This window comes from Arthrobacter sp. P1_B9 (assembly GCF_056406495.1).
The window spans coordinates 1-227,213 of sequence record NZ_JBFUAA010000008.1 but is presented as its reverse complement, the minus strand read 5'-3'; the positions used below and the strand labels follow the sequence as shown (position 1 = coordinate 227,213).

The 227,213-nt window shown below is 67.6% G+C and carries 203 protein-coding genes, 1 tRNA gene, 1 rRNA gene and 3 riboswitches; of the genes, 92 read left to right on the top strand and 113 right to left on the bottom strand.

All coding sequences use genetic code 11. The annotated features are described in order from the left end of the window. The 5 genes from rrf to AC1D1A_RS13400 all read left to right on the top strand — a co-directional run. Positions 1-86: ribosomal RNA gene (gene rrf, locus AC1D1A_RS13420) — 5S ribosomal RNA — on the top strand; the annotation flags it as partial. A gap of 404 nt (positions 87-490) precedes the next feature. Further along, complete coding sequence (locus AC1D1A_RS13415; RefSeq protein ID WP_476947911.1) at positions 491-973, top strand: hypothetical protein; 483 nt, start codon at positions 491-493, stop codon at positions 971-973. A gap of 425 nt (positions 974-1,398) precedes the next feature. Then, on the top strand, positions 1,399-1,686 hold the full coding sequence (locus AC1D1A_RS13410; protein ID WP_011776355.1) for an HU family DNA-binding protein: 288 nt from the start codon (positions 1,399-1,401) through the stop codon (positions 1,684-1,686). 232 nt (positions 1,687-1,918) lie between these two features. Further along, entirely contained in the window at positions 1,919-4,093 is a 2,175-nt protein-coding gene (locus AC1D1A_RS13405) for a bifunctional copper resistance protein CopD/cytochrome c oxidase assembly protein (protein ID WP_476860381.1), read from the top strand. Continuing rightward, positions 4,090-6,048, top strand: coding sequence for an NHL domain-containing thioredoxin family protein (locus AC1D1A_RS13400; RefSeq protein WP_476947910.1), 1,959 nt, complete (start codon positions 4,090-4,092; stop codon positions 6,046-6,048). Before AC1D1A_RS13405 ends, AC1D1A_RS13400 begins: the two co-directional genes overlap by 4 nt. A 106-nt stretch (positions 6,049-6,154) precedes the next feature. Here the strand turns inward: AC1D1A_RS13400 and AC1D1A_RS13395 are convergent, their stop codons facing one another. The 4 genes from AC1D1A_RS13395 to AC1D1A_RS13380 form a co-directional block, all read right to left on the bottom strand. Beyond that, positions 6,155-7,147, bottom strand: a complete 993-nt coding sequence (locus AC1D1A_RS13395) for a hypothetical protein (protein WP_476857287.1) — start codon at positions 7,145-7,147, stop codon at positions 6,155-6,157. A 134-nt stretch (positions 7,148-7,281) separates the two neighbouring features. Continuing rightward, positions 7,282-9,030: a helicase HerA-like domain-containing protein gene (locus AC1D1A_RS13390; protein WP_476871780.1), complete on the bottom strand. Its 1,749-nt coding sequence runs from the start codon at positions 9,028-9,030 to the stop codon at positions 7,282-7,284. Between the two features lie 49 nt (positions 9,031-9,079). Beyond that, the gene (locus tag AC1D1A_RS13385) at positions 9,080-9,784 is read right to left on the bottom strand and encodes a type 1 glutamine amidotransferase domain-containing protein (RefSeq protein WP_476860377.1); all 705 of its coding nucleotides are present in this window, start codon (positions 9,782-9,784) and stop codon (positions 9,080-9,082) included. Between the two features lie 70 nt (positions 9,785-9,854). Then, positions 9,855-10,724 (bottom strand): aldo/keto reductase, encoded by an 870-nt coding sequence (locus AC1D1A_RS13380; protein ID WP_476947909.1) that lies wholly within the window; start codon positions 10,722-10,724, stop codon positions 9,855-9,857. 179 nt (positions 10,725-10,903) lie between these two features. On the opposite strand from AC1D1A_RS13380, the gene AC1D1A_RS13375 reads away from it, so the two are divergent. Next, entirely contained in the window at positions 10,904-11,704 is an 801-nt protein-coding gene (locus AC1D1A_RS13375; protein ID WP_476860375.1) for a glycoside hydrolase family 25 domain-containing protein, read from the top strand. A gap of 133 nt (positions 11,705-11,837) precedes the next feature. After that, entirely contained in the window at positions 11,838-12,827 is a 990-nt protein-coding gene (locus AC1D1A_RS13370) for an LLM class flavin-dependent oxidoreductase (RefSeq protein ID WP_028278201.1), read from the top strand. A gap of 19 nt (positions 12,828-12,846) precedes the next feature. On the opposite strand, the gene galK is transcribed toward AC1D1A_RS13370, so the two are convergent. The 8 genes from galK to AC1D1A_RS13330 all read right to left on the bottom strand — a co-directional run bounded on the left by galK (position 12,847) and on the right by AC1D1A_RS13330 (position 23,740). Then, on the bottom strand, positions 12,847-14,085 hold the full coding sequence (galK, locus tag AC1D1A_RS13365; protein WP_476947908.1) for a galactokinase: 1,239 nt from the start codon (positions 14,083-14,085) through the stop codon (positions 12,847-12,849). Further along, a complete protein-coding gene (gene galT, locus AC1D1A_RS13360) occupies positions 14,082-15,263 on the bottom strand; it encodes a galactose-1-phosphate uridylyltransferase (RefSeq protein ID WP_476850788.1) in 1,182 nt (393 codons plus the stop codon). Before galT ends, galK begins: the two co-directional genes overlap by 4 nt. 1 nt (position 15,264) lies before the next feature. Beyond that, positions 15,265-17,502, bottom strand: a complete 2,238-nt coding sequence (locus AC1D1A_RS13355) for an alpha-galactosidase (protein WP_476860384.1) — start codon at positions 17,500-17,502, stop codon at positions 15,265-15,267. A 104-nt stretch (positions 17,503-17,606) separates the two neighbouring features. Next, positions 17,607-18,425 carry a DeoR/GlpR family DNA-binding transcription regulator gene (locus AC1D1A_RS13350; protein ID WP_079550600.1) on the bottom strand — a complete coding sequence of 273 codons (819 nt, stop codon included), beginning with the start codon at positions 18,423-18,425 and terminating at the stop codon, positions 17,607-17,609. 9 nt (positions 18,426-18,434) lie between these two features. Then, the gene (locus AC1D1A_RS13345) at positions 18,435-20,555 is read right to left on the bottom strand and encodes a beta-galactosidase (protein ID WP_476947907.1); all 2,121 of its coding nucleotides are present in this window, start codon (positions 20,553-20,555) and stop codon (positions 18,435-18,437) included. Positions 20,556-20,557: 2 nt separating this feature from the next. Then, positions 20,558-21,526, bottom strand: a complete 969-nt coding sequence (locus tag AC1D1A_RS13340; protein WP_243180492.1) for a carbohydrate ABC transporter permease — start codon at positions 21,524-21,526, stop codon at positions 20,558-20,560. Further along, positions 21,523-22,368 (bottom strand): carbohydrate ABC transporter permease, encoded by an 846-nt coding sequence (locus AC1D1A_RS13335; protein WP_476947906.1) that lies wholly within the window; start codon positions 22,366-22,368, stop codon positions 21,523-21,525. The genes AC1D1A_RS13340 and AC1D1A_RS13335 overlap by 4 nt, the downstream gene beginning before the upstream one ends. Before the next feature lie 55 nt (positions 22,369-22,423). Next, positions 22,424-23,740: an ABC transporter substrate-binding protein gene (locus AC1D1A_RS13330; protein WP_476947905.1), complete on the bottom strand. Its 1,317-nt coding sequence runs from the start codon at positions 23,738-23,740 to the stop codon at positions 22,424-22,426. Positions 23,741-23,979: 239 nt separating this feature from the next. Between AC1D1A_RS13330 and AC1D1A_RS13325 the strand changes: the two genes are divergently transcribed. Then, on the top strand, positions 23,980-25,311 hold the full coding sequence (locus AC1D1A_RS13325; protein ID WP_476947904.1) for a hypothetical protein: 1,332 nt from the start codon (positions 23,980-23,982) through the stop codon (positions 25,309-25,311). A gap of 189 nt (positions 25,312-25,500) precedes the next feature. Further along, positions 25,501-28,128 carry a trehalase-like domain-containing protein gene (locus AC1D1A_RS13320; RefSeq protein WP_476873813.1) on the top strand — a complete coding sequence of 876 codons (2,628 nt, stop codon included), beginning with the start codon at positions 25,501-25,503 and terminating at the stop codon, positions 28,126-28,128. 30 nt (positions 28,129-28,158) lie between these two features. On the opposite strand, the gene AC1D1A_RS13315 is transcribed toward AC1D1A_RS13320, so the two are convergent. The 5 genes from AC1D1A_RS13315 to AC1D1A_RS13295 form a co-directional block, all read right to left on the bottom strand. Further along, positions 28,159-29,295, bottom strand: a complete 1,137-nt coding sequence (locus AC1D1A_RS13315; protein WP_476947903.1) for a GmrSD restriction endonuclease domain-containing protein — start codon at positions 29,293-29,295, stop codon at positions 28,159-28,161. Positions 29,296-29,446: 151 nt separating this feature from the next. Next, positions 29,447-30,577 (bottom strand): FAD-dependent oxidoreductase, encoded by a 1,131-nt coding sequence (locus AC1D1A_RS13310; protein WP_476947902.1) that lies wholly within the window; start codon positions 30,575-30,577, stop codon positions 29,447-29,449. Positions 30,578-30,644: 67 nt separating this feature from the next. Next, positions 30,645-31,571, bottom strand: a complete 927-nt coding sequence (locus AC1D1A_RS13305; protein WP_018774009.1) for an AEC family transporter — start codon at positions 31,569-31,571, stop codon at positions 30,645-30,647. Positions 31,572-31,698: 127 nt separating this feature from the next. Next, complete coding sequence (panD, locus tag AC1D1A_RS13300; RefSeq protein WP_028275366.1) at positions 31,699-32,127, bottom strand: aspartate 1-decarboxylase; 429 nt, start codon at positions 32,125-32,127, stop codon at positions 31,699-31,701. 92 nt (positions 32,128-32,219) lie between these two features. Next, positions 32,220-33,170: a LysR family transcriptional regulator gene (locus AC1D1A_RS13295; RefSeq protein WP_476857298.1), complete on the bottom strand. Its 951-nt coding sequence runs from the start codon at positions 33,168-33,170 to the stop codon at positions 32,220-32,222. A 142-nt stretch (positions 33,171-33,312) separates the two neighbouring features. On the opposite strand from AC1D1A_RS13295, the gene AC1D1A_RS13290 reads away from it, so the two are divergent. Further along, on the top strand, positions 33,313-34,776 hold the full coding sequence (locus AC1D1A_RS13290) for an amino acid permease (protein ID WP_476860367.1): 1,464 nt from the start codon (positions 33,313-33,315) through the stop codon (positions 34,774-34,776). Positions 34,777-35,025: 249 nt separating this feature from the next. Further along, positions 35,026-38,580: a proline dehydrogenase family protein gene (locus AC1D1A_RS13285; RefSeq protein WP_476947901.1), complete on the top strand. Its 3,555-nt coding sequence runs from the start codon at positions 35,026-35,028 to the stop codon at positions 38,578-38,580. 133 nt (positions 38,581-38,713) lie between these two features. On the opposite strand, the gene AC1D1A_RS13280 is transcribed toward AC1D1A_RS13285, so the two are convergent. Together AC1D1A_RS13280 and AC1D1A_RS13275 are read right to left on the bottom strand one after the other, a co-directional pair. Further along, positions 38,714-39,109 carry a hypothetical protein gene (locus AC1D1A_RS13280; protein ID WP_476857301.1) on the bottom strand — a complete coding sequence of 132 codons (396 nt, stop codon included), beginning with the start codon at positions 39,107-39,109 and terminating at the stop codon, positions 38,714-38,716. Between the two features lie 240 nt (positions 39,110-39,349). After that, a complete protein-coding gene (locus tag AC1D1A_RS13275; protein ID WP_079550633.1) occupies positions 39,350-40,204 on the bottom strand; it encodes a LysR substrate-binding domain-containing protein in 855 nt (284 codons plus the stop codon). Positions 40,205-40,344: 140 nt separating this feature from the next. Between AC1D1A_RS13275 and AC1D1A_RS13270 the strand changes: the two genes are divergently transcribed. Then, complete coding sequence (locus AC1D1A_RS13270) at positions 40,345-41,742, top strand: MFS transporter (protein WP_476947900.1); 1,398 nt, start codon at positions 40,345-40,347, stop codon at positions 41,740-41,742. Between the two features lie 16 nt (positions 41,743-41,758). Here the strand turns inward: AC1D1A_RS13270 and AC1D1A_RS13265 are convergent, their stop codons facing one another. From AC1D1A_RS13265 to AC1D1A_RS13255, 3 genes are all read right to left on the bottom strand, one after another. Continuing rightward, entirely contained in the window at positions 41,759-42,919 is a 1,161-nt protein-coding gene (locus tag AC1D1A_RS13265; protein WP_476850773.1) for a N(5)-(carboxyethyl)ornithine synthase, read from the bottom strand. Then, positions 42,916-43,065: a hypothetical protein gene (locus AC1D1A_RS13260; protein WP_018774018.1), complete on the bottom strand. Its 150-nt coding sequence runs from the start codon at positions 43,063-43,065 to the stop codon at positions 42,916-42,918. The genes AC1D1A_RS13265 and AC1D1A_RS13260 overlap by 4 nt, the downstream gene beginning before the upstream one ends. Before the next feature lie 90 nt (positions 43,066-43,155). Then, positions 43,156-43,229, bottom strand: a tRNA-Gly gene (locus AC1D1A_RS13255). A 600-nt stretch (positions 43,230-43,829) separates the two neighbouring features. Between AC1D1A_RS13255 and AC1D1A_RS13250 the strand changes: the two genes are divergently transcribed. Genes AC1D1A_RS13250 through AC1D1A_RS13235 form a run of 4 tightly spaced genes read left to right on the top strand, consistent with a single transcriptional unit; the run spans position 43,830 to position 48,328 of the window. Beyond that, on the top strand, positions 43,830-45,446 hold the full coding sequence (locus AC1D1A_RS13250; protein WP_223915145.1) for a sugar transferase: 1,617 nt from the start codon (positions 43,830-43,832) through the stop codon (positions 45,444-45,446). A 45-nt stretch (positions 45,447-45,491) separates the two neighbouring features. Beyond that, positions 45,492-46,457, top strand: a complete 966-nt coding sequence (locus AC1D1A_RS13245) for an NAD-dependent epimerase/dehydratase family protein (protein ID WP_223915147.1) — start codon at positions 45,492-45,494, stop codon at positions 46,455-46,457. 6 nt (positions 46,458-46,463) lie between these two features. Next, entirely contained in the window at positions 46,464-47,723 is a 1,260-nt protein-coding gene (locus tag AC1D1A_RS13240; protein ID WP_476947899.1) for a glycosyltransferase family 4 protein, read from the top strand. Continuing rightward, the gene (locus AC1D1A_RS13235) at positions 47,723-48,328 is read left to right on the top strand and encodes an LbetaH domain-containing protein (RefSeq protein ID WP_476947898.1); all 606 of its coding nucleotides are present in this window, start codon (positions 47,723-47,725) and stop codon (positions 48,326-48,328) included. The genes AC1D1A_RS13240 and AC1D1A_RS13235 overlap by 1 nt, the downstream gene beginning before the upstream one ends. A gap of 14 nt (positions 48,329-48,342) precedes the next feature. Here AC1D1A_RS13235 and AC1D1A_RS13230 read toward each other — a convergent pair whose 3' ends face one another. Continuing rightward, the gene (locus tag AC1D1A_RS13230) at positions 48,343-49,071 is read right to left on the bottom strand and encodes an SGNH/GDSL hydrolase family protein (RefSeq protein WP_476947897.1); all 729 of its coding nucleotides are present in this window, start codon (positions 49,069-49,071) and stop codon (positions 48,343-48,345) included. A gap of 95 nt (positions 49,072-49,166) precedes the next feature. On the opposite strand from AC1D1A_RS13230, the gene AC1D1A_RS13225 reads away from it, so the two are divergent. The 5 genes from AC1D1A_RS13225 to AC1D1A_RS13205 are packed head-to-tail and all read left to right on the top strand — an operon-like array spanning position 49,167 to position 54,618. Further along, on the top strand, positions 49,167-50,015 hold the full coding sequence (locus AC1D1A_RS13225) for a glycosyltransferase family 2 protein (protein WP_223915154.1): 849 nt from the start codon (positions 49,167-49,169) through the stop codon (positions 50,013-50,015). Then, entirely contained in the window at positions 50,008-51,162 is a 1,155-nt protein-coding gene (locus AC1D1A_RS13220) for a glycosyltransferase (RefSeq protein WP_476947896.1), read from the top strand. The genes AC1D1A_RS13225 and AC1D1A_RS13220 overlap by 8 nt, the downstream gene beginning before the upstream one ends. Beyond that, positions 51,146-52,588 carry a hypothetical protein gene (locus AC1D1A_RS13215; RefSeq protein ID WP_476947895.1) on the top strand — a complete coding sequence of 481 codons (1,443 nt, stop codon included), beginning with the start codon at positions 51,146-51,148 and terminating at the stop codon, positions 52,586-52,588. Before AC1D1A_RS13220 ends, AC1D1A_RS13215 begins: the two co-directional genes overlap by 17 nt. After that, positions 52,585-53,343: a CDP-alcohol phosphatidyltransferase family protein gene (locus AC1D1A_RS13210; protein WP_476857310.1), complete on the top strand. Its 759-nt coding sequence runs from the start codon at positions 52,585-52,587 to the stop codon at positions 53,341-53,343. The genes AC1D1A_RS13215 and AC1D1A_RS13210 overlap by 4 nt, the downstream gene beginning before the upstream one ends. Beyond that, positions 53,344-54,618, top strand: a complete 1,275-nt coding sequence (locus tag AC1D1A_RS13205) for an MATE family efflux transporter (RefSeq protein ID WP_476947894.1) — start codon at positions 53,344-53,346, stop codon at positions 54,616-54,618. Between the two features lie 46 nt (positions 54,619-54,664). On the opposite strand, the gene AC1D1A_RS13200 is transcribed toward AC1D1A_RS13205, so the two are convergent. Continuing rightward, positions 54,665-56,143, bottom strand: coding sequence for a glycerophosphodiester phosphodiesterase (locus tag AC1D1A_RS13200; RefSeq protein ID WP_476947893.1), 1,479 nt, complete (start codon positions 56,141-56,143; stop codon positions 54,665-54,667). 1 nt (position 56,144) lies between these two features. Further along, positions 56,145-56,597, bottom strand: a complete 453-nt coding sequence (locus AC1D1A_RS13195; protein ID WP_476857313.1) for an FAD synthase family protein — start codon at positions 56,595-56,597, stop codon at positions 56,145-56,147. 440 nt (positions 56,598-57,037) lie between these two features. On the opposite strand from AC1D1A_RS13195, the gene AC1D1A_RS13190 reads away from it, so the two are divergent. The 5 genes from AC1D1A_RS13190 to dcd all read left to right on the top strand — a co-directional run bounded on the left by AC1D1A_RS13190 (position 57,038) and on the right by dcd (position 63,636). Further along, positions 57,038-59,962, top strand: coding sequence for a CBM96 family carbohydrate-binding protein (locus tag AC1D1A_RS13190; RefSeq protein WP_476947892.1), 2,925 nt, complete (start codon positions 57,038-57,040; stop codon positions 59,960-59,962). A 30-nt stretch (positions 59,963-59,992) separates the two neighbouring features. Further along, a complete protein-coding gene (locus AC1D1A_RS13185) occupies positions 59,993-60,721 on the top strand; it encodes a hypothetical protein (RefSeq protein ID WP_476857315.1) in 729 nt (242 codons plus the stop codon). A 101-nt stretch (positions 60,722-60,822) separates the two neighbouring features. Further along, positions 60,823-62,301, top strand: a complete 1,479-nt coding sequence (locus tag AC1D1A_RS13180; RefSeq protein WP_476947891.1) for a tyrosine-protein kinase domain-containing protein — start codon at positions 60,823-60,825, stop codon at positions 62,299-62,301. Between the two features lie 234 nt (positions 62,302-62,535). Then, positions 62,536-62,982 carry an SRPBCC family protein gene (locus AC1D1A_RS13175; RefSeq protein ID WP_476887086.1) on the top strand — a complete coding sequence of 149 codons (447 nt, stop codon included), beginning with the start codon at positions 62,536-62,538 and terminating at the stop codon, positions 62,980-62,982. Positions 62,983-63,060: 78 nt separating this feature from the next. Continuing rightward, positions 63,061-63,636 (top strand): dCTP deaminase, encoded by a 576-nt coding sequence (gene dcd, locus AC1D1A_RS13170; protein ID WP_026538211.1) that lies wholly within the window; start codon positions 63,061-63,063, stop codon positions 63,634-63,636. Positions 63,637-63,724: 88 nt separating this feature from the next. On the opposite strand, the gene AC1D1A_RS13165 is transcribed toward dcd, so the two are convergent. The 3 genes from AC1D1A_RS13165 to AC1D1A_RS13155 are packed head-to-tail and all read right to left on the bottom strand — an operon-like array spanning position 63,725 to position 66,848. Then, positions 63,725-64,921, bottom strand: a complete 1,197-nt coding sequence (locus AC1D1A_RS13165; protein WP_476947890.1) for a cation:proton antiporter — start codon at positions 64,919-64,921, stop codon at positions 63,725-63,727. Positions 64,922-64,926: 5 nt separating this feature from the next. Continuing rightward, the gene (locus AC1D1A_RS13160) at positions 64,927-65,409 is read right to left on the bottom strand and encodes a cation:proton antiporter regulatory subunit (protein WP_028275382.1); all 483 of its coding nucleotides are present in this window, start codon (positions 65,407-65,409) and stop codon (positions 64,927-64,929) included. A 38-nt stretch (positions 65,410-65,447) separates the two neighbouring features. Next, entirely contained in the window at positions 65,448-66,848 is a 1,401-nt protein-coding gene (locus tag AC1D1A_RS13155; RefSeq protein ID WP_476857319.1) for an MFS transporter, read from the bottom strand. Between the two features lie 225 nt (positions 66,849-67,073). Here AC1D1A_RS13155 and AC1D1A_RS13150 point away from each other — a divergent pair, with 225 nt between their 5' ends. From AC1D1A_RS13150 to mnhG, 6 genes are read left to right on the top strand one after another with little or no spacing between them, the layout of a single operon-like run. Then, positions 67,074-70,118: a Na+/H+ antiporter subunit A gene (locus tag AC1D1A_RS13150; RefSeq protein WP_476857320.1), complete on the top strand. Its 3,045-nt coding sequence runs from the start codon at positions 67,074-67,076 to the stop codon at positions 70,116-70,118. Next, positions 70,115-70,636 carry a Na(+)/H(+) antiporter subunit C gene (locus AC1D1A_RS13145; RefSeq protein WP_230009245.1) on the top strand — a complete coding sequence of 174 codons (522 nt, stop codon included), beginning with the start codon at positions 70,115-70,117 and terminating at the stop codon, positions 70,634-70,636. Before AC1D1A_RS13150 ends, AC1D1A_RS13145 begins: the two co-directional genes overlap by 4 nt. Further along, complete coding sequence (locus tag AC1D1A_RS13140) at positions 70,633-72,261, top strand: Na+/H+ antiporter subunit D (protein WP_476850770.1); 1,629 nt, start codon at positions 70,633-70,635, stop codon at positions 72,259-72,261. The genes AC1D1A_RS13145 and AC1D1A_RS13140 overlap by 4 nt, the downstream gene beginning before the upstream one ends. Next, a complete protein-coding gene (locus tag AC1D1A_RS13135; RefSeq protein WP_028275387.1) occupies positions 72,258-72,803 on the top strand; it encodes a Na+/H+ antiporter subunit E in 546 nt (181 codons plus the stop codon). The genes AC1D1A_RS13140 and AC1D1A_RS13135 overlap by 4 nt, the downstream gene beginning before the upstream one ends. Beyond that, entirely contained in the window at positions 72,800-73,078 is a 279-nt protein-coding gene (locus tag AC1D1A_RS13130; protein WP_018774043.1) for an MrpF/PhaF family protein, read from the top strand. Before AC1D1A_RS13135 ends, AC1D1A_RS13130 begins: the two co-directional genes overlap by 4 nt. Before the next feature lie 31 nt (positions 73,079-73,109). After that, entirely contained in the window at positions 73,110-73,457 is a 348-nt protein-coding gene (mnhG, locus tag AC1D1A_RS13125) for a monovalent cation/H(+) antiporter subunit G (RefSeq protein ID WP_043434548.1), read from the top strand. 109 nt (positions 73,458-73,566) lie between these two features. On the opposite strand, the gene AC1D1A_RS13120 is transcribed toward mnhG, so the two are convergent. Together AC1D1A_RS13120 and AC1D1A_RS13115 are read right to left on the bottom strand one after the other, a co-directional pair. After that, positions 73,567-73,830, bottom strand: a complete 264-nt coding sequence (locus AC1D1A_RS13120; RefSeq protein WP_223915203.1) for a DUF4235 domain-containing protein — start codon at positions 73,828-73,830, stop codon at positions 73,567-73,569. 39 nt (positions 73,831-73,869) lie between these two features. Continuing rightward, complete coding sequence (locus tag AC1D1A_RS13115) at positions 73,870-74,415, bottom strand: heme-degrading domain-containing protein (RefSeq protein ID WP_476947889.1); 546 nt, start codon at positions 74,413-74,415, stop codon at positions 73,870-73,872. A gap of 187 nt (positions 74,416-74,602) precedes the next feature. Then, a riboswitch (TPP riboswitch) is annotated at positions 74,603-74,746 on the top strand. Positions 74,747-74,812: 66 nt separating this feature from the next. Between AC1D1A_RS13115 and AC1D1A_RS13110 the strand changes: the two genes are divergently transcribed. The 9 genes from AC1D1A_RS13110 (at position 74,813) to AC1D1A_RS13070 (ending at position 85,716) form a co-directional block, all read left to right on the top strand. Further along, on the top strand, positions 74,813-75,460 hold the full coding sequence (locus AC1D1A_RS13110) for an ECF transporter S component (protein WP_028275391.1): 648 nt from the start codon (positions 74,813-74,815) through the stop codon (positions 75,458-75,460). A gap of 28 nt (positions 75,461-75,488) precedes the next feature. Then, the gene (locus AC1D1A_RS13105) at positions 75,489-77,147 is read left to right on the top strand and encodes an ABC transporter ATP-binding protein (protein WP_476947888.1); all 1,659 of its coding nucleotides are present in this window, start codon (positions 75,489-75,491) and stop codon (positions 77,145-77,147) included. Beyond that, positions 77,144-77,947, top strand: coding sequence for an energy-coupling factor transporter transmembrane component T family protein (locus AC1D1A_RS13100; protein ID WP_476857324.1), 804 nt, complete (start codon positions 77,144-77,146; stop codon positions 77,945-77,947). The genes AC1D1A_RS13105 and AC1D1A_RS13100 overlap by 4 nt, the downstream gene beginning before the upstream one ends. A gap of 203 nt (positions 77,948-78,150) precedes the next feature. Further along, on the top strand, positions 78,151-79,674 hold the full coding sequence (locus AC1D1A_RS13095) for a UDP-N-acetylglucosamine 1-carboxyvinyltransferase (RefSeq protein WP_028275394.1): 1,524 nt from the start codon (positions 78,151-78,153) through the stop codon (positions 79,672-79,674). Positions 79,675-79,725: 51 nt separating this feature from the next. Continuing rightward, the gene (locus tag AC1D1A_RS13090; RefSeq protein ID WP_476947887.1) at positions 79,726-80,910 is read left to right on the top strand and encodes a glutamate--cysteine ligase 2; all 1,185 of its coding nucleotides are present in this window, start codon (positions 79,726-79,728) and stop codon (positions 80,908-80,910) included. Positions 80,911-81,499: 589 nt separating this feature from the next. Continuing rightward, a complete protein-coding gene (locus AC1D1A_RS13085) occupies positions 81,500-82,405 on the top strand; it encodes a PIG-L deacetylase family protein (RefSeq protein WP_223915228.1) in 906 nt (301 codons plus the stop codon). Continuing rightward, entirely contained in the window at positions 82,405-83,346 is a 942-nt protein-coding gene (locus AC1D1A_RS13080) for an ATP-grasp domain-containing protein (protein ID WP_476947914.1), read from the top strand. Before AC1D1A_RS13085 ends, AC1D1A_RS13080 begins: the two co-directional genes overlap by 1 nt. After that, positions 83,333-84,628, top strand: coding sequence for a glycosyltransferase family 2 protein (locus AC1D1A_RS13075; protein ID WP_230008213.1), 1,296 nt, complete (start codon positions 83,333-83,335; stop codon positions 84,626-84,628). The genes AC1D1A_RS13080 and AC1D1A_RS13075 overlap by 14 nt, the downstream gene beginning before the upstream one ends. After that, entirely contained in the window at positions 84,625-85,716 is a 1,092-nt protein-coding gene (locus AC1D1A_RS13070; RefSeq protein ID WP_476947886.1) for a hypothetical protein, read from the top strand. The genes AC1D1A_RS13075 and AC1D1A_RS13070 overlap by 4 nt, the downstream gene beginning before the upstream one ends. A gap of 48 nt (positions 85,717-85,764) precedes the next feature. Here AC1D1A_RS13070 and AC1D1A_RS13065 read toward each other — a convergent pair whose 3' ends face one another. The 3 genes from AC1D1A_RS13065 to AC1D1A_RS13055 are packed head-to-tail and all read right to left on the bottom strand — an operon-like array spanning position 85,765 to position 87,698. Beyond that, positions 85,765-86,973, bottom strand: coding sequence for an O-succinylhomoserine sulfhydrylase (locus tag AC1D1A_RS13065; RefSeq protein WP_476947885.1), 1,209 nt, complete (start codon positions 86,971-86,973; stop codon positions 85,765-85,767). Further along, a complete protein-coding gene (locus tag AC1D1A_RS13060; RefSeq protein WP_476850764.1) occupies positions 86,974-87,393 on the bottom strand; it encodes a rhodanese-like domain-containing protein in 420 nt (139 codons plus the stop codon). Then, complete coding sequence (locus AC1D1A_RS13055) at positions 87,390-87,698, bottom strand: DUF1737 domain-containing protein (protein ID WP_476871783.1); 309 nt, start codon at positions 87,696-87,698, stop codon at positions 87,390-87,392. The genes AC1D1A_RS13060 and AC1D1A_RS13055 overlap by 4 nt, the downstream gene beginning before the upstream one ends. A gap of 27 nt (positions 87,699-87,725) precedes the next feature. Continuing rightward, a riboswitch (SAM riboswitch) is annotated at positions 87,726-87,839 on the bottom strand. A 318-nt stretch (positions 87,840-88,157) separates the two neighbouring features. Between AC1D1A_RS13055 and AC1D1A_RS13050 the strand changes: the two genes are divergently transcribed. Beyond that, complete coding sequence (locus AC1D1A_RS13050) at positions 88,158-89,111, top strand: ATP-grasp domain-containing protein (protein WP_476947884.1); 954 nt, start codon at positions 88,158-88,160, stop codon at positions 89,109-89,111. A 72-nt stretch (positions 89,112-89,183) separates the two neighbouring features. On the opposite strand, the gene AC1D1A_RS13045 is transcribed toward AC1D1A_RS13050, so the two are convergent. Further along, positions 89,184-90,152, bottom strand: a complete 969-nt coding sequence (locus AC1D1A_RS13045; protein ID WP_476850762.1) for an aminodeoxychorismate lyase — start codon at positions 90,150-90,152, stop codon at positions 89,184-89,186. Between the two features lie 93 nt (positions 90,153-90,245). Here AC1D1A_RS13045 and cls point away from each other — a divergent pair, with 93 nt between their 5' ends. Continuing rightward, on the top strand, positions 90,246-91,721 hold the full coding sequence (gene cls, locus AC1D1A_RS13040; protein WP_374706716.1) for a cardiolipin synthase: 1,476 nt from the start codon (positions 90,246-90,248) through the stop codon (positions 91,719-91,721). Positions 91,722-91,744: 23 nt separating this feature from the next. On the opposite strand, the gene pabB is transcribed toward cls, so the two are convergent. The 4 genes from pabB to AC1D1A_RS13020 all read right to left on the bottom strand — a co-directional run bounded on the left by pabB (position 91,745) and on the right by AC1D1A_RS13020 (position 95,524). Beyond that, positions 91,745-93,811 (bottom strand): aminodeoxychorismate synthase component I, encoded by a 2,067-nt coding sequence (pabB, locus tag AC1D1A_RS13035; RefSeq protein WP_476947883.1) that lies wholly within the window; start codon positions 93,809-93,811, stop codon positions 91,745-91,747. Beyond that, positions 93,808-94,380 (bottom strand): low molecular weight protein-tyrosine-phosphatase, encoded by a 573-nt coding sequence (locus AC1D1A_RS13030; protein WP_476850760.1) that lies wholly within the window; start codon positions 94,378-94,380, stop codon positions 93,808-93,810. Before AC1D1A_RS13030 ends, pabB begins: the two co-directional genes overlap by 4 nt. A gap of 75 nt (positions 94,381-94,455) precedes the next feature. Continuing rightward, on the bottom strand, positions 94,456-94,995 hold the full coding sequence (locus tag AC1D1A_RS13025; RefSeq protein ID WP_476947882.1) for an NUDIX hydrolase: 540 nt from the start codon (positions 94,993-94,995) through the stop codon (positions 94,456-94,458). A 49-nt stretch (positions 94,996-95,044) separates the two neighbouring features. After that, on the bottom strand, positions 95,045-95,524 hold the full coding sequence (locus AC1D1A_RS13020) for a MarR family winged helix-turn-helix transcriptional regulator (RefSeq protein ID WP_476947881.1): 480 nt from the start codon (positions 95,522-95,524) through the stop codon (positions 95,045-95,047). A gap of 124 nt (positions 95,525-95,648) precedes the next feature. Between AC1D1A_RS13020 and AC1D1A_RS13015 the strand changes: the two genes are divergently transcribed. The 6 genes from AC1D1A_RS13015 (at position 95,649) to AC1D1A_RS12990 (ending at position 102,328) form a co-directional block, all read left to right on the top strand. After that, positions 95,649-96,584 (top strand): SDR family NAD(P)-dependent oxidoreductase, encoded by a 936-nt coding sequence (locus tag AC1D1A_RS13015; protein WP_476857333.1) that lies wholly within the window; start codon positions 95,649-95,651, stop codon positions 96,582-96,584. 1 nt (position 96,585) lies between these two features. After that, on the top strand, positions 96,586-97,479 hold the full coding sequence (locus tag AC1D1A_RS13010) for an amidohydrolase family protein (protein ID WP_476857334.1): 894 nt from the start codon (positions 96,586-96,588) through the stop codon (positions 97,477-97,479). Positions 97,480-97,486: 7 nt separating this feature from the next. Further along, positions 97,487-98,731, top strand: coding sequence for an acyl-CoA dehydrogenase family protein (locus AC1D1A_RS13005; RefSeq protein ID WP_476947880.1), 1,245 nt, complete (start codon positions 97,487-97,489; stop codon positions 98,729-98,731). Positions 98,732-98,800: 69 nt separating this feature from the next. Further along, entirely contained in the window at positions 98,801-99,256 is a 456-nt protein-coding gene (locus AC1D1A_RS13000; RefSeq protein WP_090952699.1) for a MaoC family dehydratase, read from the top strand. A 45-nt stretch (positions 99,257-99,301) separates the two neighbouring features. Next, entirely contained in the window at positions 99,302-100,681 is a 1,380-nt protein-coding gene (locus tag AC1D1A_RS12995) for an MFS transporter (RefSeq protein ID WP_476857337.1), read from the top strand. Positions 100,682-100,723: 42 nt separating this feature from the next. Continuing rightward, complete coding sequence (locus AC1D1A_RS12990) at positions 100,724-102,328, top strand: acyl-CoA synthetase (RefSeq protein WP_476947879.1); 1,605 nt, start codon at positions 100,724-100,726, stop codon at positions 102,326-102,328. 60 nt (positions 102,329-102,388) lie between these two features. Here the strand turns inward: AC1D1A_RS12990 and AC1D1A_RS12985 are convergent, their stop codons facing one another. From AC1D1A_RS12985 to AC1D1A_RS12970, 4 genes are all read right to left on the bottom strand, one after another. Further along, a complete protein-coding gene (locus AC1D1A_RS12985; protein ID WP_230008202.1) occupies positions 102,389-103,012 on the bottom strand; it encodes a LysE family transporter in 624 nt (207 codons plus the stop codon). Positions 103,013-103,061: 49 nt separating this feature from the next. Further along, positions 103,062-103,613, bottom strand: coding sequence for a dihydrofolate reductase family protein (locus tag AC1D1A_RS12980; protein WP_476857339.1), 552 nt, complete (start codon positions 103,611-103,613; stop codon positions 103,062-103,064). Between the two features lie 173 nt (positions 103,614-103,786). Beyond that, complete coding sequence (locus AC1D1A_RS12975; protein ID WP_476857340.1) at positions 103,787-104,239, bottom strand: hypothetical protein; 453 nt, start codon at positions 104,237-104,239, stop codon at positions 103,787-103,789. Between the two features lie 128 nt (positions 104,240-104,367). Beyond that, a complete protein-coding gene (locus tag AC1D1A_RS12970) occupies positions 104,368-105,183 on the bottom strand; it encodes a methyltransferase domain-containing protein (RefSeq protein ID WP_243180592.1) in 816 nt (271 codons plus the stop codon). A gap of 141 nt (positions 105,184-105,324) precedes the next feature. Between AC1D1A_RS12970 and AC1D1A_RS12965 the strand changes: the two genes are divergently transcribed. Then, positions 105,325-106,707 carry an APC family permease gene (locus AC1D1A_RS12965; protein WP_476947878.1) on the top strand — a complete coding sequence of 461 codons (1,383 nt, stop codon included), beginning with the start codon at positions 105,325-105,327 and terminating at the stop codon, positions 106,705-106,707. 16 nt (positions 106,708-106,723) lie between these two features. On the opposite strand, the gene AC1D1A_RS12960 is transcribed toward AC1D1A_RS12965, so the two are convergent. Further along, positions 106,724-107,302, bottom strand: coding sequence for a MarR family winged helix-turn-helix transcriptional regulator (locus AC1D1A_RS12960; RefSeq protein ID WP_476947877.1), 579 nt, complete (start codon positions 107,300-107,302; stop codon positions 106,724-106,726). Between the two features lie 229 nt (positions 107,303-107,531). Between AC1D1A_RS12960 and AC1D1A_RS12955 the strand changes: the two genes are divergently transcribed. After that, positions 107,532-109,766 carry an MMPL family transporter gene (locus AC1D1A_RS12955; RefSeq protein ID WP_476947876.1) on the top strand — a complete coding sequence of 745 codons (2,235 nt, stop codon included), beginning with the start codon at positions 107,532-107,534 and terminating at the stop codon, positions 109,764-109,766. A gap of 25 nt (positions 109,767-109,791) precedes the next feature. On the opposite strand, the gene AC1D1A_RS12950 is transcribed toward AC1D1A_RS12955, so the two are convergent. Further along, positions 109,792-110,754 carry an NAD-dependent epimerase/dehydratase family protein gene (locus AC1D1A_RS12950; protein WP_230008316.1) on the bottom strand — a complete coding sequence of 321 codons (963 nt, stop codon included), beginning with the start codon at positions 110,752-110,754 and terminating at the stop codon, positions 109,792-109,794. Between the two features lie 124 nt (positions 110,755-110,878). On the opposite strand from AC1D1A_RS12950, the gene AC1D1A_RS12945 reads away from it, so the two are divergent. From AC1D1A_RS12945 to AC1D1A_RS12910, 8 genes are all read left to right on the top strand, one after another. Beyond that, positions 110,879-111,685 carry a TetR/AcrR family transcriptional regulator gene (locus tag AC1D1A_RS12945; RefSeq protein ID WP_476947875.1) on the top strand — a complete coding sequence of 269 codons (807 nt, stop codon included), beginning with the start codon at positions 110,879-110,881 and terminating at the stop codon, positions 111,683-111,685. A gap of 91 nt (positions 111,686-111,776) precedes the next feature. Beyond that, a complete protein-coding gene (locus AC1D1A_RS12940) occupies positions 111,777-112,232 on the top strand; it encodes a hypothetical protein (RefSeq protein WP_476873634.1) in 456 nt (151 codons plus the stop codon). A 375-nt stretch (positions 112,233-112,607) separates the two neighbouring features. Further along, positions 112,608-114,470 carry a molecular chaperone DnaK gene (gene dnaK / locus AC1D1A_RS12935; protein WP_079550752.1) on the top strand — a complete coding sequence of 621 codons (1,863 nt, stop codon included), beginning with the start codon at positions 112,608-112,610 and terminating at the stop codon, positions 114,468-114,470. A gap of 2 nt (positions 114,471-114,472) precedes the next feature. After that, on the top strand, positions 114,473-115,144 hold the full coding sequence (locus tag AC1D1A_RS12930) for a nucleotide exchange factor GrpE (protein WP_476947874.1): 672 nt from the start codon (positions 114,473-114,475) through the stop codon (positions 115,142-115,144). Between the two features lie 246 nt (positions 115,145-115,390). Further along, positions 115,391-116,374: a DnaJ C-terminal domain-containing protein gene (locus AC1D1A_RS12925; RefSeq protein ID WP_476850743.1), complete on the top strand. Its 984-nt coding sequence runs from the start codon at positions 115,391-115,393 to the stop codon at positions 116,372-116,374. Between the two features lie 15 nt (positions 116,375-116,389). Further along, positions 116,390-116,812 (top strand): heat shock protein transcriptional repressor HspR, encoded by a 423-nt coding sequence (locus AC1D1A_RS12920; protein ID WP_028275425.1) that lies wholly within the window; start codon positions 116,390-116,392, stop codon positions 116,810-116,812. Positions 116,813-117,238: 426 nt separating this feature from the next. Next, complete coding sequence (locus AC1D1A_RS12915) at positions 117,239-117,637, top strand: hypothetical protein (protein ID WP_476850742.1); 399 nt, start codon at positions 117,239-117,241, stop codon at positions 117,635-117,637. 106 nt (positions 117,638-117,743) lie between these two features. Next, entirely contained in the window at positions 117,744-119,906 is a 2,163-nt protein-coding gene (locus tag AC1D1A_RS12910; protein ID WP_476947873.1) for an elongation factor G-like protein EF-G2, read from the top strand. Between the two features lie 21 nt (positions 119,907-119,927). Here AC1D1A_RS12910 and AC1D1A_RS12905 read toward each other — a convergent pair whose 3' ends face one another. Then, entirely contained in the window at positions 119,928-121,337 is a 1,410-nt protein-coding gene (locus AC1D1A_RS12905) for an aldehyde dehydrogenase family protein (protein ID WP_476947872.1), read from the bottom strand. Between the two features lie 334 nt (positions 121,338-121,671). On the opposite strand from AC1D1A_RS12905, the gene AC1D1A_RS12900 reads away from it, so the two are divergent. After that, on the top strand, positions 121,672-123,141 hold the full coding sequence (locus AC1D1A_RS12900) for an APC family permease (RefSeq protein ID WP_476947871.1): 1,470 nt from the start codon (positions 121,672-121,674) through the stop codon (positions 123,139-123,141). 147 nt (positions 123,142-123,288) lie between these two features. Here the strand turns inward: AC1D1A_RS12900 and AC1D1A_RS12895 are convergent, their stop codons facing one another. From AC1D1A_RS12895 to AC1D1A_RS12885, 3 genes are all read right to left on the bottom strand, one after another. After that, positions 123,289-123,549, bottom strand: a complete 261-nt coding sequence (locus tag AC1D1A_RS12895) for a hypothetical protein (protein WP_476887107.1) — start codon at positions 123,547-123,549, stop codon at positions 123,289-123,291. Between the two features lie 547 nt (positions 123,550-124,096). Then, positions 124,097-125,068 (bottom strand): AraC-like ligand-binding domain-containing protein, encoded by a 972-nt coding sequence (locus AC1D1A_RS12890; RefSeq protein ID WP_476947870.1) that lies wholly within the window; start codon positions 125,066-125,068, stop codon positions 124,097-124,099. Positions 125,069-125,191: 123 nt separating this feature from the next. Further along, a complete protein-coding gene (locus AC1D1A_RS12885) occupies positions 125,192-125,782 on the bottom strand; it encodes a TetR/AcrR family transcriptional regulator (RefSeq protein ID WP_223917200.1) in 591 nt (196 codons plus the stop codon). Between the two features lie 118 nt (positions 125,783-125,900). Between AC1D1A_RS12885 and AC1D1A_RS12880 the strand changes: the two genes are divergently transcribed. Both AC1D1A_RS12880 and AC1D1A_RS12875 read left to right on the top strand, forming a co-directional pair. Continuing rightward, entirely contained in the window at positions 125,901-127,853 is a 1,953-nt protein-coding gene (locus tag AC1D1A_RS12880; RefSeq protein WP_476850736.1) for a primary-amine oxidase, read from the top strand. Positions 127,854-127,862: 9 nt separating this feature from the next. Next, positions 127,863-128,330, top strand: coding sequence for a hypothetical protein (locus tag AC1D1A_RS12875; RefSeq protein WP_476871797.1), 468 nt, complete (start codon positions 127,863-127,865; stop codon positions 128,328-128,330). 36 nt (positions 128,331-128,366) lie between these two features. Here AC1D1A_RS12875 and AC1D1A_RS12870 read toward each other — a convergent pair whose 3' ends face one another. Then, entirely contained in the window at positions 128,367-131,771 is a 3,405-nt protein-coding gene (locus tag AC1D1A_RS12870) for a DEAD/DEAH box helicase (protein WP_476947869.1), read from the bottom strand. A 196-nt stretch (positions 131,772-131,967) separates the two neighbouring features. On the opposite strand from AC1D1A_RS12870, the gene AC1D1A_RS12865 reads away from it, so the two are divergent. Further along, on the top strand, positions 131,968-132,912 hold the full coding sequence (locus AC1D1A_RS12865) for a DMP19 family protein (protein WP_476857017.1): 945 nt from the start codon (positions 131,968-131,970) through the stop codon (positions 132,910-132,912). 165 nt (positions 132,913-133,077) lie between these two features. On the opposite strand, the gene AC1D1A_RS12860 is transcribed toward AC1D1A_RS12865, so the two are convergent. Next, entirely contained in the window at positions 133,078-133,605 is a 528-nt protein-coding gene (locus tag AC1D1A_RS12860) for a COG4315 family predicted lipoprotein (RefSeq protein WP_476947868.1), read from the bottom strand. A gap of 186 nt (positions 133,606-133,791) precedes the next feature. Here AC1D1A_RS12860 and AC1D1A_RS12855 point away from each other — a divergent pair, with 186 nt between their 5' ends. Together AC1D1A_RS12855 and AC1D1A_RS12850 are read left to right on the top strand one after the other, a co-directional pair. After that, complete coding sequence (locus tag AC1D1A_RS12855; RefSeq protein ID WP_476947867.1) at positions 133,792-134,301, top strand: sigma-70 family RNA polymerase sigma factor; 510 nt, start codon at positions 133,792-133,794, stop codon at positions 134,299-134,301. Beyond that, on the top strand, positions 134,298-134,981 hold the full coding sequence (locus AC1D1A_RS12850; protein ID WP_476947866.1) for an anti-sigma factor family protein: 684 nt from the start codon (positions 134,298-134,300) through the stop codon (positions 134,979-134,981). The genes AC1D1A_RS12855 and AC1D1A_RS12850 overlap by 4 nt, the downstream gene beginning before the upstream one ends. Positions 134,982-135,055: 74 nt before the next feature. On the opposite strand, the gene AC1D1A_RS12845 is transcribed toward AC1D1A_RS12850, so the two are convergent. Then, positions 135,056-135,862, bottom strand: coding sequence for a DUF1206 domain-containing protein (locus AC1D1A_RS12845; protein ID WP_476850730.1), 807 nt, complete (start codon positions 135,860-135,862; stop codon positions 135,056-135,058). Positions 135,863-135,964: 102 nt separating this feature from the next. Next, complete coding sequence (gene trmB / locus AC1D1A_RS12840; protein WP_476857012.1) at positions 135,965-136,921, bottom strand: tRNA (guanosine(46)-N7)-methyltransferase TrmB; 957 nt, start codon at positions 136,919-136,921, stop codon at positions 135,965-135,967. 154 nt (positions 136,922-137,075) lie between these two features. Between trmB and AC1D1A_RS12835 the strand changes: the two genes are divergently transcribed. Next, positions 137,076-138,311 (top strand): MFS transporter, encoded by a 1,236-nt coding sequence (locus tag AC1D1A_RS12835; protein ID WP_476871858.1) that lies wholly within the window; start codon positions 137,076-137,078, stop codon positions 138,309-138,311. 87 nt (positions 138,312-138,398) lie between these two features. Here the strand turns inward: AC1D1A_RS12835 and AC1D1A_RS12830 are convergent, their stop codons facing one another. Then, entirely contained in the window at positions 138,399-139,688 is a 1,290-nt protein-coding gene (locus AC1D1A_RS12830) for an MFS transporter (protein ID WP_476887110.1), read from the bottom strand. A gap of 23 nt (positions 139,689-139,711) precedes the next feature. After that, positions 139,712-140,980, bottom strand: a complete 1,269-nt coding sequence (locus AC1D1A_RS12825; RefSeq protein ID WP_476947865.1) for a M20 metallopeptidase family protein — start codon at positions 140,978-140,980, stop codon at positions 139,712-139,714. Positions 140,981-141,190: 210 nt separating this feature from the next. Between AC1D1A_RS12825 and AC1D1A_RS12820 the strand changes: the two genes are divergently transcribed. Together AC1D1A_RS12820 and AC1D1A_RS12815 are read left to right on the top strand one after the other, a co-directional pair. After that, the gene (locus tag AC1D1A_RS12820; protein WP_476947913.1) at positions 141,191-142,222 is read left to right on the top strand and encodes an Lrp/AsnC family transcriptional regulator; all 1,032 of its coding nucleotides are present in this window, start codon (positions 141,191-141,193) and stop codon (positions 142,220-142,222) included. Between the two features lie 91 nt (positions 142,223-142,313). After that, positions 142,314-143,762, top strand: a complete 1,449-nt coding sequence (locus AC1D1A_RS12815) for an MFS transporter (protein ID WP_476947864.1) — start codon at positions 142,314-142,316, stop codon at positions 143,760-143,762. 146 nt (positions 143,763-143,908) lie between these two features. Here AC1D1A_RS12815 and cycA read toward each other — a convergent pair whose 3' ends face one another. From cycA to AC1D1A_RS12755, 12 genes are all read right to left on the bottom strand, one after another. Beyond that, a complete protein-coding gene (gene cycA, locus AC1D1A_RS12810; RefSeq protein WP_476857008.1) occupies positions 143,909-145,423 on the bottom strand; it encodes a D-serine/D-alanine/glycine transporter in 1,515 nt (504 codons plus the stop codon). Between the two features lie 387 nt (positions 145,424-145,810). Continuing rightward, positions 145,811-146,287: a hypothetical protein gene (locus AC1D1A_RS12805; RefSeq protein ID WP_476947863.1), complete on the bottom strand. Its 477-nt coding sequence runs from the start codon at positions 146,285-146,287 to the stop codon at positions 145,811-145,813. Continuing rightward, a complete protein-coding gene (locus AC1D1A_RS12800; RefSeq protein ID WP_476849808.1) occupies positions 146,284-146,877 on the bottom strand; it encodes an Asp23/Gls24 family envelope stress response protein in 594 nt (197 codons plus the stop codon). The genes AC1D1A_RS12805 and AC1D1A_RS12800 overlap by 4 nt, the downstream gene beginning before the upstream one ends. Then, positions 146,874-147,461: an RNA polymerase sigma factor gene (locus AC1D1A_RS12795; RefSeq protein WP_476887112.1), complete on the bottom strand. Its 588-nt coding sequence runs from the start codon at positions 147,459-147,461 to the stop codon at positions 146,874-146,876. The genes AC1D1A_RS12800 and AC1D1A_RS12795 overlap by 4 nt, the downstream gene beginning before the upstream one ends. 42 nt (positions 147,462-147,503) lie before the next feature. After that, complete coding sequence (locus AC1D1A_RS12790) at positions 147,504-147,734, bottom strand: CsbD family protein (RefSeq protein ID WP_476849806.1); 231 nt, start codon at positions 147,732-147,734, stop codon at positions 147,504-147,506. A gap of 61 nt (positions 147,735-147,795) precedes the next feature. Further along, positions 147,796-148,401, bottom strand: coding sequence for a hypothetical protein (locus AC1D1A_RS12785; RefSeq protein ID WP_476947862.1), 606 nt, complete (start codon positions 148,399-148,401; stop codon positions 147,796-147,798). Further along, entirely contained in the window at positions 148,398-148,979 is a 582-nt protein-coding gene (locus tag AC1D1A_RS12780) for a hypothetical protein (protein ID WP_476947861.1), read from the bottom strand. Before AC1D1A_RS12780 ends, AC1D1A_RS12785 begins: the two co-directional genes overlap by 4 nt. Then, positions 148,976-149,374, bottom strand: a complete 399-nt coding sequence (locus AC1D1A_RS12775; RefSeq protein ID WP_476947860.1) for a hypothetical protein — start codon at positions 149,372-149,374, stop codon at positions 148,976-148,978. The genes AC1D1A_RS12780 and AC1D1A_RS12775 overlap by 4 nt, the downstream gene beginning before the upstream one ends. Beyond that, a complete protein-coding gene (locus AC1D1A_RS12770; RefSeq protein WP_476947859.1) occupies positions 149,374-149,565 on the bottom strand; it encodes a hypothetical protein in 192 nt (63 codons plus the stop codon). The genes AC1D1A_RS12775 and AC1D1A_RS12770 overlap by 1 nt, the downstream gene beginning before the upstream one ends. Then, positions 149,562-150,086 carry an Asp23/Gls24 family envelope stress response protein gene (locus tag AC1D1A_RS12765; RefSeq protein ID WP_476947858.1) on the bottom strand — a complete coding sequence of 175 codons (525 nt, stop codon included), beginning with the start codon at positions 150,084-150,086 and terminating at the stop codon, positions 149,562-149,564. The genes AC1D1A_RS12770 and AC1D1A_RS12765 overlap by 4 nt, the downstream gene beginning before the upstream one ends. Before the next feature lie 190 nt (positions 150,087-150,276). After that, positions 150,277-150,969: an SAM-dependent methyltransferase gene (locus AC1D1A_RS12760; RefSeq protein ID WP_476857002.1), complete on the bottom strand. Its 693-nt coding sequence runs from the start codon at positions 150,967-150,969 to the stop codon at positions 150,277-150,279. Continuing rightward, positions 150,966-151,991: a class I SAM-dependent methyltransferase gene (locus AC1D1A_RS12755; RefSeq protein ID WP_476947857.1), complete on the bottom strand. Its 1,026-nt coding sequence runs from the start codon at positions 151,989-151,991 to the stop codon at positions 150,966-150,968. The genes AC1D1A_RS12760 and AC1D1A_RS12755 overlap by 4 nt, the downstream gene beginning before the upstream one ends. A 215-nt stretch (positions 151,992-152,206) precedes the next feature. Here AC1D1A_RS12755 and AC1D1A_RS12750 point away from each other — a divergent pair, with 215 nt between their 5' ends. Together AC1D1A_RS12750 and AC1D1A_RS12745 are read left to right on the top strand one after the other, a co-directional pair. After that, positions 152,207-152,524 carry a hypothetical protein gene (locus AC1D1A_RS12750; protein ID WP_476857000.1) on the top strand — a complete coding sequence of 106 codons (318 nt, stop codon included), beginning with the start codon at positions 152,207-152,209 and terminating at the stop codon, positions 152,522-152,524. Positions 152,525-152,868: 344 nt separating this feature from the next. Then, the gene (locus tag AC1D1A_RS12745) at positions 152,869-154,773 is read left to right on the top strand and encodes a DEAD/DEAH box helicase (protein WP_476849799.1); all 1,905 of its coding nucleotides are present in this window, start codon (positions 152,869-152,871) and stop codon (positions 154,771-154,773) included. Between the two features lie 122 nt (positions 154,774-154,895). Here AC1D1A_RS12745 and AC1D1A_RS12740 read toward each other — a convergent pair whose 3' ends face one another. The 6 genes from AC1D1A_RS12740 to AC1D1A_RS12715 all read right to left on the bottom strand — a co-directional run bounded on the left by AC1D1A_RS12740 (position 154,896) and on the right by AC1D1A_RS12715 (position 159,165). Then, the gene (locus AC1D1A_RS12740) at positions 154,896-155,546 is read right to left on the bottom strand and encodes an MBL fold metallo-hydrolase (RefSeq protein ID WP_476873658.1); all 651 of its coding nucleotides are present in this window, start codon (positions 155,544-155,546) and stop codon (positions 154,896-154,898) included. A gap of 21 nt (positions 155,547-155,567) precedes the next feature. After that, entirely contained in the window at positions 155,568-156,578 is a 1,011-nt protein-coding gene (locus tag AC1D1A_RS12735; protein WP_476860211.1) for an aldo/keto reductase, read from the bottom strand. A gap of 176 nt (positions 156,579-156,754) precedes the next feature. After that, the gene (locus AC1D1A_RS12730; RefSeq protein WP_476849797.1) at positions 156,755-157,141 is read right to left on the bottom strand and encodes a DMT family transporter; all 387 of its coding nucleotides are present in this window, start codon (positions 157,139-157,141) and stop codon (positions 156,755-156,757) included. A gap of 20 nt (positions 157,142-157,161) precedes the next feature. Continuing rightward, positions 157,162-157,485, bottom strand: coding sequence for a DMT family transporter (locus AC1D1A_RS12725; RefSeq protein WP_476860210.1), 324 nt, complete (start codon positions 157,483-157,485; stop codon positions 157,162-157,164). 9 nt (positions 157,486-157,494) lie between these two features. Beyond that, positions 157,495-157,561, bottom strand: a riboswitch (guanidine-III (ykkC-III) riboswitch). 22 nt (positions 157,562-157,583) lie between these two features. After that, entirely contained in the window at positions 157,584-158,345 is a 762-nt protein-coding gene (locus AC1D1A_RS12720) for a cache domain-containing protein (RefSeq protein ID WP_476860209.1), read from the bottom strand. Positions 158,346-158,424: 79 nt separating this feature from the next. Next, positions 158,425-159,165 (bottom strand): FadR/GntR family transcriptional regulator, encoded by a 741-nt coding sequence (locus AC1D1A_RS12715; RefSeq protein WP_230009582.1) that lies wholly within the window; start codon positions 159,163-159,165, stop codon positions 158,425-158,427. A 237-nt stretch (positions 159,166-159,402) separates the two neighbouring features. Between AC1D1A_RS12715 and AC1D1A_RS12710 the strand changes: the two genes are divergently transcribed. From AC1D1A_RS12710 to AC1D1A_RS12695, 4 genes are all read left to right on the top strand, one after another. After that, positions 159,403-160,479 carry an ABC transporter ATP-binding protein gene (locus tag AC1D1A_RS12710; RefSeq protein WP_476947856.1) on the top strand — a complete coding sequence of 359 codons (1,077 nt, stop codon included), beginning with the start codon at positions 159,403-159,405 and terminating at the stop codon, positions 160,477-160,479. An 88-nt stretch (positions 160,480-160,567) separates the two neighbouring features. Further along, positions 160,568-161,755: an ABC transporter substrate-binding protein gene (locus AC1D1A_RS12705; protein ID WP_230009677.1), complete on the top strand. Its 1,188-nt coding sequence runs from the start codon at positions 160,568-160,570 to the stop codon at positions 161,753-161,755. Positions 161,756-161,823: 68 nt separating this feature from the next. Beyond that, entirely contained in the window at positions 161,824-162,753 is a 930-nt protein-coding gene (locus AC1D1A_RS12700; protein ID WP_223917155.1) for an ABC transporter permease, read from the top strand. 13 nt (positions 162,754-162,766) lie between these two features. Further along, positions 162,767-163,579 carry an ABC transporter permease gene (locus AC1D1A_RS12695; protein ID WP_476849794.1) on the top strand — a complete coding sequence of 271 codons (813 nt, stop codon included), beginning with the start codon at positions 162,767-162,769 and terminating at the stop codon, positions 163,577-163,579. A 10-nt stretch (positions 163,580-163,589) separates the two neighbouring features. Here the strand turns inward: AC1D1A_RS12695 and AC1D1A_RS12690 are convergent, their stop codons facing one another. Next, the gene (locus AC1D1A_RS12690; RefSeq protein WP_476947855.1) at positions 163,590-164,243 is read right to left on the bottom strand and encodes a HutD/Ves family protein; all 654 of its coding nucleotides are present in this window, start codon (positions 164,241-164,243) and stop codon (positions 163,590-163,592) included. 146 nt (positions 164,244-164,389) lie between these two features. Between AC1D1A_RS12690 and AC1D1A_RS12685 the strand changes: the two genes are divergently transcribed. After that, positions 164,390-164,992: a phosphoribosylanthranilate isomerase gene (locus tag AC1D1A_RS12685; protein ID WP_223917151.1), complete on the top strand. Its 603-nt coding sequence runs from the start codon at positions 164,390-164,392 to the stop codon at positions 164,990-164,992. Between the two features lie 30 nt (positions 164,993-165,022). Here AC1D1A_RS12685 and AC1D1A_RS12680 read toward each other — a convergent pair whose 3' ends face one another. The 8 genes from AC1D1A_RS12680 to AC1D1A_RS12645 form a co-directional block, all read right to left on the bottom strand. Next, entirely contained in the window at positions 165,023-165,727 is a 705-nt protein-coding gene (locus AC1D1A_RS12680) for a hypothetical protein (RefSeq protein ID WP_476873667.1), read from the bottom strand. Between the two features lie 98 nt (positions 165,728-165,825). Then, positions 165,826-166,005 carry a hypothetical protein gene (locus AC1D1A_RS12675; protein ID WP_026538140.1) on the bottom strand — a complete coding sequence of 60 codons (180 nt, stop codon included), beginning with the start codon at positions 166,003-166,005 and terminating at the stop codon, positions 165,826-165,828. Continuing rightward, positions 166,002-166,379, bottom strand: a complete 378-nt coding sequence (locus tag AC1D1A_RS12670) for a hypothetical protein (protein WP_476887127.1) — start codon at positions 166,377-166,379, stop codon at positions 166,002-166,004. The genes AC1D1A_RS12675 and AC1D1A_RS12670 overlap by 4 nt, the downstream gene beginning before the upstream one ends. Continuing rightward, positions 166,369-168,252 carry a hypothetical protein gene (locus AC1D1A_RS12665; protein ID WP_476856992.1) on the bottom strand — a complete coding sequence of 628 codons (1,884 nt, stop codon included), beginning with the start codon at positions 168,250-168,252 and terminating at the stop codon, positions 166,369-166,371. The genes AC1D1A_RS12670 and AC1D1A_RS12665 overlap by 11 nt, the downstream gene beginning before the upstream one ends. A gap of 8 nt (positions 168,253-168,260) precedes the next feature. Next, complete coding sequence (locus AC1D1A_RS12660; protein ID WP_476856991.1) at positions 168,261-170,354, bottom strand: glycosyltransferase; 2,094 nt, start codon at positions 170,352-170,354, stop codon at positions 168,261-168,263. 11 nt (positions 170,355-170,365) lie between these two features. After that, the gene (locus AC1D1A_RS12655) at positions 170,366-171,466 is read right to left on the bottom strand and encodes a hypothetical protein (protein WP_476860207.1); all 1,101 of its coding nucleotides are present in this window, start codon (positions 171,464-171,466) and stop codon (positions 170,366-170,368) included. A gap of 93 nt (positions 171,467-171,559) precedes the next feature. Beyond that, positions 171,560-172,558 carry a glycosyltransferase family 2 protein gene (locus AC1D1A_RS12650; RefSeq protein ID WP_476860206.1) on the bottom strand — a complete coding sequence of 333 codons (999 nt, stop codon included), beginning with the start codon at positions 172,556-172,558 and terminating at the stop codon, positions 171,560-171,562. A 1-nt stretch (position 172,559) separates the two neighbouring features. Next, positions 172,560-173,411 carry a glycosyltransferase family 2 protein gene (locus AC1D1A_RS12645; protein WP_243180637.1) on the bottom strand — a complete coding sequence of 284 codons (852 nt, stop codon included), beginning with the start codon at positions 173,409-173,411 and terminating at the stop codon, positions 172,560-172,562. Positions 173,412-173,712: 301 nt separating this feature from the next. On the opposite strand from AC1D1A_RS12645, the gene AC1D1A_RS12640 reads away from it, so the two are divergent. Continuing rightward, on the top strand, positions 173,713-174,723 hold the full coding sequence (locus AC1D1A_RS12640; RefSeq protein WP_476887131.1) for a glycoside hydrolase family 16 protein: 1,011 nt from the start codon (positions 173,713-173,715) through the stop codon (positions 174,721-174,723). A gap of 77 nt (positions 174,724-174,800) precedes the next feature. Here AC1D1A_RS12640 and AC1D1A_RS12635 read toward each other — a convergent pair whose 3' ends face one another. Continuing rightward, a complete protein-coding gene (locus AC1D1A_RS12635) occupies positions 174,801-175,850 on the bottom strand; it encodes a metallophosphoesterase (protein ID WP_476947854.1) in 1,050 nt (349 codons plus the stop codon). A 396-nt stretch (positions 175,851-176,246) separates the two neighbouring features. Here AC1D1A_RS12635 and AC1D1A_RS12630 point away from each other — a divergent pair, with 396 nt between their 5' ends. From AC1D1A_RS12630 to AC1D1A_RS12620, 3 genes are all read left to right on the top strand, one after another. Then, complete coding sequence (locus tag AC1D1A_RS12630; protein WP_028275465.1) at positions 176,247-176,798, top strand: YceI family protein; 552 nt, start codon at positions 176,247-176,249, stop codon at positions 176,796-176,798. 142 nt (positions 176,799-176,940) lie between these two features. Next, a complete protein-coding gene (locus AC1D1A_RS12625; protein ID WP_028275466.1) occupies positions 176,941-177,354 on the top strand; it encodes a YccF domain-containing protein in 414 nt (137 codons plus the stop codon). Between the two features lie 70 nt (positions 177,355-177,424). Beyond that, on the top strand, positions 177,425-177,898 hold the full coding sequence (locus AC1D1A_RS12620) for an SRPBCC family protein (protein WP_476947853.1): 474 nt from the start codon (positions 177,425-177,427) through the stop codon (positions 177,896-177,898). Positions 177,899-177,932: 34 nt separating this feature from the next. On the opposite strand, the gene AC1D1A_RS12615 is transcribed toward AC1D1A_RS12620, so the two are convergent. From AC1D1A_RS12615 to AC1D1A_RS12580, 8 genes are all read right to left on the bottom strand, one after another. Further along, entirely contained in the window at positions 177,933-178,802 is an 870-nt protein-coding gene (locus AC1D1A_RS12615; protein ID WP_476947852.1) for a DUF4031 domain-containing protein, read from the bottom strand. 84 nt (positions 178,803-178,886) lie between these two features. Further along, positions 178,887-180,224 carry an FAD-binding oxidoreductase gene (locus AC1D1A_RS12610; RefSeq protein ID WP_476947851.1) on the bottom strand — a complete coding sequence of 446 codons (1,338 nt, stop codon included), beginning with the start codon at positions 180,222-180,224 and terminating at the stop codon, positions 178,887-178,889. Positions 180,225-180,396: 172 nt separating this feature from the next. Continuing rightward, positions 180,397-180,888, bottom strand: a complete 492-nt coding sequence (locus AC1D1A_RS12605; RefSeq protein ID WP_476860200.1) for a carboxymuconolactone decarboxylase family protein — start codon at positions 180,886-180,888, stop codon at positions 180,397-180,399. 716 nt (positions 180,889-181,604) lie between these two features. Then, positions 181,605-182,621, bottom strand: a complete 1,017-nt coding sequence (locus AC1D1A_RS12600; RefSeq protein ID WP_476947850.1) for a glycerate kinase — start codon at positions 182,619-182,621, stop codon at positions 181,605-181,607. 4 nt (positions 182,622-182,625) lie between these two features. Further along, on the bottom strand, positions 182,626-183,558 hold the full coding sequence (kce, locus tag AC1D1A_RS12595) for a 3,5-dioxohexanoate:acetyl-CoA acetone transferase (RefSeq protein ID WP_028275471.1): 933 nt from the start codon (positions 183,556-183,558) through the stop codon (positions 182,626-182,628). 90 nt (positions 183,559-183,648) lie between these two features. Continuing rightward, the gene (locus tag AC1D1A_RS12590) at positions 183,649-184,413 is read right to left on the bottom strand and encodes an SDR family oxidoreductase (RefSeq protein WP_476947849.1); all 765 of its coding nucleotides are present in this window, start codon (positions 184,411-184,413) and stop codon (positions 183,649-183,651) included. A gap of 85 nt (positions 184,414-184,498) precedes the next feature. Continuing rightward, entirely contained in the window at positions 184,499-185,818 is a 1,320-nt protein-coding gene (locus AC1D1A_RS12585; protein ID WP_476849780.1) for an MFS transporter, read from the bottom strand. A gap of 167 nt (positions 185,819-185,985) precedes the next feature. Then, positions 185,986-187,044: a LacI family DNA-binding transcriptional regulator gene (locus AC1D1A_RS12580; protein WP_230008957.1), complete on the bottom strand. Its 1,059-nt coding sequence runs from the start codon at positions 187,042-187,044 to the stop codon at positions 185,986-185,988. A gap of 497 nt (positions 187,045-187,541) precedes the next feature. Between AC1D1A_RS12580 and clpB the strand changes: the two genes are divergently transcribed. Continuing rightward, complete coding sequence (gene clpB, locus AC1D1A_RS12575) at positions 187,542-190,199, top strand: ATP-dependent chaperone ClpB (RefSeq protein WP_476947848.1); 2,658 nt, start codon at positions 187,542-187,544, stop codon at positions 190,197-190,199. Between the two features lie 16 nt (positions 190,200-190,215). On the opposite strand, the gene AC1D1A_RS12570 is transcribed toward clpB, so the two are convergent. After that, a complete protein-coding gene (locus tag AC1D1A_RS12570) occupies positions 190,216-190,986 on the bottom strand; it encodes a septum formation family protein (protein WP_476947847.1) in 771 nt (256 codons plus the stop codon). Between the two features lie 293 nt (positions 190,987-191,279). Here AC1D1A_RS12570 and AC1D1A_RS12565 point away from each other — a divergent pair, with 293 nt between their 5' ends. Together AC1D1A_RS12565 and AC1D1A_RS12560 are read left to right on the top strand one after the other, a co-directional pair. Then, positions 191,280-191,513, top strand: coding sequence for a DUF3073 domain-containing protein (locus AC1D1A_RS12565; RefSeq protein ID WP_018774150.1), 234 nt, complete (start codon positions 191,280-191,282; stop codon positions 191,511-191,513). A gap of 263 nt (positions 191,514-191,776) precedes the next feature. Then, positions 191,777-192,559, top strand: a complete 783-nt coding sequence (locus AC1D1A_RS12560; protein WP_476947846.1) for a VOC family protein — start codon at positions 191,777-191,779, stop codon at positions 192,557-192,559. Between the two features lie 142 nt (positions 192,560-192,701). Here AC1D1A_RS12560 and purM read toward each other — a convergent pair whose 3' ends face one another. From purM to AC1D1A_RS12545, 3 genes are all read right to left on the bottom strand, one after another. Further along, positions 192,702-193,871 (bottom strand): phosphoribosylformylglycinamidine cyclo-ligase, encoded by a 1,170-nt coding sequence (gene purM / locus AC1D1A_RS12555; RefSeq protein WP_223913416.1) that lies wholly within the window; start codon positions 193,869-193,871, stop codon positions 192,702-192,704. Continuing rightward, positions 193,868-195,544, bottom strand: coding sequence for an amidophosphoribosyltransferase (gene purF / locus AC1D1A_RS12550; protein ID WP_476856975.1), 1,677 nt, complete (start codon positions 195,542-195,544; stop codon positions 193,868-193,870). The genes purM and purF overlap by 4 nt, the downstream gene beginning before the upstream one ends. A 64-nt stretch (positions 195,545-195,608) precedes the next feature. Beyond that, complete coding sequence (locus AC1D1A_RS12545; protein WP_476856974.1) at positions 195,609-195,992, bottom strand: hypothetical protein; 384 nt, start codon at positions 195,990-195,992, stop codon at positions 195,609-195,611. An 89-nt stretch (positions 195,993-196,081) separates the two neighbouring features. On the opposite strand from AC1D1A_RS12545, the gene AC1D1A_RS12540 reads away from it, so the two are divergent. Next, positions 196,082-196,930 (top strand): class I SAM-dependent methyltransferase, encoded by an 849-nt coding sequence (locus AC1D1A_RS12540; protein ID WP_476947845.1) that lies wholly within the window; start codon positions 196,082-196,084, stop codon positions 196,928-196,930. A 129-nt stretch (positions 196,931-197,059) separates the two neighbouring features. Here AC1D1A_RS12540 and AC1D1A_RS12535 read toward each other — a convergent pair whose 3' ends face one another. The 3 genes from AC1D1A_RS12535 to AC1D1A_RS12525 form a co-directional block, all read right to left on the bottom strand. Beyond that, a complete protein-coding gene (locus AC1D1A_RS12535; RefSeq protein WP_476947844.1) occupies positions 197,060-198,010 on the bottom strand; it encodes a hypothetical protein in 951 nt (316 codons plus the stop codon). A gap of 199 nt (positions 198,011-198,209) precedes the next feature. Next, on the bottom strand, positions 198,210-198,689 hold the full coding sequence (gene bcp / locus AC1D1A_RS12530) for a thioredoxin-dependent thiol peroxidase (protein WP_223913421.1): 480 nt from the start codon (positions 198,687-198,689) through the stop codon (positions 198,210-198,212). 313 nt (positions 198,690-199,002) lie between these two features. Further along, positions 199,003-199,203, bottom strand: a complete 201-nt coding sequence (locus tag AC1D1A_RS12525) for a hypothetical protein (RefSeq protein WP_476947843.1) — start codon at positions 199,201-199,203, stop codon at positions 199,003-199,005. On the opposite strand from AC1D1A_RS12525, the gene AC1D1A_RS12520 reads away from it, so the two are divergent. Then, a complete protein-coding gene (locus AC1D1A_RS12520; RefSeq protein WP_476947842.1) occupies positions 199,178-199,876 on the top strand; it encodes a serine hydrolase in 699 nt (232 codons plus the stop codon). The two genes, AC1D1A_RS12525 and AC1D1A_RS12520, sit on opposite strands and share 26 nt — an antisense overlap. 51 nt (positions 199,877-199,927) lie before the next feature. Here the strand turns inward: AC1D1A_RS12520 and AC1D1A_RS12515 are convergent, their stop codons facing one another. The 12 genes from AC1D1A_RS12515 to AC1D1A_RS12460 form a co-directional block, all read right to left on the bottom strand. Further along, entirely contained in the window at positions 199,928-200,425 is a 498-nt protein-coding gene (locus AC1D1A_RS12515; protein ID WP_476873683.1) for a peroxiredoxin, read from the bottom strand. Positions 200,426-200,469: 44 nt separating this feature from the next. Beyond that, on the bottom strand, positions 200,470-201,135 hold the full coding sequence (locus AC1D1A_RS12510; RefSeq protein WP_476947841.1) for a winged helix-turn-helix domain-containing protein: 666 nt from the start codon (positions 201,133-201,135) through the stop codon (positions 200,470-200,472). Continuing rightward, a complete protein-coding gene (gene allB / locus AC1D1A_RS12505) occupies positions 201,132-202,475 on the bottom strand; it encodes an allantoinase AllB (protein WP_476947840.1) in 1,344 nt (447 codons plus the stop codon). Before allB ends, AC1D1A_RS12510 begins: the two co-directional genes overlap by 4 nt. Continuing rightward, the gene (locus AC1D1A_RS12500; RefSeq protein ID WP_476931607.1) at positions 202,468-203,682 is read right to left on the bottom strand and encodes a glycerate kinase; all 1,215 of its coding nucleotides are present in this window, start codon (positions 203,680-203,682) and stop codon (positions 202,468-202,470) included. Before AC1D1A_RS12500 ends, allB begins: the two co-directional genes overlap by 8 nt. A 1-nt stretch (position 203,683) precedes the next feature. Next, positions 203,684-205,474: a glyoxylate carboligase gene (gene gcl, locus AC1D1A_RS12495; RefSeq protein WP_476947839.1), complete on the bottom strand. Its 1,791-nt coding sequence runs from the start codon at positions 205,472-205,474 to the stop codon at positions 203,684-203,686. A 160-nt stretch (positions 205,475-205,634) separates the two neighbouring features. Further along, positions 205,635-206,546 carry a 2-hydroxy-3-oxopropionate reductase gene (locus tag AC1D1A_RS12490; protein WP_290370298.1) on the bottom strand — a complete coding sequence of 304 codons (912 nt, stop codon included), beginning with the start codon at positions 206,544-206,546 and terminating at the stop codon, positions 205,635-205,637. Positions 206,547-206,640: 94 nt separating this feature from the next. Beyond that, on the bottom strand, positions 206,641-207,441 hold the full coding sequence (locus AC1D1A_RS12485; protein ID WP_476860188.1) for a hydroxypyruvate isomerase family protein: 801 nt from the start codon (positions 207,439-207,441) through the stop codon (positions 206,641-206,643). Positions 207,442-207,720: 279 nt separating this feature from the next. After that, positions 207,721-207,882 (bottom strand): glycine zipper domain-containing protein, encoded by a 162-nt coding sequence (locus tag AC1D1A_RS12480; protein ID WP_162159054.1) that lies wholly within the window; start codon positions 207,880-207,882, stop codon positions 207,721-207,723. A gap of 180 nt (positions 207,883-208,062) precedes the next feature. Next, positions 208,063-208,875: a bifunctional allantoicase/(S)-ureidoglycine aminohydrolase gene (locus tag AC1D1A_RS12475; protein ID WP_028275486.1), complete on the bottom strand. Its 813-nt coding sequence runs from the start codon at positions 208,873-208,875 to the stop codon at positions 208,063-208,065. Next, complete coding sequence (locus AC1D1A_RS12470; RefSeq protein WP_476947912.1) at positions 208,872-210,158, bottom strand: DUF6986 family protein; 1,287 nt, start codon at positions 210,156-210,158, stop codon at positions 208,872-208,874. Before AC1D1A_RS12470 ends, AC1D1A_RS12475 begins: the two co-directional genes overlap by 4 nt. 66 nt (positions 210,159-210,224) lie before the next feature. Beyond that, a complete protein-coding gene (gene aceB, locus AC1D1A_RS12465) occupies positions 210,225-211,823 on the bottom strand; it encodes a malate synthase A (RefSeq protein ID WP_476887148.1) in 1,599 nt (532 codons plus the stop codon). Between the two features lie 35 nt (positions 211,824-211,858). Beyond that, complete coding sequence (locus AC1D1A_RS12460) at positions 211,859-213,271, bottom strand: NAD-dependent malic enzyme (RefSeq protein ID WP_476856964.1); 1,413 nt, start codon at positions 213,269-213,271, stop codon at positions 211,859-211,861. 206 nt (positions 213,272-213,477) lie between these two features. On the opposite strand from AC1D1A_RS12460, the gene AC1D1A_RS12455 reads away from it, so the two are divergent. After that, positions 213,478-214,233, top strand: coding sequence for an IclR family transcriptional regulator (locus AC1D1A_RS12455; protein ID WP_476860186.1), 756 nt, complete (start codon positions 213,478-213,480; stop codon positions 214,231-214,233). 98 nt (positions 214,234-214,331) lie between these two features. On the opposite strand, the gene AC1D1A_RS12450 is transcribed toward AC1D1A_RS12455, so the two are convergent. Then, complete coding sequence (locus tag AC1D1A_RS12450) at positions 214,332-215,840, bottom strand: nucleobase:cation symporter-2 family protein (protein ID WP_476887149.1); 1,509 nt, start codon at positions 215,838-215,840, stop codon at positions 214,332-214,334. A gap of 108 nt (positions 215,841-215,948) precedes the next feature. Next, a complete protein-coding gene (gene pucL / locus AC1D1A_RS12445; RefSeq protein WP_476860184.1) occupies positions 215,949-216,857 on the bottom strand; it encodes a factor-independent urate hydroxylase in 909 nt (302 codons plus the stop codon). A gap of 381 nt (positions 216,858-217,238) precedes the next feature. Between pucL and AC1D1A_RS12440 the strand changes: the two genes are divergently transcribed. The 7 genes from AC1D1A_RS12440 to AC1D1A_RS12410 all read left to right on the top strand — a co-directional run bounded on the left by AC1D1A_RS12440 (position 217,239) and on the right by AC1D1A_RS12410 (position 224,979). Beyond that, positions 217,239-217,421, top strand: a complete 183-nt coding sequence (locus AC1D1A_RS12440; protein ID WP_476860183.1) for a hypothetical protein — start codon at positions 217,239-217,241, stop codon at positions 217,419-217,421. A gap of 268 nt (positions 217,422-217,689) precedes the next feature. After that, positions 217,690-218,184 carry a nucleoside deaminase gene (locus AC1D1A_RS12435; RefSeq protein WP_230008935.1) on the top strand — a complete coding sequence of 165 codons (495 nt, stop codon included), beginning with the start codon at positions 217,690-217,692 and terminating at the stop codon, positions 218,182-218,184. Between the two features lie 17 nt (positions 218,185-218,201). Further along, positions 218,202-219,485 carry an XdhC family protein gene (locus AC1D1A_RS12430; RefSeq protein ID WP_476947838.1) on the top strand — a complete coding sequence of 428 codons (1,284 nt, stop codon included), beginning with the start codon at positions 218,202-218,204 and terminating at the stop codon, positions 219,483-219,485. Further along, positions 219,476-220,462, top strand: a complete 987-nt coding sequence (locus AC1D1A_RS12425) for an FAD binding domain-containing protein (protein WP_476947837.1) — start codon at positions 219,476-219,478, stop codon at positions 220,460-220,462. The genes AC1D1A_RS12430 and AC1D1A_RS12425 overlap by 10 nt, the downstream gene beginning before the upstream one ends. Before the next feature lie 2 nt (positions 220,463-220,464). Next, positions 220,465-223,287 carry a molybdopterin-dependent oxidoreductase gene (locus AC1D1A_RS12420; RefSeq protein WP_476947836.1) on the top strand — a complete coding sequence of 941 codons (2,823 nt, stop codon included), beginning with the start codon at positions 220,465-220,467 and terminating at the stop codon, positions 223,285-223,287. A gap of 26 nt (positions 223,288-223,313) precedes the next feature. After that, positions 223,314-224,297: an aldo/keto reductase gene (locus AC1D1A_RS12415; RefSeq protein WP_230007749.1), complete on the top strand. Its 984-nt coding sequence runs from the start codon at positions 223,314-223,316 to the stop codon at positions 224,295-224,297. 37 nt (positions 224,298-224,334) lie between these two features. Continuing rightward, positions 224,335-224,979 (top strand): uracil-DNA glycosylase, encoded by a 645-nt coding sequence (locus tag AC1D1A_RS12410; RefSeq protein WP_476947835.1) that lies wholly within the window; start codon positions 224,335-224,337, stop codon positions 224,977-224,979. Positions 224,980-225,048: 69 nt separating this feature from the next. On the opposite strand, the gene nboR is transcribed toward AC1D1A_RS12410, so the two are convergent. Together nboR and AC1D1A_RS12400 are read right to left on the bottom strand one after the other, a co-directional pair. Further along, positions 225,049-225,672 carry a nicotine blue oxidoreductase gene (gene nboR / locus AC1D1A_RS12405; RefSeq protein WP_476947834.1) on the bottom strand — a complete coding sequence of 208 codons (624 nt, stop codon included), beginning with the start codon at positions 225,670-225,672 and terminating at the stop codon, positions 225,049-225,051. Positions 225,673-225,693: 21 nt separating this feature from the next. Further along, the coding region (locus tag AC1D1A_RS12400) for a transketolase-like TK C-terminal-containing protein (protein WP_476947833.1) at positions 225,694-227,213 on the bottom strand (1,520 nt) is incomplete at its 5' end.

The following is a 227,213-nucleotide window of genomic DNA, read 5'->3' as shown; positions in this document are numbered from 1 at the left end:
GTCCCATCCCGAACCCGGAAGCTAAGACCCACAGCGCCGATGGTACTGCACCCGGGAGGGTGTGGGAGAGTAGGTCACCGCCGGAACACCATTAACGGTCGAGGACCCCCACCACCAGGTGGGGGTCCTCCCGCATTTAACCCCCCCTCTCAGGCAGGGCCGGGACCCCGGCCCCGGAGCCCGGGCCCACGGCCAGATGCCCCCAAACCGGTCCGGTACACGCCCTGCCATAACAGCGGCCCCGGGGCCCGCCACGAGCGCCCCACATCCCCGGGCAGCCGGCAGGGCATCCAAGGCCGGTGCCGGCGTCGCCCCGCCAAGGCCTCCCCTCACTGCCCGCCAGGATGCTTCTAAAGTCGTCAAGCCGGGTTCTGATAGCGCAGCCAGCGCAGCGAAAGGACAAACCAGCTCCTTGGAACTGGCCCCGCTACGTATTAAGTTCCTGGCGTTGTGCAAGTATGAGTCCACTGACCTTTGGGGGTGACCGGTGATGATCACAGGCAAGTTCAAGTACTCCGCTACTACCACAATGCTGGGGCTGATCTGCGTCCTAACAGCCTGTGGCATGGAGGTGCAGCAGTCCTCCAATGCCCAGTCCTCGCAGTCCCCGCAGCATACGGAATTCGGCTCTATCGAGGAAGCCCGCCGAGCCGTTGCCGATGTCATTGGCTGCGAGGAAGCGCCCAAAACGGCCCCAATCATCAATCCGGAGCTGGCCGGTTACACGGCCGAATACGCCGTCTGTTCAAAACGTGTCCAGGTCGAGTGGTTCAGGACCGAAGAGGCCCGAAATGCTGAGCAGCAGCTGTATGCGGACAGCACCCAGCCTTTAGCCATCGTGGAGGGTAAAAACTGGATGGTCGTGGACATGTCCGAGGCACTTCAGGAGTCTCCGAGCGGTATGGACTTGAAGGGCCTGGCGCAAGAGCTCGGCGGCGAGTTCAAATCCGTGAATGGTGCCAAGCCGTCTTAGAACGCCAAGAGTTAGGCCTCATCAGTACGTGGGAGATTCCCCTCGGAGGCAATACCATGGGTGAGCCACGCCCAAGCCAGGCCACAGCACCAGACTGCCAGCCACTCACAGAGCAGCCGGATATAGACTTACAGACCATGGGACGGGTCAGCAGCGGGCAGCGCCCGGGGTGGCTACCTGGCGGCACAAAGTACGCCGGCGGGGACCGCGGCGGAACTCGGTGAAATGGCGCCGACGAGGGGGCTTCCGCTCTCGGCGCAATTTGACGGCGATCGGCGCCCGATTCCAGTGATTTTCCCCAAAAAAGGCCGAAAACACGCGGAATTTGCCACCTCTGAGGCGCCAAGCTGGTAAGTTTTCGAACAGTGGTTTGTACGCATGCCGTGTGCAGGCTCCAAAAATCGTGACCGTCCAGGAGGACATAAATGGCTAAGAACCGTAGTGAACTTGTTGCAGAGGTAGCAGGCAAGGCCGGCACCAGCCAGGCAGCAGTCAACTCCGTGCTCGACGCACTGTTCGAGGTCTTCGAGACCTCCGTCGCCGCGGGCGAGAAGATCACCATCCCGGGCTGGCTCGCCGTAGAGCGCACCGACCGTGCAGCTCGCACCGGCCGCAACCCGCAGACCGGCGAGACCATCCAGATTGCCGCTGGCCACAGCGTCAAGCTGACCGCCGGCTCCAAGCTGAAGGCTGCAGTCGCCAAGAAGAAGTAGTCTTCTTCGCAGGCTTGAAAGGAGCGGCAACCCTCGGGTTGCCGCTCCTTTTGCGTCCCCGGCCAGTCCCCGGCCAGTCCCTAACCCGGTCCCTAACCGGTCTTAGCCCGGCCGGGCGGCCTTCCCGACGAATCCGCAGTCCTTTGAAGGCCGGGCCGGCCTGGCGGATCCCCAGAGGCCCAGCCGCCGGGGCCGATTCGCTGAGCTAGGCGGCGTAGCGGACAATGGAGGTGTGCCTTCCGCAGTAAATCCCACGCCCACAACCGCAGCGCCCGTTCCCCCCGGGGACGCACGCGGCCCTGGCTCCGGTCCCGCCGGGATTGCCCGGCCTTGGCTGATCGCAGGCCTTGGCGCGTTGTTTATTGGCCTGGTAGCGGCACTTATCTTCTCCGGCGCAGCAGCCGCCCGCGAGGTCTCAGATCCCGGGGCACTGGTGCGCTGGGGGCTTCCGGTGAGCAAAGCGATCCACAACGTCGCTGTCGCCACCGTGATCGGCGGCCTCATCTTCGCCGTCGGCATCCTGCCGCGAAACAGGAACGGCTCCCGGTCCAAGGAGCAGGACGCCCCGGAACATCCGGCCTTCACCCGGGCGCTGGCCGTGGCAGCGGCCGCCGGCGCCGTCTGGACGCTGTCCGCGATCACCGTGCTGGTCCTGGGCTACGCGGACATTGCGGGGCAGGGCATCTCCGGGGATCCGGAATTCACCCGCTCCCTCGTTTACTTCATGACGGACATCGAAACCGGACGCGCGTGGCTGGCTGTCGTAATCATCGCCGCCGTCGTTACCACCGCCCTGTTCGGAGTGCGCTCCCGCGGCGGCCTGGCACTGACACTGGTCCTTTCGCTGATCGGTCTGGTTCCCGCTGCCCTGATCGGACACTCCTCCAGCTCCAGCGACCACGAGGGCGCCATCAATTCGCTCGGCCTGCACCTGGTCGGCGTATCGGCCTGGGTGGGCGGCATCATCATGCTCGCGGTCCTCTCCGGGGTCCTGGAGGGCACGGGCGCCGGCGGCCGCACCTCGGGGGCAGCTTCGGGGACTGCAGACATCACCGAGCCAACCCTGCGCCGGTTCTCATCCCTGGCCGGCTTTGCCTTCGCGCTGGTCTTCGCCTCAGGCGTGATCAACGCCAGCATCCGCCTCACCACATGGGCAGACCTCTTCGGCTCCGCCTACGGGCAACTGATCCTGGCCAAGACGGCAGCGGTCCTGGTGTTGGGCGGCATCGGGCTCATGCACCGCCGCTGGGTCATCCCGCAGCTGGGCAACCGCGCCATGGGCAGGTCCGCGCGGCGGGTGCTGTGGCAGTTGGTGATCGTGGAGCTGATCATCATGGGAGCGACGTCCGGGATCGCCGTCGCGCTGGGGCGTTCCGCCCCGCCGCAGCCCACCACTTTCGCCCCCGACGCTTCGCCTGCCTTCATCCTCTCGGGCTACGAGCTGCCGCCGGAACTGACCCCGGACCGATGGCTCACGGAGTGGCGGCTCGACTGGCTCTGGATCGCCGTCGTCGTATTTGGCCTGGTGTCCTACCTCCTCGGCGTACGAAGGGTGCTGAAGCGGGGCGACTCGTGGCCCTGGTTCCGGACGGTCAACTGGGTGATCGGACTCATGGTCCTCACCTACGTGACCTCGGGGCCGCCGTCGGTCTATGGCAGGGTGCTGTTTTCGGCGCACATGGTGGACCACATGGCCCTGACCATGGTGGCCCCCATCTTCCTGGTCCTCGGCGCCCCCGTGACGCTGGCACTGCGGGCGCTGACCCCCCGGCGCGACAGCTCCCGCGGGCCGCGCGAGTGGCTCATGATCTTCATCCACTCCAAGTTCTCGCAACTGGTGACCCACCCGCTGTTCGCGGCCGCCAACTTCGCCGGCTCGATCGTGCTTTTCTACTACTCGGATGCGTTCGGCTATGCGATGCGGGACCACGTGGGCCACGAACTCATGAACCTGCACTTCGCCCTCACCGGCTACATCTTCGTGCTCACCATGATCGGCACCGATCCGTTGCCGCGCCGCGCACCGTACCCCATGCGGCTGCTGCTCCTGTTGGCCACCATGGGCTTCCACGCGTTCTTCGGCGTCGCCATCATGGGCGGCACCGGACTGCTGGCCGCCGACTACTTCGGCAACCTGGGGCGGACCTGGGGCCCCGCGGCCCTGCTGGACCAACAGATGGGCGGTGCCGTGGCGTGGGGGATCGGCGAAGTGCCAACCCTGCTGGTAGCGATCGGAGTCGCCGTGATGTGGTCCCGCTCCGACGCGCGCGAGTCCAAACGCACCGACCGGGCGGCGGACAGGAATAACGACGCCGATCTCACCGCTTACAACGATATGTTTGCCAAGCTGGCCGAGCGCGACGCCAGGCTTGCCGAACGCAATTCAAAGCTGGAAGGACGCTCATGACCGAAACCGTACGCACCCCCCTCCGGGTCCGGGCCTCCGAACTGGTGGGCCGCAACTGGCTTAACACCGGTGGCAAGTCCCTGGACCTTGAATCCCTGCGCGGCAAGATCGTGCTGCTGGACTTCTGGACGTTCTGCTGCATCAACTGCCTGCACGTCCTGGACGAACTCCGCCCGCTCGAGCAGCAGTACTCGGATGTCCTCGTGACGGTCGGGGTGCATTCGCCCAAGTTCGAGCACGAGGCCGATCCCGTGGCGCTGGCGGCCGCCGTCGAACGCTACGAGATCCGCCACCCTGTCCTCGACGACCCCGAGCTGGACACCTGGAAGGCCTATACGGCCCGGGCCTGGCCGACCCTGGTAGTCATCGATCCCGAGGGCTACATCGTGGCGCACCTCTCCGGCGAGGGCCACGCGGACGGCCTCGCCGTGCTGATCCCCGAGCTGATCGCCGAACACGAAGCCAGGGGCACCCTGCACCGGGGCGACGGCCCCTATGTGGCGCCGGAACCGACGTCGGGCACGCTGCGCTTCCCGGGCAAGGCCCTGTTCCTGCCCGCCGGCCGCGGCGTCGGAGGCGCCGGCGACGGCTCGTGGCTGGTGACCGACACCGGCCACCACCGGCTCGTGGAACTCTCTACCGACTTTCAGACCGTGCTGGCCACGTACGGCTCCGGCGAAAAGGGCCACGCCGACGGCAACGCCGCCACCGCCCGGTTCAACGAACCGCAGGGCCTGGTGCTGCTGCCTGAGGATGTCGCCGCGGACGCCGGTTACGACGTCGTCATTGCCGACTCAGTGAATCACCGGCTCCGCGGGCTGTCCCTCACGGACGGCACCGTCCGGACGCTGGCCGGCAACGGCGTACAGCGGCTGCTGGAAACCGGTCCGGCCCGCGTGGACGAGGAAGGCGCCGCCTACGGTACCCGGCTCGAGGCGGACCCGCTCGCGGTGTCCCTGAGCTCGCCGTGGGACGTCGTCTGGTCCACCAAGCTCAACGCCGTGGTGGTCGCGATGGCGGGAGTGCACCAGATCTTCAGCTTCGACCCGACCTCCGGGGCCGTAAAGATCATCGCCGGCAACGGCCTCGAAGGGCTCCTGGACGGCCCGGCCGCTGAAGCCTGGTTCGCCCAGTCCTCCGGCCTCGCCGAAGACGCGGACGGCAACATCTGGGTGGCTGACTCCGAGACCTCCGCCCTGCGCAAACTCGTGATTGATGACGCGGGCAGCATCACCGTCGAGTCGGCGGTGGGCAAGGGCCTGTTCGACTTCGGCTTCCGCGACGGACCCGCCGGGGAGGCGCGGCTGCAGCACCCGCTCGGCGTCACGGTGCTCCCTGACGGTTCGGTGGCCATCGCGGACACGTACAACGGCGCAGTCCGCCGCTACGACCCCGCAACGGGCACGGTCTCCACGCTGGCCCGCGGACTGTCCGAGCCCTCGGACGTGATTGTGGACCACACCCAGGTCGCCGGATCCGAACCGTTGCTGGTGGTGGTCGAGGCCAACAAGCACCAGCTCGTGTACGTGCCCATCCCGAAGGAAGCCCAGCAGGTGGACGAGGGTGCGGCGCAGACCCACCGGCCCAAGAGCCCCGTGGCGCCTGGGCCGCTCGAACTGGCGGTCCGCTTCACGGCGCCCACCGGCCAGAAGCTGGACGACCGCTGGGGCGATCCCACCCAGTTGAAGATCTCGTCCACACCCCCCGAACTGCTGGTCTCCGGCGGCGGGACGTCCGTGGGGCTCCTGCGCACCCTGGAGCTTTCCTCCGACGTCCCCGAGGGCGTCCTGCACATCACCGCCCGCGCGGCCGCGTGTGACGGGCCCGAAGACGCCGACGGCGAGATCCCGGACCATGCGGCCTGCCACCTCTACCAGCAGGACTGGGGAATCCCCGTGCTACTGCAGGCCGACGGAGACACCGAGCTGGTCCTGGACCTGCGCGGAATGGACTGAGCCGCTGCGCCAAGGCTGAGCCGAAGGCTGCCGTCCGTGACCCTGAATCACGGACAGCAGCCTTTTGGCTTTCTTCGGGCCTCCGGCCGCGGAGCCCCGGCGGGTACTAATAGTCCAGCTGCGGCGTGAGCTTGACGGTGTCGCCGTCGATGTCCAGACGGGTCGTGAAGCTGAAATCGTGGACGGAGTCGATGTCGGACACGGCGCCCGAGAACAGATCCTGTTGGCGGGCCTTGATCCGGGCCTTGCCGTCGAGGGGCGCCACCACCCAGCGGCCGCCGAACGGCTCGATGCTGACGCTCGGGTAGTCCGTGATGCTCCAGTCGATGGTCCCGTCCATCACGCGGTTGTTGGTGGCGTGGTAGAACGGGCAGTTGGGCTGCAGCTTCTGCTGCTTGTCGGCCTCGTCCGCGCAGGAGTCCAGGAACTCCTTGACCTTGCCGCTCACGGCCTCCTTCAGGGCGCCCGTGGCCTCGGTCAGCAGGTTCAGCGGGGCCGGAGGCGCGTCCGCGGCCGACACGGTGGCGCGGGTGGCCGGGGCGGAGAAATACTGGCCGTTCAGGGTCGCCTCGTACTCGCCCGGGTAGAAGACTGCGAAGGAGTTGCGGCCGTTGGGCATGTTCACCGGCACGCCGTTGAGGGTGGCCTCGCTGGAGTTGACCACGGTGACGTCCAGGACGGGCAGCTCAGAGGGGACGAAAGACCATTTGTGGAAGAACAGCCACTCGGTGCCGGAGCGCTCCAACAGGAACTCGGTCCGCAACTTGTTGCCGTCGACTGTGTACTCCATGGGCACCATGACCTGATTGGCACCGCGCTCTTCCGCGGCGCCAAGCTTGACGTCGGAGACGCGTGCCGCCGCGGTTTGTAGGGCCGTGCCGTCGAGCATCGCCGGGTTGCTTTGTGGCACGGAGGCGCGCAACAGGCCCAGCGCCTTTTCGCCATCGCCCTTTTGCAGGGCACTCAAATATTCGCGGACTGGCTGCTGGGGCCCGGCAATGGAGTCGTTCACCAGGTTGATCGACACGATGGCCCCGGCGACGGCAAGCATCAGTCCCAGCAGCCACACTGCTGCGATTTTGACCAACGCCTGACTCATCTGCACCATTCTTACGTTACCTGTACCCCACAGGAATCCCGGTGTCACAGTCCGCATCTGTGACGCGGAGCATGGCTGAAGGCCGCCCGGCCCACGGGCAGGGAACGTTCGGTTGGATGCCGCCGCGGTGATCCCTAGCGGCGGCGGCGTTTGGAGGAAGTGCCGAAGACGCCGCGGAGCAGTTCCCTGCCAAGCTGGGTCCCCAGCGAGCGGGCCATGCTCTGAAGGCCACCGCCCAGGGCCCCTGCGAGTTCGCCGCCAATGCCCCCGCCACCGCCGGCCGGCGGCTGCGCCGGCCGGGGGGCACGCCGCTCGGCCACGTTGTCATCGTCGGGCATCCTGGGCGCCGGCGCGGGGCGGCTGCTGGGGCGGCCAAGGATTTCCTCCTCGATCCGCCGGGCTTCGGCGTCGATGGCGCGGGGGTCCAAACCGCCGCCCTGGGCGGATTCCTGGCTGCCGCCGTCCCGGGCGCCGCCGTGGTGTGCGGTCCCGGCCGCCGGCCCGGTGGGGGCAGCGCCTGTGCGGTCACCGCCTTCGGCGGCGATCTTCTCGTACGCCGAGATGTTGTCGACGGCGGTGCCGTACTTGGGCAGCAGGGCGGAGGCGGCGACGGTGCTGGAGATCAGCTCGTCGGTGCTGGGACCCATCACGGACTCCGGGGCGCGGAGCCGGGTCAGCGCCACCGGGGTCGGCGCGCCCTTCTCATTCAGGACTGTGATGACGGCCTCGCCGATGCCGGCGGTAGTGAGGGTCTCCTCGAGGTCGTAGTCGCTGGTCGGGAAGGTGGAGACGGTGGCCCTGAGGGCCTTGGCGTCCTCCGGGGTATAGGCGCGGAGGGCGTGCTGCACGCGGTTTGCCAGCTGGCCGAGGACGTCGGCGGGGACGTCCTTGGGGGTCTGCGTGACGAAGAAAATGCCGACACCTTTGGACCTGATGAGCCGGACGGTGGTGGTGATCGCATCAAGGAAGGCTTTCGAGGCGCCGTTGAACAGCAAGTGGGCCTCATCGAGGAAGAAGACGAGCTTGGGCTTGTCGAGGTCCCCGGCCTCGGGCAGGTCCTCGAAGAGGTCGGCCAGCAGCCACATGAGGAACGTCGAGAAGAGCATGGGCTTGGTCTGCAGCGTCGGAAGCTCCAGGCAGCTCACCACACCGCGACCGTCCGGCGCGGTACGCAGCAGTTCGGCGGTGTCGAACTCGGGTTCGCCGAAGAACTTCTCCATACCCTGCGCCTCGAGCGTGATCAGTTCGCGCAGGATCACGCCGGCGGTTGCCTTGGAGAGGCCGCCGAGTTCCTCAAGTTCGTCCTTGCCCTCGGCCGAGGTCAGGAATTGGATCACGGCCCGCAGGTCCTTGAGGTCGATCAGCTCCAGGTCTTTCTTGTCCGCGAAATGGAAGACGAGCTGCAGGCTGGATTCCTGGGTCTCGTTCAGGTCCATGATGCGGGAGAGCAGGATGGGGCCGAAGGAGGTGATGGTGGCGCGGACCGGTATGCCCTTGCCGTCGCCGCCGAGGGCAAGGAACTCCACCGGAAAAGTCTTGCCCGACCAGGCCTGGCCGATGCTCTCCGTGCGGGCCAGGAGTTTTTCGGTGCCCGTGGCGGCGGTGGCCAGGCCCGAGAGGTCGCCCTTGATGTCGGCCAGGAACACGGGCACGCCGGCGGTGGAAAGCTGTTCGGCCATCATGTGCAGCGTGACGGTCTTGCCCGTGCCTGTCGCCCCGGCCACGAGGCCGTGCCGGTTCATCATCGCGAGCGGCAGCCGGACGGAGGCTTCCTTGTGGAGTTCGCCGTCGACGATCGCCGCGCCGAGCTCGATCGTCGGGCCGTCCAAAGTGTAGCCCTGGACGATCGTGGCGACTTTGTCTGCAGTGGATTTGATGGCCATGCGGTTAGCTTAGCCGGGTCCGGGGTTCCCGGACCCGGCTAGGAGTGGCTTATTCGGCGAGGGCCTTGAGGACCTCCTTGGCCACGTCCTCGCTGGACTGCGGGTTCTGCCCGGTGATGAGGTTTCCGTCCCGCACAACGTGAGACGTCCAGGCCGCGCCGTTCTCCACTACCGCGCCCTTCTCCTTCAGGACATCCTCCACGAACCACGGTGTATTGGGTCCCGTGCCGCCACCCAGCTCCTCCTCATTGGTGAAGACGGTGAGGCGGCGTCCGGCGAAGGTGAACGCGCCGTCGTCGTCCGTGGCGCTCAACAGCCCGGCCGGGCCGTGGCAGAAGGGGGCAATGATCTTGCCGGCCGTGTTGACGGCCGTCAGCAGGCGGCCAAGGTCGGCATCCTGGTACAGGTCGGCCATGGGCCCGTGGCCGCCCGGCATCACGACGGCGTCGTAGGCGGAGGCGTCGACGTCGGCCAGCACCAGCGGGTTGGACAGTTCGGCGTCGAGGGAATCGATGTAGCGGCGGAAGCTATCCGCACGGTCCTGCCCACCGGCGGACTCGGCCGCGAGGCTCACCTCATCCACCGTCGGCTTCTTGCCGCCCGGAGTGGCGATGTGCACGGTGTGGCCCGCGTCGAGAAGGGTCCGGTGGGAGACGACGAGCTCCTCGGCCCAGTACCCGGTGGGGTGTTCGCTGCCGTCGCGCATCGTCAGGGAATCTGCTGCCGAGACAACCATCAGAATATTTTTAGCCATGGTGCTGCTCCTGTTCTGCCGGCAGGGCCGGCGGACGGTGGATAAGGTGAAATATGGGAAGCGGCGCGGTTCAGCGGGTCGCTTCGAGTTCCGCATAGGTGGCGTCGTCGAGGACGACGCCGGCGGCGGCCAGGTTCTCTTCAAGATGCTTGACGGAGCCGGTGCCGGGGATCGGCATCATGACGGGGGACCGGCGCAGAAGCCAGGCCAGCGCCACCTGGGAAGTCGTGGCGCCCAGCCGCTTCGCCGCCTCGTCGAGCGGTCCGCCCGGCCGGGCCAGCTCGCCAGCGGAGATCGGCGCCCACGGAATGAAGCCGATGCCGTTCTCCTCGGCGTACTCGAGGACGTCCTCGGAGCTGCGGTCGGTGAGGTTGTAGCGGTTCTGCACCGTGGAGACGGTGAAGTACTTCCCGGCTTCCTCCAGGTCCTCGACGCTGACCTGGGAGAGGCCGAGTGCCTTGACCTTGCCTTCCTTTTGCAGATCGCGAAGCACGGTGAATTGCTCGTCGCGGCCCACCTTGGGGTCGATCCGGTGCAGCTGCAGGAGGTCGAGGGAGTCGACCTTGAGTTTGCGCAGGCTCAGTTCCGTCTGCTGGCGCAGGTATTCGGGCCGGCCGACCGGAACCCAGACGTTGGGGCCGGTGCGGGTGAACCCCACCTTGGTGGCGATCTTGAGGCCGTCCCGGTAGGGATGCAGCGCCTCGGCGAGGATTTCCTCGCTGATGTTGGGGCCGTAAGAGTCTGCGGTGTCAATGAAGTCGACGCCGAGCTCCACGGCGCGGCGCACGACGTCGACCGCGGCGGCGCGGTCTGCCGGCTCGCCCCAGACGCCGTCGCCGACGATCCGCATGGCGCCAAAGCCCAGCCGGTGGACGGTTCCCAGATCCTTGAGGGCGATCGTGGCGGATTTTTTCGGATGCTGTGAATTGTCGTGGCTCATAGGAAAGTGAACATCCTCAGTCTGCTGACTATTCCAAGGCTCCCTAAGGGGGCGTCCCCGCCCGGCGATGCGGGGGGCGCCTGCAGGCGTGCGTTCCGGGCATTCCGGCGGCAAAACCTGCGCCGTGACGGAATTACGCCACCGATTAGCGTTTCTGCGATTTTGCCTTAGACTGTGGCATGCCCAACTCGTTCCCGCGCATCGTGCTGGCCTTTGCCGTGACCCTCGGCCTTGTCCTGCTGGGCGGAAGCCCCGCTTCGGCCGCTGCGGCCAGTACCTCGGGACCCGGAATCGATGTGTCCTGGCCGCAATGCGGGAAGACCCTCCCAAAGCAGCCGGCCTTCGCGATCGTCGGCGTCAATCATGGCCTGGCCAACAACACGAACCCGTGCCTGGCAAGCCAGCTGGCCTGGGCCAAGACCGCAAAGTCCCCGGCAGCGACGGCGCAGCCGAGGGTGGCGCTGTACGTCAACACGGCCAACCCCGCCCGGCAGGGGTCCTGGTGGCCCACGTTGAACACCTACAACGGGGTGAAGGTCACAAACCCCTACGGCAACTGCGCCTTGGGGTCGCTCAAAGCCTGCTCCTATATGTATGGGTGGGCCAAGGCGTCCGACGACGCCAAGCGCCGCGGGGTCAGCAACCCGCAGTCCTACCTCTGGTGGCTGGATGTGGAAACGGAAAACACCTGGCAGACAGACAAAGCCGCCAACGTCGCCGTCCTGGAAGGCATGGCCGCCTACTTCAAGAAGATCGGCGCCCGCGTGGGCCTCTACTCCACCGCCTACCAGTGGGGGGAGATCGCCGGAACCGTGAAGTTCGCCAGCCCGCTGGCAGGTCTGCCGAGCTGGCTCGCTGGAGCGGGATCGGCGGCCGGGGCCAAGGCGAACTGCGCCCGCCCCGGACTCACCCCGAACAGCCGCGTCTCGATGACGCAGTACATCTCCGGGGGCCTTGACTACAACTACTCGTGCCCCTGAGCCGCCTGCAGAAATATCCCGGGGGCCGCCGTCGTTGACCCCAGTGTGCCCGCGCCGGAAACCCGGTGCCACCCAGGACCGCAGTCCCAACTCCGGCCCGCACACTGCTCCGCTACGAAAGGCCGGCTTTTCCGTGACTGTTCCGCTTTCCATTCTTGATCTCGCAACCATCGGCCCGGGCCAGACGGCGGCCGAAAGCTTCGCCGGCAGCGTGGCCATGGCGCAGCTCGCCGAGGACCGGGGTTACCGGCGGATCTGGTACGCCGAGCACCACAACATGTCCGCGATCGCCTCGTCCGCCACGAGTGTGCTGATCGCCCACGTCGCGGCCCACACCTCCAGCATCCGGCTCGGCGCCGGCGGCGTGATGCTGCCCAACCACTCGCCGCTGACCATCGCCGAACAGTTCGGCACGCTTGAGACCCTGCACCCGGGCAGGATCGACCTCGGCCTGGGCCGGGCGCCGGGCAGCGACCAGAACACCATGCGCGCCCTGCGCCGCGATCCGATGTCGGCAGACAGCTTCCCGCAGGACGTCCTGGAGCTCCAGGGCTACCTGAGCGGCCCCACCCGCATCCAGGGCGTGGAGGCCACCCCGGGCAAGGGCACCAACGTGCCGCTGTACATCCTGGGGTCCTCCCTGTTCGGCGCCAGGCTGGCCGCCCAGCTGGGCCTGCCCTATGCGTTCGCCTCGCACTTCGCGCCCAACGCGCTGCAGGATGCGGTGGCGGTCTACCGCCGCGAATTCCGGCCCTCCGCGCAGCTCGAGGCCCCGCACGTGATCGCCGGAGTCAATGTCATTGCCGCCGATTCCGCCGCTGAGGCGCAGGCGATGTTCCAGGCCACCAAGCGGGCCAGGGTTTCCTTGTTCTTCGGCAATGGCCGTGTGTTCAGCGACGACGAGGCGGATATGATCCTGGACTCGCCCCAGGGCCAGCAGATGGCGCAGATGATGAAGTACTCCGCGGTGGGCACCCCCGAGGCCGTCCTGGCGTACCTCGAGGAGTTCACGGCGCACGCCGACGCCGACGAACTGATCGTGGCGCACCAGAGCACCGGGACCGAACCCCGGCTCCGTTCTGTGGAACTTCTGGCCGACGCCGCCCGCCTCGTGCGGGCATAACGACCTGGGGCCTTCCGGGCTACAGTTCCCGGCGGGCGCCCTCGGACGCGGTGACGGGGAAGATGTGCGGGGCCGCGTATCCGGCTCGGGCGAAGTCGCGGGCAACGCCCGCGGCCACCGTTGCGGCGCCGTCGTTGCGGACCAGAGCAATGGCTGCGCCACCGAAACCGCCGCCGGTCATGCGCGCGCCGATGGCGTCCAATCCCTGCGCGCTGGCCACGGCGAGGTCGAGCTCAGGGGTGGAGATCTCGAAGTCGTCGCGCATGGACTCGTGCGATTCGTTGAGGAACGGCCCGATCGCGGCGGGGCCGGAGGTCCGCAGTGCCGTCACGGTGTCGAGCACCCGCTGGTTTTCCGTGATGATGTGCCGGACCCGGCGGTAGGTCTGTCCGTCGAGCTGTGCCGCGGCGCGGGGAAGATCGTCCGGGCCCAGCGCCCGCAGGCTGCCGACGCCCAGGCGGCGGGCGCCGTCCTCGCAGGAACGGCGGCGGCTGGCGTAGCCGCCGTCGGCATGGGAATGGCTGGTGCGGGTGTCGATCACGAGCAGCCCCACCCCGGCACCGGCGAAGCCGAGGGCAACCGGCTCGGTCGAGACGTTCTGGCAATCGAGCAGGATGCCATGATCGGGCTCGCCAAGGAGCGAGGCCGACTGGTCCATGATGCCGGTGGGCGCGCCGACCACCCGGTTCTCGGCCAGCTGGCCGATCCGTGCCAGTTCAGGCCTGCCCAGCCCCAAGTCCCAGAGATCGTTCAGGGCCAGGGCCACCGCGCATTCGATTGCGGCGGAGGAGGACAGCCCGGCGCCGGCCGGGACATCCGAGGTCAGCGCCAGGTCCAGGCCGGACATCCGGGACGGGACGCCGGAACCGGCTGCTGAACCGGACGCGACGCCGGAACCGGCTGCTGAACCGGACGCGACGTCGGAACCGGCGCCGGCTGCTGCCGCCCGGGACATCGCCCAGGCCACGCCGAGGGGGTACGCGGCCCAGCCGGTGAGGCTATCCGGGTCCAGGCGGTCGAGGCTTACCTCTATGACGCCGGGGAAAGAGCTGCTGGTGACCCGGAGCAGACGGTCTGCGCGGACGCGGGCCGCCACCGTGGTGCGCTTGTCGATCGCGATCGGAAACGCGAAGCCCTCGTTGTAATCCGTGTGCTCACCGATCAGGTTGACCCGCCCGGGCGCCGACCACAAGCCGTCCGGCGCGCCCCCAAACTCGCTGGAAAAGTACCCACTTTCCCGTTCAAGGACCTCGTTCATGGCTGGGCTGCTTCCTGTTCTGTTGCTGGGAGTTCTGTGCGGAATGGCTCGAGCCCTGGTGTACGCGGTGGCGGCGATGCTGCCTCCATGGCGTCCCGGAGCCGGGCGGCGGCCGTTTCCGGCGGGATGTCCGCGATGAATGCCCCCATCGCGGCTTCCGACCCTGCCAGGTACTTGAGCTTGTCCTCCTCCCGGCGGGGCGAGGTCAGTTGCAGCATGAGCCGGATGTCGTCCCGGTGGGCGTGGACGGGAGCCTGGTGCCACGCCGAAATGTACGGCGTGGGGCTGTCGTAGAGGGCATCGACGCCACGCAGGAGCTGGCGGTACAGCAGGGAGAACTCATCGCGTTCCTCGTCGGTCGTGGCGGCGAGGTCCGGGACGTGCCGGTGCGGGAGGATATGCACTTCCAGCGGCCAGCGCGCGGCAAACGGGACAAACGCCGTCCAGTGCTCGCCCTGGAGCAGCACCCGCTCGGATTTCTGCTCGAAGCTGAGGATGTCCTCGAACAGCGCGCCGCCGTAACTTTCGATCGTGCGGACCAGCTGGGCCGTGCGCGGCGTGATGTACGGGTAGGCGTAGATCTGTCCGTGCGGGTGGTGCAGCGTCACGCCGATCGCTTCGCCGCGGTTCTCGAACGGAAAGACCTGTTCGACGCCGGGCAGCGCGGACAGCGCGGCCGTCCGGTCCGCCCAGGCTTCCACGACCGTGCGCATCCGGGACAGGGGCAGGCCCGCCAGGGAGCCGGTGTGTTCCGGGGAGAAGCACACCACTTCGCACCGGCCCACGGACTGCCGGCTGCGCCCCAGCCCCACCCGGGCGAGGTCATCCAGGCCTTCCGGCGCGGCGGCCCCCGCCAGGTCCGGCCCGAAGGAGGGGGACTTGTTTTCGAAGACGGCGACGTCGTAGAGGCTCGGAATCTCCGAGGGATTCTCCGGCGACGCCGGGGCCAGCGGGTCCAGGTGCGAGGGCGGCAGGACCACCCGGTTCTGCCGGGCGGCCGCGATCGAGATCCACTCCCCGGTCAGGGCGTCCTGGCGCATGGTGGCCGTGGGCGGCCGGACCGCCGGCGCGCGGAGATCCTCGCCCCGGTGCGGGGGCAGGGCGGTATCGGCATCATCGAAGTAGATGATGTCCCGGCCGTCGGAGAGCTTGTGGGAGCGTTTCGTAATCTGGCCCATGCTAGGGGTTCCTCACGGGGTGTGCGCTGGTTGCGGCTGGATAGGCGGCTGGATAGGCGGCCGGAGCGGCGGCGGTGGCGCGGCGGACTGCCAGGAGCAGCCCGTGTTCCGGGTTCAGGACCGGCATTGGGAGCCCGGATTCGGCCAGGAAGCGTCCCGAGGCCTCGACGCCGCCCGCAAGCCACGCCGGTGGCGCCGCCTGCAGGAACGCCCGCCGGTCCCCGGCCGCCGGGTAGACCGCTTCCACCCGGTACGCGGTGTCCGGGAGCAGCCCGGGCAGGCAGACCTTCCCCGGGACTTCGGCGAACGACGTCGCCACCGAGACCAGGGCGTAGAGGGCCTCGCCGCCGTCGTGGGACACGACCCCGTGCAGCCGGAGGGCCGGATCGGGCTCGTCGGCCCGCACCATGCGCCCGCTGTGCAGGAGCGGCCGGTACTGCTTGAACAGTGCGATGGCTCGGGCAAGCTCGGTCCGTTCGGCATCGTCGAGGCGCCGGACATCCCATTCGAGGCCGAAGTGGCCGAACATCGCGGTGATCGCCCGGAACGAGAGATCGTGCGTTCGCGCCGTGGTGTGGCTCGTGGTGGGGCCAATGTGCGATCCGACGAGCTCCGGCGGCACCACCACGCCGGTCCAGCGCTGGATGGTCTGACGTTCCAGGGCATCGTTGCAGTCCGAGGCCCAGATCCGGTCGGTGCGCTCCAGGATGCCGAGATCCACGCGGGCCCCGCCGGAGGAGCAGCTTTCAATCTCGACGCCGGGGTGGGCCTTGCGGAGCTCGTCCAGGAGCCGGTAGACGGCCTGAGTCTGGGCGTGCACGGACGGCCGGCCGGCGTGGCCCATCTCGGCCAGGTCCCGGTTCTGGTCCCATTTGAGGTAACTGATCCGGTATTCGCTCAACAGGGCATCGAGCCTGTCGAAGATGTATTGCCAGGCCGCCGGATTGACCAGGTCAAGGACCTGCTGGTGCCGCCATTGCATGGGCAGCCGGCCAGTCAGCCGGCCGGCCGGGCCGGCGATCCAGTCCGGGTGGGCGCGGGCCAGGTCCGAGTCTTCGTTGACCATTTCGGGTTCGACCCAGAGCCCGAATTCCATGCCGTGGCCGGTAACGGCGTCGATCAGCGGCGTCAGGCCCTCGGGCCACAGGTCCTCGTCGACGTACCAGTCGCCGAGGCCGGCGTGATCGTCGCGGCGGCCGCGGAACCAGCCGTCGTCAAGGACGAAGCGTTCCACGCCGAGCCCGGCGGCCGCTTCGGCGAGTTCGAGCAGCGGCTCGAGGCGGTGGTCGAAGTAGACCGCTTCCCAGACGTTGAGCACCACGGGACGGGCTTTGCCGGACCGCACGCCGGGGTGGTGCGGGCGCCCGCGGAACCAGCTGTAGAAGGCATCGCTGATGCCGTCCAGGCCCGCGGCGGAGTAGGCAGCGTACAGCCACGGGGTCTCGTAGCTGGCGTTCGCTTCCACGCTGATCTCGCCGGCGCCGAGCAGTTCCGAGGCGCCCAGGACGGTCCGGCCGTCCGCGGCGGCGTCAACGAAGCTCTCGTGGTTGCCGCTCCAGCCCAGATGCACGGCCCAGACCTGCCCGTGGCGGTTCCCGAATCCGGGGGTGCCGGCCGCGAGCAGGAGCGAGGCGTCGTGGCCGGTCCGGCCGTGCCGGCCCGAGCGGACCCATGTGCCTTGGCGCAGCGGCAGGCGCTGGGGGTGGGACTCCCGGCACCAGCGGCCGGTCAGGTCCAGGATTTCTGTGGCGGCGCGGCCCACGGGCAGCACGGCGGCGAGTTCGTCGAGGCTGTACGGGCCGGCGCCGTCGTTGTCGAGCCGGTGCCGGAGCTGGAGCAGGCCGCCGTCGTTGATCCTGATCTCCGTGCGGACGCTGACACCGGCCTCGGGGTCGGCCTGGGTGATGACAGCCGAGCAGTCCGCCCCGCGGGACCGCTCGCCGCTGGACAGCTCAGCACTGGAACGTTCAACACTGACAACACGCAGACGGGCCGAGAACGCCTGGCCGTTCCGGTGGCCGCGGAGGCCGGGGCGCCCGCGCCAGCCGGAGGACGCCTGCGGGATCAGTCCCAGCGTCACCGGGACGTCGAGGGCCGAGTGCGGCACGGCCTGGCCCAACAGCGAAAGATCCGGCAGGGCCGGGCCGAGGTCGGCGCCGAAGTGCAGCATGGCGGCCTCGCCCGTGCTGAAGTCGATCAGCAGGGATGTTCCGGAGCGGCGCAGGTACAACGGCTCCACCGGAGGGACGCCCACGGGGGAGAGGGTCTCGGCGGCAAGGGTGAGGTCCGGGTTGTTCACGGCAGCTCCAGGCGTAGTGGTTTGGGTGGGCGGGGGCCGAGCGGTCAGCCTGTGGCTGCTGCGGGGCTGGCTGCGCTGATGCTCCGGGCGTCGCCGGTATGGGCCAGGCGGAGCCGGCCGACGCGCTCGCCGAGGATGCGCCGGGCCTCGCTGCCCAGAAGGTCATCGCTGATGAGTTCGTCAGCGTCCTCCAGGCCGGCGATCGTGCTGATGCCGAGGGTGCCCCACTTGGTGTGGTCCGCCAGCACCACCACCCGCCGGGCCGCGGTGACGAAGGCCCGGTCGGTTTCGGCCTCGAGCACGTTGGGGGTGGTGAACCCGGCGTCGGCGTCGACACCGTGGACGCCGAGGAACAATACGTCCAGGTGCAGCTGTTTGAGCGAGGATGTGGCCAGCGGGCCGACAAGGGCGTCCGAGGGTGTGCGCTCGCCGCCGGTCAGGATCACGGTGGACGGGGAGGCGCTCTGGTGGAAGACGTCCGCGATCCGCACCGAGTTGGTGACCACCGTGATCCGCGGGCCGGCGGACAGCAGCTGGGCCAGCGCCCACGTGGTGGTGCCGGCGCTGAGCCCCACCGCCATGCCCTCGCGCACCTGCGCGGCCGCCTCCTGCGCAATCGCCATCTTCTCGTCCTTGAGCTGGGTCACCTTCAGCTCGAAGCCTGGCTCGTGGGTGCCGGCGCCGCCGGGCAACTTGGCCCCGCCGTGGATCTTCTCCACGGCGCCCGCCGCGTCGAGGGCCTCGATGTCCCGCCGCACGGTCATCAGCGAGACGCCGAGCATCTTGGCGAGGTCCGCGACACGGACGATCCGCTCACGCTGGACCTCCGCGAGGATGGCGGAATGGCGGGCTGCGGCTAGCATGTGGAGTCCTTACAGGGTTGAGTGGCTTGACTGGTTTGAGTGGCTGGCGGAGGTGCCGACCAATCGGGCGGCAGCCGAACGGACGACGGCGGCACCGCCGGCCGCGAGGCCGAGCCCGCCGTCGAGTTCGGCGCCGGTGAGCAGGTCCACGCCTTCCAGCGGCAGCCGGACGTCGTGGGCGCCGTGGTTGATGCAGAACGTCCAGTCGGTCCCGTCCTTGCTGCGCCGGACCACTTCGACGTCGGCCGGCAGGTCCGGGACGAGCGGCTGCACCTTGGCATCGGCGCAGACGACGGCGAGCAGTTCGCCCAGGCCCTCCGGCGCGAGTGACGTGGCGACATAGTAGGAGCGGCCGCTTCCGGCACGGTTACGGGTCACGGCGGGAGAACCGGCGGCCGGTCCCTCTTCCACGGCCGCGAGGACCTCGGCGGTGGTGGCATGCCCCAATTCGTTCCAGCAGCTACCCGCCCCGAAGCTGCTGAGCCGGATGCTTTCGCCGCCGCGCAGCGGGAAAAACTCTTCCATCTTCACGCCCAGCAGTCCGCTGAACGCGCCGGGGTAGCTGCCAAGCCTGATGTGGTCATTTTCGTCCACGATACCGGAGAAATAGGTCACCACGAGGTGGCCGCCGGAGCGCACGTACGCGTCCAGATTCGCGGCCCCGGCATCGCTCACGAGGTACTGCATCGGCGCGACGACGAGCCGGTAGCCGGATAGGTCATCGGTGCCCTGGCGGAAGTCGGTGGGGATGCCGGCGCGGTAGAAGGCATCGTGCCAGCGCCGGGTTTCGGCGATGTTGGAGGCGTCCACGCTCGGGTGCGAGTCCAGTTCCGAGGCCCAGCGGGCGTCAGTGTCGTGGAGGATCGCGACGTCCACCCGGCCGGACGCGCCCGTAACCACCGAGCCGCTGACTTCGGCCAGGCTGCGCAGCGCCTGGCCGAGCTGGACCACTTCGCGCCAAACCTTCGTGTCCGTGCCGGCGTGCGGCAGCAGCCCGGAATGGAACTTTTCGGCGCCGGCCCGCGAGGCCCGCCACTGGAAGAAGAGCGCACCGTCGGCGCCGCGGGCAACATGCTGCAGGGAGTTGCGCAGCATCTCGCCCGGCGCTTTGGCGATGTTGCGCGGCTGCCAGTTCACGGCAGAGGTCGAATGCTCCATGAGCAGCCACGGCTTGCCCTTGGCCCAGCCGCGGGTGAGGTCTGCGGTTGCCGCCAGTTCCTGGAAGTTCCGCGGATCCTCGGCAATCAGGTAGTGGTCGTTGGAGACCACATCCATCTCCTCGGACCAGCGCCAGTAGTCCACGGGCTGGTGCAGGCCCATGTTGAACCCCATGAAGTTGGTGGTCACGGGATGTCCCGAGTGCGTGCGGATGATCGCGGCCTCGGCCTTGTAGCATTCGAGCAGCTCATCGGAGGAGTAGCGGGCGAAGTCCAGTTGCTGGGTCGGGTTCACCCATGTACCGGAGGTGCGCGGCGGCAGGATCTGCTCCCAGGCCGAGTAGCGCTGGGACCAGAAGGCGGTGCCCCACGCGGCATTGAGGGCCTCCAGGCTGCCGTACCGGCGTTCGAGCCAGCGCCGGAAACCCGCGGCGGCACCGTCCGAGAAATCAGGCTGGTTGTGGCAGCCGTACTCGTTGTGGACATGCCACATCACGATGGCGGGGTGGTCCTTGTACCGGGTGGCGATCTGCTCGGTCAGGGCCGCGGCGGCCCGGCGGTATTCGGCACTCGACGCCGCGAAGGCCTGCCGGGAACCGTAGCTGTGCCGCACGCCGTCGGCTGTCACGGGCAGGGAGTCGGGGTACTTGTGGCTGAACCAGGGCGGCGGCGACGCCGTGGCGTTCGCCAGGTCCACCCGGATGCCGTTGGCGTGCAGCAGGTCCAGGACCCGGTCCAGCCAGCCGAACTCGTAGACGCCCTCGGACGGCTCAAGCAGGGACCAGCTGAAGATGCCCACGCTGACCAGGTTGACGCCGGCCTCGCGCATCAGCCGGACGTCCTCGTCCCAGGTCTCCTCGGGCCACTGCTCCGGGTTGTAGTCTCCGCCGAATGCCAGCATCGGGGAGCCTTCGGAGCCGAGGCGGGCGGTGATGTAGTCCATGGCGTTGTTGTGGTTGGAGCTGTTGTCCACGTTTATCCTTTGCTGGAGCCGAGGGTCAGGCCCGCCACGAAGTGGCGCTGCAGGAGCAGGTAGATGATCAGGGCCGGAACGGCCGTGATCATGGCGCCGGCGGCGATCAGGTTGTAGTTGGAGAGGAACTGGCCCTGGAGGTTGTTGATCGCGGTGGTGACCGGGAGCCGGTCTCCGCTTTGGATGAAGAGCAGGGGCCAGAAGAAGTCGTTGTAAATGAAGATCACCTCGAGCGTGCCCATGGCGGCCAGGGCCGGGCGGCACAGCGGCAGGATGATGTCCCAGTACTGGCGCCAGACGCCGGCACCGTCAACCAGGGCCGCCTCGGTCAGCTCGGGGGACAGGGCCTTCATGTAGTTCGAGAGGACGAACGTCACGAAGCCGATCTGGAAGGCGGTGTCCACGGCGATCACGCTGATGTAGGTGTTGAGCAGGTTCCCGGAATCGCTGACGGCGTAGGGAAGCTCGAAGTGCTTGAACATTTCAAAGAGCGGCGCCGCGAGCACCTGCGGCGGCAGCAGGTTTCCGGCGGTGAACATGATCAGCAGGGTGATGTTGAACTTCCAGCTCACCCGGCTCACGGCGAACGCCATCATGGAGGCGAAGAAGAGGATCAGGAACACCGAGGGGACCGTGATGAGCACGGAGTTCCAGAACAGCTGGGAAAAGCCGCCCTGTGTCCAGGCCTGGGCGAAGTTGTCGAAGTTGAAGGCGCCGCCGGTGCTGAAGTAGCCGTATTTGTCGGTGTCGGCTTTGGGCCGCAGGGCAGTGAAAATGGCCCAGGCCAGGGGTACGAGCCAGATCGCCGCCATGACGATGAGGAAGACGTGGGTGCCGTAGTGCTTCTTGCCCTGCTTGTTGTTGGCCGGCCTGCCGGGGCGGGGGCCGGTCCTGCCTGGGCCGGAGCTGCGCTGCCGGGCGTCTGCCGGGCTGCCGGCCGCGGCGGCATCGGTTGGATGGGCGATGCTCATGCCTCTTTGTCCTTTCCGAATGCGCGGGAGAGGTAAAACGTGATGGGGATCAGCGAGATGACGAGCAGGATGACGGCCAACGCCGAGCCGATGCCGATCACCTGCCCTTCGCCCACCAGGTTCTGGATGACCAGGGCGCTGATCAGTTCCAGCCCGTTGGTGCCGCGGTTGATCACGTAGACGATGTCGAACGCCCGGAGGGATTCGATGACGGTGATGACGATGATGATGACGTTCACCGGGCGCATGGCCGGGAAGACCACCTGGAAGAAGGTCTGGACCGCGTTGGCACCGTCGATCTGGGCCGCCTCGCGCAGGGTCGGATCCACGCCCTTGAGCCCGGCCAGGTACAGGATCATGACGTAGCCGGCGTGCCGCCAGGTGGCGGCGAAGAGGGCTGCCCAGATGTTGACGCTGGAATCCCCGAACCAGTCGACGGCCTGGGGCGTGCCGGCGGTGCCAAGCAGGAAGTTCAGGAGGCCGCTGTCCCGGTTGTAGAACAGCTGCCAGATGATCCCGATCAGGGCCAGGGAGAGCATCACCGGGGCGAAGAAGATGCTCTGGTAGATCCGCGTGCCGCGGATGTTCTGGTCCAGGAGCACGGCCAGGAGCAGCCCCAGCGGGGTGGCGACGAGTGCCAGGAACGCCAGCCACAGCACGTTGTGCTGCATGGCCGGCCAAAACGGCGGGTAATCCTGGGCGATGAACTGGTAGTTCTCGACGCCGGCGGGCTTGATGTCGGTCAGCTCCAGCCCGTTCCAGCGGGTGAAGGACAGTCCGACCGACATGAGGGTGGGGATCCAGACCAGTACGAGCTGGATCAGCGTGGGGATGCCCACCATCAAGCCGAGCACCACTTTGTCGCGGCCCCCGCCCCCCGGCCCCCCCCCCACGGCGCTACTGGGCGGCGTACAGGGACTTGGCCTGGGCTTCCAGGTTCTTCACATCGACGTTGCCGTCCTTGATGAACGACTGGAGCGCCGGGATCATCACGTTGTTGGCCATGGCGGGCAGGGCATCGCGGTCGAAGAACTGGCTGATGTTCTTGGCGCCGCTGATGGCCTCGGCCAGCTTCTTGTTCAGCGGAGTGAACTTGGAGGTATCGGCGCCCTTGGCGGTGGCGATGTTGGACGAGTCGACCGAGGCGTACACATCCTGTCCTTCCGGGGTGCCGACGTAGGCCAGGAAGTCCCGGGCGGCCTGGTTCTGGCCGCCCTTCTTGGAGAGCAGCAGGCCGTCGATGGGTGCCTCGATGGCGTCCCGGCCTTCCACCGCGACCTCGGGGAACGGGAAGAAGTCGATGTCGTCGGCGATTGCCTTGTCCGTGAACTGCTGGGTGAGGAAGGAGCCGAGCAGGTACATGCCGGATTTCTTGTCCGCGAGGGACTTCGCCGAGTCCTGCCAGGTCATGCCCAGGGCGTTCGGGTTCTGGAACGGGAGCAGGGCCTTCCAGGTGTCGAAGACGTCGCTGACCTTCTTCTGGTCCCAGCTTTCCCGGTGCGCGGTGAGGTCCATGTGGAACTGGTAGCCGTTCAGGCGCATGTTCAGGTAGTCGAACGTGCCCATGGCGGGCCAGCCGTCCTTGTCCGCGAATTCAATCGGGATCAGGCCGTCGGCCTTCATCTTGGTGGCGAGGGTCTTCAGCTCATCGAACGTCGTGGGGACGGTGTACCCCTTTTCCGTCCAGAGGCTCTTGCGGTAGAAGAAGCCCCAGGGGTAGTTGTAGTTCGGGATCAGATACATCTTGCCGTCGGCTCCGGTCGAGGCCTTTTTCAGGGCATCGGAGTAGTTTCCGCCGACCTTTTCCCAGACGTCATCGATCGGGGCGAGCAGCCCCTTGCCGGCGTAGTACTGCATGCGGTACCCGGCGAACCAGGTGAAAGAATCGTCGGGGCTGCCCTGGAGGTAGGTGTTGATCTTGTTCTGGAAGTCGTTGTGCGCCACCACGTTGGTGGTGACCGCGATGCCGGACTTCTTCTGGAAAGCGTCGGTCACCGCCTTGTAGGCAGCCTTGGGGACCTCGTCGGAGGACCCGGAACCGAACGTGGCCGTCTTGGCGCCGCCGCTGGCAGGTGCGCTGCCGCCCGTGCAGGCCGAGAGCAGGGGAATGCCGGCCATCGCGACCGCTCCGGCGCCGAAGGTCTTCAGCAGCGTCCTCCGGTCCCACCCGCCTCGGCTGGAGGCCCGGAGCAGTGCGTCTTCATGCATGGTCATAATTTCTCCTTTGAAATAACGCGGGTGGAGTGAAGCAGCTCACATCATTAGCTATCATAATCGCACAATAAGGAACGTCAAGTAGCAAAAAAGAACATTTTGATGCGCATGGCCGGACTCGTCCGTTGACTTAGGGCGGGACCGCTCTTAGCGTTAAGCCCCTCAGGGTGCCGATGTGGTCCGCCGGTTGGCGGTGGCGCCCGGAACCGCGGATACATGGCGAAAACCCAGGTGCACCCATGAAGATCAAGTCCACAGCCGCCGCCACGCTGCTCGTCCTGCTGTTCCTGGGAGGATTGCTCGGCGGCCCGTCCGCGTCCGCGCCGGCGTCGTCCGAGGGCGCCACGTATTACGTGAGCGCCGACGGCAGTGACGCCAACGACGGGACGTCGCCGCAATCAGCCTGGGCGACGCTCGACAAGGTCAATGCCACTGCGCTTCGGCCCGGGGACTCGGTCAGCTTTCGCCGCGGAGACATCTTCTCCGGCGGCCTTGTTGTCGGCCAGAGCGGCACCAGCCGGCTCAAGGTCACGCTGAATGCCTATGGAAGCGGCGATCCGCCCGCTGTTACGGGCGGACTGGCAGGAACGTGCGTCAAGCTCGACGGTGACTACATCGCCGTTGACGGCCTGCGGGCGGAGTCGTGCGGCTATGCGGGCTTCAGTATCTACGGCGACCACGGCACCGTGCGGAACTCCGCCGCCAGGAACAATGCCGCGGGCATCAAAGTGAGCGAGGGCTCCGACTTCGGCACCTATACCAACAACACTCTTGCCGACAACAACATCATGAACGTCAATACGCCGGGGGAGCTGTGCGGCACCGCCACGGCCCTGAAGTGCGATGACGACTCGGGCGCCTTTGGCTTCCTGATCAACGGCAGCGACAACGAGTTCGCCGGCAATACCGTCACCGGCTCCACCGCATTGTCCTACGACTTTGGCCACGACGGCAGCGCGTTCGAAATTTTCAACGGCAACCGGAACAGGATCCACCACAACGTGGCCGTGGATAACAACGTCTTCTCCGAACTGGGGCGCGGCAAGGGCGGAACTGCCGACGGCAACACGTACAGCTACAACCTGGTCCGGTCCACCTGCGGCCCCAACTGCTCCCAGGCCATGGGGCTGATCGCGCGCGGCAGGACGTCCTCCTTCGGCCCGACCAACGGCACCACGTTCGAATACAACACCGTGTGGCTGGACGGCGCGGACTCCCAGGCTCTGGTCTGCCACGCGTCGTGCCCGGCCTCCACCGTCGTCAGGGGAAACATCCTGGTGGCCGCCCGCAACGCGCTGTGGATGGACGGCGCCGGCTGGACCGAGCGGGAAAACGTCCTCAACGGGCCCACGAACATCAGTCCCAATGCCACCTCCACTACCGAGCCGGCCGACTTTGTCAGCGCACCCGCCGATCTCCACCTCTCCGGCGCGAGCCCGGCCATTGACCGGGCCGGGGTCAGCCCCTTCCCCCTGGATCTGGACGGGCGGCCGGCCAACCAGAAGGGCGACTGCCAGGGCGGCGGCGCGGCCGATGCGGGGACCTACGAATACAGGCCAGCCGGCTGCTGAAACGCAACGGCCCGGCGGCGCAGCAAGGAACCAGCACTGGTGCCAGGGTGTCCGGGCGGCCCGGCGGATGTTACACAGTCGCAACTGCCGGGACACCCGTGCGAAATCGTCCCGGGGTCATACTTGAAGTGCGTCCTCCCGGGGACGATTCGCATGCAGGCATTGGGGACTACTCGAAGGACCGCGCCGATGCCCACACCGCTCAACCAGGCCCTGGCCGACTCTGCGCTTCTCACCAAATCCCTCCCGCTGGGCCTGCTCCGCGCTTTCGTGCAGACCAACGCGGCCGACGACGGGCTCACGCCGCAACTGCTGGCTGAGCTCAAGATCCTGGCCCGCACTCCTGGGCTGCTCGTGGCCTGCAACTACGGCGGCACGCTGTGCGCGGCAGAAGGCATTTCCACCGAGACCCTGCCGCTGGGCAGCGCGGCGATCGCGTTGAGGGCCCTGGCAGCCCTCCCGAACACGCACGCGGCTGTCATCTCCGGGCGGTCGCTGCGGGATCTGGCCGCCGTCTCACGGCTCCCCGCGGAGGTGCACCTGGTCGGCTCGCACGGCGCGGAGTTCGACATGGGCTACGCCCACGGGCTGTCCCTCGCCACCGAATCAGTGCTGCAGCAGGCCAGCCAGGCACTCGCCGAAACCGTGGGCGCCTACCGGGGCATCAGCATTGAGCGCAAGCCGGTCGCCGTATCGGTGCACACCCGCCCGGCCGGCCCGGACATCGTCGCACTGGCCACCTCGAAGGCGGAGGAGATCGCCCGGGCGCACGGGCTGCATTTCGTCGTGGACGGCTCGGTGCTGGATCTCTCCGTGGTGGAACCGTCCAAGGCCTCCGCGCTGGAGCACCTGCGCTCCATGCTCGGCGTGAGTGCCGCCCTCTACGCAGGCGACGCCTCCAGCGATGAGCTGGCCATGGCGACGCTGCGCGGGCCGGACATGGCGCTGCGCGTGGGGGAGGGGCCCACCGTGGCAGCCCACACGCTCCGGGACCCGGAGTCGTTCGCCCGCGTCCTGGCGATCCTGTTCGAACTGCGGCGGGCGTGGCTGTTCGGCGAGGATGCCGTGGGGCTGGAGCGGCACTCCATGATCGGCAACGGCTCGTCCACCGCCCTGATCACCCCGGACGCGAAGATCTGCTGGATGAGCCACCCGCTGCCGGACAGCGGGTCGCTGTTTGCCCATCTGCTCGGCGGCGATGCGGCGGGGCACTTCTCCGTGGAACCGGCGAAGGCCTCGCAGGTCCTGGGCCAGCGCTACGTGGACAGCACCATGATCGTCGAAACCCGCTGGGCCGACGTCACCGTGACGGACTACCTGGAGCCGGCCCCGGACGGCATCACCAGCCTGGTCCGGGTGCTGTCCGGCACCGGCACGGCCCGGGTCGTCTTCGCCCCGCGGCCGGACTACGCGAATGCCCCGTTCAGCATGGAGGCGCGAGGAACTGAACTGCACGTCGTGGGAACCGCGGATCCGATCATTCTCCGGGCTCCCGGCGTGGCCTTTGCCATCACCTCCGACGGCCGGCACGCCACGGCCACGGGCGACGTCGATCTGCGGGACGGACCGGTGGTCCTCAACCTGCGCTGCGGCGACACGGAACCTCAGCCCGCGATGCCGGATGATGAGACCGGGCGCCGCGCCGCCGTCGCCCATCACTCCCGGCGCTGGGTCAACGAACTGCAACTGCCCGGCGTGAAGCCGTCGCTGGTCCGTCGGTCCGCGCTGGTGCTCCGGGCGCTGGTCCATGAACCCACCGGCGCTGTGCTGGCCGCGCCCACCACGTCACTGCCGGAGGGAATCGGCGGCACCCGCAACTGGGACTACCGGTACTGCTGGCTGCGGGACGGGTCCATGACCGTCAACGCGCTCGTGGACCTGGGCTCCACGGCCGAGGCCGAGGGATTCCTGGCGTGGCTGGGCCGGATCCTGGCCCACGCCCCGGGTCCGGAGTGGCTCCATCCGCTCTACTCCGTGACCGGGGCGCCGCTGTCCACCGAGGCCATCATCGAGAGCCTGCCCGGCTACGCGGGATCCCGCCCGGTGCGGATCGGGAACGCCGCCGACCACCAGGTGCAGCTGGACGTGTTCGGCCCGATCGCCGAGCTGATCCACGCCCTCAGCGCCCGCCAGGGCATGCTCTCCGACGAGCACTGGGACCTGCTGGTCCAGATGGCCGCCGCCGTGCTGGCCCGCTGGCACGAGGCCGACCATGGCATCTGGGAGGCCAGGCGGGCGCCGCGGCACCATGTCTACACGAAGGTGATGTGCTGGGTGGCGCTCGACCGGGCGCTGCGCACGGCCGTCCGGCATGGCCGGGAACCGCTGCCGGCCTGGGAGCCCACGGCGGCGAAGATCCGGGAGGAAGTCCTGCGCGAGGGCTGGGACGAGTCGGCGTCCTCCTACACCGTGGCGTACGACAGCCCGGACCTGGACGCAGCCGTGCTGCACATCGGTCTCTCCGGCCTGCTGGACGTCAACGACCCCCGGTTCCTGGCCACCGTCACGGCGGTGGAGCGGGAACTGCGGGTGGGGCCCACCGTTTTCCGCTACAGGTACGACGACGGACTGCCGGGCCTGGAGGGCGGCTTCCACATCTGCACCACCTGGCTGATCGAGGCCTACATCGCCGTGGGCCGGATCGAGGAGGCCTGGGACCTCTTTGACCAGCTGGTGAACCTGTTCGGTCCCACGGGGCTGCTGCCCGAGGAATACGACCCCGGCACGGAAACCCACCTGGGCAACCATCCCCAGGCGTATTCGCACCTGGGCTTCATCCGCTGCGCCCGGCTCCTGCACGAGCACCAGAAGAACTGACCACCCGGCCCGGGGACGGGCCGGCCGCCGCTATTCGCAGCCGACGCCGTCCCCGTCCCGGTCCAGCCTGCGGCTGTACCCCGGCTGGCCGACGCGGATGGGCGCCGCGCCGGCCGCACGGACCGCGGCACAGTTCGCGTACGCCACGCCGGCCGCCGGTGCCGGTGCTGGCGCGGGTGCTGGCGCAGGCGCGGCTTGGGCCGGAGCGGCGGCCGGCTGGGTGGCGGGGGCCAGGGCGTTCGGGCAGTTCGACAGGACCCGGGCCATGGCGTCGTGCTCGGCCTGGGTCACCCAGAGCCCATAGCTGGATTTCACCGAAATCTGGCGGGCGACGTAGTTGCAGCGGTAGGACTTGTTCGGCGGCAGCCAGGTGGCGGCGTCGCCGTCGCTCTTGCTCTGGTTGGCCGGGCCGTCCACCGCCAGCAGGTTCAGGGGATCGTTGGCGAAGGCCAGCCGCCGTGCCGGGCTGAGCTGTTGCGCGCCCTTCTGCCAGGCGTCGCTGAGGGCCACGACGTGGTCGATCTGGACGGCGGTGCTGGTGGCATTGCCGCGCAGGAAGTGGATGGCGACGGCCGTGTAGGGGTCGGCCAGGACGCCGGAGAGCACCACGCAGTCCCGCGTCCCGGGCCGGAGCGCGACAGAAGTAAGGTCGCGGCGGAGCACGTCGTTGCGGGTATCGCAGCCGTTGTGATCAACGTCGGACCAGGCCGGCCCGAACTGGTCGCGGGAATAGCCCGTCTTGGGGGCGCGGCCCTTGACGGGCAGCGTGGCCAGTACCGCGAGGGCCTTGCCCGCCAATGCCGGCTGCCGGGGCGCGGCGGCCGCAACATCGGCGCCGGCAACTTCGATGCCTGAAGCTTCGGCACTGGGAACTTCGGCACCGGGAACTTCGACACCGGGGGTGGCGTCCGGATCCAGCGGAGCGCTGTCCGTGCCGGCTGACGCAGTGGCGGGGGTAGCCGTGACGACGGGGAGGACGCCGTTGCCGGCGGCCGGGGGAACAGTACCCGGGCCGGAGCACGCTGACGTCGCCACCAGCAACAGGCCCGCCACCCCACGCGCGATCCAGTCGACCGCACCGATCCTCGGGCTGCGGGCGCTCATGCCTTGGGCGCCGCTGGACTGGTTGTCGCTGGACTGGATGCTGCCTGATCGCGTGCTGAGCAATTTTCCCCCACCTCATGCTGGCGCGCCGGGTATCCGGGCGCATAAGACCGGCCCCAGCCTACCGGTCCACACAGCAACGCGGGGTCACATCACGCCCATGCCGGGCCCCACCATGGGCGCTATGTGACCCCGCGTTGGCTCTCCGACGGAGTCAGCGGACCCCGGGGCGGGAGGCCGAGAAGAGAGCCGGCGCTCCGCCGTCGCCGGTCGCGAGGTCGGCCAGGATCCTGCCCACGACCGGCGTGAACTTGAAGCCGTGCCCGGAGAAGCCGGCGCCGATGACAACCGGCCCGATCCGGTCCAGGACAAAGTTCTCATCAACGGCGGTCGTGTAGGTGCAGCTGATGTCGGTGAGGGAGTCGGCGTCGACCCCGGGCAGCCAGTCCCGGGCGTAGCGCTGCAGGGCCGCCAGCTGCTCGGGCTCCGGCGCGAAGCTCCGCCGGTCCGGGTCCACCACCGGGCCCACCCCGTGCCATCCGGCCTTGATCCCCTCGCCCGGTGTTTGCATGCCGTAGACCGGCGAACGCCAGTACGCGTACGCGTCCCCGTGGCCGGGCATGTGGTTGAACCCCGGCCACTGGGCGCCCTCATCGGTGATGGCGAAGTGTGCGGGTTGTTCCTGCGTGACCGTCAGCCGGGGCAGGGGCGCGACCCCGGCGAGCAGTTTCGTGGTCCAGCCGCCGGCGGTGACCACTGCCTGCCTTGCGGTGAGCACCTCGGTGCGGCCGCCGGCCTCGAGCGTGAGCCGGACGCCGTCGTCGAGGACATTCAACTCGAGGACCTTCACATGATGGCGGATCCCGGCGCCGAGCCCGGCGGCGAGCCGCTGCAGCGCCGGCAGTGCGGCGTCCGGGTTCAACTGGCCGCCATCCGCCATGTGCAGCACTCGCGTATCGAAACGGATGCCCCGCCAGCGCTCGGAAGCTTCCCCGGCGGAGAGGAACTCCGCCCGGAGCCCCGCGGCAAGCAGCGCGTTCCGGATCTCGGGCAACCGCGGATCGGGGCCGTGGTTTACGACGCCGGTGCGCGCCAGCAGCCGCTCGCCGGCGTCCGCTTCGAGCTCGCGCCACAGCCTGGCCGCCTCTGCCAGCATGGCGACGTAGTCCGGATCCGCGTAGCCGGGGTTGAAGTTCCGGGTTGTGCCGTGGGAGGCGCCGTTGCGGTGGCCGGGACCGAACTGCTCCAGCAGGGTCACCTCCCGGCCGCGCCGGGCCAGCGCCCACGCGGCGGCCGAGCCCATCGCGCCGCCGCCGATGACCACAGTGTCCAGGGTTGTTTTCAAGGGTCCTCCTCCGGGTTTGGTGCCGGTCCGCCGATCCCGTTCAGCCGGGCCCGGCTGCCCGGCGAGGTCAGGCCAGCAGCAGGGCCACGCCGATCATGGCGGGCACAGCTACCACCGTAGTGATCAGCACGGTGTCCCGGGCTACCGTTACGCCGGTGCGGTAACGGCTGGCCGCGACAAACACGTTTTGGGCGGTGGGCAGGGCGGCCGTGACGACGGCGGCAAAGAGCGCCTGTTCCTGCATGCCGAGGACAAAATGGGCAAACAGGTAGGCCACCAGCGGGTGGACAACGAGCTTGAAGAAGCTCGCCAGCAGGGCGTCCAGCCGGCGTCCGGCGGCCGCCTGCAGCGGCTTGGAACCGTTCAGGCTCATGCCGAAGGCGATCAGCATGGCCGGGATCGCGGCCCCGCCAATCAGGTGGATGGGCTCCAGGATCAGCGGCGGTACCGTCCAGCCGGTTGCGGCCACGAGGAGCCCGAGTCCGGTGCCCACGATCATCGGGTTGCGCAGGATCATGAGCACGAAACTCAGGGGCGTGGTGCGGTGCGAGCTGGTGGTGGCGTCCAACGCCATGAGGAACAACGGGGTGAAGAAAGCCAGCTGGAAGATGAGCAGGGGTGCCACATAACTGGCATCACCGAGCACGAAGACGGCTATGGGAATGCCGAGGTTGGCCGAGTTGGCCAGCGACGAGCTCATGGAGGAGATGAGGGCTTCCGGCAGGGACCGCTTGAGCGCGAAGCGCACAATGCCAAAGAACAGGACCGCCGTGGTCACCGCCCCGACTGCCGTCACGAGAAGCGGCGCAGCAAAGACGTCGTGGAGTTTCGCCTTGCTGAGGGTCTCGAACAGCAGGGCGGGGCTGGCCACAAAAAACGTCAGGGCGCTCAGGACGGGGCGGGCGTTCTCGCCCAGGATATTGCGCCGGCCCACGAACATGCCGACCAGGATGATGGCCCAGACGACAAAGAATCCCGCCAATACCCCTAGCACGCGGTTCTCCGCAGCGGGGCGGGTGGGCGGCGGGTGATGGTCACCCGTCCAGAGTAATCAGCTTTATTCCGCGGGCTGTCCTATTACGTCCGACGGCGCGCTGCTTACGCCCGACGGCGCGCTGCCGCTAGTTGAGCGCGGCGTTGTTCAGCGAGTGCGGCGGACGCATGAGCCCGGGTGTCATGCCCTCGGCGGGGTCGTTGCCGATCTGGACAATCTTGTTGTCCTGGTCAACGTGGACCACCTTGGGGTTGTACGCCTTGGCCTCTTCCGTGGTCATCTGGGCGTAGGTGATGAGGATGACGATGTCGTTCTCATGCATCAGGTGGGCGGCGGCGCCGTTGATGCCGATCACGCCGGAACCGCGCTCGCCGGCAATCGTGTACGTCTCGAGCCGGGCGCCGTTGGTGACATCGACGATCGCCACGAGCTCCCCGGGCAGGATGTCGGCCGCCTCCAGCAGATCCAGGTCCACGGTGACGGATCCGACATAGTGCAGGTCCGCGTGCGTGACCGTCGCGCGGTGGATCTTGGATTTGAATATTGTGCGATTCATAACGACATCAGTCTAACGCGGGGCCACCGCCCGCGCTGTGGCCCACTGCACATGCCGCGGGCGGTTACGCGCACGGTTCCACATGCCGGACGTCACGCGGGCCGGTCCACGGGAGCCGGACCGAGGACGCCCGCGGCCGCCGCCGGCACGATGGATGCCGCCGTCACCGCCAGGATTTCCCGGGCCGCCAGCAGTGCGGGCCGCCTGGCGCTCGAGCGCCGCACCGAGGTGAACACCGTACGGTGCGGATCCCCGGGCAGGTCCAGGAGTTGCGCGCTGGTGCCGCGGCCGGTCCACACGAGGTCGGGCATCAGGGCCACCGCATTTCCGGATTCGATCAGCCGGATCTGGGCCTGCAGGTCGGCGGTTTCAAAGCGGACGTCGGGCTCAAACCCGGCGCTCCGGCAGGCCTGCTCGGCCCAGTGCCGGGAGGCCGCTCCGCGGGGTTCCATCACCCAGGCCAGCCCTGCGGTATCGGCCAGCGTCCTGATGGGGCCGCGGTCCGGCGAGGGGGGCGGAACGGCGAGTCGGATGGCGTCGCGGGTCAGGGCCACGCGGTCCAGTTCGGCGTAGTGCGGGGCGGCGTGGCCCGGGTACTGCTCGGCGATCACGAGGTCGAAGTCGCGGGCCCACGTCTCGTGCAGGGCCGTCTCCGGTTCCCGCTGGGTCATTTCGACCCGGACTTCCGGGTAGCTGGCGGTCATTCTGGTCAGGGTGTCCGGCATGAGCGCCAGCGCGGCAGACTGGAACACCGCAATCCGCACGGTGCCGGTGACCGTGGTCAGCGACGCGGCCAGGTCCGCCTCCGCCTGCTCGAGGGTCTCCAGGAGCTGGGAGGTGTGGGCCACCAGGACTTCGGCCTGCGGGGTCAGCTGCACCCGGCGCCCGGTCTTGCGGAGGAGCTCCACCCCGGCCTCCTTCTCAAGGAGGGCCAGTTGTTGCGAGACTGACGACGGGCTGTACTGAAGCGCTTCGGCCACTTCGGCCAAAGTGCCCCGGATCTTCAGTTCGCGCAACAGTCGCAAACGCCGGACGTCGAGCATCTCTATTCCTTTGTGAATCCTGACGGTTATTCATTAAGAGAATTCACTTTATCTAATGCAACCGGGCTTGCATACTGTTCTCACTCGATAAGCCCCATCACAGGGTGGAGTGATGGGCACCGCACCTAAGCAGGAGGCCCTCATGGCTACACGGGATTTGTCACAGTCGATCATGCGGCGCAAGCCCATCGACGACATCGAGGAAGAAAACAAACACAGCGGTCTGCACAGGAGCCTGGGGCTCTGGCAGTTGACGGCCATCGGCGTCGGCGGCATTATCGGCGTCGGCATCTTCTCCTTGGCGGGCCTTGTGGCCCACGGCAGCGAGTCCGAGCCCGGAGTCGGACCGGCCGTGCTCATCTCCTTCCTGATCGCCGGTCTGGCATCCGCCGCCGCGGCGCTGTCCTACGCGGAGTTCGCAGGAATGATCCCGCGGGCGGGCTCGGCCTACACCTACGGCTACGTTGCCCTCGGCGAGATCATCGGCTGGTTCATCGGGTGGGACCTGCTGCTGGAGTACATCGCCATCGTCGCCGTGGTGGCCATCGGTATTTCGGGCTATTTCGACGCGTTCCTCTCCGGTATCGGCATCCATATGCCCGCCTGGATGACCGCGACGCCGGATGAAGGCACCGGCGGCATCATTAACCTTCCCGCGATCCTCGTCTGCCTGCTCGTGACCTGGATCCTCTCCCGCGGCACCAAGACCTTCGGCCGCTTCGAACTGATCGCCGTCGGCATCAAGGTGCTGCTGATCCTGTTCATCATCGGCTTGGGCATTTTCTACGTGAACACCAACAACTACAACCCGTTCTTCCCCAGCGGTTTCGGTCCAGTGGTGGCCGGCTCCGCTACGGTGTTCTTCGCGGTGTTCGGCTACGACGCCATGAGTACCGCGGCGGAGGAGGCCACCGACGGCAAGAAGCACATGCCCAAGGCGATCATCCTCTCGCTGGTCATCGCCATGCTGCTCTATGCCGCCGCCACCCTGGTGCTCACCGGCATGCAGAACTTCACGGAGATCGACCCCAAGGCCGGCTTCGCCTCCGCCTTCAACAGCGTTGGCCTTCCGGTGATCGCGACGATCATCTCCGTGTTCGCCGTTCTGTCCATCCTCACCGTGATGCTGACCTTCCTCCTCGGCGTCACCCGCGTCTGGTTCTCGATGAGCCGCGACGGCCTGCTGCCCGGTTGGTTCTCGAAGACGGACCGGAACGGCACGCCCCAGCGCGTGACCTGGATCGCCGGCGTCGGGGCCGCAATCCTGGCCGGCATCCTCCCGATCAAGGCCGTGGCAGACCTGACCAACATCGGCATCCTGGCCGCGTTCGTCGTCGTCTGTGTGTCGGTGATCGTGTTCCGCTACAAGAAGCCCGACGCCCCGCGGACGTTCCGGCTGCCGCTGATGCCCGTGGTTCCGGCGTTCGGCGTGTTTGCCTCGCTCTTCCTGATGTTCCAGCTGCACTGGGAGACCTGGCTGCGGTTCGTCGTCTGGCTCATCGTCGGCCTGATCATCTACTTCACGTACGGCCGCAGGCACTCGCTGATGAACCCGGACAGCCCGCGGCACGAGGAGATCGTGGAGATGCACCGCCCACTGACCTAGCCACCCCACCCCCCGTTGCGCTATCACTTCTGGCTCCCATTCCCGGCTCTTCCCGGGTTTTAAGGCCCGGAAGTGATAGCGCAACGGGTTTTTAAGCGGCAGGGGTGGTTCCCGAACGTTCGGGCGGGAACCGGAAGCATCGGTTTTTCTAACCGGTATTGCTCAGAAAACTTCGCTTTATCTTATGAAAATCCGGTCGCATACTGTTTCGTAAGAGGTCCACATTTTGAGAAAGAACGTGTTTCAGCCATGACCAACATCTCCACGGAGCCCGGCGCCACCACCGGAAACGCCGCAGGCAACGACGCCACGCACGCCGCCGTTTCGGAAGGCTCCACGGTCCTTGAGGCCGCAGCCCTCGCCGAGGACACCATCGCGCTGGTGCGCCGCTGGCTCACCGAGGCCGCAAAGGTGCCCGTCGACGCCTCGGCCGAGCAGCTCGCCGGGGTCCTGAAGGACCCCAACGGCCTGGACTTCACGGTCGGGTTCGTCGACGGCGTCGTCCGTCCCGAAGACCTGCAGGTCGCCGCCCGCAACCTTGCCGCACTGGCCCCCAAGGTCCCGGCCTTCCTGCCCTGGTACATGCGCAGCGCGGTCCGCCTCGGCGGCACCATGGCCCCGGTCCTGCCCCAGGTGGTCATCCCGGTTGCCCGCCGGGTGCTGCGTGAAATGGTCGGCCACCTCATTGTCGACGCCACCGACGCCAAGCTCGGCCCGGCCATCGCCAAGATCCGCAAAGACGGCATCAAGCTCAACGTCAACCTCCTCGGCGAGGCCGTGCTCGGCGAACACGAGGCCTCCCGCCGGCTCGAGGGCACGCACACCCTGCTGTCCCGGCCCGACGTCGACTACGTCTCGATCAAGGTCTCCTCCACGGTGGCCCCGCACTCCGCCTGGGCCTTCGACGAGGCCGTGGAGCATGTCGTAGAGAAGCTCACCCCGCTCTTCGCCCGCGCCGCCTCCTACGCGTCCACTGGCCAGAAAGCCAAGTTCATCAACCTGGACATGGAGGAATACAAGGACCTGGACATGACCATCGCGGTCTTCACCCGGATCCTGGACAAGCCCGAGTTCAAGAACCTGGAGGCCGGCATCGTGCTCCAGGCCTACCTCCCGGATGCCCTGTCCGCCATGATCCGCCTGCAGGACTGGGCCGCCGCCCGCCGCGCCGACGGCGGCGCCGCCATCAAGGTCCGCGTCGTCAAGGGCGCCAACCTGCCGATGGAGCAGGTCGAGGCCTCCCTGCATGACTGGCCGCTCGCCACCTGGGGCACCAAGCAGGACTCGGACACCAACTACAAGCGCGTCATCAACTACTCGCTGCACCCGGACCGGATCCGCAACATCCGGATCGGTGTCGCCGGCCACAACCTCTTCGACATCGCCTTCGCCTGGCTCCTGGCCAAGCAGCGCGGCATCGCGGATACCGCAGAGCAGAGCATCGAATTCGAGATGCTGCTCGGCATGGCCCAGGGCCAGGCCGAAGCCGTCAGACAGGACGTCGGCTCCCTCCTGCTCTACACCCCCGTGGTCCACCCTGCCGAGTTCGACGTCGCGATCGCCTACCTGATCCGCCGCCTCGAAGAGGGCGCCAGCCAGGACAACTTCATGTCCGCCGTGTTCGAACTCAGCGAAAACGAAACGTTGTTTGAGCGCGAGAAGCAGCGCTTCCTCGCCTCGCTGGCCAAGCTCGACGACGAGGTCCCGGGCCCGAACCGGCTGCAGAACCGCGCCCTTCCGGCCGCGCCGCTGCCGCACGACTCGTTCGAGAACACTGCCGACACAGATCCGTCGCTGCCCGCGAACCGCGACTGGGGCCGCGCCATCCTGGGCCGCGTCACGACGTCGACACTGGGCAACGCCTCCGTCGAGGCCGCCACGATCAACGATGCCGCGACCCTGAATGCCGTGATCGAGACCGCCGTCGAGAAGGGCAAGGCCTGGGGTGCGCTCTCCGGCGCCGAGCGCGCCGAAATCCTGCACCGCGCCGGCGACGTCCTCGAGGCCCGCCGCGCGGACCTCCTCGAGGTCATGGCCAGCGAGACCGGCAAGACCATCGACCAGGGCGATCCGGAGATCAGCGAGGCAGTCGACTTCGCGCACTACTACGCCGAGTCCGCCCGCAAGCTCGACGACGTCGACGGCGCCACCTTCGTCCCGGCCAAGCTCACCGTTGTGACGCCGCCGTGGAACTTCCCGGTCGCCATCCCGGCCGGCTCCACCCTAGCGGCCCTCGCCGCCGGCTCCGCCGTCGTGGTCAAGCCCGCCAAGCAGGCCCGCCGCAGCGGCGCCGTCATGATCGAGGCCCTCTGGGAGGCCGGCGTTCCGCGCGACGTGCTCACCATGGTCCAGTTGGGCGAGCGGGAACTGGGCCAGCAGCTCATTTCCCACCCGGCCGTGGACCGCGTCATCCTGACCGGCGGCTACGAGACCGCCGAGCTGTTCCGCTCGTTCCGCAAGGACCTGCCCCTGCTGGCCGAGACCAGCGGCAAGAACGCCATCATCGTCACCCCGAGCGCGGACCTGGACCTCGCGGCCAAGGACGTCGCGTACTCCGCGTTCGGCCACGCCGGCCAGAAGTGCTCCGCCGCCTCGCTGGTGATCCTCGTCGGCTCCGTGGCGAAGTCGAAGCGTTTCCACAACCAGCTGATCGACGCCGTCACCTCGCTCAAGGTCGGCTACCCCCAGGACCCGGCGAGCCAGATGGGCCCGATCATCGAGCCCGCCAACGGCAAGCTCCTGAACGCCCTCACCACCCTCGGCGAGGGCGAGACCTGGGCCGTCGAGCCGCGGAAGCTCGATGATTCGGGCAAACTCTGGAGCCCCGGCGTGCGCTCCGGTGTCCGCCGCGGATCCTACTTCCACCTCACCGAGTTCTTCGGCCCGGTCCTGGGCGTTATGACCGCAGAGACCCTCGAGGAGGCCATCGCGATCCAGAACCAGATCGAATACGGCCTCACCGCGGGCCTGCACTCGCTGAACAGCGAGGAACTGGGGATCTGGCTGGACACCATCCAGGCCGGCAACCTCTACGTCAACCGCGGCATCACCGGCGCGATTGTCCAGCGCCAGCCCTTCGGCGGCTGGAAGAAATCCGCCGTCGGCGCCGGCACCAAGGCCGGCGGCCCGAACTACCTCGTCGGCCTCGGCGAATGGGTCAGCAAGCCCAGCACCGCCGCCGGCACCCCGGGCGCTGCTCCCGCCCACGCCGGCGTCCGCCGGATCGAGGACGCCGCCAAGGGCTTCCTGACCGCCGACGAACTCGCGCCGCTGCAGCGCGCGCTCGCCTCCGACGCCCGCGCCTGGGCCGAAGAGTTCGGCACCGCGAAGGACGTCTCCGGCCTGAGTGCGGAACGCAACGTCTTCCGCTACCGTGCTCTGCCCGTCACGGTCCGCCTCGCGGAAGGTGAGCCGCTTGCCGGCCTCGTCCGGACCGTCGCCGCCGGCGTCCTGGCCGGGTCCGTCCTGACGGTCTCCACCGCCGTCGAACTGCCCGCCCAGCTGCGCGCCGTCCTGTCCGGGCTTGGCATCGCCGCGACTGTTGAGAACGACGCCGAATGGCTCGCTTCCGCCGGCACCCTCGCCGCGGCGGGCAAGCTCTCCGGCGCCCGGATCCGGCTGATTGGCGGGGACGCCAAGGCGCTGGCCGAGGCCACGGGCGGACGCCCGGACCTGGCGGTGTATGTCCACCCCGTCACGGAAGCCGGACGCGTGGAACTGCTGCCGTTCCTGCACGAGCAGGCCATCAGCATCACGGCGCACCGCTTCGGCACGCCCAACCACATCTCGGACGCCCTGATCTAGCCCGGGGCTGCTAAAACGCCCGGCTCGGGCGTGCTAGAACCCTGAAACCCAAAAAACACCGCCGCTGTGCAGGCACCATAAGGTGCGGCACGGCGGCGGCGTTTAACGGCGAAGGCGCTAAGCGGAGCCGGGGCTAGCCGAAGTACCAGCCCGGCGGGACCCAGGAAGCGGGGACCGCGTGGGCGGAGAAATCGTCGCAGCCCGAGCAGAAGTAGGTGACCTCGCCGAGCTTGCTGACCGAGCCGTCCCTCCGGTGCGTGGCCGGGACGAAGGTCTCCAGGTAAATGAACTCGTCCGTGCCGCAGCGTTCGCAGTACGGGCTGGCCACATAATCGGACTCTGCAAGGGTGGCCGGGCGGATTCCCCGTTGGCCCGGGGTGGCCGCGTGCTGGGCCGCGGCTGAGTGCTGCATTCCGGCGGTCGAGTGGTGCATGGCCGCTGCGGGGTGGGCCGGCGCGGTGACCTGACGGGCGGACTTTGTCGCGTGGGCGGCGGGGGCGGGCAATCGGGGGTGATTAATGGCTGGCATCAATGGCGGCCTATCCCGAACGTTCCGACGCCAGCCACAGGCGCCAGCGACGGACAGCGTTCGTTTTTCGAATCGTTGTCGTGGGCCACTGCTTGACCTCGAACGGTGGATCTTAAGTAGTGTCAGGATAGATGAAGTACGTGCACCGTTCAATGGTCAAGTAAGTACTGCTCGGGTCCGGGTAGTCCGCCCCGTAGGTACCGTGGCAGGATCAGCGTTGGCTGCGGGACCGCCCGCGCGTCAGGCCGGTCGCTTCAGGGTCCGGCCCACGATCGCCTGCGTCAGGGCATCGATCACCTCGGTATTGGCCAGCGGATTGCGGATGAGCGTGAAATCGACGTCGCCCACCGGCGGCAGATCGAAGCGGCGGGTGATGATTTTCAGATCCTCCGGCACCAGGGAGGAAGGCATTACCGCCACACCGATGCCGGCCCGGACGGCGGCCAGTACGCCGCTGATCTGGCGCGTGGTGCAGGTGATCCGCCAGGTGCGCCCGGTGGCCTCCAGGGCGTCGATCGCAAGCTTCCGGCTCAGGCTGGGGGAGGGGTAGGCGATCAGCGGGACAGGATCAGCCGGTTCCAGCACGGTCTGCTCCAGCCCGACCCAGGCGAAGGCGTCCTGCTGGACCACGGTTCCGTCCTTGGCACCGGCCACCCATTTCACAAAGACCAGATCCAGTTGCCCGGCGTTCAGGCGCTTGTAGAGCTGGTCGCTTTGCCCGACCGTCAGCTCGAGGTTGATCTGGGGATAGATCTGCCGGAACTCCCGGAGGATGCGTGGCAGCCCGGTGATGGCGAGATCATCGGCCGTGCCGAAGCGCAGGCGGCCGCGCATGGCGGAGCCGGAGAAATAGCGGGCGGCGGAGTCGTGCGCGGCGAGGATGCTGCGGGCGAAGCCGGCCATGGCATCGCCGTTGTCGGTCAGGCGTACATCCCGGGTATCCCGGGCAATCAACACCCGCTTGGCGGCGGTCTCCAGCTTGCGGACGTGCTGGCTGACGGTGGGTTGGGCCAGGCCGAGGCGCTCGGCGGCCTTGGTGAAACTCAAGGTTTCGGCCACGGCCAGGAATGAGCGGAGCTGGGCGGGTTCGAACATGGCGGTCTCCGGATCGGGTGCCGCATACCCTGCATTGCGTTTTGTAATGCGAGTTATGCGTGGAATAGGCTTCCATAATCTCTTGGGGCCAGCCTAGCGTTAAGTCCATCCCACTCACCCGCTCTTTTGAGGACTTTTCCGTGGCACCCCCTCCGCCGCTAGAGGCGAACGCAGCTTCCCTGCCGGACACCATCACCCAACCACTCGCCGTCGTCAGCCAGCCTCTGCCTTGGCGCCACACTTTCATTTCGCTCAAGGTCCGCAACTTCCGCATCTTCGCGATCGGGCACTTCGTCGCCGTCATCGCGCTCTGGATGCAGCGGATCGCCCAGGACTGGCTGGTGCTCCAGCTCTCCGGTTCCGTCACCGCCGTCGGCATCACCGTGGCCCTGCAGTTCCTGCCGTCCCTGTTCCTCGGCCCGTGGGCCGGCATGATGGCGGACCGCTTCGCGAAGCGGAAGATCCTCATGCTGTGCCAGTCGGTGGCCGCCGCGTTGGCCGCGGTCCTTGCCGTCCTGGCGCTCAGCCAGCGGATCGAGGTGGGGCAGGTCTACGCGATCGCGCTGGTTCTGGGCCTCGTGACCGTGCTGGACCAGCCGGCCCGCCAGGTGTTCGTCAACGAGCTCGTGGGCCCCGGCTATCTGCGAAACGCGATCAGCGTGAATTCCACGATCTTCCAGCTGGGCGGCCTGATCGGTCCTGCGATCGCCGGGATCCTGCTGACCGCCGTGGGGGCCGGCTGGGCCTTTGCCGCCAATGCGGTGGCCTGCTGCTTCACGGTGGCCATGCTCCTGAGCCTGCGCAAGGACCAGCTGCATGTCAGCACCCCGGCCGCCAAGCGCCCGGGCATGCTGCGGGAAGGGCTGGACTATGCGCTCAGCAAGCCCACCATCTACTGGCCCTGGCTGATGGCCGGGTTCATCGCGGTGTTCGCGATGAGCCTGCCGGTGCTGCTGGCCGCGTTCGCGGACCACGTGTACGACGCCGGTGCCGGCGGCTACGGGCTGCTCAACACGCTCGTGGCCCTCGGCGCCCTGGCCGGCGCCATCACGTCGGCCCGGCGGCGCGCCCTGCGGCTGCGCTCCGTGGTGCTGGGCGCCGGGATGTACGGGCTCATGCTGTGCCTGGCTTCCCTGGCACCGTCCATGGCCTGGTTCGGCGCGGCCATGGTGCTGGCCGGATTCTGGTGCCTGATGTTCCTGACCGCCGCGAACCAGCTGGTCCAGGTCAGCGCGAACCTGGCGATCCGCGGGCGGGTCATGAGCCTGTACATCATGGTGCTGATCGGCGGCCAGGCGATCGGCGGCCCGATGATGGGCTGGCTGGCCGAGCACGCGGACCCGCACACCGCCGTCCTCGTCTCCGGCGGCGTCCCGGTGCTGGCTGCCGCGACCGTTGGCGTCGTCCTCGCCCGGCGCGGGCAGCTCATGCTCAAAGTGGACCTGAAGGACCGGCGCCGGCTGCTGCGGATCGTCCGGACCGATTTCCGCACCGAAGAAGGACAGCCGCTGCGTGGATCCACGCAGCGGCTGTCCTAATTCGTCGCGGAAATCCCTAGAGCTCCAAGGGGCGGTGCGGGAACTCGGCTTCCCGCTGCTGGAACTGCAGCACATCCGGGTTCAGGACCACGCCGTCGCGGATTTCGATCGCGCGGCGGATGGTCTCGTTTCCCGCCCAGGCTTCGGGGCCGGACACCACGGTCTCGAGGAACGGCAGCAGCGCCTCGCTGATTTCCCAGCTGGCGGAATTCCAGAGGTAGGACGGGCTGTGGTCCACGGCGTAGTAGTCGATGTGGTCACCCACTTTGAACATCGGCTCGGCGAAGGTGGTGGTTTTCGCCCAGCTGAAGCCCATGCCCTCGTCGCAGGAGACGTCCACGATCAGGCTGCCGGGCCGGAAGGCGGCCAGGTCCCCGGTGCGCAGGTAGGTCAGCGGCGCGTTGGGGTCCTGCAGCGTGCAGTTGACCACGATGTCGCTCGCGGCCAGGAACGGCGCCAGCGGCACGCGCCCGCGCTCGGTGATGACCTCGCTCAGGAACGGCGCCTCGCTGTCATGGTCGAACTGCGCGATCCGGACCGAGTGGATGGGAGAGCCAACGGCGGCAACACCGCGGTTGGTCAGCACCTGCACGTCATGGACACCGTGGGCGTTCAGCGCCGTCACGGCGCCGCGGGCGGTGGCCCCGAAGCCGATCACGACGGCGCTCAGCCGGCGGCCGTAGTCTCCGGTGGAACCGGTCAGTGCCAGGGCATGCAGCACGGAACAGTAGCCGGCGAGCTCGTTGTTCTTGTGGAAGACATGCAGGCCGAAGCCGCCGTCGCTGGCCCAGTGGTTCATGGCCTCGAAGGCGATCAGCGTGAGTTTCTTGTCGATCGCCAGCTGGGTGATGGCCCGGTCCTGGACGCAGTGCGGCCAGCCCCAAAGGACCTGCCCGTCCCGGAGTTCGGCCAGGTCCTCGGGCTGCGGCTTGGGCAGGAGGACGACGTCGGCTTCCGCCAGCAGTTGCTGTCGCGGCGCGATGCGCCCCACGAGGGGTGCGAGCTCGGCGTCGGACCGGCCGAAGCGCTCGCCGTAGCCTTCCTCGAGGATCAACCGGTCCCGGATCTCCGGCGCGATGCGGTCCAGGTGCAGGGGGTGGATCGGGAGGCGCCGCTCGTCCGGTTTGCGTGTGCCGGCGAGGATGCCGAGCGTGAGGTAATTCGGTGAACGGGTCACTTCTTTTTGGGGCTCGCCGTCTTTGCGGCGGTCACTTTATCGAGGGAGCTGGCCGGCGCTGAAGCGGCCCTCTTGTCAGCGCGCTTTTCCTTAATGGATTTGCCGGATTTCTTGGATGCTGCTTGACGGGGGGATTTGTCAGCCATGATTGCTCCTGTAGCGGAACCGAAGAGGTTCCTGACTTCCGACGATACAGGTAGCAACCTAATAGGAGCCCGGGATGCTGTGGGGGCATTTGGAGCGGCTGACGGGAATCGAACCCGCGTATCAAGCTTGGGAAGCTAGCGCTCTACCATTGAGCTACAGCCGCAGTGGGACCGGCCTGAATTCCAGCCGTGAGTCCCGATCAACGAGGTTTACATTACCTCAGTCTGAGTTCGAGGTTGTACACCCCGCGCTCGCCTGGCCGGTACCGCGCCGGGGTGGCGCGATTGTGACCGGATGGCGCGCCTGCGGTGTCCCTCGCTCTGAAGATCGCTGGTCCCGGCATCCCCGGGCCCGTCATTTCCCCGAAACGCTGTGGGAACGCCTCGTTCATCTGCTCAGAAAGCGAGCCGAAACCGCACCCCGAAATGGGTAGTGCTGTCTCGAATCCGGGTAATGGGCGCAAGTAGTCCGCCCGTGGCGGCGAATTTGACGAGTGGTCCACCAACTCAAGAGGGGTAGGCCACACTCGTGTGCAGCACAAAGCCATCGAATTTACTGGAGGAGACCACAGCCAACCGAGTCGCTAGAAGGTCTCACATGTACGACCAAAAGTTGATGGTGGCCCGTCCTTTGTTGCCAACGGGTGGGTTTGCCCACCCAAACGTGCCGGATCAAGGCCACTCGCCGGCCAGGCGTTTGGCACGGCATCAGGGGCGCCGGACGGCCGGGTTCAGTGGTCCTGTTGGCGCTATTGGCGGCAAGCATGAGTGAGCTCAAGCAGCGCGTTCCGGTCCATACGGGGTATCGATCCCCGGATCATGTCCGGGTCACCCCACGAACGCAAGATTCACCGAGGTCTGCTGCCGGCGCGGCAGCTTTAGCCCCGCCGTCCATCCCATTTCCCGACTTCAGGTCGGCGAAACTCCGGCTTGCGAGCAGCTCCCGTCGCGAGGGCATTCGTTGGGCAAACCGTTATCGGCATCTGCTGATAGCCGCAGACGCCCTGGTGATTGCGGCAGTGACTGCGGCGGCCCACATCACCCGGTTCGGGTTGAGCACAGTGAGTTCGGTTCAAGTGGGCGAGTTCCGAGTGGATTACCTCTACATTTCCGTGGTCATCGCGGCCGCCTGGATGCTTGCGTTGGGGCTGTACAAGAGCAGGGACACGCGGATCGTCGGAATCGGAATCGACGAATACAGACGGGTCGTCAGCGCAAGCGCAATGCTTCTGGGCCTCATCGCTCTGGTTTGTTTTGTCCTGAATATCGACGTGGCCCGGGGATTCTTCGCGCTCGCCCTGCCCGCCGGGCTGACCGGCCTGCTGGCGGCACGCTGGAGCATGCGTCAGTGGCTGTCCAGACAGCGGGTTCACGGCCATTACCTTTCGCGTGTGATCGTGTTGGGCCGGCCGAATGACGTCCGGTACGTCGTCAGCCAGATCGAAAAGAAGTCCGGTGCGGCGTACAAGGTCGTGGGTGTCGCACTTTCCGGGTCCGCCGGCGCCGGCACCTTCACCCAGGGCAGCCATGTCCTCAACGTCATTGGAGACGAGCGGAGCGTCGTGGAAGCGGTGGCTTCCGTGGACGCCGATGCTGTCATCGTGGCCGGACCCATGAAGGGCGGCAGCCGTTACATACAACGACTCGGATGGAAGCTGGAACAGTCGTCCACCCAGTTGATCCTCACCACCGGACTGACCAACGTCGCCGGTCCCCGGATCCACTCCCGTCCCGTGGAGGGCCTGCCCCTCATGCACGTGGAACTGCCGCAGTACGCCGGCGCCAAGCATGCTCTGAAGAGGCTATTCGACATCACGTTGGCCGCCGCGGCCCTGGTGGCGCTCATCCCTGTGTTTCTGGTCCTCGGGGTGATGATCAAGCGGGACAGCCCCGGGCCCGTGATCTTCAGGCAGGAACGTGTGGGTCGCGGCGGTGAGAAATTCAACATGCTGAAATTTCGGTCAATGGTCGAAACCGCGGAGGACGATCTCGCCGGGCTCCTGGAACACAACGAGGGCGCGGGTGTGCTCTTCAAGATGCACAACGATCCGCGGGTCACCGGGGTCGGCCGCTGGATGCGCAAGCACTCCCTCGACGAACTGCCGCAGTTCTGGAACGTCCTTAAGGGCGACATGAGCCTGGTCGGTCCACGGCCCCCGCTGCAGCGCGAGGTCGACAACTACCACCACAAGGTGCTCCGGCGGCTCTACATCAAACCGGGCCTGACAGGCATGTGGCAGATCAATGGGAGATCGGAGCTGAACTGGCGCGACAGCGTCCGCCTGGATTTGTACTACGTCGAAAACTGGTCGCTGGCCGGAGACCTGATCATCCTTTGGCGCACAGCAAAGATGCTCATCAATCCGGTCGGGGCCTACTGACAAACCAAGGGTTTCTGTTCTACAAAAATTGAGAAAGGCAAGGCAATGACCACACTTGTTTCGGGGGCTGGTGGATTCATCGGAGGCCATTTGGTGGCCCAACTCCTCAAAGACGGACAATCAGTCCGGGCAGTAGACCGCAAGCCTTTTGCAGAGTGGTACCAGGTGCACCCGGAGGCGGAGAACATCCAGGGCGACTGCTCGCTGCTGGAGACGGCTCGCGAGGTCAACCGGGGCGTGCAGTACGTCTACAACCTCGCCGCCGACATGGGCGGCATGGGCTTCATTGAGAACAACAAGGCGGCCTGCATGCTGACTGTGCTCACCAGCACTCACATGCTCATGGCAGCGCAGGAAGCAGGCGTTGAGCGGTTCTTCTACAGCAGCTCAGCCTGCGTTTATGCTGCCGGACATCAAACGTCCTCTAACGTCATCGCACTGCGTGAAGAAGACGCGTACCCCGCACAGCCGGAGGACGGCTACGGATGGGAGAAGCTCTTTACCGAGCGCATGGCCCGGCATTACCGCGAGGACTTCGGGCTGCAGACCAGAATCGCCCGGTATCACAACGTCTACGGCCCGCACGGCACTTGGGACGGTGGGCGGGAGAAGGCGCCGGCCGCACTCTCGCGCAAGTTCGCACGGGCGGCACTGACAGGCGACACCAATCTTGAGATCTGGGGCGACGGGGAACAGACCCGCAGCTTCATGTACATTGACGACTGCATCCAGGGCACCAAAGACGTCCTGCACGGCGATTTGACCGAGCCCGTCAACCTGGGATCCTCTGAGTTGGTCTCGATCAACCAGATGGTGGATCTCCTCGAGCAGATCTCCGGCACCGTGGTGACCAGGCACTACAAGCTCGACGCCCCGCAGGGAGTTCGCGGGCGGAACAGCGACAACACTCTCTTCCATGCCACGTACGGCTGGGAGCCGTCCATCACGCTCCGGACCGGACTGGAAAAGACCTACGAGTGGATCTTCGACCAGCTCAAGGCGCAGGGGTGAACCCCCGTGCGCATCCATATTCACGACTTCGCCGGGCACCCGTTCCAGGCGGAGCTCTCCCGGGAACTCGCCGCGCGGGGACACGACGTCGAACACGCCTACGCGACCCAGTATCCCAGTGGCAAGGGAAAGCTGGAGCGCCTGGACGGTGACCCGGACGCGCTGACTTTCCGCGGAATCACCGCCGTGAGGACCTTCGAGAAGTATTCGCCGTTGGGACGGATGCGGTTCGAGAAGTCATTTGCCCAAGCTTGGGTCAGCCACCTCGAGCAGGCCCGTCCCGATTGCGTCGTGGCATGCAACGTTCCGTTGTTCGTCCTGAACAGATTCAGCTCAACGATGGCAAAGTCGGGGCAGCCCTGGGTGTTGTGGCATCAGGACCTCTTCAGCAGAGCCATCGGAGAAGAGATCAGGAAACGGCTGCCTGCGGCTGTCGGTCCGGCAGCGCAGCGATGGGTCACGCGCACGGAGAAGAACCTGGTCCGCAGTGCCAGCCAGGTCGTCGCAATCGGCGAGGAATTCCGCCGGGCGTACCGGCGCTGGGGCCTCGATGTGCGCCACGTTTCTGTCATTCCAAACTGGGCGCCGCTCGGTGAGATCCTGCCCGGGCCAAGGGACAACGGGTGGGCGCGCGCCCATCTCCCGCAGGGCCGGGAGATCCGTCTGCTCTATGCCGGAACGCTCGGCCGGAAGCACAATCCGCTGCTGTTGATTGATCTCCTGCGCGCCGCCCTGGGCAAGGGCATCCCGGTGCGTCTCGTGGTCGCCTCGGAGGGGGAAGGGATTGAAGCCGTGCGCCAGATCGCGGAGCGGCAGCCGGAATTGCCGATCACCCTGCTGCCGTTCCAGCCTGCTTCCGAACTCTCTGAAATGCTCGGCTCCGCTGATGTGCTCCTGGCCCTCCTGGAGCCCGGGGCGTCAAAGTTTTCGATACCCAGCAAGGTGCTCTCGTCCTTGGCGGCCGGCCGTCCCGTCCTCGGACTCATGCCGCGGGACAATCCAGCGGCCGTGGACATCGGGGCGGCCGGCGGGTATGTCGGGACTCCGGACGCGCAGGGTGTGGTGGGTGCCTCCGATTGGCTCCAGGGGATGGTCCAGTCGCCAGGGGCGCTTGTCTCCGCCGGAGAGCGAAGCCGCCAGCTTTCCGTCGAGCGGTTTGGTATTGGTCCGATCGCCACCCGATTCGAAGAAGTGCTGGCCAAAGCCGTTGCGGACCGCCGTCTGGCACCACAAGGGTCCGCGCAGACTGCCGAGGCGGTGTCCTGATGCCAGCACAATCATCGCCGGACGCCGGACCAGAGCGGCAGACGCCTGTCATTGATCTGGCTCAGGCGCCGGGCGCCGGTGAGGCCTGGGACCGGCCACGGGCGATTGTCTATCTGTGGGGGGCCTGCGAGCTATTGTTCGTGAGCAACCCCTGGCAGATAAGTTCACGGCTCCGGGTCGCCGTGCTGCGGGCTTTCGGCGCCGAGATCGGTCCGGGCGTCACATTCCGGCCCCGCACCCGCGTCAAGTTTCCGTGGAAGCTGCACATCGGGGCCGGCTGCTGGATTGGTGAGGGCGTCTGGTTCCACAACCAGGACGATGTCTACATCGGCGCCAACGCTGTGGTTTCACAGGAATGCTTCATCACCACGGGAAGCCACCGGGCCCGCAGCGACATGGGCCTGATAACCAGCCCCGTTTACATTGACGATGGCGCATGGGTCACCTCGCGTTGCATGGTGCTCGGCGGAGCCCACATTGGCCAGTCAGCCGTCGTGGAGCCGCTCACCGTCGTCCGTGGTGAGGTTCCGCCGAATGCTGTCTACGGGCGGGTGCCCGGCCCCTCAGTGATCAGAGAACGGTTCCGGGGAAATGATGTCCTGTGATGGCACAATGCATCCTAGGGGGTAGCCATGGTGGCCAGGGTCTTGGAAATCAACGCGTACATCTTGTCGGCGAGGTACTGATGGCCGGCGTCGGTCGGGTGGACGCCGTCGGCGCCGATGAGCTTGGAATCGGCGCCGAAGAACCAGCGCTCGCTCAACGGGTCGACGAACTGAATGCCACCGGCAGACGCTGCCCCGGCGATCGCCTTGCTGTCACTGGTGATGAAGTCCGGCACCCGCTCGTTGACCCAGGCCGGCCCGACGACGATCACCTTCGCGTGGGGCGCCCGCTCGTGGATCTTTGTGTAGAGATCCGTCGCAGCCGCAGCCATCGTTGCAGGGTCCTGCTTACCGTCGTTCCTGCTCCCAAAGACGAGAACCAGATCTGCAGTCGAGCGCAGGCTGGTGGTGGCGGCTTCGGCGAACGTGACTTTCTCGGTTCCCCTGACGATGTACCCGGCGCCGGGATGGCCGATGACGTTCATGTCGACCGGATGGGATTCCGAGTAAAAGCGGGACCCGACGATCTTTGCCCAGTTTGCTGCTCCGTAGCCACCCTGGTCGGAGCCAACAACGTAGGAGTCGCCGATGATGTCAACGTTTGGGACCGCGGCACGGCTCGATTCCGGCGTGCTGGCAGCTGGAGCCGGCGAGGGAGCGGCCCCGTTGCCCCGCGCGGTGAATGCCAGCACAGCAATCATGACCGCCACGACGGCCAGCAGGCCAAATCCAAGTTCTTTCATGTGACGGAACCGGAAGGATGATCTGGTCCTGTTTGTGCTCTTCAGAAAATCCATTCGCAAAGACTATCGGCAATCCACTCTCGAGGGGGAAGTGAATGCAGAAGATACCAGCTTCGGTCCTGATTCAGACGAAAAATGAAGAGGCGAGCATCGAGAGGTGCCTGGCGGCACTGAGCGACTTTGACGAGGTCATCGTGGTCGATTCAAACAGCGCCGACCGGACCGCGGAACTTGCCGCCGCCGGCGGTGCGACCGTTATCAACTTCACCTGGAACGGGGCCTACCCGCAGAAGAAGCAGTGGCAGCTTGAACATGCGCCGACGCGCCACCCGTGGATCCTGTTCCTTGACGCCGACGAATTTCCGAGCCGGGAACTGATCGAGGAAATCGCCGTGATCGTCTCGGATCCGCTGGAACGCCGTGTGGCTTTCGACATCCCCATCTCCTATCACTTCGCCGGCAAGGTTCTCAAACACGGCCACCGGGTGGTCAAGCGTTCGCTGTTGAAGCGGGGCTTCAACCGCTATGAGGACACTGGTTTGGTGAATCTCCCGGTGATGACAGAGCTGGAAGTGCATTACCAGCCAGAGGCGACAGGTGAGGTGGGACGCACGGCGGGCCTGCTGGCACACCACGATCTGGATCCGGTCCGCACCTGGTTCGACAGGCACAACAAGTACTCCGACTGGGAGGCCTACATCCATGCCGACCCGGCCATGCGGCGCTCGGTGCGCTCGTCGAAAAGCCTGCAAGGCCAGCGCTTTGATGTCGTCCCGTTCAAACCAGTTGCCTTCTGGGTCTACAGCTACATCGTCCGGGGCGGCTTCCTGGACGGACGGGCCGGCATGGACTACGCCGTCGCCCTGGCCACGTACTACTGGCAGATCGGCCTGAAGACCCGCGAGCTACAGCAAAACGGCAGCCGGCTGGCTGAGCATGTCTGAAAATCGCGCATCGTCGGGGCCGCCCCTGAGCGTGCTGCAGATCGGCGGCCTGGCCGGCCCGGGGGCCGTCGCGGGCGGCGTCTGGGCGGTCGCGCGCATGCAGACTGCCGCGCTGGTGCGCCGCGGTGCCGCTGTTGAACTCGTCGGGGGCTGGCTCGGCGGCCGGCCGGCCACTCGCCCGGAACCGCATGAAAGAATTTTCCGCGTCCGGCGCCCTTTCCGGGGCGCGCGTCTCAGGGGCCTGATTGGGGTTGGCCTCGTCAGGCATGTTTGGGACCGGAGCCGCCAGGTCGACGTCGTCCAGCTGCACCTCTGCCGCGACTTCATCACGACCTTCAGCGCCCTGGTGCTCCGCGGTGCTGCCATTCCCGTCATCGCGCAGGCCCACGGCATGCTGGCAGCGCCGCGTTCGCGCGGGTTGCGGGTGTTCGATGCGCTGATCTTCCGTCGGGCGATGCGGACGCCGCAAATATGGCTGACCCTGACGGAGGCCGAAGAAAAGAACCTTGAGTCCCTCGGCGTGCCGAGGACGAAGATGCGCAGGGTGGTGAACGCTACAGCCGACCCCGGCACCGTGTGGGAAGACCCGCAGACCCCCACCTTTCTGTTTGTTTCGCGGCTGGCGGCGCGCAAGCAGCCCACGGTGTTCGTCGAGGCAGCCATTGCCCTCCTGCGGGAGGGATCGGAAGCCCGGTTCGTGGTTGCCGGACCTGATCAAGGCGAACTGGAGAGCGTGCACCGTTTGATCGAGGCTTCAGGCTTCCGAGACCGGTTCGATCTTCCGGGGGAGTTGACGGAACCCCAGGTGCTGGAGGCGCTGTCCCATGCGACCGCCGTCGTTTTGCCCGCCCGCCACGAGCCTTACCCGATGGTGATCATCGAGGCGGCGGCTGTGGGTACGCCCATCATCCTGACCTCGGAATGTGGACTGGCCGCGCCCTTGCAGAAAGCGGGCGCGGCGGTTGTCGCCGCGCCCACGGCCGGGGCCTTCCACGCAGCCATGGCCACAGTGGCGGCCAGCCAGGATCTGCGGCTCCGGCTGAGTGCGCAGGCCCGTGAGCTGCACCTGGGTCTCTGGTCTGCCGAATCCCTCGCGGAAAGTCTCCTGGGATTGTATGCGGAGGCGATAGATGCTGGCCGGCAGTGACCTCCGGAGCCCGGTCAGCCTGCCGGGCGAGAGGAAGTCAGGAATCGGCGCGGCGCTGGCGATCCTGACTTTCTTGTGTTTTGCCGTCGCCATACCGCTCATCCTGCGGTCGACGTCGGAAGCCACCTACAGCGATACTGACTTCCTCATCCGATATTCGGTGCTCCTCTATGCGGCTTTCCGCATGAGTGCCATTCTCTGGAAAGACCAGGTGCGACCGGTAGCCGGTGTCTTCTGGATGTTCGTCTATGTCTGCCTGGGCGTGGTTCCACTGGCCCAATTGTCGACCGGCGCGTCAACCATCCTTGCCGTCCAGGTCGACGACTCGACCTTGTCCGCGGCAACCGCCATCACTCTTCTTGGCTGCGTCAGCTTCGACCTGGCCTATCACCTCAGACTCTTCAAGAACTTGGGCGGCCCGGCGCCCGTGCGCAGGCTGCGGAGCATGGAAACCCTGAGGATCTTTGCGACAGCCGCGATCCTGGGCGGGCTGATATACGTGGCTCAGGTCGGCGGAATCAGCGTGTTCTTTGCCAGCCGGCAGGAGGCGAGCCAGGCCCTTGACCAGGTGAGCCCCGACAGCGGACAAGCCGCCCGGGCGATCATCTCCGCCTTCGGCTCCGTAACCTGCCTGGTGGCGCTCATTTTCTACATCCACATATTCCGGGTCCTCCGAAGTTCCCTCAACCTGCTTGACTCCGTTTTAATAGTCGGCCTGGTGGTGCTCAATGTCGTCGTGAACAACCCGATCTCCAACTCGCGTTACTGGACGCTGGCCGTGCTTTTCGGTTTGGTCATGCCGCTCATCGGGTCACGCAAAGCCCTCTTCAACTTGGCGATCGTCGGCGGGGTGGTGGCGGCGATCTTCCTTTTTCCGCTAAGCGACATCACCCGCCGGGCAGCGGGGACCGGCGTCATGCTCCAGACGGATTCGGTGTGGCGGATGATCTCGACCAAGGACTATGACCAGTTCAGCATGCTCGCGAATACCCTTGGGTTCACCCGGGATGAGGGACTGACCTGGGGGTACCAGTTCCTTGGCGCCGTGCTGTTTTGGGTGCCGCGCGTCGTCTGGCCGACGAAACCGCTCGACAGCGGTGTTGAGGTCGGCCAGTGGATGAGCAGTGCCAACGTCAACCTGTCGTCCCCGCTGTGGGCAGAGGCCTGGATCAATTTCGGGGTCCTCGGGGTGGCGGTCACATTCGCCCTGCTGGGACTGCTGAGCAGAAGGCTCGACGTCGGTTTCGGCGCGGGTGCCTTGTCCGCCGGATCGGTGGGCTATCTGGGCGTCGCCATCTTCTCCGGGTACATGTTTATCCTGCTCCGCGGCTCTTTGCTGCAGTCGATGGGGAGGCTGCTGATCCTCGCCCTGGCCATTGCTGTTCTGAGCGTGAGCGCCAAACGAAAGCCAGGTGACACGAAATGAGTACGGACAAGCTCGAGCGTCCACATGCCGCAGGGCCCGGTTTTGCCCAGTCCTTCAGGGAGCTCAGCCTGGCGCAGAAGGGCAAGAAAGGGGTGCCCCTGTACTGCCTGTACGTCAACCGGCCGGCCGGCCGGGTGGTCGCAGCCGCGCTCAGGAACACCCGGTTCGGGCCAAACCAGGTGACTTTCGCTGGGGCGTTCCTTACCTACGGGGCGTTGCTGTGGCTGGCCCTCGGGGCAGGAACCGGGGCAGGCTCAGCCCTGGTGGGAGTAGTGCTCGCCGCCGGGTTTGTCCTCGACTCCGCAGACGGGCAGCTGGCAAGGCTCCAGGGACGGAGCTCAAAATTGGGTGAGTGGCTCGACCACGTGCTGGACAGCGGGCGGATCGTCGTCCTGCACGGAGCCGTTTTCTGCTTCCTCCTGCGCACAACTTCCATTCCGGCGCTGCAGCTGGCCGCGCTGTGCGGCGTGTTCCTTTTCGCCAACTCCACAATCTTCTTCGCCGGCGCACTGTTCGATCAGCTGACCCGTCAGGCGGGGCAGCGCCCGTCACCTCCCGGCCACGATGCCTCAACGTCGATAAAGCGATCAATCCTCACGTTGCCAGTCGACTACGGCGTGACGTGCCTGGCCCTGATGACAGTGCCGTGGATCAACATATTCCTGCCCAGCTACGCGGCTTTGGCGATCTTCCATTGCGTCTTCTGCGCCGCCTATGTGGCGAAGTTTTCCCGTGCCCTGGCAAGGATGGACTAGATGGCCCGCCTGAGCAGGTATGTCGCCTTCGGCGATCAGGCCGTATCCAGCATCTCGAACTTCGTCGCGGTAGCCATTACGGCCAATGTCGCGACCCCCGGCCAGTTCGGTCAGTTCTCCTTGGGCTATGCGGGGTTGCTCCTGTTCCTGGGCGCCCAGCGTGCGCTTATCGGAGAGACAATGCTGGTCAAATACTCCGCCGCGGGCTCCCTGAAAGCCCCGGTGAGAAGAGGCGTTTTGGGTGCCAGCGTACTGGTCGCAGCCGCCACCGTTCCGTTGCTGCTGGCCGGCGCCGTAGTGGCTGACCAATCGGCCCGCCTCATCTGGTTTGTCATCGCCGCGAGCCTGCCCTTCGTGCTCCTCCAAGACACGCTCCGGTATTTGTTTATCTGCGAGCACCGTCCATGGCGGGCGCTGCTCATCGACGCTGTGTGGGCCGTCTTGTCGATCACGTCCATGGTGGCTGTCGCGTCCACCACCGGAGCCGTGTGGGCCGTCGTTCTGTGCTGGGGCGGCGGCGCAGCGGCAGCTTTGGTCCTGGGACTCCTGCTGGGGCGGGTGCTGCCTTCGCTGCGCGACGGCAGGCGTTGGCTGGGCGTCAACCGTAACCCCGGGCTTCGCTATCTCGGGGAGTTTTCAGCGCTCAACGCGTCCAACTTCGTCGTGCTGTATCTCTTGGCGCTGCCTCTGGGTGCTGCTGGCGTGGGTGCGCTGCGGGCGGCGCAATTGCTGTTCTCGCCCCTTAACACCGCCTTTTCCGCTATCAAGATGGCTGTCATTCCCGAGCTCGTGCGCTCCAAGGGCACTGCGGTCTTTCGAATGCGGCTGATCGAAACGGCTGTGGTCGTGGCAGCCATGGCCGGGCTGTGGGGCGCGGCCGTCATGCTGCTGCCGGGCTCCATAGGGGCCCTCGTGCTCGGCGCGTCCTGGGAGGCCGCGTCCGGGCTGCGACTTCCTTACTTGGTGCAATACGTCGCGATGGTTCCCTACACCGTCTTGCTGGCCTACTACAGGTCCGTCCAGGCGAACAGGCTGTCGACGCTCATGCGGGCAGTTCTGGCCCTGCTGACGCTTGTGCTGCCCCTTGCCCTGGCGTATGCGGGCGGCACCGTTGGCGCCGCCTGGGCGTTTGCGCTGGCAGTCGCGGCCGCGGTTGTCGTCGGGGGGGCCGCCACCGTTGTGTCGAGATCCCGTTCCCGTTCCCGGACAGAATCGTCGTTGCATCGGCCCGATCCGGCGGAAGTCGAGCTCCGGCGGGCTGCTGACGCCCGGTGAGCGCGGCAGAAACGCGGCCGGCGGCCGGCCCTGCCGGGCATCCGGTCTAGGTGACCGTGACACCCCTGAACTGCACGGGGACCGGGGCAGGGTAATCCTTGCAGAGACTGATGTAGCCCCCGCGATACTGCCGGTCCATCGTCTCTCCTGACCAGCCGGCGCCGTCTACCCTCGAGAACCGGATGGAAGACGGCGTAACGTCGATCTTGAAGTGCATCCATTCCCCGGGCTTCACGGGTGACGTCGCGATCGTCTGTAGCCGTGTGCCGGCGGGATTGCCTGGGTCGCGCCGGTACAGGACCAGCTCTCCAGCCGGCCGAATGATCAGGTGATATCCCCCGACGCTGCTTGGCACCAACACCCGGTAGGGGGTGTCATCCTGTTGCCCGAACGCGATCCCGGCGTGCTGAAGGTTCGACGGAAGTTCCTGGGGCCAGCACATTTCGAACGTAATGCTGTGGATCTCTTTCGTGACAGGACCCATTGAACCCAGCCGGTAGCTGAAGTTCTCGCTTTTATCCAGCACTACTGATGCCGATGCCGCGTGGATCACCGGTTGGGCTCCCCAGCCTTGGTCCACAGTCCAAGGAAGGTCGCCGGCGGCCCGGGAACCGGTCGAGAACGTGTCTTGAGATTCCGCGGTCGCCGATGTCACATAGGGGATGTTTGAGCACATCAGGCCTTGAACGCCCAGGCTGGTCACGCGGTTGGCAGCGGAACGGGTATGGATTTCCCAGCAGATGACGGGCTTGCCGTAGGCCACGACCTTGCGGACCGTCGCGTCATCGGCGGTGTGGTAAACGCCAAGATAATCGAATCCGGCGGCGAGCTCGTCCAAACGGGGAATGGCATCCGGCATGAAGTACCCCCACGTTTTGTAGCCGCGCTTGGCGGCTGCCGCAACCTGGAGGGCGGGGGCCGGTTGCTTCCAGATGAAATGCTCGGTGGAATTCGGGTAGCTGTCCATCAGGTCAAGAAGCGTTCTTGTGTTCGTGCCTTGTTTGTCTTCGATGAAAATGACATGCGAAGCCGCGAACCGGTCAAGGACGTCCCGTAGCTTCGGAATGGGCTCAAGGGCCGTCGACGGGCCAAGCCAAGCGCGGGCATCGACCCGGAGGCCGCTGAGCTCGGCATAGGTAAGTTCCGCGACCTTGCGGTTTTGCCCGGTCACCCTGAGCGCACTTTGGTCGTGATGGCACACCAGCACGCCGTCCTTGGTGGCGTTCACCGAAACTTCGAGCGCCGGAACACCGGAATTCACCGACTGCTCATAGGCGTGCATAGTGTGTTCCGGCCAGTTATCTCCTGAGCCGCGGTGAGCCACAATAAAACGATCATTTTCGAATAGCGTGGCTACTGTGTGAATTGGTGGAGCTTGAACAGGCGGACGAGCGGGCGTGCATCCGGCCAGAAATAATCCCGATGCTCCAAGGAAGATGGCCTGGCGCCGGGAGAGCGCTCTGCGATTGTCCGGAATATTCCCAGTGCCGGTTCCTGATTTCCCCGCACTTCGATTTGCCTGCATTTCACGCCTTCAATGACTCGTTGTCTTCAAGGCCGTTATCAAGCAGGTTCAGGGCGCGCCGCAGCAGGGTGCTGGAGGTGTGAACGGTGTAGGGAAAATACACCACCTCGACGCCGAGCGCCAGCATGCCGGCTTCGAGGCGGTTTCCCTTTTCTGTTCCGCGCCAATCATCGCCTTTGAAAATTACGTGGAAGCCAACGGCATGCCAGGCGTCTACTTTGTCCGGGTAGTTGTCGACCACCACCTCGTCGACAAGCCGGATATTCCGGACGATCTCAAGCCGTTCATGAAGAGGCACGACAGGCTCTCTGTTCTTCACGAGCAGTGTCGCTTCAGTGGAAGCCACTCCCGCGACCAGATAGTCGCAGTGCAACCGTGCATGTTTGAGCAGGTTGAGGTGCCCGACATGGAAAAGATCGTAGACACCGGATGCATAGCCGATACGAACAGTCACAACGAACTCGATTCTTCACGAATGCCGAATAGGTCATAGGCACCGGCCGGCCGTCGAGGCGCTGGGCTGGTCCCCCCAATTCCATGCTGAGGGTGTTATTGCCTGACGGAAAGCACTTTGGGGAGAAACGCGTGGGCGGGCGGCTAAAGCAGGTAGCGGGACTAGTAAGACAAGTAGGAGGGGTGGAAAAGCTAGTAGGAGCAACCGTTCCCGCCCTTGGTCTTTGCTGATTTGATCTTGGTAGCTTCAGCCCTGAAGTTCATGATTACGTAACCGGGGGGGACTCCATGCGTCAAAAAATCCCAGCTGTTCTAGCGGGCATAGCGCTAGCGGTGGCGCCGTTAATTGCCACCAGCAGCTCCGCGCTCGCTCTATCTCCGGGAGTTGCGTTTTCCGCCAACGCCCTCCCGACTTGGCAGACAAACGGCGTTGCCTGGACCATGGCCCAGTCAAACGGAGTTGTCTACGCCGGCGGAACGTTCACCCAGATCCGGCCTCCTGGCACCGCCGCCGGCAGCGCCCAGTCAAGAAATGCGGTGAACTTCGCGGCCTTCGACGCGTTCACCGGCAACCCGACTTCCTGCGCCTTGTCCGTGACGGGCGGCACAGGTACAACCGTTCGTGCCCTGGCGGTAACTCCGGACGGCAGCCGGCTCTATGTGGGCGGTCTGTTTGGGGCCATCAACGGCGTCAACACCACCCGCATCGCTGCCGTCAAGCTTCCTGGCTGCACGGTAGACACGACCTTCCGGCCGGCAATCGTCTCGGCCACAGTCCGGACTATCGCCGCAACCGACACCGCCGTCTATTTCGGTGGCGACTTCCAAACGGTCGGGACCGAGGCCCGCAGCCGTTACGCGGCCATGGACTCAAACGGCGCGCTCCTTCCATGGGCGCCGGCCGTCAACGCGTCAGCCCGCGCGCTGGACATCCCCGCCGGCCGCAACGTGGCCGTCCTCGGTGGCGATTTCGCAACTGTGAACGGCGTGGCATCCCAGTCGATCGCCGTCGTCGACACGAACACCGGCGCGAACGTAAGGGCATACGGCGCAACGTTCATCTCGCGCACGTCATTTACAAAGTCCATCGTTGACGACGGGCAGAACTTCTACATCGGCAACGAGGGCACCGGAGGCGGCGTCTTCGACGGACGGGCACGATTCAGCCTTGACACCTATGACCAGGTGTGGAGGGACACCTGCCTCGGAGCCACCCAGGCGGTGGACGTCTACGGCGGTGTCCTCTACGCCGCCAGCCACGAGCACGACTGCTCGACCATGAATGAAATGGCAGACGGCGTCCGGCAGCACCTGACGGCACAGAGCGTCAACGCCCCGGCACCCCAATTGGGGTGGAGCCCTGATACCAACGACGGGATTGGTGAAGGCATTGGCCCCAGGGCCATCGTCCACACGAATCGGGGTTCGGGCGACATGCTCTGGGTCGCCGGCGAATTCACCACCACCAACGGCACCGCCCAGCAGGGCCTGACCAGGTTCGGCCCCGGCCCGGGAACTGTGGCACCTTCCTCGCCCAGCAACGTCAGCGCGGAAAGCCTCAAGGCCGGCGAAAACCAGATCCGGTGGCGGGCCAGCCTCGACAACGACGACTCGGAGCTGAGCTACAGCGTCTACCGGAACGGCTCTTCGACCCCGCTGGGAACTGTTAATGCCAGCTCGCTGTGGTGGTCGACAGGCCAGGTGTCCTTCACGGACAAGACAGCCGTACCCGGAACGCAGTACAGCTACCGCGTCCGGGCGACTGACGGCACCAACACCGGTCCGCTCTCGGCCTCGGTGGCCGTCACAACAGCGAGGAACACCGCAGCCTACCCGGCCGCTGTCCTTGGGGCAGGTGCCAGTACGTACTGGCGGCTTGACGGCAACGGTCCGACGGTCGGCGCCGACAGCTCTGCGGGCAACAACCTGGAACTGAGCTATGGCGGACCGGCATTTGCCGGCGACACCGGAGCCATTGCCAATGACACCAGCCGCTCGACGACGTTCAATGGCACGAGCGCATTCGCCTACGGCCAGAATCGGGGCAATGCGCCCACCGTCTACAGCGCGGAGGTGTGGTTCAAGACGAACACGACCCGGGGCGGGAAGATCTTCGGCTTCGGCAGTGGCCAGCCCAACCGGCACGGTACCAATCCCGGACTAAGCAGCAGTTACGACCGGAACCTCTACATGACGAACGCGGGCACGCTGATCTACGGTGTCTACGTCAACGGCACAAGGACGGTTAGCTCGGTTCTGCCCTACAACGACAACGCCTGGCACCACGCCGTGGCGACGCAGGGCAGCGACGGCATGCGGCTTTACGTGGATGGAACCCAGATCGGCGCGCTGCCGAACCAGACTGCAGCGCAGGGCTACTGGGGTTCGTGGAAGATTGGCGGAGACCAGCTGAACAGCTGGCCGTTGCGGCCCTCGAGCAACTACTTCGCTGGCTCCATCGACGAGTTCGCCGTGTACCCGACGGTGCTTTCGGCGGCTCAGGTCACCGATCACTTCAACATCGGCAAGGGAATCGGACAGCCGGTCCCCGACACACAAGCTCCCGCGGCCGTGACAGGAGTTGCGGCCGCGGTAACTGCCAGTGATGTGGCCGTTTCCTGGAACGCAACCACCGACAACGTCGGGGTTACGGAATACCAGGTCCACCGTTCCGATACCAGCGGGTTCACCCCGTCAGCAGCCAGCCTCGTCGCCACGGTGAACGGGAGCACGCTCAGCTGGACTGACGCGGGCCGTCCGGCCGGAACGTTCTACTATCAGGTTCTCGCCGCCGACGAGGCCGGCAACATCAGCGGCCCGTCCAACGAAGCATCCGCAACGGTGGTCCCGCTCCCGCAGCCGGTCACGCTCACGCTGACACCGACCGCCGACACCTACGTGAATGCGGGAGCGCCGAATACCGCAACAGGGTCCTTCACGACCTTGGCCACCAGGGGTACGTCGGCTTACATCACCTACATGAGGTTCAATGCGTCCTCGCAGGTTCCTGCGGGCCAGCACCTCGTGTCGGCGACCTTGAAGTTCTCAACTACCGCGGATTCCTTTGCCGGGTCCGCCGATCCGCAGCAGACGGTGGCGATGGCCGGTGACTGGTCCGAGGCGACGACGACTTACAACAACCGCCCGCAAACCAGCAGCACCTTGCTGGGAACGCTGACCGGTCCGACGGCACCGAACGCGTCGTACTCAATTTCGCTCGACGCGGCCGCAATCTCGGCAGCGCTCGCAGGTGACATCAACTTCTCGATGCAGAGCGCTGGAACCGACAACATGTGGTTCTTCTCGCGGGAAGCCTCTGCTGCCAAACGTCCGGCCCTGGTTCTGAACTTCGAGCCGAATCCCTAAGTAAAAATAGCTCTCGAAAGAAAACATCCCATGTATAACGGTCTCTCGAAATCCCTGGGAATGGTGCTTCTGGCGGCTGCGGTCTTCGCAGCCGCCGGTTGCACCTCCCCCGGAAATCCCAACGCCACGTCCGCGTCCGCCAACTCAACCTCCCCGTCCGCCTCAGCTTCAGAGGCTCCGGCCGCTCCTCCGGCGGCTTCCCCCTCGGCTCCCGCCACGGGAGCCAAGACAGCGGCACCTGCTAACACCCCCGCCGCCTCCGGCGAGGCGCAAGCCCCGCAGGCTGCACCCAAGCCCACCTTTGCGCCTCCCGAGCAGCGGTATCTCGCTTCACGGGTCCCCCAGGGCACCGACCCGAACGCTGTCCTTCAAGTCGGACAGGAAAGCTGCGCCCAACTGGAAAATGTGAAAGCCACGGACCAGAAGGCCGTGGTGTCCCACTTGATCGAGAAGGTGGACGCGGAGGTGGTCGCTGCCATTAATGATCTCTGTCCCGGGCTCCAGCCCGAGCTCGATGCCGCGCGCCGCGGCTTCACCGACGGCGACTTCACCATCGGTGCGGCAGCGCCCAAGGAAGGCGGTGGTTCAATCTCCGTGGGTAAGTACGAGGCATGGAATCCCTCCCCGAACTGCACACTGGTGGCCTACGACGCAGCAGGCGGGTCGATTGCGCAATCGAACGGTACGTCGGCCTTCGCCATCCCGGCCGGCACCGCCCGCGTCGTGTCGGATGGATGCTACACCTGGCTGGCCGCATGAAACCGCGCCGCTTCGCCTGGAATGCAGCAACCACCGCCCGCGTCGTATCGGATGGATGCTACACCTGGCTGGCCGCATGAAACCGCGCCGCTTCGCCTGGAATGCTGCAACCACCGCCCGTGAAAGGACCCGCAATGGACGTCCGTGAACAATTGCTTATTTTGCGCCGAAGCTGGCGCCTGATCACTGTCCTGGCGTTGCTGGGAACGATACTAGCGGGCGTGGCATCCTTGCTGACTCCCACGTCCTACACGGCATCGACGAGCCTTTTCGTTTCGACGCAGAACTCGGAAACGTCCGCGGAACTGCAACAGGGCAGCGTCTTCGCACTGGCGCGCGTCCAATCGTATGTGGACGTCACCTCGAAACCGACCGTGCTCCAACCCGTCATCGACAAGCTCAACCTCGGCATGACCCCGGAAGCCTTGGCCGCCAAGATCAAGACATCCACCGCGCGCAATACGGTGATCATCGAAATCGAAGCCAGGGACGGCTCCGCCCAGCGGAGCGCCGACATCGCCAACGCCGTCGCGGCCAGCCTCATCACGGCTGTCGCTGACCTGGAGCGGCCCACGAACGGAACGCCGACCCCGGTCCGGCTCAGCCCGGTGGACCACGCCACCACGCCGACCGAGCCGTCGAGCCCCAACGCGAAGCTGGACCTCGGCCTGGGCCTTTTGTACGGGCTCGCAGCCGGAATCGCGGCGGCCGTATTGCGCCATGTCCTGGACCGCAACATCCGGACGGAATCGGATTTGCGCAAGATGACTGATCTGCCGCTCTTGGCAGGAATCACTGAACAGACTGCCGGCCGTCTGCCAGGGGCCCCTCCCTCGGTCCTGGGCGGTTCGGGCGCGGAGGCGTTCCGCAAGCTTCGAACGAACCTCCAGTTCGCAGGTGTGAACCGGCCGATGCGCTCGATCGTTGTTACTTCCGCGTCAGCGGGGGAGGGGAAGAGCACGGTCGCGCTGAACCTTGCCGTCACTATCGCCAAGGGCGGCCAGAAGGTCATCCTCGTGGATGCGGATCTTCGTCTTCCCTCAGTTGCTTCAGCGACTGGAATCGAGGGGGGCATCGGACTCACCACTGTCCTTGTCGGAACGTCCAGCCTCGACGACAGCATCCAGTACTGGTCCGACGACGGTTTGGCGCTGCTGGCCTCGGGTCCTCTGCCGCCCAATCCCAGTGAACTGCTCGGTTCAGCAGCCATGAGCCGACTTCTGGAGGAGTTGCAGAAAAAGTTCGACGTGATCATCGTCGATTCCCCGCCCATCCTCCCCGTCACCGACGCCAGTGTGCTGACCAAGAGCACCGACAGCGTGTTGCTGGTGGTCGGAACGAAGAGGGTGAGCCAACACAGCCTGGCCAAGGCAATCGACCAGCTCAATTTTGTCGACGCCAACATTCTCGGCGTCGTCCAAAACAGGATCCCCCGTCGGGGCCCCGACGCCAACACGGCGTACGTTGCCGGATACGGCGCCGAACATCCCGATCGCATCCCTCCCGTCGAGAACCGCGACGACGGTTCCTTCCGGCCCGCCCACGTTCGCCGTGGCAAGTTCGCGAGTGTGGAAACCTGATGATGACTGCCGGGTTGTCCGGGCCCTGCCTTTGGCGGGGCCCTTTGGCGGGTCTTCTTTGGCGGGCCCCGCGGTGCGATGAGCGACGACCGCCCTGGGGTGGCCCGTAACTCTTCGGTAAAGGACCTGGAGCCGCCGCGGTACTGGCGGCCCGGGCGAATATCCTGAATTGGTTAGCTGCAGTGTTGGGGGAAGCGGGCTACGCCCATTGCCGTCCGCCAAGCAAGGATTTTCGTGGCATTCGCAGAGTACGACGTCGTCATCCACCGTGACGCCATGAGCGTGTACAACTTCCTCCTGGACCCGGGCCACCTGCCACTCTGGCGGGAGGGGGTCCGGAGCGTGGAACTACACTCCGGTGCCGCCGGCGCCAAAGGTGCCGTGTACCGGCAGACGGTCGCCGGACCGGGCGGACGACCCGTGGCCGCAGACTTCGAAATTGTCGAAGCCCGGACGGGGGCTGAGATCCAGTACCAGGTCATCGTCGGGCCGGCCCGGCCGCACGGCGGCTACTACCTGAGCACCGAGGGTCCCAGCACCCGCGTCCGATTCGCCCTGAACTACGAGCCCAGGGGGTTCATTGTCCGCCTGACTAAACCCTTCCGCCGGCGGATGAAGGCCGAGGTCGGCCAACTCGAGCGGCTCAAGTCCCTCCTCGAAGATATGCCCGCTACGGAATAGACGCCCTGTTGGAGTAACACTTGGCGGCTGCACCCGTTCATGAAGCCGGGCAGGGCCCCGCGCGGTATTTTTGAACCTGTGCTGATCTCTGACCGCGACATTCGAACCGAAATTGACTCCCAGCGGATTGTCCTCGAACCCTTCGACCCCGACATGGTCCAGCCGTCCTCGGTGGACGTCAGGATCGACAAGTTCTTCCGGCTGTTCGACAACCACAAATACGCCCACATTGACCCGGCCGAGGAACAGCCCGAGCTGACCCGCCTGGTGGAAGTTGAGTCCGGCGAGCCGTTCATCCTGCACCCGGGGGAGTTCGTCCTTGGCTCCACGTACGAGACCGTGACGCTGCCGGATGACATCGCGGCCCGCCTCGAGGGCAAGTCCTCGCTCGGCCGGCTCGGCCTGCTGACGCACTCGACGGCGGGTTTCATCGATCCCGGATTCTCCGGCCACGTCACGCTGGAACTGTCCAACATGGCCACGCTGCCCATCAAGCTCTGGCCCGGCATGAAGATCGGCCAGCTGTGCTTCTTCCGGCTGTCCTCGGCCGCGGAGCACCCTTACGGTTCGGGGGAATACGGCAACCGCTACCAGGGCCAGCGCGGGCCCACGGCCAGCCGCAGCCACCTGAATTTCCACCTCACCAACATCTAGGCGGGACGGCTGCCAGGCCGGACGGCCGCGCCAGCCAAGCCAGCCTCCTGGCCAGGCACCCAGTGCGCTGAGTCGCAGGGCGGCAGCGTTACGCCGGGCCCGAGGTCCGGAACGCGGGCCGCCGTGCCGGACGGCGCAGGTGCCGGACCAGCGGCTCCACAAAGCGGGCGGCCAGCGGCCCCACGATCGCCATGATCAGAACGTAGGCGGTGGCGAGGGCTGCCAGATCGGCGGGCACCACGCCGGAGGCAACGGCCAGGCCGGCGATGACAATCGAGAACTCGCCGCGTGCGATCAGGGCCGCGCCCGCGCGGTAGCGGCCGGGAATGCCAATCCCGGCCCGCTTGGCCGCCCAGTACCCGGTGACCACCTTGGTGGCTGCCGTCACCAGGGCCAGCAGCAGGGCCCAGCCCAGGACCGGGGGGATGGACCGGGGGTCGGTGTTGAGGCCAAAAACAACAAAGAAGATGGCCGCGAAGAGGTCCCGGAGCGGCTCCAGGATGCGCGTGGCGCTGTGGGCCGTGGCCCCGGAAATCGCGATGCCGAGCATGAACGCCCCCACGGCAGCAGAAACCTGCATGGCGGCCGCGAGCCCCGCGACCAGAAGTGCAGCGCCCAGCAGGTTGAGCAGGAAAACCTCGGAGTTTTCGCTGTGCACGGCCTTGGACACGTGGTGTCCGTGCCGCAGGGCCACCACCAGGACCAGGCTGACGACGGCCAGGGAGATCCCCACCGTCTGCAGCCCCAGCAGGATGCTGACGCCGGCCAGCGTCGCGGTCAGGACCGGCAGGTACACGGCCATGGCGAGGTCCTCGAACACCAGGATGGACAGGACCACCGGGGTTTCCCGGTTGCCGATCCGGCCAAGATCCGTGATGACCTTGGCGGCGATCCCGGAGGATGAAATGTAGGTGACGCCGCCCATCACCATGGCCCCCACGACGCCCCATCCCAGCATCACCGCGAGCCCGGCACCGGGCAGGAAATTGAGCAGCAGGTCCAGGACGCCGGCCTGCCAGGACCGCCGCAGGCCGGTGACGAGCTCGGACGCCGTATATTCCAGCCCAAGCATAAGCAGCAGGAGAATTACGCCGATCTCGCCGGAAAGGTGCGCGAACTCGTGCATGCCTTCGAGCTTGACCAGGCCCCCGGCCCCGAAGAACAGCCCGCCCACCAGATAGAGCGGGATGGGGGACATGCCGATCCGCCCGGCCAATCTGGCCAGCAGGCCGAGGCAGAAGACGACGGCCCCCAGCTCGATCAGGGTCAGCGCGAGCGGATCCATCCGGCTTATCCGTTGCGCAGGATGCCGGCCGCCGTGTCCAGGCCTTCTTGCGTACCCACCGCAACGAGGAGGTCACCGGGGTGGAGGACGACGTCGGGTCCCGGGGAGGGCACGACCTCGCCTTCGCGCATGATAGCCACGATCGAGACCCCGCTCCGGGTCCGGATGCACGCCTTCCCCATCGGCTGGTTCTGGAAGGGTGACTCAGCGCTGATCGAAAACTGGCGCGTGACAATACCCGGGATTTCCCGGTGGGCTTCCGAGAGCTGCATGGCGATGCGCTGGCCGCCCAGGAGGTTGCCCAGGGCGGCGGCCTCATCCGCAGTCAGCGGGACAGAGGCCTGGCAGGTGTCAGGATCGTCCCAGGTCGAGACGATGAGTTCCGTCTGGCCCTCGCGGTATTCGACAACGCCGATCCGGCGTCCGGAGGCAGTCATGAAGTCCTTGCGCCGGCCGAGGCCGGGGAGGTCCGTCTCATCCACGTTCATACCCTCAGCCTAGTGCGCGAACCGTTGATTCGGCCGCCTCAGGACTCGGGGACCACCGCGATTTCGGTCTGATCGGGGGCCTTGACCGGCAGGAGCACGAGCAGGCCCACGAGCAGCACCACCATGATGCCGAGGATGCCCCAGCGCTGGGCCTCGCCCTCCGCTACGAAGGGTGCGGCGACGGCGATGCACAGCGTGAAGAGCGCGGGGGCGAGGAAGCTTACGGCCCGGCCCGTGGTGGCGTAGAGGCCGAAGAGCTCGCCGGATTCGCCGTGCGGGGCGAGCCTGGCGAGGTAGGCGCGGGAGGACGACTGGGCCGGCCCCACGAAGAGGCACAGCAGCAGGCCGAAGACCCAGAACGTGGTGGTCCCGGCCCAGGCCATGCCAAAGAACATGTAACTGCCGTTGCCGAGGACCAGGATCGCGGTACCCGCGACCAGCAGGCCGGCCAGAGACGCGATAATCACGGTCTTCGGCCCGATCCTGTCATCCAGGAAGCCGCCGAGGATGGCGCCGGCGGCCGCCACGACATTTCCGAAGATCGCGAAGAAGATGACGTCCTTGAGCTCGAAGCCAAAGGTGCCGGCCGCGATCACCCCGCCGAAGGTGAAGACAGCTGCCAGCCCGTCCCGGAAGATGGCGCTCGCGAGGAGGAAGTAGATGGTGTGCGGGCTGGTCCGGTAGATCGCCTTGATGCGCCGGACGAGCAGGCCGTAGGAGGCGAGGAACCCCAGCCCGGCGCCCCGGTCCGAGCGCGGCAGCTCCGGGACCGCGAACAGCACGGGCAGTGCGAAGACGAGGAACCACAGGGCCGAAAACACCGCCACCAGCCGGATGTTCAGGCTGTCCGCGGTGGAGGCGCCAAACCAGTTCACGCTGGGCTGGACGAAAAGCTGGAGCACAACCAGCAGCGCGACGATGCCGCCGAGATACCCCATTCCCCAGCCGAAGCCGCTCACTTTGCCGATGTTCCGCGGGGTGGAGATCTGGGTGAGCATGGCGTTGTAGTTGACCCCGGCAAACTCGAAGAAGACGTTGCCCAGCGCTATGAGCGTGACGCCCAGGATCAGGAAGTCCGGCCGCGGGAAGACAAAGAAGCACAACCCGGTCAGGACGACGACGGCGGCCGTGTTGACCCCTAGCCACAGCTTCCGCCGGCCGCCCGTGTCCGAGCGCTGCCCGGTGACCGGGGCCAGGAGGGCAACGGCCACGCCGGCGACGGCCAGCGCGGCGCCCAGGACTGCCGAGGCCTGGTCCTCCCCGCCGAATGCCTTGGAGGTCAGGTAGACGGTGAAAACGAACGTTGTCATGACGGCATTGAAGGCTGACGAACCCCAGTCCCACGAGGCCCACGCGAGGATCCGGCCACGGTGCGGGACGGGACTTCCCGATTCCAGTTCCGAGGGGCGCATGGCCTCTGGGGCGGCGGCAGTGTTCATAGCCAGAATCGTAGCCGCCCCGGGCGTCCTCCGAGGGGGAGCGGCAGGGGGTTTTGCCAGGCAGGGTTTAGCCCCGGCTTCACATTTGCGTCGAATTGTTCAGTGACCGGTGTCTCGGCCAAAAGAATTTGTACACGCTTGGTAAACTGACGGCACCGAACCTAACAAATGACCCGCCTGCTCCAACTTGCTGACAATCGACTTTCTGACGTTGCGGAGATACCAGTGATCACAGTCCTTGCCGTGCACTTTGCGGTGGCTGCTGTGGCCCCGCTGCTGTTCCGAAAGTTTGGCAGGAATTCGTTCTTCGCCCTGGCCGCGGTCCCCGCGGCCTCCTTTATCTGGCTGCTGCTGCAGCACGACGCAGTCTATTCAGGCACAGTCTATTCAGGTTCTGACGGGGCGATTACCGAAGTCATCCCCTGGATTCCCGGGCTGCAGCTCGAACTCGCGTTCCGGATGGACGCCCTGGCCTGGGTCATGTCCCTGCTGGTGCTGGGGGTGGGCGCGCTGGTGCTGGTCTATTGCGCCCGCTACTTCAAGGACAAGGACGACTACCTCGGCGGTTTCGGCGCCCAGCTCCTGGCCTTCGCCGGGGCGATGTTCGGCCTCGTTACCGCTGATGACCTTCTGCTGCTGTTCATCTTCTGGGAACTGACCACAGTGCTGTCCTACCTGCTGATCGGCTACGCCCGCACCCGGCTGTCCGCGCGGCGCTCGGCGTTGCAGGCACTCGTGGTGACCACCGCCGGCGGCCTGGCCATGCTCGTGGGGCTCATCATGCTCGGTTCGACGGCCGGAACCTACCGGATCCAGGCCATCATGGACCTGGCTCCCACCCTGGTCGCCGGCCCCGCAGGCGGGGTCGTGAACGCCGCCGTCGTCCTCATCCTGATCGGTGCGATCACCAAATCCGCCCTGGTGCCGTTCCACTTCTGGCTCCCCGGCGCAATGGCTGCCCCCACTCCCGTGAGCGCCTACCTGCACGCCGCGGCCATGGTGAAGGCCGGGATCTACCTTGTGGCCCGGCTGGCCCCCGGATTCGCGGACACCGCGGCCTGGCTGCCGATCGTGCTCGGCCTGGGCCTGGCCACCATGCTGGTGGGCGGCTACCGGGCCCTCCGGCAGACAGATATCAAGCTCATCCTCGCCTACGGCACCGTGAGCCAGCTGGGCTTCATGACCATGGTGGTGGGCCTCGGCACTCCCGACGCGGCACTCGCCGGAATAGCCCTGCTCCTGGCGCACGGGCTGTTCAAGGCCACGCTCTTCCTGGTGGTGGGCATCATCGACCACCAGTCCGGGACCCGGGACATCCGCGAGCTCTCCGGCGTCTACGGATCGGCCAGGGCACTGGCGGTCGTCGCGGCGATCGGCGCGGCCTCGATGGCGGGCGTGCCCCCGCTGGCCGGATTCGTCGCCAAGGAATCGGTGTTCGAGGCCTTCCTCCAGTACAAGTCGGAGACCGGGACCGGACCCTGGCTCTTGGCCGGTGTGGTCCTGGGCTCCATCCTGACCTTCGCCTACAGCGCCAGGTTCATGTGGGGAGCCTTCGCCCTCAAGCCCGGCGTGGAGCCCACGGCCTTCAAGCCGGTCAAACCGGCGTTCCTCGCCGCACCGGCGATCCTGAGCCTCCTCACAATCCTTTACGGGCTGTGGCCTGCCACCGTTGACGCCTGGATCCAGCCCTACGCGGAGCTTTTTGTGCACGGCTCCGAGGCCCCGCCCGGGCACCTGGCGCTGTGGCACGGCATCACCCCGGCCCTGGGCCTGACCGCAGTGACGTTCGTCCTGGGCCTGGCGATGTTCTACGGCCGCAACGCCGTGGCCCGGCTGCAGGCGCTGGTGCCGGGCTGGATCGACAGCGACCGTGCCTACCAGCTGACGATCGGCGCCCTGGACGACACCGCGGTATGGATCACCGGCCGGACCCAGCGAGGTTCGCTCTTCTTCTACCTGTCCGTCATCCTGACCGTGGCGTTCGTCCTGCCGCTGACGGCGCTGCTGCTGGCCAACAAACCGCTGCCGCCAGGTCTCTATGTCATCGATCCCGGCTCGCCGCTGCAGCTGGTGGCCGGCGCCGGAATCGTGATCGGGGCGCTGGCCGCGGTGCGCGCCAACAAACGGTTCCTGGCCGTCCTGATGGTGTCCGTCACCGGCTACGGGATTGCCATGATGTTCGCCCTGCAGGGAGCCCCGGACCTCGCCCTGACCCAGATGCTGGTCGAAACCATGATCCTGGTGGCGTTCGTGCTGGCCATGCGGAGCCTTCCGCCGGGGCTGCGGGACCGCACCGGCGGCAAGTACAGGGTCATCCGCGTGGTGATCGGCCTGGCATTCGGCGTCACCATGATTTTCGTGGCCATCCACGCCCTCGGCGCCCGGGTGGCGCCGCCGGTCTCCCTGCAGTTCCCGCAACTGGCCTATGAGGGCGGCGGCGGACTCAACGTCGTCAACGTGACCCTGGTGGACATCCGGGCCTGGGACACCTTTGGCGAGATCTCGGTCCTGGCCCTGGCCGCCACCGGCGTCGCAAGCCTCATCTTCGTCCGCGGCCGCGGTGACCGCATCCGGACATCCGCGAGCGTCGCGGAAGGGACCGTGGGCCGGCGGACCGGGGCCAGGGGCAGCACCAGGGAAGACGCCGCCCTGGCGATGAACCGGCGGTTCGCTGCCGCCACTCGCGACGCCTGGCTGGTGGCCGGCCGGACCCTGGCACCCGAACGCCGCTCGATCATTTTCGAGGTGGTCACCCGCCTCATCTTCCACTCGATGATCGTGTTCTCCATCTATCTGCTCCTCGCCGGCCATAACCTGCCCGGCGGCGGCTTCGCCGGCGGCCTCACCGCCGGCCTCGCCCTGACCATCCGCTACCTGGCCGGCGGCCGCTTCGAACTGCGCGAAGCGACACCAGTCGGCGCCGGCACCCTGCTGGGGATCGGCCTGGCCACGGCGGCCGCCGCCGGAATGACGCCGCTGCTGCTGGGCGGCGAAGTGTTCCAGAGCGCCATCGTGGAGCTGTGGCTGCCCGTCTTCGGCGACATCAAGTTCGTCACCTCGACCATCTTCGACATCGGTGTCTACGTCGTGGTCGTCGGGCTGGCCCTGGACGTGCTGCGCAGCCTCGGCGCGGAGATCGACGAGCACTTCGAAGAACAACCCGAGACGACCGAAGAGGGACCCGCCGAAGACCAGGACAGCGGAGGATTCCCGGGCGGGGTCCCCGCCGAGTCCGCCGACGCGGAAACCACTGCCAAGGGGAGAACATGAGCGTCAACCTGACCCTGCTGACGGTCATGGGCGCCCTCTACGCCTGTGGCATCTACCTGCTCCTCGAACGCAGCCTCACCCGGGTCCTGCTGGGCCTCATGCTGCTGGCCAACGCCACGAACCTGCTGATCCTCGCCACCGGCGGCTACGCCGGGCTGGCGCCGCTCTTCGACAAGGACACCCCGGCGGGGGACTACAACGACCCCCTGCCGCAGGCCCTGATCCTGACCTCGATCGTGATCTCCTTCGCCGTCACGGCGTTCATGCTGGGCATCATCTACCGCACCTGGGTCCTGGCCCGCCAGGATGAAATCCAGGACGACGCCGAGGACCGCCGCGTCGCGGAAACGCCAAGCTTCGATGCCGAGGACGACTCCGTGATCCCGGTCGAGACTTCGGAGTTCCCGCTGGCCACGGTCATGTCCGGTGACCGCCCCGTGCGGGCCGACAAGGCCGCCTCTGAAGAACAGCCCGGTTCCCTCAACGTTGACCCCAGCCCGGAAGGAGGCGGAGAGTGAACATCACCAGCCTTGCCCCGCTCGCCGTCGTACTCCCCATCCTGGGCGCCGCCCTGACCTTTCTGCTCATCCATCACCCCCGGGTCCAGCGCGCGGTCAGCATCGCCGTGCTGACGCTGACACTGCTGCTGGAATGCTGGCTGCTGGCCTCCGTCTGGGATGGCGGCACGGCCGCGGTGAACATCGGCGGCTGGCTGCCGCCGTGGGGCGTCGTGCTGGTGGTGGACCAGTTCTCCTCCCTCATGCTCGTGGTGTCCTCGGCCGTGAGCCTTGCGGTGCTGATCTACGCAACGGGACAGGGCATGGCCGACGGCGACCGCGACGCGCCGGTCTCGATCTTCCACCCGACCTACCTGATCCTCGTGGCCGGGGTGTCCAACGCCTTCCTCACCGGAGACCTCTTCAACCTCTACGTCGGCTTCGAGATCCTGCTGACGGCCAGCTACGTGCTCATCACCCTCGGCGGGACAGGCCCGCGCATCCGGGCCGGCGTGACCTACGTGGTGGTCTCCGTCGTGTCCTCGGTGCTGTTCCTGATCGCGATCGCCATGATCTACGGCGCCACCGGAACCATCAACATGGCGGACCTCGCCATCAAGCTCGGCGACCTCGACCAGGGCACCCGGACGCTGCTGCACGTCATGCTGCTGGTGGCCTTCGGCATCAAGGCCGCCGTCTTCCCGCTGTCCTTCTGGCTCCCTGACTCCTACCCCACCGCCCCGGCCCCGGTCACCGCGGTGTTTGCCGGGCTGCTGACCAAGGTGGGCGTCTATGCGATGGTCCGCACGGAAACGCTGCTATTCCCGGGGGATGCGCTCAACGCCCCGCTCATGGTCGCGGCGCTGCTGACCATGGTGGTGGGCATCCTCGGCGCCCTGGCCCAAAGTGACATCAAGAGGCTCCTGTCCTTCACCCTGGTCAGCCATATTGGCTACATGGTGTTCGGCCTGGCCATGTCCACCGTGGCCGGTCTGGGCGCCGCGGTGTTCTACGTGGCCCACCACATCACTGTCCAGACCAGCCTGTTCCTGGTGACCGGCCTGATTGAACGCCGCGGCGGCAGCTCGTCCATGGACCGCGTGGCGGGACTGGCCAAGCTCTCCCCGGTATTGGGGGTCCTGTTCTTCATTCCCGCCATGAACCTCGCCGGAATCCCGCCGTTCTCGGGTTTCCTGGGCAAGCTGGGGCTGCTTCAGGCAGGTGTGGAACTGGGGACGCCGCTGGCCTACGCCCTGGTGATCGGCGGCGTGCTGACGAGCCTGCTGACCCTGCTGGCGATCGCGAGGGTCTGGAACCGGGCGTTCTGGCGCAAGCCCGGGGACGCCGAACACCCCGATCCGGTGCTCCTGGCAGCGCCGGCCGACTCCGCCACGGGTGACCGGGCCGGCAAGACGAATGTGACCCTGCTGCCCCGCACCATGGTGGGCTCCACCCTGGGCCTGGTGGTCTTTGGCGTGGCCCTGACGGTCTTTGCCGGGCCGCTGTTCAGGGTGGCCGACCAGTCCGCCCAGGAGATGCTGGACCGGACCTCCTACATCCAGGCCGTGCTCGGCCCGGATGCGCCCGTGCCGCCGGTGCCCCCGTCGCTCCATCCGGTGCAGGTCCGGGAGGGCGGCGGAAAATGAACCGGAAAAGGATCTCGCTGCGCCAGGAACTGCCGCTGCTGGTCTGGCTCGTCTTTGTCTGGGGCGCGCTCTGGCAGAACTTCAGCCCGGGCAATCTCCTCTTCGGCGCCCTCATCGCGGTGCTCGTGGCGCGCATTTTCTATCTGCCCCCGGTGGAACTCGGCGGCCGCTTCAACGTGCTCCGCGCCGTGCCGTTCGCCCTCATCTTCCTCGGAAAAGTCGTCGCGGCAAGCTTCCAGGTCCTGTACCTGGCCGTCGTCCGCGGCCCCAACGTGGTCAGCGCGGTCGTAGCCGTGCCGCTCCGAAGCCATTCGGACCTCCTGGTCACGGCCACCGGGCACGTGATCTCGCTGATTCCCGGGTCCCTCGTGGTGGAGGTGGACAGGTCGACGTCCACGCTCTACATCCACGGCATCAACGTCCGCAATGCCGAGGACGCGGCCAAGCTGCGCAAAGAGGTCCGGGACACCGAGGCCGGGCTGATCCGGATCATGGGGACCAAAGCCGAACTTTCCGCCCTGACACAGGAGACCGCCGCATGATGCAGACCGTCCTGACGGTGACCGCCGTCGTACTGTCCCTGGCCGCCGCGGGGGCGATCGTCCGGATCGCGCGGGGGCCCTCGCTGCTGGACCGGGTTCTGGCCGCCGACGTGCTGCTGGCCATCTTCGGCGCGGCCCTGTGCATCGACATGGCCGCCAACCGGCACCTGAACAACCTGATGCTGCTCGTTGCGATTTCCCTGATCGGCTTCGTCGGCTCGGTCACCGTGGCCCGGTTCGTGGCCGACAGGCGGGAGGGCGTCCGTGAATCCTGACACAGTGATCGACGCCGTCTCCGCCGTGTTCATGGTGACCGGAGCCCTGATGTCCCTCGCGGCCGCCATCGGGCTGCTGCGATTCCCGGACCTCATGAGCAGGATGCACGCGGCCACCAAACCGCAGGTCCTCGGCCTGTTCCTGCTGCTGGCGGCCCTCGGCCTGCAGATGCGCACCTGGTCGGTGTGGCCCGTCCTGCTGGTGGCCTGGCTCTTCCAGCTGCTCACCGTCCCCGTGTCCGCCCACATGGTGGGCCGGGCCGGCTACCGGACCAAGCACCTGCACCCGGAGCTGCTGAGCTCCGACGAGCTCGAGGCGGTAGTCCAGAAGGCCGCCCAGCAGGCGGCCACGCACGGAGCGGACGACGACGACCGCTGAGCCCCCGTCCGGCCCGGCGGACCCGGCCGGCACGTCGCCCCCGTCCGGCCAGCGGACCCGGCCGGGGCCTTCGACAGCCGCGGCGGGCGCCGCGGCTGGTCGCGTCAGGTCAGACGACGTCCTGGGTCTTGGCGAAGCGGGTGATCGCGCGCTGGGTGCCGCGGTTGGCGAGCACCTGGATGATGGCGCTGACCGAGGCGGAGATCAGGGCGAACGTCAGGGCCGAGCGCAGGGTGGTGGGAACGTCGTCCTCCTGGCCCTTGGGCGGCTTGTTGCCTGTGGACTTTTCCCACATGGTGTCCACCAGCTTGGTGCCGGCAAAGCCGGCCAGGAGGCTGACGCCGGTGCCGAGCAGCTTGATGAGGATGTTCATTCTTCGGTCTCCTTGGGACGGGAACGGTTTTCCCCTAGCCTAGCGTTCCGGGGTGAGGACCATCCGCAGGGCCTCGACCACGAGTTCGTGATCCGCCTTCTGGGGCAGGCCGGAGACGGTGACGACGGCGACGGCGCCCGTGCCGCGCACGTAGATGGGGAACGCCCCGCCGTGGGCGGCGAACTCCGACTGATCCCACCAGGCGTTGTCCTCGATCCTTCCGCCGGCGGCGCGGGCCCGGAGGCCCACCAGCAGGGACGGGACCTCGTACCGCATGGCGGTGCGCTTTTTGGCGTTGATCCAGCGCTCATTGTCCGGTGTGGCGCCGTCCAGCGCGGCGTGGAAGAGCACCTGCTCGCCTTTGGTGATGTCGACGGCGATGGGCAGCGAGCGTTGCCTGCCCAGCTCGACAAGGAGGAGCCCGAGGTCCAAGGCGTCATCCTTGCTGAACGACGCGAACTGGAGCGCCTCTATCTCGGCCAGCACGCGGCCGATAAGCGCCGCCAGGGATCCCCGCGGCTGCGGCTCACTCGAGTCGGGATCGTATTCCCCGGAGGGATCTTGGGTGACCGGTGTGTGCGACAAAATATTCCAGCTTTCCGGTGGGTGACGAGGCCGCCCGCTGGCGGGTCCGGGGGTCCGGCACGACGACTCTACCAAGAGGGATTTCCGGGCCGCCGGGACTGCCGCCGTCCGGTCCACGATTGTGACGGCACACCACTGAAAACCCGGCCGTCCGGGTGTAAACTGAGCCAGCCCACAAGGGCGAAAATAATTACGACAGGGGAGCGCCGCCGTCGGGCATCGCCGGAACAATCCGGGGAAACCTTTGGTGGGCGCTGAGAGTGCGGACAGCCGCAGACCCTCGAACCTGATCCGGTTAGTACCGGCGCAAGGGAGTCGAGTTCTCAGGGTGCGCGGAGGGCGGCGGAAGCCGAGACCGGCCGGCGCACCCTCCCCTCCTGTTCCTCAGGAGGACGACATGACAGATATTTCAGCACAGCATGGTTCCGCCAGCCGTTCATCCGCCCGGCGCAACTACAGCTGGCGCGTGGTGGACATTGTGGTGGCCGCGTTGATCGCCGTTGCCGGCGGCGTCATTTTCTGGGCCTGGTCCCAGGGCGCGAACCTGATCTCGACTCCGGTCAACGCGGTCTACCCGCCGTTGAGCGGACTCTACGCCGGCGGCTGGATGATCCCGGCGGTGCTGGGCATGCTCATCATCCGCAAGCCGGGCGCCGCGCTCTTCTGCGAAACCGTCGCGGCCACCGGCGAGCTCATCATGGGTTCGCAGTACGGCACCACGGTGCTGATCTCCGGCATCCTGCAGGGCCTCGGCGCCGAACTGGTCTTCGCGGCCTTCCTCTACAAGAAGTTCAACCTGCCCGTCTCCGTGCTGGCCGGCGCCGGCGCGGGCCTCTTCTGCGGCCTGAACGACTCCTTCCTGCCGTGGGGCTGGAACATCGCCTACGAAGCCGGCGACAAGCTCGCCTACATCGTCTTCACCACGATCTCCGGCGCAGTGATTGCCGGCGGACTGGCCTGGCTCGCCACCCGCGGCCTGGCGAAAACCGGAGTGCTGGGCTCCTTTGCCTCCCGCAAGGCCGCCACGGAGCCCGTCTTCTCCTGAGCCCCGTCGCTGAATCCTGCAGAGAATCATGAGATCTTCACCGGGCGTCCGGCCGGCCGCCGTCACGGCCCGCGGCTGGGGCTGGCGGCATGCCGGACGGACCAGGCCCGCCGTCAGCGGCCTTGACCTGGACATCCGGCCGGGGGAGCGCGTGCTCCTGCTGGGGCCCTCCGGCGCCGGCAAGTCGACGCTGCTCCACGCCCTGGCCGGCGTTCTGGGCGACGGCGCGGCCGGCGACTCCGGGGACCCCGGCGACTCCGGCGACGCCGAGAACACAGACGAGACCGGCAGCCTCCTGATCGACGGTGCCGCGCCACGGGCGCGGCGCGGCCGCGCCGGGCTGGTGCAGCAGGACCCGGAAACGCAGGTGGTGCTCTCCCGCCTCGGCGACGACGTCGCCTTCGGGGCGGAGAACCTCGCCGTCCCGGCGGCGGAGATCTGGCCGCGCGTGCGCGAGGCCCTCGACGACGTCGGGCTGGGACAGCTGCCGCTGGACCACCCGACGGCGGCCCTCTCCGGCGGCCAAAAGCAACGGCTCGCGCTCGCCGGGATCCTCGCGATGCGGCCAGGGCTGCTGCTGCTCGACGAGCCGACCGCCAACCTCGACCCCGCGGGCGTCCTGGAGGTCCGCGACGCCGTGGGCCGCTGCCTGGACAAGACGGGCGCCACGCTGGTGGTCGTGGAGCACCGGGTGGGGGTCTGGAAAGACCTGGTGGACAGGATCGTGGTGCTGCAGCCAGGGGCCGCCACGGACTCCGCGGTCTTGATTGACGGACCGCCGGACCGGGTCCTGGCCGAGGCGCGGGACATGCTCATCGGTGCGGGCGTCTGGGTGCCGGGCTACGTCCCGGCGACGCGGATGCGGACACCGGCGCGGGGCGCGGGACAGACTCTGCTCGCGGCCGACGCGCTCGCGGTGTCCCGCGAACGGCCGCGGCGGGCCGGGCTGCGCGACGGCTTCCGCACCATCGCGCCGCGTCCGGTCCAGTCCGGGGTCTCGGTCCGGGTCCGCGCCGGCGAGGCGCTGACCATCACCGGACAGAACGGCACAGGGAAGTCCACCCTGGCGCTGACGCTGGCCGGTCTCCTGCGGCCCGTCGCGGGAACAGTCTCGGCCACGGCGGAGCTGAGCAGTCCCGCCACCGGTCACTCCAGCGGTCACTCCAGTGGCCGCGTACGCGACGGCGCCGGACCCGATCCCTACCGGTGGAAGGCCCAGCAGCTGATCGCCAGGATCGGAACCGTCTTCCAGGAACCCGAGCACCAGTTCGTTACCGGCAAGGTCCTCGACGAGCTCATGTTCGGCCCGCGCCACCTCGGCTACGGCGAAGACCGCGTGGACGAACTGCTGGAGCGGCTGCGGCTGACGGAGCTTGTGGACGCCAACCCCTACACGCTCTCCGGCGGCGAGAAGCGGCGCCTTTCGGTTGCCACTGTGCTGGCGGCGCACCCCCAGGTGCTGGTCCTGGACGAGCCCACCTTCGGCCAGGATGCCAATACGTGGGCCGAACTCGCCTCGTTCCTCTCCGAGCTCCTCGACGCCGGCACCGCCGTCGTGTCCGTGACGCATGACGCCGAATTCAGCGCCGTCCTCGGCGGCGCCGAACTCCGCCTCCGGCCACGGGAAACCGCCGCCGCGGACGCTCACGGCCCGGATCTCGAGCTGCCGGAGGGGGCCTCGCCTTGAGGGACGCGCTGAGCCTGCGCGGCAACCATGCGCTGCTGACCCGAGCCAACCCGCTCGCCAAGTTCACGGCGGTCACCCTGATCACCCTGGTCCTGGCGCTCTCCATTGACTGGGTGTCGGCGTCGGTGGCGCTGGCGTTCGAACTGCTGCTGCTGCCGCTGGCGGGCCTGACTGTGGCCTTGCTGTGGCAGCGCGGCTGGCCGCTGATCCTCGCGGCGGCGCTGGGCGGCTGGAGCACGGCCATCCTGGCGGCCGATTCCGGACCCGTCCTGCTCGATGCGGGGATCTGGTCCGTCAGCGCCGGTTCCCTGCAGCTGGGGATCGGCTTCATGCTCCGCGGGCTCGCGATCGCATTGCCCGCGGTGCTGCTGATGAGCTGTACCGACCCCACGGACCTGGCCGATGCCCTGGCCCAGAACGCGAAACTGCCGCACCGGTTCGTCCTGGGCACCCTGGCCGCGATGCGGCTCGTCGGAATCATGGCCGAGCAATGGCAGACCATCGGTATGGCCCGGCGGGCCCGCGGCGTGGGCTCGAGCGGCAACCCCTATCAGCGGTTCCGCGCCACGCTGGGCCAGAGTTTCGGCCTGCTGGTGCAGGCGATCCGGAGCGCCTCGCGGCTCGCGGTGACCATGGAGGCCCGCGGCTTCGGCGGTGCCGCCCGGACCTGGGCCCGGCCCTCGACGTTCAGCGGACTCGATGCCTGGGTGCTGCTGGGCGGGCTCGGCATCGCCGCCGCCGCCGTCGCCGCGGCCCTCGGCGCGGGCACCTGGAACCTCGTCTTCCTCACCCGCCAGTAGACAGGCGCCGCCGGCCGGGCAGCCCGGGCAGCCCGGCGGGGCGGGGCGGGAGTTCCGGCGGGCAGCCCGGGAGTTCCGGCGGGGCGGCCCGGGAGTTCCGGCGGCCTGCCGGTTATCGCATGGCGTGGGTATCCGTGTGAGATTGGCGCCATTCCGGCCGGAATTGCCGTGGTTTATAAATCATGCGTGATATTTTCGGGAGCATGACTCAACCGACTGCTGAACACGTAGGCATCCTGCTCCGCGAGGCGCGCGGCGCCAAGGGCTGGACCCAGGGGCAACTCGCCGCCGAGCTGGGCACCAGCCAGAGCGCCATCGCCCGGATGGAACAGGGCAAGCAGAACCTGAGCCTGAAGATGATCCAGCGCCTGGAGGCGATCGTCGGGCACAGCATCGTCAAGGTGGGCCGGCCCCAGATGACCCACCTGCGCGTCGAGGGCGGCCGCACCCTCGCCGGCGCGGTGGACGTCAACAGCAGCAAGAATGCCGGCGTCGCGCTGTTGTGCGCCAGCCTCATCAACCGCGGCACCACCACGCTGCGCAGGCTTGCCCGGATCGAGGAAGTCAACCGGATCGTGGAGGTGCTGACCAGCATCGGCGTCGAGTGCACCTGGCTCAACGCGAACGACCTCCAGATCCGCCGCCCCGCCGTCCTGGACCTGGCCTCCATGGATGTGGAGGCGGCCCGAAGGACCCGCAGCGTCATCATGCTCCTGGGCCCGCTGCTGGACGAGGCCGACACCTACCGGCTGCCCTACGCCGGCGGCTGCGACCTCGGCACCCGCACCGTGCAGCCGCATATGCAGGCACTGCGCCAGTTCGGCCTTAGCGTGGAGGCGAAGTCCGGGTTCTACGCGGTGCAGGCGCCGCCGTCGGACGGTCACGACCGCTCCTTCGTGCTCAGCGAACGCGGCGACACCGTCACCGAGAATGCCATCATGGCCGCAGCCCACCGCCGTGGCACCACCATCATCCGCAATGCCAGCCCGAACTACATGGTGCAGGACCTGTGCTTCTACCTGCAGATGCTCGGCGTGGACATCGCCGGGGTTGGCACCACCACGCTGAAGATCACCGGCCGCCCGTCGATCGACGCCGACATCGAATACTTCCCGTCCGAGGACCCCATCGAGGCGATGAGCCTCATCACCGCCGGCATCGTGACGAACTCGGAAGTCACCATCCGCCGCGTCCCGATCGAGTTCATGGAAATCGAACTCGCCACGCTCGAGCAGATGGGCCAGCGGCTCGAGGTTTCCGGGGAGTACTTTGCCCGCAACGGCCGCACCCGCCTGGTGGACGTCACCACCAAGCCTTCGGAGCTGCGGGCGCCGGAGGACAAGATCCACCCCATGCCCTTCCCCGGGCTGAACATCGACAACCTGCCCTTCTTCGCGGTGATCGCCGCCAACGCCCACGGCCAGACAATGATCCATGACTGGGTCTACGAGAACCGGGCCATCTACCTGACCGAGCTCAACAAGCTCGGCGCCCAGGTCCAGCTGCTCGATCCGCACCGCATTTACGTCAACGGGCCCAGCAAGTGGCGAGCGGCCGAGGTGGGCTGCCCGCCTGCCCTCCGCCCCGCCGCCTGCCTGCTGCTGGCCATGCTGGCGGCCCGTGGCGTCTCGGAGCTGCGGAACATCTATGTCATTGAACGCGGCTATGAGGACCTGGCTGAGCGGCTGAACACCATCGGGGCGAAGATCGAGTATTTCCAGGACTGAGCCCCGCGTTGGTGTGGGGCGTTTCGGCGGATCCTGACGCACAATAGATTCATGCGCACCTTCGGCGTGGAGGAAGAACTGCTGATAGTGGACCCCGAATCGGGGATGCTGCTTGCCCTCGCTGACCTCATGCTGCCGAGTCTGGTGCCGCCGCAACAGGAAGCCGCCAGGGTTCTCCCGGCACAGAAACCGGTCCACGAAGGCGCCGACTTCAGCTACGAGCTCAAGCTCGAACAGATCGAGACCCAGACGCATCCGTGCCTGGAATACACGGAACTGCTCCGGCAGCTCAGGCGTGGCCGGTCCCTTGCGGACCAGGCCGCCCGGGCGCACGGCGGCCGGGTCGCGGCCCTGGCCACGTCGCCCCAAGGCTCAGCCACCCACCTGACGCCGAATCCGCGCTATATGACCATGCAGCAGCGCTTCGGGCTCACCGTCCGGAACCAGCTGACCTGCGGCCTCCACGTCCACACCTTTGTGGAGTCTCCGGAGGAGGGCGTGGCGGTAATGGACCGGATCCGCGACAAGCTGGCCGTGCTGATAGCACTCAGCGCGAATTCCCCCTACTGGAACGGGGCCGAGACCGGATTCGAAAGCTACCGCACCCAGGCCTGGAACCGCTGGCCGGGCTCGGGACCCACGATGATCTTCGGCAGCCTGCCCGTCTACCGCCGCGTGGTCACCCGGCTGGTCGAAAGCGGCGTCCTGATGGATGAGGGGATGGTCTATTTCGACGCGCGGCTGGCCCGACAGCATCCCACCGTGGAGATCAGGGTCGCGGATGTCTGCCTGCGGGCCGAGGATGCTGCCCTGATTGCCGTACTGGTGCGCGCCCTCGTGGAGTCGGCCGCGCGGGAATGGGACGACGGCGTCGATCCCGCCCCGGTGCCCACGCTGCTGCTGCGGATGGCCGCGTGGCAGGCCAGCAATTGCGGACTGCGCGGGGAGCTACTGGACTTCGGAACCTTCACCCCGGCCCCGGCCGCGGACGTGGTCAGGGCGCTCGTGGACTTCGTGGCCCCGGTGCTTGAGGAACAGGGCGAGCTGGAACTGGCGCGCGAGGGCGTCGAGCGGATTCTGGCAGAGGGCACCGGTTCGCAGCTGCAGCGCGGCCCGTTCCGGGCCGGCGGCCTGCCCGCCGTCGTCGAGCGGGCCATCGAACTGACCACCGAGGGGCCCGTCGCCGAGGGGTCGGCAGACAATCGTTCGGCCCTGGGCCGGTTGCGCCCGGCCTGACCGGGAGCCCGCAACACTTGCGGGTGCGGGATGCCAAAAGAAAAAAAGGCCGAAGAGGCGCCGCATTTATTGCCGAATGCTGATAGGGAATCACGGTTGTTTAATGATTGCCGCCCAGCCCTTTTCAGTTAACCGTTCCGGGCAAGGGCGGCACGCCCCCGTTCGCCTTGCGAAAGCCGGAGCCGGGTAGTCGAAACAAGAAATATGAGTACTACCCGTGACCGCCTTTAATTCCATTCACTGAGGTTCGGGTATTGCCTACTCGGGCGCCCTGATAGGCCACTCGCCTTTACTGGAAGAGCAAGTTCAAGGTTTTCCGAAGGTTTCCCAGAAGGTCTCACAATGTCACGTAACACGCCGGGGGGCGGTTGTGCTGTGCCGCATATGCGCTGGTCAACGTCCTGCAATGCTCGCACAGCCCGCAGCGGCTGCACCTTTCGCCGACGCGGCACCCTGCCAAGGGTGCCGCGAACCGATTCGGAAAATTGCCTCTCCCACTTCCCAAAGCCAGGTTCGCTTATGCGCCCGGCCCTGAAGATCAAATCCGGCCCGGCACTGGGGTGCCGAACAACATAGGAATTGAATTCACATGGTCTCGATTTATGTCTTGCTCATCGTTTTCCTGATTACTTTTGTGGCCGCCGCCGCCCTTGGCCGGTCCTGGTTCCACCGCCGCCTGCGCCGTCCCGAACTGCTCCGCAGGATTTGCCTTCTTGCCGGCTCAACGCTGCTGGTGGCAAATCTGGCCAGCGTTTTCCTCGATGCGCCCGAGTTGTGGCGGACTGCCGACCTCACGCTCACCCTTGGCGGGCTCGCGTCCCTGGGCGTTGCTTTGACGGCCCTGCGCACCGGGGGAGCCCCGGCCCGCCAGCCGCGCAGAGTTCTGGCCATCGGCGCCCACCCCGACGACCTTGAACTTGCCTGCGGCGGTACCCTGGCGAAGTTCGTAGACTCCGGACACGAGGTGCAGGGGCTCGTCATGAGCGATGGCACCCGTGGAGGGGATCCCCTGGAGCGCTCCCTCGACGCGCGGCGCGGCGCGGCGTTCATGGGCCTCACCGGAATGACCCTTTACAACTTCACAGACACGGACCTGTTCCGGCACAGCCAGGAAATGGTGGGTGTCATTGAAGCCGCCATCGCCCGCTACAACCCGGACATCATCCTCACGCATTCCAACCACGACCAGCACCAGGACCATCAGGCCGTCCACATGGCGACGCTGCGGGCCGCCCGCCAGCACCACTCAATCCTCTGCTATGAAAGCCCGTCGGCAACGCGGGACTTCAGCCCGAGCGTCTTCATTGACATCGACGACTACCTTGACGCCAAGGTCCAGGCCGTGAGGATGCACAGCGACCAGCTCGCCAAGCCGTACATGACGCCCGAGCGGGTCCGCGGCATCGCCTCGTTCCGCGGCGGGCAGGCGCGGCGCCGGGTCGCCGAAGCCTACGAACCCGTCCGTCTCCTGAGCACGGAAATGGAAAAGCTGTGATGCCCCGCGTGCTGGTCACCGGCGCCGGAGGCCCCGCGGGCCGCGCCGTAGCTGCCCAGTTGAAGTCCCGTGGCGTTCCCGTCCTGGGCACGGACATCCGCGAACTGCCCGCCGGGGCGGGCCTCACCGTCGTCCCGGTGCCGCCGGCCTCGGACCCGGACATGGTCTCGGCTCTGCGCCGGCTTGTCGTCCAGGAGGGCATCAACCTGGTCATCCCCACGGTGTGTGAGGAACTCCCGCAGCTTGCGGGGTACCGTGCCGCCTTCGGGACCGACGTCCGGGTCATCATCGGCGATCCCGGTCCGGTGGCTCTCGCCAACGACAAGCTCTTCACGGCCTGGCAGCTGCAGACCGCCGGGGTCCCCGTGCCGAGATTCGGCGTGCCCAGGGACTTCGCCAATGCCGGTGCCGCCATGGCCGCGCTCGGCGGCCCCATAGTTCTCAAGCCGCGGGTCTCCCGCGGCGGACGCGGCGTGATGGTCATCGACGGCAGCAAACAGGTGGACTGGCACCGCCTGCCGGAAGGACTGATTGTCCAGGAGTTCATCCCGGGCACCGAATACGGCCCGATGGTCTTCGGCACCCCGGCGCACAACGGGGCCGCGCCGTTCGTCGTCGTCGTGGAGAAGACCGAACTGGCGCAGGGCAACGTGGGCAACGCCGTGAGCACCCGCCGCGCCGAAGCCGGCGAGGCCATGGACGTCGGAAATCTGGCGATGGCGGCCGTCCGCTCGCTGGGCCTCACGGGCCCGGTCGACGTCGACGTCCGCCGGCGTGCCGACGGGACCCCGGTGGTCCTTGAAGTGAACGCACGGTTCGGCGCGAACAGCGGGCGGGCCCCGGAACTGCTCGACGCCGTGCTGGCGTCGTTTGCCCTTCCCTCCTTCAACCCGGCCTCTTTCCGGCAAAGCACAGGAGCGTACGCCCATGTCCTGGTTTAGTTCCGCCTCCGCATCAGCCGTCCCCGGGGCCGAGTACCTCCTGCTCCTCATCGGCCTGCCGATTCTGGTGTTCGGGCTCGTGAAGCTGCTCGTGCTGCCGCTGTCCGTCTGGTTTGAACTCCGTGCGGGGCGCCGCCGCCGCCGCGCAACGCCCACCCTGCTGGATGAGCGGCCCAGCGTGTCGATCATCGTCCCGGCTTTCAACGAGGCGACCGTCATCGAAAACTGCGTCCGCTCCATTCAGCTCACCCTGTACGAGCGGTACGAGGTGGTGCTCGTGGATGACGGCTCCACTGACAACACGGCCGGGCTGATGCGCGCGCTCGCCGCGACGGATCCCCGGATCACGGTCCTGACCCAGGCCAATGCCGGCAAGGGGGCGGCCCTGAACCTGGGCATCCGCCACGCCACGGGCGAGGTCCTCATGTTTGTCGACGCTGACGGGATCTTCTCCCAGAACACCGTCAAGCGGATGCTCCAGGGTTTCACTGACCAGCGCACCGGGGCCGTGTGCGGCGACGACAGGCCGGTAAACCTGGACCGGGTCCAGACCCGGATGCTGGCCTTCATCAGCCATGTCGGCACCGGGATGGTCAGGCGCGCCCTGACCATGATCGGCTGCCTCCCGATCGTCTCCGGCAACATTGGGGCGTTCCCCCGCCGGATCCTGGAGGAGATCGGGCCGTTCCGCGAAGACACGGTAGGCGAGGACCTGGAACTCACCTGGCGGGTGCACAAGGCAGGCTACCGGGTGGTCTTCGCCCCGCGCGCGCTGGTCTATGCCGAGTCGCCGTCAACGGTCCGGGCGCTCTGGCGCCAGCGCGTCCGCTGGGCCCGCGGGCTGCTGCAGACCATGGGTGTGCACAAGCGCATGATCGGCAACCTCCGGCACGGACAGTTCGGCGCGTACCTGCTGTTCAACACCATCACCATGGTGGTGCTCCCGGTGCTCCAGATCCTGGTACTCGTGGATCTGGTCTTCCTCACGGCGCTGGGCCGCAGTCCGTTCGGCGCGGACGTCTGGGCAATCCTTGGCTGGGTGGGCCTGTTCATCACGTTGCTGCTCACGGTGTTTGCCCTGGCCATGAACAGGGCGTGGAAGGACCTGCGGCACGCCTGGGCGCTCCCGCTCATCCCGCTCTATTCCGTGTTTACGAGCCTGACTATGGTGGCCGCGCTGGTGCAGGAACTCCGTGGCAAGGAGGCGCACTGGAACAAGCTGACGCGGACCGGTGTGGTCAGCGTCACCGCCCCGGCGGTGCGCCCGGACGTCAGCGTTTGAGGCGCAGACCGGCTGCCTTCCCTGCCCTCGTGCTCCTGTCGGTGCTGGCCCTTTCTGCCACTGGGTGCGGCGGGCCGCAGGGACCCACGGCGCCCGCCGCGGAGCGCACTGTCGGCGTCGGCTACGAAACTGTGGTCGACGCCGCCTCGACGCTGCCGGAACTGGCCAGACGGCTCGATGAGGTCAACGCCAACAGCGTCACCATCAGCGTGGGGCGGCTGGACTGGACGGCGTTCCCTTGGGACGCCCACCCCGAGGTGGAGGCCGTCCCGGGCCGTGACCACGTGGCCGAAGCGGTCAAGGCACTGGGGACCGGCGGTGATGGCAGGAAACGCAGGATCACACTGACCATCGACCTGCTGATCCCCGGCTGGATCCGTACCAACCCGGGCCTGGCCGGCATCAACTTCGACGGCACCCGCTCCACGGAGTTCGCCAGCGTCAGCGCACTCACGACGGGACCCGTCGGGGAGCGGCTGGTCGACTTGGTGGCCGAGGTGACCAGGCGGTACCAGCCGGACGCCGTGGCCTTGACGGAACTGATGTTCGATAACAACACCTACGGCGGCGACGACCGCGATTCCTACCGGCTGGCCAGCGGCGGGACGGACTGGCCGCGGCTCGCGAACGGGGACATCGACGTCGAACACCCGAGCCTCGGGGCCTGGCGGTCGAAGGCGGTGGCGGCCATCGTGGCCAAGGCGGCGGCGGCCGCCCACGCGAACGGTGCCACGCTCGACATGGACGTCCGGGCGCCGTGGGACGATCCCGCCGGCGACCGGCCGGAGAGCGGCCATGACTACGGGCTGCTCGCCGCGGCCGCGGACCGGCTGGTCTTGTGGGACTACTTCGGGCTCAACGACGCCGCTCCGGCCTACTCCGCCGAGCTGGCCGCGGCCATGGCGAAGCGGTCCGGGAAGTTCGCCATCTCGGTCGGGATGTGGGCCAAGGACGGGCGCATCTCCGCCGCGGACCTGGCGGCCGGGCTGGAGGCGTCTGTCTCCGGCGGGGCGGCCGCCGTCGCCGTCACACCGTCCAGTATGCTCGACGACGACGCCTGGCGGGCGCTCAAGGCGGCCTGGGCCTGAGCGGCCATGGCCCTGGACCTGCTTGAGTGTTTAGACCTGTTTGAGCGCCTAGACCTGCTTGAGCGCCTGGCCGAGGTCGCGGATCAGGTCCTCCACATCCTCCAGGCCCACCGAGAGCCGGACCACGCCGTCGCTGAGCCCGATCGCCGCGCGGCCTTCCGGGCCCATCGCGCGGTGCGTGGTGGTGGCCGGGTGCGTGATGAGCGTCTTGGCGTCCCCCAGGTTGTTGGAGATGTCGATGATCCGCAGCGCGTCCAGGAGTGCGAACGCGGCCTGCTTCGCCGTGCGCCCGGGGGAGGGCTGCAGCTCCAGGGTGAGCACGGTCCCGCCGGCCTTCATCTGCTGCACTGCGAGCGGGTACTGCGGGTGGGACGGCAGCAGCGGGTACTTTACCCAGCCGACCGCGGGCTGTCCCTCGAGCCATTCGGCCAGCCGCAGCGCGGAGGCCGAGGAATGGTTGACGCGCAGGGCCATAGTCTCCAGGCCCTTGGTGAGCACCCAGGCGTTGAACGCCGAAAGCGCCGGACCGGTGTGCCGCATGAGCTGCTTGACGGGCCCGTCGATGAATTCCTTGGTGCCCAGGATGGCCCCGCCCAGGACGCGGCCCTGGCCGTCGATGTGCTTGGTGCCGGAGTAGACCACCACGTCCGCGCCGAGGTCGCCGCAGCGCTGGAGCAGCGGGGTGGCGAAGACGTTGTCAACCACCACCGTGGCGCCGGCCGCGTGCGCCAGTTTGCTCACGGCGGCGATGTCCACGATTTCCTGCATCGGGTTCGACGGCGACTCGAAGAACACCGCCGTGGTCGGCTCGGACAGCGCGGATTTCCACTGCTCCAGGTCCGGGCCGTCCACGAAGACCGTCTCGACACCCCAGCGCGGCAGGATTTCGTTGAGGATCACGAAGCACGAGCCGAACAGCGAGCGGGCCGCGACCACCCGGTCGCCGGCCGCCAACAGCGCGCCCAGGGCGGTGAAGACGGCGGACATGCCGGACGCCGTCGCGAAACACGCCTCCGTTCCCTCGAGCAGCCGGAGCCGCTCCTGGAAGGTGGCGACGGAGGGGTTGCCGTAGCGGGAGTAGACGAAGCGCTCGTCCTCACCGGTGAAGGCGCGCTCGGCGGCGGCCGCGGTCTCGTAGACGAATCCTGAATTGAGGAAGATCGGCTCGGTGGTTTCCTGGAAGCCGGTGCGGTCAAGGCCGCCACGGACGGCCTGGGTGTCGGCCGCCCAGCCGGCGGCGTCGGGATTGAAAGTCACTTAGATCTTTCCGAGGTTGGTGGGCAGGCCGCGGTTCTTCCAGCCATTGACGGTGCGTTCGCCAAAGCGGTCGGTCTCGCCTTCGAAGCCCTCAAGGACGTTGTACGAGGTGTAGCCGGCGGCCGTCGCGGCCGTCGCGGCCGCGATCGACCGGGCCCCGGAACGGCAAAGGAACACCAGTTCGACGGCGGTGTCCTCCGGCGCCTGCTGCCTTAGCTGTTCCACGAAGTGCGGGTTCGGCGTGCCGCCAGCGAGGTTCCACTGGATGAAGAGCGGATCGTTGCGGCTCTCGCCCGCGGCCGCGGTGTCCGGGATGCCGATGTGGGCCCATTCGCCCTCGGTCCGGACATCCACCAGGATGGCTCCGGCCTCCAGCTTGGCCCACGCCTCCTGCGGGCTGAGGTCTCCGGCGTAGCTCATGCGTGGCCCGCGAAGGCCCCGTCGGCGCCAAATTCGTCGGCGTCGAGCTCATCAACCGCATTGGCCACGGCGGCGTCCGCACTGGCAATCGCGGCCGGCAGGACCAGCGCCTGCGCCACGATCACGGTGCTTCCGTTGAAGCTGGCGGCGGGGCTTCCATGCAGCACGTAGCCCTCGGCCAGGGCGGCTGACACCCGCTCGCAAAAGGCGCGGTCATCCGCCCCGGTGAACAGGCGGTAGGCCAGCCTCTCCTCGCCCCCGGATGCTGAACCGGGTGCTGTGCCGGGTGCGGCTGTTGTGGGTATTGACGTGTCGGGCACGACGGATCTCCTCTTTCACGCTTGCAGCTCGAATTCTCGAATGCCGAGTATTCACCTGAGGCACCCCGCCGCGAAAGGGAGGGTTGCCGACCGGCCAGTCAGGGCTTGGCACCGGTTCTCATTACTCCCCAAAAACGTAACACCTGCGACGCCGGCCCGCACCGCCGCCGTCGTCATGTTCCGTAACCGGACCGCGGCCCGGGCGAGTAGTGGCGGGCTCCAGTTTCGGGTACAGCCCACTCGTGTCTGCCGGGACGTTTCGCCGTTTACTGGGGGGATTAGGTCCGACGAGTCGGCCGGAGCTGCAGGTGATTCGAGCAATGTGTGAATCAAGCAGTCCCGGAATCGACTCGTCTGTCCATCAACAAGCTGTCTGGGAATCGGTGGCTGGAACGGTCGGAGCCGCAGCCGCGGTCCGGCCGGTGACGGCGGAATGGAGCAATCGTGGGCCCGCGCATACTCGTTACCGGGATTACAAGCGCCGCCGGACGGGCCGTCGCGGCCCTGCTCGAAGCCCGGGGCCTCCCGTACCTCGGCTCCGACGCCCGTGCCGACACCCGTCAGGCCGGGGAGGCTCCCGCCGCCGCGGTCAGGCTCCTGCCGGCGACGAACCCGGACATGGTCCTGGACCTGCGCCGGGTGGTGGACCGCGAAGCCATCAACGTCATCATTCCGACCCTCACCGTGGAACTCCCGGTCCTGGCCGCGGCCCGCGCGGGATTCGCCCAGGACGTGCGGATCATCGTGGCCGACCCCGCCGCGGTTGCCCTCGCCAACGACCACCTGTTCGCCACCTGGGCGCTGCAAGCGGCCGGCATCCCGGTGCCCCGGTTCGCGGTTCCGGGCGACCTCGCCGCCGCGCCGGCTTCCCTCGCCGGCCTCAGCGGCCCCGTGGTGGTCAAGCCGCGGGTCTTCAAAGGCTCCCATGGGATCCACCTGCTGGCCGGAACCGACTCCGTTAGCTGGAAGAACATGCCGGCGGGGCAACTGGTCCAGGAATTTATCCCGGGCGCCGACTATGTGTGCCTGGTGTTCGGCACCCCGGCACGCAACGCGATGGCGCCGGTGGCGGTGGTCCTCGAGAAGACCAGGACTCCGTATGGACGCGCCGGCAGCGACGAGGTCAGCCGCAGGGTGCCGGCGAACCAGGCCGGGGATGTGCGCAAGCTGGGCCTGGCCGCCGTCCGCACGCTCGGGCTGACCGGGCCGGTCCAGGTCCAGATCCGCCGCCGCACCGACGGAACGCCCGTGGTGCTGGGTGTCTGCGCGACCCTGGGGGAGAACAGCACCTGGGCCCCGGAAATGCTCGACGCCGTGCTCGCAACCTTCATGCTCCCGGCGTTCAACCCGGCCTCGTTCCGCCTGTGCCCGGCAGTGCCCGCAGACGCCCTGGGGTGAGCGCAACACCAACGCGGGGTCACTTACGGCCCATCCGGGGACATGGGATGGGCCGTAACTGACCCCGCGTTGCTATTCGATGGTCGCGAAGAGGGCGTTGAGTTCGGCCGTGAGCTGGCGCCGCAGTTCCGGGGTGCCGATTTCCTGCCCGTCGATGTGGTTCACCGGGGCCAGGAGCCGGATGCTGGAGATCAGCCAGACCGCGTCGGCGTCCAGCAGGTCCTTCGGCTCCAGCGGGCCGTAACCCAGCTCCCAGCCGGCGGCCTTGGCGGCGGTGAACAGGGCGCCCTGTGACGTGCCGGGCAGGATGCCGCTGTCCAGCTGGGGAGTGATGAGCCGCCGGATGGTGCGGACGCCGCCGGCGCCGTCGTCCGAGGTTTCCAGGTGGGCCAGCAGAACGGTCGACGTCGGACCTTCCAGCACCCGGCCATCCGCGGACGTGAAGATGACGTCGTCGGCGCCCTGCCGGTGGGCGTAGCGCAGCGCCGCCATGTTCACGGCGTACGAAAGGGTCTTGGCGCCGAGCAGGAGCCACGGGGCGCGCTCGCCGACTTCACTGTCGTAGCCGCGGTCGAGCAGGATGACGTCGATCCCGGTCTCGCGCTGCCGCCGTCCCGCGGCCGCCGGGGCGGAGGCCTGGACCCAGCATGTGGGGGCAGCCGCGCCCTCCGGCCCGCGGGTGACAATCAGCTTCACCACCACCTCGTCCTGCTCCGCGCCGCCCGTTGCAGCCGCGGCGGGTTCCTGCCCCCGGAACTCGCGGATGGCGGTTTCCACCGCCCGCCGCCATGCGTCCTCGGCGGGGATGTCCAGCTCCAGAAGCCGGGCAGAGCCCGCCAGCCGGGTCAGGTGCGCCTGGATCTTGCGGGGCCGGCCGCCGACGGCCAGGAGGGATTCGAAAACACCGTCGCCGCGGGTGGCGCCCAGGTCCGTGGCCATCAGCTGCGGCTGCGACGCGTCGGCAACGCGGCCGCCGTCGAACGCCGGGTCGAGGAAGACCAGAACGGTCGCGGGTGCGGGAACAGGGGCAGGAGTGGTCATGGCTAAAGCTTAGTCTCGGTGGTCCCGGGATAGGATTTGGTCACTGCCCGTTCGGAACTGTTCCGCGTGGCTTGTACGTTGAGGGGTTCGCCTGTGTTTTGGCCATTTCCGCTGGCGGAGACTTTACCGTCCTGGGCGATTCTGATTTTGACCGTGATCGACTTCGCCATCCGAGTGCTGGCACTGGGCATCATCCCCGGAAACCGGCGGCCCACCACCGCGATGGCGTGGCTGCTGGGCATCTTCATCGTGCCGACCATCGGCCTGCTCCTGTTCCTGCTGTTCGGCAACTTCCGGCTCTCCCGCAAGCGCCGCGCGCAGCAGGACGCGGTCAATACCCGAGTGCGCGCCGGGACCTCGGAACTGGCGATGCTGGAAAGCCGCTACGCCGGACCCGAATGGGTGGCTTCCGCCGCGGAACTGAACAAGACGCTGGGCTCGCTGCCGATGGTGGACGGCAACCAAGTGGAGCTGCTGCCCGGCTACCCCGACTCCATCAAGGCGATGGCCGAGGCGGTCCGCGGCGCAAAGTCCTTCGTCAACGCCGAGTTCTACATCATGAGCTCGGACCACGTCACGGACGATCTGCTGACTGCGCTGGAAGAGGCCGCCGAGCGCGGCGTCGAGGTCCGTGTCCTGTTCGATCACCTTGGCACGCTTCGCATCAAGGGCTATCGCAAGCTGATCGCCCGGCTCAAGGCCAGCAAGATTCGCTGGCGGCCCATGCTGCCGCTCAACCCGCTGCAGGGGCAGTGGCGCCGACCGGACCTGCGCAACCACCGCAAGATCATGGTGATCGACGGCGAGATCGCCTTCACCGGATCGCAGAACCTGATCGAGCCCTCCTACAACAACCCCAAGCACCGCAAGATCGGCCGCGAATGGGTCGAGCTGATGGCCTGCCTGCGTGGACCGATTGTCACCACGCTCAACGTCGTCTTCGCCACGGACTGGCTCAGCGAGACCGACGAATCCATTGAGGAACAGCTCGCGCACCGGCCCGAACTGCACGCCGGCAACATCACCGCCCAGGTGGTGCCCAGCGGCCCCGGCTTCATCACCGAAAACAATCTGCGGCTCTTCAACACGCTGATTTACTCGGCTCAGCGCAAGATCTCGATCTGCAGCCCGTACTTCGTCCCTGATGACTCGCTGCTGTATGCGGTGACGACGGCGGCGCAGCGCGGCGTCGACGTCGAACTCTTCGTCTCGGAAAAAGGCGACCAGTTCCTGGTCCACCACGCCCAGCAGTCCTACTATGAGGCGCTGCTTGAAGCCGGGGTGCGGATCTACCTCTACAAGGCCCCCTTCGTGCTGCACGCCAAGCACTTCACGATCGACGACGACGTTGCCGTGCTGGGTTCCAGCAACATGGACATGCGCTCCTTCTCGCTGAACCTGGAGGTCTCGGTGATGCTCCTGGGGGAGGACATCGTGCGGCGGATCAGCGCCGTGGAGGACACCTACCGGGGCATTTCGCGCGAACTTACGCTCGAGGACTGGATGAAACGTCCGATGGGCGTCAAATACGTGGACAACGTCGCGCGGCTGACGGCCACCCTGCAGTAGCCGGGGCCGGCGGGACAGCCGACTCAGCCCGTGGGAAACCCGGCGCCGAGCGTCGAGAGGACGCCGAACGCTTTGGTCCGGATTTCGTCGTACTCCTCCTGCGGGGTCGAGTCGGCGGTGACAGCGCCGCCGACGCCGAGACTCAGTTCCGCGGCACCCTCGCCGAGGGCGCTGACCACGAGGGTCCGGATTGCCACGGCGAGGTCGGCGGCCCCGTTCAGGGAGAAGTAGCCGATCGCCCCGGAGTACACGCCGCGCGGCGCGGCCTCCAGCCGGTCCAGGATGGCCATGGTGCTGACCTTCGGGGCGCCGGTCATCGAACCCGCGGGGAAGCAGGCCGCAACCGCCTCGGCCCGCGGCATCCCGGGCCGCAGCCGGGCATCGATGGTGCTCACCATCTGGTGCACGGTGGCGTAGCTCTCGATCGCGCACAGCCGGCTGACGGCCACCGAACCCGGGACGGCGAAATGGCTCAAGTCGTTGCGCAACAGGTCCACGATCATGATGTTTTCCGCCCGGTCCTTGGCCGAAGACTCCAGCTCCTGGCGCAGGGCGGCATCCGTGCCTGGATCTGTGTCCCGGCGGCGCGTGCCCTTGATCGGCTCGGCCCGCATCCTGCCGTCCGCGGCAATCTGCAGGAACCGCTCCGGCGACGTGCTCGCCACGGCGAGCCCGCCGAACCGCAGGAAGCTGGCGAACGGGGCCGGGTTCCGGTGCCGCAGGTCCAGGTAGGCCGGCCACGGATCCACGCCGTGAGGCCCCGCGGGCGAGGCAGCCGTGAGCACCGTGGTCAGGCAGACCTCGTAGGTGTTTCCTTCCGCGATCTCACGCTGGGCCTCGGTGACCTTCGCCTTGTAGCCGGCTTCCGAGTCCCGGGCGGCGAAGCGCGGGGCGGAGGGTTTCGGGGCGCTGACACGCTGGGCCGGGGAGGCATGAGCGGCCGCTTGCGCCGACGCGGCCGCGGTGACGGCCGTGCGTGCCGTCTGAAGCCAGTCCCCGGCGTCGGGTGCGTCCAGGGTCAGCAGCCAGGCTGTGCCCTCGGCATGGTCAAGGACCACGGCACGGCCGGCGAAGATCAGGCAGGCGTCCGGGGTGGCGGCGGTGACGTCGTTCCCGCCGGTTTCGCGCTTGAGCTCGTAGCCGAGGTACCCGAGCCAGCCCAGGGTGAACTCGCACGGGTAGGCCTCGGGTGCGCGGAGCGCGCGGCGGCCCCACACGCCGTCGAGCCAGCGGAAGAACGGGCCATCGGTGGTCACGGTGGCCTGGCCCGTGCTGACGCGGGTCCGTCCGGAACTGTGCCGGACGGCCTGGCCGAAGCGGCCGCCGTCGTCGGCCAAAATGCTGAAGCGGCTCCGCTCCGCTGCCTCCGGGGCCAGCCCTGCCGGGTCCAGGGAGGAGTCGAGCCACACGGCGTTGGGTGAACCGCCAAAGAGCGCCGCAAACAGCTGCCCGGCCTCGGGCCGGGCCTCGATCCGTTCTGCCAGCAACTGCAGCCCGCGCCGGGCGGCGAGTTCGGGCAGCAGGGCAGGGGCGACGGCGGGAAGGTACTGAAGGGCCTGCAGGACGTCGTCCGGGGCGGTGCCGTCCGCCAGGTTGAGCACGTGCAGATCCGCGCGGGACGGGACGTCATCGGCCGCCAGCCACTCCGCTTCCTGCGCAGCCCACTGGTCCCAAAACGGTTCGTAGGTGTCGCCGTCCCGGGCCAGCGCCCGGGCCCGGCGGTCCGCGTCGGAGGAGTCCGCCCAGATCACGGCGTCCAGCAGGGGCACTGCGGCCGCCGCGGCGGCACCGACGCCCTCCACCAGGACGATTTCGGCCGGGCGTGTGGTGCGGGCCTCGCCGTCGTAGTGCCGTGCCCAGTCCCAGCTGACCCATTCCGCGTTCTCCCCGCGCCGCAAGGGCGAAAGCACGGTGGTGACGTAGCGCTCGATCCCCGCCGCCAGCCCGTTCCAGCCGGGATAGATGTCCTCGAGGTGGAAGAGCGAGACCTTGTGGTGTTCCCTCAACCGCGCCGCCAGTTCGATGGCCAGGGTGGTCTTGCCGGAGCCGGAGCGCCCGTCGATTGCGATGATGACGGGTGCGGGGCTCATGAAATAGAGCGTACCGGCTGCTGTGCATTGGCTTGATCACTGCCGTGATGTTGCCCGTCCTGCCGCCCAAGCTCGGTGCGTACGTGCTGCACAATCCCCGGAAGGGAGGCCCGGATGAGGTTCCAGGTGGTGTCGAAGTCGGTGTGGCCGCCGTACCACGGGTCCTCGATGCCCTGCTCCAGCGGGTCCTCGTCGGCCACGGCGGGGTCGAAGCTGCGGAGCATGCGGATCTTGGCCAGCGAGACCCGGTCCGGTGCTGCCTGCCGGAGCCAGCCGTAGTGGTCGACGTCGAGGGCCAGGATCAGATCCCGGCTCGCGAACCATTCGGGCCGCCATTCGCGCGCCACGTGGCGGTCCGAAGCGATGTTCTGCGCCGTGAGTTTGCGCGCTGCCCGGGGATCGATGGGCCGGCCGGCCTCATACGCGGTGGTGCCGGCGGAATCGACCACGGCCCCCGTGAGGCGCTCGGCCCGGAATGCCTCCGCCAGCATAAGTTCCGCCATCGGGGACCGGCAGATGTTTCCGGTGCAGACCGCGATGATCCGGTACTGGCTCGACATTGAGGTCATAGCTAAGCATGAACGATCCCGGGCCTCTTGGCTAGCTGGCCGCCGCGAAGTATTACAAAAGATGTCAACTGACTTTTACTTGTTGTCATGCCCGGGCCCGGGTGCGGCCGGGCCCAGCCCAAGGTGCCGGACCAGCGCGTCGAGGACCGGCAGCTGGCCCTTGACCAGCCTGGACCGGGCTGCGGGCTCGGCGGTCCATTCCGCGCGGTCGATCTCGGGGAAGCTGCCGATCGTGCCGGATCCCCTCGGCCACTCCAGCTCGAAGGTGTTGCTCACGATGCGTTCGGGCTGGAAGTCCGTTTCCGCCGTGAAGACCGTGATGATCTTGCCGGAGGGCTGGCGGAAGTCGCCGAGCCGGTGGTAGTCGGCGGCGGGTGCCGGTGTGCCGATTTCCTCCGCGAACTCGCGGTGCGCGGCCGCCAGGGGGTCCTCGTCGGCGAGGTATTCCCCCTTGGGGATGGACCAGCCGCGGGAGTCCTTGCGGGCCCAGAACGGTCCGCCCATGTGGGCTATCCAGAGCTCAAGCTGCGGTGTGCTGCCGGATGGCGGCGCCCCGCCGGGCGGTGATGCACCCCTTAGCCGGTACAGCAGAAGGCCGGCGCTGCGAACGGTCATGGCTCCCTCCTGCCCCAAGGGTATTCCCCCAGTGCTTGAGCGGCCGCGATCAGGCCGCCGGCCCCCACAGCGCCTTGCGGAGCAACCCCTTGAGGGTTTCGATCTCCGGGGCACTGAGGCCGGCCAGGGCGGCGGATTCCGCGTCCCGCGCCGCGGCCTCGGCCCGCCGGAAGAGGGCTTCCCCCTCCGGGGTCGAGGAAACAATCTTGGCGCGCCGGTCCAGCTTCCCAGGCGCCCGGATCACCAGCCCGCGCTTCTCCAGCTCGTCGATCAGGGCGACAATCTGGCTCGGGTCCAGGCTGAGGAACTCGGCCATCTCCCGCTGGGTCGGTTCCAGCCCGCTGTTGGCCAGGGCCAGCACCGAATAGGAGCGCTCCTTGAGATCGAACGCGGCCAGGGCGCGGTTGTTCAGGGCCGACCCGCCGGCATGCACCTTGGCCAGCAGGAAACCCGCGTCCAGGCTGATGGTTGCCGCCGTGAGCTTCTCCGCAGGCTCGGTGCCCGGCTCGTCGTCAACTTCGGTCGCCATGCCCAACTCCAATAGTCCAAAAAATAAATCATTGACTTTTTCAACTATCCATATTTTCATGGATACAGAACAGCATCCCATGCCGCGGGGCCGGATGCACAAGGCAGCTAGCAAAGGAGCGGCAATGAGCCTGTCAGGAAAAGTAGCAATCGTCACCGGAAGCGGACGGGGCCTCGGCCTGGCCTACGCCCGGGAACTGGCCCGCCAGGGCGCCGCCGTCGTCGTCAACGATGTGGACGCCGAGGTCGCCGCCGACGCTGTCCGGACGATTCAGTCCGACGGCGGCCGCGCAGCCGCCGTCGTCGCCCCGGTGGGCAGCTCCGACGTCGCCAAGAAGCTCGTGCAGGCGGCCGTCACGGAGTTCGGCCGGCTGGACATCCTGGTCACCAACGCCGGCATCCTGCGGGACAAGAGCCTGCTGAAGATGACGGACGAGGACTTCGACGCCGTGATCAACGTCCACCTGCGCGGCACCTTCACCTGCGCCCGGGAGGCCTTCGGCTACTTCAAGGAGCACGGCATTCCCGGCCGCATCATCACCATCGGCTCCCCGACGGGCCAGCGCGGCAACTTCGGCCAGACCAACTACGCCGCCGCGAAGGCCGGAATCGTGGGCATGGTGCGCACCTGGGCGCTGGAAATGAAGAAAGCCGGCGTCACCGCCAACGCCGTCATTCCCGTGGCCGCCACCGCCATGACCAAGACCGTCCCGTACTTCCAGAAGGCCGTCGAGGCCGACGAGCGCGGCGAGACGATGCCGGCCTTCTTCCGCCACGACCTCGGGTTTGGCACGGCCGGCGACGTCGCCGGGCTGGTGGCCTTCCTGGCCTCCGACGCGGCCGCCGGCGTCACCGGCCAGGCAATCGGGGCGGGCGGTGACCGGCTGCAACTCTGGACCCACCCCGACGCCGCCGCCACCGAATACCGCGAGGGCGGCTGGGGCTACCAGGATCTGGTGGACAACTTCGGCGCGCTCTTCGGGGACAAGCTGCAAAGCGTCGGCGAGGACTTCCTGCCGCTGCCGGCGGAACTGCAGCCCGAACCGGCCGAGGTCCGCTGAGATGGCTGCCCAGCGCTACGAACCCGGCATCGACGCCGCCTCACTCGATGCGATCGACATGCACGTCCACCTCGAAGTGGACGGCCACGGCCACGAGTCCCTTCCGGCGGCCCTGACCGAGGCCTCCGCCAAGTACTTCAAGGCCGAGGACCGCAGCCCTTCGCTGGACCGGATCGCAGAGGTCTACCGCGAACTGAACATGGCCGCCGTCGTCTTCACCGTCGACGCCCGGACCCAGCTCAAGCACGAGCCCAACAGCATCCCGGACCTCATTGCCGGGGCGGCGCGGAACAACGACGTCCTGATCCCCTTCGGGAGCGTGGACCCCCGCACCGGCGCCGAGGCGATCCAGGGCGCCAAGCACCAGGCAATCGACCTCGGCGCGCGCGGGTTCAAGTTCCACCCGAGCCTGCAGGGCTTCGACCCCTCCAACGAGCAGTTCTACCCGCTCTGGGAAACCCTGCAGGAACTGCGCCTGCCGGCCATCTTCCACACGGGACAGAACGGCATGGGGGCGGGGCTCCCGGGCGGGTACGGCATCAAACTGGCCTACTCCAACCCGCTCCTGCTCGACGCCGTGGCCGCGGACTTCCCGGAGCTGCAAATCATCATGGCCCACCCCTCGGTGCCGTGGCAGGACGAGGCCAACTCGATCGCCACGCACAAGGCCAACGTGTTCATCGACCTCTCCGGCTGGTCCCCGAAGTACTTCCCGGAGTCCCTGGTCCGGATGGCCAACTCGGTCCTGCAGGACAAGGTCCTGTTCGGCACCGACTTCCCGCTCATCACCCCGCAGAAATGGCTGGGCGCCTTCGCGGACCTGCCGCTGAAGGACGAGGTCCGGCCCAAGATCCTCAAGCACAACGCCGTCCGCCTGCTCGGGCTCGGTGGCTGAGGTGTCCGTGGAAACCGCGCCCCAGACAACAGCCCAGGAGCGCCTCTACGGCGTATGCGACTACTACGACGCCGAATCCCTCCTCGCCGACGCGGAGCGGAAAGTGCTGGGGCGGCTGCGGGAGTTCCTGGACACCCAGGCCCGGCCGCTCCTGGCCGACTACTGGGAGCGCGGCGAGTTCCCGGACCAGCTCGCGCGGCCGCTGATCGACCTGGACCTCATGGAACCGGCGGAACTGACCGGCGCCCCGGGTGCGGGTCAGACACCGGCCCGGGGCATCTACCAGGGCTTCCGGATCTTCGAACTCGCCCGCACGGACGCCTCGCTGGCCACCTGGTACACGGCCCAGGCCGGGCTGTTCCGGACCGCCATCCGGGTCGGGGCCTCCGCGGAACAGCAGGCCGAATGGATGCCCAGGGTCATCGACTTCTCGCTCAAGGGCGTCTTCTCGCTGACGGAGCCGGAATCCGGCTCCGACATCGCCGGCGGACTCGCGACGACGGCCCGCAGGGAAAAGGGGCGTGAGGCCGGCCCGGACGGCGATACCTGGGTCCTGGACGGCGCCAAGCGCTGGATCGGCGGCGCGGCAACGGCCGACGTCCTTGCCGTCTTCGCCCGCGACGTCGCCGACGGCCAGGTCAAGGCTTTCCTCGTGGACCGCGAGGCGGCCGGCGTGACCCTGGAGAAGATCCACGGCAAGACCGCGCTGCGGATGATGCAGAACGCCCACATCACCCTCGACGGCGTCCGCGTCCCCGAGGCCAGGCGGCTCCATAACGTGAACTCGTTCCGGGACGTGGCGGCGATGCTGCGGGCCATGCGCTCGGACGTCGCGTGGATCGCCGCCGGCATCGCTGCAGGAGCTTTCGAAGCCGCGCTGCGCTACGTCTCCGGGCGCCGGCAGTTCGGCCGCCCGCTCGCGTCCTTCCAGCTCGTCCAGGAAAAGCTCGCCCGGATGCTCGGCAACGTCACCTCGGCGCTGTCCCTGGTGGTCCGGCTGACCGAACAGCAGGAGAAGGGCATCTACCGGGACCAGGACTCGGCCCTGGCCAAGATGCAGACCTCCCTGCTGATGCGCGAGACCGTGGCGCTGGCCCGCGAAGTGGTGGGCGGCAACGGCATCACGCTCGCGGCCGACGTCGCACGGTTCCATGCCGATGCAGAGGCCGTCTACTCCTATGAGGGGACCCACGAGATCAATGCCCTGATCGTCGGCCGGGCCCTCACCGGCCACAGCGCCTTCACCCGCTGACGCTCTTTACCCGCTGACGGCGTTCCGCCGTCGTAGTACACCCAAACCCAACCGCTCCAGGAGCCAAAGATGCCCAACCTCGTCGTCGACTTCGACAAACTCCTCACCCTCGCCGGCACCGACCTCGGCGCCACCGACTACCGCGAAATCACCCAGGAACAGATCAACAAGTTCGCCGACGCCACGGGCGACGACCAGTGGATCCACGTGGACCCGGAACGCGCCAAGGACGGCCCCTTCGGCGCCCCGATCGCCCACGGCTTCCTCACCCTCTCGCTCATCATCCCGTTCTGGGGCGAGCTGTTCGACGTCGACGGCGTCACCACCAAGGTCAACTACGGCCTCGACAAGGTCCGCTTCACCTCCCCCGTCAAGGTGGGTTCACGCATCCGCATGCGGGCCACCATCGCCGAAGTCACCGAGGTCAAGGGCGGCGCCCAGATCAAGGTCGCCAACACGATCGAGATCGAAGGCCAGGAACGCCCGGCCGTCGTGGCCGAGTTCCTCGCCCGCTTCTACAAGTAAACCGCCACACCCCTTCACCATCCCCCTCTGCCATAAGGAACAACGATGTCCCAAATTTCGCAGTTGCAGGCCATGGACGCGGGTACGCGTCGCCGTGAAGCACGGACCGTCATTGCCTCCAGCTATCTCGGCAGCACCATCGAGTACTACGACTTCCTGCTCTATGCCACGGCCGCCGCGGTGGTCTTTCCCAAGGTGTTCTTCTCCGGCGCGGACGAATGGGTGGGGGTGGTGGCCGCGTACGGGACGTTCGCCGCCGGCTACGTGGCACGGCCCCTCGGCGGCATCATCTTCGGCCACTTCGGCGACCGGCTGGGACGCAAGAACATGCTGATTGTCTCGATGCTGGTCATGGGCATCGCCTCCACCCTGATCGGACTGGTGCCCGGCGCCGCGGTGGCCGGAGCCTGGGGTGCCGTGATGCTCGTGATCCTCCGGGTCTGCCAGGGCATTGCCGTCGGAGGGGAGTGGGGCGGCGCCGCCCTCATGGCGCTGGAGCATTCGGAATCGGGCAAGCGCGGCTTCGCGGCTTCGTTCGTCAACGCCGGCGCCCCCACCGGCGCGGTGCTGGGCACCCTGGTGATGGGCGCGTTCGCGGCCCTGCCCAACGAGCAGTTCCTGGCCTGGGGCTGGCGCGTGCCGTTCCTGCTGTCCTTCGTCCTGCTGGGCATCGGCATGTTCGTCCGGCTCAAGGTCTCCGAAAGCCCCATCTTCAAGGCGGCACTGGAACAAGAGAAAGCCGAGCGGGAACAGGCCGAACGGGACAACACCCAGCGGACGGTGCCGGGCAGCGCGCCGGTGCGCCGCGAGATTCCCCTCCTGCAGGTCCTGCGCCGGCCCAAGACCCTGATCTTCACCATGCTGGCCGGCGCGGCCGGGTTTGCGCTCCAGGTGGTGCTGGCCACGTTCTCCGTGACCTACGCCGTGTCCAAGGGTGCGGACCGGCAGGGCGTTCTCTACGCCTTCGCGGCCGCCTCCTTCGTGTCCATCGCCTTCGTGATCATGGGCGGCCGGCTCTCCGACAAGCTGGGACGGCGGCCCGTCATGATCGGCGGCCTGGTGCTCTTCATCCTGTACCTCACGCCGATGTTCCAGCTCCTGTCCTCCAACAACATCGGGCTGATCTTCGTGGCCTTCGCCGTGGGCCTCATGATCCATTCCACCCTGTTCGGCCCGCTCGCGGCGTTCGTGTCCGAGCAGTTCGGCACCACCTCGCGCTACACCGGCGCCTCGCTGGGCTACCAGCTCGCCACGCTCCTCGGCGCGGGATTCACGCCGGGCATCGTGGCGCAGATCTTCAAGGATTCCGGACAGGACACGGCCGCCGTGGTCTGGTACCTGACCATCATGTCCGTCGTGTCGATCGTCTTCATCCTGCTGACGCGAGAGCCCAAGAACAACGATCTGCAGACTGTCCGGTCCTAACCAGGCCCGCTGGCGCTACCGTCTAACTAGAAAGGATTTTCCGTGGAGAATTTTGGCATCGGCTCGTGGCTGCAACGGCGCCGCCCGAAGTCGGGCACCAAGACCGCAATCATCGCCGGGGAACGCAGTCTCAGCTACAGCGAGCTCGCGGGACGCTCCACCCGGCTCGCCAACGCCCTCCGGGACCGCGGCGTAATCAAAGGCGACAGAGTGGCCTACCTGGGCGAAAACGATCCCTCCTTCCTGGAGACCCTCTTCGCCGCCGGCCTGGCAGGTGCCGTCTTCGTCCCGCTGAACACCCGGCTCGCGCCGCCCGAGATCCAGTTCCAGCTCCGGGACAGCGGCGCTGTCGTGCTGGTCCACTCGGAGGCGCTCGCGGTGCTCGCGGAACGCGGCTCGGCGGAGACGGCCGTGGGTTCGCGGATCGTCGTCGACGAGTCGACAGCGCCAGCCAAAACAGTGCCCGATTCAACGCTGCCCGACGGCGGGGCCGACGGCGGCGCTGGCCGGGGAACCGCCGTGGAGGCGTATGAGGCCGTCATCGCGTCCGGTGCGGCGCTGGCGCCGGACGAGCCCGTGGGCCTGGACGACGCCGCCATGATCCTCTACACCTCCGGAACCACCGGAAACCCCAAAGGCGCGCTCCTGACCCACGGCAACATCACGTGGAACTGCATCAACGTGCTGGTCGATTTCGACTTTGCCTCCACCGACGTGGCTCTCATGATCTCCCCGATGTTCCACGTCGCCTCCCTGGACATGGGCGTCCTGCCCACGCTCCTCAAAGGTGGCACCGTGATATTGGAGGCCAAGTTCGATCCCCGCCGGACGCTCGAGCTGATCCAGCAGCACCGCGCAACGACTATCAGCGGGGTGCCCACGACCTACCAGATGCTGTGCGAGCACCCGGACTGGGACGCCACGGACCTCAGCTCGCTGAACAAACTGACATGCGGCGGGTCCGCGGTGCCGATGCGGGTCCTGGAAGCCTACGAGCGGAGGGGGCTGCGCTTCTCCAACGGCTACGGCATGACCGAGACGGCCCCGGGCGCCACCACGCTGCCGGCGGCGAGGTCCCGGGACAAGGCCGGGTCCTCCGGACTGCCGCATTTCTTCACCGATGTCCGGGTGGCCGATCCCCTCGACCCGGCGTCCGGGCCCGCTGCGCCCGGAATGGTGGGGGAGATCCAGATCAAGGGTCCCAACGTCATCCACCAGTACTGGAACCGGCCCGAGGCCTCGTCGGACTCCTACACAGGGGACGGCTGGTTCAAGTCCGGAGACATGGGCTACAAGGACCCGGACGGTTTCGTGTTCATCTCCGACCGGCTCAAGGACATGATCATCTCCGGCGGGGAGAACATCTATCCCGCCGAGGTGGAGCAGGCGATCGCCGAGCTCGACGCCGTCGGAAGCGTCGCGGTGATCGGGGTGCCGGACGAGAAATGGGGCGAGGTGCCGCGGGCCGTGGTGCTGTTGCGGGAGGGCGCCCGGCTCACGGAAGAGCAGCTGCGCTCCCACCTGGAGGGCCGGCTGGCGAGGTATAAGATCCCCAAATCCGTCGTCTTCGTGGACGAGATGCCCCGGACAGCGAGCGGCAAGATCCGGAAAGCGGACCTTCGGAAGCTGGCGCCCGGCCACGTCTGACGGGGGAGCCCGGTCCCGGACGGTGAGCCGGTCTCTGGTCGCCGCCGGCGGCCGCGGTGCTTAGTGGATTGCGGCCAGCAGGACGCCGACGCCGACGAAGAGCCCGCCGAACGTCCGGTTCAGCACCTTTTGCCCGCGGGCGTCGCGGGTGAAGCGCTGGAAGGACCGGGCCGCAGCCGCGAAGAAGAACCACATGACCGCCACGTCGATCACGATCACGGTAGCGGCCAGGACCACGTACTGCGGCAGCAGCGGCTGCTCCGGCCGGATGAACTGCGGCATGAAGGCCAAGAAGAAGACCACGGCTTTGGGGTTGAGCAGATTGACCCAGAGGCCACGGCGGAACATGGACAGGCCCGGCTCGTTGCGCAGGGCCGCGGCCTTCTCCTGATCCAGGTCCGGCTTGTGCAGGAACTGCCGGATGCCCAGGTAGACCAGGTAGGCGGCGCCGGCGTAGCGGATCACGTTGAAGGCAACCGGTGAGCTCGCCACGAGCACCCCGACGCCGAGGGCCACGATCAGGATGTGCACAACGAGGGCGGCCTGCTGGCCCAGGATGCCCCAAAGGGACCGGCGGAATCCCGAGTTCAGGGAGTTGCTCATGGTGTTGATGGCGCCCGCGCCGGGAGTGAAGCTGATCAGGACGCCGGCGCCGGCCAGGGCCAGCCAAAGGGAGGGTTGCACCAGGTAAGTTTACGGTCCCGGCCGTGGCGGGTCCGATTGATGACGGGAGTCAGTCGCGGCTGAGGCCGTAGCTGAGAATCATGTTGCCTTTGCTGGTCTGCTGGGACGACTGCAGCTCCAGCCGGGTGAGGGCATCGCCGTCGTTGAACAGCCGCCGCCCGCTGCCGGCGATCACGGGATGGACGATCAGCATCAAGGTGTCGAGCAGCCCGGCGAACAGTAACTGGTGGACCAGCGAAATGCTGCTGAAGATCCCGATTTCACCGCCGTCGCTGTTCTTCAGGGCCGCGACGAAGTCTTCCAGCGGGCCCTCGATCAGGCGTGAATTTTGCCAATCCAGCTCGCCTGTCAGGGTCCTGGACGCGACAAATTTCGGCAGCGGATTGATGAATCCGGCAAAGTCCGCGTCGCTTTCGGCGTTGGGCCAGTATTCTGCCCATTGCTGGTAGCCCACGCGGCCGAGGAGCGCAGTGTCGATCCGGCCCATCATCTCGCCCATCCCGGCACCGAGCTCTTCGTCGAAGCTGTCGAATTGCCACTTGAACGGGTCTTCAACCACGCCGTCCACAGAGCAGAAAAGGCCGGCCGTCAATTTGCGCATGGGTTTCTCCTTGCCGTGGGTCTCCAGTCCAGATATCTAATGCACCCTATCCGCAGACCCGGAAGCAGGGAATGGCTGCCGGCAACTCGACGGCGAACGCCCCGGAGGCCGGCCGTGCCGCCAGCATCGCGGGTCTTGGGCGTGCAAGGAGCGCGCCCAAGACCCGCTAAGGGTTAGCCGTTGGACGTGTAGCCATCCGTGGCGGTGTCCCCGGGGCCGCCATGGCCGCCGCCGGGGCCGCCCTGGCCTTCCTGGGTTGCGGTCACCGTGAAGTTCGCATCCAGCAGGACAGTGGCGCGCGTGCCGTCCGCCTTCGTGATGTGGGCTTCGTAGGTGGCGCCGTCGGCGTCAGTCTCCATCCGCTCGATCGCCGCATCCGGCTGGGCGGCCTTTACCGCCGCTTCGACCTTCGTGGCGGTGTCGCCGGTGAGGACCTCCTCCGTCTTTCCGTTGGCCTGGTGCGGGCCGCGCTGGCCCCCGATGCCGTAGCCGTCGGTGGCCTGGGTCGAGGACGAGCTGCCGGTGGAATCGGCAGCCATCGCGGGGATGGCCGATGCGCCGATGGCGCCGCCGCCGATCACCGCAGCGAGCATGATGCCCGCGGTGGTCTTGTTGATCTTTGCCATGGTGAAACTCCTTTGCTGGGGCCTGGGCTTCCGGGCCGGCCGAGGATTCGGCCTGTACCCAGCCTCAGGCGCGGAGTTATGGCTGCACTTTCGGCGGCCTGTGCCGGTGCTGTGACCACGGCCGCCGCTCACGCCCGGGCGATGACCTCGCCGTTGGGAATCAGGAACCAGCCGTCGTCGGTGGAGCCCCACCGGTGCCAGCCCGCGGAAATCCGGGCCAGGTCCGCCTCGCTGGCCAGGCCGTACTCGAGCGCCTGGTCGGCAAAGGACGAATGCAGCACCCGCTCGCCCCACACCCGGGCCTGCCAGCGCCGCTCATGCCCAGTGGCGTAGAGCCAGTTGCTGCTGGACGGCGCCACATCCGTGAAGCCGGCGGCCTGCGCCCAGGACACGAGCCGGCGGCCGGCGTCGGGCTCGGCGCCATTGCGGCGGGCGATCCGCTGGTAGAGCTCCATCCAGTCGTCGAGTTCGGGGATGGCCGGGTACCAGCTCATGCCGTGGAAGTCGGCGTCGCGCACCGCCACTATCCCGCCTGCCTTGGCCGCCCGCCGCATCTCCCGCAGCGCCGCGACGGGGTCCGTGAGGTGCTGGAGGACCTGATGGGCGTGGACGACGTCGAAGGATTCGTCCGGGAAATCGAGGTCGTAGATGTTGCCGGCGGCAAAGCCGACATTGTCCACGCCGCGCTCGACGGCGAGGGCCGCGGCCTGGGCGATGATGTCGGGGGAGCGGTCCAAGCCTGTGACCCTGCCCGGCGCCACCAGCTCCGCGAAGTCGCAGGTGATGCTGCCAGGCCCACAGCCGACGTCGAGGACGGAGGTCCCGGGCATCAGATGCGGGAGCACGAACGCTGCCGAGTTTTCCGCCGTGCGGGAGGCATGGGCACGGACCACCGACTCGTGGTGGCCGTGCGTGTACACATCGTCAGGCTGCTGCGCACTCATAATGGAACGCTACCCTCCCTCGCCCGGAAAAGGGTGGACCCCCAACTGCGGGTCAGCAGGCGTGCGCCGCAGGCAGTTTTTTGCGGGTGGCCGTCAGTTTTGCCGCTTCCGGCGCCGGCGATTCTACGGATGAATGGAGGAGTGAAGATCAGCAACAGCAACAGCAACAGCAACAGCAACAGCAAAAGCGGCAGCGGCAGCGGCAGCGGCGCCGGCAACGGACTGGGCCTGTTCCGGGCCACCGGAATCTATGTCGGCGCGATCCTGGGCTCGGGTGTCCTGGTGCTTCCCGCCATCGCAGCCAAGGAGGCAGGCCCGGCGTCGCTCCTGGCCTGGGCTGTCCTGCTGGTGTTCTGCATTCCCGTTGCCTTCAGCTTCGCCGAAATGAGCCGCCAGCAGCCCGACGCCGGAGGGATCGCCCACTTCGTCAAGCGTGCCTTTGGTCGCCGCGCCTCGGTGGTGGCCGGGTACCTCTTCTACTTTTCGATCCCCTTCGGTGCCCCGGCAACGGCCGTGATCGGCGGCAACTACATCGCCCACGCCGTCGGCGGCGGCCGGGACACCGCAGTCCTCGCGGCGGCGGTGATCCTGCTGGCCGCCTTCGCGAGCAACGCCGTCGGCATCAGGGTTTCCAGCCGCATGCAACTGGTGCTCATGGTGCTGCTGGTGGCACTGCTCGCGCTCGCCGTCGTCCTCGCGGTACCGCACGCCAAAGCGGAAAATTTCCAGCCCTTCGCCCCGCACGGCTACTGGGCGGTCGGCGGTGCCGCGAGCCTGCTGTTCTTCTGCTTCGCCGGCTGGGAAGCCGTCTCGCACCTGGCCGGTGAGTTCCGGAACCCCGGGCGCGATCTCCGGCGGGCCACGTGGCTCACGCTGATTGTGGTGGGCGCGGTCTACATTGGCGTTGTCGCCGCCTCGGTGGCCGTCCTCGGCCCGGAACTGCCCGCTACGGCGGTGCCCGTCGCGGCGTTGCTGGAGAAAGGGCTGGGTTCATTGGCGGCCCCGCTCACCGCGGTTGCGGCGGCGGTTTTGACGTTCGGCCCCATCAACACCTTCGTGGCCGGGGCCAGCCGGCTCGGGGCCGCCCTGGCATCCGACGGCGTGCTGCCGCCCGCCCTTGCACGCGGTGCCGGGCGGGGGCAGGTACCCGCCGGAAGCCTGGCAACTCTGGCCGTCCTGACGTTGCTGTCCTTCGCTGCCGCCGTCGCCGGACTCACCGACATGCAGTTCCAGATCGGCGCCGCCTCGGCGTGTTTCACGGCCGTCACCGCGTTTGGGCTGGCGGCCGGCATCCGGCTGCTGCAGCCGCGGACCGTTGCCTGGTACGGCGTGATCGTGGCGGCCGGGGTCATGGTGGCCGTCCTGATCTTCAGCGGCTGGGCGCTGGGGGTTCCGCTGGCACTGGCAGCGGCCGCCGTCGGCGTCGGCAGGCGTTTTGGCGGGACCCAAGAACAGGAAACGGCGCCTTCTGCACTGGCGGAGGCGCTCCCCGGTGGCCGGCCGGAAACCGCCGCCCATCCGTGACGCAGCAGGCCGCGAGTCAGCCGGGGCGCTGCCCCGGCGCTTGCTCCGGCCCGGGGCCGCGGGCCGCTTCCTCACCGGCCCGGACAGTGGCATCGATCATGGAGTTCATGAAGCGGGTGGCGATCTCCAGTTCTTCGGGCGTGAAGTTCGCCATGGCTGCGCCCATGTGGCGGGCCAGCGGCAGGAACATTGCGCCGCCGTCCCGGTAGGCCTTGGGCGTCATGCGCAGCTGCACCTGGCGGCGGTCCGCGCCCTCGCGCTCACGGACCACGTGGCCGGAACTGTGGAGCCGGTCGATCAGTGCGGTGGTGGCCGGGGAGCTGAGGTTCAGCTCTTTCCTCAGCACCCCTGGAGTGACAATCTGGTCCCGCGCCGCGTGCCGCATGATGACGGCGAGGGCGTTGAGGTCCGTGCGGTGCATGTCATTGCGGCCGCCGGCGGAGTCCACATAACGGTTGGCTTCGAGGGTGAATTCCTGCAGGAGCCGGACGAGGGGCGGCGGACCGGCGGCTTCGGGCGGGACTGTGTTCTTGGGCGAGACCGCGTCTTCGGATGGGCCTGCGTCTTCGGATAGGCCCGGGGATTCGGCTGACACGGCGGACCTCCTTCGTCCCTTGATCCTGCCCCGGTGGTCTGACCGCGGCAGGTCGGCGCTGTCGACGGCGCCTTCGGGAGTCTACTGCAGGGTCTGCGGAGCGGTCTGACGCCGGCTGTCTTTCCATTCTCCTCCGGTGCCCCCGGCAAATGGGTTATCTCTATGATGGAGATAGTCTACTATGGAGTTGATCTCTGCTCCCACTCCGAGGCGCACCCTGGAAGGAAACATGAAAACGACTTCGTCCGCGGCGACCCGTGTCCCGTTCTGGCTGCGCTGGCTGGTCCCCGCAGTGCTCGTCCTGGCCTGGCTGGCGATCGCCGGCGTCGGCGGCCCTACATTCGGCCGCCTGAGCGAGGTGTCATCAAATGACCAGGCATCGTTCCTTCCCGCCGGGGCCGAGGCCACCGAGGCTGCGGACTGGCAGGCAAAGTTCAGGGACTCCAAGGAGATCCCGGCAGTGATCGTGGTTGAGAGCGACTCCGCCTTCACCCCGGCCCAGCTCCGCGAGACCGCGGCCCTCAAGGGCAAGCTGGAGGCCCTGCAGGCCGGGAGCACGGTTATCGGTCCCATCCCTTCCGAGGACGCCAAGGCAGTCCAGTTCGTGGTGCCCATTGCTTCCTCGGCGGAAGTGAAAACAGTCGTCAAAGAACTGCGCAACGAGGTCCGGGCGTCCGCGCCGGCCGGAATGCAGACATTCGTCACCGGACCGGCCGGCCTCACCGCGGACCTTGTGAGTGCCTTTGCCGGCATTGACGGCATCCTGCTGCTCGTGGCCCTGGGCGCCGTGTTCCTGATCCTGCTGATTGTCTACCGTTCCCTGCTGCTGCCCGTCATGGTGCTGTTCACGTCGGTCTTCGCGCTGTGCGCCGCGATCCTGCTGGTGTTTGGCATGGCTAAGGCCGGCTGGATCCAATTGAACGGCCAGAGCCAGGGCATCCTGTCCATCCTGGTGATCGGCGCAGCCACCGACTACGCCCTGCTGTATGTGGCCCGGTTCCGCGAAGCCCTGACCCACACCACCAACCGGACGGCCGCCGCCGTCACCGCATGGAAGGCGGCCTGGGAACCGATCCTGGCCTCCGGCGCCACCGTAATCATCGCGCTGCTCTGCCTGCTGTTCTCCGACCTCAACTCCAACAAGGCCCTCGGCCCGGTGGCGGCGGCGGGCATCCTCTGCGCGCTCTTCGCCGCCCTGACCCTGCTGCCGGCCCTGATGGCACTGCTGGGCCGGGCAGCGTTCTGGCCGTTCCGGCCCAAACTGCTACCGGAAACCGATCGGGAACCGGAACTGGTCACCGGCCTCGAGGGCCAGAAGGGACTCTGGCGGGCCACCGGTTCGCTCGTATCCCGCCGGCCGCGCACGGTCTGGGTCGCCTCGGTGCTGCTGCTCCTGGTAGCCGCTACCGGCCTCCTGCAGCTTAAAGCCAACGGCGTCGCCCAGACCGACGTCATCCTCACCTCCTCCAATGCCGTCGACGGGCAGGATGCCCTGGGCCGGCACTTCGACGCCGGGTCCGGCAGCCCCGCGGTGATCGTGGCCGACGAGGCAAACGCCCAGGACGTTCTGGCGAAGCTGCAGACCAGCGACGGCGTCGGAGACGCCTATCTGCTGGCCGAAGGCGGCGCCCCGGTCATCACCGGCGCCCCGGGCGCGCCGGCTGCCCCCGCAATCAGGGACGGGAAGGTCCTGATCAACGCGACGCTGAACCACGCCGCGGACTCCGCCGAGGCCGAAAACGCCGTGGTGTCGCTCCGCCAGGACCTGAAGAAGATAGACAGCGGTGTGCTGGTCGGCGGTGTGACGGCCACGGCGCTGGATACCAACACCACTGCCCAGCGCGACCTCGTCACCATCATCCCGGTGGTCCTGGGCGTCATCCTGGTCATCCTCATGCTGCTGCTGCGCTCGGTGCTCGCGCCGGTCCTGCTGGTCGCCTCCGTGGTCCTGTCCTATGCCGCGGCGATGGGCGTCTCCGCCTTCGTGTTCAACAATGTCTTCAGCTTCCCGGGCGCGGATGCGACGGTGCCCCTGTTCGGCTTCGTCTTCCTCGTGGCACTGGGCGTCGACTACAACATCTTCCTGATGAGCCGGGTCCGGGAGGAATCCCTCAAGCACGGCACCCGGGCCGGCATCCTGCGCGGCCTCGTAGTGACAGGCGGGGTCATCACCTCTGCCGGGGTGGTCCTGGCGGCCACCTTCGCGGCCCTCGGCGTCATCCCGATCATGTTCCTGGTCCAGCTCGCCTTCATCGTCGCGTTCGGCGTCCTGCTGGACACGGTGCTGGTCCGCTCCCTGCTGGTGCCCGCGCTGGCCTACGACATCGGCCCGCGGCTTTGGTGGCCCGGCAAGCTCGGCCGGCCAGGGAGCGGGGCTGTGGCCCGCGACGGCGCCCGGGCCACGCTGTCCGCCGAAAATCCGAAGGCAGATCCGGCTGAAAACGAGGAGGCCGGGGTCCGCTAGGCGGAACCGAAGACCGCAGCCGCCGTCACTGTCCCTGGTCCCTCCACCAGGCAACGGTGGCGGCGGCTGCCTCGTGCAGCGGGGTCGGTGTCAGCCCCAGCGCGGCCTGGCTCGCCGTGGAATCCATGACGAAGGGGTGCTCGAACTGGTACAGGGTCTCGGCCAGGTCCCGCATATCCGTGGAAAACACTCCCATTGCCCTCACCGCCCACCCGGGAACGCCGGTGACACGCGGTGCCCGGGCGCCGGCCGCCTTGGCGAATGCCCCCGCGATCTCGCGCTGGGTCAGTGCAGGTCCAGTGGGCGCATGCCATACCCGGTTCCACACCTGGGGCCTGTCAGCCGCCGCAATCATGGCGGCCGCGAGGTCCGGGACATACGTGAAGGAATGCGGCTGGTCCGCCCGCCCGATCACCTGCATTGGCTTGCCGGCCGCGACGGGCCGGACCATGCGCTCGCCGGCGTGCGAGTTGCGGACCCGCGGCCCGAAGAAATCGCCGGCCACCATGCTCACGGTGGCGGTGGGGGAGGCCGCCCGGGCCGCGAGCAGTGCGGTCCGGACTCCGCGCTTGCCGCCCTGTGCCTGCCGGGGGCTGTCCTCGGTCATGATGTTTTCCGGGGTGCTGTAGGAGTACAGGCTTTCCGGGAAGACCACGACGGCGCCCGCCGCGCCCGCCGCGGCGAGCACATTCAGCTCGGCGGCCGGCAGTTCCCTGGCCCACACCTCGGCGTTGTACCGCGAGCCGTGGATGCAGTGAAAAACGGCCGCGGCGCCCTGGACGGCCTCGCCGAGCCGGGCGGGCTCGGACACGTCGATCGACACTCGTTCCACCAGCGGGTGGGCGGGTCCGCTGCCGGACCTCGTCAGGAGGCGCACCCGGTGGCCCGCCGCTGCCAACTGTTCGGCGACGGTCCAGCCCACCGGGCCGGCCCCTGTGACGACATAGAGCCTGGACGGTTGGTGTCCGGAGGCTGCAGGTTGGGACATTCCGATCTCCTTTTGAAATAACGAGAGCAGTGCTCTCCCATTCAGGATGCGCCGCCGTGGCCGGCAAGTCAAGAGCGGTGCTCACATTTGTTGACAGTGCTCTTGGATGTGGAATGCTGGACTCATGCCAGAGGACAGGATTGCGGGCGCGATAGACGTCGGCGTTGCGGCAGGCCCGGCCGGAGCGGCCGGAGCGGCCCCGGCGGCGGCGCGGCTGCGCACCCCGCGCGAGCGTGCCCGCGCCCAGACGGTGGCCGATATCGTCCGGCTGGGCCGGGAGCATCTGGCGCTGCACGGGGCCGCCGCGCTGTCCCTCCGCGCCGTGGCCCGTGATCTCGGGGTTGTCTCTTCGGCGGTCTACCGCTACGTGGAGAGCCGCGAGGAGCTGCTGACCCTTCTGCTGATTGATGCGTACAACGAACTTGGCGATGCGGTGGATGCCGCCGTCGGGGCAGTGCCGGAGGATGACTTCGGCGGGCGCTTCGCGGCGCTGGGCCGTGCGGTGCGGGACTGGGCGCTGCGCGAGCCCTCCCGCTACGCCCTGCTCTTCGGCAGTCCGGTGCCCGGTTACCAGGCCCCGGCGGAGCGGACCACCGGCCCCGGGACGAGGGTGATTACGGCCCTCATGGCAATCCTCGACGGCGCCTTCCGGGCCGGGCGGCTCGCCGCGACCGGCCAGCGGAGTCCTGCCGTGGCCGCCGGGCTGGCGGGGGACCTGGCGAAAATCCGCGCCGAGTTCGGCCTGGCGGTGCCGGATGACCTCCTGGCCCGCGGCGCACTGGCCTGGACCTCGCTCTTCGGCGCCGTCAGTTTCGAGGTTTTCGGCCAGTATGGCGCAGACACGTTCACAGCCCGGGAGGAGCTCTTCGGCCACCACCTCGCGGTGCTGGCCGACGTCGCGGGCCTGCCGGCGGCCGGCGCTGCCCGGTAAACCAGGTTCCCCTGTTGCCTTGCCGTGGCGCTCGATAGACTGCCCCTGCGCCCGCACGGGCGCGCCAGATGCGTCCAGGAAGGATCCATCCATGTCTGAAGAGACCAGGCCTGAAGAGAACAGGCCTGCAGAGAACACGCCTGAAGAGAATGTCCCCGGAAAAGCGGCGCCGCGGAACGTCGGTACCGGTCCCGCGGAAGATGAGGCAGAGGCCGCGGCACCTGAGGGGCAATACGCTGAGGGCGACTACGGCTCCGCCGGCACGGCAGGCCAAGTCCCGCCCACCGCCGTCGAGGGGGAGTACGCCGCGGGGGACTACGGCGAGGCCGGCGTGGCCGGAGCCGCCGTCGTCGGCGACGTGGAAGGCGACTATCCCGAGGGCGACTACGGCGAGGGCGGGGTCTCCGGTGAGCCCGCCGGCGTCGCCGAGGAAGGTGAATACCCCGAAGGTGACTACGGGAGCGCCGGTACGTCCCGTCCCGAGCGATCCGCCCGGCCGGCAGCGGGAGAGCCTGCCGACGGCGACGCCGCTCGGGGCGATAACTAACGGGATCAAAGCTGGCGGGACCAGCCGGCGCGGGCGCCGGCTGGTCCCCTGCCCAGGTCTGCGCCCCTGCGCCCAGCGGGCAGGTTCGCGCAGGGCGAAACGCCGCCCGGGACGCGCCGGAAGGGCTGGATTGAGGGGAATTTAGGCGGCGAGGAGCTGCCGCGGGCGAGGCGGGAAAGCGAAGTTGAGTCGAGTTCGCTCAACTTTAAATTGACTTATGTCCCCCTCTGGGTAAAGTTGAGTGTAGATCGCTCAATAACGGTCGGACCCACTGCGGTTAGAGCAATTGAGGTTATAGCCACAGCCACTGTGGTTGGAGCCACTGCGGGTCCGCGGCCATCTCCGCAAGATTCCAAGGAAGTAAGGAAACAATCCATGTCACGTGCAGTAGGTATTGACCTCGGAACCACTAACTCCGTCGTCTCCGTTCTCGAAGGTGGCGAGCCCACCGTCATTGCCAACGCCGAGGGTGGCCGCACCACGCCGTCGGTTGTTGCCTTCTCCAAGTCCGGCGAGGTCCTGGTCGGCGAGATCGCCAAGCGCCAGGCCGTCAACAACATTGACCGCACCATCGCGTCCGTCAAGCGCCACATGGGCACTGACTGGACCGTCGCCATTGACGACAAGAAGTACACGGCGCAGGAAATTTCCGCCCGTATCCTCATGAAGCTTAAGAACGACGCCGAGTCCTACCTCGGTGAAAAGGTCACCGACGCCGTCGTCACCGTGCCGGCCTACTTCAACGACGCCCAGCGCCAGGCCACCAAGGAGGCCGGAGAAATCGCCGGCCTGAACGTCCTGCGCATCGTCAACGAGCCCACAGCGGCCGCCCTGGCCTACGGCCTGGACAAGGGCAAGGAAGACGAACTCATCCTGGTCTTCGACCTCGGCGGCGGAACCTTCGACGTCTCCCTTCTGGAGGTCGGCAAGGATGAGGACAACTTCTCCACCATCCAGGTCCGCGCCACCGCCGGTGACAACCACCTCGGCGGCGACGACTGGGACCAGCGCGTCGTTGAATACCTGCTGAACCAGCTCAAGGTCAAGGGCATCGACCTCACGAAGGACAAGATTGCCCTGCAGCGTCTCCGCGAAGCCGCGGAGCAGGCCAAGAAGGAACTCTCTTCCTCCTCCAGCACCAACGTTTCCCTCCAGTACCTGTCCGTCACCCCCGACGGCCCGGTCCACCTGGACGAGCAGCTGACCCGCGCCAAGTTCCAGGACCTCACCAAGGACCTGCTGGACCGCACCAAGAAGCCGTTCCAGGATGTCATCAAGGAAGCAGGCATCAAGCTCTCCGAGATCGACCACATCGTGCTCGTCGGCGGCTCCACCCGCATGCCGGCCGTCTACGACCTCGTCAAGGAACTGGCCGGCGGCAAGGAGCCCAACAAGGGCGTCAACCCCGATGAGGTCGTCGCCGTCGGCGCCGCCCTGCAGGCCGGTGTCCTCAAGGGCGAGCGCAAGGACGTGCTGCTGATCGACGTCACCCCGTTGTCCCTTGGCATCGAAACCAAGGGCGGCATCATGACGCACCTGATCGAGCGCAACACCGCCATCCCGACCAAGCGGAGCGAAACCTTCACCACTGCGGATGACAACCAGCCGTCCGTGGCCATCCAAGTCTTCCAGGGCGAGCGTGAGTTCACCCGCGACAACAAGCCGCTGGGCACGTTCGAGCTGACCGGCATCGCGCCGGCCCCCCGCGGCGTTCCGCAGGTCGAGGTCACCTTCGACATCGACGCCAACGGCATCGTGCACGTTTCGGCGAAGGACAAGGGCACCGGCAAGGAACAGTCCATGACCATTACCGGCGGCACCGCGCTGTCCAAGGAAGACATCGACCGCATGGTCCACGACGCCGAAGAGCACGCAGCCGAGGACAAGGCCCGCCGCGAGGCAACCGACACCCGCAACACGGCCGAGCAGCTCGCCTACTCCGTGGACAAGCTGATCGCCGACAACGCCGACAAGCTGCCCGAAGAGGTCAAGACCGAGGTCAAGGCCGACGTCGACGCCCTCAAGAAGGCCCTCGAAGGCACCGATGACGCCGCCGTGAAGACCGCGTTCGAGAAGCTGCAGGCTTCCCAGACCAAGCTCGGCGAAGCCATCTACGCCCAGGCCGGTTCCCCCGACGGCCACGCCGGTGCGCAGGGTGCCCCCGCAGGCGAGCCGGCAGCCGGCTCCGACGAGGACATCGTCGACGCCGAAATCGTTGACGAAGACGAGAAGAAGTAATCATGCCGCATCACGGTAACGAAGAAGAGCACGGTTCTTCCGAGAGCCGGCGCGACGCGGAACAGCAGGAGAACGAGCCGCAGAAGCCGGTGATCCACGACAACCGCAAGGTTGATCCGAAGACCGGCCAGGCCCGCCACCCCGGCCAGGAGCACGCAGCTGCCGCGGCAGACTCCGGAGACGCACTGTCCCAGGCGGAGGACATCCTCAACAGTGTTGAGGTGCCCGCCGCGGAATCTGTGGCCCAGGGTGCGCCCGCTGCCGAGGCGGAGGAGCTCAGGAATGACCTCCGCCGGCTGCAGGCCGAGTACGTCAACTACCGCAAGCGGGTCGAACGCGACCGGGCCGTGGCGGGCGAGATGGCCGTCATCGGCGTCCTGAACTCCCTGCTCCCGGTGCTGGACGACGTCGACGCCGCCCGCCAGCACGGCGACCTCGCGGACGGCCCTTTCGCCGCGATCGCCGCCAAACTGGAGGCTGCGCTGAAGACGTACGGGCTGGTCCGCATCGATGAGACCGGCGTGGAGTTCGATCCGACCATCCACGAGGCCCTCATCCAGCAGCCCGGCACGGATATCGAAATCGACACCGTCAGCCAGGTGCTGCGCTCGGGCTACAAGTCCGGCGACCGCGTCCTCCGCGCGGCTCAGGTGATCGTGGCGGTACCGGCGTAGTCACCTATCGCGAAGCGAGACAAGGGGCCCCGCCCCTACGCGTGGCGGCTTAGGGTCCTGCGGACCCAAGCCGCCACGCTCCGATAGGCCCGATGCCACTCCCGGGCCCCTTGTCTCGCTCCGCTCAGCGGTTGTCTCGCCTAAGGTGAGATGAACGCAGCGCAGCTGGATAGGGCACCGCGAAGCGGGCACGGCCCCCTATCCAGCGGAGCTCGAACGCAATACAGACTTTGAAAGGAAACGCCATTGGCTAGCCAGGACTGGGTGGACAAGGACTTCTACAAGATCCTTGGTGTCGCCAAGGACGCTTCCGACGCCGACATTAAGAAGGCCTACCGCAAACTTGCCCGGCAGCACCACCCGGACACCAATGCGGGGAACGTCGCGTCGGAGAAGAAGTTCAAGGACATCTCCGAGGCCTATTCCGTGCTCTCGGATCCCGATGAGCGCCAGCAGTACGACGCCATCCGGGCCATGGGCGGCGGCGCACGCTTTGCCCCTGGCGGAAGCGGCGGGGCCGGCGGCGGAGCTGGCTTCGAGGACCTCTTCGGCGGGCTCTTTACCGGCGGCGGAGGCCGCCACTCCGGCGGCTACAGCACGGCCGGCGGCATGCCGCCCGAGTTTGCAGATCTCTTCGGCGGCGGCGGATTCGGCGGCGGGGGCCAGTCCTTCCAGCGGGCTCCGCAGAAGGGCTCGGACCGCACCGCGTCGACCTCGATCTCATTCGGCGGGTCCATCCGCGGCACCACGATCGGCCTGCGTGAACCGGACGGTGAGGTCATCGACGTCCGCATCCCGGCTGGCATCAAGGACGGACAAAAGGTCCGCGTCCGCGGCAAGGGGCAGTACGCCCCCGCCGGCAACGGCGACCTCATGGTCACCGTCTCGGTAAAGCCGCACGAATTCTACGTCCGCGACGGCGACAACCTCCGGATCCACGTCCCGGTCTCCTTCCCGGAGGCGGCCCTGGGCGCAGACATCGAGGTTCCGACGGTCGACGGCGACACGGTCAAGGTCAGGGTTCCGGCAGGGACGCCCTCGGGCAGAACCCTGCGCGTCAAGGGCCGCGGCGTCAAGCACGCCAAAGCCACCGGCGATCTGCTGGTGACGATCGACGTCGCTGTTCCGCGGAAGCTGAACAAGGAAGCGGAGGAGGCCGTGAAGGCCTTCGCCGCGGCCACCGCCAATGAGGACGTCCGCGCGGGCCTGGCAGCCAAGGCCCGGCTCTAGGAACGGGATCCAGCCATGGCCATCGACTTCGACCAGCCGATCTTCGTCATCTCCGTTGCCGCGGAACTGGCGGACATGCACCCGCAGACGCTGCGCCAGTACGACCGGCTGGGCATCGTCTCGCCCAGCCGTGCCCCGGGCAAGTCGCGGCGTTACTCGCAGCGGGATGTGAATATGCTCCGCGAGGTCCAGCGGCTCTCCCAGGAGGGGGTCTCGCTGGAGGGCATCAAGCGGATCCTGCAGCTGGAGAACCAGGTGGCCGCCCTGCAGCGCCGGGTCGGAGAACTGACTGAGGAACTGGGCCGGCGCCGCCAAGGGGCCGATTCGCGGATCTTCGCCGCAGGAACTGCCGGCGACGTCGTCAGCCTGGCCCGCGGCAAGCGTCCGCAGGCGCGGTCGCAGGCGCTGGTGGTGTGGCGGCCGAGGGGCATGGGCTAGGACTCATCTCGCGGTTTCCCCAGGTTTCCCTGGTGAGCAGGGCGGCGATGACACGGCCACGGGCAATGTGTCAACCATCACGTTTTTCAGTTACGTCGCAATGCCGGGGCAAGTAGCGGCAGGAGCAAACCGAGTACACCGGAACGCAATCAGGTACCCGACCATCCGATAGTCGGGTACCTGATTTGCGTGACTTCATGCCCATTCCGCGCGTTGAATTGGAGTGTCAGAAAAGGCTGGCATGACACGCCTACAGCTCCTACGGGAAGCCCGGGCGCGGAGCCAGCGCAGGAGCAGCGTAGACGCCGGGGGGCATCGCATGCATGATTCAACCGAGTTTGATCCGTCCAGGTGTGATTCGCCCAGGTTTGATTCGCCCCTTCGGGGCGGGTCCCGGCTGCGGCCAGTTGCGTTGACGGGCACGCCGTGAGCCCGGGGCTCCAGGCGGCCGTCCTGTTTGCCGGTTCCCTGCCGGGGCACATCCTGATGTCCCTGGGGCAGGCCCTGGTGGTCGTCTGCCTGTGCTTCGACTTCGTCCGCGCGGTCTCCGTGCCGCGATCCCGCAGCCGGTTCGTCGCCAACACGTGGTTCCGGACACTTGCACTGCCTTCCATCGTGGTCATGGCGTTCAGCGTGCTCCTCGATGCCGCCTCCGGCTCTTGGCCCGAGGTCGCCGCTGGAGTGTTCGTCATGGTCGCCGTGATCTTCAGGTGGCACCATGGCAGCGACGAGGACAGTTGGTGGACGGGCAAAGGCAAGGCCCTGGGCCGTTGGCTCCGGAACCGGGCAGCCTCCGGGTCCCTGGTTGCTCCGGCCACGGCCTGAAAAACTACGGCCTGAAAAAGACCTTGCTGTCCGGGCGTCCCAGGGTGTCCAATCCTTAACACAAGGCCCTGCAGGGCACGAGTGGATGCGACGCCGGGAGGTTCTCATGCCGTCGAAAGGCGCCAAGACGCCGTCAAGAGGACCGGCCCGGGGTACGTCTGACCTCCGGCGGGCAGACGCCAACGGCGTCGCGCCGCCGGAACAGCCGGACAAGGTCCGCAATGTGGCACTCGTGGGGCATTCCGGTTCCGGAAAAACGATGCTCACCGAGGCACTGCTTGCCGCCACCGGAGCCATCACCCGCAAGGGCTCGATCGCCGAGGGCACTACGGTGAGCGACTCGGATCCTTCCGCCATCGCGCAGCAGCGCTCCGTGGCGCTCGCGGTGGTGCCGGTGATGGTGGGGGACATCAAGGTCAACCTGCTGGACACTCCGGGCTATACGGATTTCATCGGCGAGCTGAGGGCAGGGCTCCGGGCGGCGGATGCGGTGCTGTTCGTCGTCTCGGCCACCGACGATGTCGACGCAGCGACCACGGCGCTTTGGAGCGAGTGCCAGCGGCTCGGGATGCCGCGGGCCGTGGTCATCAGCCGCCTGGACCATCCGCGCGCGGACTTCGACGCCGCCATCGCCCGCTGCCGCCTGGCATTCGGCGACTCCATCCTTCCGCTCTACCTGCCGGTCCCCGCGGACGGTCCCGTCACCGGGCTGCTGGGACTGCTGACCGGCACGGTCTCCGACTACAGTGATGCGGAACCGGCGCCGGCCACCCGGGCCGCGACCGGCGTCGAACTCGCCGCCGCGGAGTCCGCACGGGGCGCGCTGATCGAAGGGATCATTGCTGAGAGCGAAGACGAGACGCTCATGGACCGCTACCTCGGAGGCGAGGAAATCGCCCCCGACGTCCTGATCACCGATCTGGAGACGGCCGTGGCCCGCGGGTCCTTCCACCCGGTGCTGCCGGCGTCGGCGGAGTCCGGGCTCGGCCTGGCGGAACTGCTCGAGGTCCTGGTGCGTGCGTTTCCGACGCCGGCGGAGCGCGGCGTCCCCGCAGCGACCGACCTCGACGGCGTGCCCGCCGGCGCGCTCGGCTGCGACCCCGACGGTCCGCTGCTCGGTGAAGTGGTCCGTACGACGATCGACCCGTTCCTTGGCCGCGTCTGCCTGGTGCGCGTTTTCTCCGGCGTGGTGCGGGAGGACGCCGCCATCCATGTGGGCGGCCGCGGAATGGCCGACCGCGGCCACGAGGACCACGACAGCGACGAGCGGGTCACCCACCTGTACTCGCCCCTGGGATCAGGACTGCGGCCAGTGCCGTTCTGCGTCGCGGGGGATATCTGCGCGCTGACCAAGCTGGGCACCGCCGAGACCGGCGACACGATTTCGGCCAAGGAGCTGCCGCTGCTGGTGGCCGCCTGGGACATGCCGGACCCGCTCATGCCGGTCGCCATCGAAGCCGCCACGCACGGCGACGAGGACGCCCTGGCCAGGAACCTGGGGAAGGTCACTGCCGGGGACCCGACGCTGCGGGTGGAACGCAACTCCGAAACCCACCAGCTGATCCTGTGGTGCATGGGCGAGGCGCACGCCGACGTCGTCCTGGGCAGGCTGCGGGACCAAGGGGTGAACCTGCAGAGCGTCCAGGTCATCACGCCGCTGCGGGAGACGTTTGCCGCGCCGGCCGCCGGACACGGGCGCTATGTCAAACAATCCGGCGGCCACGGCCAGTACGCGGTGTGCGACATCGAGGTGGAACCGCTTGACCGCGGCGGCGGGTTCGAGTTTGTCGACAAGACCGTTGGCGGCGTGATTCCCGGGCCGTTCATTACCTCGGTGGAAAAGGGCGTCCGGGCCCAGATGCAGAAAGGCGTCTCGGCCGGGTTCCCGGTAGTGGATATCAAGGTAACGCTGATCGGCGGCAAGACGCACAGCGTGGATTCCTCCGATGCTGCCTTCCAGGCGGCCGGGGCGCTGGCCCTCCGGGAGGCGGCCGGGGCAACCCGCATCCAGTTCCTGGAGCCGGTCTCGTCCGTGACCATCAGCGTTTCGGAGGACCACGTGGGCGCCGTGATGAGCGACTTGTCCTCCCGGCGGGCACGCCTGACCGGAACCACCTCCGCCGGCGCCGACGGCACCGAGATCAGCGCCGAGGTGCCGGACCAGGAACTGTTGCGGTACGCGGTGGAGTTGCGGGCCCTGACAGCCGGCAGCGGCCGGTTCCGGCGCAGCTACCTGCGGCACGAACCCGTGCCGCAGGCGCTGCGCTGATGGCCCCTGCAAAGTGCAGCGTCAGCCGTTGATGACCTGCGGAACGCCGAGGGCCTTGAGGCCTTCGACACCGAATTCGAGTCCGTAGCCGGACTGCTTCGCGCCACCGAACGGGATGCGGGGGTCCACGGCCCCGTGCTTGTTGATCCAGACCGTGCCGGCCTCGAGCCGGGCCGCCACCTTGCGGGCTTCGGCAACGTCGGAGGACCAGACTGAGGCGCCGAGTCCGACGTCGACGGCGTTGGCCATGGCGATGGCCTCGTCCACGGTGCCGTAGCGGATGATCGGCAGGGCGGGGCCGAACTGCTCCTCGGCGACCAGCGGGTTGCTGTTGGCGATGTCCGCGACGAGGGTGGTGGGGTAGAAGTTCCCGGGCTGGTCGTTCTCCGGGTTGCCGCCGAGCAGGATCCTGGCGCCGGAGTCGCGGGCTGCCTCGACGAGCCTGGCGACGATGTCGAACTGCTGGCGGTTCTGCAGCGGGCCCAGGACGTTGGCCTCGTCGAGTCCGTTGCCCATGGGCATGGCACGGGCCACGCTGGCGAGTTCCTCGCAGACGGCGTCGTAAATGGCGTCGTGGACGTAGAGGCGCTTGAGCGCCGCGCAGGTCTGGCCGGTGTTGATGAACGCGCCCCAGAACAGGCCCTCGGCGATCGCCTTGGGGTCGGCGTCGGGCAGGACGATGCCGGCGTCGTTGCCGCCGAGCTCCAGGGTGAGGCGCTTGACGGTGTCGGCGGAGGATTTGATGATGGCCTTGCCGGTGGCGGTGGAGCCGGTGAACATGATCTTGCCGATCGCGGGGTGTCCGGCCAGGGCCTCGCCGACGTCGCGGCCGCCGGAGACCGCCGTGAGGAGGCCTTCGGGGAGTTCCTGGTTGAGGATTTCGACGAGGGCAAGGACGGACAGCGGGGTGTATTCGGACGGCTTGACGACGACGGCGTTGCCCATGCGCAGGGCTGGGGCGAGCTGCCAGACGGTGATCATCATGGGCCAGTTCCAGGGGCCGATCGCGCCGACGACGCCGATGGGCCGGTAGTGCAGTTCGGCGCGGGTTTCGCCGTCGTCCACCACGGTTTCGGGGTCCAGGGGCGTGCCGGCGGCGACGCGGAGCCAGGCGGCGCAGGCGCCGACCTCAAAGCGGGCGTTCGGGCCGTTCAGCGGTTTGCCCTGCTCGCGGGAGAGCAGGCGGGCGAGTTCCTCGGCGGAGCGTTCGACGGCGTCGGCGGCCCTGAGCAGCGCGGCGGACCGGGCGTCGTGGCCCAGTGCTGCCCAGGCCGGCTGCGCGGCGGCTGCGGCGGCGATGGCGGCTTCGAGGTCCTGAACGGTGTGGACCGGTGCTTCGCCGACCGGCTGTCCGGTGGCCGGGTCAAAGATCGTGCGGGTTTCCCCGGACACCGGGGTGATCGAGGCGAGCAGGGCGTCGTAGGTTTCCATGGGGGGTACTCCACATCGAGTAGGTCAGAGAACGCGGCCGGTGCGGCCTAAGAGTGCTGTTTCAAGCGTGCTCCGGCGAGGGGCCGAGGGGCTTGTCTATCCGCGAAGAGCTGTTGTGCGGGAGCGAACGGAACACCGAAAGCTATTTCCTGAGGCTGCGGACCCGAAGCCGTCCGGCCCGCCGTGCGGCCGGCGCAGGGCCTGGTGCTGACTACGCTCAGGAACAACAACCGGTCGCTAATCGACAAAAGCGTGACGGGCGCCACCTGCCATGCTGGATTTCACGGTGCAACGCACCCCATCTCCCAGACTCATGACCGTTAAGAAGGATCCGATGAGTATTTCAAATTCAGATTCCCGGACCGCAGAATCCAGCCCCCGCACGGAGCACTCCACCGCGCTGCGTGCCGGCAGCGTCGGCGTCATGGGCATTCTCTTCTTTGTTTTGTCAGCCCAGGCGCCGTTGACCGGAATCGTCGGGGCATCACCCCTGGCCGCAGCGCTCGGCAACGGCGCCGGCGCGCCCGGCGCGTATCTGGTGGTGGGCATCGTCATCGTGATCTTCGCGGTCGGCTTCGTGGCCATGAGCCGGAAGATCCAGGCCAACGGCGCCTTCTACGCTTATGTCACCGCCGCCTTCGGACGGAAGGTCGGCGCGGGAGCGGCGTGGCTCGCGCTCCTCGCGTACAGCACGGTCCAGGCCGCGATGTATGGGCTGTACGGCGCGGCGTTCTCGGGCCTCCTCGGATCTGCCGGGATGGTGGTCCCTTGGTGGCTTCTGGCCGCCATCACCATGGCGGGCGTGCAGGTGCTGGGCTCCCTCAACATCGAACTCGGGGCGCGGGTCCTGGCGGTGCTCGTGGGCCTGGAGGTCGCCATCCTGCTCATGTTCGGCTTCACCGTGCTGTTGCGGGGCGGCGGGCCGGAGGGGATCAGCCTGGCGGCGTCCTTCTCTCCCGCGGCGATCGGCGCAGGCGCCCCGGGCGTTGCCATCATGTTCGCCGTCGCCTCCATGTTCGGCTTCGAATCAACGGCCATCTACTCGGCCGAGGCCAAGGACGCCCACCGCACCGTCGCCCGGGCCACGTACCTTTCGGTAGTCGTCATCGCGGTCTTCTTCTCCTTCATTTCCTGGATGCTGGTCAGCTACTACGGACCCTCGCACGTCATCGAGGCCGCGGGCGCGGCCCTCGAATCGGGCGATTCCACCGCGTTCGTGCTGACGCCGATGGTGGAGCTGTTCGGGCCGTGGGCCGGAACGGTCACCGGCATGCTGCTCGTGACCTCCCTGCTCGCCGGCATCATCGCCTTCCACAACGGCATCAACCGCTACCTCCATTCGCTGGCCCTGCGCGGGTCGATGCCCCGCGGAGTGGCCCGGACCAACCGGCACAAGGCGCCCGCCGTCGCTGCGCGGATCCAGACCGTGGTCGCCTTCCTGCTCGTGGCGCCGTTCGCGGTGCTGTCCCTGGATCCTGTCCTCACCCTCTTTTCCTGGTTCAGCGGGCTGGCCGTGGCCGCGCTCCTGGTGCTGTACATGCTCTGCTCGCTGGCCGTCGTCGCCTACTTCCGGCGGGAAAGGGTGTCCGGCCAGCTCTGGCAGACCGCGGTGGCACCGGTGCTCGCCACCCTGCTGCTTGGCTGGGTCCTGTCCCTCGTCATCATCAACTTCACCGCTCTGATCGGCGGCAGTGCCGAAACGGCCGTGGGCCTGCTGCTGACCGTACCCATTGTGTTTACCGCCGGTGTGCTGGTGGAAATTGCCGTGGAGCGCAGGGCCGCGCGCGCAGGGGTCACTGCCTGACGATCGGCCTTGGGCACAGAGGCGCGGTATCGCGTTTCTGGACTGCAGAGAGGCTCCGCCCGGCTTCCCCGGCGGAGCCTCTCCCGTCTCTTAGTGTCAGTCTCAGAGCCCTCGACGTCGGGCTGGCACAGATAGTCCGGGCCCTGATTAGGGGCTCGCCGTCCATTTCCAGTCCACGGTCGAGTCGGTCAAATTTACCCGGCAGAATTTCGTGGCGGTTTTGGAATCATCGTGTCCGATCTTGTAGACGAATTCGACGCCGAGTTCGTAACCGGAGGCACTGTCCGGAAGCGAGATCTGTTTGATCTCCCCAAGATATTTGACGCTCACCAGCGTGACTTTCGGGGCGGGGCGCAGCTGGCCCGGCGCGGGGGTTGCACCGGAGGCCTGGGCCTTGAGCTGATCCATGCACAGATTCTTGACCCGCTGTTGCGCGCCCGCATCGACGGTTCCCACGGACGACGCAGCCGGGTCGGCGGACGCGGATGGATTTGCGGATGCGGCTGCACCAGCGGGTGCTGCCGTCTCCGCTGAAGAGAGTCGCGTCTCCGGCGGGCCGCAGGCCACCAAGGCCAGACAGGTAAACAGCACGGCGCAGATCATTGACTTGGCAGATCGATTCATAGCGCCCCCGTTGGTCGTCACCTGTTCCCTGACATCAGCCCTGGTAAGGCCATGCCTTGCGTACCGAACCTGGCTTGGACGTGTTCGCATAGTGGGAGCCGCGAACGCCGTCCGAGCACCTCGTATTGTCCGGAATAGCCCTTGGAAAAAACTGGACTGAGATGTTGTGGCTGGCGTCAACCGGCATGACCCGGCCCCGCCCGGCCGAAGGCGGGACGGCATGAGGACGAATCGCGCACTGACGACCGCTATTGATGACGGGGCGCCTCTGAGTCCCGGCTGGCGGGTGCTGACGACGGCAGGTGCTCTCGGCAGGGGGTGAAGGCCAGGCTCAGGCGCCGCGCCGCCAGTCGCTGGGGGACTCACCGAAGGCATCACGGAAGGTGCGGCTGAAATGGGCCGCATCCAGGAAGCCCCAGCGCGCGGCCACGGCTCCGACCGGCATTCCGGCCAGGAGCGGATCGCGCAGTTCGCGGCGCGCCCCCTCCAGCCGCTGGGTCCGGATCCAGCTCGCCACGGTGGTCCCGGATTCATGGAAGACGTTGTGCAGGTGCCGGGTGGAGATGAAATGGGCCGCCGCGATGGACGCCGGTGACAGCATTGGATCGGCCAGGTGGGCATCGATGTACTCGCGGACGGATGCCGCCAACAGGGCCTGGGGCCTCATACGGTCGGGGGACATGTCCAGTTCCGAATGCAGCATCGTGGAGACGAGATCAAGGGCGTTGGTGGCCAGCCGCGATCCGCTGGGGCCGCTCAGCGCCTCCAGGTTCTCCGCGAGATGGGCGATGAAGGGGCCGACGATCGCGGCGAGGCCCCCGTCGGCGGCCATCCGCAGCGCCGAAAGCTGCGCGATGCAGTCCGGCGGCAGGGACAGCGCGTCCCAGGGAAACATCAACACCATGAGCCGGGCGTCGCCCTCGAAGGCAAGCGTGTACGGGCGGCTGGTGTCATAGATGGAGAGATCCCCCGGATGCAGGACTGCCTCGCGGTTGTCCTGGATCAGGAGTCCGGTACCCCGCAGCTGGAGATTGAGCTTGAAATAGCGCTGGTTGGACTGCGCAATCAGCGCCGGCGTGCGGTGGACCTCATGGCTCGAGGAGGAGACCTCGACGAGTGCCACACGGTCCAGCCTGCGGGCCCGCATGCGGCCGCGGAAGTTGTCCGCATCGGCGCTAGAGGCGGCCAGGGGAACGAAGGACTCCGCGACCAGGTGCCTCCAGTGGTCGAAAGATTCTGCTGTGCTGGTGAGGACATCCTGTCCGGCGGGGCTGGCCACTGGGCGGGTTGCAACTGCAGTCATCGAAGATCCTGACGCCGTCATAATTCTTGGAATGTGTCATGGGACACAGTCCTTTCAGGGTAGCGGCGCGGCCCGCCGATGTCATCTTTTTTCGACGCTCGGCGAATAAAGATTGCCTGGGGCCTAGCAGGCCAGCAGGGTCAGGAAGCCCTCCAGCTGCTCGTTCAGCCCGAGTTCCACCTGGCCTTCCGGGGTGAGTGCCGCCGTAATCTGCGCGCCGAGAAGGAGGTTGAGCAGCTGCCCGGCCAGGGCGGCGTCGTCGACGGCGGTGGTGACGGCGCCGGCCTGCCGCGCCTCGGCAAGGTACCGCCGCATCGCCGCAAGCCACTGCTCCATCGAATCCCGGTGGATCCGGGCCTTGCCGGGGTCATTGATGGCCTTCTGCCAGAACGGGATGACAATCCGGGCCTCGTTGATCCGCTCCTCATCCAGCGGCAGCACCTCGACGCAAAACGACCGCAGGGCCGCCAGTCCGGCCTGCCCGGCGGTGACTCCAGCGATGCGCTCGTTGGTGCGGTTGAAGACGTGCCCGAACGCGAAGGTCAGCAGGTCATCCTTGGTAGGGAAGTAGGGCTTGAGGGCGCCGTTCGCGAAACCTGCCTCGAGGGCAATTTCCCGCATGGTGGCACTTTCGATCCCGAGCCGGGCGATGATCCGCCACGTGGCGTCGACGAGTTCAAGCCGCCGCTGGTCGTGGTCGACAATCTTTGGCACCGGACAGCTCCCCAAATATTTTGCGTCGGACTCTTGTGGCACAGCTTACATTTCCGTATTCTCTACAACTATAGAAAATAAAGTTCTGACCCGCCAGGGTCACCGAACGAAGGCCGTCATGATGACCGCACAAACTGACACCCGCACCCCTTACAGCCCCTACAGCCTGGCCACGGGCGCCGAAATCACCGCGGTCCAGGGCATCCTGCGTGCCGCGGGACTGCTGGGCGGGACCCGGCGCATCGCGTACCTCGGTCTGCTGGACCCCGCCCGGAACGCGCCGGCCGAAAGTGAGGACCGCCGGTTCCGGGTCTTCCTGCACGATGCCGCAGGGGGAAGGCCGGCCGATGTGACCGTTTCGGTCTCCAGCGGCACGGTGGTTTCCGCCGTCGAGCTGGACACGGCGGCCACCGGCGAGCTCCCGGTGCTCGAGGAGGAATTCGAAGTCGTCGAACAGCTCCTGGCCACGGACGAGCGCTGGCTCAAGGCCCTCGCCAGCCGCGGTCTGGACGTCAGCAAGGTCCGCGTTGCCCCGCTGTCCGCCGGCGTCTTCGAGTACCCGGAGGAAAGGGGCCGGCGGATCCTGCGAGGCCTGGCCTTCGTGCAGGACTTCCCCGAGGACAGCGCCTGGGCGCACCCGGTGGACGGGCTCGTGGCCTATGTCGACGTCGTGAGCCAGGAAGTGACGCAGGTGCTGGACACCGGCGCCGTCCCGATTCCCGCGGAGCACGGCAACTACACCGATCCGGAGCTCACCGGCCCGCTGCGCACCACGCAGAAGCCCATCAACATCACGCAGCCGGACGGGCCCAGCTTCACGGTCACCGGCGGCAACCACGTCGAATGGGAAAAGTGGAGTGTCGACGTCGGCTTCGACGTCCGCGAGGGGGTGGTGCTGCACAACCTTGCCTTCCAGGACGGCGACCGCCTGCGGCCCATCATCAACCGCGCATCGATCGCCGAAATGGTGGTCCCGTACGGGGACCCGTCGCCGATCCGGTCGTGGCAGAACTACTTCGACACCGGCGAATACCTCGTGGGCCAGTACGCCAACTCCCTGGAACTGGGCTGCGACTGCCTCGGCGAGATCACCTACCTCAGCCCCGTCATCAGCGACGCCTTCGGCAACCCCCGCGAGATCCGCAACGGCATCTGCATGCACGAGGAAGACTGGGGGATCCTGGCCAAGCACAGCGACCTCTGGACGGGCATCAACTACACCCGCCGCAACCGCCGCCTGGTGATCTCGTTCTTCACCACCATCGGCAACTACGACTATGGCTTCTACTGGTACCTCTACCTCGACGGCACCATCGAGTTCGAGGCCAAGGCCACCGGCGTGGTCTTCACCTCCGCCTACCCCGAAGGCGGCTCGGCCAATATCTCCCAACTGGCTCCGGGCCTGGGCGCCCCGTACCACCAGCACCTGTTCAGCGCGCGGCTGGACATGGCGGTCGACGGCCTCACCAACCGGGTCGAGGAAGAGGATGTGGTCCGCCAGGGAATGGGCGAGGGCAACGAACGCGGCAACGCGTTCTCACGGAAGCGGACTGTCCTGGCGCGCGAGTCGGAAGCCGTCCGGGAAGCCGACGCGCGCAGCGGCCGGACCTGGATCATTTCCAACCCGGAATCACGCAACCGCTTGGGCGATCCCGTGGGCTACAAGCTGCATGCCCAGGGCCAGCCCACTCTCCTGGCAGACCCGGAGTCCTCCATCGCCCGGCGCGCCGCCTTTGCCACGAAGGACCTGTGGGTCACGCGGTTCGCGGAGGAGGAGCGGTACCCCACGGGCGACTTCGTCAACCAGCACGCCGGGGGAGCAGGCCTGCCGGCCTACATTGCCCAGGACCGCGACATCGACGGCCAGGACATCGTGGTGTGGCACACCTTCGGCCTGACCCACTTCCCGCGTCCGGAGGACTGGCCCATCATGCCGGTGGACACGGTCGGCTTCAAGCTCCGGCCCGAGGGCTTCTTCGACCGCAGCCCCGTGCTGGACGTGCCGGCCAACGCTCAGCCGTCCTCTGGCTGCCATGGCGATGGCGACGCCGGCGCACACTGCCACAGCTAGGCCGACGCCGTGAGTGTCGCAGCCAGCTTGGGCCGCCGGGCCGGCCCCGCCGGCGTCGTCTTACATTCCCGGATCTGCGCCGCCGTGACCGCGGCGTCGTGCCTCGCGCATCTGTGGCTGGCCGCCGGGAACCAGCACGGGACCTGGCTGAACGTGCTCATGCTCGCCATGGTGGCAGTGTGCCTGCCGTGCGCCGTGCACATCTGGCGCCACGGCAGGCTCAGGGCCCTTCGCCAGGTGATGGCCGCGGCGCTGGCCATGACCGCGGTGCACGCGGTCCTGCTCCTCGGCACGGGAGCCGGCGGCACGGGCCACAGTCACCACGGAACCGCCGCAGCGGCCGCAGGGGCCGGCGCGGCGCCGTCGGGTTCCGGGGCGCTGCTGGCAGTCATCGCGCTGGAAATGACGACGGCGCTAATCGCCGCGACGCTGCTGGCCCGGCTGCGGGCGGACCCCGGTCGGCCGTATCTTGGTTGAAGCGCGGCTGAAGCGCTGCTTCCGGGTTGGTCAGCGTCAGTCGTTGAACAGCCCCGCCAGGTCCTCCGCCGTCAGGGCGCCGCCGGTGAGTGCGTCGCCTTCCATGACGTCGGCGAAGAGCCGGGATTTTTTCGCCTTGAGCGCCATGACCTTCTCCTCGATCGTGTCCTTGGCGACCAGCCGGTAGACCATGACGTTCCGGGCCTGGCCGATCCGGTGGGTCCGGTCCACGGCCTGGGCCTCCGATGCCGGGTTCCACCACGGGTCCAGCAGGAACACGTAGTCGGCCTCGGTGAGGTTCAGGCCGAAGCCGCCGGCCTTGAGGCTGATGAGGAATACCGGCGCGGCGCCGTTCTTGAACTCGTTCACGACGTCGGTGCGGTTGCGTGTGCCGCCGTCGAGGTAGCAGAACTCGATGTTCTCCTCGACCAGGCGCTCCCGGACCTTGCCCAGGAAACCGGTGAACTGGCTGAAGATCAGGGCCCGGTGCCCTTCTGCCACCAGGTCCGCGAGCTGCTCGAACAGGACATCGAGCTTGCTGGAACGCACCCCGGACAGGGAGGGATCGATCAGCGAGGGATCCAGGCTCAGCTGCCGGAGCAGGGTCAGCGACTGGAAGATGGTGAACCTGTTCTTGTTGACGTCCTCAATCAGGCCCAGGATCTTCTGGCGCTCCCGCTGCAGGTGGGTCTGGTAGACCTTCTGGTGCCGCGGGTTCAGCACGACTTCCAGGATCTGTTCCTGCTTGGGCGGCAGGTCACTGATGACCTGTTCCTTGGTGCGCCGCATCATGAGCGGCCGGACGCGCCGCCGGAGCTTGTCCAGCTGCCCCTTGTCACCGTTCTTCTCCACCGGCTTCTGGTAATACTCGGCGAACCGTTTGGGGCTGGAAAAGAGCCCGGGAGCCACGATCGAGGTCAGTGCCCAGAACTCCATCAGGTTGTTCTCCAGCGGCGTGCCGGTGATGGCGAGTTTGAAGGCGGCGGGCAATTTGCGGGCGCACTGGTAGGCCTTGGACTGGTGGTTCTTGACGAACTGCGCCTCGTCCAGGACCAGCCCGGCCCAGGTCTGGGAGGCGTAGGCCTCGTAGTCGATCCGGAACAGGGCGTAGGAGGTGATGATGATGTCCGCTCCGGCCATCGCCTCGGCCGGGTGCGAGCCGCTCTTGGCGAAGGTTTCGCCGATGGCGCGCACGCTGAGCCCGGGCGCGAACCGTGCCGTTTCCGCCTCCCAGTTGCCCACCACGGAAGTGGGGGCGACGACGAGGAACGGGGCGGCCCCGGACCCGGGCCCGGCTTCATCGCCTGCGGCGGCGTCTTTTGCGGCGCAGATCAGTGCGAGGGCCTGGACGGTCTTGCCCAGGCCCATGTCGTCGGCCAGCACGCCGCCGAGGCCGTGGCGGTACAGGAAGCTCAGCCAGTTGAAGCCCTCCAACTGGTACGGGCGCAGCTCGGCGTTCAGCGACCCGGGCAGCGGAAGGCCCTTGATGCCACCTTCGAGGAGACCGCCCACGGACTCGCGCCACGCCGCGGCCTGTTCATCCACGATGCCCAGGTGTGCGAGCTCGTCCCACAGCCCGGCCTGGAAGCGGCTGATCTGCAGCGGGGCGTCCTTGTCGCCGGGGTTGTCCTGCAGGGAGCGGGCCTCGTCGATCAGGGCCCGCAGCTGGTGCAGCTCCGGCAGGTCCAGCGCGAAGTACGCCCCGCTGGGGAGCAGCATGCGGGTCTGGCCGGCGGCGAGGGCGGAAAACAGTGCCGCGAAGGAAACGGGCTGGCCCTCCAGGGTGATGACGATGCCCAGATCGAACCAGTCGCGGCTGTCCGTCGCCTTTGTGGAGATCGCCACCACCGGGGCCTCGTCGGCTTCGCGGTAGTCCGCAATCTCGCCGGAGGTATCCACGGAGACGTCGGGGAGGTCGCGGAGCCGGGGGAGCACGTCCTCGGTGAAGGCGAGGGTGTCCAGTCCGGCCAGCTCTGCCGTGGCCGCCAGGCGCGGCGTGCCCCAGCCGCCGGTCGCGGATTCGCCCAGGGCAGGCACGACGTCCCAGGGCTGTCCGACCGCCTCGAGGATGCGAGCCTCGGCCGGGTCGTCCCGGTAGCCGTGATCGCCCGGGTGCCGCCACAGCGGCTGCGCCGTGACGAGGTTTCCGGACGTGTAGTGCCATTCCCAATGCAGCCGGACCCGGTGGTCGGCCCCGTAATTGGCCAGCAGGGACAGTGTGGGGACGGCGAGCGTGGGCAGTTCCACCGACTCGTCGGAGGCGGTAACCCGGGCGGTTTGCTTGAGCTTGGGGTAGAACCCGGTCAGGAAGCGGCTTTCGTCCCGTGCGGGGATGTGCAGGGTGGTCCCGCCCGTGACGAAGGTCAGCAGTTCCTCGCTGAGACCGCTTTCCAGCGGGGCGAGGGTGATGACGGGGTCGGCGGGGGCGGTACCGGGCAGGGCGCCGCCGCCGGACGCCAGGAAGATTCCGTGCGCCGGGCGCCCGATGGTCCCGACCGACGCCGGATCCACCACCTCACCTTCGACCGTGATGGTCGGCGCGAGCTCCAGACCGCCGTCGTCCCCGCCGGTGCCGATGCGCGCCAGGTTCAGCCCGACGGCGGCAGGCTGCTCGACCAGCCGCACCGGCTCCGTGCCGCGGCTGTGCACCAGGGCGACGCCGATTTTCTGGGCCTGGGACAGCAGGCTCCACAGGTTCTTGCCGGCATAGGTGTTCAGTCCCAGCCACAGTCCGGTGCCGGAGTGCTGGCGGTTTGCCACAGCGGTGTGCGAGGCGAGGAATTCCTGCATCCACTCGACGTGCGCCTCGTTGCATTCGCGCCGGTAGTTCAGGTAGCTCAGTGTGCTCCAGGAGACGTCGCCGCGGATCCACTTGCCCTTGGCGCCCATGATGACGGGGCGTGCCTTGAGCTGGCGGACGCTGCGGAGCGGGTCGCGGCGGCCCGTGTAGGAAAAGTGCGGGGCGGGTTCCTCGACGTCAAACTGGAGCGCCAGCGGGGTGCCGTTGGCGGACGGCGTGATCCCCGGGTGGGCGATCAGGGGGCTAAGGGCCTGCTCCCAGTCGGCCATTTCCGGTGGCGCGCTTTGGCGGGACAGCCGCGTGCCCTCGGCGGGGGCCAGCAGCTGCATCCTGGTGGCGGGGTTGTCTTCGGCCGCGAAGAGCAGGGCCGCCACGTGCTTGCAGTCCTTGCGGACCGGGCAGCTGCAGACGCCCACCGTGCAGCTCCAGCCGCCCGCCTTCCGGACCAGCTTCGCCGTCGTGGAATAGGGCACGTCGGAACCGCCCCGCACCTTGCCCAGCAGCAGGCCTGTGGCGGCGTCGAAGGAGATCCCGGAAACGCGGCTCCCCATGGCGTAGGCGAGCCCGGCCGCGAGGGAGCGGTCGTTGATCGCGGGAGTCTGTATTGCCAGTGCCGCACTCTCGTCCGGATGGGATGGCATGTGCGCGCTACTTTCGGCAGGTGGTCATCTGATCCATCTTACCGAGCCGGCCGGGACCCCGGAACTTCGCCGCCGCCAGCACAAGCGCCGCTTAAACTTCGCCTGACGTTCAACCGGGGCTCGGCCGCCGGCCGTGACGACGGACCTACCGTGGAGAGGTCCGGAGTATCAGCAGCGCCAGCAGTAAGGATTCCGCATGACCCACAGTGAGCCCACCATCCAGTCCGCCCACAGCTACCCCACCGTGCTGACCACCGAAAGCCTCAAAGGCGGAAACGAGGACGTTGTCGACGCGAACGTCAACGTGGTCAACGCCATGTTCGAGGAGTTGCTGGACACGGAAGAGATCTCCCCGGCCGCGCTGCGCAGTTACTACGTGGACTTCTACCTCACGCAGGCGCTGGCCGGCGGCTTCGCGCAGTACGTGTTCACCGCGCCCGAACGCGAGGAAGTCGACCCCTACGTCCGGGAAGGCCTGGAGGCCATGGGTGCCGCCGCGCACCTGGAGCTCTTCAACCGCACGGTGGCCGCCTTCGGCGCCCTGACCGACACCGACGTCGACAGCTACCTCGACGGCGGCAGCGGCTGGGCCGCCGGAAGCACAGAGGAAGACGAACCGGGCGACGGGGTCTCCGACGCCGTTCGGCGCATCGAAGAACTGGACGGGGAATTCGAGTCGATCCTCGCAACAGAGGACATCGCTGCGCTGAATGCCGCGTGGCTGCGCGGCCAGGAGGACTTGCTGGTCCTTTCCGACGACGACCTCGACGCCCACATTGCCGGGCGGGTGGCCCGGCTTTCCGACCTCGCGGAGCGCCAGGCGGCAGCCGCCGAGGAGGCGCTCCTGGACGCACCGGAGTTCGAGCAGATCATCCGCGAGCTGTGCGCCCTCGCGGGCCACAGCCTGGTGCGGATCACCATGGGCGATCCGAATTATGAGCACAACGGGGAGACCACCCTGGCCTGGCACTTCACCACGGAACAGGGCGAATTCCTCATGCTGGAGGACGACGACGAGGCCTTCATGCTCAATCCGCGGACCCAGGAAATCCTCGCGGCTGTGGAGTTCGAAGAGGCTGTTGACTTCGAAGGGGCTGTTGAGTTCGCAGGGTCAGCGGAGTTCGAAAAGGCCCGCCCTTAGGCGGCCTTCCGCGACAGTTTTCCGGTACGGCCGGCGTCTGCCCCCAAATGCAGGCGCCGGCCGTGCCGTGTTGAGCAACCCGCGCCGACTAACTCTGGCCCGGCCGTGCCGGGTTTAGTTTTCCAGCTCGGCGGACCGGGCCCGGCGGATCCGCGGCCGGTGAGCCTACCCGGCCGGCGGTGCCGTGATCATTTCCCCGGAGGGTGACACGAGGTACCAGGCCCCGCCGACGCCCTGGCCGTTGATGTCCCCCGCGGCCTGGTCCTTGGAGTAGTAGTAGATCGGCATCCCGTTGATGGTCACCTGCATCTTTCCGTCAGCCGTGGGAATGGTTCCGACCTTGCCGGTGACGCCGTTAACTGTGGGAGTCGCCGTCGTCGACGTGACAGCGGGCCACGACGTCAGGCACGCGCCGGTGCAGACGCTGTTCCCGGAATCCTTCGTGTTCTTGGTGAAGAAATAGACGCTCAGTCCCTGGTCGGCCACCACGATCTGGCCCGCCTTGGACTCGCCCACCGAGAGCTCCGCCGCGGTCATGGACGACGGCGCGGAACTCGCCGGCGCGCTGGACTCTGCGGGAGCCGACGTGGCCGGTGCCGCCGACGTCGGCGTCGTGGTCGTTCCGCCGCCGCAGCCGGACAGGAGGGCGGCCAGAGCGAACGCGGACAAGCCAATGCTGAGATGCTTCTTCATTTGCTGCTCCTAGACTCGAGCCAGCCCAACTCGGAGGCCGGCGCTACGAGATACGACGCCATGGAGAGCGGAATGGTTCATGGCGGAACCGACATGTTCGTGTCGGGCTGTCCTGGGGCACACTGAACTATTGGGCCTGCCCGTACGTCGTAGAGGGGCAGAGCACGAATTTCCGGGAGGTGGGCAATGCCGCTGGACGAAGACGTCGTAGCTGCGATTTACCGCGACCACGGAACGGCCCTGAAACGCTTTGTCCTCAGCGTCTCCCGGGATCCTCAGCTCGCCGACGACGTCGTCCAGGAGACGGTGCTGCGGGTCTGGCAGCAGGCGCCGCAGATCACAGGCAGCCTGCGCAGCTACCTGTTCCGGACGGCACGCAACATCATGATCGACAATTACCGCAAGGCCCAAAGGCGGCCGCAGGAAGCCGGCGACTGCGATGTCCAGGCCCTCCCGGAAGGCGGCGTCGGCGCGGGGCGCATTGACGAGCTGCTCAACAAGGTGCTGATGGAAGAGGCGTTGCTGCGGCTCAGCGCGGAACACCGCGAAGTCCTTGTTGCGCTCCACTACCGCCGCTACACAGTCCAGGAGGCATCCGCCCAATTGAAGATCCCCAGCGGCACGGTGAAGTCCCGGGCGTTCTACGCCGTCCGGGCCCTACGGACGATCCTCGACGAAATGGGGGTGCAGCAGTGAACGGGACCGAGTTGCATCACTACCTCGGCGCGTACCTGCTCGGCGGGCTGGAGCCGGCCGAAGCCGCGGCCTTCGAGCAGCATCTTGCGGTGTGCGCCCACTGCCGTCAGGAGCTGGACGAACTTGCCAGCCTCCCCGCGCTGCTGGACGCGATCCCGGTGTCCGACGCCGTCGCGCTCACCGCCGCGGCGGCGGCCGCCCGGGACCGCGCGCTGATCCCGCCGGAACGCGAACCTGTCCCAAGCCGGCTCCTGGACGAGCTCGCCGCCCGACGCCGGAAGGTGCGGCGCCGGTGGACGTCGGCGGTGGCCGCGGCGGCCGCCACATGCCTGGGGCTGGGGATCCTGGCTGGTCCGCTGCTGAACCAACCCGCCAAACCGGACGCGAGCTATTCCGTTGCGGCCAGCAGCGGGTTGGAGGTCACTGTGGGGCTCGTCAAGAAGACCTGGGGCACCGAACTGGCGGTGGACGGCCGCAGCCTGCCCGTCGCCGGGACCCTCTCACTCTGGGTAAAGGACCGTGACGGCGGCGTGGACCGCGCCTGCGCGTGGACGGCGACGCCCACCGGCAGAGTCCGGATCACCGGGGCGACGCCGGTGCAGCTGGCCAGGATCGCCAGTGTCGAGATGCGCGATGAGCAGCAGCAGACCGTTGCTGTCATTGCCGTGCCCCAGGGGTAGCCCACTCGTGGGGCGCGGCGGTCCGTCCGGTCCGGGACATGCTTCCGGTCCGGGACATGGAAACCGACGCGGGCCTACATCTTCGCGAGCTTGGCCCGCATCGCCATGTAGATGCCGTAGCAGATCAGGCCTACGCCCACTGCGGCCAGCAGGTACACGCCGAACGGCTGCTCCCGCAGGGCCTTCAGGCTGCCGTCGAGCCCGGTTGACTCTTCGGGGTGTGCCTTCACCGTGGCGATGATGATGAGCAGGCCCACCAGCAGCAGGGCAAAGCCTTTGGCAACGTAGCCCACCATGCCGATCACCGTCACTGCGGTGCGCGCCTGCGGCTGGGACGGCATCCGCAGGTACTTGATGAAGGACTTCTTGAAGCCGCGGATCGCGTAGACGACCCCGGTGACGGCTACCGCGGCGCCGATAATCACCAGGAGTGCGACGCCGCCCGGTGCCTTCATGAGGTTTACGGTCATATCGGAAGTCGACTCGCGGTTGTCGGAGCCGGCCCCGGTAGCGACCGACGCGAGCGTCAGGGCGAACGCGGTGTACACCACGGCCTGCAGGGCAGCCTTGAGTTTCTTGCCGACCTTTTTCTTGGTCGGCAGGTGCCCGAAATCAAAAATGGCGTCGGACGCCTGCCAGATGGCCAGCGCCACGCAGGCGGCAAACGACGTCCAGAGCAGCAACGGCCCCGCCGGCTGCCCGGCGAGCTCTTCCACCGCGCCGCTGACATCGGCCTGGCCCTGGCCGCCCATGGCAAGCCGGATCGCGACCAGCCCGATGAGGAAGTGCAGCAACCCCGATACGGCGAACCCGGCCCGCGCTGCGATTTCGAGGGGCTTCGAATTGGTGACGTCCTCGGCGACGTCAGCAGCGTCGTTCAATTCTCGTTTGATGATCGTTTCCTTAGTACTACCCAGCGTGGTTCGTTCCGTAATCGTGCCACGCGAAGCCGCTCAACAAAAGGTACCCGCGCGCCGTGGTGCCTAAATCCGGCGGTAGCTGAGGTCGAAGATCAGGCGGCCGGCTTCGTGCGCCTTGTTTTCGAAACTGGTCAGAATACGGCCCTCAAACCGCGGCGCCCACCCGCCGGTCCCGTCGACGCCCTCGTTGGGTCCGGTGTGCTCGGTGCTGACCGGCGCCCGGCCTTCCTTGACCGGTGCTCCGCCCACGCGGGACTCGACGCCGGATTCCCACACCTGGGTCAGGGGGCTGTCCGCGCCGGCGCGCTCGCCCTCGTGCAGGTTCTCGAACTCCGCCGAGCCCGCCATGACCTCGCGGACGTGAACGGCGTAGTTGGACCAGTCGGTCGCGATCCGGAAGATGCCGCCGGGCCTGATGGCCCGGGCGGCGAGATCAGCGAACGCCGGTTGAATGAGGCGGCGCTTGTGATGCCGGGACTTGTGCCATGGATCCGGGAAGAACACCCATAGTTCCGTGACGGAGCCAGCCGGGAGCATGGTTGCGAGCACCTCAGGGGCGTTCGCCTCGACCACCCGCACGTTGCTCAGTCCGCGGCTGTTGATTTTGATCAAGGTGTTGGCCAAGCCGGGGGTGTAAACCTCCACGGCCAGGAAGTCCTTGTCCGGGTTTTGCTCCGCGGCGTGGCAAACGGCGTCGCCCAGCCCGGAGCCGATCTCGACAACCAGCGGAGCCGTGCGGCCGAATTCGGCCTCTGCGTCGAACACATAGTCCGGGTGGACGGAGGTGTTGGCGACATGGCGGGGGACCTCAACCGCCCAACGGTCTGCGTGTTCCTCCCAGGCCGCCTGGCGTCGGCCCTGAAGGCGCGTGCCGCGGCGTACAAAGCTCACCGGGCGGCCCCCATAGGTGCCGAACGAGGCCTGGCTGCCGGGGGTCACGGGGCGCGGCAGCTGGCTCTGGTCCGGGACGCCGGACTCCGGGTTTGCCTGCAGGCCGGGGGATTCTGGGGATTCGCTCATCCCTTCCAGAATAGTTGAGTTCGCAGGGCCGGGCCGCCCGGGGATCCCGTGGCCGCCCCGGCGGGCCGGCCACGGAGGAAGGATTGAAGGGAAGGGGTGAAGACGCGGGCCTGCAAGAATGGGGCGGGTGACCTCAGCTGGGAAAACTGACGAGTTGGACCATTCGGCCGGCGCCGTTCTCCGGGACGGCCCCGTCGGGCCGCCGCGCGCTGCCGGCCGCCGGCAGCTCGCGTATTTGGGGATCTGCCTGGTCCTGATCGGGCTGAACCTCCGCACAGTGTTTTCGAGCTTCGCTGCGGTACTGCCGGAGGTGACGGCCGACGCCGGGCTTCCGGCCTGGGCGGTCATGGTGCTCACCACCGTCCCGGTGACGCTGCTCGGGGTGTTCGCTCCGCTCGCCCCTGGGCTGGCACGCCGGTTCGGGGCCGAACGGGTGCTGCTCGGTGCCATGGCGGTGCTCACCGCCGGGCTGCTGCTGCGGCCCCTGGAGCTGCCGGCGGCCGGCCACCTTCCGGCTCTGCTCGCCGGGACCGCCGCGTGCGGGGCCGCGATTTCACTGTGCAACGTGCTGCTGCCGGGCGTGGTCAAGCGTGACTTTCCGCATCGCCTGGGCCTCATGGGCGGCCTCTACACCACGGCGATCTGTGCCTCGGCCGCGCTCGGTGCCGGCTTCACGTTCCCGGTCTTCCGCGCGAGCGGGGAATGGACGGCGGCGCTCTGGTTCTGGGCGTTGCCGGCCGGCGTCGTCCTTCTGCTGTTCCTGCCGCCGGCGCTCCGGGCCCGTCCCGGCGGGGCGGCGCGGCCGGCCGGAGGCGTCAACGTCTGGCGTTCCGCCGTGGCCTGGCAGGTGACCGGGTTCATGGTCCTGCAGGCCATGATGTCCTTCAGCGTCTTCGCCTGGCTGGCGCCGATCCTGCGCGAACGGGGGGTGGACGGCGGCACGGCCGGCCTGATCGTCTCGGCCTCGATTGCGCTGCAGATGCTGGGCTCGCTGTTCGCGCCGGCGCTGGCCACCAGGTTCCGGGACCAGCGTGCTCTCAACACGGTGGTGGCGCTCATGACCGGCGGTGGCTTCGCGCTGAGCATCTTCGGGCCTGTGGAACTCCTGTGGCTGTGGACCGGGCTGCTCGGCCTGGGGCAGGGAAGCCTGACCGCCGCCGCGCTGACGCTGATCATGGTCCGCACCCGGGACGGGCACACCGCGGCCCACCTTTCCGGGATGATGCAGGGCGTGGGCTACGGGATTGGCTCCAGCGGCACGCTCCTGGTCGGCCAGCTGCACCAGTCCACCGGATCCTTTGCAGCGGCGGGTGTGCTGTTCATGCTGGTGGGCTCTCTCGCAGCGGTGTTCGGGTACCGGGCCGGGCGCGACCGCTACATCGGCGACTGATGTTTTAAATGCGATGAGCTATCAGTTGTGGCTGTCCTGAACCCTCCAGAACAGCCACAGCTGATAGCTCAACCGGGCGGGACCGGATCAGAGCGTAAGGTCTTTGCCCTTGGTCTCCGGGATGGTGAAGATGCAGGCCGCGGAGATGGCGAGCAGCAGCACGGCGTACACATTGAACAGCTGCGGCATCTGCACGGTGGTGCCGAGCCACTGCTGCAGATAGGGCGCGGTTCCGCCGAACACGGCCACGCAGATCGAGTAGGGCACTCCGACGCCCACGGTGCGGATGCTGGTGGGGAACAGCTCGGCGTAGACGGCCGGGACGATCGCCGCGCTGGCGGCGATGAAGATCAGCATGACGGACATGCTGACGGCCAGCTGCCAGGCGGAATCCTTGAGCAGGGCGGTCATCGGGAAGTGCATGATGCCGGCGCCGATCGCACCGGCCCACAGCACTTTCTTGCGTCCGATCCGGTCCGCCAGCTTGCCCCAGAAGGGCAGCGCCGCGATGAACACGATGTTGCCGATCACGCCGGCCCACAGGGCCTCGCCCCGGTCGATCTTCAGGGCGGTGGTGGCGTAGCTGGGGGCGACGACACCCCAGATGTAGTAGATCACGGTCAGGCCGACCGTCAGGCCGATCACCTGGAGGGCCTGCTTGCGGTGGCGGACAATCTGCGGCCAGATCGGAGCGCGCTTCTCCGTCGCGGCCTCCCCCTCGAAGACGTCCGTTTCGTGCAGCCGGGACCGCATGATCAGCGCGTAGAGACCCATGGCCGCGCCGATCAGGAACGGGATGCGCCAGCCCCACGCGTTCATGAGTTCGGTGCTCAGCGTCATGTTCAGTACGGCACCGAGCAGGGTTCCGAACAGGATGCCCACGGTGCCGGAGGTGTAGATCAGGGTGGCCCAGAAGCCGCGGTGTTCCTTCGGCGCCATTTCGGACAGGTACGTCTGCGACGACGGCAGCTCGCCGCCGTGGGCCAGGCCCTGGATCAGGCGCGCCACCAGGAGCGTGAGCGATGCCCAGACGCCGACGGCCGCGAACGTCGGCGCGATGCCGATCATCAGGCTGCCCACCGACGCCAGCCCCACGGCCAGGGTCATGGAAGCCTTCCGGCCGATCCGGTCACCGATCCAACCGAACAGGAAGCCGCCGAAAGGGCGGGCAACGAAGCCGACGGCGAAAATCGCCAGGGTGGACAGCACCGCGGACGCAGGATCCGACTTGCTGAAAAGCTGGCTGGCGATGAACGGCGTGAACGTGGCGTAGATGGCCCAGTCATACCATTCGACGGCATTGCCGATGCCGGTGCCGACGAGCGTCTTGCGGGTGGATGTTCGGGTTGCCGCCGGCGTGATCGTGGCTGCAGTCATGGTCTTCTCCCTCGGGGTGCGGGTTAGGAAAGGGCGGAGGCGGCGGCAACCGTGTTGGCCGCGGCAGGAGCGTCGGCGGCCGCGAGTGCGGCCAGCCTTGAGATGGCGAGCTCGGCGTAGAGTGCGGCGCCGTCAGCCAGCACGCCGTCGTCGAACGTGGCGTACGGGGAGTGGTTGAACGCGGAGGTGGCATGGTCGGTGTCCCGGGGGACGGCGCTCAGCCCGATGAACGTGCCGGGGACCTCGGCCAGAACCCTCGAGAAGTCTTCGGAGCCGCTCAGCGGGGTGGCCCAGCGGGAGAGCCGGGAGTCGCCGAACAGGCCCGCAATGACGTTCTCCGCGGTGTGCGTTTCGTCCTCGTCCGTGATGGTCAGCGGATACTCCTGCTGGTAGTCGACGTCGACGTCCAGGCCGTGTGCCGCCGCGATTCCCTTCAGCAGCCGCGGCACGGCATCCATCATTTTCTGCCGGGCTTCCTCGGAGAAGGTCCTGATGGTGGCCTCGATGCGTGCGGTTTCCGGGATGATGTTGCGCTTGGTGCCGGCCTGGAGGACCCCCACGGAGAGGACTACTGGGTCGAACATGTTGAACTGGCGGGTGATCATGACCTGGAGGGCAGTGACCATCTCGGCGGCCGCCGTGACGGGGTCCTTGGCCGAGTGCGGGGCCGAGCCGTGACCGCCGGCGCCGAGCACGGTGACCATCAGGCCGTCGGAGGAACTCAGCATGACGCCGGGCTTGGTGCAGAACGTGCCGTGCGGTTCGAGGGCGGAAAACACGTGCATGCCGTAGGCGGCGTCCACGCGCCGGCCGGCTGCATCCAGCACGCCTTCGCGGATCATGTGGCTCGCGCCGTCGAAGCCTTCCTCGCCGGGCTGGAACATCAGGACGACGTCGCCGGCCAGCTGGTGCCGGCGTTCGGCCAGGAGGGTGGCGGCCCCTGCCAGCATGGAGGTGTGCAGGTCGTGGCCGCAGGCGTGCATGGCGCCGTCGATCCTGGACGAGTAGTCCACGCCCGTCTTCTCCTGCACCGGCAGGCCGTCCATGTCAGCGCGCAGCAGCACCGCCGGGCGGGAGCCCCCTTCGGTCCCGGGCCCCTGGCCCCGCAGTACTGCGGTGACCGACGTCGTCTCCTGGCCCAGGGTGATCTCGTAGGGAAGCCCGTCCAAGGCCTTGAGCACCTTCTCCTGGGTGCGGGGCAGCGCCAGGCCGATCTCGGGTTCCCGGTGCAGTTCGTGGCGGAGCCGGGCAAGGTCCGTCTGCATTTCCCGGGCATCTGCGGTGATCGGCACGTGTTCTCCTTGTTTGTCGTTTGTCGTTTGTCGTTTATCGAAAATCGCCTGGTTGGCGACTGGCTTGTTTTCGAAGGTCCTTGGTTCACGTCCGGTGGGGACGTCCTGCGTCTATTCTCAAGTGACACAGTTCACACCCGCCCGAAGGCCAGAAAAAATGCACGAATAGACTGTTGCCACAGGTTTCGTGCATGGATGAAGGGAAAAATGATGGAACTCAGCGAGGACGATCTCGCCCTGATCAACGTCCTGCAGATTGCCCCGCGGCTGAGCTGGGCGGATGCGGCCCAGGTGCTGGGCGTGCACGCCACCACCCTGGCCGCCCGGTGGGAGCGGCTGCTGGACTCTGGCGTGTCCTGGATCACCGCCCACCTGATCGGTGACCCCCAGCAAATGTGCCTGGCATTCGTCGCCGTGGATTGCGAAATGCACCGGCGCGAGGAAGTCACCGCCAGGCTCGCCGAGATGCCGGAAATCGTCACGGTGGAGGAGGCAGCCAGCCACCGGGACCTCATGCTGACCGTCATTACGCCCTCCCTGGACGATTTCAGCCTGAAAGTCATCTCCCGGCTGAAGGAGATTGACGGCCTCCTCAAATATCAGACCGCCCTGTGCACCAGGCTGCACGCGAGCGGCGGCTCCTGGCGGCTGAACGTGTTGAGCCGCGCGCAGAAGGCCGCCGTGCGGGCGTTGGCCGGCCCCGAGGCCACCGGGGTTGCCCAGGCTGCCGCCCGGGAGGCGCTGCCGGAAAGTCACCTGGCGCTCCTGCCGTTCCTGGCCAGGGACGGGCGGGCCACGGCGGCGGACATTGCCCGCGGCCTCGGCAGGCACCCGGCCACCGTCCAGCGCCAGCTCAACCGTGTGCTCGCCAGCGGCATCCTGTCATTCCGGTGCGAGGTGGCCCAGAAACTCTCCGCTTTCCCCGTGACCTGCCAATGGTTCGTCAACGTCCCCGCCGGGCGGCACGAGGCCGCCGCCGCCGAGCTGAGGACCATGCGGAACGTCCGGCTCAGCGCCTCCACCACGGGGCCCACGAATTTCGTGATCATCATGTGGCTGCAGTCCCTGGCGGACGTCATGAACATCGAGGTGGCGCTGCAGCAAAAAGTGCCCGGGATCGAGCTCGTGGAAAGCGTCGTCATGCTGAGCACCGTCAAGCGTGTGGGCTGGATGCTGAACCCGGACTCCAGGGCCAGTGGCGCCGTCGTGGTTCCTGCCCAGGGGTTCGACGAGGCGGGCTGACGGCGGCGGACCGGCAGCTGATGGGCCCACCGGCCAGCTGATAGGCCCACAGGCGGGCGGGCTGTGAGGGTCCGGTTGTAAGCTGTGGCACGTGCCCCAGACCGACCCGCCCCATCACCAGGAATCCCGTCCGAAAGCCGTCCCGGAATCGGCCGGCATCTTCCACCGCAGCTACCTGCTGGTGACCCTCGGCGCCTGCGCGCTTGTGTTCCTGGCGGCCTTCGAGTCCCTGGCGGTGACCACCATCATGCCGCTCGTCAGCCGGGAACTGGACGGTGCGGGACTCTACGCCTTGGCCTTCGCCGGGCCGCTTGCCACCGGGGTGATCGGCATGGTGGCCGCGGGCAGCTGGTCGGACCGCAAGGGGCCGGTGGCGCCGCTCCTGGCCGCAGTGGGCATGTTCGTGCTCGGCCTGCTCATCGCCGGTACCGCCGGAATCATGCCGGTCCTCGTGTCCGGACGGCTGGTGCAGGGACTCGGCGGCGGCGGGCTTACCGTGGCCCTCTACGTGGTGATTGCCCGGGTCTACCCGCCGGTCCTGCATCCGAAAATTTTCGCCGCCTTCTCCGCGGCCTGGGTCATCCCGTCCCTCGTGGGACCGTTCGCGGCCGGCGCCGTGGCCCAACTGGCCGGCTGGCAGTGGGTCTTTCTCGGTGTGGTCGGACTGGTGGTGCCGGCCCTGCTCCTGACGGCCCCGGCCCTGCGCGGCCTGAACGGCAGCACGGGCGCCGACGGAGATTCCCCGGCCGCTGAGCCAGGGTCCCGCGGCCGGCCGGGAGGCCTTGCCAAGTTGGCGCTGGCGGCACTGGCAGCGCTCGCCGTGCTGGGCCTGAACCTGTCCGCCGCGGTACCGGTCGCCGGCGGGGTGCTGGCGGCGGCCGCCGTCGCCGTCGCGCTCCTGGCCGTCCGTCCCCTCATGCCGCGCGGAACGCTGACCGCCCGGCGCGGCCTGCCGAGCGTGATCCTTACCCGCGGCCTGGCATCCGCGGCGTTTTTCGGCGCCGAGGTCTACCTGCCGTACCTGCTCGTGGAACGCTACGCCTTCGCCCCGACGTTTGCTGGCCTCACGCTCACCGGCGGCGCCATCGCCTGGGCTGCTGCGTCGGCCATCCAGGGTCGGCTGGGGACCCGGCTGGAGCACAGGAGGGCGGTGCGGATCGGATCGGCCCTGGTCCTTGGCGCCGTCGTCCTGGCCCTCGTGACCACGGTGCTGGCCTGGCCGGCCGCGGTCGCGATCGCGGGATGGATCTTCGCCGGGGGCGGCATGGGCCTGATGTATCCGCGGCTGAGCGTCATGACCCTGGCACTCTCCACCAAGGACACCGAGGGTTTCAACAGTTCGGCGATGTCCATTTCGGATTCCCTCGGCGGTGCCCTGGCCCTCGCCGGCACCGGGATCGTGTTCGCAGCGTTCGCGACGGCGGCGCCGTCGGCGTCGTTTGCCGGAGTGTTCGCGCTGACGGCGGTGATCGGGATGGCCGCCGTGGCCGTCGCGCCGCGCGTCGCCGTCGTCCCGGCCGCCGTCACCAAACGCGCGTAGCGGCAAGCACTATGACGGGCACAGCACCGTGACGGGCACAGCACCATGACGCGCACTGCACCATAACAAGCATTGCACAGGAGCCCCGGCCGGATGATCCGGCCGGGGCTCCTGTGCGTCAGCGCTCCTTTGTTTCAGCGCGGGGATCAGGCAGCCGCGCGGGCTTCCTCCTGCGAGCGGACGGCCTTCCATTCCACAATCCGGGCCTGCTGCAGCGGGGACTTGCGGTTGAAGTGCCAGGCCGCGCCCAGCAGCAGGAACCACACGGGCGCCACGAAGAGTGCCAGCCGGGTGTCGTCGGCCTGCCCCAGGGCCACCAGCATGAACACGAAGAACGCGAGCACGACGTACGGCATGAAGGCGGAGCCGGGCATCTTGAAGGACGAAGCCTCGTGCAGGGCCGGCCGGCGGCGGCGGAAGACGATGTAGCTGACCAGGATCATGGACCACACAAACATGGTCAGCACGGACGCCACGGAAGTGACCACCGTGAACGCGCCGATCACGGAGTCGCCGGAATAGAGCAGGACCAGGCCGGCCAGCAGGAAGATGCAGGAGAACAGCAGCGCGTTCTGCGGTACTTTGCGGACGCTGAGCTTTCCGAACGCTTTGGGCGCGTTCCCGTCCTGGGCGAGGCCGTAGACCATCCGGGAGGTTGAGTAGATTCCGGAGTTGGCGCTGGAGGCGGCGGAGGTCAGGACCACAAGGTTGATGACCACCGCGGCGATCCCCAGCCCGGCGAGGGTGAACATGCCGATGAACGGGCTGCTGGCGGGGTCGATGGTGCGCCACGGATTGACGGCCATGATGACCACCAGGGCGCCCACGTAGAAGAGGAGGACGCGGACCGGGATGGAGTTGATGGCGCGCGGCAGGTTCTTCTCCGGGTCCTTGGTTTCGGCGGCGGCGGTGCCCACCAGTTCGATCCCGGCGAAAGCGAAGATGGCGATCTGGAAGCCGAGGACGAAGCCGAACATGCCGTGCGGGAACATGCCGCCGTCGTTCCACATGTTGGCGAGGTTGGCTTCTGCGCCGTTCGGGGATGTGAAGTGGGTTGCGATCATGACCGCGCCGGTGACGATCAGGGCCACGATGGCGACCACCTTGATGATGGCAAACCAGAACTCCGCTTCACCGAACGCCTTCACGGTGGGGAGGTTCAGGAGGATCAAGACCACGGGCGTGAGCAGCGCGGGGATCCACAGGGGCGTGCCGGGAGCGAGCTTGTCCACGTAGCCGGAAATGGCGACGATGTCCGCCACCCCGGTGACCACCCAGAAGAACCAGTAGGACCATCCGGTGAAGAAGCCGGCCCACGGCCCCAGGAGGTCACCGGCGAAGTCGCTGAAGGACTTGTAGTTCAGGTTGGAGAGCAGGATCTCGCCCATGGCACGCATCACGAAGAACAGCATGAAGCCGATGATCATGTAGACGAAGATGACGGAGGGGCCGGCGAGCGAGATGGTCTTCCCGGACCCCATGAACAGGCCGGTGCCAATCGCGCCGCCGATGGCGAGCAGCTGGATGTGGCGGTTGCCGAGGGCCCGGGCGAGGTGCGGTTCGCGGTTCCCGGAGTCACCATTGGCGGAGGCGGCAGTTCCAGTTTGGGCAATGTCAGATTCTGCAGTGGCCGGAGCGGCCGTGGTGGTGCGTTCAGACATGAGGCTTCTTCCTTGTCACAGGCGGTCGCCGGCGGGGGTTCCACAGTGCGGGCCGCACGGATCCGTCAGAGTGTGACGGAGGTAACAGTTTTGGCGGGTAGATCAAGGTTAGGGCCGGTATTTCGTGGTCCCTGTTGTCACGTCGGTCCGCGTTGGTGGACCGTCTGGTCGGTGGAGTGCCGCCGCGCTCCCGGCGGGACGAAGCTCCCGGAAGGCGCGGGAGCCGGTCCGGGACCCTCATCTTTCGCCGGGCCCTAGGGAAAATTGCGACGCGGGCACGCCCGCCCGCTGCGGGGCTCCGAATCGCATTGGCGCAGATCACCCGCCCGTGGGCGGGTTCGACAGCTGTCGATCATCTTAGCTTCAGTTGTCGTCCGCTGTCTTTTGTCATATTTTGCGCGGCGGGGCTTCTGAAACCTGGTCGATGCCGATCTGGACGATGCCAACGTGGACGTTCACAGGGTGCGGGCTGAAGTGCCGCCGCACCGCCGCGGCCACGGCCCGGGCCACCTCCGGGGCCGGGTACGCCCCGCTCACGCCGATGCGCGTCCTCACGGTCGAAGGTGTCGCGCCGGCACCGGAATCGATGACGTCAACAGCCGGCGGCGCTTCTCCGGTCACGGCCGACCGGGCCGCGCCCGCGATCGTTTGCCAGAGCGGTCGCGCCGGATACACCGCCGTCACGCCGTGAACGGCCTCGATGACCGCCCGCAGCTGGGCCGGCAGCGCGGCGTCGGGCAGTTCGGCCGGCAGCGCGGCGTCGGGCTGTTCGGCCGGCAGCGCAGCGTCGGGCAGCTCGGCCGGCAGCGCGCCGTCGGGCAGTGCCGCAGGCGTGCCGTGCCCGGGAGGCAAGGGCTGGGTCATGGCGTCTCCTCTGGGTCTGGATTGCCGGGCTCCAAAACGTCGGTGATCGTGACATCTATCGCCGTGATGTTCAGTTCTGTCTGCAGGGCCAGGGTCGTGGCCAACTTCCAGCGAAGCGCGGTGGCGCGCTGTTCCAAGGGATGCCCGTAGACGACGGCGAGGTCGACGCCGATGGTGATGGGGGCCCCCGGCTCGGTGACGTCCCCGTACAGGCGGCATTTTCCGGCAGCGGTGCCGGGCAGGGAATCCGCAACAGAGCGGATCAGCGCCGATATGGCGCCCTCTGTCTCGGTGAGGAGGTCGCCGGGTGTGTCGGCGCGCAGGGGAATGTTCCTGCCCGGCCGCAGTTCCAGGTGCAGGTTGTCCAGAATGGTCTTCATCCAGTCGTCGCTGCCGCTGCCGGCCGCAGCGGTGTCGGCGTCGAGCAGTTCATTGCCGAGGGCCGCGAGCCTGCGCAGCGAGGCCAGCCCGGACTGGCATTCGGGACAGTCCTCAAGGTGGCCGGGATCGCCGATCCGTCCGGTGTCCAGGTATTCGCTCAGGTCTGCCAGGTTGTGCCCGCAGCCGAGAGTCTCGCCAGGGGTGCTCATCGCCAGTCCTCCATTTCGCGGGCCAGAGTGATGCGTGCCCGGGAAAGGCGGCCGCGGACGCTGGCAGTGCTGATGTTCAAGGTTTGCGCAATTTCCTCATAGCTCTGGTCATTGAACGCCTTCAGCACCCAGCAGCGGCGTTGTTCCTCGGGCAGGGCGGCCAGCGCGGTCTTGAGCGCGTCCATCCGGGAACCGCTCAGGGCGGCGTGTTCGGGGTGGTCCCTGTGAGCGGCGCCCGCACCAGCCTCCAGCCCGTGGTGGAGATCGCCGAGGTCCGAATGGTTTCTTCGCCGGCGCAGGTGGTCGATGCTGCGGCTGCCGGTAATACGCAGCAGCCAGCCCTTCACGGCGTCCCCATCGCGCAGGGTGTCGAGCTGCTTCCAGGCCTGCATCAGCGATTCCTGCACTACGTCGTCGGCATCGGCGAGGGAGCCGGTCAGGCGGCGGGCGCAGGCCCGCATAACGGGGCCATGGCGTCGGGCCAGCGCCTCGAAAGCGGCGGTGTCGCCGTCGGTGGCCCGACCCACCAGCAGGGCGTCCGGTACGAGGTCCAGTTGATGCGGCGCCGAAGGTGAACCAGTCACGCGCTTATCTCTGCTTTCATCGCGGGCATATCGGGGTGCGGGCTACTCCTTGCTGAAGCCTTCCTTGAGCTTCCGCGCGGCGTCCTTGATGTTCTCTCCGATATCGGCCGCGGCGTCCTTGACCCGGTCGCCGGCCTCCTGCAGTTTTGCCTGGGCCTGCTCGTGCTGGCCTTCCCGCTTGAGGCCCTGGTCGCCTGTCATGCTGCCGACGCCTTCTTTGGCCGCACCGATGTGGTGGATGACTGTGTAGTTGACTTTGTCGTCGATTCCCATGATGTTTCCTCTGCTGTCATTACGGCGTGGTGCGGTGTTGCGGTACGTATCTTCCGGCCGGCTAGCGGGCGCGATCCGGTGCGGCCGCCCAGGTTTTGGTGCCGCTGGTGATTCGGACCAGAACCGGGAGCGGATGGCCGAGCAATGTGTCGATCCCCTGGACCAGGACGTCGGCGGTGTCCGCGATCTCCCTTGGAGATGCGCCCTGCCGCGCCTGGAGCCGCAGCCGGAGTCCCGTTGTGCCTCTGTTGTCCCATGCCGATACCGAGGTGCCGAGTACCAGGCGGTTGCCGGCGAGGGCCTGTTTGACGGCCGCCGAGACTAACCCGGTTTCGACGACGGTGGTGCCGCGGCCGCCGTCGGATTCCCGGCCGACGCGAGGTGTCCGGCCGCCACCCTGCGATGCGATCCAGGCGATACTGAGCCCGGCGGCCGCGGCCAGCGCGGCGAACCCGGCCACGGCCCACCAGCTGCGGGCGGGGCCCGGGAGCGGTGCCGAGGCGAGGAGTGTTCCGGCCTGGTCCAGGAGGGAGGATCCTGTGGCCGCCCATGCGGCCGCAACGTCCGGCAGGATCCCGGCGGCAGCCGTTGCGGCGCCGGCCGCGAGCAGCACGAGCCCGGCCAGGGCCAGCAGGATCCGGTTCAATGCCCTGTTGGTCCGACTCATTGCCCCAGCGCCCCTTCCCTCATGATGTGGATTGTCGGTGCGATCCGGCGGCCAAGGGAGTACCCGGCCAGCTCGTCGTCGACCGCGGCGGTGATCGCGTCCCGGTCCACGGAAACGCCCGACGTCGGACGGACCTGGACGCGAACAGCCCGCTTGCCCACCGTGGTGATGATCTGCCCGGGTGCCAGCCCCGCGGTGAGGCGCGCCCGCCGGGATACTGCCGAGGCGATCACCTCGTCATCGACCACCACGGCGCTCCGGCCGCTGTGCACGGCGTGCCGGGACCGGCGGCCGGGCATGGTTGCGGCTGCGAGCAGCGCCAGACCGAGAACCGCCAGGCCGGCGCCGGCGGCCACCAACCCGGCCGGGAGCGTGGTGGCCGGCACGCCGGTGAGCCATCGGCCCAGCCGGTCGGGGCTGCCAAGGAGCGGGCTCTCCTGGAGGAGGGCCAGGACGGTCTCGAGGGCAAGCCAGAGGAAGACGGCGGCAAGGACGCTAGCGGTCAGGATGGACGCCGTGGCCCGGGAGGAGTGGGTCTCCCTGCGAACGAGGCGCCGAATGGCTCGATCCTGGCTCATGCGATGTTCCTTTCCTTGTGGTTCCGGTCCTTGTGGTTCCGGCGTGGCGCTCCGGATGGCGCGTCGACCCTGGCAGTGCCGGAGTGCTGTGCGGCCCCGCTGAGCCGGATATCTACGCTGCTTAGCGTCCGGCCGGTGAGGTCCAGGCCGCGGGCAATGATGGCTGTCCGGGCCGCCCGGGAGCGGTCGAAGACGGTGCCGCCGTCGGGCCCCCGGCGCGGGCCGAGGAGCGGCGGGAGCGCAAGCTTCACGGAGACTCTCGCGGCGAGCCGGCCCGAATCGTCATCCAGCACCGCGGCGACGTCGGATCTCGGAACGCTGAAGGCGTGGGCCGCGATCGTCTCGATGGTGTGCCTGAGGGCTGCCGGGGTGATCCGGGTGTGCCCCGCCCGCATCACGAGGAGGAGCGCTTGCCGCGCAGGGCGTCCAGCACTCCGCCCAGATCCAGCCGCCCCTCGGCCGCGCGGCCGAGCACGGACCCTGCCCCCATGAAGAGCGCGGTGAGCAGGAAACCCCAGAATCCGAACCCCAGGGACGCTGCGGCCAGGATGGCTCCGATGGCCAGGCCGGCCAGCGTGGGGCTCAAGCCACCCTCGGCTCGGTCCGTGCGTCCTCGGTGTCCTCGTCATCGGAGGGCACATGGATGTCCGTGATGGTGATGTTCACTTCCGTCACCTCCATGCCGACGAGGTCCTCGATGGCCGTATAGACAGCGTCGCGGGCCTTGTCCGCGACAAGCTGGAGCGGGTGCGGGTACTCGACCACCAGGGTGATGTCGACGGCTACCTGGGTTTGTCCTACTTCCACGCTGACGCCCTGGGTGAGGTCCTTTTGGCCGACCCTTTCACGCAGGGTTCCCAGCGCACGGGCTGCTCCGCCGCCGAGGGCGTGCACTCCTTCGATTTCCTGGATCGCGATGCCGGCGATCTTTGCCACGACGCCGTCTGCGACAGTGGTCGCGCCGCGGCCGTCGATGCCTGGGGCCGGTGCGGGCGCGCCCAACGTGGGGGACTTCGCGGCGGGCGCCTTCGCTGCGGGTGCCTTCGCTGCGGTTGCCGGGCCGGCCTGTCCCTGGACGTCTGCCGGGGTGTGCGTCTGGGTGGTCAAGGCAATCACTCCTGATCGGTTGAGGAAGACGCTCTGTGGCGCCGTCATAGATAAGACGGGCCGCGAACGGAAATCCTCACGGTCGAATCGGAGTGAGCTGCATCACATGCGGTCCTGGACATCCCGGGGCCGCCTGAGGCAGCGGCCCCGCAGGCCATCCAGACAACGGCCCGACAGGCCGTTGGGCTGTCTACTGGGCGGCCAGGCGCGTGGCCCGCAGCACGGCATCCGTAAGGGACACTGCCTCGCCGTCGGGCCCGACGGCGCTGCGACGCCGGCTGTCCAGGACCTCGGCACGCCACATCGGCTCCTCGATCCGGAGTTCCCGGGCAAGGTCCTCGGCCGTGAAGAACTTCTCCGGAGTATGGTGCGCGCCCCACGGAGGCAGCCCGTCGGGGTGATGGCCGACGATCAGCAGCGTTCCGCCGGTCCGCACCGCGGCCGCGGCGAGCTGCAACGCCTGCTGCCACGGCATCTGGGTGGAATGCAGGAACTGGGCCGTGACGAGGTCGAACAACCGGTCCGGGACCCATGTGGCAAGATCCTGCTGCACCCACTCGATGGTGGCGTCCTGGCCCCGTTCCCGGGCGTGGGCGGCCGCACGCTCCAGGGCGACGGCGGAAACGTCCAGGCCCGTCACGCTCCAACCGCGGGCAGCGAGCCATATCGCGTCCGCGCCCTCGCCGCACCCCAGGTCCAGGGCCTCGCCGGCAGGAAGGTCCGCCACCTCGGCGACGAGTTGCGGATTCGGCTCCCCGCTCCACATCCTGGACCGGCTGCTGTACTTTTCATCCCACATCCGGGCTGCGGAACCGGGCGCCGCATCCTCGACCGCCGCGTGTTCGGCGGCGTCATGCCCGTGGCTGTGGCTGCGTTTTGTCATGGTTTCCCCTCATCACGGCGGTTCGCCGGGTTTCGCTGTTTGTTTTCAGGCACGACGGCGGTGACGAAACCTCCCGGCGCGGACCGCCGTCGGGTCTCCTTGCCGAAATTCCTGTGCTCCTCAAGGACCAGTCCGAAGCCCCCAACAAAGTCCGCGGCGCTTTTCCTGGCCGGGGGAGGGTTGTCGATCCCAAAGGTCAGGGGCTCGCCGACGAATCTCGCGGCAGCCCGCGCGTACCGCATGTAGGGCGATCCCGAGGTGATCGTTTCCCTCGAAAAGTAGTCGAAGGCCACGATGCTGCCCGGGGCGGTGCCGGCGATCCTGCGCAGCGTCGCCTCGACGGAGGCGCGGTCCAGGTACATGGTCACCGCTTCCCAGAGGAACAGGGCGGCCCGGCTCGGGTCGAAACCGGCTGCGAGCAGCTTCTCCATCCAGTCCTCGGTCTCGAAATCGGCGGGTACGTACGTGGCCAGGCGCGTGGAGAGGCCCGCTTTTTCGAGCATCGCGAGTTTGAAAGCCTGGGTCCGGGGCAGGTCGAGTTCAAAGCAACGCACCCGGTCCCCGGGCGCCAGCCGGAACGCCCGGGTGTCGAATCCCGCCCCGAGGATCACGAGCTGGTCGATGCCCCCGCGATGCCGTTGAACGGCCGCGTCATAGAGGCTGGTCCGTGCTGTCGGCTGGTGGCGCATCGGTGCCGGCCCCGGGTACGGATAGCGGTAGAGCCTGGGCACGTAGCCCGTGATCAGGTGGGCGGCGAGCGTGGGGGCAGTCTCCATCTGGATGCCAGTCGCGGACACGTTCGGCAGAACGGCCATGAGCCGGGCCGCGGGGACATCCGGCCGTGTCCCCAGGCGGTGCTGCATCCAGCGCGTGTAGAGGGATGCGAGCAGCGTGGCCGACGTGCCGGTGCGCCGGCTGTAGGCGAGCATCCCGGGGACGGACGTGATGTAGCCGGCCGCACTCAAGGGAAACAACGCCAGCTGGATGACCCGAAACAGGCCAGCGGAGACTATTCCCGGCATTGCGTCCGACTCCCCTCACGGGCCGCCCCTCGTGCGGCCCTTCCCGCCCACCATGGTCCTCCCGGACGTAAGGGCGGTCAATACGCCGTCCGGGCCTCCGTCCGGGCGCCGCGCAGGCGGACGGACACGTGGAAATCACGCTACGGAAACCAATCTGAAACCTGCGTCATGAATGCTGGGCACAAGACATTGAACGCTGGGGAAGGGCAATGACCATGGACGTTGACGAAGCACGGCAGATCCGCAGCTCGGCCGAGTTGAACGTGGGGGACGAGATCGAGGCGTGGCACAACGGGAAGCTCTTCCACCGGGGCCCGGTGACCCAGACCGTCACAGGCGTGGACCTGTTCTGGATCCTCGATGCCCGGACGGGGACCCGCCGCCTCATCGACGCCGAGGCGCTCGTGATCCTGCGGCCAGCCGACCGGGGACCGGCCAAAACGCCGTCACGGGCGGCCGTCAACACATCCGCTCATGCATCCGCCCAGTTGTCCCACATGCCGCTGTTCCAAGCCCCCAGCATGGCGGGCTAGGGGCCGGGCCGGCCGTCACGGATACGGGACCCGGGCCTGCCGGGTGGTAGGCTAGTGGAACTTGATGTGCAGTGATGCCCACTTTTGATTTGGTTGACCGGCTTCGGTCCATCAGCCGGATCCCTGCCGGATTCCTTCGGGAATCCGCACGCAGGCAGTGGGATTTTTTCATGTGAGAGGCACATCCTGCGTCGATGAACGCGTTCCATTTGGTCCCGGCGGCCGCTTGCTGAAGTTTGGCAACAGCCCGGTTGATCACCTGACTTTTCTTCGGCGAACCCTTGAGCCAACCGGCATCGGGGGCCGATATCCGCACGGATACCGCCTGAAAGACTTTGAAACACATGACTACATTTGCTGCCCTCGGCACGCCCAAAGCACTTGCCGACACCCTGACCGCACAGGGGATCGTGGAGCCCTTCCCGATCCAGGTCAAGACCCTTCCCGACACCCTGTCCGGACGCGACGTCCTGGGCCGCGGCCGCACCGGCTCCGGCAAGACCATCGCATTCGCCATCCCGCTGGTGGCACGACTCGCAGAGCGCGAAGCCAAGCACTTCCGCAAGCCCGGCCGCCCGATGGGCCTGGTTCTGGCTCCCACCCGCGAGCTGGCCACGCAGATCAACGCGACCATCGAGCCGATGGCCAAGGCCATGGGCCTGACCACCACCGTGATCTACGGCGGCATCTCCCAGGCCCGCCAGGAAAAGGCCCTGCGCGCCGGCGTCGACATCGTCATCGCCTGCCCGGGCCGCCTGGAGGACCTGATCCGCCAGCGCATCCTGACCCTCGAAGCAGTCGAGATCACCGTCCTGGACGAGGCCGACCACATGGCCGACCTTGGCTTCCTCCCGGTGGTCAAGAAGCTCATGGACATGACCCCCACCCAGGGCCAGCGCCTGCTGTTCTCCGCCACCCTGGACAACGGCGTGGACAAGATCGTCCAGCGCTACCTGTCCAACCCGCTGACCCACTCCGTGGACGACCCGCAGGCCGCGGTGACCACCATGGAACACCACGTGCTGGTGGTCAACGACCAGACCGTCAAGAAGCAGCTGATCGTCGAGCTCGCCTCCGGCGCCGGCCGCCGCGTGCTCTTCATGCGCACCAAGCACCACGCCCGCAAGCTGGCCAAGACCCTGACCGACGCCGGCATCCCCGCCGTCGATCTGCACGGCAACCTCTCGCAGAACGCCCGTGACCGCAACCTGGCCGAGTTCTCCTCCGGCGATGTCCGCGTCCTGGTGGCCACCGACGTCGCGGCCCGCGGCGTCCACGTCGACGACGTCGAACTGGTCATCCACGTGGATCCGCCCACGGAGCACAAGGCGTACCTGCACCGCTCAGGCCGTACGGCCCGCGCCGGTTCCGACGGCACCGTGGTCACGCTGACCCTGCCCGAGCAGCAGTCCGACGTCAAGAAGCTGATGAAGGCTGCCGGCGTCGAGGTCAACTTCGAGCGCGTCACCGCCAACTCCCCGCTGGTTGCTGAACTGGTCGGCGAAATGGCCGACAAGATCGATCCCCGCACCCGTGCCGCCCTGCTGGCAGCCAAAGCCGCCCAGCACGGCGGCGGCACCTCCACCGGTGCCAACGCCGAGCGCAAGCGCGCCCGCCGCACCACCCAGGCTGCACCCACCGCGGGTGGTCGTGGTGGCCGTGGCGGACGCGGACGGGTGTCCGCCGAGGCACCGCGGACCGACCTGCCGCGCGCCGAGCGCCGCGCCGTCGCCTACGAAGGCAAGGCTGCTGCCCGCAACGCCGCCGACCGTGTCGCCGAGCAGAACCAGGACCGCGCAGATGCCGAGCGCGCCGAACGCCGGAATGCGCGTGGCCGCGGCCGCACCACCGCCTACGCGCACCACAACGATGTTCCGGCCGCCGGCGGCCGTGCCGCAGCCGGCCGCGGTTCGGACGGACGCGCCGCAGACGGACGCAGCGACGCCCGGGGCGCTTCGGCTCCCCGCAGCGGAGCACCCCGCACAGGTGGCGCTCCCCGCACCGGCGCTTCGACCGGCGGCCAGCGCAGCGGACGCCCGGCAACCGGCCAGCGTGCGGCTGCCGGCGCCAAGTCCGCCAGCAGCAAATCCGGAGGCAGCGCGGCGGTCTGGTCCTCCAACACCGGTGGCACCTCGGGCGGATCCTACGCCGGCGGCGGCAACGGCCGTTCCGGTGAAGGACGTCCGGCCCGCGGCTCGGGCCCCCGCCGCGCGTCGGCTCCGGCCTCGAACGAACGCCGCGGCCGCTAAGGTTCCGGTTCTCAGCTACGCAAAATAGCTGGCGCTGCGCAAACGGACGGCCGCTACGGGAATCCCCGTAGCGGCCGTCCGAAAGCGCAGCGGTTGTCCAAGAACGCCGCGAAAAGCTGAAGCTACCAGCCGCGGGCGCGCCACTCTTCCAGGTGGGGCCGTTCCGCGCCGAGGGTGGTGGGCTGGCCGTGTCCCGGGTGCACCACGGTGTCATCCGGATACACGTCGAACAGCCGCTCGCTCACATCGGTGATCAGCTGGGCAAAGCGCGCCGGATCCTTCTGTGTGTTGCCTACCCCGCCGGGGAACAGCGAGTCGCCGGAAAAGATGTGAGCCGGGCCTTCGGGGTCCTGGTACACAAGGGCGATCGAACCCGGTGTGTGGCCGCGCAGATGTACAGCCGTCACATCGAAGCCGTCGAAGTTGCCGACGTCCCCGTGATCCAGCAGTACATCCACCGGCACTGGCAGCTCCGGGGCATCCTCTGTCCCGGCCGCCGTTTTCACACCGGTGGCTTCCACCAGGGACGGCAGCGCCCGGACATGGTCCCAGTGCTGGTGGGTGGTGGCAACCAGCGCCAGCTTCGGCGTCGCGGAAGTATCCGCGGCGGCGTCCGCGAGCAGCCCCTGGATGGCGGCCAGATCATCGGCCGCATCGATCAGGAGCTGCGCGCCGGAGGCCTTGGCCGTGAGCAGGTAAACATTGTTGTCCATCTCGCCGACCGAAATCCGGCGGATGGTGATGTCACGTAAAGAGTGAATGAGCGAGTCCATGGGCATCAGTCTACGGAGCCGCTATTCACGGCCCTGGGACACCCAGTTGGGGTCCGCGGCGCGGGAACCGACGACGGCGTCCGCGGCGGACCCGAGCGTCCTCAGTTGCGCTGCGGTGAAGTCGAGGGCCAGGGCGCCCAGGTTTTCGTCGATCCGGTCCGCCTTGCGGGTGCCGGGAATGGGGACCACGGGCAGTCCCAGCTGGCGGCCCCGCGCAAGCAGCCAGGCCAGCGCCACCTGGGCAGGAGTTGCAGCCTGCCCGGCAACGCTCAGTTCCGCAGCGACCGCCTGCACGGCCGCCACCACGCCCTTGTTGGCGCTGGCAGCGTCCGCCGCGAAACGCGGGATGTTGCGGCGGAAGTCGTTGCTGCCCAGCGTCGAGGCGTCCACGGTGCCGGTGAGGAATCCCCGGCCCAGCGGCGAATACGGCACAAATCCCACCCCGAGTTCGGCGGCGGCAGGCACCACGTTGCGTTCCACGTCGCGGCTCCAGATGGACCATTCGCTCTGGACCGCGGCGATCGGGTGGATGCGGCTGGCCTCGCGCAGCTCCTCGGCCGTCACCTCTGACAGGCCCAGATGCCGCACCTTGCCGGCCTGTACCAGCCCCGCCATGGCCTCCACGGTTTCCACTATCGGAACGCGGAGGTCACGGCGGTGCAGGTAGTACAGGTCAATGGTGTCGGTGCCCAGCCGTTGCAGGCTGCGGTCCACGGCCTGCCGCACGTAGGCGGCGTCGCCGCGGATGTCCGTGTAGCCGGCCGACGGTGTGCCCACGAGGCCGAACTTGGTGGCCAGCTGGACTTCGCCGCGGCGTTCCTTGAGCAGCCGCGCGATCAGCTCCTCGTTGCTGCCGCCGCCGTAAATGTCCGCCGTGTCGATGAAGCTGACGCCGGCGTCCACCGCGTGATGCAGGGTCCGCAGGGCCTCGGCCGGGTCCACCTCGCCGTAGACAGGGGTCAGGGCCATACCGCCGAACCCCAGGGGACTGACCATCAGGCCGTCGCCGAGCCGGACTGTTGCTGCCGTCATCTTGGTCTCCATTCGCGCACTGAATAGTTCCGTAGGACTTCCGTCCCTGCCAAGAACCCCGGGATGCGCGCGGCTATTCCGGCCCTGCTATCGGCCGGGCAGACGATTCTCCCCACCTTTGACCCTTGCGCGGCCGGCACGACGGCGCGCCGCCGGGGACACGCCGTCGTACTGCCCTAAACGTGGGGAATTTCCGCAGGGGAGGCCGGCCGGACAGCGCCTTGTGCCGGTTCCTCTGAGTCCGCCGTTGGCGGGAGGAGCTTCAGGCCCGCCGCGCAGCCGACGATTCCGGCGATGAACAGCAGCTTGAGCGGACTGGCCGGTTCGACGCCGGTGGCCATCGCCCAGCCGACCGTCAGTGCAGCGCCGATCCCCACCCAGATGGCGTAGGCGGTGCCGAGCGGAATGCGCTTCACGGCCAAGCCGAGCCCCACCATGCTGAGGGTGGCCGTCACGGCGAACACGAGGGTCGGCAACGGGCGGGAGAACCCGTCGGACAGGCCCAGTGCCGTGGCCCAGACCGCCTCCAGCACAGCGGAAGCGAGCAGAATCACCCATGACATTGCAGCTGGTTTCATCATGGTCACGCCACCAGCTTCAGGCCGGCGACGCTCGCGGCAATCCCGCCAAGAAGCAGGATCCGTGCCGCCGTCGGGCGCTCAACCTTGGCGGCCATCGCGTAGCCGGACGTCAGGACGACGCCGACCCCCACCCACACGGCGTAGGCCGTTCCGGTAGGGATGGACTGCATGGCGACGGCGAGCCCGCCGGTGCTGGCGAGGACGGAAACGAGGAAAACGAGGGCCGGGACCAGCCGGCGGCGGCCCCTGGCCTGGGCGGTCCGGTGCAGGGCGGCGGCCCAAACGGCCTCCAGCGCCCCGGAAAGAATGAGTATTAGCCACGACATGACAGCTCCTGTGGCCAGTCTTGTCGCGTGCCGGGTACTGAACCGTCGTCCGGAGGCCTGGAAGAGGGGCCTTGGCCTCCAAGTCTAGCAAATCGGCATCAGAGCCCGACGGCGTCGCTGCAAAGAGTGAACGTGCGCCCCACGGGGTACTGCGCGCACGGCTCGTTCGGCGCGGTAAGGTCGCCGGCGTCGATATCGTATGCCGCCGACACGATGGCCCGGCCGTCGGCATTGGCCAGGGTGGCCCGGCCGCCGATCCGCCGCAGCGCCGCCATGGCTCCGCGTTCCAGGCGCTGAACTGTCACGTCGATGCCCACGATTCCCGCGACCGGGCCGTCCGGGCGGGTAAACACCGGGTGCGTGAAGGTCAGGACGTACTCGTCGGTGCAGAGGAAATCCACGTAGGGCCCGGTGACGTGGGCCCGTCCTGTTTCCACGGGGATCCGGAACCACTCGGCCTTGACGTAGCGGCTGATGGAGTTGGGACTGAAGTTGGCCAGCGCGTCGACGTGCTCCAGATCCGGGCCCTGCCACCAGGCGATGTAGCTGCGCCCGGGCCCGAGCAACCCGGCGTTGGCGATGAACCCCGCTCCGGCCGCGTAGCCGCCGGGCAGCTGCACCAGTTCCTCGACCACCGGACGGATGAGCTTGTCCACGGCCGTGCCGGTGACTTTGCCGGACATGGCGGCCAGGGCGGCCCCGGTGTCAGCGGCCCACTCCGTCAGGCAGTGCTCGATGCCGGCGATGGTGGCGTCGAGTTCGGCTGCGGCCAGCTGGGCCGCCTTCTCAACAGCGCCGGGTTCGGCCGGCGCTGCCATGGACGCTGCGGTGGGGCCTGCGGTGGAGGTGGTTTCGGACATCGGTGCTGCCTTAGCTCGAAGGTGCCGGACATTTGCGGTCAAAGATGGCCACGATCGTGGCTCCGGGATGCGGGTGCGGTCAATAGCTCTTGGCCTGCTCGGTCAGCAGCCAGTCGGTGGTGGCGGAGATGAGGGCCTTGACCCCCGTTTCGGCGGCCCCGGGGTCGTGGGTCTCGATGGCGGCCGCCACGTCCCCGAGGATCACGGCGGTGCGTCCGCGGTAGCCGGTGTCGGCGCAGGGCAGCAGCGTGAGGGTGCCGAGATCTGCCTGCAGCCGGATGAGCTCCCGGGCAAGCCGGGCCGAGCGGGCAATGGCCGCGACTTCCAGCAGGAACTCCGAGAGGGCCAGACGCCAGCTCAGGGAGTCATCGTCCGCTGCGGGGATGAATGAGCGCAGCGTGGCGATGTCGGCGGCGTCGGAGCGGCGGGCCGCCACGCCCGCGCAGGCCGCGGCGATCGCCTGGTAATGCAGCGCGAGGTCCCTGATCTGCAGCCGGCTCAGCTCATGCAGTTGCGCCAGGGCCCGTTCCCGGGAGGGCAGCACGTCGTCGGCGATGAAGCTTCCGCCGCTGCGGCCGCGCGCGGTCCGGATGATTCCCGAGGCACGCAGCTGGGAGAGGGCCTCCCGTGCCGTTACCGCGGACACTCCGAGGGCCGCGGCCAGCTCGGTTTCGTTCGGCAGCCGCTGGCCGCTGGTGAGCAGCCCGGTCTCCACGGCCTGTTCGATCCGGCCGCACACTTCATCCACAAGCCCGCGTGATTTGATCGGCGTGAACACCGCCGCCAGGCTCCGGGAGGCGCCCGTGGGCGACAACACCATTCGGGCCTCCCTTCCCTCCGGCGGTATCCGCCCCGCACCGGCCGTGCATCCCTGCGGCTTCCGCGGTGCCGCCGCGCGTCGCCCGGGCTGATGACATCCTAATCCGGGCTTTGCCGGAGGGTCTATACACAAAACCTATGGAGTAATAGCATTTGGCCCAGCAGCCCAGTGTGGACTGGATCACATTCGGTTGCGTGGTTCCTGTGGACGATCCGGCAACGGAGTAAGGCGCACCCCATGACCGAAACACTGGCCGCCGGCACCTCGACCGGAAAGGAAGAGGTTCCGGCGATCCGTCTGCGTAAGCTCACCAAGGTCTTCGGGGACACCGTCGCGGTAAATGGCGTGGACCTGGACATCCGCCACGGGGAATTCTTCTCCATGCTTGGCCCGTCCGGCTCCGGCAAGACGACGGTCCTGCGCCTGATCGCCGGCTTCGAGCTGCCGACGTCCGGGAGTATCGAACTCGAGGGCAAGGACGTCACGGCCATGGCGCCCTTCCAGCGGGACGTCAACACCGTATTTCAGGACTACGCGCTGTTCCCGCACATGTCCCTCGTGGACAACGTCGCCTATGGGCTGCGGGTGCGCGGCATGCCCGGGAAACAGCGGCGGGAGCGGGCCAGGGAAGCCTTGGACCGCGTCCAGCTCGGGAAGTTCCTCGGCCGCAAACCCGCCCAGCTCTCCGGCGGCCAGCGGCAGCGCGTTGCCCTGGCCCGGGCGCTGGTGGTCGAGCCCAAGGTCCTCCTCCTGGACGAGCCGCTCGGTGCCCTGGACCTCAAGCTCCGGCAGCAGATGCAGGTCGAACTCAAGGAACTGCAGCGCTCGCTGGGTATCACCTTCATCTTCGTCACCCACGACCAGGAGGAGGCCCTGACCATGAGCGACAGGATCGGCGTGTTCAACAACGGCGGCATCGAACAGATCGGCACCGCGCACGAAATCTACGAGCGCCCGGGCGGCATCTTCGTGGCCAACTTCGTCGGCACCTCCAACATTTTCGACGCCGGCCAGGCCCAGGCGATCTATGGCCGGCCGGAGCCGCTGTGCATCCGTCCCGAGCGGCTGCGCGTCGCCTGGACCGGCGAACCGGAGCGCCGTTCCGGCACCACCTCCCGGCCCGGGACAGTGACGTCGTTCGTTTACGTCGGGCACGCTACCCAGGTGCGGGTGCAGCTCGACGGCGGACCCGCCGTCGTCGCGCTCGTTCCGGAAAAGCTGCCCGGCAGCGACACCGATCTGGTAAACGGGCCCGTCACAGTCAGCTGGGACGACGACGCCGTCGTTTGGCTTCCGGTCCCCGGCACTACCTGACGCCGGGCCATGCCGGGCGGGGTTGCCGTCCGTGCCGCGGCGCAGCGTTCCAGTCCAGAGTTTTTCTCCACAGCGAAAGGTACGGATCATGGCACCAAGAACTAAGGCCTCCCTCGTAGTCGGGGTGGTTGCGGCCGCAGCCCTCGCGCTGTCGGCCTGCGGAACCAGCGGCGGATCGGGTTCTGCACAGTCGGCGCAGCCGGTCAAAACCGAGATCGGCACCGGTGAAGGCCAGGTGTCCATCCTCGGATGGCCCGGCTACGTCGAGGATGGCAGCAACGACCCGGCCGTCGACTGGGTGCATCCGTTCGAACAGGAAACCCAGTGCAAGGTCAGCTTCAAGCCGTTCGGCACCTCGGACGAGGCCGTGACGCTCATGCGCACGGGACAGTACGACGTTATCTCGGCCTCCGGGGATGCGTCGCTGCGCCTGATCGCCGGCCAGGACGTGCAACCGGTCAACATGAGCCTGCTGAAGAACTACCCGGACATCTACCCGTTCCTGAAGGACAAAGCCTGGAACACCGTCAACGGCGTCAACTACGGAATGCCCCACGGCTGGGGCGCCAACCTGCTGATGTACTCCACGGACAAGGTCGCCCCGGCCCCCGCCTCCTGGAGCGCTGTGTTTGACGACGCCGCCAAGAACACCGGCAAGGTCACGGCCTACGACTCGCCCATCTACATCGCCGATGCCGCCATGTACCTCATGGCCCATAAGCCGGACCTCGGCATCAAGAACCCCTATGCCCTCGACAAGGACCAGCTGGCCGCGGCCGTCGACCTGCTCAAGCAGCAGCGCACCCACATCGGCGAGTACTGGAGCGACGTCGTCAAGGAGGTCCAGGCCTTCACGTCCGGGAGCACCGTGGTCGGCACCACCTGGCAGGTGGGGGCCAACATCGCGACGGCAGACGGCGCCAAGGTCGCAACCCTCGTCCCGGACGAGGGCGCCACCGGCTGGTCGGACACCTGGATGATCGGCTCCAAGACCAAGAACCCGAACTGCGCCTACAAGTGGCTCGACTACATCGCCAGCCCCAAGCCGAACGCCCAGGTGGCGGAGTACTTTGGCGAATCGCCGGCCAACGCGAAAGCCTGCGAGCTGACCAAGGATCCCAACCACTGCCAGACGTACCACTCAGGTGATGCGGCCTACGCCGACAGGATCTGGTTCTGGACCACACCGGTGGCCGAGTGCCTCGATGGCCGCAAGGACGTCAAGTGCACCGACTATTCGGAATGGACCAAGGCCTGGACGGAAATCAAGGGCTGATTCCGGCTCTGCCGCACCAAACCCTTACGAACGAGCCGGCCCCGGGGGCCGGCAGAGATTAAGGCGAGATGGCACTTCATACGCAACAGCTGCCGCCCGGGGCGCCCGGTGATGCCGGGGCCGTGCCACGGGCGAAAACCAACGCCTTTTCGGCGTTGCTGCACCGCTCGCCCCGGCTGAGGCTGGCGGCCCTGCTCACCGCCCCGGCGGGCTGGCTGGTTCTGGTGTACATCGCCGCTTTGGCGGCACTGCTCATCACCGCGTTCTGGACCGTGGATACCTTCACCGGGGAGGTGTCCACGGTCTGGACCACGGAAAACATCGTCACGGTCCTGACCGATCCGGTGTATCAGCGGATCACCCTGCGGACATTGTGGATCGCCGTGGCGGTCACCGTGATTGACATGATCCTGGCACTGCCCATCGCGTTCTTCATCGCCAAGGTCGCTCCCGCCCGCTGGGAGAAACTGCTCGTGGTGGCCGTGCTGATGCCGCTGTGGGCAAGCTACCTGGTCAAGGCCTACGCCTGGCGGAATGTCCTGTCCGAGGGTGGGCTGCTGGAGTGGCTGGGGACCCCGATCGGCCTGTCCTCGCCGGGCTACGGCGAAACCGCCGTCATCCTGACCCTGTCCTACATCTGGCTGCCGTACATGATCCTGCCGATCTACGCGGGCTTTGACCGGGTGCCCGACTCCCTGCTGGAGGCCTCCGGGGATCTGGGCGCGAAGCCGCTCACCACCATGCGCCTGGTCATGCTTCCGCTGCTGGTCCCCTCCATCATCGCGGGCACGATCTTCACGTTCTCCCTGTCGCTGGGCGACTACATCACTGCGCAGATCGTCGGCGGGACCACCCAGATGCTGGGCACCGTGATTTACGCCAACGTCGGAGCGGCCAACAATCTGCCGTTCGCCGCCGCGGTGTCGCTGGTGCCGATCGCCATCATCATGTTCTACCTTTTCGTCGTCCGCCGCACCGGCGCCCTGAACAGCCTGTAGTGCGAGGAGCATCATGAGACTTTCCCGTAGCGCCAAGGTGGTCCTGGGCATTGTCACGGCGCTGGTGTTTTTGTTCATCTACACACCGCTGCTGCTGGTGGTGGTGAACTCGTTCAACGCAGACCGGACTTTCGGCTGGCCGCCCAAGGGCTTCACGCTGGAATGGTGGGGCAAGGCCTTTGACTCGCCCGGCGTCAGGGAGGCCGTCGTGTCCTCCCTGTGGGTGGCAGTCGTATCGACCATCATTTCGCTGGTGCTGGGGACGCTGCTGGCGATCTCATTGCAGCGCTATGAGTTCTTCGGCCGTGACGTCATCAACCTCCTGGTCATCCTGCCCATCGCGTTGCCCGGGGTTGTCACGGGCATCGCGCTGAACAACATGTTCACCACGATCCTGGGCGTCCCGCTGAGCCTGTGGACGGTGGTGATCGCCCACGCCACGTTCTGCATGGTGACGGTGTTCAATAACGCCATTGCTCGGCTCCGCCGCACCAGCGCCGGCCTCGAGGAAGCCTCCGCCGACCTCGGCGCCGGTGTTTTCACCACATTTGGCTTGGTGACCTTCCCGCAGCTCCGCTCCGCCCTGCTGGCCGGCGGCCTGCTGGCCTTCGCGCTGAGCTTCGACGAGATCATCGTTACCACGTTCACGATCGGGGCCGGCGAGACCACGCTGCCGATCTGGATCCTGCAGAACCTCTTCCGTCCGAACCAGGCGCCCGTGGTCAATGTCGTGGCGGTCGTGCTGATCGTGGTCTCGATCGTCCCGATCTGGCTCGCGCAGCGGCTGTCCGGGGACTCGGTGCGTGTCGGCGGCGCCCGGGTGTAGGCGGACAGCGCTATACGGTGCCGGGTTCCGCAGGGTCGATCGAGATGACAGCCAGGAATCCGCGGCCCACGATTTCCGGTGTCGCGGTATCGGCGCCGACGATGGCGTCGTAACGGTTCAGCTCAAGTCGCTCCGGCTCCGGGGCGGCGACGGCGGCCGGACCGGTGGGAGTGCCGCCTGCAGTCCCGGGGCTGACGGTTCCCTGCCCCTGCAGGAGGATGCCGAGTTGGCCTGCGAACACCGGATGGGCACGCTTCTTGGACAGCTCGACGATTGAGGTGTAGCCCTTGAAGGCGCCGTTGCGGGTGATGACGTTCAGATCCCGGATGTCGCCGGTGGGCAGTGCCCCCGCCGAGTCCGCGTCGCCGGAGAACCGGAACGGCCGGTACTTCTCCAGCGGATGTTCGGCCCCGTCCACGCTCAGCAGCAGCAAGTCGCCGTCAATCACTGTCAGTACACGGTCCATCCCGGCGTAGGCGGAGAAGGGGCCCGCCTTGGAGACTTCGGCAATGCTGACGCGCCAGTCCCAGGCGCTGTCCTGCCCTGTATCTTGCGGGGCGTTCCGCAGGGACGGGGTCCTTGGATGGCGCGCCACTTCGCGCGTCACCCCGCCGCCGTTGCGCCAGGGGTGGGCTTTGAGCTCGGCATAGCGGATGATCTCCATGGCCTCAGCCTATCGGCCCGTTTCCGGGGACGGCGCTCGCGCCGACGCGCCGGCGGGGACTGCGCACGCCCGTGCCGACGCAAAGTCGGCGGCCGGGGCCCGGCCTTGCTAACGTCGGAGGCAGGAAGCGCCCAGAAGGAGCCCGAATGTTTGTCAAAGTGTGCGGCCTGAGCACCCCGGATGCGGTCCGCGTCGCGGCAGGCGCCGGCGCGGACGCCGTCGGCTTCGTCCTGACCCGCAGCCCCCGGGAGGTCACGCCGGAACAGGTCAGGAACCTCCTCGCCCACGTCCCGGACGGGGTGCCCGCGGTGGGGGTGTTCCGGCACGAACCGGCCGCCGACGCCGTCGCCGTCGCCCGTGAGGCGGGCCTGGTCTGGGTCCAGCTCCACGGGGACCGCTCACCCGCCGACGTCCGGACAGTGCACGACGCCGGGATGAAACTGATCAGGGCCGTCACCATGGCCGCCGCGCCGGAGGCCTTCAGCGACTGGGGCGAGGATTTGCTCCTGATCGACGCCGCCGTGCCAGGCTCAGGCGAGGCCTGGGACTACGGCTCGGTCCGGGCCAAGGCCCTGACCGGACGCAAGTGGCTGCTCGCCGGCGGTCTCGATCCCGCCAACGTGGCCCGGGCAGCGGCGGAGGCCGGGGCGTGGGGTGTCGATGTGTCCTCCGGCGTCGAGTCGGCGCGCGGCATCAAGGACTTGGCCAAGATCGGGGATTTCGTGCGGGCGGCCAAGGCGCCTGAATGAGGCTGGGCCGCCCGCGGACCATCTGAGGGGCTAGGAGCGTTTGATGACGACGTCATCGATGTATTCGTCGCCCTTTTGCCGGTTGTGCTCGGCCCCGAGCTGTACTTTGCTTAGGCTGCTCCCGAGCATTTGGACGCTCGAGCTGCTGTAGCGCTGCACGCCGTCGAACCATACCTGGATTGTTGACGAATTGCCGTTGGCGGTCACCCGCATGGACACATGGTGCCAGGCGCTCAGAGAGATGCTGCTGGAGATCAGCTTCGTGTAGACAAAGCTGCCACTCGGTGACGTGACCCGGAGCCACAGCTGCCCGTTGCTGTTGTAGCGGTAGATGTCCGCGACTCGGGTGGAGCCGGAGAAGAAACGGAAGTACGGGACGTCATTGCCGGAAACGCCGGCAACAGTGATATTGAACCAGCCGTCTGCGTACGAGGTCTTGGTCCCCGAGGAAAACGAAGGCGAGGAGAGGTTTGCGAGCGAGCCGGAATCGGTGGTCACGTGCAGCTTGGTCGCATGCGTCCCGGTGTGGGGCCGCGAAGTGGACATCGTTGCGGTGCCGGTGCCGGACACTTTGGGGACGAGGCCGCAAAAGCCGCCCGCCTCAAAACTGGTGGCGAGCACAACGGTGCCCGGATAGGAATTTGTCGGTGCCGGGCTGCAGGTTGCGGCGGTGGCAGCCTGGGCGGAACCGAAGACAAGGGAACCGGCTACGAGCATTCCGAGCGTCCCAACCATGCTGAGTGTTCTAAGTTTTCTCATTGAAAATACTTTCCGTGATTGGTTCGACTTGTTGGTGTCCGCCCGGTGCCGCGGCACCGGGCGGACGGTTTCTGTCATGCCAGCTGCGCCAGATGCACCAATTGCATGACCACCGCGACGCCGACTATGGCCAGCAGGGCTGCCGTGGTGATCACCACGGCGCGCGGGAGTGCCTTGTCCGGCTGCAACACGCGAAGCACATCGCAGCTCACGAGGGCCGTCATGGTGGCCAGTCCTGTCAGGAAGATGATCATTTCGCACGCACCAGGGCACGCTTTGGCCGCTTGAGCTCAAGACCCAGGAATACTAGGGTCAGGGCCGACAGGAGGCATACGGCCGCCGGCGGTGACCAGAGACGTGCGTAGATCATCGCCGTCGCCACGAGGGTGGACATCGCGAGGCTGAAGGCGATTGCGATGGCGATGCTGAGGGGAAGCGCACCAGTTGCCTGGGCTGAGCGCGGGGGGTCGAAGCGGAGGAGCAGCACCAGCGCCGTTCCAGGCCCGGCCAGCATCAGCAGGCCTATCACCGCCAGGCGCAGGCCCTCGGGGCCGACAAACGAGAGCGGTATGGCTGCTACGGCGACGGCTGCCGTCGCATAGCTCACGTAGCTGCGTTCAGTTGCCATTGCTAACTCCTTCGATGTGAAAAATCACGCCGCCTGCGTTTTCAAAAACCTTTGTCCAGCCCGGACTCGTGGCGCATGTGGCGGTAAAACGTTGAAGGTCGCCGGTGGGAGTCGAACCGCGAAGTTCGGCTGCCTCCTGCTGGCTTTCGGTAACGATGAGGTACGCGCCCGCTTTGTGGGCGATCTGGTTGGCCGCGTCACAACTGAGCGGCGCGGCGTTGGGAATGGGCTCGGCAGCAACGAGCGCCCGGTAGTCGTAGTCCGCGTAGTGCTGGTATCTCCACGGGGTGTTGCGAACTGCCTCAATGAGGACGGAACCGGTGGGCGCTGTCGCATAGAGGTGGTTCACTAAGGCGATTTCGTCGTCGTTGAAGCTTTCCATGCCGTCATTTCCGTAACGGGAGACGACAGTGGCTGTAGCGAGCACCGCGCCCATCAGCAGCAGCGCAAGGGCCCGGCGCAGGCTCAGCCCCGCGGCACTGTCTGACATCAGTGGCAGCACCGCCAGGCAGACGGCGAACGGAAGGCTGAAGAGATACAGGCGCAGAAGCAGTTCACCGCCATAGGGCTGGAGGGGAATGAGGACCAGCGGCGCCAGCGCCGCGGCCGCGGCCGCCAGCCACGGTGCCTTCCGCCGGTAGCCCACTATGGCGCCGGCAACGGCGAGCACCCAGACCAGCGCAACCTCGGCCATGCGCGTGTAGACCACGAACATGTGGGCGTCGCTGCCTGAGACCCTGCTGCTCAGCGCGCCGAGGCTGTTCGCACCGATGTCACCGAGCGAGCCGAGCAGCTGGCCGAAATGCCCCTCCACGAATGTGGAAGCCGCAAAGAGCAGCCAGCCGACGGGCAGGACCACGGCCAGGACCGGCAAGAAGCGCAGCCGGAGACGTCCGGTCAGCAGGAGCGCGGCCAGGATGGGGATCGCGGCGAAGGGGCTGAGCTGGTGTGAAGCCGTCATGGCAAGCAGGATCAGTGCGCAGACCACCACGAGAATCGCCGTGTCCGCCCGGTGAGGTTCCGCGGCGCCATACCGCGGGACCGAGCTGTCCAGTTTGCTGACACTGCGGGCAAGCCACCGGGAGAAGCGGGTGCGCTCCGTGGGCCAGGCCCAACCGCCGAAGACGCTGAGCAGGCAGGCAATCAGTGTGAGCAGGAGGAGGAACGAATAGGCCTGTGGTGACAGGTAGTCCTGTCCAATCCAGCTGGCCACGTAAAAGATCCAGACAGCCGCCCAGGCCTGGCGCGGATTTGCCGTCAACCGCCGGGCCAGGGCCAGCAGTGGTGCGAGCAGGAGGATGTTGATGCCCACCGGCGCCCACGTTGCGATCCCGAAAAGATCCTTGGCGCCCGTCGCCCCGGAGAGCATTCCCAGCACGTTGAAGAATCCTGGCCAGTTGAAGTAGGCGTCCAGGGTCGGATCCAGCTGGCCCGTTTGGCTAATGGTGTCCGCAATGCCCAGATGCCGGAAGCTGGCCTCGAGCCGGGGCAGGCCATGAATGATGGGGTCAGCACCGTCGAGGAGAACCACTGTGACCAGGAGCTGCCAGGTCAGAAGCGCCGGAACCAGACGTCGGAGGCTCAGCGACGCCACAAATCCGGCGAGGCTGAGCGCGAGCGCAACGAAATAGGCCGGCGGGAGGGCATCAATCAGCCCGGCCCCGCCGATCTGAAAAGGATTGACCTGGTTCATGCTCCACACGCCGAGGGCGAGCGCGGCCGCGGCTGCCGCGGCCAGGGCACCGATGTGCCACGACGGGGTGAGTCCGAGGTTGCGGTGGGTGGGCGGCTTAGCACCGCCGACGTGCGCATGCGCCTCATGCCGGTGGGCGGTGCCCACAGGGAGGCTTGTTGCCGTTTCGTGTGTCATCATTTCTCGATTCAGGTCGGCTGGTGGCGCGCCGCTGAAGGAATCTCGCCTGCGGTGGAGGCGGGCTTCATCCGGGTCAGGGTGATCAGGCGCCAGGTGGCCATCAGGCAAGCAGCCGCTTGGGCAACGGCCCATAGGACTGAGACCCCGGTGAGGCCATATTGCTGCGCCACTGCCGCGGCGGGTGCCACGACCAGGATGGCGGCCAGAGTGGCGACTATCGTGGATTCGAAAAGCCGCCCTTGGGCCCGGCACAGCCCGTAGTAGACCTGGGTCACGCAACTCAGGAGGAGTGCCGGGACGAGTACAGGAATGAGGACCCACGCGGACGCGTAATCCGGTCCGAGGAAGCCCAGAAGCAGGGGGCCGGCCAGCAGCAGTATCAGCCCGGCCACGAGAGTCAGCATAAAGCTGGCCCGTAACGCTGAGGCGAGGAGGCCCGGCCGCGCCCGTGAACCCGCGAGGGCCGTTTGCAGGGTAAACCCGGCGGACTGCGGCACGAAGAACACTGCCGAGGCCATCATCCAGACCACATACCAGGCGGCAGTCGACGCCGGGCCCAGGGTAGCTGCAACGATGAGCGGGAGCAGGTAGCCGGGCGCGCGGTCGGCGAGCGTGAGGGCGTGGTTGGGAAGCCCCGGCTTCAGGAGATTGAGGGCCGGCCGAGGCCGGAAGCCGTGCTTCCAGTCCGGGGACACGTGGGCACGGGCGAGCTGGCGCAGCCCTACGAGGACACTGGCCAGGGCGCCGGCGGCGACGGCGCCCACAATCACCGCCAGGTCACGGAGCCCGGCGGCCAGCGCGGCGGCCAGGAAGAGGAGCTGGACGAGGGACTGTGCGAGGCTTCTGACCAGCGTGCGGTCGGCCCGTTCCTGGGCTACGCCCACGTGGTCCAGCTGGTAGGCGGTGGCGGCGAGCAGTGCCGTGGCCAGGAAAAGAATGGTGACCAGGGGGTCGGCCCAGGCCTCGCCCACGCCTGTGCCGAGCCACGAGGTGACGGCAACCAGCAGGCCAGCGCCCAGCAGGGAGCAGGTTGCCACGGTAAGCAGGCCGGTGGCGATGAGGCGCCGGCCGCCGTCAGTTTCCGCGGGCAGCAGCGTCAGCGTGGCAGGCCCGACGCCGAGCATCCCCAGCTGCACGGTCAGGAGCGCGGCTGCGACCACCGCGGACCCCAGGCCTATTTGCTCCGGCGGGAGCACGAGGGCCGCGAGTGCCCAGAACAGGAAGCCCGTCACCATGGGGGCAATCCTCGCGGCGGCCAGCCAGGCCGCGTTCCCGCCGACCGAGATCGGTTTGTGGGCCGGCCGCAGGAGCTCGCCGGCCATGGCGCGGTAGTTGTAGAGCAGGAAGCCCATCCAGTACGGCAGGAAGCGGGGTGCCCGGACCAGGGACATGCCGACCCCCCGCACGGTGGCCAGCAGTGGCAGCATCACGAGCCAGCCGGCGCGGCCCGTGTGCTTGCGGACGGTCCGGGCCATCCCGGCCCCGTCCTGGAGCCATTGGTCGCGGGCGTAGTCGAACGTGTCGTCAAACCGGTGCCTGACCACCACGGAGTCGGAGACGCCGAGCTTGAACCCGGCCTGCTCCAGCCGGATTCTCAGCTCCACATCCTCCCCGGAGCGGAAGTCGTCGTCGAACCCGACGTCGAGCAGCACGTCGCGGCGCATCAGCGTGGCGCTGACGCCAAACCACTTGCGCACCCGGCTGTGGTTGTGGTGCCAGGCCAGCGCAGCCCCCCAATAGCCGGGGCCGTCGGCTTCGCTGGCCAGCCCGAATTGCAGGCCGTCGTAGCCGCCGGCCTCGAATTCGGTCAGCAGCCGGGACAGGCTCTTCGGCGGAAGGACGACGTCGGCGTCGATCAGGGCGACAACGTCGCCGGTGGCACTGCGGGCGCCGAGCATCCGTGCGGCAGGCAGGCCGCGTCCTTCATCGGAGATGACAGTCGCCCCGCAGTCGCGGGCGATTTCGACAGTGTCATCCGTCGAGCAGCCATCGACCACGATCATTTCGTACGGGTGTTGGCTGCGGATCGACTCCAGGCACTCGCCCAGCCAGGCTGCGGCATTGCGCGCCGGAACAACAACCGACACCTTCAGATCGCTCACGTGGCCTCGCCTCACTCATCCAGTTTTGAACGAACCAGATTCGCGATGAAGTCAGAGGCCTGGTCCGCTGACCAAGCGGCGGGAAGCCGGAGCAGCCAGCAGGGAACGTCCTCCAGGGCCCGGCGCACCACGGCCGCCTTCTGGCCAAAATGCTCCTCCAGCGGGACCAGGCTGGTGGCGCCGAGGGCCTCGACAAGGCGCCGCGAGACCATGGGCAGTTCCGAATGGAAGTTGCCGACGACCCGGGAGGTCATCCACTCGGCGCTGCGTGCTTCCAGCCGCGCGTCCGCGCCGTCGAAGCGCTCGAGGAAGATGGCCAGCTGTGCCGGCGCCGCGGACGAGATCCGTTGCGCCCCGAAAACATGCTCCGGCTGCACCATGCGGTGTTCGGGGGACCAGCGCCGGGTGAATGCGGCTGTTTTCGGATAGCGGACAATGACCGGATGGACCGCCGTGGCCAGATGGGCGACAGGAGTCGTCAGCCATCCGGGGGCCAGGGGCTTGCGGGTTCCCCGGAACATGTCCGGGTAGATGGCGCGGTGGTGGGGTTTGATGAACATCGGTTTGGCGTAGCCCATGAGCATTCCGCCGGCGCCCATGAAGGCCCAGTCGTCGGCCATGAACCGCACGTCGGGCATGGCCACCAGCTTCGCCACCGTACTGGTCTTTCCAACACCTCCCCAGGCCGGCAGGAGAACCCCGGAGCCGCGGAAGTCCACCACGGCAGCATGGATCATGGCCGTCTCCTCCTGGACACACAGCCGGTCCAGCAGCGGAATCACAGAGGTCAGGAGCTCACCGGCGCCTTCGATCCGGTACCCGTCCTTTGTTTCGATGATCTGGACGCGGTCCGCCGGAATATAGAGGGACTCCCCGGTGAACCGGTAGGCATCCTCCGCGTGCGACTGGCTGGAAACCGGCGATATCCTGGCGCCGATGGTGATCCGCCGCGGCGCGGTGGAATTCCCCAGGAACGGGGCGAGCATATCCCGCAGTTGCGGTTCCCCTGGTGTGCCCGCCTCCACGTCGATGCCCACGATCCCGTGGACATCGAAGGAGGCTCCGGCAGAGGCGCCAATGGGCTGTTTCACGTCGCGCTCAGGTTGGCTCATGATCCAAGCTTTCTGGGGTCGGGTTCCTGCGGTCAGGTGGTTCCGGGTGCAGGGCCTGCACCCGGCGGTCTACGGGGAAGGGCGCAGCGCGGTTCATTTGACTTCCCGCCACGGCTCTTCCGGCGTCACAACAGCCGCTTTGACCGGCGACGGCGCCGCAGGCAGCCGGCGGCCGCGCACATAGCCGGTCGCGGTGGCCGCGAGCACGGCGATGATGGCCGCTGCCCGGCCGAGCCCGGCACGGTCCCCGCCGCCGAGCCAGCCGCGGATTCCGGCGAATACTGCACGAGGCAGGACCTGCCGGACATAGCGCCGTTCGGGACCAAGTGCCCGTTTGTGGCCGACCACCCTGCTGACCTGCGCCTTGGAAATCCCTTCGCCCCAGGAACGGGCCAGCATGTAGCGCAAGGTGCCGCGCTCGGCCGGAACGTGGTGGTGCACCAGGGCCGCGGGCTCATAGACCACCCGGGATCCGGGAGCTCCGATCACCGCGCGGATGCACAGTTCGGTCTCTTCGCAGCCCAGCGGGACGGCGTCCTGACGGCCCAGGGTTGTGTTGAAACCGCCGACCCGTTCCAGGACGCTGGCGCGGAAGGACATGTTCGCGCCAATGACGTTGCGGACCTCGGCGGCGACTTTGGGCATTCCCCGGTAAGTGCAGCCGACAATCCAGTCGAGCTCGTTGGCGAAGTAGCCCGGCCGTCCGGCTTCCCAGAGCGGTTCCACCCGGCCGCCGACCGCCAGAACGTCGGGATCGTCGTACATCGCCGCGAGCCGTTCGAGCCAGTCCGGCTCGGCTTCGGCGTCGTCATCGAGGAAGGCCACGATCTCGGCCTTAGCGATGCCTGCTCCGGTGTTGCGGGCGCCCGAGAGACCCTTGGGTCCGGCGTTCTCGATAATTACGGCATCCGGGACGGTAAAGATCAGGCGCTTGTACAAGTCCACGTTGTAGTCCACGACGACGATCGTCTGCTTGGGTGGGAAGGTCTGGGTGCGGACGGAGTCCAGGGCGCCGATCAGCTGGTCCCACCGGTCCTCCGAGTAGGAGCAAATGACCACGGATACTTCCGGAAGGCTGGAGTTCTCGGACATCCTATTCGCCTGCCCGTACGCCCAGGACGCTGCTGGGATCGGTGGGAACGTGCGGGAAGACCTCGTTGGGGTACTTGTACTTGACCCGACGCAGGGCCTCGGGGCGGGCGCCGGCGGTCGGGGCTTCCCAGCTCACGCGCTCGCGGGCCAGGGTGCGGAGGACCCGCCAGCCGTCCCGGAAGGTATGCAGGTTTGACTGCCCCGAGATGCGGGACAGTTCGTGGCTGGGCACCTCGGCAATGCGCAGGCCCGCCCTTGAGGCCCGCACAATCAGTTCAGTTTCGATCTCGAACCCGTCCGACTCCAGCTCCAGAATGTCAACGCATTCGCGGCGCAGGGCGATGTAGCCGTAGCAAAGGTCCGAGTAGTCGCTGTGGAGGACAGTGTTGGCGAGCCGGGTGAGCATCTTGTTTCCGCCGCTACGCAGCCATGTGAGATCGTCTGAGCCGCCGCCCGTCACATAGCGGGAGCCTTTGACGAAGTCGTATTCGTGCTGGAGCGGAGTCACCAGCCAGCCGATCTCCTGGGGGTCCATACTGCCGTCCCCGTCGAGCATGACGATGATGTCGCCGGAGGCTGCGGCGAATCCGGCCCGCACGGCGTTTCCTTTGCCAGGGCGGGGCTCTGCCACCACCACGACGTCCAGGCGCAAGGCCCGGGCCACCTCCACTGTGCCGTCCAGGGAACGGCCGTCAACAATTACCACCTCATCCACATAGGAGGGCATACGCCGCAGCACCCACGGCAGGTTCATTGCCTCGTTCAAAGTGGGGATCACCACGCTGACCGAGGGATTTGCCGGCGGGGGCGTCGTTTGGGGGCGCACGTTCGGCTTGAGATTCGGGATGGACACTGGCCTCACCACTCAATGACGTATTCTGCTCGTCGCAACTACAGCGCTTTCCGACTCCTCCGACCGGAAAATAGACCCAATGCTTACGCTGTTCGGTTGTCGACAACTTAGTGATATACCCCAGGGTTAAAGTTTGGTTTCGCCACCTTGCATTAACCTTGGATTAACTGGAACTTTCAACCAAATTTGAGGCACAACTGTTGATGGGCGGTTGCCTCCATGCGACACTGGCTCGATGCGGACACCCGTTCATTGGGGGCGCGTGCCGGCAGGACGCCGGCGTCTCCTGACCTTCAGGACCATGGCGGTTCCCGCCATGGTCCTGGTCATGGCCCTGGCGGCGTGCGGCACGGATGCCGCTCCACAGGGCGAGCGGCCGCTGTTCACGTCCATTTCGGCGTCGCCGGCGGCTCCGCCGACCGACGCCGGAACAGGAGGGGCACAGCCCGGGCTCCAGTCGGTGGCGCCGACCGAGCCGCCGGCAGGTGGCACCGCCACTGCCGCCCCTGCGACTGGGGGCGCGCCGGCGTCCCGGCCTGCCCGGACATCGGCACCGCCTCCGGACCGGACCACTGACACGGCCATGTCGGGGGATCTGCCCGGATGGAGGAACGTCTTTGTGGAGGACTTCTCCGGCGGTGACGTCCCCCTGGGCTCCTTTCCCGGGCCGCTTTACCGGGACCGGTGGAGTGCCGGATACAAAGACGGAACACCGGATACGGACGGACAGGTCAGCGGCGGAAAATCGGGCTACTATCCCTCGAAAGTCCTGAGCGTCAAAAACGGCGTTCTGGACTGGTTCATGCATTCGGAAAACGGTGTCTTCATGGGTGCCGCGCCCACGCCCAAATTTCCGAATGCCAGCAAAAATCCCCCGAGGGCCAACAGCATGCTGTACGGCCGCTACTCAGTCCGGTACAGGGGGGATGCCATGCCTGGCTTCAAGACGGCGTGGCTCCTGTGGCCGGATAGTGGCATCTGGCCGCGGGACGGGGAGATAGATTTCCCAGAAGGCGACCTCGGAGCAATCCTGACGGCAGCTGCCCATTTCATGTCCTTGGATCCAAAGCGCTTTGAACAGTTCTTTTCCAATAAAGTTTCCACAGACTGGCATGTTGCCACGACAGAGTGGACCCCCGGTCGCGTTGAGTTCTTCATTGACGGACGATCCATCGGCGCGAGCACAACGGACGTGCCCTCGACGCCCATGCATTTCATCCTGCAGACCGAATCGTGCCTGCCTCTGTGTCCGGCTCCGGAAACCCAGGGCCACGTCTACCTGGACTGGGTCAGCATCTGGGTGCCGGCCTGAGCCCTCTCGGGGCGCGTCCGACGGCTTACCGGCGGCCCACCCGCCGCCGCACACCTGAGCCCTAATGCCGCAGCAGATTACCGGCGGAGGGTGAAGGAATCCGAGAAGCTGTAGCCGTCGGCGGGAATGAACCGGGCGGCAAGTTCATCCGCCGTCGCCATGACGTCCAGGGTCCCAAAGGCCGGGTCCTGGTTCTTTCCGGATGTGCTGGCGAAGTAGCGCATCTCCGGGTCCTCGGATCGGACGTTGTAGAGTCCGACGCCGCCAACGCCGACGGTGGCGAACACGGTCCCCGAGCCCTGGGCCATGGCGTCATCGGTATCGGCCAGGCATGCGGAGGCGAAGGTCGCGGGAACGAGTTCCGCGCAGCCTCCGCCCGTGGCCAGTTGATGCGTCCGCTGATAGACGTGGTCGTGGCCGGACAGGACCAGGTCCACCTGCTTTTCGATCAGCATGTTCGTAAAGTCCTGCCCCGCCTGGCAGTCGTAGTTGCCGACGCTCAGGCACGGGGTATGCATGCCCACCACCGTCCAGGGGATGTTCTGCGATTTGGCCTCGTCGATGGCGTCCGCGGTCCAGCGCCAGCGTTCGCTGTCCCTTGAGTAGTCCAGCGGCTCCCCGCCCCGGAAATCGATGCCGGGGGAAACCATGATGAAGCGGACAACCGGATTCTGCTCGGGGACATCGAGGCGCCATTGGACGCCGTATTCGCCCTGGAGGCCGGGCATCCTGTTGGGCAGGCACTGGACATACTTCTCGATGTCGCCATCCCGGCCGTCACTCTCGTGGTTTCCGGTCACCAACTGGTACGGGAAGTTCTCGCCGAGACGGGCGGTGACCATGTCGCAGAACTCCTGTTCGAGCCCGGCCTTGTATGCGAAGTCGCCCAGAGCCAGGTTCAGGTGGGGCTTGAGGCCGGCAACGGCGTCGAGCACTTTCTTGGCGCCCGAGCCTATGCCGATGTCACCCTGGGCGGTGAAATGCACGGGCGCGCCGGCCGACGGCGCGGCAGACGACGACGGCGGTGCGGTGGACGGCGATGGGGGCGACGGCGCGGGGGACGACGGCGTGCCGGGGCTCGGGCGCGGTGCGGGTTCCGGCGGCCCGGGCTGGCAGGCGGAAAGCAACAGACCCAGGCTCAGCAAGCAAGCGCCGATACCCGCCTTGCCATGTTTCCCCAGGGACCTGGCCACGATTCCTCACATCATTTGGTTGATCAGGACTGTGTAAATAGTTCTGCGAAATTCGGTGATTGGCCGGCATTTATAGGCCAGAGTAACCCGGCCGTGGAGCGAAGGCCAGAGAAGGCGTCCGGCCCCGGATCGCTGGACCCGCCGTCGGAAATCCCGCCGCCGACGCGCGACGCCGCCGCCGGGGTGGCCGCTGGCGTGTCGCGTGCCGCGTGTCCCGCGTCAGGGCCGGTGGGACCTAGCCCGGGACGGGCTTCCTCGTTAGCATGCAGAGTGGGGAATACCCCGACCGCCCCGGCGGGACAGGCCCGCCACCGCTCGAAGGAGACCGTTGTGACTCTGCCCGAAGGTTTGACCCCCGGAGTGTGGACATTGGACATGTCCCACAGCGAAATCGGTTTCAGCGTCCGCCACGCGGGCATCAGCAAGGTCCGCGGCCGGTTCAACGAGGCCTCCGCCGAGGCAAGGGTGCGCGAGTCGCTGGCGGACGCAAGCCTGCACGCCACGGTCAAGACCGCCAGCTTCGATTCGGGCGACGCCAACCGCGACGGCCACGTCCGCGGCCCGGACTTCTTCGACGTTGAGCAGTTCCCCGACATGACTTTTCGGGCCACCGGGATCCGGGGCGAGGGGGAAGACTATGTGCTGACCGGCGAGCTCACAATCCGTGGAGTCACCAAGCCGGTGGAGCTCGAAGTCGAGTACACCGGTGTGGCGGTGGACCCCTTCGGCGCCACCCGGGCCGGATTCAGTGCCGAGGCGGACATCAGCCGGAAGGAATTCGGCCTGACGTGGAACGCCGCCCTTGAAGCGGGCGGCCTGCTGGTCAGCGACAAGGTCAAGATCAACGTTGAGGCCGCCATGGTCAAACAGGCCGATACCTAGGCACCGACGAGGCGGGCCCAACCCGGACGGGCACCCGTGGACCGGGCTCGTGGAAACCTGTCCGGGGTTGGGCTCGAAAGTCAGGGATCTTTCCGGGTAAACCACTGATCCGAATGTCACTCCTACGGGCGAGAATTAATCCATGAAGACACTCCTGAACATCATCTGGCTGCTCTTCGGCGGCCTGTGGCTTGCCCTGGGATATTTCCTGGCCGGCGTCGTCTGCTGCCTGCTGGTCGTCACCATTCCGTGGGGCCTGGCCTCGTTCCGCATCGCATCCTATGCCTTGTGGCCGTTCGGCCGCATGGTGGTGGACAAGCCCGGCGGCAACGGCATATTCACCCTGGTGGGAAATGTCATTTGGCTGCTTGTGGCCGGGATCTGGATCGCGATCGCGCACGTCGTTACGGCCTTCGCCATGGCCATCACGATTATCGGCATTCCGCTGGCGATCGCCAATCTCAAGCTCATACCCATCTCGCTGATGCCGCTCGGCAAACAAATCATCCCGAGCAACACCCCGTATGTGACCGCCTACAGCCCCGGCCGGCGCTAGGCGGCGGCAGCGCAGCCAGCAGGCCGGGGGCACTTCGCCTGTCAGTTCAAGCAATCCGAGGGAGAGGACCATGAGCCAAACGGCAAATGGCGACACGGACCTCATGCTGGTCATTGTCCGCGAGTTCAGGGCGCCGATCCAGGGTGTGTGGTCGGCTTTGACGGACCCGGACCAGGCTCCGCAGTGGTGGGGTCCGCGCGGCTTCCACGTCCCGCGTGAGAGCGTCGACGCGGACCTCGAAATCGGCGGCCTGTACCGCGCCTGCATGATCCAGGACAGTACCGGGCAGCAATTCTGGTGGAGCGGGGTGCATACCGATGTCGAGCCGCCGCACCTGTTCGTGTTCACCCATGCCTGGGACAAGCCGGACGGAACCCGCGGCTTCGAGACCGAGGTGACCATCCGGTTGGAGGAGATCGACGGCGGCACGCAGATGACCTTCACCCAGGGGCCGTTCGACTCCGCGGAAAGCCGCGACCGCCATGGCGAAGGGTGGCGCGAGTCGTTCGACCGGCTGGCGAATCACCTCAGCGTGGCTGCCTGAGCCGCCGGCCGCCGGTGGGAGGCCGGCACACGGCTCACGCGAGTTCGCCCTGCAGGTTCCGGCGGGCCGCGTCCAGCCACAGTGTCCGGCCACGGTCGGTGTGGAAGAGCGGATCGAGCTGCAGCAGCTGGCGGACGACGGCGGCGCGGCCGGCGGCGAAGTCGGCGTCGCCGATGTGGGCGAAATCTTCCCTGACGGCGGCGAGGTAGCGGGCGTAGGCCTCCGGTTCCCCGCCGAGGACGGAGAGGTCGGCGTCGCTGAGCAGGGCGCCGTCGTGGTCTCCGGGCTCCGGACAGTGGTCGGCCGTCAGCAGCACCAGGCGCACCACTTCGTCCACCTCGGCGGCCGGTAGACCGGCATGCCGGAGCCGGTCGTCGGCCAGCCGTGCCGACTCTTCCTCGTCCTGGCCTGCCACGCCGCGGTAGACGGCGTCGTGGAACCAGGCGGCCAGCAGCACGGTGCGGGGCGGATCGGCCGGATCGCACAGCAGGTCCAGGGCTTCCAGCACCGCCAGCAGATGGGTGCGGCCGTGGTACTTCCGGTGTTCCTCGCCCCAGCGGTCCAGCAGGTCCAGGAAGAGGGCGTCGTGGCCCGGCAACGCCTCGTTCCAGCGGTTCAGGAGCGGGACCCGGAGGGCCTTGCCGCGCCGTCGGGCCGGGATCCGCAACCCGCTGGCGATCAACTTTCGGACGAGGACCCGGCCCTCCACAGGAATGGCGCCGGCCGCCACCAGGGCCTCGTACCGGGCCTCGGCGACGTCGTAGTGGTCGCCGTCGAACGCTCGCCCGGGGATGCCGGCGGCTGCGGCGAAGGCGTGCAGTTCCGCGAGCGACGTGTCCGAGACCAGATGGGAAAAGTGGGTTCCGTGGGCAGGCCAGAGCGGCGGATCGACGTAGACGGCCATGGTGGCAGTCTAGCCCCGACCCCGGACACGCGCGGCCCGGCCTGCGGGCACCGGTGCGGGCACCGGCGGGCGCCGCCGTCGGGGTCATGCCGCGACGGCGGGTCGGATGTTCTGGTTCCCGCGGAACACGTTCCCGGGATCAAACTCGCGTTTCACTTCCGCCAGCCGGTTGTAGTTTTCTTCGCCGTAGGCCGCGCGGATCCGGGCCTGGCCTTCGTCGCCAATGAAGTTCAGCCAGACGCCCCCGGTCGCGTAGGGGGAGATGTCCTGGCGGAAGCGTTTGACCCATGCCTTCGCGTCCTGCCCGCCCTGCGGGGTGTCACCCAGGCCGAACGGGTGGCTCACCCAGTTGGCGGTCCGGTTCAGCAGCGGGGTGGCCGCGGCGGCCGGCCCGCTCACCGCCCCGCCCCAATGGGCGATCAATTGCTGGGAGCTTGGTCCCGGGAGGTTCCGGGCCGAGTCGATGATGACGTCCAGGGCGTCGTCGGAGAGTTCGTCGTGGTAGTCGGCACTCCAGTAGTTGTACTTGCCCGGCGGGTCGTCCAGGGAGCACTGGAAGTCTGCGTAGCCGGTGTCTTCCACCAGGTCCACAACAGGGTCCAGTTCCCGGTATGCCCTGGCATGTTCTTTGCCTTCCTCGGCATCCCCGGCGAAGACATACACGACGTACACCGCCATCTTGCCCACCATGGCCGCGGGCACGAAGGGTTCCGCCGGTGCAGTCCCGTAGATGAGGGTGGCGGACTCTTCGTTGGGAGCCGCGGAGGCCAGGTCCCGGTATCCGCGGCTGAGTTCCGGGGCTGCGTCCCCCGGCCACATCAGCACCCCGGCATGCACGCGTGGCCCCAGCTGATGCAGGCCGAACGTAAACGAGGTGGCGACGCCGAAGTTCCCGCCGCCGCCGTGCAGGGCCCAGAAGAGTTCGGGATTCTCCTGGGCGCTGGCCCTCACCTGCTCGCCGGTGGCCGTGACCAGATCCACGGAGACGAGGTCGTCGCAGGCGAAGCCGAAGGCGCGCTCGAGCCAGCCGGACCCGCCCCCGAGCGTGAAACCCGCGAGCCCGGTCGTGGAGACCCGCCCGCCTGTGATGGCGAGGCCGTATTCCTGGGTGGCGCGGTCAAACTCGCCGCAGGTGAGGCCTGCGCCCACCGTGGCAGTGCGGGCCTCCGGGTCCACCCGGACGGACTTCATCGGACGAACGTCGATCACGAGGCCGCCGTCGTTCATGGACATGCCGGCTACGGAATGGCCGCCGGCCCGGACGGCGACTTCGAAGCCGTGTGTCCGCGCGTACGCCAACGCCTCGGCCACCCCTACCGGGTCGGCGCACGGGGCAATGACGGCCGGATGGCGGTCGATCATCGCGTTGAAGAGTCTTCGTGTTTCGTCGTACTCCGGGTGACCCGGCCTGACCCACCTCATGGCAGTGCTCCCTCGGTGACCGCGGCTCCGCCCCACTTTTCGAGCTTACGACTGCACGCCAGTTGTGGCTACGGCTCATTGCTTAGCCAGCCGCGCACCGCCAGGTGTTCTGGCGCGGGCGGCTGTCCGCCGGGTGTCCTGGTGCGGGCGGCTGGCGGGAGTGGACGGTGGGTTAGCCGCGGGCGTCGCGGACCGGGTGCTGGCTGACGATGGAAACCCGGTTGAACGCGTTCATCGTAATCGCCAGCCAGCTGACGGCGGAAAATTCTTCGGCAGTCAGGTGCCGCCTGGCCTGTGCGCCTTCGTGGTCGCGGGTATGGGCGTCAGAGATGGTGGTGATGGCCTCGGCCAGCGTCAGGGCTGCGCGTTCCTTTTCGGAGAACAGAGAGGTGTCGCGCCATGCGGGGAGAACGGCCAGGCGCTGGGCCGACTCGCCGTTCTTGACGGCATCGCCCACGTGCATGTCCAGGCAAAAGGCGCAGCCGTTGATCTGCGAAATGCGGACATTGAGCAACTCAATGAGTGTGTCGTCCAGCCCGGCCTCGGTGGCGGCTTCCTTGGCTTTCAGGCCCAGCCCGTTGAGTGCGCGCCAGGCAGCGGGGTGCGCCTTGTCAAGGAATATGCTCCGGTGCCCGGGATCCTGCGGTGCCGTCGTGTCATTCATGGATTCCACAATACCGACGGGCCTCGGCACGGCCCGGAGCGGCGTGTGACAATTTTGTCAAACCTGTGACAAGCTTTGGGGGTGGGAGTGTTTGGTTCGGCGGCCGGCTCCTTGGGGGACCCGGCCGCCGGACCGCTCCTTCTGAGCCGGGCCTCCCCGGGCAGCTACTTTCGAGCCGGGCCAGACTTCGCACCGCCGAGCTCCGCTAGGCCGGGCTTCACGAGCCGGGCCGCATTAACCGGGCCACATTAACCCGGCGACTCCTTCTGAGCCGCTCCTTCCGAGTCGCGCCTTCCTAGCGGCGCCTTCCGGGCCGGTCCAGGCTTCGCGCCGCCGAGCTCCGCCAGGCCGGGCTTCACGAGTTGATTTTCGTCAGTTCCCGCTGGGGGACATGTCCAGTTTTCAGCCAATCGTGCGGCCGCGGGAGGACATGTCCAGTGGCCACGTCCGGCAGCGGGGCACATGTCCACTCTTCAGGTCCGGGGATGGGCACAAAGGGCGCATGTCCAATGGCACAGGGCGGCGGAGGGCACGTCCGGTGGTCACACGTGGCAGCGATGGGCATGTCCATTTTTTGGGCAATTTTGCGGAGCGGGGGAGGGCATGTCCCTTGGTCACGCCGGGCAGCGGAGGACATGTCCAGTCTTCAGGTCCGGGGATGGGCACAAAGGGAGTATGTCCACTGGCGCGGGCCAAGGAGGACATGTCCCGCGGACTCACAGGTGAGCAGGAGCAGCGCCAGCAGCAGGGGAAGCCGCCGAAGCCGCGCGGGCCAGTTCCGCCCCCGCCGCCTGCATGGCTGCCGGATCTCCGGCCACGATGATGCGGGCAAAGCTGTCTGCGTAGTCGCCAAGGTCCGGATCCACCGATCCCACCACCGCGTACACCGGCGTGGTGCCGGCACGGGCCAGGATGGCACCGATGATCTTCCCCTGGCCGGTCTGGGAATCCAGCCGGCCCTCGCCGACCACCACCGCGCTGCTGGCGGCCAGTTGCGCGTCGAAGCCCAGCAGATCCAGGACATAGTCCGCCCCTGACACCAGGCGGGCGCCGTAACGGGCCCACATTCCGCCGGAGAAGCCACCCGCCGCGCCGGTCCGGGCCACCAGACGGGGATCGCGGCCGTAGTCCCGGGCGAACTCCGCCGCGAGCAGTTCGAGTCTGTGTGTCAGCAGCTCAACCGCGGCCGGCCCGGCTCCCTTCTGCGGCCCGAACACGCGTGCGGCGTCGGAAAAACGCGTCGTGACATCACTCAGGATCACCAGCTCGGCACCGCGGAGCCCGCCGCGTTCCTCGATCGCGGCGATGGCGCCGGCCCCGCCGTCGGTGGTGGCCGAGCCCCCTGCCGCCACCACGATGCGGCGTGCGCCGTGCCGGGCGGCCTCCGCGATCAGGACGCCGGTGCCGTACGTGCTCGCCGTCAGCGGGTCCCGGCCGCCGGCGGACGGCAGGTTGAGGCCGCTCGCGACGGCCAGTTCGACGACGGCGGTCCCGCCGGCGGTGAGCCCGACCGCCGCCTCGACGGGTTCGCCCCACGGCCCGACCGTGGTGACAAAGACGGGCCGGGCGTCCAGACCGCGGGCGAGGGCCTCGGTGGTGCCCTCGCCGCCGTCGGCCACGGGCAGCTCGCGGGCCGCCGCGCCGGCCGTGCGGATGCCGGCCGCGATGTGCCCGGCCACCTCGGAAGCGGTGAAGGTGCCCTTGAAACTGTCCGGGGCCACCAGGATGCTCATCGGCTCAGAACCCTACGTTTTCCCGGCCCTTGAGCTGCAGCATCTGCCGCGCCTCGTCGGGGGTGGCGACCTCAAAGTTGAGGGCTTCCAGGATGGTGCGGATCCGGGTGACCTGTTCGGCGTTGGACGCGGCGAGCTGGCCGGGACCGATCCACAGGGAATCCTCCAGGCCCACCCGGACGTGGGAGCCCATGGCGGCGCCGATCGTGGCGAGCGGCATCTGGTTCCTGCCGGCGCCCAGGATGGACCACTCGTAGTCCTCGCCGAGCAGGCGGTCCGCCGTGCGGCGCATGTGCATGAGGTCCTCGGGGTGCGCGCCGATGCCGCCGAGCAGGCCGAAGACCGACTGGACGAACAGCGGTCCCCTGGCCAGCCCGCGGCCGTGGAAGTGCGCGAGGTTGTTCAGGTGCGAGATGTCGTAGCACTCGAACTCGAAGCGGGTGCCGTTCTGGTTGCCGATGCCCAGGATGGTCTCGATGTCCTGGAAGGTGTTCTTGAAGACGAGGTCGCGGCTCTTTTCGAGCCCCTCGCGCTCCCAGTCGTGGCCGAACTCGGTGAAGCGGTCCAGCATCGGGTACAGCCCGAAGTTCATCGAGCCCATGTTGAGTGAGGCAAGCTCCGGCTTGAACAGCGCCGCCGGCTGCATCCGCTCCTCGACGCTCATGTGCGGCGAGCCGCCCGTGGTGATGTTGATGACGGCGTCGGTGTTGCGCTTGAGCTTGTCCAGGATCGGGGCGAAGTGCTCGGGGTCCTGGGAGGGGCGGCCGTCCCTGGGGTCGCGGGCGTGCATGTGCACAATAGCGGCGCCTGCCTCGGCGGCGCCGATCGCGGCGTCGGCGATCTCGTCGGGGGAGACGGGCAGGTGCGGGGACATGGACGGGGTGTGGATGGCGCCGGTGACGGCGCTGGTGATGATGACCTTGCGGGCAGCAGCCATGGGAATGTCTCCTTGGTGGGGCGGGGCAGCGTGGGTGCGGGGCGGGCGGCGGCCTGGGGCGGACCGGCTCCCCAGGCAGTTCAGTTCAGGTCAGTAGAGCTTTTCGGTGTTGCCGTCCACGGCGAGTGCCTGGCCGTTGACGTTGCGGGCCATGTCGCTGGCCACGAAGGCGGCCATGTTGGCGATGTCCTCGGCCTCGATCAGCCGGCCCAGCGAGGACTGGTTGTGGTACAGCGCGGACACCTCGTCCGCCGGCAGCTCGAGCATCCGGGCTTTGGCGGCGATCACGGAGTCGATGCGTGGGCCGTTGACGGCGCCGGGGCAGATGGCGTTGACGCGGATGCCGTCCCGGCCAAGTTCGATCGCGAGGGTTTTGGTCAGCCCGACGACGGCCCACTTCGACGCCGAATAGGCGCTGCGGCCGGCCATGCCCAGCCGCCCGGCGGCCGAGGACAGGTTCACGATAGAGGCGCCGCTGCCCTCGCGCAGCAGGGGCAGGGCATGCTTGATGCAGAAGAACTGGCCATGGATGTTGACGTCGAAGGTTGCCTTCCACGCCGCGGCGTCGAGGGATTCCAGGGGCCCGGTGGGACCGGCGATGCCGGCGTTGTTGACGAGGACGTCGAGGCCGCCCATTTCGTCCCGGACGGTGTCCATGAGTTCGCGGACCTGGCCCTCGTCCGAGACGTCGCTGACCGCGGCGAGGAGCCCGTTGACGCGGGCCTTGTCGACGGCGTCGGGGTCGATGTCGGTGACGAAGACGGTGGCGCCGAGTTCCCGGAACTTGCTGGCGATGGCCAGGCCGATGCCGTTCGCTCCGGCGGTGACGAGAATGCGCTTGGCGGTGAAATCCATGAGTAGTCCTTGCAGTGAGATGGCTTGCGGACCCGCTCCGAACGCGCGGCGGGGCGCATCCGGAACGGGCGGTGGGAGCAGTGCGTCAGTGGGCGGCCGGAACAATCGCGGGCTTCTCCGTGCCGCGCTTGAGCAGCAGGGACAGCAGCGCGCCGATGACGCACATGCCCACGATGAACCACAGGCCGGAGAGCTTGGAGCCGGTGGCGTCCTGCATGAAGCCCATGACGTAGGGGCCCAGGAAGCCGCCGCAGAGGCCGATGGTGTTGACGAAGGCGATGCCGCCGGCGAGGGCGGCGCCGCTGAGCCGGGTGGCCGGGTAGGTGAAGAGAATCGGCTGCAGGGCGAAGAAATTGAAGGCGGCGAGGCAGAAGCCGATCATGCCCAGCAGCGGCCCGCCGACGGCGCCGAGGGCGAAGCCGGCGACGATGCCGGTCATGGTGCCGGTGACCAGCATCCGGGAGCGGCGGCCGTCGGTGGCGAAGCGGGGGACCAGCAGGGCGCCCGCCGCGGAGAAGATCCACGGGATGGCCGTCAGCAGGCCGATCTGCAGCGGGCTGAGCTTGCCGTACGTGCCGATGATGGAGGGCAGGAAGTAGGACAGGGCGTAGACGGCGATCTGGTGGGTGAAGTAGACGCCGACAACGAGGAGGATCTGCTTGTCCTTCAGGACATCGCGGAGCAGGTGGTTGCCGGAGGCCGCGGCGCCGGCGGTCTCCTCGGCGGCGATGCGGGCCTCGAGATCGGCGGCTTCCTCGGCGGTGAGGAACGTCGCCATGCTGGGGCGGTCCGGGAGCTTCTTCCAGACGACGTAGGCGAGGACGCAGGCCGGGAGTCCTTCGACGAGGAACATCCACTGCCAGCCGTGCAGGCCGCCGAGCCCATCAAAGGTCAGCAGCAGCCCGCCCAGCGGGGCCCCGACAATGTTGGCGATGGAGACGCCGAGCAGGAACATTCCGTTGGCCTTGGCGCGGTCCTTGACCACGAACCACTGCGTCAGGAAGTACATGACGCCCGGGAAGAGTCCGGCCTCGGCCACGCCGAGCAGCATCCGCATGATGTAGAAGGACCATTCGCCCTGGACGAAGGCCATGCCGGCGGAGATGATGCCCCAGGTGATCATGATCCGCATGATCCAGAACCGGGCGCCGACCTTGTGCATGATCAGGTTGGACGGGATTTCGGACAAGGCGTAGGTCAGGAAGAACAGCCCGGCGCCGATGCCGTACGCGGTGGCCGAGATGCCGAGGTCGATCTCCAGCCGGTCCTTGGCCATACCGATGTTGGTGCGGTCCAGGAAGGCCATGATGTAGGCGCCGATCAGCAGCGGCATGACGCGGCGTAAGATCACGCCGTTGATTTCCTGTGGCGTGCGCATCTTCTTTGTTGCGGATACAACTGACATGGGTCGGGGTCCTTGGCTCGTGGGCGGGATAGGTGGTCAGAGCGGGCATGCGGAAAGGGCAAACGGGAGGCAGACGGCCGCGGCAGTGCGCGCGGCGCGTGGTTCGTCAGGGTCGCGGGAATGGGTAGGGCTGGCCGCGGACGGGCCGGCCCGCGTGTAGCGCGGCCTCAGCTGTCAGGAGGCGTGCAGCCGCACGTCCGCCCGACGTGCAGGCGGTGCCGGCACACTTTCGAGGTATAGGTGGCGGACGGGGAATCGATGCGTTTGAGCAGCATGGCGAACGCCTCGTTGGCCATTTCCTGCTGCGGTTGGACAATGCTGGTCAGGTTGATCAGCCCGGAGCGGCTGTGCGGCAGCCCGTCACAGCCGGCGACGGCGACGTCGTCCGGGATGCGCAGGCCGCGCGACAACGCGTATTCCATGACGCCGATGGCAAGCTCGTCGCTGCCGCAGACCACGGCCTGCGGCGGCGTTCCGGCCGAGAAGAGCCGCTCCGCCGCCAGCCGGCCGCCCTCGTTGTTCACCCTGGTGCTGATCTTCCGGTCGCCGCTGATCGTGATGCCCGCCGCGGCGGCTGTGCGGACAAACGCCTGTTCGCGGGCCAGGGAGGCCGTTGAGAACCGGGGGCCGATCACGGTGGCGATTTCGGTGAAGCCGTGGCTGAGCATGTGCTGCATCAGCGTGGTGGCTGCGGCGTCGTCGTCGATCCCGACGAAATCCGAGTCGAGGAAGTCCGCCCGGCGGGACAGGCACACGTAGGGGATGCGGGCCGCCCTCAGGGTGCGGAGCGCGGTGGCGTCGTCCCGGAGCGAGGCGGCCAGGATGATGCCATCGACGTTGCGGTGCGCGAGCGTCGAGGTGACCTGGGCGAGCACCTCCGGATCGTCCTGGGTGGTGGCGACGAACACTTCGTAGCCGGACTCCGCCGCGGCCGTAATGACGCCCTGCGCCCAGCGCGGAAACATCGGATTGATGATGTTCGGCAGGATCAGCCCGATGACCCGGGTCCGCTGCGGGTCGGTTGACTGCGACGGCTTACGGGGCCTGAAGCCAAGCTCGTTCGCCACGTGGATGATGTGGCGCCGGGTCTCGGGCGAGACGCCGCCCTTGCCGTTGAGGACGTAGGAAACCGCAGCCGAGGAAACCCCCGCGGCGCGGGCCACGGCAGCGGCCGAAACCGGCGGTACGGGGCCGTCGACGGTGGCGCTTACGGCGTGTTCGTGCATGTCCGGCCCTCCTTCGCGTCGGTTCGTTTTGCTGTGACCCCAGTTACAGTAAGGAGCCCGCCGATCGTTAAGCAACGTTAAGTCATTCACGCGGGCCGTGCAGACCGACTGCTGCCGGACATGCTCATTGTTCGCGCCCGGGCCGAGGGGACATGCCCATTGTTCGTGCCCGGGCCGGGGGGACACGTTCATTGTTTGTGCCCGGGCCGGGGGGACATGTCCAGCCGTGGGCCCGGGTGCTGGGCATGGTGGCACTATGTCCACTCTTCGGGCGCGGGGGAGGGCATGTCCAGCGGCGGGGGTGCCCAGGGGAGGGCATGTCCCGCGGCCGGGGTGCGCGGCAGGGGTGCGCGGCCGCGGGGCGCACGGTGGCCGCGGGCGGTCGGCCCTAGACAGGCGTTTCGCTGTCGGCAAACATGGAGCCAGCCGCCCTCTTATCAAAGTTGAGCGATGTAGACTCAACTTTGATATCAGAACCTTTCCGGAAGGAGCCCTCGTTGGACGCCAAATTCACCACCAAGAGCCAGGAGGCCCTCGCTGCGGCCGCCATGAACGCCTCGACCGCGGGCAACCCGCAGGTCGAGCCCGCTCACTTGCTCAAGGCACTCATGGACCAGCGGGAGGGCGTCGCCGTCGCGCTGCTCCGCGCCACCGGCGCCGACCCGGACGCCGTCAGTGTCCAGGCGAGCACCGCCATCAAGGCCCTTCCGTCGACTTCCGGGAGCAGCGTGCAGCAGGCGCAGTTGTCCCGGGCAGGGCTGCAGGCGATCAAGAATGCCCAGAACGAGGCCGAGCGGCTCGGGGACGCCTTTGTTTCCACCGAACACCTGCTGCTGGGCCTTGCCGCCGGGAGCGACGGCGTCGGGAAGCTCCTGCGCGAGGCCGGCGCCTCCCACGAGGCACTGCTGGCCGCACTCCCGGGCGTCCGCGGCGACCGCAAAGTGGACAACGCGGACCCAGAGAACTCGTTCCAGGCGCTGGAGAAGTACGGCACGGACCTCACTGCGGTCGCCCGCTCGGGCAAGCTGGACCCTGTGATTGGCCGCGATGCCGAGATCCGGCGGATCATCCAGGTCCTGAGCCGCCGCACCAAGAACAACCCCGTCATCATCGGCGAGCCCGGCGTCGGCAAGACCGCCGTCGTCGAGGGGCTCGCCCAGCGGATCGTGGAAGGCGACGTGCCCGAAAGCCTGCGCGGCAAGACGCTGATCGCCCTGGACCTCGCCTCGATGGTGGCCGGGGCGAAATACCGCGGCGAATTCGAGGAGCGGCTCAAGGCTGTCCTGGAGGAAATCAAGAACTCTGAGGGGCAGATCGTCACGTTCATTGACGAGCTCCACACGGTGGTGGGTGCCGGCGCCACCGGGGACAGCTCGATGGATGCCGGCAACATGCTCAAGCCCATGCTGGCCCGCGGCGAGTTGCGCCTCATCGGTGCGACCACGCTGGACGAGTACCGCGAGAACATCGAAAAGGACCCCGCCCTGGAGCGCCGGTTCCAGCAGGTCTACGTGGGCGAGCCCAGTGTGGAGGACACCATCGGCATTCTGCGCGGCCTCAAGGAACGCTACGAGGCCCACCACAAGGTCTCCATCTCCGACTCCGCCCTCGTAGCGGCCGCGACGCTCTCCAACCGGTACATCTCCGGCCGGCAGCTGCCGGACAAGGCGATCGACCTCGTGGACGAGGCCGCGTCCCGGCTGCGCATGGAAATCGATTCGGCCCCGGAGGAGATCGACCAGCTGCGCCGCCAGGTAGACCGCCTGACCATGGAGGAACTGGCCCTGGCCGGCGAGACCGATCCCGCCTCGGTGGAACGGCTCGCGGCCCTGCGGGCGGACATGGCGGACAAGAAAGAGGAACTCGCGGGCCTGAACGCCCGGTGGGAGGCCGAGAAGGCGGGCCTGAACCGGGTGGGCGACCTGCGGGCCAAGCTTGACGAGCTCCGCTCCGCCGCGGACAAGGCCCAGCGCGAGGGGGACCTGGAGACCGCATCCAGGATCCTCTACGGCGAGATCCCCGCCCTGGAACGGGAACTGAACGCCGCCGCCGAGGCCGAAGCGGCCGTGCCGGACAAGTCCGGGCAGATGGTGGCCGACCAGGTTACCGCCGACGACATCGCCGAGGTGATTTCGGCCTGGACCGGCATCCCCGCGGGGCGCATGCTCCAGGGCGAGAGCCAGAAGCTGCTGAACATGGAGCACGTGCTGGGCGAGCGGCTGATCGGCCAGAAGCAGGCCGTCGCCGCGGTCTCCGACGCGGTGCGCCGCGCCCGCGCCGGGATCAGCGACCCCAACCGGCCCACCGGCTCGTTCCTGTTCCTCGGCCCCACCGGCGTCGGCAAGACCGAACTCGCCAAGTCCCTCGCGGACTTCCTGTTCGACGACGAGCGCGCGATGGTGCGGATCGACATGTCCGAATATTCGGAGAAGCACTCCGTGGCCCGGCTCGTCGGGGCGCCTCCCGGGTACGTCGGCTATGAGGAGGGCGGCCAGCTTACCGAGGCCGTGCGGCGGCGCCCGTACTCCGTGCTGCTGCTCGACGAAGTGGAAAAGGCCCACCCGGAGGTCTTCGACATCCTCCTGCAGGTGCTCGACGACGGCCGGCTCACCGACGGGCAGGGCCGCACCGTGGACTTCCGCAACGTGATCCTGGTGCTCACCTCGAACCTGGGCAGCCAGTTCCTCGTGGACCCCAACCTCGACGCCGCGGCTAAGAAGAACGCCGTCATGGCCACGGTCAACGCTTCTTTCAAGCCGGAGTTCCTCAACCGGCTCGATGAAGTGGTGCTGTTCGATCCGCTGAGCGTGGAGGAGCTCTCCCGGATCGTGGAACTGCAGGTCAAGGAGCTGGGCGAGCGGCTCAAGGGCCGCCGGCTGAACCTCGAAGTTACCGAGGGTGCCCGCGCCTGGCTGGCCGTGTCCGGCTTCGATCCCGCGTACGGCGCGCGGCCGCTGCGCCGCCTGGTGCAGCGCGAGATCGGCGACCGGCTGGCAAAGGCCATCCTGGCCGGCGAAATCGCCGACGGCGACACCGTCCTGGTGGACACCGCGCCGGACCTGATGGAACTCACCATGGGCGGGCTGGGGGACAGGGAGCTGACCAGCGGCGGCGCGGCCACGGGCACCGGGCTCTCGGTCCGGCGCAAGGAGTAGGCGCCGCCGGGCAAGCCTAGGGCAGCAGGGACTCCTTGATGACGTTTCCGCCGTTCGTCGCGGCGTAGCAGTCGACCCGCCGGTCGCCCATCTCCCAGCTGCGCGGGCTCGGGTAGGCCAGCTTGTAGCTCAGGTCGTAGTCGCCGGCCTTTGCCGTGAGCGGAGCCGCCTTGCAGGCATCGCGTGCCTTCTGCTTGAGCTGGTCCCGGCCGGGGTACGAGTCATCTGGCCCGTATTTTTCCACGGCGACCAGCTGCGCCGAGTGGCCGGTCGCGCAGTCCACGACGGTGGACTGCTGCGCATCCGGGTCGAAGTCCTTGAAGCAGTCCCGCAGCTGGAAGTCCAGGGGGCTGACGCCCTCCAGCGGCAACGCCCCGCGGCTGGCGGGGGCGGACGCCGACGAAGCGGCGGGGGCCGGGCTGTCGTTTTCCGCGGAGGCCTGGCCGCTGCCGGCAAATGCGGCCACAGCCCACCAGACCAGAACCGCAAGCACCACCAGGACGGCCACGGCCGCGCCGAGCCGCTTTGGCCCCTGCCGGCGGATCCGGCGGACCAGGGGGCGTGCCCGCCGTGAGAGAGCCTTCTTGGTGCGTGAGAGCGCTTTCCTGGCGCCGGCGAACGCGGTGCCGGCAAGGGCCGGGCGCGCGGGTTTCGCCGCTGCGGGTGCCGCCGCAGGATTCGTGGGCCGCGCACGGTCGGCTGTAATGACGGGCAGGGCGGACGTCGGCGGCCTCGAGGGCGGCGGCGGGATGGCCCCGGCGTCGTTCCTTGGATTCTCTTCGGTCACTGAGAAATTCACCACTTCCGTGCGTCTTTGCCGGGGCTGGAGGCCCGGCGTAGCGGCCCTTTTCTGGGCGCACATCACGAAACTCTATCGAAGATGCGCGGCACCGCGCATGCGCCGGTGGCTCCGGCCACCGTTGCGGGAGGCGCCACACTGTCCACAGGGGGCGGCCCGGCGAGCAGTTGGCGCCGAAAGCATGTAATCTAGGTGTACGACAAATTGACCAAACATTCCGGGGCCTCACCTATCGCCAAATGGTGACCACCTCCGGTCCAAGTACAAAAGGGGGTCACGCCATGGGGCGCGGCCGTCAAAAGGCAAAAGCTACCAAGCAGGCTCGGGACATCAAGTACTACTCCCCGAACACTGACTATTCGGCCCTCCAGCGCGAGCTCACGGGCCCGGGAAGTCGTGCCACGAGCCACTTCGCGGATGACCCGGTTGAACCGGATTATTCAGCGTATGTGGATAAGTACGCGGACGATGTGGAAGACGACGACGACGAGGTTGATTCCCGTCGCATAGGTTAGTCGACGTTTCCTTCCGGCAGTTCTCTCCGGGGGATCCATCCGGCACCGCGGTGCCAGCCAAAGATTTTCGGGCCGTCGGCCACACCTGTAACAGGCGTGGCCGGCGGCCTTTCTTGTGCCCGCAGCCTTCCGTATCCGGGCCGGCCGGCTGGCCCGCGCTGCGCCGCGGATGAGCCGGCGCAGTTGTCACCAGCGGGGCACCGGGCTACGTTGTTCGTGCCGGATTTTCCCGGACGCCACACCGATGCCCCGGAAGGACTGCCATGACCATGCGCAAAGGATTCGCCGAGGGCGAGCTCTGCTGGACAGACCTCCAGACCCCCGACGTGGAGACAGCGAAGGTCTTTTACACGGAGGTTTTCGGCTGGCGGTACGAAGACCTGCCCACTCCCGACGGACGCAGCTACGCGAAAGCCTTCCTGGGCGACGACCTGGTTACCGTGCTCGCTCCGCAGAACGCCCGGCAGGAAGCCGCCGCCGAACCGGGCCGGTGGAACGTGTATTTCGCGGTCGACGACGCCCGGGACCTGGCCGCCGAACTGGCGCATTCCCCCGGGCACCTTGAATTCGGCCCCGAGGAGATCGGTGACACCGGCGTCATGCTCTTCTTCGCCCCGCCCGGCGGCGGAACCACCGGGGCCTGGCAGGCCGGCAGCCACATCGGAGCCGGCCGGAGCCAGGAGGCGGGCACCTTGGCCTGGGCTGAACTGCTCACGCCGGAACCGCAGGCCGCCGTCGGCTTCTTCCAACAGCTCTTCGGGCACGACGTCACCGAATACCCCCAGGACGACGGCGGCACCTACACCACGCTCATGGTGGGCGGCGCCGAGGTGGCCGGCATCGCCCGGGTCCCCGGCGACGCGCAGGACACCCTCGAGCCGGGGTGGCAGGTCTACTTCGGCGTCTCCGACGTCGCAGTGGCGGTGCAGGCTGCGGTGGCCGCGGGCGGCGTCGTGCTGATCGAACCGGATGAGATCGAGGAAGCCGGCACCATCGCCACCCTCAGAGATCCGCAGGGCGGCGTCTTCAGCCTGCTGGAGGTTTAGGGCCGCGGCTTAATCGGTTCGAGTGCTTCCCACCGGCCCCCTCGCCTCGCAAGCTCGGCCAGGGAACCCTGCCGGCGTGGGCCCAGCTGCCGTTTTGAGACCTCAAAACGGCTGGGGAGCACTCGACGTGGGTCGGGCCTGTTTAGGCGTAGGCGTTGACCAGCCGGACGGCGCCGCCGTCGACGCCCTTGGCGCCCTGGACGTAATCCGGGCCGGTCTTGAGGACCGCATCCGAGTTCTGCTCGACGGTGCCCATGATCCAGGACGGCAGGCCGCGGTCGTTGAGCCGGTTCACGGCGGCGTCGGCCGCTTCCGGCGAAACAATGGCGACCATGCCCACGCCCAGGTTCAGGGTGCGCTCGAGGTCGGCCAGCGGGACGTTGCCGAGCTCGGAAACCAGCTTGAAGATGGCCGGGAGCTCCCAGGTGGAGCGGTCGACGGTGGCCAGCAGGCCCTGCGGGAGGACGCGGGCGAGGTTGGCTGCGAGGCCGCCGCCGGTCACGTGGCTGAAGCCGTGGACGGCCTTGCCGCCCGCGGAGCCGTTCACCGGGAAGGTGCGGGCGAGGTCCAGGCAGTCCGCGGCGTAGACGCGGGTGGGCTCGAGGAGCTCCTCGCCCAGGGTGCGGCCTAGCTCGGAGACCTGGCGGTCCAGGGCCCAGCCGGCGTGGTTGATGACGCGGCGGACCAGCGAGTAGCCGTTGGAGTGCAGGCCGGAGGAGGCCATGCCGATCACCACGTCGCCGGCGCGGACGCGGTCCGGGCCGAGCAGCTGGTCGGCCTCGACAACGCCGGTGGCGGCACCGGCGACGTCGTACTCGTGTTCCCCGAGCAGGCCGGGGTGTTCGGCGGTTTCGCCGCCCACCAGGGCGGTGCCGGCGACCGAGCAGGCGGCCGCGATGCCGCGGACGATGTCGGCGATGCGCTCCGGGACCACCTTGCCGCAGGCGATGTAGTCGGTCATGTACAGCGGCTCGGCGCCCACGACGACGATGTCGTCCACCACCATGCCGACGAGGTCGTAGCCGATGGTGTCGTGGATGTCCATGGCCTGAGCGATTGCCACTTTGGTGCCGACGCCGTCGGTGGAGGTGGCCAGCAGCGGGCGCCTGTAGGTAAGCAGCCGGGAGACGTCGTAGAGGCCAGCGAACCCGCCGACGCCGCCGATCACCGAGGCGTTGTGGGTGGCCTTGACGGCGTCCTTCATGAGTTCGACGGCGCGGTCTCCCGCTTCGACGTCGACGCCGGCGGAGGCGTAGGTGATGCCGGCGTTCTGGGCGGCGTTCATGTCAGCGGCCGGGGAGGCGGAAGTCATACTGGCTCTTTCTTGTCGGCTGTGGTGACGCGGTCGGCATCGGTGAGCAGTTCTTCGAATTCGGAGTCCGGCCCCGGATCGCAGCCGGTGGCGCCGGCCTTCTCGGCCGGATCGTCGGCGATGGAGGTGCCGGGTTCGGCGTCGGAGGCGGCACCGGAGGGCGCCGCGGCGGAATCAGCCGCGCCGGCGGCGGTTGGGAGGCCGCCGAGGTCGGTGCGCTCGAGCAGGTTCTTGCCGAGCTTGTCAGCGCCGGGCAGCTCAATCGGGTACTTGCCGGTGAAGCAGGCGGTGCAGAGACGCTCGCGCGGCTGGCGGGTGGCGTCGATCATGCCGTCTTCGGAAATGTATGCGAGCGAGTCGGCGCCGATGGCCTGGGTGATCTCGTCGATGGTGGCGCCGTTGGCGATCAGTTCCGCCCGGGAGGCGAAGTCGATGCCGTAGAAGCAGGGCCACTTGACCGGCGGGGAGGAAATCTTGATGTGGACGCTTGCGGCGCCCGCCTCCCGGAGCATCCGCACGATGGCGCGCTGGGTGTTGCCGCGGACGATCGAGTCGTCCACCACCACGACACGCTTGCCGCGGATCACGGATTCGAGGGCGTTGAGCTTGAGCCGGATGCCGAGCTGGCGCAGCGTCTGCGAGGGCTGGATGAACGTGCGGCCCACGTAGGAGTTCTTGACGAAGCCGTGCGCGAAGGGGATGCCGGATTCTTCGGCGTAGCCCACCGCCGCGGGGGTGCCGGATTCGGGCACGGGAATGACGATGTCCGCTTCCTGGGTGTTTTCGCGGGCCAGCTGGCGGCCCATTTCGACGCGGGATTCGTACACCGAGCGGCCCGCAATGGAGGCGTCCGGGCGGGCGAGGTAGACGTATTCGAAAACGCAGCCGGCCGGCGTCGCCTCGGCGAAGCGCTGCGAGCGGACGCCGTCCTCGTCGATCGCGATGAATTCGCCGGGTTCGATTTCGCGGATGAAGCTGGCGCCGACGGTGGCGAGGGCGGACTGCTCGGAGGCAACCACCCAGCCGCGTTCAAGCCGGCCCAGGCACAGGGGGCGGATCCCGTAGGTGTCGCGGGCCGCGTAGAGGGTGCCCTCATCCATGAAGACGAAGCAGAAGCCGCCCTTGATCTTGGGCAGCAGCTCCATGGCCGTCTGCTCCAGGGATTTGCCCTCTTCGCCCTCCAGGAGCGCGGTCACCAGCGCGGTGTCGGAGGTGTTGCCCTGCTTCATCTCGCCGCTGAGGTTTCCGCCGTTGCGGTCCTCGATCATTGCCTTGAGCTCGGCCGTGTTGGTCAGGTTGCCGTTGTGGGCCAGGGCCACGGTGCCCGTGGACGTCGCGCCCAGGGTGGGCTGGGCGTTGGCCCAGTGGCTCGCACCGGTAGTGGAATAGCGGCAGTGGCCGACGGCCAGGTGCCCGGTCAGGGTGTTCAGCGTGGTCTCGTCGAAGACCTGGGAAACGAGGCCCATGTCCTTGTAGACGTTGATCCGCTTGCCGTCGCTGGTTGCTATGCCAGCCGACTCCTGACCGCGGTGCTGCAGTGCATACAGCCCGTAGTAGGTGAGTTTTGCTACTTCTTCACCGGGTGCCCAGACCCCAAAGACGCCGCATGCGTCCTGAGGGCCTTTTTCGCCTGGGAGAAGATCATGAGAAAGTTTTCCATCGCCGCGTGCCACTGGTCGATTATCTCACGATGTGCGCTAAGACTTTTCCGGCGGCCGGTTTATGACCTGACGCCCTTCAGCGGAGGTTCCCGTCGCGGCCCTCGTCGTCGTCGGCGTCCGGTGCGGATTCGACGACGGCGTGCTCGGCGCGGCGGACGCTCCGCCGGTCCAGGACCAGGGCGATCGCGGCACCCACGATGACGCCGCCGGCCGCGCAGAGGACCATGAAGAAGCCGAAGACCGAGGAACGGTCGAAGCTCGGGTCACCGGGCAGGGCGAAGGCGATGATGGCCGCGACGGCCACGCCCAGGAGCCCGCCCAGGATCAGGAAGGGCACATATTTCGGGGCCCGGCGGACGGTGACCTCGCGGCGCTCCGGAACGCCGCCCTGAACGTTGCCCTGTGCCGGTTCCCGCTGGGGGTCGTTGCCTGCTGTGCCGGGGGTTTCGTGGGGAGACATGCCGTTAAGCCTACTGCCCTTCGACTCATTGCCGCGGACCGCATCCCAGAGCAGACTAGGGCTAGGTACAGACGAGCTAAGGATCCGCCATGTTAGCCTCAGCCGACCGTGTTCGTGAGGAGCAGCGCTTGCTCTGGGATGAGTTCTCGGCGGGCTGGAAGAAATGGGACGCGGAACTGCTCGGCTGGCAGGCCCCGTTTGGCGACGCCCTCCGCCAGGAGCTCCGGCTCCGCCCCGACTCAGTGGTGCTGGACGTCGCGGCAGGCACGGGGGAGCCCGGCCTTAACGTGGCCGCGCAGGTGCCGGAAGGCCGTGTGGTCCTGACTGACATTTCGGCCGGAATGCTCCGGGTGGCCGAGGAGAAGGCATCGGCCCGGCGCCTGAACAACCTGGACTTTCAAGTGTGCGATTCGGCCGCCCTGCCGTTCCGCAACAACACATTCGACGCCGTGTACAGCCACTTCGGCTTGATGTTCTTCCCGGTGATGTCCGCGGCCATGGCAGAGATGGCGCGCACCGCGAGGCCGGGCGCCCGGGTGGGCGCCGTCGTCTGGGGACGCGCGGCGGCAAACCCCTGGGCCAGCCTGATCCTGGGCACAATTGCCCGGCACCGGGAACTGCCCATTCCGCCCGCCGGGACTCCCGGGCTGTTCCGCTGCGCACCCACTGGGTTCATGACCCGGATGTTCAAGGAGGCCGGGCTCGCCGAGGTGGCCGAGCACCAGGTCAGCACCGACCTGGTGCACGAATCCCCGGAGAGCTACTGGGAGTTCATGACCGACATCGCGACCACCGTGGCGATGGGCCTGGCCAAGGCGGACGCGGAGTCGCGGACCCTGATCCGCTCGGATGTGTTCGCTCTGCTGGGCCGCTACGAGCACGACGGCGCGATCCGGCTCCGGTCCACCGCCACCGTGGTGGCGGGGACCAAGGTGTAGCCGGCTGGCGTCCCGGGCCCGTTTTCGCGGCGTTTTCGGACAGGGGCTGCGGTTTCGGACGGGCGCGCCGGGGATCCGCGCTGCACGGGTCCGATTTCGTAGCGAATTCCCGGGACAGTGGCGGGATGATCAGCGCCCACAGGCTGGGAGCGGCTGCCGGGGAACGCCGGCGTCCGCCAGGGGCGCGGAGAATGTTCCGGGATTGGCCAGCTCCGACCACGTCCAACGGATCACCCGGCGGCCGGTGGCACGAATCCGGTCCTCCCGGCGTTTCTCGTCGGTGAGGGCCTCGGCTGGGGTCCGGCCCCGGAGGTACTCCGCGTTGCGGTACTTCACGAGGCCGTCGAACTCTCCGCAAAGCTGATCATCGGGCCAGTCAAAGTCAGTGAACGCCACCAGCCCCCGGGCATCACGAACTTCGACCTGGAGGAGCGGGATCCGGAAGCCGAGCCGGTACATCAGAGCGCGGCTCACCGATTCTCCAGGGGAGCCGGATGCAGGATCAGCAAACTGCAGGGCGGTCCGGATCCGCCGGGCCGCGGCTGCCGTGTAGTTGCCGCCAATGCCGGCGTCGAGTTCCCCGCGGCTGAGCGGTGCCAGGTTGCCAGGCCGCGGCCCCAGGACATGGTCGAATACTGCGACGCCCTGCTCAAACGATTCGAAGGCGGCCAGGTCCAGTGCTGTCCGGACACGGTCTGTGACCAGGAGCCCGTGACGTTCCTCGATCTGCACCGAGCCCAAATCGACCAGATGCCGGCGGACCCCGGCGCGCGAGCGCCCGCCGCCGCCGTCGGACGTGCAGGCATGCACCAGATGGCTGTGGCCCAGAACCGGCATGTCCCACAGCACAGCGGAGGACTGGCGGCAGAAGACGGTCCGGCTCCGCAATGTGGAAGCAGCCGCCCGGATGAGGACCCGATTCCTGTCCCACGGCGGCAGCGCCTCCCACTCGTGGGCCCGGACGTACACGCCCTGCCTTATGCGCCGGAGCTGCCCGGCTTTCGCCTGCCGTGCAAGGCCCCGTGCGTCCTGGCCGAGGCGCGCGAGGTCGCTGCTGAGAATCAGTCGGGGTAGGTCCATGCCCCGATGGTGGCCCGCGCTGCGGGGCCGGACAACCACCTGCGGGGCGGATGTGGAAAACTACTCCGCTGCGGCTTCGGACCGGCGCGCAGCTATGGGAACCGCGCGCCGCGGATCCGTGCTGCATCTGTCCGATTCCGCCGCGGTGGTCCGAATCCGCCCCGAGAACGCCGCGAGAACGCCGTGGAGCGGTGCGTCGTCAGACGCCCAGCGCTTCCTTCAGCGACGCCACGTGGCCCTGGGCCTTGACCTGGTACTGCGCCAGTTTGACCTTGCCCTCGGGGTCCAGCACCACGGTGGAGCGGACGATGCCCTCCGTGACCTCGCCGTGGACCAGCTTCTCGCCCCACGCGCCGTAGGCGAGGGCCACGGCGTGGTCCTCGTCGGCCAGGAGCGGGAAGGTCAGGGCGAAGTCGCCGGTGAAATGGGCCAGGGCATCGGGGGCGTCGGGGGAGATGCCCAGGACCTCGTAGCCGGAGCCCTGCAGGGACGCGAGGTTGTCGCGGAAATCGCACGCCTCGGTGGTGCAGCCGGGGGTTGCCGCCTGCGGGTAGAAGTACACAATGACGTTCTTGCCGCGGTAGTCGGCCAGGGCAACCGGCTTGCCTTCGGCGTCAGGCAGGGTGAAATCCGGGGCCGGGGTGCCCGGCTGAAGCTTGACGGTCATGTTTGCGCTCATGATGATCCTTCGGGGGTGGACAACGGGTCTGTGATGCACAACATCGTGGACCGAGGCTGTATTCCGCCGCCTGGGTCTGGCAAGGACCCGTCCGGGGCGGCTTTGGCAGGCTTGGGGCCGACAGCTTTTTCATAGCTCCGGCATAGCTGCCGTAGCTAGATTGAAGTCATTATGGAACAGCGAAATCCACAGCAGCGACGATTTGGATTCGGGCGCACTTCCGGCCGCGGGCGCGTCGAGTGACCGTCCGGCCACGGGCCTTGATGGGTGCGGTCTGTGCAGCAGTGCTCGCGGTCGTCCTGGCCGCAGGTATCTATTCCTTTGCGCAAGCCCGCTTGACGGCGGCGAATCCCACGGCGGCGAATCCCACGACGGCGAATCCCACGACGACGTCGGCCGCGCCGTCTGCCGCGACGACGGCTGAGGCCGGTGCTTCGCCGTCAGCCAGTCTCAATCCGGCGGTCCCGGCGGTCCCGGCGTCGAGCGCGGTGGACGCTGCCCTGGACGCGCGCATCCAGGCCATTCTCGCTGCCAACAGCCAGTACCAGATCGGCGTGGCGCTGATCGGCCTCTCCCAGGGCGCCGGTACCGCGGACGTCCACGAATACGGTGTCCGGGAGAAATTCGTGGCCGCGAGCACAGCCAAAGTCCTGGCCGCGGCGGCCTACTACCACTTGGTCGAAACCGGGGCGGCCAGCCTCGATGACCCTTTGGGGAGCTACACCGCCGGATTCCAGCTCCGGGAGATGATCCAGCAGAGCGACAATGACTCGTGGTCGCTGATCATGGACGCAGTGGGCCACGAGGAACTGACAGAGTACGCGGCGTCGCTGGGTGTGAGCTATGACCCGGAAACCAACACGCTGACACCGGCGGAAATGGCGACGATCCTGGCGGGGGTCTACTCCGGGACGCTCCTGAACGCCGGGGACACCGCCGAGCTGTTGTCCTATATGCAGGACACCAACTACGAAACGCTCATTCCCGCCGCCGTTCCGGAAGGGATCACGGTCTTCCACAAGTACGGGCTCCTGGGCGGTGAGCTGCACGACGCCGGCATCCTCGCTCGGGACGGCACCGCATACGCGCTGGTGATCTACACCAAGGGCCAGGACCTGAGCGACGTCCCGGAACGCACTGAAGTGATCCATCAGCTGACGCAGGCGGTGGCGGGCGCCCTCTTCTAGGCCGTTTCAAGCCCGCGCATGTCCGGGTCCGCCCGCATGGCGTCCGAGCCCCTAGATGCCAAGCTCCTCCCGCAGCGCCCGCACGTGGCCCTGCGGACTGACATGGTATTGCGCCAGGACCACGTTGCCATCGGGACCGACAACCACGGTGGACCGGACCGTGCCTTCGCGGACCTCGCCGTCCATCAGCTTCTCGCCCCAGGCGCCGTACGCGAGGGCCACAGCGTGGTCTTCGTCCGCGAGAAGGGGGAACGTGAGCGCATGTTCCGCGGCAAAGGCGGACAGGGCCTCCCGGGCGTCGGGTGAGATGCCAAGGACCTCGAAGCCTGCGCCGTGGAGGGCAGCGAGGCTGTCTCGGAAGTCGCAAGCCTCGGTGGTGCACCCGGGAGTGGCTGCGCGGGGGTAGAAGTAGATGATGACGCTTTTGCCGCGATAATCGGCCAGGGAGATCCGGCGGCCCGCAGCATCTGGCAGCGTGAACCCGGGTGCTGGATCTTCGCTGTGCAGCTTAGTGATGGCGTGCAGCTTGGTGGTGACGGTGGATTGCATGCAGTTCCTTCGATCGAGGGTCGGGATGGTTGTGGCAGCGGAGCTCAGATGCTGTATTCCGCTGGTCCGCGGACCGTCGCCCGCGGACCGGGGACGAAGCGGTAGCCGCCGCTGCGGACGGTGACGACGGCGTGCCGGCAGCCCTTGAGTTTCCGGCGCAACCGGCCGACGTACACGTCGATGGACCGGGTTGCCGCGCCCGGGGTGTCGAACGCGTCGAGGCAAAGTTGCAGCTCCTGCCGGCTTACCGTGCGGGAGCAGTTCTGCACGAGACATCTCAGAAGCGTGAACTCCAGATCCGTCAGGGGCACCCGCTCTCCATCCAGCCTGGCGTCTCCGGCCGCGAGGTCGACGGCGAGCCGGCTGATGCTGCCGGGGACGGGCTCCAGGCCCGCCCCGCCGGTGTCCCCGGCGGGATCTGCTGTTCCCGCCGGGGTGCCGTCGTCTCCGGGGGACCGGACGACGGCGGATGTTGCGGCTCCGGCGGCGGGCCTAAAGTGGACTTCCGCCTCCGGGGCACATCTGAGGGCGCGGCCGAGCACGAGTTCGGCCGCGCGGGCCAGGCACACCGGGTCAACGTCGGCGTCGTCCGGCACCGTGACCCAGACCGCCAGTCCCTTCGCGGTGAGGCCGGCCTGCCGTGCCTGCCCGTTATGCCGGGCCCGTCCGTGAACGGCGGGCGGGGTGCCGGCCACGGCCGCCTGGCTCACACGCCGCCGCGGCGGATCAGCTTGCCGGTCGGGGTCCGGCCGTCGATCAGGGTGCCGCGGAGGTAGGTCTGCCGGACGACGCCGGAAAGCGCCTTGCCGTCATACGGGGTGATGGGGTTCTTGTGCTTGAGCTTGGAGACATCCACAACGAAAGCCTCGTCCGGGGCAAATACGGCGAGGTCGGCGTCGTATCCCGGCGCCAGTTGGCCTTTATTGCCCAGGCCGGCGAGTTGGGCCGGCTTTGCCGCCATCCACGAGAGAACCTGCTCGAGCGGGATGCCGCGGTGTCGGGCCTCGGTCCAGATCAGCGACAGGCCCAACTGCAGCGAGGAGACGCCGCCCCAGGCCACGGCGAAGTCACCGTTTTCCAAGTCCTTCAGGTCCAGGGTGGACGGGGAGTGGTCCGAGACGATGCAGTCGATGGTGCCGTCCTGCAGGCCGGCCCACAGCAGTTCGCGGTTGGAGGCTTCGCGGATCGGCGGGCAGCACTTGTAGGCTGTGGCGCCGTTCGGGATTTCCTCGGCCGTCAGCGTCAGGTAGTGCGGGCACGTTTCCACGGTGAGGCGAACGCCGTCGCGCTTGGCGGTGGCGATCATGGGGAGCGCGTCGGAGGAGGAAAGGTGCAGGATGTGGGCGCGGGCTCCGGTCCAGCGGGCCCGTTCGATGACCTCGGCGACGGCCTTGTTCTCGGCCCCGCGCGGGCGGGAGGCCAGGAACGTGGAGTAGTGGTCGCCGCCGGGGTGGGGCGCGTGGTCGATCGCGTGGGAGTCCTCGGCGTGGACGATCATGAGCGAGTCGAAGGACTTGAGCTCGGCCATGTCCTGTTCCATTTCGTCCGCTTCCAAGTGCGGGAACTCGTCCACGCCGGAGTGCAGCAGGAAGCATTTGAAGCCGAAAACGCCCTCGTCGTGCAGCGGCCGCAGTTCGTTCTTGTTGCCCGGGACGGCTCCGCCCCAGAAGCCGACGTCCACGAACACCTGGTCCCCGGCCACCTCCCGCTTGAGTTTCAGGGCCTCCACGGTAGTGGTGGGCGGGATGCTGTTCAACGGCATGTCAATGATGGTGGTGACGCCGCCGGCCGCTGCCGCCCGGGTGGCGGACGCGAATCCCTCCCACTCGGTCCGGCCGGGCTCATTGACGTGCACGTGGGTGTCCACGAGGCCCGGCAGGAGGGTCTCGTCGTCGGCGAGTTCAATGACTTCACGGCCGGAGAGGCCTTTGCCCAGCGGCTCGATCGCGACAATCACGCCGCCGCGGATGCCGACTTCCCGGGCGGCGATGCCGGCGGTGGTCAGCACCCGCTGCCCGCGGAAGACGACGTCGTAGGTTTCTTCAGACACTGAGGGTCTCCTTTCCCGGAGCACTGTCCAGGGCGCGGGCGCCCTGCGCGGAGTGCGCCACGTTGGCCAATTGCTCGCCGAGTTGCCGTCCGAGGCGCTCCAGCAGCGCCGCGGCGTCGGTTATACATGTGTCTACATTGCTTTCCAGCTCCGTCAAAGCGTGGACTGCGAGGAACCCGGAACTGCTGATCTGCTCCGGGGTCAGGACGGACCGGCCGCACACCGCGACCACCGGAACCTTGGCGCGGCGCGCCGCCCGGGCAACGCCCACCGGAGTCTTGCCCAGCAGGGTCTGTTCGTCGAGGCTGCCTTCGCCGGTGATCACCAGATCCGCGCCGGCCAGCCGCTCGGCCAGCCCGGTGAATTCGAGGACGACGTCGATGCCGGGCCGGCGGGTCGCGGCCAGTACCGCGATGGCTGCGTAGCCCACGCCGCCGGCAGCTCCGGCACCCGGAGCGTCCGCAGCCTTCCGCGCGCGGGGCCCGATTTCGGCGCAGAGCACGTCCACAAAGCGGGCCAGGGCGGCGTCGAGGGCTGCTACGTCCTCGGGGTCGGCGCCCTTCTGCGGACCGAAGATCGCAGCGGCGCCTTGGGCACCAAGCAACGGGTTGTCGACGTCGCTGGCGAGTACGAAGCGTGCGCCGTCCAGGCGGGAATCGAAGCCGGAGAAGTCGATCCAGTCCAGCCGGGCCAGGGCCGCACCGCCGGGCGGAAGTTCGTTGCCGTCGGCATCGAGGAGCTTGGCACCGAGTCCCTGCAGGACCCCCGCGCCCCCGTCGGTGTTGGCGCTGCCGCCGACGCCCAGGATGATCTGCCGGCACCCGGCGTCGAGCGCGGCCCGGATCAGTTCGCCGGTTCCCTTGCTGCTGGCGCCATTGGCGGAGGCGGAATCAGGGCGGCCGCCCCTGCCGCCGGGCAGGACGGCGAGGCCGGACGCGGCGGCCATCTCGATGACCGCCTCGCGTCCGCGGACCGCGAACTCCGCCCGGATCGGCGCGCCGGTGGGGCCGCTGACGACGGCGCTGCGGCGGGTGAAGCCGGAGCCGACGGCGGCATCGAGGGTGCCCTCGCCGCCGTCGGCCACGGGAATCCGCAGTACCTCCAGATTGCCACCGCAAGCCCTCTGCAGCCCTGCTTCGAGGTGCCGGGCGACGTCCGGGGCCGAGAGCGATCCCTTGAACTTGTCCGGCGCTATGACGACGCGCATCTCAGGCCTGCAGGGCCAGAATGGCGGTGGGGGCGTCCTCGGCGGTCTCGGCCAGGGCCTCGAACTCGTTGACGGCGTTGATTTCGGTGCCCATGGAGATGTTCGTGATCTTCTCCAGGATGACTTCCACCACCACCGGAACCCTGAACTCGCCCAGGAGCGCCTTGGCCTTGTCGAACGCGGCAGGCAGGTCCTCCGGGTTTTCCACCCGGATCGCCTTGCAGCCCAGGCCCTCGGCCACCTTAATGTGGTCCACGCCGTAGCCGCTTGCGGTTGCAGAGAGATCCGTGGAGTTGATGTTCTCGAACGCCAGGGACACGTTCTGTTCCATGTTGAAGCCGCGCTGGGACTGCCGGATCAGGCCGAGGTAGGAGTTGTTGACCACAACGTGGATGTACGGCAGGTTGAATTGCGCGCCCACGGCCAGTTCCTCGATCATGAACTGGAAGTCGTAGTCGCCGGAGAGGGCAACCACGGTCTGGTCCGGCTTGCCCCGGACCACGCCCAGCGCGGCGGGGGCGGTCCAGCCCAGCGGGCCTGCCTGTCCGGCGTTGATCCATTTGCGCGGGCCGAACACGTGCAGCATCTGGGCGCCGGCGATCTGCGACAGTCCGATGGTGGACACGTACGTGGTGTCCTTGCCGAATGCTTTGTTCATTTCCTCGTACACGCGCTGCGGCTTGATCGGCACGTTGTCGAAGTGGGTCTTGCGGTGCAGTGTGGCTTTGCGCCCGGAACATTCGTCAACCCAGGCGGTGTAGTCCGGCAGGGACCCGGCGTCCCGGCGTTCCCGGGCCAGCTCCAGCAGCCCATCCAGGGCGGCGCCGGCGTCGGAGGCGATGCCGAAGTCCGGGGAGAACACGCGGCCGATCTGGGTCGGCTCGATGTCGATGTGCACGAACGTGCGGCCGGCGGTGTAGGTGTCCAGGCCGCCGGTGTGGCGGTTGGCCCAGCGGTTGCCGATGCCGATCACGAAGTCGCTGCGCAGGAAGTTCTCGTTGCCGTACCGGTGGCTGGTCTGCAGGCCCACCATGCCGGCCATGAGTTCGTGGTCATCCGGGATCGCGCCCCAGCCCATCAGGGTGGGGATCACGGGGACGCCCAGCAGCTCGGCCAGTTCCACGAGCTGGGCCGAGGCTCCGGCATTGATGATGCCGCCGCCGGCCACGATGAGCGGGCGCTCGCCTGCGGTGAGCATGTCGAGTGCCCTTTCCAGTTGCTTCCGGCTGGCCCTGGGCTTCTCCACGGGCAGGGGCTCATAGGTGTCGATATCGAATTCGATCTCGGCCATCTGCACGTCGATCGGCAGGTCCAGCAGGACCGGGCCCGGCCGGCCTGAGCGCATGAGCTGGAAAGCTTTCTGGAAGGCTCCGGGAACCTGGCCGGGTTCAAGGATGGTCATGGCCAACTTGGTGACCGGCTTGGCGATGGACTCGATGTCCACGGCCTGGAAGTCCTCCTTGTGCAGCTTGGCCACGGGTGCCTGGCCGGTGATGCAGAGCATCGGGATGGAATCGGCCCACGCCGCGTACAGGCCGGTGATCATGTCCGTGCCCGCGGGGCCCGAGGTGCCGATGCAGATGCCGATGTTGCCGTCCTTGGCCCGGCTGTAGCCGTCGGCCATGTGGCTGGCGCCTTCAACGTGGCGGGCCAGGGTGTGGCGGATGCCGCCGTGGGCCCTCATGGCCGAATAGAACGGGTTGATCGCCGCGCCTGGCAGGCCGAACGCCTCGGTGGCGCCCTCCTTTTCCAGGATGGCGACGGCTGCGTCTACAGTGCGCATCTTCGTCATGGTGTGCTCCTTGAAGGTCTGTTTTTGGGTGTGCTGAAGGGAAGCCCGGCGAATCGTCGCGGGCACCTCTTGTTGGGGGGAGGGCGGGCCGCCGTCGTAAATCTCGACGCCGGCCGGTGCGTTCGTGTCGAAGTGCCCCTTGACGGGGCGGCAGCGCCGCTTAGTTGCGGCCGCTGAGCTTCAGGACCTGCTTGAAAAGGCCCGAGTGGTCCAGTCCGCCGTCGCCCTGGTTGACGGTGGCGGCGACGAGCTGCGCGACGATGGCGCCGAGGGGGACGGCGACATTGGCCTCGCGGGCCGCGGAGGTGACGATGCCGAGGTCCTTGTGGTGCAGGGCCAGGCGGAAACCGGGGTCGAAGTTGCGGTCCAGCATCTTCTGGCCCTTCTGCTCCAGGACCTTGGAGCCGGCCAGGCCGCCGCCGAGGACCTTGAGGGCGGCGTCCGTGTCCACGCCGTAAGCCTCGAGGAAGGCGATCGCCTCGCCAAGGACTTCAATGTTGACGGCCACGATCAGCTGGTTGGCTGCCTTGACGGTCTGGCCGGCGCCGGAGGGCCCCACGTGGACGATGGTCTTGCCGACGGCGGCCAGGACATCCCGTGCCGCCTCGAAGTCGGCGGCGTCACCGCCCACCATGATGGAGAGCGCGGCGTCGATGGCGCCTTGTTCGCCGCCGGAGACCGGGGCGTCGAGGGGACGGATCCCGGCGGCCCGGGCGTCGTCGGCGAGGCGTTTGGCGACGTCGGGGCGGATGCTGCTGGCATCAACCCACAGGGCGCCCGGCTTGGCGTTGTCGAACACGCCGTCGGGACCGCTGACCACGCCTTCGACGTCGGGGGAGTCCGGCACCATGGTGATGACCACGTCGGCGTCCCTGACGGCCTCCGCGATGCTCGCGGCACCCTTGCCGCCTTCGGAGACGAGCTTGTCGGTCTTGTCCTGGCTGCGGTTGAAGCCCGTGACCGCGTGGCCGGCCTTGACGAGGTTGATGGCCATGGGCAGTCCCATGATACCGAGGCCGATGACTGCGATGTTGCTCATTGTGGTTCTCTTTCTGAAGTCTTTGTGTTCGATGTAGCGCGGGTGTGCTTCTTTGCCACGGCGGGCAGTGGGCCCACGCCCGCCGGGTTCCCTGGCCGAGCTTGCGAGGTTAGGGAGCGGGTGGGGATTACTGCGGGACGCGCTGGCGGATGGCCCAGCTGAATGCGGTCTCCGCGGGTTCCTTGTATTCGAGGCCGATGTAGCCCTCGTAGCCGAGTGCGCGGCTGCGGGCGATCCATTCGCCGAGGGGAAGCTGCCCGGTTCCGGGAGCCCCGCGGCCGGGGTTGTCGGCGATCTGGATGTGGCCGAAGTCCTTGGCATGCTTTTCGATGACGGCGGCGACGTCGTCACCGTTCACGGCCAGGTGGTAGAAGTCCGCGAGGAGCTTGACGTTCCCGGCGCCGGATTCCTGCTTGACCCGGGCGATCACATCGAGGGCATCCTGTGCCTTGAGCAGGGGGTACCGGGGGGCGCCGCTGACGGGTTCCAGGAGGACCGTACCGCCGATGCGGGCCACGCCGGCAGCCGCCGTCGCGAGATTTTCGGCGCCAATGGCGTCCTGCTGCTCAGCGGATTCGCCGTCAATGCGGTTGCCGTAGAGGGCGTTGAAGGCCTTGCAGCCGAGGCGCTCACCGATGCCGGCGACGACGTCGATGTTGTCCTGGAATTCGGTGGAGCGCGCGGGCCAGGAGACCAGGCCGCGGTCGCCGCCGGGCATGTCGCCCGCGTTGAAGTTCAGGCCCGTCAGCTGCACGCCGGCGTCGGTAATGGCGTTCTCAAACCGGGCAACCTCGACGTCGGTGGGGACGGAGGTCTCGAAGGGCCACCAGAATTCTACGGCGTCAAAACCGGCGGCCTTCGCGGCGGCGGGGCGTTCCCAGAGGGGGAGCTCCGTCAGGAGGATGGAGCAGTTCACGGTGTACGTCATTGTGGGTTCCTTCCGGTGTGGGCGGGAGCTGGATCCCGGGCACCTTTGCCTTGCAGATCCTTGCTTGTTTTCCGCTTTGTGGAATTAAGATTCTGCTTTATGAAAAGTGTAGGGAAGGTTGGGCCGGGGAGTCAAGGGGTGAGCGAATGGGGGTGTGGCTGCGGGGTGAGGCGCGAGGGACCCCGATATTCTTGCCCCGGCACCTCGGAGCGCGGGAGCCTACGGTATTTCAGGTTCCGGCAGTTCAGGGCGCGCGGGCAGCAGATGCGGCGAAATTCCCTACCGCTTCGTTGGGTCCTTGCGGATGCCCAGGCCCACGAGTGCGCCGACCCCGAGGCCGATCAGCAGGCCCGTGAATGGCTTGTCGACGGTGGTGACTCCGATGGCGAAGCCGAGGGCCGCGCCAAGGAGCATTCCGATCCACAGGGATTCGTACTTCACAGCCTCAGGCTAGCAAGCATCGCCCGGGCCGCAAGGGCTCCGGGCTGGGTGACCAGATGTGGTGCCGAGGCGCGGCCGGCGGAACCACGGAGGAGTCCGCCCCGTCAGGCGGGGCGGACTCCACTACGTGGATCGGTTTTGGTGGATCGGTATGGGTGGATCGGTATTGGTGGATCGGTCTTAGGTCAGGCGGATCTGGCGGTTGACGTCCTTGTACAGCAGGTACCGGAAGTTGCCCGGACCGCCGGCGTAGCACGCCTGGGGGCAGAAGGCACGCAGCCACATGAAGTCGCCGGCCTCCACCTCCACCCAGTCGTCATTGAGCCGGTAGACGGCTTTGCCTTCCAGCACGAAGAGGCCGTGCTCCATGACGTGGGTTTCCGCGAAGGGGATGGAGGCGCCGGGCTTGAGGGTGACGATGTTGACGTGCATGTCGTGGGCGAGGTCCTCCGGGTCCACGAAACGCGTGGTGGCCCAGGCCCCGTCGGTGTCCGGCATCGCCCGCGGTGCGACGTCCTGGTCGCGGGTTACAAAGGATTTCGCCGTGTAGCCGTCCAGCGGCTCGTAGGCCTTCCGGATCCACTGGAAACTGGCGATCTCCCCGGACTCGTTCGCCACGGACCATTGGGCCCCCGCGGCGAGGTAGGCGTAGCCGCCCTCGCCCAGCCTGTGGATTTCCCCTTCGAGGGTCAGTGCCAGGGCGCCCTTGGTCAGGAAGATGACGCCTTCGACGCCGGCCTCCGGCTCGGGCTTTTCCGAGCCTCCGCCCGGTCCCACCTCGACGATCAGCTGCGAGAACGTCGTGGCAAAACCGGCGATGGGCCGGGCCAGGATCCAGGAGCGGGTGTTGGTCCAGCCGGGCAGTTTGCTCGTGACGATGTCCCGGAGCACGCCCTTCGGAATGACGGTGTAGGCCTCCTTGACCACGGCCCGGTCGGAGAGGATCTGGGTCTGCGGCGGAAGCCCGCCTTCGGGGTAGAAATAGTTGCTCATGGGTGCGTTCCTTTTGCGGAGGGAGTGGAGGTGTTGGCCGGCCGGGGGTGGGCCAGCGCGGTGAGTTCGGGGAGCCCGACGCCGGCCAGCGCCAGGACTTCTTCGGTGCCGACGGCGCCGCACTGGACGCCGCGAAGCACGAAGGCTGCCAGAGCCCGTGCGGTGGCGGGTTCATCCAGAACGCCGCCGGCGGTTTGGTCCACGTAATTGCGGAGCCGGGCAGCGGCGGCCGGGAGCCCTTGCCGGTAGAAGGCGTAGGTCGCGGCGAACCGGCTGGGCAGCTGGGCGGGGTGGAGGTCCCAGCCCTGGTAGTAGCCGCGTTCCAGCGAGCGGCGGACCAGCCGGCCGTGGAGCTGCCAGGCCTGCTCCACGTTCCCGCCCACCGGGATGATGTTGGTGGAGCCGTCGGAGAGCCGGATCCCGGTGCCGGCCGCGGCAAGCTGCATGACTTCCTTGGCAAAGTCCGCCACGGGATGTTCCATGGACTGGTATTCGGCGGAGATCTGCAGCGATGCTGAGTAGTCGTAGGTGCCGTAGTGCAGCCCGCTGATCCGGCCGGGCACCGCGTGCGGCAGGCGCGCCACCGGCGAGGTTCCGTCCGGGCCCAGGATGAGCTGCGGCGTTTCCACCTGAACCTCAAAGCGGAGCCGGCCCGCGGGGAGCGAGTGGACTTCCTCGAGCCGGGACACGGCGAAGGCCATGGCCTCCACCTGCGCCACCGTGGTGACCTTGGGCAGGGTGAGGACGAGCCCGTCCGGCAGTTCGCCGGCCGTGGCCAGCTGCGAGACGAAGAGATCCAGGGTCCGCAGACCCCGGGCGCGGGTGGCAGCCTCGAAGCACTTGAAGCGGATCCCGATGAACGGCGGCGCGGTACCGGCGGCGACGGCGGCGGCCACGGCGGATGCCGCGGCGATAGCGGCGGCGTCCTCGGCGTCGTCGCCCCGGTCCCCGAACCCGTCCTCAAAGTCCAGGCGGAGGTCCTCGATCGGCTCGCGTGAGAGCTTGGCCCGGACCCGCGGCGCGACGGCGGCGGCCAGTTCGGTTTCCTGGCCCTGCAGCGCGCACAGGCTTTCGACGCCGCCGCGGGCGTCCACCGCGGCGAGGCCCTGGGCGCCCCAGTCCGCGGCGAACTCCGGGCTGAAGCGGTCGGCCGGAACGTAGACGGTGTGCACCGGCTGGCGGGAGCCGTCGTCGCCCGGGTAGCTGCGCTCCAGCAGCCGGTCGGTGTCGGCGAGCTGCGCATCGATCCGGGCGAGGTCGGCCCCGGAGAGGGCCGGCGTCACCGGACCCTGACGCTGCAGATGGCTGCGTGGTTGCGGCCTGGCGCTGGCGGAGGTGGCTGCCATGCCTCAGCCCACCAGCTCGTACGCCGGCGTGGTGAGGAAGTCCGTGTAGTCCTCGGACAGGCAGATGTCGCCGATGAGCTTGCTGGCGGGCAGGTAGTGCTTCACGAAAGCGTCCTCGCCCACCTCGCCCCGGAGCTTCTCGGTTTCCTCGGCCAGGATCCCGGATACCAGCTCGCGGGTGACGGTCCGGCCAGTGTCGGCGAGCACAGAGTGGTTGCGGATCTGCTGCCAGACCTGGGACCGCGAGATTTCCGCCGTCGCCGCGTCCTCCATGAGGTTGTGGATGGCGACCGCGCCGTTGCCCGAAATCCACACCGCTGTGTAGGCGACGGCAACGTAGAGGTTCAGGCGCATGCCTGCCTCGGTGACCGTGCCACGGGCGGAGGCGACGTCCAGGAGCTGGTCCGCGGTGACCGAGACTTCCGGGCGCTGCCTGTCCAGCTGGTTCGGCCGCTCGCCCAGGACGGCGTCGAAGACGTCCCGGCAGACCGGCACCAGGTCCGGGTGGGCCACCCAGGAACCGTCAAAGCCGTCGTTCGCCTCACGGGTCTTGTCCGCGCGCACTTTCTCGAACGCCTGGGCTGTCACCTCGGGTTCGCGGCGGTTGGGAATGACGGCCGCCATGCCGCCCATGGCGAAGGCGCCGCGGTGGTGGCAGGTCTTGACCAGCAGTTCGGTGTAGGCGCGCATAAACGGCGCGGTCATAGCCACGGTGGCGCGGTCCGGCAGCACAAAGCGCGAGCCGGCGTCACGGAAGTACTTGATGATGCTGAACAGGTAGTCCCAGCGGCCGGCGTTCAGGCCTGAGGCGTGGTCGCGGAGTTCGTAGAGGATCTCGTCCATTTCGAATGCTGCGGGGATGGTCTCGATCAGGACGGTCGCGCGGATGGTGCCTTGCGGAATGCCGAGGTAGTCCTGGGCGAAGACGAAGACCTCGTTCCACAGCCGGGCCTCGAGGTGGCTCTCCATCTTGGGCAGGTAATAGTACGGGCCATGGCCATTCTTCAGCAGCTGCCTGGCGGTGTGGAAGAAGTGCAGGCCGAAGTCCACCAGGGCGCCCACGGTGTGTTCGCCGTCGATCAGCAGGTGGCGCTCTGCCATGTGCCAGCCGCGCGGGCGGGCGACAACGACGGCCAGCGGGGCATCGGTCCGGAGCGTATATTCCTTGCCCTCGGGGGACGTGTAGGCCAGGGTTCCCGCCGCGGCGTCGCGGAGGTTCACGATTGATTCGACCACGTTGGACCAGGTGGGAGTGCTGGCGTCCTCGAGGTCCGCGAGCCAGACCTTGGCCCCGGAGTTCAGGGCATTAATGGCCATCTTGGCCGGTGCGGCCGGACCCGTCATTTCCACCCGGCGGTCCTGCAGGGCTGTCGGGGCCGGGGCCACCGTCCAGTCGCCTTCACGGATATCACGGGTTTCCGGCAGGAAATCGAGCCGGCCGGTGCGGGCCACCTCGTCGCGTTTGACCGCGCGGGCCTTGAGCAAATCCGCGCGGGTGGCGGCGAAACGCTGGTGCAATTGCTCAATGAAGGCCAGCGCCTCGGGTGTGAGGATCTCCTCCGCGCGGTCAACGGGGCGGCGGGCTGAAATGGTGAGGGCCATTGTGGTCCTTCCTGGTCGGTGAAGCAGGCGGCGAATCAGGCGTGGGTCAGCGCGGCGGCCGGGACCGTCGCGTGGGCAGCCGCGACAACCGCCGCGGCGACGTCGGCGGCAACGTGGGGGTCGAAGACGCTGGGAATGATGTAGCTGGCATTGAGCTCGTCGTCGGCGACCCGGTTGGCGATCGCCGCGGCGGCGGCCACCAGCATCTCGGGGGTGATGTCCGCCGCCCCCGCGTCCAGCAGCCCGCGGAAGAACCCTGGGAAGGCCAGGACGTTGTTGATCTGGTTGGGGAAGTCGCTGCGGCCGGTCGCCACCACAGCGGCGTGCCGTGATGCGACCACCGGGTCGATTTCCGGCGTGGGGTTGGCCATGGCGAACACAATAGCGTCGTTGGCCATGGATGCCACCTGTTCTTCGCCGATCACGTGCGGTGCGCTGACGCCGATGAAGACGTCGGCTCCCTTGAGCGCTTCGTGCAGGGTGCCCGAGAAGCCCCGTTCATTGGTGTTCTCGGCAATCCACGTGCGGTGCTCGTCGTTGTACTGTTCGCCGAAGTGGATCGCTCCCGAGCGGCCGGCGGCGATGATGTTGCGGGCCCCCTGTGCCTTGAGCAGCGCGATGATGGCGGAGCCGGCGGCGCCGACGCCCGAAACGACAATCCGGACCTCGGAGAGTTTCTTGTCCACGACGCGCAGGGCGTTGGTCAGGGCTGCCAGCGTGACGATTGCGGTTCCGTGCTGGTCGTCGTGGAAGACCGGGATGTCGAGTTCCTCGCGGAGCCGGGTTTCGATCTCGAAGCAGCGCGGAGCGGCGATGTCCTCAAGGTTGACCCCGCCGTAGACCGGGGCGAGCGCCTTGACGATCCGGATGATTTCCTCCGTGTCCTGGGTGTCCAGGCAGACCGGCCAGGCGTCGACGTTGGCGAACTGCTTGAAGAGCGCGGCCTTGCCTTCCATGACCGGCAGTGCGGCGGCCGGGCCGATGTTGCCGAGGCCCAGGACGGCGGAGCCGTCGGTCACGACGGCGATGGTGTTGCGTTTGATGGTCAGGTTCCGGGCGGCCTCAGGGTTTTCCGCGATCGCCAGGCAGACGCGGGCGACGCCGGGGGTGTAGGCGCGGGAGAGGTCGTCCCGGTTGCGCAGGGCGACCTTCGGCACAACCTCCAGCTTGCCGCCGAGGTGCATCAGGAAGGTTCGGTCCGAGACGTTCCGGACCGTGACGCCGTCGAGCGCGTTGAGCGCGTCCTTGACGCGTGCGGCGTGGTCGTCGTCCGTGGTGTTGCAGGTGACGTCGACTACCAGGGTCTCGTGGTGGGACTCGGTGACGTCCAGGGCCGTGATCGCGGCGCCGGCCGCACCGACGGCGGCGGCCAGTTCGCTGGTGGCACTGAAGCTGGACGGCGCCTCCACACGCAGGGTGATCGAATTTCCGGGGCTCGGATTCGCCATTGAATTTCCTCCTAGTCGGCCCGCGGACGGGCTCTTGCTGCACTTACTTATTTCGTATGATGGATATTATTATCTACTTTGTGGAATTACAAGCCCCGAGGGTCCGTCGACGGCGGGCCGGCGGTACTGTATCTTGGGTCTACTAAGCACTTTTTTCACGATGTGGATAAAATTTGTCGGAAGCAACCTCTCAGGAGAGCAAAGTTATGGCGGAAAAAGCCCCCGGAGGCGTGCAGTCCGTTGAACGCGTTTTCGAACTTCTGGAACTGATCACTGACGCCGGCGGCGACGTCACACTCAGCGAACTCTCGTCCTCCACCGACCTGCCGCTTCCCACCATCCACCGGCTGCTGCGCACCCTCGTTACCCTGGGCTACATCCGGCAGCTGCCGAACCGGCGCTATGCCCTGGGCCCGCGCCTGATCCGTCTGGGCGAGGCGGCGAACAAGCAGCTCGGCGCGCTTGCCCGGCCGCAGCTCCAGTCCCTCGTGGAACGGCTCGGGGAAACCGCCAACATGGCCGTGCTGGACTCTGACATGGTGATGTACGTGGCCCAGGTCCCGTCCCTGCATTCCATGCGGATGATCACCGAAGTGGGCCGCCGCGGTTACATGCATGCCACCGGCATGGGCAAAGCGATCCTGGCCCAGCTGGACGATGAGACGGTGCGTGGCATCGTGACCCGGAAGGGCATGCCCACCCCCACTCCGAAGAGCATCGGCGACGTCGAGTCCCTGTTCGCCGACTTGAAGCTGATCCGCGGCCGCGGCTATTCGATCGATGAGGAAGAGCAAGAGATCGGCGTCCGCTGCTTCGCGATTGCCATCCCCAATGCGCCGACCCCCGCGGCGATTTCCGTCTCCGGGCCTGTTTCCCGGGTGGACGAGACTTTCGCGGATCGGGCTGTGCCATTGCTGCGCGAGGCAGCCCTGGCGATCTCCCAGGACCTTAACAAGAGCTGACCTCCAGCTGCTGTGCCGCCGTTTGCCAGGCCACGTTGCGGCCCCTTTACCTTCACAGGGAGGGGCCGCAACGCTCATGCCGGTGGTGTCTTAGGGGGCTAGTGTTCGGATGTCGCGGCGGACTCCACCGGGACTTCCTTGCCGTCGCAGTCGATCAGTTTGCCGTTCTCGTAACGGTCGCCCTCGGCAAGGCATTGAAGGTCTTCCTCGCGGATGACGCGGCCCGTTCCGGCCACGAAGACCGACTGGTTCTCCGAGTTGCCCTTCTTTAGGTGGTTGAAGAGCAGGTTCAGCGCGATGGCCATGACCGCTGCGGAGCTGATGCCGGAATGGAAAATCGTTGCGAACCAGCTGGGGAACTTGTCGTAGAACGTGGGGGCGGCGATCGGGATCATCCCGAAGCCGATGGAGGCGGCGACGATGATCAGGTTCATGTTGTTCCGGTACTCCACCTTGGCCAGCGTGCGGATGCCGCTCGCGGCCACCGTGCCGAAGAGCACAATTCCGGCACCTCCCAAGACCGCCGTCGGGACCGCCGCGACCACGCGGCCGAGCACCGGCAGCAGGCCCAGCAGCACCAGGATGACGCCGCCGGCCGCCACTACATAGCGGCTCTTGATCTTGGTGACGGCGACCAGGCCAACGTTCTGGGCGAACGCGCTTTGCGTGAAGGAGCCGAAGACCGGCGCCACGAGGCTGGAAACCATATCTGCCCGCAGGCCCGCTGCGATCCGCTTCGAATCAACCCGGGTGCCCACGATTTCGCCGACGGCCAGGATGTCGGCCATGGTCTCGGTCAGGATCACCAGCACCACGATCAGCATGGAGATGATGGCGGCAGCTTCGAAGGTGGGTGCGCCGAGGTGGAACGGTGCGGGGAAGGCGACGATCGGGCCGTCGCCGACGTTCGAGAAGTCCGCCATGCCGGTGACGACGGCGACCCCCGTTCCGGCCAGCATGGCCAGCAGGATGGACAGGCGGGAAATAGTGGCGCTGCCGACCTTGCTCAGCAGGAGCACGAGGGCCAGGGTAATAGCCGCCAGCCCGATGTTGGCCACGCTCCCGTAGTCCTCGGCCTTCCTGTTTCCGCCCATGGCCCAGTTGGCCGCCACGGGCATCAGTGTTAGGCCGATGATGGTGATGACTGTGCCGGTGACCACCGGCGGGAAGAACCGGACAATCTTGGAGAACACCGGGGCGATCAGCAGCCCGATGGCTGCAGAGGCAATGACAGCGCCGAAGACGGCAGGGAGGCCGCCTCCGCCGGTGACGATGGCGACCATCGTCGCCACGCTGGCGAACGAGACGCCCTGAACCAGGGGGAGCTGGGAGCCGAAGAACGGCAAGCCCAGGGTCTGGAGCAGCGTGGCCAGGCCGCCCATGAAGAGGGCCGCGGCGATCAGAACCCCGACGTCGGCCGGAGCCAGGCCGGCGGCCTGGCCGACGATCAGGGGGACGGCGATGATGCCGCCGTACATGGTCAGGACGTGCTGGAAGCCGTAGGCGAAACTGCTTCCGATGGAGAGTCGTTGGTCCTCGGGGCGGGGGGTGCCGCCGGAGCCGCCGGTGCGTGGCAGCCGGGCGGTTAATTTCTTGCGTGCGTTCATGGCAGACCTTCTTGGTTCATGGCGGACTTCTTCGTCCGGCTAACAATGTCTGGCTAACGGGTGCTGGAATGCCGGCGCCGGAGTTCCGGGCCGGCCCGCTCGGGAGTCCTAGCAGAAGCCGGCGATCCCGGACCAGGCGATTTCCGCGGGGCTGGCGTCTTCACGCTGGACGGTGGCTTCGATCAGGCCGTAGGGGCGGTCGGCGGCGAAGAAGACCTCGTTGGGGTTGTCGAGGCCAAAGGGCGAGAGGTCAACGAGGAAGTGGTGCTTGTTGGGCATGGAGAACTTGATCTCGTCGATCTCGGTGTGAGCTTCGAGGACCTTGGCGCCCATGTCGAAGAGGGTCTGCTGCAGGGCGTGGGAGTAGTTTTCGCTGAAGCCCTCCAGCAGCAGGCTCTTGACGTCCTCGTAGCTCTTGTTGAAGTCGAACGTGCCGAAATCGGTGCCGGTCCTGAAGCGCCAGCGGGCCGATACGTCCGTGGCGAGGATGCGGTCGGACGTTTCCGGGAGGGTGGTGTACTTGTCCCGCGGGAAGCCGCTGAACCCGGACTGGGTCGACTTCAACACGGTGAGGTCCTTGAGCCCGGCGATGAGGTGCTCGGTACCGCTGTTGCGGACAAGGACCGCGGTGCGGACTTCCTGGCCGCTGCGGACGAAGGAGTGGTCGTGCCCGGTCCCGTGGGCCTGGATCCGGTCCCATTTGTAGGATTCGGCTGCCCAGCGGCCGCCGGTGACCCAGTCGAAGTTCGAGGTGAAGTGCTTGCCTAGCCGCAGCAGGAAGGCTTCCGGGGAGCCGATGCCGTCCCGGGCGAAGGCATAGATGGTGTTCTTTTGGGTGTCCGTGGCCACCACATGGCTGTTGTCGCCTTCGAGGTGGGCAGCCGCGAAGTCCCCGCGCAACTGCGAGGTGACATTCAGGTCTTCGATTTCATGGCGGTCGGTGTCCCTGGTGATCTTGACGACCCGGACTTCGGCTTTTCCGTACTGGTTGTGGCCGAGGACGATCTTGTTGCTCATGGTCTGATTCCCAACTTCAGGTATGTGGCACCAAAGTCCCACATAGAAATTAAGCGCGTGTTTCCCGCGCGTTTCTCATTCCGTCGGCCCACAAAAAAGAGCCGACATCAGTTGATGCCAGCTCATTACGACCCTGCCTGCTGCTCCCAGGTTACGTGACCTGCGCCACGAATTGGGATTAAGCGTAGCCCGGTCCGGGCGTGGTGTACATCACTTTCCGAAAAAACGGTTTGTGACCGCGGCGGTTGGGGCTCTTGACCGCAGGCTTCCGCCGCCCTAGTCTTTTCCATATAGCAATAAATTATTTCCAAAATGTGGAATTCAGCCGCATGATTCGGTTCGGTGCGAGGAAGCAGCCACACAATGCATGAGGAGGAATCCATGAACTCGCAGGAGAAGGGCAGTGCCGTTGAATTTCCGGCGCCCGGCCAGGAGCTGTACCTGCCGTTCAGCGCCGCGGACTTCGGTGCCACAGACCCGGACTTCTACATTCCGGCCGACTGCGAACGGAGGGACCGCGGCTTTTCCCGATGGCTCCGTGCGCTGCCGCTCTTTGGCCGGTAGGCGTTTTGTTTGGGCGGTAGGGCGGCGTTGGCGTGAAGACCCGGAAATAGAGATTTCACATAACGAAACTGGGCTTCCCTCAAATAGGGCGCGCCGCGCGGACATCCCGGTGCTACTGTCGATCTTGCCAACGGCGGGCAGCCCGGGACGCGGGAAGCTATCTACCAGGCGCAACCTTCAAGGCACATGCTGAAGACTGGTCACCGTCGCATACGGCCCTTGCGTACCCGTCACGGTGTACAGGCTTCCGCAGGTAGGGAGTGGCGGCATGACTACAACCGATACGGCCCAGAAGTTCCTGGCGAGATCCATCGAGTTGGCTACGGCCAACGTCCTGAACGGCGGCGGCCCGTTCGGCGCAGTGGTGGTCACTGCGGACGGGCTAGCGTTCGAAGGCGTCAACCGCGTCACCGCCACCAACGATCCCACGGCGCACGCCGAGGTCACGGCCATCCGGCAGGCCTGCAGCGAACTTGGCACTTTCGATCTCAGCGGAGCCACGCTCTACTGCAGCTGCGAGCCGTGCCCCATGTGCCTGGCGTCCGCACTGTGGGCGCGGGTGTCACGCGTGATGTTCGCCGCGGACCGGCACGATGCCGCGGCTGCGGGGTTCGATGACGCCGTCTTCTACGAATACTTCGAAAACGACCAGCGCGACACGCTCATGCCGGTGGGCAGGCTGCAACTGACAGACCCGCAAGCGCCCGCGGCACTGGATCCCTTCAAGGCCTGGAACTCGCTTGAGTCCCGGACCGACTACTAGCGCCGGGGACTGCGGCCATGTTGGATCTGCTCCCGCACCTGGGCACATGGCCGCCGGCCGCGTCCGGGCAGCGCTACGCGGTGGCCACCGTGGTGGGCACCGACGGATCGGTGCCGAGGCCCGTGGGCACCTCCATGCTGGTCTCCGAGGCCGGTGAGGTGCTGGGCAGCCTGTCCGGCGGCTGCGTTGAAGGGGCCGTTGTGGAGGCGGCTCTGGCGGCAATGCGCGATGGCGGGACGCGCCGGGAGTGCTTCGGCTACAGCGCCGAGGACGCGTTTGCCGCCGGGCTGACCTGCGGCGGCAGGCTGGAAATCCACATCGAACCCGTGGATACGGGGCCCGGCCGGCTGCGGCTGGACGGCCTGCTGGCCCTGGCCGGGAGGCATCCGGCCGGCGGCGCTGCGCTGATCCGCAGGGTCGACGCCGGCGGAGGCGGCGCCGTCGTGGTTCCAGACCCGGCGGCCTTCCAGGTACTGCAGTCGGCCGAACTCGCCGCGATGCTCGGTGCGGGCGGTTCCGGTGGTGCCGGGCTCGCGATGCGGGCGGCAGCAGCCCAGTTGGAACCGCTGCTGAGGGGAGGCCGTACAGGGCTGGTCCGGATCGCGTCCGCGGGGGAGCGCCAGCAGGAACCCGTGAGCCTGCTGGTGGAGAGCCGGCTACCGGCACCGCGCCTGCTGATCTTCGGCGCCAATGACTTCGGTGCGGCACTCGTGCCGGCCGCGAAACTCCTGGGCTTCCATGTCACGGTGTGCGATGCGCGCCCGGCGTTCGCACAGCAGGACAGGTTCGGCGCCGCGGACGAGGTGGCCACGGCCTGGCCGCACCGGTACTTGGCGGACCAAGTGCTGGCCGGCCGCACCGACGCCCGGACGGCCATCTGCGTGCTCACACACGATCCGAAATTCGATGTCCCGCTCCTGCAGGCCGCGCTCGGCCTGGACGTGGACTATGTCGGCGCCATGGGGTCCAGACGAAGCCACCGCGGGCGGATCGATGCTCTGCGGCAGGCCGGCGTGGCCGACGGCGACCTGGCCCGGCTGCACTCACCCATCGGCCTGGACCTCGGGGCCGTCACGCCGGAAGAGGTCGCGGTCTCCATCACGGCAGAACTCGTGGCCAACCGGAGCAAGGCCGCCGGGCTGGCCCAGGGCAGCGTGTCCCTGAAGGATGCCAGCGGCCCCATTCACCACTACTCCCGAAATCATCAGGACAGCAGTCATCACGGCCGCAACCATCACGGCCGCAACCATCACGACAGCAGCGCCGGCATGCCGGAACCTGAGGAGGCCCAGTGGACATGAACACCATCGAGGCCGTGGTCCGCACCGCGGATCCGGCGCAGTGGCGCGAAGGGGACGCCTGGCTCGCGGGGGGTACCGTGCTTTTCTCCTCTGGGAGCCCCGCCGCCGGACAGGAACCGCTCCGGCGCCTCCTGGACCTCGGCTCCACGGACTGGACACCCATAGCGGTGTCGGCGGCCGGCATCGAGCTGGCGGCGACCTGCACCATCGCGCAACTGTATGCATTCCCGGATGCGGATGCGGATGCCGATGCGGATGCGGATGCCGGCTCGGCCGCCGGCCGGGGGCTGGCCGGGAACTGGCCCGGCGTGGAACTCGTCCGCCCCTGCTGCGAGTCTTTTGTGGCCTCCTTCAAGGTCTGGTACATGTCCACGGTGGGCGGCAACCTGTGCACTTCCCTGCCGGCCGGGCCCATGATCTCGCTTTGCGCGGCGCTCGACGCCACGGCCACCATTCTGGGCCCCGGCGGCGCCCGCCGCACGCTCCCGGTGCTGGACTTCGTTACGGGCGACGGGACGAACTGCCTCGCTCCCGGCGAGCTCCTGCGCAGCGTGAGCCTGCCGGCGGCGGCACTGTCCTCCCGGGTGGCCTTCCGCCGGCTGTCGCTGAGCAACCTGGGCAGGTCAGCGGTGCTGCTGATTGGAAGGCTCGACGCCGGCGGCACCCTGGTCCTGACCGTCACCGCAGCCACCAAGCGCCCCGTGCAGCTGCGCCTGGAGTCCTCCGCGGCGGCGCTCGCCGGCGCCCTCACTGATGCTCTCTCCGAGGCCTTGGATGCCGCCATCCCCGATGACCTGTACCACGACGACGTCCACGGCCTGCCCGCCTGGCGCAAGGACATGACGTACCGGCTGGCCCATGAAATCCAGACCGAACTCACCGCCCCGGCAGGCCGCGACCCGTTACGCATATCCGGTGACTTCTGGCCGCCGCGGGGCGGGACCCTGAACGGTGGACCCCGGACGGAAGGTGCCTGAGCATGAGAATCGAGATCAACGGTGTCCCGGCGCAGGCCGAACCCCGTCCCGGCCAGTGCCTGCGGACGTTCCTTCGCGAACGGGGGAACCTGGGCGTCAAGAAGGGCTGCGACGCCGGCGACTGCGGCGCCTGCACGGTGCACGTGGACGGGGTCCCGGTGCACAGCTGCATTTATCCCGCGGTCCGCGCGGAAGGCCGGGCGGTCACCACGGTGGAAGGACTGGCCGCCGCCAGCGCCTCCGGCGGACCCGGTGACCCCAACAGCACCGCGCTTCATCCGATGCAGCAGCAGTTCCTGGACCGGCAGGGCTTCCAATGCGGCTTTTGCACGGCCGGCATGGTGATGACGGCAGCGACGTTCGATGAGGAGCAGAGGGCGGACCTGCCGCGGAACCTGAAGGGCAACCTGTGCCGGTGCACCGGGTACACGGCCATCGAGGACGCCGTCTGCGGGAGGGGGAGCCGCCCGGTCACCCCTTCTGAGGGGCCCGGCCGGCCGGAGCCGCGCCCCGGACAACTGGGCGACGACGCTCCCGCCCCCGCCGGCCTCGCCATCGTCACGGGGCAGGCCCGCTACACCCTGGACGTCCCGGCCGATGAACTGCCCGGGCTGCTGCACGCGAAACTGCTGCGCTCGCCGCATGCCCACGCCCGGATCCGCTCCATTGACGCAGCAGCCGCGCTGGCGATTCCCGGGGTCACGGCCGTCTTCACCCACGAGGACTCCCCGGCGCAGCTGTTTTCGACCGCGCAGCACGAGCTCTACACCGACGACCCGGACGACACCCGAGTGTTTGACGACGTCGTGCGGTTCACCGGCCAGCGCGTCGCCGCCGTCGTCGCCGGGACGGTGGCGGCAGCGGAGGCAGGCGTGCGGGCCCTGAAGGTCGACTACGAGGTGCTGGACGCCGTCTTCACCCCGGAGAACGCCATGCTCCCCGGCGCCCCCGCCCTCCACGGGGACAAGGACGCGACCACGGCCCGCATCAGCCGGCCGGAGCGGAACGTCGTCGCGGAAGTGCATTCCGAGCTCGGCGACATGGCGGCCGGGTTCGCCGCGGCGGACTTCATCCACGAACACACGTACCGGACTCAACGGGTGCAGCACATGGCGCTCGAAACCCATGCCTCCATCGCCTCGATCGGCGGTGACGGGCGCCTGCTGATCCGCACCTCGAGCCAGGTCCCGTTTCTGGTGCGGCGCACCCTGGGCCGGGTGTTCGGCCTGCCGGAAGAGCAGATCCGGGTGGTGGCCGGACGGGTGGGCGGCGGTTTTGGCGGCAAGCAAGAGGTGCTCACCGAAGACGTCGTGGCGCTGGCCGCCCTGAAGCTCAACCGCCCCGTGCAGCTTGAATTCACCCGGACCGAACAGTTCACCGCCGCCACCACCAAGCATCCCTTCACCATCCATCTCAAGGCCGGCGCCAGCCGCGACGGGCGGCTGACCGCACTGAAGCTGGAGGTGCTCACCAACACGGGCGCCTACGGCAACCACGCGACCGGGGTCATGTTCCACGGCTGCGGTGAGTCGTTGGCGGTGTACAAATGCGCCAACAAGAAAGTGGACGCCCACGCCGTGTACACCAACACGGTGCCGTCCGGTGCCTTCCGAGGCTACGGGCTCAGCCAGATGATCTTCGCGATCGAATCCGGCATCGACGAGCTCGCGGCAGGGATCGGCATGGACCCCCTGGAGTTCCGCCGCCGGAACATGGTCCGGGAAGGCGACGACATGCTGTCCATCCGCGACGAGCCCCAGGAGGACGTCCGCTACGGCAGCTACGGCCTGGACCAGTGCACGAAGCTGGTCGAGGACGCGCTGGCCCGTGGGCGAGAACGCTGCCGCGCCGCCGGCCTCGACAGCCTGGGACCGGACTGGGTGGTCGGGGAGGGGACTGCCATGTCCATGATCGACACCGTCCCGCCACGCGGCCACTTTGCCCACTCCAGGCTCCGGCTCCTGCCCGACGGGACCTACGCCGCCGACGTCGGGACGGCAGAATTCGGCAACGGCACCTCCACCGTCCACGCGCAGCTCGCGGCCACCGCGCTGTCCACCTCCGCCGCCCGCGTCACCCTCCGGCAGTCCGACACCGACCTCGTGGACCACGATTCCGGCGCGTTCGGATCTGCCGGCACCGTGGTGGCCGGCAAAGCGACGCTGGCCGCCGCAGAGGACCTCGCCCTCCGCATCCGCGCCTTCGCCGCCGGCCTCCGCCGCGTGCCGCCCTCCGGCTGCGTCCTGGACATGGACGCCGTGGTCTGCGAGGGAACCCGGGTGCCCCTGACGGAAATTTACGGCGCCGCGGAGCAGGCCGGCGTCGAGCTCGCCGCCGAGGGGCGTTGGGGCGGGACGCCGCGCTCGGTGGCGTTCAATGTCCAGGGCTTCCGGGTGGCGGTGAATACCGGTACGGGGGAGCTGCGGATCCTGCAGAGCGTGCAGGCGGCCGATGCCGGCGTGGTGGTCAACCCGCGCCAGTGCCGCGGCCAGATCGAAGGCGGGATCGCGCAGGCCCTCGGCTCTGCGCTCTACGAGGAGGTCACAGTGGACGACGCCGGCCGCGTCACCACCGACGTCCTGCGGCAGTACCACGTCCCCTCCTTCGCCGACGTGCCGCGCAGCGAGGTGTACTTCGCCGACACCAGCGACAAGCTGGGCCCGCTGGGCGCGAAGTCGATGAGCGAGAGCCCGTTCAATCCGGTGGCGCCGGCGCTCGCGAACGCCATCCGGAACGCCACCGGCGTGAGGTTTTCCCAGCTGCCCATCTCCCGGGACAAGATCTACCTGGGCCTGAAGGAGGCAGGGCTGGTTCCTCCGCTTTGAGGCCGCTGACGGCCTATAGTCGGACGATGGAACAACGAATCTTGGGCAAAACCGGACGAAACGTCTCCACGGTCGGGTTGGGGACCTGGCAGCTTGGCGCGGACTGGGGCAACGTGGACCCCGCGCAGGCGCAGGCCATCCTGGCGGCCTCCGTCGAAGCGGGCGTCACGTTCTTCGACACCGCGGACGTCTATGGCGACGGCCGCAGTGAGCAGGCCATCGGCGCGTTCCTGGCAGACAACCCCGGCCTGGACATCACGGTGGCCACCAAGATGGGCCGGCGGGTGGAGCAGCGGCCGGAGAGCTACAACCTCGCCAACTTCCGCGAATGGACGGACCGGTCGCGGCGCAACCTGGGCGTCGAGCAGCTGGATCTGGTCCAGCTGCACTGCCCGCCCACCGCGGTGTACAGCAACAACGAGGTCTACGACGCGCTGGACACGCTCGTGGCCGAGGGGGCCATCCGCAACTACGGCGTTAGCGTGGAGCGGACCGAGGAAGCCCTCGAAGCAATGCGCCACGACGGCACCGCCACCGTGCAGATCATCCTCAACGCCTTCCGGCTCAAGCCGCTGGATGAAGTGTTGCCCGCCGCCGAGGCCGCCGGGGTGGGCATCATCGCCCGTGTCCCGCTCGCCTCCGGGCTGCTCTCCGGCAAATACACCGCGGAGACGTCCTTCGCGGAGGACGATCACCGGAACTATAACCGCACCGGATCGGCGTTCGACGTCGGGGAAACCTTCTCCGGCGTGGACTTCGGGGAAGGCCTCAAAGCGGTGGCCGAGTTCGAGGAACTGGTGCCCGACGGCGTCAGCACCGCCCAGGCGGCCATCGCCTGGATCGCGGCGCAGGACGGCGTCAGCACGGTGATCCCGGGCGCGCGGAACGTGGACCAGGCGCGCTCCAATGCCGCCGCGGCGGGTGTCAGCGGCATTGACGCAACGTTCGACGTCGGCGTCCGCGAAATCTATGACCGCTACTTCCGCGAAACGATCCACCCCCGCTGGTAGGGCGCTTATTCTGCCGGGTGTCCCCAAGGGCCGACAAATGACTGTTTCCTCCATCGACGGCTTCGTTGACCGTCTCGCGGCCGTCGAAACGGGGCCGGGGTGCAACAACTTCTTTGATCACACCGTGCCTGGAAATGCGCAGCGCCGGCGGAACCTGGAGCTCTATCTGCGGGAGATGCAGGACCGCGCCCCAAAGGTCCTGCTGCTGGGCGAAGCCCCCGGGTACAGGGGCATGAGGATCACCGGGATTCCCTTCACGAACCGGTCCATGTTCGAAAACCCTGCCAACGGGTTTGGGCTGTTTGGGCCCGGGAAGGGGTACGTGCTTCCGGCAGACGCCGAAGGCATAGCCGCCGAGCCGACGGCCACGGTGATGTGGCAGGTCCTGGCCGAGCTGGAGTTCCTGCCCCTGCTGTGGAGCGCGTGTCCGTGGCACACCCACGTGCCCGGGCGGCCGCTGTCCAACCGCACGCCGAGGGCGTCCGAGGCTGACCTTGGAACTCCGTTCTGGCAGGCGCTGATCGAGGCGTTTTCCATCGAAACTATGGTGGCCGTGGGCAATGTGGCGCACCGCAGCCTGCAGCGCAGCGGCCTGGACGCGCCGAAAATCAGGCACCCGGCCCACGGCGGCCGGTCCGTTTTCAAGCGTGGCCTGCAGGAGTTTTTGGCTCACTCGCGCTAAAACCAACGCGAGGTCAGACACGGCCCATCGAGGGGGCCTTAATGGGCCGTATCTGACCCCGCGTTGTCTTTAGTCGAGGAGGTGCAGCTGTTCGGGGGAGTCGAGGTCCTCGCCGCCGGAGAGGTCACTGCAGTCCACCAGATCAACCAGGTCCGGATGGGCCCGCAGGAACTGCCGGGCGCCGGCGTCGCCCGTTGCTGTTTCCGCGGCTTCGGTGCGAAGCCCGGCATCGAGCAGCAGCGGGTGTCCGCGCTGCAGCGTCCCCTCCGCGTCGCGGTAGCCGGCCGCCGTTACCCGGCCGGGCCGGTGGGCTGCCAGCAGCCGGGTGACGGTCTCCCTGGTCAGGCCGGGCTGGTCCACCAGCGCAATGAGCACATGGGCCTCCAGGGCCGCCGCGGCGATACCGGCCCGGAACGAGCTGCCCATCCCGCTGGCCCAGTGCGGGTTGTCGATGACCCGGTGCCGGCCGAGGTCGGTGGCGGCGCGGACCCTTGCCGCATCCGCGCCAAGCACCACCACCACCTCCCGGCAGCCGCCCGCTAGCAGCACGTCAGCGAGCACTTCGACCAGCGTGCGGCCATGGAAGGGGAGCAACGCCTTGGGCCCGAGCCCCAGCCGGGTCCCGGCTCCGGCGGCCAGCAGCACCGCCGTCGTGCCGCCGGATCCGGTGCCGTGCGCTCTGCTGTCGCTCATCTGCCCACCATAACTCGCTTCTCAGGCGTCGCCACCCGCTCCTCCGGTGGTCCCGGCGGTGACGTCCAGGAGCTTGTAGCGGTCGATCGCGTAGGCGGGCACCCCGCTATCGACCTCTCCGCGCGAGGCCAGCAGCTGGAGGGTCTTCACTACAATCGAGTGGATGTCGTTCTTGAAGAAACGGCGGGCCGCGGCGCGGGTGTCGGAGAAGCCGAAGCCGTCCGCGCCGAGCGAGGCGAACTGGTGCGGCAGGAACTGGCGGATCTGGTCCGGCACGGCCTTCATGTAGTCGGTGACCGCCACGACCGGCCCGGTGGCACCGGCGAGCTGCTGGGCCACGAACGGGACGCGGGCGGGCTGGCCGGGGTTCAGGAAGGCCTCTTCTTCTGCCGCGAGGCCGTCGCGGCGGAGTTCGGTCCAGGAGGTCACGGACCAGACATCGGCGGAGACGCCCCAGTCCTCGGCGAGGACCCGCTGGGCTTCGAGGGCCCACGGAACGGACACGCCGGAGGCCAGGATCTGGCTTTTAGGCCCGTCAAAGTCCGACGCCGACACCCGGTAGATGCCTTTCAGGACACCGTTGACGTCGAGATTTTCGGGTTCGGCCGGCTGGAAGATCGGCTCGTTGTACACCGTGAGGTAGTACATCAGGTTCCGCGACGGATCGTTGTCGGCAATTTCTTTCCCGGCTTCACCGGGCCCGTACATCCGCTCCAGGCCGTCCCGGATGATGTGGCCCATTTCGTACCCGAACGCTGGGTCGTAGGTGACGACGGCCGGGTTGGTTGCCGCCAGTATCGGGGAGTGGCCGTCGGCGTGCTGCAGGCCTTCGCCGGTCAGGGTGGTGCGTCCGGCGGTGGCGCCGATGATGAACCCGCGGGTCATCTGGTCGGCGGCGGCCCAGAAGGAATCGCCGGTGCGCTGGAAGCCGAACATCGAGTAGAAGACGTAGACCGGCACGAGCGGTTCGCCGTGCGTGGCGTAGGACGTGCCGGCAGCGGTGAAGGCCGCCACCGCCCCGGCTTCATTGATGCCCGGGTGGATCAGCTGGCCCTGGGCCGATTCCTTATAGGCAAGGACGAGCTCCCGGTCCACGGAGAGGTAGCCCTGGCCGTCCGGGTTGTAGATCTTCGCCGTCGGGAAGAACGCGTCCATGCCGAAGGTGCGTGCCTCATCGGGGATGATCGGCACAATCCGCTTGCCGAACTCCTTGTCCCGCATGAGGTCCTTGAGCAGGCGTACAAAGGCCATGGTGGTGGCGGCGTGCTGCTTGCCGGAGCCGCGGTTGGCGACTTCGTAGACCTTCTCGTCCGGGAGGGTGACGTCGGCGTGCTTGGAGCGCCGCTCGGGGACGAAGCCGCCGAGTTGCTTGCGGCGGTCCATCAGGTACTGGATCTCCGGGGAGTCCATGCCGGGGTGGTAGTACGGCGGCCGGTAGAGGTCCGCTTCGAGCTGGTCGTCCGTGATCGGGATGCGCAGGTGGTCGCGGAAGGCCTTGAGGTCCGCGAGGGTGAGCTTCTTCATCTGGTGGGTCGCGTTGC

What these genes read in the sequence shown, in the direction of transcription:
- AC1D1A_RS12790 (WP_476849806.1), bottom strand. Translation starts at nt 147,734, where the DNA reads ATGGGAATCGACGACAAAGTCAACTACACAGTCATCCACCACATCGGT.
- AC1D1A_RS12775 (WP_476947860.1), bottom strand. Translation starts at nt 149,374, where the DNA reads ATGCGGGCGGGGCACACCCGGATCACCCCGGCAGCCCTCAGGCACACC.
- AC1D1A_RS12715 (WP_230009582.1), bottom strand. Translation starts at nt 159,165, where the DNA reads ATGGTGTTGTCGCCCACGGGCGCCTCCCGGAGCCTGGCGGCGGTGTTC.
- AC1D1A_RS13180 (WP_476947891.1), top strand. Translation starts at nt 60,823, where the DNA reads ATGCTGCAACCACCGCCCGTGAAAGGACCCGCAATGGACGTCCGTGAA.
- pucL (WP_476860184.1), bottom strand. Translation starts at nt 216,857, where the DNA reads ATGAGCAACAAGATCGTCCTCGGCCACAACCAGTACGGAAAAGCCGAA.
- AC1D1A_RS13375 (WP_476860375.1), top strand. Translation starts at nt 10,904, where the DNA reads ATGCCCAACTCGTTCCCGCGCATCGTGCTGGCCTTTGCCGTGACCCTC.
- AC1D1A_RS12955 (WP_476947876.1), top strand. Translation starts at nt 107,532, where the DNA reads ATGAAAACGACTTCGTCCGCGGCGACCCGTGTCCCGTTCTGGCTGCGC.
- AC1D1A_RS12705 (WP_230009677.1), top strand. Translation starts at nt 160,568, where the DNA reads ATGGCACCAAGAACTAAGGCCTCCCTCGTAGTCGGGGTGGTTGCGGCC.
- AC1D1A_RS12880 (WP_476850736.1), top strand. Translation starts at nt 125,901, where the DNA reads ATGATGACCGCACAAACTGACACCCGCACCCCTTACAGCCCCTACAGC.
- AC1D1A_RS13000 (WP_090952699.1), top strand. Translation starts at nt 98,801, where the DNA reads ATGCCCAACCTCGTCGTCGACTTCGACAAACTCCTCACCCTCGCCGGC.
- AC1D1A_RS12600 (WP_476947850.1), bottom strand. Translation starts at nt 182,621, where the DNA reads ATGAGCATCCTGGTGGCCCCGGACAGTTTCAAGGGCACCTTCACCGCT.
- AC1D1A_RS12620 (WP_476947853.1), top strand. Translation starts at nt 177,425, where the DNA reads ATGAGCCAAACGGCAAATGGCGACACGGACCTCATGCTGGTCATTGTC.
- AC1D1A_RS13410 (WP_011776355.1), top strand. Translation starts at nt 1,399, where the DNA reads ATGGCTAAGAACCGTAGTGAACTTGTTGCAGAGGTAGCAGGCAAGGCC.
- AC1D1A_RS12585 (WP_476849780.1), bottom strand. Translation starts at nt 185,818, where the DNA reads ATGTCAGTTGTATCCGCAACAAAGAAGATGCGCACGCCACAGGAAATC.
- AC1D1A_RS12720 (WP_476860209.1), bottom strand. Translation starts at nt 158,345, where the DNA reads ATGTCCGAAACCACCTCCACCGCAGGCCCCACCGCAGCGTCCATGGCA.
- kce (WP_028275471.1), bottom strand. Translation starts at nt 183,558, where the DNA reads ATGGCTGCTGCCCGCAAGGTCATCATCACCAGCGCCGTCACCGGCGCC.
- AC1D1A_RS12415 (WP_230007749.1), top strand. Translation starts at nt 223,314, where the DNA reads ATGGAACAACGAATCTTGGGCAAAACCGGACGAAACGTCTCCACGGTC.
- AC1D1A_RS12430 (WP_476947838.1), top strand. Translation starts at nt 218,202, where the DNA reads ATGTTGGATCTGCTCCCGCACCTGGGCACATGGCCGCCGGCCGCGTCC.
- AC1D1A_RS13105 (WP_476947888.1), top strand. Translation starts at nt 75,489, where the DNA reads ATGAGATCTTCACCGGGCGTCCGGCCGGCCGCCGTCACGGCCCGCGGC.
- AC1D1A_RS13400 (WP_476947910.1), top strand. Translation starts at nt 4,090, where the DNA reads ATGACCGAAACCGTACGCACCCCCCTCCGGGTCCGGGCCTCCGAACTG.
- AC1D1A_RS13190 (WP_476947892.1), top strand. Translation starts at nt 57,038, where the DNA reads ATGGCCCAGTCAAACGGAGTTGTCTACGCCGGCGGAACGTTCACCCAG.
- AC1D1A_RS12940 (WP_476873634.1), top strand. Translation starts at nt 111,777, where the DNA reads ATGTCTGAAGAGACCAGGCCTGAAGAGAACAGGCCTGCAGAGAACACG.
- nboR (WP_476947834.1), bottom strand. Translation starts at nt 225,672, where the DNA reads ATGAGCGACAGCAGAGCGCACGGCACCGGATCCGGCGGCACGACGGCG.
- panD (WP_028275366.1), bottom strand. Translation starts at nt 32,127, where the DNA reads ATGAATCGCACAATATTCAAATCCAAGATCCACCGCGCGACGGTCACG.
- AC1D1A_RS12930 (WP_476947874.1), top strand. Translation starts at nt 114,473, where the DNA reads ATGCCGCATCACGGTAACGAAGAAGAGCACGGTTCTTCCGAGAGCCGG.
- AC1D1A_RS13380 (WP_476947909.1), bottom strand. Translation starts at nt 10,724, where the DNA reads ATGAGCCACGACAATTCACAGCATCCGAAAAAATCCGCCACGATCGCC.
- AC1D1A_RS12750 (WP_476857000.1), top strand. Translation starts at nt 152,207, where the DNA reads ATGGACGTTGACGAAGCACGGCAGATCCGCAGCTCGGCCGAGTTGAAC.
- bcp (WP_223913421.1), bottom strand. Translation starts at nt 198,689, where the DNA reads ATGAGCGCAAACATGACCGTCAAGCTTCAGCCGGGCACCCCGGCCCCG.
- AC1D1A_RS12970 (WP_243180592.1), bottom strand. Translation starts at nt 105,183, where the DNA reads ATGAGTGCGCAGCAGCCTGACGATGTGTACACGCACGGCCACCACGAG.
- AC1D1A_RS12895 (WP_476887107.1), bottom strand. Translation starts at nt 123,549, where the DNA reads ATGGATCAGCTCAAGGCCCAGGCCTCCGGTGCAACCCCCGCGCCGGGC.
- AC1D1A_RS12460 (WP_476856964.1), bottom strand. Translation starts at nt 213,271, where the DNA reads ATGGCGAATCCGAGCCCCGGAAATTCGATCACCCTGCGTGTGGAGGCG.
- AC1D1A_RS12820 (WP_476947913.1), top strand. Translation starts at nt 141,191, where the DNA reads ATGGAACTCAGCGAGGACGATCTCGCCCTGATCAACGTCCTGCAGATT.
- AC1D1A_RS13210 (WP_476857310.1), top strand. Translation starts at nt 52,585, where the DNA reads ATGAGTACGGACAAGCTCGAGCGTCCACATGCCGCAGGGCCCGGTTTT.
- mnhG (WP_043434548.1), top strand. Translation starts at nt 73,110, where the DNA reads ATGGTGACCGGAGCCCTGATGTCCCTCGCGGCCGCCATCGGGCTGCTG.
- AC1D1A_RS12640 (WP_476887131.1), top strand. Translation starts at nt 173,713, where the DNA reads ATGGCGGTTCCCGCCATGGTCCTGGTCATGGCCCTGGCGGCGTGCGGC.
- AC1D1A_RS12730 (WP_476849797.1), bottom strand. Translation starts at nt 157,141, where the DNA reads ATGTCATGGGTGATTCTGCTCGCTTCCGCTGTGCTGGAGGCGGTCTGG.
- AC1D1A_RS12760 (WP_476857002.1), bottom strand. Translation starts at nt 150,969, where the DNA reads ATGACAAAACGCAGCCACAGCCACGGGCATGACGCCGCCGAACACGCG.
- AC1D1A_RS13295 (WP_476857298.1), bottom strand. Translation starts at nt 33,170, where the DNA reads ATGCTCGACGTCCGGCGTTTGCGACTGTTGCGCGAACTGAAGATCCGG.
- AC1D1A_RS13250 (WP_223915145.1), top strand. Translation starts at nt 43,830, where the DNA reads ATGAGTGAGCTCAAGCAGCGCGTTCCGGTCCATACGGGGTATCGATCC.
- AC1D1A_RS12855 (WP_476947867.1), top strand. Translation starts at nt 133,792, where the DNA reads ATGCCGCTGGACGAAGACGTCGTAGCTGCGATTTACCGCGACCACGGA.
- AC1D1A_RS12455 (WP_476860186.1), top strand. Translation starts at nt 213,478, where the DNA reads ATGGCGGAAAAAGCCCCCGGAGGCGTGCAGTCCGTTGAACGCGTTTTC.
- AC1D1A_RS12670 (WP_476887127.1), bottom strand. Translation starts at nt 166,379, where the DNA reads ATGGCAACTGAACGCAGCTACGTGAGCTATGCGACGGCAGCCGTCGCC.
- AC1D1A_RS13120 (WP_223915203.1), bottom strand. Translation starts at nt 73,830, where the DNA reads ATGAACATCCTCATCAAGCTGCTCGGCACCGGCGTCAGCCTCCTGGCC.
- AC1D1A_RS13080 (WP_476947914.1), top strand. Translation starts at nt 82,405, where the DNA reads ATGCCCCGCGTGCTGGTCACCGGCGCCGGAGGCCCCGCGGGCCGCGCC.
- AC1D1A_RS13155 (WP_476857319.1), bottom strand. Translation starts at nt 66,848, where the DNA reads ATGAACACTGCCGCCGCCCCAGAGGCCATGCGCCCCTCGGAACTGGAA.
- AC1D1A_RS13090 (WP_476947887.1), top strand. Translation starts at nt 79,726, where the DNA reads ATGCGCACCTTCGGCGTGGAGGAAGAACTGCTGATAGTGGACCCCGAA.
- AC1D1A_RS12830 (WP_476887110.1), bottom strand. Translation starts at nt 139,688, where the DNA reads ATGACTGCAGCCACGATCACGCCGGCGGCAACCCGAACATCCACCCGC.
- AC1D1A_RS12910 (WP_476947873.1), top strand. Translation starts at nt 117,744, where the DNA reads ATGCCGTCGAAAGGCGCCAAGACGCCGTCAAGAGGACCGGCCCGGGGT.
- AC1D1A_RS12450 (WP_476887149.1), bottom strand. Translation starts at nt 215,840, where the DNA reads ATGAACGCACGCAAGAAATTAACCGCCCGGCTGCCACGCACCGGCGGC.
- AC1D1A_RS12800 (WP_476849808.1), bottom strand. Translation starts at nt 146,877, where the DNA reads ATGAGCACCCCTGGCGAGACTCTCGGCTGCGGGCACAACCTGGCAGAC.
- AC1D1A_RS12615 (WP_476947852.1), bottom strand. Translation starts at nt 178,802, where the DNA reads ATGGCCGTCTACGTCGATCCGCCGCTCTGGCCTGCCCACGGAACCCAC.
- AC1D1A_RS12920 (WP_028275425.1), top strand. Translation starts at nt 116,390, where the DNA reads ATGGCCATCGACTTCGACCAGCCGATCTTCGTCATCTCCGTTGCCGCG.
- AC1D1A_RS12745 (WP_476849799.1), top strand. Translation starts at nt 152,869, where the DNA reads ATGACTACATTTGCTGCCCTCGGCACGCCCAAAGCACTTGCCGACACC.
- AC1D1A_RS13160 (WP_028275382.1), bottom strand. Translation starts at nt 65,409, where the DNA reads ATGAACGTGGATGAGACGGACCTCCCCGGCCTCGGCCGGCGCAAGGAC.
- AC1D1A_RS12870 (WP_476947869.1), bottom strand. Translation starts at nt 131,771, where the DNA reads ATGCCATCCCATCCGGACGAGAGTGCGGCACTGGCAATACAGACTCCC.
- AC1D1A_RS12695 (WP_476849794.1), top strand. Translation starts at nt 162,767, where the DNA reads ATGAGACTTTCCCGTAGCGCCAAGGTGGTCCTGGGCATTGTCACGGCG.
- AC1D1A_RS13130 (WP_018774043.1), top strand. Translation starts at nt 72,800, where the DNA reads ATGATGCAGACCGTCCTGACGGTGACCGCCGTCGTACTGTCCCTGGCC.
- AC1D1A_RS13245 (WP_223915147.1), top strand. Translation starts at nt 45,492, where the DNA reads ATGACCACACTTGTTTCGGGGGCTGGTGGATTCATCGGAGGCCATTTG.
- AC1D1A_RS12565 (WP_018774150.1), top strand. Translation starts at nt 191,280, where the DNA reads ATGGGGCGCGGCCGTCAAAAGGCAAAAGCTACCAAGCAGGCTCGGGAC.
- AC1D1A_RS12675 (WP_026538140.1), bottom strand. Translation starts at nt 166,005, where the DNA reads ATGATCATCTTCCTGACAGGACTGGCCACCATGACGGCCCTCGTGAGC.
- purM (WP_223913416.1), bottom strand. Translation starts at nt 193,871, where the DNA reads ATGACTTCCGCCTCCCCGGCCGCTGACATGAACGCCGCCCAGAACGCC.
- AC1D1A_RS13225 (WP_223915154.1), top strand. Translation starts at nt 49,167, where the DNA reads ATGCAGAAGATACCAGCTTCGGTCCTGATTCAGACGAAAAATGAAGAG.
- AC1D1A_RS12410 (WP_476947835.1), top strand. Translation starts at nt 224,335, where the DNA reads ATGACTGTTTCCTCCATCGACGGCTTCGTTGACCGTCTCGCGGCCGTC.
- AC1D1A_RS13230 (WP_476947897.1), bottom strand. Translation starts at nt 49,071, where the DNA reads ATGAAAGAACTTGGATTTGGCCTGCTGGCCGTCGTGGCGGTCATGATT.
- AC1D1A_RS12420 (WP_476947836.1), top strand. Translation starts at nt 220,465, where the DNA reads ATGAGAATCGAGATCAACGGTGTCCCGGCGCAGGCCGAACCCCGTCCC.
- AC1D1A_RS12780 (WP_476947861.1), bottom strand. Translation starts at nt 148,979, where the DNA reads ATGAGCCAGGATCGAGCCATTCGGCGCCTCGTTCGCAGGGAGACCCAC.
- AC1D1A_RS12945 (WP_476947875.1), top strand. Translation starts at nt 110,879, where the DNA reads ATGCCAGAGGACAGGATTGCGGGCGCGATAGACGTCGGCGTTGCGGCA.
- AC1D1A_RS13285 (WP_476947901.1), top strand. Translation starts at nt 35,026, where the DNA reads ATGACCAACATCTCCACGGAGCCCGGCGCCACCACCGGAAACGCCGCA.
- AC1D1A_RS13060 (WP_476850764.1), bottom strand. Translation starts at nt 87,393, where the DNA reads ATGAGCTACGCCGGAGACCTCAGCCCGCAGGAGGCGTGGGCCAAGCTG.
- AC1D1A_RS12900 (WP_476947871.1), top strand. Translation starts at nt 121,672, where the DNA reads ATGAGTATTTCAAATTCAGATTCCCGGACCGCAGAATCCAGCCCCCGC.
- AC1D1A_RS12690 (WP_476947855.1), bottom strand. Translation starts at nt 164,243, where the DNA reads ATGGAGATCATCCGCTATGCCGAGCTCAAAGCCCACCCCTGGCGCAAC.
- AC1D1A_RS13205 (WP_476947894.1), top strand. Translation starts at nt 53,344, where the DNA reads ATGGCCCGCCTGAGCAGGTATGTCGCCTTCGGCGATCAGGCCGTATCC.
- AC1D1A_RS13385 (WP_476860377.1), bottom strand. Translation starts at nt 9,784, where the DNA reads ATGGCTAAAAATATTCTGATGGTTGTCTCGGCAGCAGATTCCCTGACG.
- AC1D1A_RS13280 (WP_476857301.1), bottom strand. Translation starts at nt 39,109, where the DNA reads ATGCCAGCCATTAATCACCCCCGATTGCCCGCCCCCGCCGCCCACGCG.
- AC1D1A_RS12540 (WP_476947845.1), top strand. Translation starts at nt 196,082, where the DNA reads ATGTTAGCCTCAGCCGACCGTGTTCGTGAGGAGCAGCGCTTGCTCTGG.
- AC1D1A_RS12610 (WP_476947851.1), bottom strand. Translation starts at nt 180,224, where the DNA reads ATGAGGTGGGTCAGGCCGGGTCACCCGGAGTACGACGAAACACGAAGA.
- AC1D1A_RS13030 (WP_476850760.1), bottom strand. Translation starts at nt 94,380, where the DNA reads ATGACCTCAATGTCGAGCCAGTACCGGATCATCGCGGTCTGCACCGGA.
- AC1D1A_RS12905 (WP_476947872.1), bottom strand. Translation starts at nt 121,337, where the DNA reads ATGGAAACCTACGACGCCCTGCTCGCCTCGATCACCCCGGTGTCCGGG.
- AC1D1A_RS13025 (WP_476947882.1), bottom strand. Translation starts at nt 94,995, where the DNA reads ATGACCGTTCGCAGCGCCGGCCTTCTGCTGTACCGGCTAAGGGGTGCA.
- AC1D1A_RS12515 (WP_476873683.1), bottom strand. Translation starts at nt 200,425, where the DNA reads ATGCAATCCACCGTCACCACCAAGCTGCACGCCATCACTAAGCTGCAC.
- AC1D1A_RS13095 (WP_028275394.1), top strand. Translation starts at nt 78,151, where the DNA reads ATGACTCAACCGACTGCTGAACACGTAGGCATCCTGCTCCGCGAGGCG.
- AC1D1A_RS12435 (WP_230008935.1), top strand. Translation starts at nt 217,690, where the DNA reads ATGACTACAACCGATACGGCCCAGAAGTTCCTGGCGAGATCCATCGAG.
- AC1D1A_RS12685 (WP_223917151.1), top strand. Translation starts at nt 164,390, where the DNA reads ATGTTTGTCAAAGTGTGCGGCCTGAGCACCCCGGATGCGGTCCGCGTC.
- AC1D1A_RS13340 (WP_243180492.1), bottom strand. Translation starts at nt 21,526, where the DNA reads ATGAGCATCGCCCATCCAACCGATGCCGCCGCGGCCGGCAGCCCGGCA.
- AC1D1A_RS13330 (WP_476947905.1), bottom strand. Translation starts at nt 23,740, where the DNA reads ATGACCATGCATGAAGACGCACTGCTCCGGGCCTCCAGCCGAGGCGGG.
- dnaK (WP_079550752.1), top strand. Translation starts at nt 112,608, where the DNA reads ATGTCACGTGCAGTAGGTATTGACCTCGGAACCACTAACTCCGTCGTC.
- AC1D1A_RS13185 (WP_476857315.1), top strand. Translation starts at nt 59,993, where the DNA reads ATGTATAACGGTCTCTCGAAATCCCTGGGAATGGTGCTTCTGGCGGCT.
- AC1D1A_RS13010 (WP_476857334.1), top strand. Translation starts at nt 96,586, where the DNA reads ATGGCTGCCCAGCGCTACGAACCCGGCATCGACGCCGCCTCACTCGAT.
- AC1D1A_RS12500 (WP_476931607.1), bottom strand. Translation starts at nt 203,682, where the DNA reads ATGCGCGTCGTCATAGCGCCGGACAAGTTCAAGGGATCGCTCTCGGCC.
- AC1D1A_RS12995 (WP_476857337.1), top strand. Translation starts at nt 99,302, where the DNA reads ATGTCCCAAATTTCGCAGTTGCAGGCCATGGACGCGGGTACGCGTCGC.
- AC1D1A_RS12805 (WP_476947863.1), bottom strand. Translation starts at nt 146,287, where the DNA reads ATGACCCAGCCCTTGCCTCCCGGGCACGGCACGCCTGCGGCACTGCCC.
- AC1D1A_RS13390 (WP_476871780.1), bottom strand. Translation starts at nt 9,030, where the DNA reads ATGGCCATCAAATCCACTGCAGACAAAGTCGCCACGATCGTCCAGGGC.
- AC1D1A_RS12605 (WP_476860200.1), bottom strand. Translation starts at nt 180,888, where the DNA reads ATGAATGACACGACGGCACCGCAGGATCCCGGGCACCGGAGCATATTC.
- gcl (WP_476947839.1), bottom strand. Translation starts at nt 205,474, where the DNA reads ATGACGAAGATGCGCACTGTAGACGCAGCCGTCGCCATCCTGGAAAAG.
- AC1D1A_RS13015 (WP_476857333.1), top strand. Translation starts at nt 95,649, where the DNA reads ATGAGCCTGTCAGGAAAAGTAGCAATCGTCACCGGAAGCGGACGGGGC.
- AC1D1A_RS12710 (WP_476947856.1), top strand. Translation starts at nt 159,403, where the DNA reads ATGACCGAAACACTGGCCGCCGGCACCTCGACCGGAAAGGAAGAGGTT.
- AC1D1A_RS12785 (WP_476947862.1), bottom strand. Translation starts at nt 148,401, where the DNA reads ATGAGTCGGACCAACAGGGCATTGAACCGGATCCTGCTGGCCCTGGCC.
- AC1D1A_RS12740 (WP_476873658.1), bottom strand. Translation starts at nt 155,546, where the DNA reads ATGGACTCGCTCATTCACTCTTTACGTGACATCACCATCCGCCGGATT.
- AC1D1A_RS12865 (WP_476857017.1), top strand. Translation starts at nt 131,968, where the DNA reads ATGACCCACAGTGAGCCCACCATCCAGTCCGCCCACAGCTACCCCACC.
- AC1D1A_RS12980 (WP_476857339.1), bottom strand. Translation starts at nt 103,613, where the DNA reads ATGCGCAAATTGACGGCCGGCCTTTTCTGCTCTGTGGACGGCGTGGTT.
- AC1D1A_RS13020 (WP_476947881.1), bottom strand. Translation starts at nt 95,524, where the DNA reads ATGGCGACCGAAGTTGACGACGAGCCGGGCACCGAGCCTGCGGAGAAG.
- AC1D1A_RS13350 (WP_079550600.1), bottom strand. Translation starts at nt 18,425, where the DNA reads ATGCTAGCCGCAGCCCGCCATTCCGCCATCCTCGCGGAGGTCCAGCGT.
- AC1D1A_RS13165 (WP_476947890.1), bottom strand. Translation starts at nt 64,921, where the DNA reads ATGGATCCGCTCGCGCTGACCCTGATCGAGCTGGGGGCCGTCGTCTTC.
- AC1D1A_RS12545 (WP_476856974.1), bottom strand. Translation starts at nt 195,992, where the DNA reads ATGTCTCCCCACGAAACCCCCGGCACAGCAGGCAACGACCCCCAGCGG.
- AC1D1A_RS13215 (WP_476947895.1), top strand. Translation starts at nt 51,146, where the DNA reads ATGCTGGCCGGCAGTGACCTCCGGAGCCCGGTCAGCCTGCCGGGCGAG.
- AC1D1A_RS13075 (WP_230008213.1), top strand. Translation starts at nt 83,333, where the DNA reads ATGTCCTGGTTTAGTTCCGCCTCCGCATCAGCCGTCCCCGGGGCCGAG.
- AC1D1A_RS13395 (WP_476857287.1), bottom strand. Translation starts at nt 7,147, where the DNA reads ATGAGTCAGGCGTTGGTCAAAATCGCAGCAGTGTGGCTGCTGGGACTG.
- trmB (WP_476857012.1), bottom strand. Translation starts at nt 136,921, where the DNA reads ATGAGCGAATCCCCAGAATCCCCCGGCCTGCAGGCAAACCCGGAGTCC.
- AC1D1A_RS13415 (WP_476947911.1), top strand. Translation starts at nt 491, where the DNA reads ATGATCACAGGCAAGTTCAAGTACTCCGCTACTACCACAATGCTGGGG.
- AC1D1A_RS12580 (WP_230008957.1), bottom strand. Translation starts at nt 187,044, where the DNA reads ATGCACGAACACGCCGTAAGCGCCACCGTCGACGGCCCCGTACCGCCG.
- AC1D1A_RS12735 (WP_476860211.1), bottom strand. Translation starts at nt 156,578, where the DNA reads ATGACGGCAGCAACAGTCCGGCTCGGCGACGGCCTGATGGTCAGTCCC.
- AC1D1A_RS13275 (WP_079550633.1), bottom strand. Translation starts at nt 40,204, where the DNA reads ATGTTCGAACCCGCCCAGCTCCGCTCATTCCTGGCCGTGGCCGAAACC.
- AC1D1A_RS12655 (WP_476860207.1), bottom strand. Translation starts at nt 171,466, where the DNA reads ATGAGCCAACCTGAGCGCGACGTGAAACAGCCCATTGGCGCCTCTGCC.
- AC1D1A_RS12535 (WP_476947844.1), bottom strand. Translation starts at nt 198,010, where the DNA reads ATGGACCTACCCCGACTGATTCTCAGCAGCGACCTCGCGCGCCTCGGC.
- AC1D1A_RS13220 (WP_476947896.1), top strand. Translation starts at nt 50,008, where the DNA reads ATGTCTGAAAATCGCGCATCGTCGGGGCCGCCCCTGAGCGTGCTGCAG.
- AC1D1A_RS13335 (WP_476947906.1), bottom strand. Translation starts at nt 22,368, where the DNA reads ATGGTGGGCATCCCCACGCTGATCCAGCTCGTACTGGTCTGGATCCCC.
- AC1D1A_RS12890 (WP_476947870.1), bottom strand. Translation starts at nt 125,068, where the DNA reads ATGACTGCAGTTGCAACCCGCCCAGTGGCCAGCCCCGCCGGACAGGAT.
- AC1D1A_RS12475 (WP_028275486.1), bottom strand. Translation starts at nt 208,875, where the DNA reads ATGAGCAACTATTTCTACCCCGAAGGCGGGCTTCCGCCGCAGACCCAG.
- galK (WP_476947908.1), bottom strand. Translation starts at nt 14,085, where the DNA reads ATGAACGAGGTCCTTGAACGGGAAAGTGGGTACTTTTCCAGCGAGTTT.
- AC1D1A_RS12525 (WP_476947843.1), bottom strand. Translation starts at nt 199,203, where the DNA reads ATGCGCGCGTCCAGGGCAGCGTCCACCGCGCTCGACGCCGGGACCGCC.
- galT (WP_476850788.1), bottom strand. Translation starts at nt 15,263, where the DNA reads ATGGGCCAGATTACGAAACGCTCCCACAAGCTCTCCGACGGCCGGGAC.
- AC1D1A_RS12485 (WP_476860188.1), bottom strand. Translation starts at nt 207,441, where the DNA reads ATGACGTACACCGTGAACTGCTCCATCCTCCTGACGGAGCTCCCCCTC.
- AC1D1A_RS12650 (WP_476860206.1), bottom strand. Translation starts at nt 172,558, where the DNA reads ATGTCCGAGAACTCCAGCCTTCCGGAAGTATCCGTGGTCATTTGCTCC.
- AC1D1A_RS13145 (WP_230009245.1), top strand. Translation starts at nt 70,115, where the DNA reads ATGAGCGTCAACCTGACCCTGCTGACGGTCATGGGCGCCCTCTACGCC.
- AC1D1A_RS12700 (WP_223917155.1), top strand. Translation starts at nt 161,824, where the DNA reads ATGGCACTTCATACGCAACAGCTGCCGCCCGGGGCGCCCGGTGATGCC.
- AC1D1A_RS13110 (WP_028275391.1), top strand. Translation starts at nt 74,813, where the DNA reads ATGACAGATATTTCAGCACAGCATGGTTCCGCCAGCCGTTCATCCGCC.
- AC1D1A_RS13320 (WP_476873813.1), top strand. Translation starts at nt 25,501, where the DNA reads ATGCCCACACCGCTCAACCAGGCCCTGGCCGACTCTGCGCTTCTCACC.
- AC1D1A_RS12950 (WP_230008316.1), bottom strand. Translation starts at nt 110,754, where the DNA reads ATGTCCCAACCTGCAGCCTCCGGACACCAACCGTCCAGGCTCTATGTC.
- AC1D1A_RS12665 (WP_476856992.1), bottom strand. Translation starts at nt 168,252, where the DNA reads ATGATGACACACGAAACGGCAACAAGCCTCCCTGTGGGCACCGCCCAC.
- AC1D1A_RS12975 (WP_476857340.1), bottom strand. Translation starts at nt 104,239, where the DNA reads ATGGCAAAGATCAACAAGACCACCGCGGGCATCATGCTCGCTGCGGTG.
- AC1D1A_RS13260 (WP_018774018.1), bottom strand. Translation starts at nt 43,065, where the DNA reads ATGGCTGACAAATCCCCCCGTCAAGCAGCATCCAAGAAATCCGGCAAA.
- AC1D1A_RS13135 (WP_028275387.1), top strand. Translation starts at nt 72,258, where the DNA reads ATGAACCGGAAAAGGATCTCGCTGCGCCAGGAACTGCCGCTGCTGGTC.
- pabB (WP_476947883.1), bottom strand. Translation starts at nt 93,811, where the DNA reads ATGAGCCCCGCACCCGTCATCATCGCAATCGACGGGCGCTCCGGCTCC.
- AC1D1A_RS12725 (WP_476860210.1), bottom strand. Translation starts at nt 157,485, where the DNA reads ATGTCGTGGCTAATACTCATTCTTTCCGGGGCGCTGGAGGCCGTTTGG.
- AC1D1A_RS13045 (WP_476850762.1), bottom strand. Translation starts at nt 90,152, where the DNA reads ATGACCACTCCTGCCCCTGTTCCCGCACCCGCGACCGTTCTGGTCTTC.
- AC1D1A_RS12860 (WP_476947868.1), bottom strand. Translation starts at nt 133,605, where the DNA reads ATGAAGAAGCATCTCAGCATTGGCTTGTCCGCGTTCGCTCTGGCCGCC.
- AC1D1A_RS12590 (WP_476947849.1), bottom strand. Translation starts at nt 184,413, where the DNA reads ATGGATTTCACCGCCAAGCGCATTCTCGTCACCGCCGGAGCGAACGGC.
- AC1D1A_RS13290 (WP_476860367.1), top strand. Translation starts at nt 33,313, where the DNA reads ATGGCTACACGGGATTTGTCACAGTCGATCATGCGGCGCAAGCCCATC.
- AC1D1A_RS12560 (WP_476947846.1), top strand. Translation starts at nt 191,777, where the DNA reads ATGACCATGCGCAAAGGATTCGCCGAGGGCGAGCTCTGCTGGACAGAC.
- cycA (WP_476857008.1), bottom strand. Translation starts at nt 145,423, where the DNA reads ATGTCTGAACGCACCACCACGGCCGCTCCGGCCACTGCAGAATCTGAC.
- AC1D1A_RS12625 (WP_028275466.1), top strand. Translation starts at nt 176,941, where the DNA reads ATGAAGACACTCCTGAACATCATCTGGCTGCTCTTCGGCGGCCTGTGG.
- AC1D1A_RS13200 (WP_476947893.1), bottom strand. Translation starts at nt 56,143, where the DNA reads ATGCAGGCAAATCGAAGTGCGGGGAAATCAGGAACCGGCACTGGGAAT.
- aceB (WP_476887148.1), bottom strand. Translation starts at nt 211,823, where the DNA reads ATGGCCCTCACCATTTCAGCCCGCCGCCCCGTTGACCGCGCGGAGGAG.
- AC1D1A_RS12440 (WP_476860183.1), top strand. Translation starts at nt 217,239, where the DNA reads ATGAACTCGCAGGAGAAGGGCAGTGCCGTTGAATTTCCGGCGCCCGGC.
- AC1D1A_RS12680 (WP_476873667.1), bottom strand. Translation starts at nt 165,727, where the DNA reads ATGGTTGGGACGCTCGGAATGCTCGTAGCCGGTTCCCTTGTCTTCGGT.
- AC1D1A_RS13235 (WP_476947898.1), top strand. Translation starts at nt 47,723, where the DNA reads ATGCCAGCACAATCATCGCCGGACGCCGGACCAGAGCGGCAGACGCCT.
- AC1D1A_RS13325 (WP_476947904.1), top strand. Translation starts at nt 23,980, where the DNA reads ATGAAGATCAAGTCCACAGCCGCCGCCACGCTGCTCGTCCTGCTGTTC.
- AC1D1A_RS12755 (WP_476947857.1), bottom strand. Translation starts at nt 151,991, where the DNA reads ATGCCGGGAATAGTCTCCGCTGGCCTGTTTCGGGTCATCCAGCTGGCG.
- AC1D1A_RS13085 (WP_223915228.1), top strand. Translation starts at nt 81,500, where the DNA reads ATGGTCTCGATTTATGTCTTGCTCATCGTTTTCCTGATTACTTTTGTG.